A 225,079-nucleotide genomic window follows, 5' to 3' on the forward strand; every position below is an offset into this window, starting at 1 on the left:
GGCGACGACCGGCACGCTGACGGTCAGCGACGCGGCCATGACCTGGTTCCAGTAGACGTCGTTCTGCGTGGCGTAGCCCTGCAGGCCGACGGAGAGCGTGCGGGTGGTGTCGTCGGTCATGATCGAGGCGAACAGCACCTCTCCCCAGGCGGTCATGAAGGCGTAGACGGCGACGGCGACGATCCCGGGGATCGCGGCGGGGATGACGATGCGGAACAGCGTGGCGACGGGCCCGCAGCCGTCGACGGCCGCGGCCTCGTCGAGGGCCCGCGGGATCGAGGCGAAGTATCCGATCAGCATCCAGATCGAGAACGGCAGGGAGAAGGTCAGGTAGGTGAGGATGAGACCGCCGCGCGAGCCGTACAGGGCGATTCCGGTCGCGTTGCCGATGTTGACGTAGATCAGGAACAGCGGCAGCAGGAACAGGATGCCCGGGAACATCTGGGTGGACAGCACGGTGACGGTGAAGACCCGCTTGCCGGGGAACTCGTAGCGGCTGACCGCGTACGCCGCGAAGATGGCGATGATCACCGAGAGGACGGTCGCCACCCCCGCCACGACGACGGAGTTCGCGAAGTAGCGGGCGAGCGGGACCGTGTCCCAGATGTCGAAGTACGGCCTGACCGTCAGGCCGCTGGGCAGCCAGCGGAAGCGGCCAGAGACGTCCTGCAGCGGCTTGAGCGAGCTGCTGACCATGACGAACACCGGCACGAGCACGAACCCGGACAGCAGGGTCAGGAACACGGCCCGTGCCCACAGGAAGGACCGCGGAGGCGCGGTCGGCGCGCTAGACATCGGCGGTCTTCCTTCCGCGCGAGGTGACCAGGAGGTACCCGGCCGTCACCACGAGGAGGAACAGGAGCAGCAGGACCGACATGGCCGATCCGGTGCCGAAGTTCCAGGTGACGAACGAGGACTGGTAGATGTGGATGGAGATCAGGTTCGCGGGCGCCGGCGCGGAGTCGCCGAACAGGATGTACGGCGTGTTGAAGTCGTTGAACGTCCACAGGAACAGCACCAGGACGAGGACCCGGTTGATCGGGTGCAGGGACGGCATGGTGATCTTGCGGATCTGCTGCCAGACGCCGGCTCCGTCGATCGCGGCGGCCTCGTACAGCTCCTTGGGGATGTTCTGCAGGGCCGCCATGACGATGAGGAACGCGAACGGCCAGGTCTTCCAGACGGCCACGACGGCGAGCGCGACGAAGCTGTTGTCACCGAGCAGCCAGAAGGGGCGCTCGTCGATCAGGCCGAGCTGGTCGACGAGGACGTGGTTGACCATGCCGTTGTCCCGCTGGAACATGAACGCCCAGGTGATGGCCGCCGCGTAGACGGGCAGCGCGTACGGGGTGAGGAAGACGGCCCGCAGCAGGCCGCGGCCGCGGAAGTTCTCCTGCATGAAGATCGCGGCGGCGGTCCCGACGAGCCAGCACGTGCCGACCGCCAGGACGCTGAAGACGCAGGTGACGAAGAAGGAGTTGAGCAGGTCCTGGCCCACGGGGGCGTCGAGGTCGACCGAGACGCGGTAGTTCTCCAGCCCGCGCCAGGGCGCGGCGCTCCAGTCCCGGATGTAGAACTGGGTGAGCTCCTTGAAGCTCGCCAGGATGCCGGTGAGCATCGGCACCAGGTGCACGAGGAGCTCCAGCAGCGCGGCGGGGAGCAGCAGCAGGTACGGCAGGCTCGCCCGGCGCAGGCGCGGTTTCCTGCGGGGCGTCCGGCCTGCCCCGCCGGGCCGCTCGGTGCGGCGGCCCGGCAGGGCCGGATCCTGGGTGACGGTGGCCATGTCGCGACCGCTCACCGCGTCGGCATCTGCTGCTGAGCCTTGGTCAGGCGCTCCTTGACCAGCTCGGTGGTGATCTCACGCCCTTGGGCCGCGTCGGCGAACAGTTCCTTGACGGCGGTGCCGACCGCGGTCTCGAACTGCGACTCCTCGGGAACTCTCGGGAGCGGGGCGGCGCTGGTGGCGAGCGTGTCGCGCAGGACGGCGAGGTCGGGGGTGTTGAAGGCCGCGTCCTGCTGGGCGGTCTTGACCGGCGGGATGGAGCCGTAGGTCTTGTTGAGGATCTTCTGCTCCTCGTCGCCGGTCATGAACTTCACGAACTGCAGGGCGCCGTCGAGGTTGTCGCTGTTCTTGAAGACGGCCAGGTTGATGCCGGCGACCATGGAGTTGATGTTCTGGCCGGTGCCGGGGGCGCCGGAGGGGACGGGGACCGGGGCGACGCCCCACTCCTCCGGCTTCATGCCGTGGGACTTCAGGGTGGTGGCGGCGGTCTGCCAGAGGATCATGGCGGTGTTGCCCTTGGCGAAGTCCTGCAGTGACTGGTTCTGGGCGTATTCCGCGTTGCCCGGGGCGACGATCTTGTCGGTGGCCATGAAGTCGACGTACTGCTTCACGGCGGCGACGGCGCCGTCGGAGGTGAAGGTCGGCTTGCCCGAGGCGTCGAAGAAGTCGGCGCCGTGCTGCTTGGCGAGGACGAAGACCTGGTGGATGTTGTTCGACAGGTTCGAGCCCTCGACTCCGAGGCCCCACTTGCCGCCGGTGGAGAGCTTCTTGCCGGCGGCGACCAGCTCGTCCCAGGTGGCCGGGGGCTTGTCGATGCCCGCGTCCGCGAACGCCTTCTTGTGGTAGTAGAGCGCGTACGCCATGGAGTACAGCGGGACCGCGGCCGGGTCCTGTCCCTCCGCGCCGGCGGAGGCGAGGGCGGAGTCCACGAAGCGGTCCTTGCCGCCGATCTTGCCGAAGGCGGCCGCGTCCCAGGGCAGCAGGGCGCCGGTGGCCTGCAGGGAGGTGGACCAGGTGTTGCCGATGTTGAGCACGTCGGGCCCTCGGCCGGACGTGGTGGCGGCCAGGATGCGGTTGAGCAGGTCGGCCCAGGGGACGACCTCCAGCTCGACCTTGATCCCGGTCTGCTGCTCGAACTTCTTCAGCTCGGGCGTGAGGATCTCCTTGTCCGCCTCGATGCTGGGGCCCTGGTTGGACGCCCAGTAGGTCAGTGTCTTCGGCGTTCCCTTGCCGGCCTCGCCGGCGCCGGTGCTCCCGGTGCCGCAGGCGGCGAGGGTGCCGAGAGCGAGGACGGCTGCTGCGACTCGTGTTTTCTGCATGACGGGTCGTCCCTTCGAGGGAGTCCTGAGATGGGGGGTGCCGTTCGGGACGATCTCCTGCGGAGAGGTTCCTTCAGACCTTAATTCAGGGCTTGAGTTAATACCTGAGAGATGCGGCCGTCAAGGGACGCGAAACGGTAGATTGCACCCAGGAGAGGAGCCGCATGGCCAAGCTCAGTAGGCAGACCGTCCGCGACCTGCGAAGAAACAGTCGTGGGGCGGTCCTGCAACAGTTGTATTTCAACGGCCCCATGAGCCGTCAGGCGCTGGGCACGGCCACCGGGTTGAGCTCGGGTTCGATCAGCACCATCGTGGCCGAGCTGGCGGGCGAGGGGCTGGTGGAGGATGCCGGCACGGTCGACTCCGACGGCGGGCGCCCCCGCCACCTGCTGCGCGTCCGTCCGGGCTGCGCCTGCCTGATCGGCGTCGACGTCGGGGAGACGCGGGTGCGGGTCGAGCTGTTCGACCTCGGCCTCACCGAGCTCGCCCGCTACGAGCGTCCCTTGGAGGGCAGAGGCCACGACGTGGCGTCGGTCGTCCGGCACATCGCCGACGGAGTGGCCGCCGTCGTCGCCCGCGCGGACGTTCCCGACGACCTGCTTCTCGGCGCCGGCGTCGGCGTGCCCGGCATCGTGGAGCGCGGCTCCGGCGACGGCGCGGTGGTGCACGGGCAGACCATCGGCTGGGACGGGGTCCCCCTGGAGTCCCTGCTGCGTACGTCGGTCGCCCTTCCGCCCGGGGCCCGGCTCTTCATCGAGAACGGCGCCAAGACGCTCGGCCGGGCCGAGATGTGGTTCGGCGGCGGGCGTGGCGCGAGCGACGCGGCCATCGTCCTGTTCGGGTCGGGAGTGGGCGCGTGCGTCGTCACCGGCGGCACGATCATGGAAGGAACCCACAGCAGCGCGGCCGAGTGGGGACACACCGTGGTCCAGGTCCGCGGCCGGCGCTGCCGCTGCGGCTCGCGGGGCTGCCTGGAGGCGTACGCCGGGGCCGAGGCGCTGATCCAGCGCTGGCGCGAGGCCGGTGGGGCGCTCCCCCCTGACGCCGACGAGGAGTCGGCGGTCACATCGATGATCGCCGCCGCCTTTCCCCAGGACGGCGCCGCCCCCGACCCCGTGGCGGTGGCGGTCCTCGACGAGACCGCCGAGTACCTGGGCGCCGGCCTGGCCAACCTGATCAACCTCTACAACCCGGAGCGCATCCTGCTCGGCGGCTGGGCCGGGCTGCAGCTCGCCCCGTACCTGCTGGACGCCGTACGACGCCACGCGACCGCCTACGCGCTGCGCCACCCCGCCGGGCAGGTCGTGATCGAGCCGGGACGGCTCGGACCCGACGCCGTCACGGTCGGCGCCGCGACGCTGCCGCTGGCCGAATTCTTCGCTCGCGGCGGACGCCGGGACTCCCCCGTGGCCGAGGCCGACCTGGTGCCCGAGCGGACGGGGTGGCGCGCGGTGGCGGGCGTCCAGGTCTGAGCCCCGGCCGGTGCGGTTCCCCGCACCGGCCGGGCCTGCCGTCAGGGGTAGGAGACGACCGTGGACGGGATGGTGTCGGTGCCGAACGCCGGGGCGCCGGTGTCGTTGATGACGTGGTTGTAGCGGCCCTTCCCGCCGAGGGAGACCACCAGGAGGCTGTGGAAGCGCACCCCGGGCTTCACGGGAGCCTCGAAGCCGTGGTCCACCTCGATCGTCGGATCGCTGGTGAAGACGCAGTAGCTGCCCATGCCCCAGCCCTCGTGGACGTTGACCGAGTCGTCGACCTTGTACGCGGCCCAGCCCTTGACGGAGCCGTTCATGAACGCGGCCTGGTTCGGCGGGTCGTAGGCCAGCTCGTTCTGGAAGAAGATCGTCCGGCCGCGCTCGCCGGACCACTGCACGTTGTACTTCTGGAAGTGCTCGACGAACAGGCCCGTGGCCAGCACGTCGTCGCCGTGGACCCGCAGGCCGTAGTCGGCGGTGTTGACGTTCCAGCCGACGCCGTCGCCGTGGTCGGCGCGCCAGATCCAGGTGTGGTCGATGATCGTGTCATCGCTGTGCACCACCAGGCCGGCGGTCGCCTTCCCGGCGAACTGGCCGCCGACACGGACGAACACGTCCTGCAGCGAGACGGGGTTGGCGGAGTGGTCGGTGTGCGCGCCCTGCCTGCCGATCTCGATCAGGGTCGGCGAAGTGACCGGACCGGCGTCGATGAGGAAGCCGGCGAGCTTCACCCCGTCCACGTCCGCGACCCTCATCGCCGTGATCCCGCCTTGGGGGACCAGCGTCGCCAGGCCGAGGCCCATGACGATGGTGTTCGCCCGGTTCACCTCGATCGTCTGGTCGAGCTGGTAGATGCCGGGCGTGAACAGCAGGTGCAGACCTTGGGCGAGCGCCCGGTTCAGGGTCGCGGCCGTGACCCCGGGCTTCGCGACGTAGAAGGCGGCGAGCGGGACGGACGTGCCCGGAGTGGGGCCGTTCGCCCAGCTGATGCCGCGCGCGTCGGTGCGCTTGCCCGGCACGAACACCCGGTAGCCGTCGCCGTCCAGGTAGAGGTACGGCTTCTCCCGGCTGACCGGGGTGGTGTCCAGGGTCGTGTAGCGCGGCTCCGGGAAGCTGCCCGCGGGCGCTCCCTGGACGCCGGAGAAGGTCATGTTCCACACGCTGTTGGTCCAGCCGCCGATGGTGCTGTCGCGGGTGTACCACTGCTGCTGGGAGTACGGCCCGACCTGGCCGTCGATCTTGCTGTCGGCGATGTAACCGCCGGACGCCCACCCGTACCCGGACGGCGCCAGGTCGAGCGCGCCCTTGATGTGCATCCGCCGGAACGGCGCCGCCTGGGAGACCGCCCACCTGTTGGTCCCGTCGTAGGGGGCGACGGACAGGTTCTCGGTGGAGCGCCAGAAGTTCTGGGTGGCGTTGCCGTTGAACCAGCCCGCGTCGACGCTCACGCCCTTGACGGTGACGTCGTCGGGGTTACGGCCCAGGCCGTGGACCGAGGTGTAGAAACCCGTGTTGACGTTGACGTCGTAGCTGCCGGGCCTGAACATCAGCGCGTAGCGGCCGAGACCGAACTGCGCGGCCTCCTGCTGCTTGTAGATCTGGTCGATCTGCGCCTGGATCGTGGCCGCCGGCATGGACGGGTCGAAGACCTTCACGTTCGGGCCCAGGTCGCCGCCGCCGGGCAGGTCCTCCCCGCCGCCGTCGCCCTTGACGCGCACGGCGACCTCCCACAGCGAGTAGCCGTAGCCGGTGCCTCGGGCCGTCCCGTGGACGCGTACGTACCGGCCGGAGCCGGTCACCTGGTACGAAGCGGCGCCTCCGGTGCCGCCGGTCACCGTCTTCAGTGTGGTCCAGTTCGTGCCGTCGGCGGAGGCCTGGATCGTGAAGTCCCTGCCGTAGGCGGCCTCCCAGTTCAGGCCGACCTCGCAGATCTCCCGCACAGAACCGAGATCGACCCGCAGCCACTGCGGGTCGGCGGCGGCGCTGGACCATCGGGTCGCGGTGTCGCCGTCGAAGGCGTTCTTGGCCGGGGTGCCGGCGTTCTCCGTCGAGGACGCGGTGGCGGGCCGGTTCAGGGCGGCGTTGGCCGCGCCGCACGCGCCGCCGCTGCCGCCGCCGGTCGTGCCGTAGACCTTGAACTCCCACAGCGAGTAGCCGTAGCCGGTGGCGCGAGCGGTGCCGAGCATCCGGACGTAGCGGCCGTCGCCTGTCACGTCCAGGGAGTCGACGCCGCCGTCGCCGCCGGTCACGGTCTTCAGGTCGGTCCAGTTCGTCCCGTCCTGAGAGGTCTGGATCCGGTAGCCGGTGGCGTAGGCCGCCTCCCAGTTCAGCACGACCTTGCTGATGTGGGCCGAGGCGCCCAGGTCCACGCTGAGCCATTGCGGGTCGGCGCCGGCGACGCTGGACCAGCGGGTGGCGTCGTCGCCGTCCACCGCCAGGGCCGGTGCGGTGCCGTAGTGCTCGACGGAGGAGGCGGTCGCGGTCCTGCCCTGGGAGAGCAGGGGGTCGTCGGCGTACGCGGGGGCGGTGATCAGGGGCACGGCGAGGAGGCCGGCCAGGACCGCGATCGCGGCCTTTGTCGGTCTGAGGTGCATGGCATCCGCTTTCAGGTGGAGGGGTTCGCTAGCGGTAGACGCCGAACTCCCAGAGGGAGTAGCCGTAGGTCGTGCCGCGTTCGGTCAGGTTGAGCCGGACGTACCGGGCGGAGGTGTTCAGGTCGATGCCGTCGAACCCGCCGTCCCCGGTGGTGGTGGCGTGCACGGTGGTCCAGTCGGTGCCGTTGACGGAGGTCTGGAGCTGGTACGCCTTGGCGTAGGCGCCCTCCCAGCCGAGCTGGACGTGCTTGATCGGGGTGAGCGCGCCGAGGTCGACCCGGATCCATTGCGGATCGGCCCACTCACTGGCCCACCGCGAGCCGAAGCTGCCGTCGGTGGCCCGATCCGGGGTGAACGGGCCGCCGTCGCCGGTCGCCTGGTACGACGAGGCCGTGGTCGGCTTGCCGCGCGCCACGTTGGTGCCGTCGACGACCGGCGGCACCACCCGGAACGAACGCTGCTCGATGCCGGCGTTGCCGTGACCGTCGAAGGCGTAGACGTACACCTTCCAGACGCCGAGCTGCTCGGGCGCGGTCACGGTGAGCCTGCCAGGGGCGGTCTGGGTGAAGCGGGCGTGCCGGAAGCCGCGGTTGCCGGTGATGTGCTTGTCGCTGAGCATCACGTGGTAGCGGATCAGGTCCCCGTCGGGATCGGTGGTCTGGGTGTCGACGGTGAACGTGCCGCCGGCGGGGACCGCGGTCTGCGAACCGACCGTCATCGAGGTGATGCGCGGCGGGGTGTTGCCGGTCGGCCGGCCGGTGTAGGCCTGCTGGAGGGCGTGGAAGCCGTGACGGCGCCAGCCGCCCGGGGTGATGTTCAGCCAGACGCCGCCGAAGTCGTTCTCCAGGCCGTAGTGGAACATGGTCGCGCCGAGCGCCGCCCCGGTGTGGCCGCTGATGGCGTTCCAACTGGCCGTGTACATCTGGCCCTTCTCCAGATCGGTCGGCTCGTCGGGGACGCCGTTGACGTCGTTCGGGACCTCCCACTCGCCGTCCGGCCCGGCCTCCGTGACGATGTACGGCTTGTCGTATCCGCCGGCGATCCAGTCGTTCTTCACGGTGTGAATGGCGCCGTAGGAGTTGACGGCGAGCAGGTCGAGCGCGGGCGAGTGGGCCTTGTAGTAGGTCCAGGCGTGGGTGTAGGCGTCGGTCGAGGTGACCGGGTGGTCGGGGTCCGCGGCATGGACGGCCACGGCGACCTCGTTGACGAACTTCGCGTACGCCACCCGCCGCTGCTCCACCACGTCGGCCGGCAGTCCGTGGTCCTGCATGGTGAGGATGACCTCGTTGCCGACGTCCCACATCAGCACGCCCTGGCGGTTCTTCAGCGCGTTGACCCGGGCCACGATCTCGTTCTTCACGGTGGTCTTGTAGGCCGTGTCGTTGACGTAGTCGGCGCCCTGGTTCAGCCAGTGCCCGACGATCACCTTGATCCCGTTCCGGGCCGCGGCGTCGAGCAGAGAAGGCGTGGCGGCGTCGTCCACACCCCAGGTGCGGATGGTGTTGACGCCCATCGCCTTCAGGTCCCGCATGTACCCGTCGGCCGCGGCCTGCGGCGGGCCGTAGGTCACGCCCTTGATCAGGTACGGCTGGCCGTTGACCGACAGTTGCCAGTTGCCGTTGCCGCCGGTCACTCGGACGACGCTCGGCCCGGCGGGGACCGGTCCGTCGGTCATCGGGGCCGGCGTGGCGCCCGACCGGCGGGCGACCGACACCCAGTCGGCGCTCAGCACGCCGCCCGAGGCGGTCTCCGGCGACGGTGTGGTGACTCCGGCGGCGGCGTTCGGCAGCGAGCCGCCGATGGCCAGGTCCAGGCGGAGGTAGAAGCCGTGATGAACGGCCGCCCGCCAGGCGGCGACGCCGACCTGGCTCTGCCGTACGACCCAGGTCTGCCTGCCGTCGAGGTAGAAGCGGATCTCCTCGTCGCTCTTGGTGCGGTCGATCACCTGCGAGAACTCGTGGTAGCCGGTCGCGCAGCCACCACAGGTGGCGAAGCCGCTGGTACGCCCGTTGTACTCGTTGCAGACGCCGTCGGGCGCGGTGCCGCAGTGCAGCGTGTTGGAGAACTCGTCGGCCCCGTTGACGGCCGTCATGATGTCGGTCTCGCCGACGCCCGGCCAGTTGGTGTAGTCGCCGCGGTAGGCGGCGCCGGTGGCGCGGAAGCCGGGCCAGTAGCCGAGGGCCTTCGCGACGTCGGGCAGCTTCAGCCGGGCGCTGAAGCGGACCATCTCGCCGGGCCTGGCCTCGAAGTCGGTGCGCTGCGTCTCGACGCGGCCGGAGGTCCAGTTGCCGTCGCGGTCCTTGAGCGCCTTGATGCTGAGGTGGCCGTCGCCGTCGAGGCTGACGTTGGCGGTGGAGTCGCTCATCGTCTCGACCTCGCCGGTGCCCCAGTTCGCGGCGCCGCCGGGATAGGAGGTGCCGGTGCGCCTGATCCAGTTGGCGGCCGACGGCGAGGTGCCGGCCGGGCCGGTGAAGTCCTCGCGCCACACCTCGGTCCAGTCGCCGGGCTCCTCGGGCTGGTCGCCGGTGTTGATCTGCAGTTCCCAGAGGGAGTAGCCGTAGCCGGTGCCGCGCTGGGTGCCGAGCATCCGGACATAGCGTCCGGTGCCGGACACGTCGAGGGCGTCGGTGCCGCCGTCGCCGCCGGTCACGGTCTTCAGGTCGGTCCACGCTGAACCGTCGGGCGAGGACTGGATCTTGTAGGCGGTGCCGTAGGCGGCCTCCCAGAGGAGGGTGACCTTGCAGATGTTCCGGCTGGAGCCGAGGTCGACCTGGATCCACTGCGGGTCGGATGCCGCGCTGGACCAGCGGGTGCCGTTGTCGCCGTCCACGGCGGCGCCGGCCGCGTAGGCGGCGCCCTCGGTCGAGGAGGCGGTGGCGGGCTTGCCCTGGGCGGCGTTGGCGGTGCCGCAGCCGGAGGTCTGGCCGCCTTCGCCGTACACCTGGAACTCCCAGAGGGAGTAGCCGTAGCCGGTGCCGCGCTGGGTGCCGAGCATCCGGACGTAGCGGGCGGTGCCCGTCACGGTGTGCGCGTCGGTGCCGCCGTCGCCGTCGGTGATGGTCTTCAGGTCGGTCCAGGAGCTGCCGTCGGCGGAACCCTGCAGCTTGTAGCCCCGGCCGTAGGCGGCTTCCCAGGTGAGGACGATCCTGCTCAGTACGGCCGGGGCGCCCAGGTCCACCTGGAGCCATTGGGCGTCGCTGAAGGCGCTTGACCAGCGGGTGCCGGCGTTGCCGTCCACCGCCATCGCGGCGGCGGTGTCGCCGCCTTCGGCGGAGGACGCGGCGGCGGCCTTGCCCTGCGACAGCAGGACCTCGGCCATGGCGGCGGCGGCCGCTGGGGCCACGGTGGCGGCGGGTGCCGGTGCGGCCAGGGCGGATACGGGGGCGGCCAGGGCGGGGGCCGCCGGGGCGGGGCCGAGCCCGGCCAGGCCCGCCACCAGGGCGACGACCAGGCCGAACCGGAACCGGCCGGGATGTCGGACGGGAAACACGTTCACTCTCTCCTAGGGGTGGGCGGTGCCGAGAGAAGGAGGAGAGCGCTCTCCGTGCCGTGACACTGCATCCTGGCGCGAGCCCCGTCAAGGCCCAAAACGTTGCTGGGCCGAAATGCGCAGGTCACCGCCACGTAATCGAGAAGTGCGGTTTCTCACCGCCTTGACAAGCCGTCGGTCCGGCGTTCACTCTCTCAGGAGAGCGCTCTCCCACCCCCCGCCCCCGAGGAGAGACCATGTCCGTGCTCCGAAGAAAGACCGCCCTCGCGTCAGCCGCCGCCATCGTCTCCGCGGTGGCGGCCACCAGCCTGGCCTTCGTGCTGCCCGCCGCCGCCGACACGGTGCTGTCCCTGGGCAGAGCCGCCTCGGCGTCATCGTCGGAGGGCGGCGCGTACGCGGCCGGCGCCGCCTTCGACGGCGACCTCACCACCCGCTGGTCGAGCGCCTGGACCGACCCGCAGTGGATCCAGGTGGATCTGGGCGCCCCGGCCACCATCAGCAAGGTCGTGCTGTCATGGGAGGCCGCCTACGCGCGCGACTACAAGGTCCAGTCCTCCCCCGACGGCAACTCGTGGACCGACCTGAAGACCGTGACCGGCGGCGACGGCGGCACCGACACCTGGAGCGTCAGCGGCACCGGCCGCTACGTACGCATGTACGGCACCGCCCGCGCCACCGGCTACGGCTACTCGCTGCTGGAGTTCGAGGTGCACGGCACCGGCGGCGCCGGAACCACGCCCCGGCCCAAGCCGACCTTCACCGACGAGGTCACCCACCACGAGTTCCAGGCCAACTGCTCGCTGACCGCCAACCGGCCCGACGACCCGATCGTCTACCCCGGACTGCCGGGTGCGTCGCACATGCACACCTTCGTCGGCAACACCACCACCAACGCCCACAGCACGTCCTCCTCGCTGCTGGGCGGCAACACCTCCTGCACCAACCACCACGACAAGTCCGCCTACTGGTTCCCCAGCTTCTACAAGGGCAACCAGCTCATCGAGCCCGTGGGCAACCAGGTGATCTATTACAAGTCCGGCATCCTGGAGTACTGGCGGGTGCAGCCCTTCCCGCAGGGCCTGCGCTTCGTCGTCGGCAGCCCGACCTCCACCCAGGAGGAGTTCCGCACCCACCCGGGCGCGGTCGAGGGCTTCGAGTGCGGCGACCTGTCCAAGAGCTGGGACATCCCGCAGTACTGCGTGCCCGGCAGCCAGGTCAACGTACGCTTCCAGGCTCCCAGCTGCTGGAACGGGGTCAACCTCGACAGCGCCGACCACAAGAGCCACATGGCCTACCCCGTCGGCGGCTACTGCCCGTCGAGCCACCCGGTCGCGGTGCCCATGCTGGAATTCAAGATCGCATTCCCGGCGAGCGGTGACCTGTCGCAGGCGCGCCTGGCCAGCGGGCGCGGGTACACCTGGCACTACGACTTCTTCAACGCCTGGGACGACCCGCGCATCCTCGATGCGCTGGTCACCCACTGCATCAACGGCGGACTGCAGTGCAATCCGCGCGGCTACGACCTCTACAAGCCGCACCGGGGAGCGGCGCTCACCGAGGACTTCGAACTGCCTTGATGTCCTCTGCGGGAACACCCGGCCCGTCCGCCCGCCCCGGCCACCGGGACGGGCGGACGGCACCGCGCACGGCCGCTGAGCGCACGTCGTCGGCACCGCGCACGGCCGACGAGCGCACGTCGTCGGCACCACGCGCGGCCAAGGAACGCTCGTCGTCGGCACCACGCGCGGCCAAGGAACGCTCGTCGTCGGCACCGCGCGCGGCCGACAAGCGCACGACGTCGGCTCGGACCGCGCCGGCGGCGCTGGTGCTGCTCGCGCTGGCGGCGGTGCTGATGGGCGGCTGCCTGGCCCGCGGCGACTCCGCGGCACGGCACGCGCACCACGTACCGGGCCGCGGCGACTCCGCGGCACGGCACGCGCACCACGTACCGGCGTCCACGCAAGCGGGCGGATCGCGGATCGCGCACCCCGTACCGGCACCCACGCAAGCGGACGGCCCACAGATCACGCACCCCATACCGGCGTCCACACAAGCGGACGACCCACAGATCACGCACCCCGTACCGGCACCTACGCAAGCGGGCGATCCACGGATCGCCCACCCCGTCACGAGCGGGAGCGTCAACCCCACCGATGTGGCCTGGCTGCAGCTCATGATCCCGATGGACGAGCGAGTCCTGCCGCTGCTCGACCTCGGCGCCTCCCGGAGCCACGCACCTGCCGTGGGCCAGCTGGCCGCTCGGCTGCGCGCCGCGCACGTCGCCGAACTCGCCCGCCTGCGCGCAGCCCTCCACGCCACCGCCCTCCACACCACCGGACCGCCCACCACCGGACCGCCCACCGGACCGCCCGCCACCGCCCTCCACACCACCGATCTGCCCGCCACCGGACTGCCCGCCACCAACCCGCACGCCGGGCACGACATGCCCGGGATGATCACCGCCGCCGAACTCGCTCGCCTGCGCACCGCCGAAGGCCCGGCCTTCGACACGCTCTTCACCGGCCATCTCCGCGCCCACCTACGCCAGTCGCGGTCCGTGACCCGCTCGGAACAGGTCTCGGGCGCCGACCCCGGCATCAAGGCGCTGGCCGCCGCCATCGAACGCACCCGTACGACCCAGCTCTCCGCCCTCGGAGCGGTAGAGCGCTCTCCCTCCTGAAAGGACACGCGTGTGATCCCGGACGACCTCGACCGCCTGGTGGACAAGCTGGACCTGGAGAGCAAGGTGCGGCTGCTCACCGGAGCGACCGTGTGGCGCACGCCCGCCGAGCCCGCCATCGGGCTGGAACCCATGGTGACCTCCGACGGCCCCGCCGGCGTACGCGGGGAAGGATGGAACGAGCGCCGGACCTCCCTGTCGCTCCCCTCCGCCACCGCGCTCGCGGCCACCTGGGACGAGAGCCTGGCCCAGTCCATGGGCGAACTGCTGGCCGTCGAGGCGCGGCGCAAGGGGGTGCACGTCGTCCTGGCCCCCACCCTGAACCTGCACCGTTCCCCCCTGGCCGGACGACACTTCGAGTGCTACTCCGAGGACCCGCTGCTGACCGGTCGCATCGGCGCGGCGGTGATCCGCGGCATCCAGTCGCGCGGGGTCGCGGCCACGGCCAAGCACTATGTGGCCAACGACTCCGAGACCGACCGGCTCACCCTCGACGCCCGCGTCGACGAGCGCACCCTGCGCGAGGTGTACCTGGCGCCCTTCGAAGCAGCCGTCCAGGCGGGGGTCTGGGTGGTGATGTCGGCGTACAACGGGGTCAACGGCGTCACCATGTCCGAGAACGAGCTGCTGGCCGAGCCGCTGAAGGGTGAGTGGGGGTTCGACGGGGTGGTGGTGTCGGACTGGGGAGCGGTGCGGTCCGCCGTCGCCTCCGCGCGTGCCGCCCAGGACCTGGTCATGCCGGGCCCCGGCGGGCCGTGGGGCGAGGCGCTGGTGGCGGCCGTCCGCGCCGGCGAGGTGCTGGAGGCGGCGATCGACGACAAGGTGCGCCGCCTGCTGCGGCTGGCCGCCCGCGTCGGCGCACTCCCCGGCTCCCCCGCCCCCTCCACCGCCGGCCCCTACGCCGGTGACCTCACCGTCGCCTGCCCCGCCGCCCCCTACGCCGGTGACCTCACCGCCTCCTCCACCGCCGGCCCCTCCGCCGGAAACCTCACCGCCCCCTCCGCCCTGAGCCCTTCCGCCGGCGGCCCCACCACCGGGAGCGTCGGTGAGCGTCCGGATCGCGCCGAGCATCTGGATCGCGCCGAGCATCCGGATCACACTGAGCGTCCGGATCGCGCTCTCCTGCGCCGTACGGTCGCCGCTTCGACCGTACTGCTGCGCAACGAGGGCGACCTCCTCCCCCTCGACCCGGTCCGGCTGACCCGCGTCGCCGTCATCGGACCGAACGCCGCCAGGCCCCGCATCCAGGGCGGCGGGAGCGCGGGCGTCTACCCTGAATCCCTCGTCACTCCGCTCGCCGGCCTGCGCACCGCGCTGAACGGTCACGCCGAGGTGCACCATGCCACCGGCGTCGCCCTTGGCGGTTTGCCCGCCCCCCTCGACGTCGCCATCGCCCGGAATCCGCGTACCGGCGAGCCCGGGCTCCTGGTCCGCCTCCTCGACGCCGCAGGCGCCGAGATCCACGCCGAGCATCGCCTCACCGGCCGACTTCCCGAACCGGAAGGACCGATCCACCGGGCCGCCGCCGTCGAGGTCAGAGCCCTCGTACGGCCGGACCGCGCGGGCCCCTGGGACGTGGCCGCCGCCGGATGGGGCCGCTTGGAGCTGACCGTGGACGGCCGCGTCGTGATCGACGAGACGGTCCCCCGGCACACCGACGACCCCGCCACCGTGCACCTGGCTCCGCCGTACCGCACGGGACGCGTCACCTTCGAAGCGGGCCGCCAGGTCGAGATCGTCATGCGCCGCGAGCTCGTCCCCGGCGGCGGGCGGGCCTGCGTGCTGGCCGCCGCCCCGGCTCCCGCGGACGCGGCGGCCGAGCTGGCCGCCGCGGTCGAGCTGGCCGGCTCGTGCGATGTGGCCGTCGTCGTGGTGGGCACCACCGAGCAGGCCGAGAGCGAAGGCGTCGACCGGGAGACGCTCGCGCTGCCCGAGGGCCAGGACGAGCTGGTGCGGGCCGTCGCCGCGGCCAACCCGGCGACTGTCGTGGTGGTCAACTCCGGCGGTCCCGTGGCGATGCCGTGGCGGAAGGAGGCGGCGGCCGTCCTGGTCAGCTGGTTCCCCGGCGAGGAGGGCGGCAACGGCCTGGCGGACGTGCTGCTCGGCCGGGCCGAGCCGGGCGGGCGGCTGCCCACCACCTGGGCGGACCGGGCCCTGGCTCCGACTGTGCCGGAGCGGGGCGTGCTCGAGTACGCCGAAGGCCCGCACATCGGGTACCGGGGCTGGCTGCGGGAGCAGGACTCGCCCGCGTACTGGTTCGGGCACGGGCTGGGCTACACGACCTGGGCGTACGAGGGGTTGTGGGCACCGGAGCGGGTCGCGCGCGGCCGGCCGGTGCGGGTGCGCGTCACGCTGCGCAACACCGGCCGGCGGACGGGCCGCGAGGTGGTCCAGGTGTACCTGGCCAGGCCGCAGGATCACGAACGGCCGGTTCGGTGGCTGGCGGGGTTCGCCGCCGTGACGGCCGTGCCCGGCGAGCAGGTGGAGGCGGTGGTGGAGGTGCCGGCCAGGGCCTTCCAGCACTGGGCGGGCGCCTGGCGTACAGCCGAGGGCGAAGTGTCGGTGCTCGCCGGGCGCTCGGCCGCCGATCTCCCGCTGGAGGCTGTCATAACGGTCTCACACAGCAAGGAGAGCGCTCTCCAATCGCATGTTATAAAGAGCGGGTGAAACAAGGGGGCTCTCCTACCCTGGAAGACGTGGCACGGGTCGCCGGTGTCTCCCGCGCCACCGTCTCCCGGGTGATCAACGGCATTCGCAACGTCGACCCTGTCATCCAGGCGACGGTGCTGCAGGCGATCGACACCATCGGCTACGTCCCCAACCGCGCCGCCCGTTCCCTCGTCACCAGGCGCACCGGCGCGGTCGCCCTGGTGCTGTCCGGGGCGGGGGGCGACGATGACCCGTCACCCAGTCCCATCCTCACTGACCCGTTCTTCGGCCGCGTCGTCGCCGGGATCATCAGCTTTCTGCGGCCGCGTGGCATCCACCCGGTGCTGATGTTCGCCGACAACGCGCAGAGCCGCGCGGAGGTCGTGTCGTACCTGCGGCAGGGCGATGCCGACGGCGCGCTGCTGGTTTCCACGCACGCGGCCGACCCGCTGCCGGTGGAGCTGGTAGAGGCGGAGGTGCCCGCGGTGCTGTTCGCCCGGCCGGCGAGCAGTGTCCCGATCAGCTACGTCGACCTCGACCACCGGGCCGGCGCCGCCCTGGCCGCCGACCGGCTCGTGGAGTTGGGGCGCCGCCGCGTCGCCAGCGTCTGCGGTCCGCTCGACGTGCCCGCCGCCCAGGCACGCCTGGCGGGATTCCAGGACGCGATGGCCAGGCACGGACACGCCTACGTCCCCTACAGCGAGGGCGGCTTCACCTACGACAGCGGCGAAAGGGCCATGGAACGGCTCCTGGCCGAGCGACCCGACCTCGACGGCGTGTTCGTCGCCAACGACCTGATGGCCCAAGGCGCGCTGCACGCGTTGCGCCACCACGGACGCTCCGTCCCCGATGACGTGGCGGTGATCGGCTTCGACGACAGCAGCGCCGCGACCGCCTGCCGCCCACCGCTCACGACCATCCGGCACCCGGTCGAGGACATGGCCGCCGAGATGGCTCGCCTCCTCCTCGACCACATCGACGAGCCGGGCCGTACGCCCAGGTCCGTCATCTTCGAGCCCGCCTTGATCGTCCGCGCCTCCGGCTGACAGCAGACGGCCGAGTCGTGTCGTGCGGATTCGTGGTGCTGAGCGTAGTGGATGGCCTCGAACCCGTCGGGCGGACGTGTCCGATGGCTGAGTGCAGGGCATCCTTCTTCAACTCTTCCGGCAGCTCAGCGTCGAGGACGGCTTCGCGCACGCGCACGTTCATCGACGTCACAGTGCCGGGCGGCACTGACATCCCCTTGCGCTCCGGCCGGCCGTGATCGGTGCGGCACCGCGAGCGCGCCCCGGCAGGGCCATGCCGATCATGTACGGATCCAGCTGATCTGTCATGCGGCCTGGCCTCGGATGCCCTTGATCGCGATGTCCAGCAGCCGGTCCGCCCGCTCGGTGTCGTCGTCGCGCTCGGTGGCCAGCGAGATGGCGTTGACGAGCGCGAGCAGATCCTCGGCGCGGAGCCCGGGACGTACGGCGCCTGCCTGTTGTGCCCGTCGCAGGAGTTCACGCGCCGCGTCGGTGATCATCGCCTGACAGCCCTCGTTCTGTTCCAGCAGGTCGGCATCCCGGCCGTCGTGCAGCAGCGAGGCGGCCAGGCCGCGGCTGGTGCCCGCGTAGGTGTTGAGGTCCCTCAGCCAGGCCAGGAGCGCGGGGCCCGGCTCGCTCTCCTCGGCCCGTTGCGCCGCCATGGCGCACAACTCCTCGACACGATCGTGGAAGACGGCTTCGAGCAGAGCTCGACGGGAGGGGAACAGTCGGTGCAGCGTCGCCGATCCCGTCCCGGCCTGACGGGCGATCTCCTTCAGGGCCGCGCCGGCGCCGTCACGCGCGAAGACGTCCCGGGCCGCGCTGACGATGCGGTCGTAGTTGCGCTGGGCGTCCGCACGCAAGGGCCGTCGCCGGGCGGTGTGGGGCATGGCCTTCTCCAGGCTTTGACAAGTGGGCTGGCGCTCCGGTTAGAGTAGCCGAACCGTAAGTGGGCCGCCAGCCCACTTACGGCTCGGAACGACTGGGAGAGATCATGCGTGCCGTCCAATACACCCGTTTCGGCCCTCCCGAAGTGCTGCGCGTCAACGACGTGCCCATGCCGGAGCCCGGGCCGGGAGAAGTACTCGTCGAGGTCCGCGCCGCGAGCGTTGACGCCGGAGAACTCGCCTTCCGCACAGGCAGACTCCGCGGCATCGCCCGAGCCCGATTCCCCCGCGGCCTGGGAGGCGACTTCACCGGCCGCATCGCGGCCCTGGGCCCCGGCGTACACGCCTGGAGCACGGGGCAGGAGGTGTGGGGGCTGATGCCGCACTTCACCTTCGGCGCCATCGCCGACTACGTGGCCGTCCCCGAACAGCGACTCGCCCGAGCACCCGAGAACCTGAGCCTGCTCGACGCCGCCGCCCTGCCCTCGTCGGGCACCACCGCCCTGACCGCCCTGACCGACAAGGCCCGCCTGGCCGGCGGTGAACGGCTCCTGGTCCGCGGCGCCACAGGCGGCGTCGGCAACATCGCCGTGCAACTGGGCAAGGCGCTCGGCGCCCACGTCACCGCGCTCGCCGGCGCCCGCAATCTCGGCTGGGTCACCGAACTCGGCGCCGACGCGGCCCTGGACTACCGCACGACCCGGCCGCAGGACCTCGGTCATTACGATGTGATCCTCGACGTCGTGGGCACCGACCTCGGCGCCTACCAGGCCCGGCTCAACCGGCGTGGCCGCATGGTCGCGCTCGCCTTCGACCAGAACCACATCCTGACCTCGATGGTCACCACGGGGCTGCGAGCCGCCCTCTCGCCCCGGCGCGTGAAACTCTTCAGCAACAACCCCTCCCCCGCGCGGATCGCCGACCTCACCACCTGCGCCGAGGCCGGCAGCATCCGCCCTGTGATCGACACCGTCTACCCGATCGACGACATCGCAGAGGCCCACCGACGACTCGAGACCGGCGGAGTCCGCGGGAAGCTCATCATCGACATGCAACGCTGACCCCTGCGCGAAGCAACTCCCGCCCACCGCGGACGGCAAGCGACGCGGGCCGCTGCGCCGCGGCGGGTTCGCCTCCCCAAGACGCCACCGAGGCCGCGCTCGGTCAGGTGCGTGATCGGCGCACGGACATCAGTGCCCAGACGATCCACAAGTTCGGCTCGACAGGTGGAGCCGTACGAAGCCGTTCTGGCCATGCGTACCCATACGAATATCGAAGCCGGCCCGGCAGCCGGACCGCGCTCCCCGAACCGGCCGGTAATCGCGCTGTCCCTGCTCGGGAGCTCTCGCTGCTCAGAGCAGATCTGCCCCAGGCAGATCGTGTCGACGCCGGTCCGGATCGCCTCACAAGATGGACGCATGAGCGAAGAATCGAAACTTCCGCTGTTCAACCCACGGATGAGACGCGAACTCTTTGAGCAGCGTGTTCTCGTTCTCGACGGCCCTCTCGACGACGACAACGGGACACTGCTGGCCACCCAGCTGATGGCGCTCGCCACGGAGGATGCGTCGTCCGATATCGCCTTGTGGATCCATTCCCCGGGTGGCTCGGTCCCGTCGATGCTTGCGATCCGCGACATCATGCGCCTCATTCCCTGTGACGTATCGACCCTCGTCCTGGGTATCGCTTACAGTGCCGGGCAGTTCTTGCTGTCGTCGGGGGCCCGTGGGAAGCGCCGCGCTCTACCGCACTCACGAGTCCTGATGCACCAAGGCTCAGCGGGAATCGGTGGCACCGCGGTCGACATCGAACTGCAGGCCGGCGACCTCCGGCATACGCGCGACACAGTGCTCGGTCTGATTGCCGAGGACACAGGTCAGCCTGTCGAGCGCATATTCGAGGATTCTCTGCACGATCGTTGGTACACGGCACAGGAAGCACTGGACTACGGCTTCATCGACGCCATCGTGCAGAACTTCGACGAAATCGCGCCACAAAACCGCCCGCGGCTCGGATTCGGCATCACCCAAGGAGTCGGCCAGTGACCACATATACGATCCCGAACGTCATCGCCTCGAACCCTCGTGGCGAGCGGATCATGGATGTCTACTCGCACCTGCTCACCGAGCGGATCGTCTACCTGGGCACCGCAATCGACGCGGGCGTCGCGAATGCTCTCATCGCGCAGCTGATTTTTCTGGAATCAGACAACCCCGAGGCGGAGATCCAGTTCTATATCAACTGCGAAGGCGGAGACCCGAGCGCGATGCTCGCGATCTACGACACCATGCGCCATATCCGCCCGCGGGTTTCGACGACTTGTGTCGGCCAGGCCGTCGCGGTGGGTGCCGTACTTCTCGCCGCGGGCGCCGAAGGCAAACGTGCCGCTCTCCCCCACGCACGGATCATCCTGCACCAGCCGGCAGCCCAGGGGCGCGGAGCGATCCCCGATCTCATCTTGCAGGCCGACGAGGTCGTACGTGTCCGGGCGGACATCGAGCGCATACTTTCACGGCACACCGGCCAGTCGGTCGAGACCCTGCGCGCCGACACCGATCACGATCGCGTGTTCACCGCTACCGCTGCCTTGGAGTACGGGCTCCTCGATCAGATCATCGAGGAGCGTTCATAGGCCCGTGGACAACCCCGGCAAGCCGCGCTACGCGGCCAGAGCATATGCCGCCGAGCAGGTGGCACCTCTCGACGCGCCCTGCTGAGCAGGCCGCAAACTCTCGGCAACGGCGAGGGTCAGATCGACCAGGGTCACATCCAGCGCTCCGGCGACCGCGGCGATCATTTCGCTCGACGGCTCCTTGACGCCTCGTTCGATCTCGGAGAGATATTGCGGCGAGACTCCGGCGCGGCTTGCCGTCTCGCTCAACTTCTCGCCCCGCTCATGGCGAAGCCCTCTCAAGCACTCACCGAGCACCTGCCGCCACAGCGGCTCGCGAGCCGGAGACGGCTCGGGGGCGGTCCGATTGATCGCTGGACGCGACGGCATGGATGAGGCCATGCCTCACCATAGGTCGATGGCGCGTTCGGGTTCCGCCGGCTTCGCGCAGAGCAGAACCGTCTCCGCTTACCCTTGCCCAGCCTCAGGCCATTCGCGCGCTCACCGAGCGGTCGTCGCGGCGGCGACCACTCGGTGAAGCCGAAGAGCAGCCACGTGAGCACCGCTTGCGCAGGCGTTGCAAAGGCGCAAGCTCAGCTGGCAGGACCCGCTGGTGAACGTGGTCGAACTGATCGCCCGCTCCGGGCAGGCAGCCGCCGACGACCCACGCCGACCTGCTGACCGGATACCGCACCGAGCCATGACCCGGCGTGGTCGACGACGAGGTCGTCATCCTGGCCGAGCGCGCCGCCGCACACGTCCCCCTGGACAACCTCAAGGCGGTGGCCCGCCTGCTGGGCGACCTGCAGCGAGCGGGGAACGAGGTTCAGATGAATCTCGACGGCAGCACGCTGACCGTCAACCGGCAGCTCGTGCCCGCGATGCGCTGCACTTCTCCAAACTGGTGGATCGGTTCGTGCAGAACCTGCGCCGGGCGGCCGTCTCTGACATGCAGTACTTCGCCACAGTCGACCTTCTCGCATCCGGGTGGGGCCTGCTCACTCTGGAGAAGACCGCACCCCAGAGCAACAAGCGGTTCACCCACTCCGGCAAGGCCCACGACGAACGCGGCCTGAAGCATCGGAACGCGAAGAGCACGCGGCCGGTGCCGATCCCGCCCGAACTGGTGGCCATCCTCCGGGCGCACCTCGACACGCACGGCACGGCCAAGGACGGACGGCTCTTCCGGACCAGGACGGACGGCGTGATCTCCGGCTCGGCCTACGCCAAGATCTGGAAAGAGGCCCGAACCTACGCCCTCACTCCCGATCAGGTCGCCTCTCCCCTCGCGGGCAGACCGTACGACCTGCGGCACGCCGCCGTCTCCCTGTCGCTGGAGGCTGGCGTCCACGCACCCGAAGCGACGGAGCGGGCCGGCCACGGACCGGAAATCATGCTCCGGATCTACGCCAAGTGCATTGACGGACAACGCAATGTGGCCAACCAGCGGATAGAGGGTGCGCTGGCTCGTGACTGATCGATCCGGGGATACTGGCCCGGTGGATCTCCCGGCTGAGCTCAGAGATCGTCTGGCCGACCTCAGAGGTGATCTCCTCTGGGGTCGGCTCCCGGGGAGGGCGGCGGATGCTGGATGGCTGGCCTGTGAGCTCATCGAGGCCGGTCTGGATACGCCGGCGGTGTGGGAGCTTGCGGGTTACGCGTTGTCCATCGGACCTATGAAGGAAGTTGAGCCGCTGGTCCGCCAGGTGCTGGCGGAGAGCGGCTTCCCGTCCATCGACCTCCAGCGCGAGCCGCGGGCGGTCGCTCAGGACGTGGTGCAGGGATAGCGGAGGGCACGCTACCCATAGGCAAGGGCGCCGACTTCCTGATCATGGAGCTCAGCGATAGATGGACCACCCCCCACGAGATTTGGGAACTGATCCTCCTCATCGACGGCTGGGAAGCCCTACGTGGGACTCCGCCGACCGACGACGAGCTTCGAGAGCAGGCACGCAAAATCGTCGATGCCGCACCAGGGTGGCCCGACGCGAAGGCAGATCAGGAACCGTAGAACATGGGAGTCCATCGCCAGCCATGGGTCTCGGATCGCTCCGGGGCTCTTCGGCTCACGTCGGGTTCATCCCGCAGACGTCCAGAAACCTGGCCTCGACGTACGAAAACGTGGCCCCTTTCATCCCGCGTATATCCCGTGACCACCGACAGACAGGGGCTCTCGGCGGCCTACTGCTGCACATCACGCGAGAGCCGCACCCAAGCAAAAGACCAGCTCAGACGAGGTTTTAGCTGGTCTCGATTGCGCGCCCTGCAGGATTCGAACCTGCACCGCCGGATCAGAAGCAAGATCTTTAAGAGTCGCACTGTGCCACTGGATGATGGTTCGTGCCATCTCAGCGCGTTTTGCTCCACCCTGGACGCAACTCAAAACCCCGCAGCGCGAGCTGCCCGTTCGGATCGAGGTCGTCGAGGATTCCAACTGTCACCCCCTGCACCGCCACGTGGGACAAAGCACGTGGACAGCGCCGGGAGCAGCGCCGATCTCAGGACGCCGCGGCGGTTCTGATTCCCGCTTCCCAGCCCCCCGCATCAGCAGGCCCGCGCCGGTCCGGCCGATAATGGCCCGATGAAGGTACGGATCGGGATAGCTCCGCCACCTGGAGACCACCCTGACCGCCTCGCCGGACTCGCGGAGCGGGCCGAGGCTCTCGGGATCGATTCGCTGTGGTTGTCGGAGATCGTCCACGGGCCGTCCGTCGAGCCCATCGTCGGCATGGCCTACACGCTGGCCGCCACCCGCAGGCTGAAGGTCGGCACGGGGGTGGCGATCCTGCCGGGCCGTCACCCGGTGCGGGTGGCCAAGCAACTCGCCTCGCTGGCTGCGCTCGCCCCCAAGCGCGTGCTGCCGGCCTTCGGGCTGACCCCGGCCAGGCCCGCCGAGCGGGAGGCGTTCCCCGTTCCCGGGCCGCGCGGTGCGGTGTTCGACGAGTCGCTGGAGCTGCTCAGGTTGCTCCTGCGGCAGGAGAAGGTGACCTTCCACGGCGAGTTCTTCGCGGTGGAGAACGCCGGGGTCGGCCCGCTGCCGGCCAGGCCGCTCGACATCTGGGTCGGCGGCAGCGGGGAGCGCGCCCTGCGCCGCGCCGGTCGGCTCGCCGACGGCTGGCTGGCCAGCTTCCTCACTCCTGACCAGGCCGCCGCCGGCCGTATGGCGATCGCGGCGCACGCGGCCGAGGCGGGCCGCGAGATCGAGGCCGACCACTACGGCACCAGCCTCGCGGTGGCCGCGACCGAGATCCCTGCCACCGCGATCGACGCCATCGCCAGGCGCAACCCGGGCGCCGACCCCGCCGAGATCGTCCCGGTCGGCTGGGCCGCCGCCCGTGATCTGATCGGGCGTTTCGTCGAGGCTGGGATCACCAAGTTCGTCGTACGGCCCGCCACGCCTGTGTCCTCGGTCGAGCGCTGGCTCGACGAGTTCGCCGACCACCTCATGCCGCTGCAGCACTGAGCGCAACCCTGACGTGTCCCCACGTGCTCTGAACTGGGGGCCTGCTGATGAGGCGCGCCTTTCACCTCCGCCTTCCGAGAGTTCTTCAAGGTGAAGGGTTGCGGATCGTCACCACTCGGCCGCGAACGCCGATCCCGGAACCGACGCCCCGGATGCCGCGACACGGCCTGCCGCGCACGTGAACGACCTTGACGACCAACGAAGACCATCACGCCGCTCAACCGCAGCTCAGATGACGTGACCCGATATTCGAGCGGCACAGGAAGCTGTCGACGACACGCCAGAATGCGGCAGTCGGAAGCCCTTGGAGCCGCTATGCCGCCGGCGACCACTCAAGGTGACCGCCGATCTTCCCGCACAGCTGAATACAGATCACTCGAACAACGGTCTCTGCCGGTACTCCGCCCCTTGTCCGAGGCCGTCATGACCGTGGCGTAGTGCTCCGGCTGGTCCTCGCATGCGACGGCTGACCGTTCCCGTCGCCATCGTCGATCGATCTCCTGTCAGAAGGCGCGCTCGTGATGGATGTGCCGTGGGAGCAGGTCCATGAAGGCGTGCAGCGCCCTGGTCGGTTTGCGCTTCGCAGAGCTGATCACGCAGAGCGTCCAGGACAGTCCCGTCCCCTGCAGCGCCACCGCGCGCACACCGGGGTGCACGGGGAACGTCTTGGGCTGGAATGCCACGCCGAGCCCACGCATCACGTACTGGGGAATCGTAGTGATGTCGGAGACCTCGACCAGCACCTGACGCGGCAGCTCCGCGCGAGCGAACGCCTCGTCCACCAGCTCCCGCTGGCAGAAGCCGATCGGCATCTCGACGAAGGGCTCACTCGCGAGGTCGGCAAGGCGCACGGCGTCACGCCGGGACAGGGGGTGGTCCTCGGCGACGAGCAGCTGGAGCTCAAAATCCTTGATCGGCATGACGTTGAGGTGCTCGTCCCGGAGGCGCCTGCCGACGAAGGCCACGTCCGCACGGCTCTCCTTGACGTCCTCGACCAGCCCCGCCGTGCCGCGCTGCGACATCGCGACGCGCAGCCGCACCCCTGGGTGCCGGCGATGGAAGTCACCGGCCAATGCGGGGACGTCCACGACGGTCATGCTGGTGAGCATGCCGACCGTGAGGCTGCCGCGCAGGCCGGCGGAGACCGGCTCGACGGTGGCGCGGGCCCGGTCCAGAGCCTCCAGGGCCGCTCTGGCCTCGGGGAGGAACGCCGATCCCGCCTCGGTGAGCTGGACCGATCGGGTCGACCGGGTCACCAGCTCGACCCGTAGGTCACTCTCCAGCGCCTTGATCCCCGCCGACAGCGTCGACTGCGTCACGTGGAGGCGCTGGGCGGCACGGGTGAAGTTCATCTCTTCGGCCACCGCGATGAAGTACTCCAGCCTGCGCTGGTCCATGCGCCTCCTCCATCTATCGGTGCCGGCGATATGAGCATCGAGATTCTTCGTTGGACACGATAAGCGGCCATCGACAACAGTGGCCAGCGCGGCCACCGGCTTCCAGGCCGCCTTCCACAACTCCTCGACGAAGGACGACTCATGCGCGTATTTCTCACCGGCGCAACCGGCTACATCGGCGCGGCGGTTCTCGATCGGCTGGTGGCCGAGGGGCACCAGGTCACCGCCCTGGTCCGCGACCAGGGCAAGGCGGAGGCCGTACGAGCCAGAGGGGCGGTCCCTGTCCTCGGCGACCTGGCCGATGCCGATGCGGTGCACCGGCTCGCCGACGCCGCCGACGGCGTGATCCACCTGGCCGCTCCTGGTGACGACAGCAGTGCGCGGATCGACGACGCCGCGGCCACGCACATCCTCGGCGCCCTCAAGGGCACCGACCGGCCCTACGTCCACACCAGCGGACTCTGGGTGCACGGAAGCGGCACCGCGATCACCGAATCGACCCCGATGAACCCGCCGCGTCTGACGGCCTGGCGGGTGCCGATCGTGGAGCGCGTGCTCTCCACGCCCGGCGTGCGCGTCGCGGTGGTGGCTCCCGCCGTGGTCTACGGCCGTGGCGGCGGGCTGCTGAACCTCGTGGCCTCGGGGCCGAGAACCGCAGGAGACGCGCCGGCCCTCACCATGATCGGCCATGGGGAGCAGCACTGGGGCACGGTGCACGTGGACGACCTCGCCGTGCTCTACGTACGGGCGCTGGAGAGCGCGCCCGCAGGCTCGTACTTCATCGGGGCCAGTGGCGTGAACCCCACTGTCCGCGAGATCACCGAAGCCGTGAGCCGGGCGATCGGCCTGTCCGGCCGGGTCGCTCCCGAGCCGGTGGCCCGGACGCTCGAACGCCTCGGCCTGCTCGGCGAGGCGCTGCTGCTCGACCAGCAGGCCGTCGGGGACGCCGCACGGCGGATCCTCGGCTGGACCCCGGAGCAGTCGACGATCGTCGAGGACCTGGCTGCGAACCGGCTCGCCGCGATCTCCTGACGCACCACATCCCGGTTCTCACCGCGGGCTCGTCGCGTGGAGCGAGGAGCCCGCGGGGTCGGCCAGCACCAGGCGGACGGCTTCTTCCTTGAACTCCGGCGAGAACTGCCTGCGACGCCTCGTCACGTACCTACCTCTTCCAGACTGCTGTCAGCTTATGTAGCTGGCTGTCCGGAATCTTCTAGGCACCTCATGGCGTGATTCATGAATGACGGTCGCAGGGCTTGGCTCGCGCTCAAACCTGCACCTAATTCGACGATTTTCGCGGCAGGTGAGTTGCCTACTCGGAGGCTGCGTACTTTGGCGGACAGCCGTCATCTGGGCGCAGCAGTCGCTACCATCCTCAAGTGGCGCAAGCTCAGCGCAAGCACATCCCCAACGAGATTCGACGCGCGCTCTTCGACGCGACCGACAGGCGATGCACCATCTGCCGTAGACCCTTGGACATAGAGGGTGGCACCCACCACATCGGCGAGATGGGCCACATCGCACCCCACTCCCCTGACGGACCTCGCCGGGAGGCGGTCAGACCGGCGGAAGTCGATGGCCTTAGCAATCTCATGCTGCTGTGCCCGAGTTGCCACCGGACCATCGACAAAGAGCCGGGCCTATGGCCGGATGACCATCTGCGCGCCATCAAAGCCGAGCATGAGGGGTGGGTGGTCGTCGAGCGGGCACGGCCGGAGCCGGACAAGCCGCTTGACGAAAAGCCCATGGGCCTTGGCGAGATCGTTGAGATCGGGGACGTCGCCTACCGGATCGCCGGCAATCCCCAAGAGGAGAGGTCCACGGACGGCCGAGCGATCAGGTCCCGGGCCTTCGCGCTCACACCTGACGGCCATCACCTCTGGATCCGCAGAATCGCCACCAGGTGGCCCGATTCCGAAGCCCTGGATCTCCGCGTCGCCCTGGCCGCCGAGGCCGACCTGCTCGCCGAAGCACTCCCCGGCCTGCCTCCGCCCGTCGCGGCGTCTATGACCGCGGAGACGGCGACACTGGTCACTGCGATCCCCTCGTTCACCACCCTGGCCCAGTTCTATGGCGGCCGAGGCCGCGAGTCCGAGGCCGTGAGGGTCCTGGCCGCTGGCATCGCCGGACTTTGCGAAGGGCTTGCTTCCCTACATGCCAGAGGCCTCGCCCATGGCTCCCTCGACTCTGACTCGATCATGACCGACCGAGGTGGGGCACTCTTTCTCCGTGACGTCGGCGATGCGTTCCTCCATCCCGTCGAACCCGCCGAGGACGTTCGCCGCCTGGCCGAGCTGATCCACGTGACGGTGACCGGACGCCCGCCCGTACCGCTCGTCTCGGCGGCGGTCCTGAACCCTGCAGTCCCGGAGCGCTTCGCCCAAGCCCTCGACCGCGCGCTTCTCCCTGATCCGGCTGGGCGCGGAGACATCGTGGAACTCAGCGCGGGACTGCGCATGTGAGGTGAAGGAGCAGTTGGTGGAGAGAAAGATCGTCGATCTCGGCGTCGAGGTCGGTCTGATCTGGTCCAAGAACTTCCCCGGCAAGCTGGTCAGACAACGCGAGCGGCATCCGCTCCTGCCAGGGCTGGAAGGGATCCGCCACGACCTGTGGTCGGCCGGATCGCAGAACCTCATTCCCGCTCGTGTGGAACGCGGCTGGGAGGGCCGGGACGACTTCCTCAAGATCTATGTCGACGGCCGGTACGCGCTCATGCTCTTCCCCACCAAGGACTCGCGTGGCTACTGGATCGGTGGGATCCATCCGATGCACTTCAGCGACCACGACCAGATTGTGCGCGGCGGCCTGCTGCTGCGCGCCGGGCGATGGCGGGTCTTCGACCACCCCTCCCAGCTGCAGCACTCCTCCGGCTGGCCAGCAATCCAGACCACCTGGGCCACCGGCTTCACCTCGCCGCCCGGCCAGGAGCCAACGCCCACAGTACGGGCCTCCCACACCGCGTTCCTCAACCAACTCGGCACACTGGTAGATCAGGGACGCCGGATCGAGGCCTCGGCTGGAGACGCCAGCCGACTCGTTCCGTACCACCGCGTCACCCCAGTGGCGGCGACCCGCCGCTCCGCGCGGTCGGTGCACGCCTTCCAGCTCATCGACGCCAACCGTCTAACGGCCGGCACCCGCGTGCACATTGACGGCGAGCCCGACCTACGCGGCCGGATCGAGCGGATCGACGAGGGCGTGGCCACAGTAAGGTTCGAACGGCCCGTCGACTTCGGCCGGATCCCTGAGAGCGGTGCCTTCGCTGAATCACCCAACCTGATCGCCTACGACAAGCAGCGGGCGGCCATCGAAATTCTTCGGGAGGGCCGCACCCGCAATCCTCAGCTCCTGACCACGCTGGCCGACCACCGCTTTCAGCCCTTCGCCCCCGTCCTTGGGCGCCGTCCCCGGGAGCGTCTGGACGCCAGCCAGCTGAGTGCCTTTCACAAGGCTCTGGCCGTTCCCGACCTCGCTCTCATCCAGGGCCCGCCCGGCACCGGCAAGACGCACACCATCCGCCAGGTCGTTCTCGCCTGCGCCGATGAGCAGCGCAAGGTCCTCATCTCGTCCTACACCAACCGAGCGGTGGACAACGTGCTCCAGGACCTGCCGGAAGACCTGCTGGTCCTGCGGATCGGCCGGGAAGACGGCGTTACCCCGGGCTGCGAGCACCTGATGCTTGAGGCGCGGGCGGTCGAGCTCCAGCGGCGCATCGCCGAGCGGACGGAGCTTGTTCTCGCGCGCTATGCAGCGGCGGCTTCGGATGGTCCGGCGGACGCCTTGTACCGGCAGCTCGCCCAAGACCTGGGGCGTCTGAAGGAGACTGATGCGGATGTCCAGCGAAGCGCCGCTGTCCTGGCTGAGCGTGAAGATTCCGTGACCGCCGACCTCCGAGAGCGGACGGCCGCCTTGGACCATGAGGAGCGCCGCCACGAAGAGCTGCTCGCCGAACATGTCCATGCCCTCGACCGGCTAGAACGCGCGCTGGACAGTGCCCGGAAGGCCGCCGGCCTCCCGCTGGTCGGCCGGTTCTTCCGGCGGCGGCTCATCCGTCTCGAAGAGAAGCGATCCGGGACGGCGGCCGAGTCCGAGGACATCCGCCGGACTTCGGGCCTGATCGCGCAGGACCGGGCACGGCTGGCGGTCGAGCTCGACCAGGTCCGTGCCACGCATCCCGACCTCGTGGCCGCCCGACGGACTCACGAACGCGACCTGGCCAGGCGACGAGCCGGCGCAGAACGAGCCGCGAAGGTCGCCACGTCTCTGCGCGGACTGCTCGACGGCGAGACGCCCGAGATCAGCGCCGACCCGGCGAGGCTGGCCGCATTCCTGCGCGCCGCAGGCTCGGCACTCGGGCGGATGCGCAGCCGGTTCGATCTCTTGATCTCCTGGCGAGCACAACTCGAACGGCGTACTGAGCAGTTGTACGGCGAGCTCGTCAGATACGCAGACGTGATCGGCGCGACCTGCATCGGCACCGCGACGAGCGAGCATCTCGACGACGTCGACTTCGACGTGGCCATCGTCGATGAGGCCGGCCAGATCGGCACGGCTGATTTGCTTGTTCCGTTGGTCAGGGCACGCAGGGCGGTCCTCGTCGGGGACCACGTGCAGCTGCCGCCGCTGCCGGACCAACGGCTCGTCGCCTGGGCCGAGAAGGAGCATCCCGGCGATTCCGAGCTGGTCCGGCTCATCACTGACAGCGCCTTCGAGCTGTTGTTCCCCGTGACGCCTCCGGAGAACAAGGAGCTGCTCCGTTACCAGCGCCGAATGCCCGAGAGCCTGGCCCGCTTCATCTCCCGCCACTTCTACGACGGTCTCCTGGAAACCGACGTGTGGAGAGTCCACCACGACGACCTGTTCGCCGCTCCCGTGGCGTTCGTCGACACCGCGGAACTCCCGGAGCGTGCGCGGCGCGACCGCAGACCCCGCGCGGACGAGCCATGGCCCAAGGACAGCCGGCTCAACGAGTGTGAGGCCAGGCTGCTGACACTCCTAGCCACCCACTATCACGCGCAGTCTGATGACTGGGCGGTAATTCTCCCCTACGCGGCTCAGATCGGCTTGGTCACCTCCCTGCTCACCCGGCGCATCGGTGACGAAAGCGTCGTCGCTCGCCGGGTGGCGACGGTCGACTCCTTCCAGGGCGGCCAGCACGACACCATCCTCTTCGGGTTCACGCTCAGCAACCCGTACCGCAATGTCGGCTTCCTCAGCGAGGTACGCCGCTCCAACGTGGCCTTCTCCCGGGCCAAGCAGCGGCTGATCCTCGTCGGCGACCTCATGACCCTCCTCAACGCCACCGACTCCGGCTTCCGGGACCTGGCACACGCACTGCACGATCACGTACGAACCTCCGGCGACCTGCGCGGCTATCGCGACATCATGCGACGCCTCGGGGAGAACCCATGAGCAGCACGTCAACCGACACGATCCTCTACGCCCAGGCCCGCGCTTTGGAGCACGCCGCCGACCTGCCCGGAACCCGGCCCGTGCGGATCCACGCGCTCGCCTTTCCCCTGCACGCCGCGGAGCTCTCCGCGACCATCGAAGAACGTAGCCCGTTCGACCTCCTCGATCGCTATGTCGGCCTCGCCATCGCCGAAGGCGGGTTCACCCGCCTCCAGGACATCGCCGCGTTCCTGGGCGTCTCCGAGCACATGGTCGACCGGGTCCTGCGCTTCCTGGGCGGCATCGGCCATCTGCAAGGCAGCGCCGACGCCCTCTCCCTGACCGAGCGCGGCCTGCGGTCGGTGCGCGACGACCGCCGCTATACCGAGAAGCAGGAGCGGCTGCGCCTGTATTTCGACGGCGTGCGATGCGGACCGCTTCGCACCGCCCATTACGCTCACGGCGTGCGGATTCTCGATCGGGACGCCGCGTACGCACAGCGGGCCTTCCGCCTCCTCCCCGAGGCCTGCGGATTCCGCCCCAGCGCCGTCGCAGAAGTTGCCCGACGTCCCGACAGAGACGAGTACGACTTGCCTGATGAACTGCTCAACCTTGAGGTTCTGGAGGTGAGCCGGGCATTCCTACCCTGCTACGCCGTCAGGGCACACGACGGCCGACGGCTCAGGACACTCATCTACTCCGGTGTCGCCGAACTGCGTGACCACCACCTGGAAGAGATCCTCAATTCCTGGCCGACGGCCACGCACGTGATGGAGAGCGCCGACTCCGAGCAGCCACGCGACCATTTCGCGGAGTGGATGCGCGAACGAAAAATCACCCCACAGGCACTCTCCTGGGTCGACCACTACGGCTTCCGGCTCGTCCTTCCACCCTCCCGCTATTTGCAGCACACGATCGAGGCAAGGGAAAAAGGCACCTTCGCACTCACGATGCTCGGCTCGTATGTGGCTCCACGGAGCCACGTCCTCCAGCTGTGGTGCGACGACGCCCCTACTCGGACCAAGGCCGTCCTCAACCGGGCCCTGGCGTACGCGACAGCGACCCGCCGCAACGTTCAAGAGGTGATGGCGTTCCTCGAACGCGTCTGCCGCCAGCTCGAACCGGATGCCGACGTCACTCTCGACGACCTGCAGATGCACGCCCGTAAGACCGGATACGGCGCTCTGGATTTCAAAGAATGAAAGTCGGTCCGGATACCGCTATCAGAAGGGACAGCATGTTCATCACAGTACGCTTAGTGAAGTTGACTTTCGGTCAGCTCTACTGGTTCGTCGACGCTGCGCGAGCCAGCGGCATAGACCCGTCTTCTCCGGTGCGTTACGAATGGGATGATTACGATGACTATGACCCGCACATCACAGGCTTGATAGCACACATCAGTCCGAGCATTCACGCCCAACCGATAGAACCGCTCACTCTTCAACAGAAGCGCGATCCCGCCAAGACACTAAATTCCATTATTCATGCTGGTGGTGACGCCGCGCTCCAGCCCCGCTGGCACCATCTATAGATGACGGTCGCAGTGCTCGGCACGTGCTCAAATTCGTACGCCCCTCTATGTTGCCCCCGCGAGGTGTCCGCCTCGGTCGAAGTCGTTGCTGGTTTTCAACTGTCATCCCTTGCCCTGTCCGCGTGGGGCAAATCAGACGGACGGCGCCGTAGGCGACGCGCTTTCAGGACGCCGCGGCGGTTCTGATGTGATCGGCCAGTGGCGACAGCGACGACAGCGACAGTTCCCGATGCTTCCATGCCTGCCTGAGGTCCTCGGGGGTGTAGCGGGGAAGCAGGTGAAGGTGGAAGTGAAACACGGTCTGCCAAGCCGTAGGGCCGGTGGCGTGCCAGATGTTCATCCCGCCCGGTTCCAGCGCGCGCCGCAGCAGAGCGGCGGTGTGCACAGCACCCCGCATCAGCAGGCCCGCGCGGTCCGGACCGATGTCGGTCAGGTCGCGACAGTGCTCGCGGGGAACGACCAAGGTGTGACCGCGAGTCGCCTGCGAGATGTCAAGGAAGGCGACCACATGCTCGTCGGAGTAGACGATCTCCGCAGGGATCTCTCCAGCTACGATGCCGCAGAATGTACAGGTCCCGGTCATGCGCCGCCTCTCCTCCACTTGATCGAACCAGAGCGTAGCAACGCCGGATCAGGCTTGGGAGAGCGGGACGCGTCCAGAGCCTCACTGCGACCCGTGCCGTCGAGCGCTGGTCGAAGCCGCGACTTCACCGCTGAGCGGCCGGGCATCAAGCTGGTCGGCGACATCACCTATGTCCGCACTTGGGAGGGCTTCCTCTACCTGGCCACGGTGATCGACTGCCCCAGCAAGGCGGTGCTGGGCTGGGCGATGACCGACCCTTATCGCGCCGAACTGGTCAAGGAGGATCCGGATGGCCGCCGGCACCGGTCTGCTCCAGCCAGGCGCCGTGTCCCATACCGACCGCGGCTCGAACCGTTCTCCTTTCGCAGGTGACGCGCGACACTTCGGTTGCGGGGCGCGGCCATCAGGAGCACGACGACGACCGCTTCAGCGGCGGCGACGAGCGGTTCGGGACGTGGCCGAGCCGGCCGTACGACTGGGGATCGATAAGGCGGTGAACACCTGTCCCGGACGCCGCCCCCGTCTACCTGCTCGTCGACGGGAAGCTCACCACCCGTCAGACTACGCACACCCCAGCCCCCGAATAGGTCCAGCGCATCCGGCAGGTGTGCTTAGCCCTCAAGCGCCAAAGCTCGCGTCCCAGCGGAACCATACAAGCGCCCGCTACGCGTCCTGACGCGGAACGACCTGGGTGCGTTTGACTACCAACCAGAATCACTCCAGTCTTCTTTCCGCACCTGCCGGGGCTGATCACCGGCCGAGGAACGCGGTCACCATCGGCAGCACCAGGTCGGGCCGGATGACCTGCAGGTGCTTCGTGCCCGGCAGGATCGCCAGTTGCGCGTTCGGCAGCAGTTGCTTCATCTCGACCGCGTGCTCGAGCCGGACGAAGTCGGTGTCGCCGACGATGATCAAGACCGGCATCGTCAGTCGGCCCAGCTGTTCGTCGCTCCACCCGTCGAGATCATGTACGAATGGCCCGATCTTCGCCACGAACGGGAAGAACCCCTCGGGATTCGGCGCCACCTCCTCGTAGGCGCGTTGCATCGCCTCGGACTCCGCCGCGGTCGGCATCCGAGGCGAATCCAGCTCCAACGCCGTGATTTCGGGGTAATACGCCTCGCCCCGGGTCGCCCCGAAATGCGAGGCCGCCAGCACGACCCGGCCGACCCGATCCGGGACCGAGACGGCGACCTCGGTGGAGACCAGCCCGCCCAAGCTGTAGCCGAACAAGTCGGCCCGCTCGACGCCGAGGTGATCGAGCAGCGCGATCACGTCCTCGGCGCATTGCCGGATGGAGAACGGCCGGTCGCTGTCGGCGGTGTGCCCATGCCCCTGCAGCTCGATACCGATCACCTTTCGCTCGGCGGTCAACGCCGGCAGCAGCGAGTCGAAGCTCAGATGGAACGTATACGCGCCACCGTGCAACATGACGAGCGGCGGACCGGAGTGATCAGCGCCCATAATCTCGTAGTAGAGGTCGATGCCGTTCACCGAGGCGTATGCACCCTGAGTCATGTCGATTCCCCTTATCCCTGTCTATCGGCTCGGCACATAGGTCAGCACGACTGCGCCGTTACCGAGCTCAGTTACTTCTGTCAGGTCCATGGCGGTAGTCCGGATGCCGGACAGCAGTGACTCCCCGGATCCAGCGACGAAGGGGGGGATACTCAGATGCAGTTCGTCGAGTAGACCTGCCTCGACCAGCGCCCGACTGAACGGGCCGTTGCCATATTTCAACAATCTGCCGTCGCCGACCTCCTTGAGCCGGGCGACCGCCTCCACCGCATCGTCAGCCAACACCCGCGCGTTCCACGTGGTCTCGGTCAGCGTGGTGGAGGCGACGTGCTTGGGCAGAGAGTCGATCTTGTCCGCGACGTCGCCGGTCATGGTCGGCCAGCTTTGGGCAAATCCCTCATAGGTCGCCCGGCCGAGCACGAGACCGATCGCCGAGGACAGCAGCTGGAGGCGATAGGCGAAGTGGTTATCGTCGGGGACGACCTTCATCTGCCCGGCCCACCAGGCGTCGCCAGACATTCTCCCATCGATCGAGAGGTGGTTGTATTCGATCAGTTTTCGCACGCCGGGAGTCAACCACAGGCTGATCGGTCCGTCTTGTATCGAACCGAAGCCGTATCACCACGCCAGAAACGGGGTACCGGACCTTAACTCGCCAGGGGTGTGACCGGTCGCCCACCGCATCGCCCGTGCGAGCTGCGACTGATCGTAATAGCCGCCGGCGGTGACCACGTCGGCGATCGATCTCCCCACAGCGAGAAGTTGCGCGGCGTGCCGTGCCTGCTCGATGCTGGCGAGCTTGCGGTGCGAGATCCCGACAGCCCGGCGGAACCGGATCTGCGCGATCCGTTCCGACATGCCGTGCGGCCGCTCGCCGTGCCGGATCTCGTCAACGAGCGGATCAAAGAACAACAAACGCGCACGCGCAAGCCGGTCGACGAAGACGTCAATGTTCTGCTCGGTCGGCATCTCCCAGTCCCGGTTGCCCAACACGATCCGGCCACCCGGCAGGGTCGGCAACAACGCATCCCTGAGGTCGGTCAGACCTGAGGGCGGGTGCAGCGGCAGACAAGTACCAAGCCGCAACTCCACGCCGAAAAACTCCCAGCCCTTCAGGCAAGTCAGCGAGGTGCCCCTTGTCTCCGGTCCGCGCACGTGCACTGTCCATCCGTCATGGCCCCGCGCAAATGCGATCATGGACGAGGTTTTGGCCACCGAAGTGAAATCGATCGTGGCGTCACAACTCGCCGACCACACCCGTTGCACCAACGGGAGTTCGCCGGTCACATCGTCGAAAATTAGCCCCACACGCTGTGAATATAAACTAGTCCAGATCTATCTTGTGATCCCTACACCCGATGATTTTCGACGAGAGTCGAAATCCTGCTGGCCCGGCTCCGCATCTCGCACCCGAAGCTCGATTTGGTCGGTGCGGCAGCGCCCACGGCCGGGACGCTCGTAACTTAGGTCCGCCGCTTTCTGCGTCTCATTCTGACGAGAATGGCCGAACTGCGAAGGTCAGCGCGTGCCCGGCATCGCCTACCGGCACCCCTCGGCGGCCGGCGTCGGGCGCAGGGCGTCCGTCCGCAGTGGCAACGGTCCTCCCGGTTGACCGGATGGGCGTCGGCTGGGGGTACCTGCGCGGGCCCCTGGTGAGGACGTCGTGCAACATCAGCGGCTACACAGGTTGACTTCGTAGGGTCGGTCATGGTTTTGCCGGGGTATCGAGGGTGAGCCCGGTCTGGGTCAGACAGCCGGTGAGCAGGTGGGGCCGGTACTGGATCTTCTTCAGCTTGCGTTTAACGATCCGGACGAGCCCGGGCAGGTCGGTGACGGCGAAGTTGGCCAGGGCCCGGCGGAGCAGCGACCAGCTGCCCTCGGCGGGATTGAGTCCAGGAGCGTAGGCGGGGAGCTGGACGATGCGTAACCAGTCGGCGTTCGCGGTGGCAAAGTCGGCGAGTTGGCCGGCCAGGTGCACATTCAGATTGTCCCAGCACCACACCAATGGCGCGCCCAGGTGCTGGTGGATGGCCACGATCAGGTCCCGGTAGTCCATCCAGGAGAAGGTCTTGGGCTCGCCCTTGCGGCCGTGGTAGACGTGCAGGCGGTAGAACAGGTACGGCCGCTCGCCGTCGCGGTAGCAGACGACGCCGGCCACGTTGACCCGGTCCGAGCCTCTGCCCCTGACCGTCACTACCGGCCGAGCGCTGACCGGCGGCCGGGTGCGTCCTAATGAGTTCTGGGAGTAAGCCATCCGGCAGACTCCGTGGTGGATAGTGGCCGCCGGCAGGTGAGCACTCTGGCGTCCTGGACATCGAGTCCTGACGAAAGACCGTGCCCCTGCCAGGTTGGTCGGGAGAGTTGATCGCTGATGGGATGTCGTGCCCGTCCTCACGTGGCGTGAGCACTGCTTCATCAGGTCGCCGCTGGCTCTCCCGCAGGCTGCTGACCAGCGGAAACGACGACATCGGCGGGAGACCGAGGAACTTGCCGGTGCCCGCCTGCCAGACGCGCACGGGCGGGCAGCCGAGAAGGCACCACCGCCGCGATATCTTCGACGCGATCAGGTACGTGACCGACAGCGCCTGCAAGTGGAGGGCCTTGCCAGCGGACTTTCCGCCTTACCAGACCATGTTCGGCTTCTTCAGCCGTTGGACCAGGGCCGGGGTCTTCAACCACGTCCGGGATGAGCTTCGCCGCGCCATCCGGTTGCGCGCCGGGCGCTGTCCCCACCCGGTCGCCGGCGTCATCGATTCCCAGTGGGTGCGTGCCGCGGCCACCGTCGCCGGCCGCTCCCGCTCCTACGACGCTGGGAAGAAGGTGCCGGGAAGGAAGCGTCACCTGGTCGTGGACACCTTCGGCCTGCTCATGATTGTCATGGTCACGGCCGCCGGGCAGCCCGACCGCGACGCCGCACGGGAACTACTGGTCCGGCTGCGGATGCTGCATCCGCAGTTCACCCTCGTCTGGGTGACAGCGCCTACGCCGGCCCGCTGGTGGAGTGGGCCCGCCGTTTCTACGCCTCACCTTGAAGACCGTGACTGAACGGCCTGGTCACACCGGATTCAAAGTGCTCGCGCGTCGGTAGATCGCGGACAAATCCCTGCCCTGGCTGGTAAACGCTCGTCGCAACGTCGTCGGCTTCGAACGCAAGCCGTCGCACAGTGAAGCCCATCTGACCGTCGCCGCGATCACGCTCATGACCAGGCGACTGACCAGGGAGAGGCCGTCGGCATGGGTCCGCGAGCCAGCGCACCGCAGGCCGCCTGGAATGCCCGAACCATCCGGGGGAGTCCTGGCCGAGGGCATGGACTCCCCCTGCGGACCTTGCTTACTCCAGGACGAAGAGCGCCCAGTTTTGATGTGAGCTGATGCAATGGTGCCTGCACGTGTAGTCCTTGACCACGCCGTGCTGCTTCAGGATGGAGCCCTCCACAGTGCAGCCGGCCTCGGTCATGGTTGCCGGTGGGATTCGCGCCACACGGGCGGTGCGTAACGCGGAGCGTGGCGCAGTCCCACACCGTGGCCTGCGGCGACGCCGCTCATCTGAGCTGTGTGGCGATTCTCACCAGCGGACCAACACCCCTTCCAACGTCATTCGTACGGAGTGATCTCGGCGATCGCGGTGGCGCCGCCCATTCCGTTGTCCACGCGCAGTCGCAGGTAGCGGGCTTTGACGCCATTGAGGTGGACGTCGTTCGGCCCGGTGATCCGCGGCCAGGTCACGCTTGCCACCTGCGCCCACCAGGTGCCGTCGGCGCTGACCTCCAGCACACCTTTGAGCGGTGTGCCGGTCATGTTGACGACCGGATTCTGGGCAGCCGAGAAGACGGCGGCCAGCTTGGGCACGAATCGGACCGCGGACAGCGTGCGCTCCTGCCCCATGTCCACCGTGATGAAGTGCGGCTGGGCGGGGCTCACCGTGGGATCGGCCGCGTCGGGGTACCACGAGTGGTAGTAGGTGAACGGGTCGCCGTCGACCGCGAGTCGGGGGTCTCCCACGTACGGCTTGAACGTGCTGGCCGTGGCGGACAGTTCCGCCGGTGGAATCAGGGTTCCCGCCGGCGGCGCGGGCCAGACCCCGGGCGCGTACTCGGGCTTTTCCGTCACGATGGGACGATTCGGGCCCGGACCGGTTCCGGTGACCAGCACGTCGGCGATGACCGCGCCGTGGTCGGAGTAGAACGGGTATTCCTGGTCCAGGTAGCCGCCCTGGTGGCGGGGCAGGCGGCGCACGTCGGTGCGGGCACCCAGCACGCGCATTTGCGCCTTGTTGTCACGGAAGAGCAGGTAATCGATGCGAGCGGGGGCGGCGCCGAAGCCGCTCCTCGTGCTCCAGGTGCGGCCCGGATAGAGCCCGGCGTCGGCGTTGATGTAGCGGAAGACGTCGTAGAAACCAGCGTCGACGTACTGCTTGGTGTAGGTCCATGGCACGGCCAGCCCGGCATGTCCGCGGGCCTTGGCGAACTGGCCGGTCCAGTCCCGATACGACCACGCGTTGAAGTCACCGCCCATGATCACGGGGGCGTCGTCCTTGACGTAATACGGCACCACTCTCTGCAAGATCGCCTGGCCCTGCGCGTTACGTTTCGTGTCGTCGTAGGTGAGGATCGTGTTGATCGACGGCGAGATCGGCTTGCCGAACTGGGTGTTCACCACGGCGTGGTGCATGGGGGCGAAGACCGAATCCTCGTGCCGGGACCAGACGGTGAAGGCGTGGATGTGCTTGCCGTTGGGCAGCTGCAGCTTGGCGCCGCCAAAGTGGAAGTCGGTGATCTCCGGCCGTTCGGTGTAGCGCTGGACGACCTTCAGCTTGGTGAAGAGCCAGAGATTGCGGTACTTCGCCTCTTCCGCCACCGTGATCGGGACCGAGCTGTACAGGTCGGTCGTGGCTCGCCCGGCGTTGAGCCCCTGGAGGATGGCGGTCTCCGAGCCGTAGGCCTCCACGACGAAGAAGACGTCGGGATTGACCTCGTTGACGTACTCGATCAACTGCTTCAGGTTCTCACCGGTGTAGTCCTTGCCGTCGAGCGTGCCTCCGCCGAGGAGGTTCCAGGTCATGAGCCGTACCTGGGTGCCCGCCTGTCCCTGGGCGAAGACCGCGTCGCTGGCGTCGAGCTCGAACTCGCCCTGCGGCACCACGAAGGGATGTGACTCCGCCTTGCCATTCGTCGTGTACAGCGTGGCCCGCATCCACACATACCCCAGGGTCCGCTGCCTGATGGCCATCCTGATCTCGTGAACCTGACCGGCCACCGCCGGTCCGTTCGCCAGGATCGTGCAGAGCTTTCCCACCTGCTCCGGGCCCGGCGTAGTCAGGGTCTTCCCGTCACAGCGGTAGGAATACACGAAGCTGTCCGCTGACGCCGCAGCCGGTACGGCCCAGGGCAGCAGTAATACGGCTACGGCGATCAGTAGCCGCCTTATCGGTCTCGTCATAAGGATCAAGTATGTCAGTGACAAAGGGAGACGAAATGCCGTTCAGCCCAGGTCTTTCGTGCGCCCAGCGGTACAGGAGACGAAGCCGTGACCGTAATACAGGCCCTTTTCCGGCGGCCCCTGGCCGGACCGGGCGTGCCATTTCCGAGCGTCCAGCCAGCTCCGCATGAAAGGGACGTCATAGGCAGGAGGTTGGCCGTGCATCAGCTCGGTCACATCCTCATCGTCAAGGGCAAGATCGAAGGCGCTGCCTGTTCGCCGGGGATGCCAGCCGCGATCGAGTGCCATGCGTATGGTCGCCATCATCAGCGCCGGCCGTACGGCCATTGTCCGTTCGCCCCACCACGCGTCCGGCCGGGAGCAGGGAAGCGACACCAGCAGCAGGACGCGGCCCGACACGCCGGGCAGTTCCACCGCGAACGTCAACGGACCCAAACTGTTCCCCTGGCAGTAGGTGGGCTTACGACGGAACGCGCCAGCGGGATGTCATGTCGTCAATGGTGAATGAGCCGCGAACCCTTCTTTGGAATCGCCATGAACAACCTCCTGCCCTGTTCCGTCATTGTTCCTGGGATGGCCGAGAACGGCGAGTAACGACCATAGCCAGGCGTAAGAGCAACCCCTCGTCAAACCCTGATCGACAGGGTTTTTGCGAGGTGGCCAGGGAGAGGACCGAAGCTCACCACCACAGCCACGACGCCATTTCCGCCGTCATCCCCCGAGGATGTCGCGGTGCCCCTCGACGGTGACCGCCATCACCAGGTAGATGGGCCGGTTGGCGACATGACCGTCCCGGATCTTGGCTCTGACACCGGATTCGTGTTCACCCAGCCCCGACGGCAGCCGCCTACATCCCCGGCACGTCTCCGACCAGTTCCTCTGGCTGGCCTGTCTGGCCGGCCTGCCACCTATCCGGCTCCACGACCTCCGCCATGGCGCAGCCTCGCTGATGCTGGCAGCCGGGGTGGAAATCAAGGTGGTACAGGAAACCTTGGGACACACCTCCAGCGCGTTCACCGCCGACACCTACACCTCCATCTACCGGCAAGTGGCCAGCGGCTGGCGCCGCACCTGCACATGGCCATCCGGGGCACCCTCCTGCGCGCTGAGATCAAGCAGATAGCCGCAGCCACCTACCATCAGGTCAGGTGGCCACAGGCCGACGAAGTGCGCTTCGACGGTGACCACCTGCCCGTCTGGGACGAGCAGGCCGGCTACCTCGACCCGGCCACCGGCGAGGTCCTGCCCACCTGGGACGAAGCCCTCGACGCCCTGGACGAGGACACCGAACCCCTCCACGTGCTGCGCTTCGCCGAACAGGTGGACGTGCAAGGTGTTCTCGCCGGTACGCCGGACGCCGACCAGTGCATCCACTACCTGTCCAAGTACCTGACCAAGTCCCTCGGCGACGCCCTCGACGGCGGCCAGGCCCAGCGCGACCATGCCGCCCGCATGGTCGACGCCCTGCGTTACGAACCCTGCTCGCCGACCTGCCCGAACTGGCTCCGCTACGGCGTCCAGCCCAAGAACTCCAAAGCGGGGATGGCTCCCGGCCGGTGCCGCTCCAAGGCACACAAGCCCGAACACCTCGGCTACGCCGGACGCCGCGTCCTAGTGTCCCGCAAGTGGTCCAACAAGACCCTCGCCCAACACAAGCAGGACCGCCGTACCTGGGTCCTGGAAGCCCTCGGCCAGACCGACGAACCCACCGACCCGCACCGCTACATCTGGCGGCCCGTCCCGGCAGGCGACGCCAACGTGCCACCCCTCGCCGTACGCCTCCTGCGCACCGTGGCCGAACGCCAACGGTGGCGAGCCCACCTCAGAGAGCTAGAAGCCAGAGCAGCCGGTCAAGATCTTTCGGCAACTGAGCAGACCGGGAGGGCGGCATGAGCAGGCGCGACGAACTTCTCACCGTCGCCCAGGTCCTCGACGAACTCGGCGGAGTCTCCCGCCGCACCTTCTACCGCTGGCGCGAGATCGGCAAGGCACCGAAGGGTATCCGCCTGCCCAACGGCGAACTGCGCATCTACCGCAGCGACCTCGAAGCTTGGCTCGAATCCCTCCGGAGCGCCGCATGACTACCTCCTACAAGGTCAAGTTCTGGGACATCCGTACCAACACCAGAGCAGACAAGCCCGGCAAGAAGCCTCGGATCGTCTCCCACACCGTGCGGTGGACGGTCGGCAACCGTGAGAAGTCACAGACCTTCAAGACCAAGGGCCTGGCCGAGAGCTTCCAGTCCGACCTGCGGCAGGCGGCCAAGAAGGGCGAAGCCTTCGACGTGGACAGCGGTCTTCCCGCTTCGATGGTCAAGGCCAAGGATGCCCGGACCTGGTACGCCTTCGCCGTCGCGTACGTTCGCACCTGGTGGCCCCATGCGGCGGCCAAGTCCCGCGAGGGCATGACCGACACTCTCGCCACCGTCACCCGCCTTCTGGTCGGCGACGTACCCGGCCGCCCGTCCGACGAGAAGATCCGGCGGGCGCTGCGCGAGTACTCCTTCCTGCCCGAGGACCGCCGGCGGGAGCCAACACCGGAGATCGCCCGCGCTGTCCGCTGGCTGGAAGGCGCTTCGCTCCCCCTGAGCGCTCTGGAGGAGACCAAGCACGCCCGTGCGGCGCTGGAAGCCCTGGGGCTGTGCCTGGACGGCAAGCCTGCGGCGACCTCGACGTATCGCCGCAAGCGGGCCGTCTTCCATCACGCGCTCGAATACGCCGTTGAGCTGGAGGAGCTTTCGGCGAATCCGCTGCACAAGGTCAAGTTCCGCAAGGCCAAGGTGAGCGGCGAGATCGATCGGCGCTCGGTGGTCAGCCCGCGCCAGGCGCGTGAACTGCTCACCGCGGTGACCTACGTGGGACGGTCGCGAGGGCCGATGCTGGCCGCCATGTTCGCCTGCATGTACTTCGGCGGCCTTCGCCCGGCAGAAGCGGCGGGACTGCGGCAGAAGGACTGTCAGCTCCCAGAGAAGGGCTGGGGGCTGCTGACGCTGGAGAAGACCCGGCCGCAGAGCAACAGGCGGTTCACCGACTCGGGGCAGGCCCACGACGAGCGCGGGCTGAAGCATCGGGACGTGAAGCACACGCGCACCGTGCCCGTCCCTCCCGAGCTGGTGGCCATCCTGCGGGATCACATCGCGGCGTTCGGAGTCGGCGAGGACGGCCGGCTCTTCCGTACGCGCACGGGCGGCGTGATCTCGGGCTCGGCGTACGCGAAAGTCTGGCAGGAAGCCCGGACGTACGCCTTCACTCCCGACCAGGTCGCCTCTCCCCTGGCGGGCCGGCCGTACGACCTCCGGCACGCGGCAGTCTCGCTCTGGCTCAACGCGGGCGTGCATGCCCCGGAAGCGGCCGAGAGAGCGGGGCACGGCGTGGACGTGATGCTGCGCGTCTACGCCAAGTGCATCGACGGCCAACAGGAGATCGCCAACCAGCGCATCTTGGAAGCGCTCGCGGCGTGACACAGGAGCTACGGCAGGACCCCGGGACACCTCGGGGTCCTTTCGCCGTTCCGGGCCTCGAAACTCCCACGCCGACCTGGGGAAACGCGGCTGCGAGCATTCCGCGTATGTTCCGCGAGCAGTGGCACAGGGCTGCTTTCGGGGGCCTCCCGCTGCCTACGAAGCAACCGGGGCGATCATGCAAAGGCCAGGTCAACCCATGGATTGCCTGGTCTTGGTTGCGCGCCCTGCAGTGTGCTGGTTCAGGACATAGGAAACCCATGTCGCGAGACATAGGAAACTTCAACAGAGTGTGTCTCGGGACATAGGCAACCACCGCGATCAACAGCGTGGGCGGTGTGTCCAAGGCCAGAGTTGTCATCACCGCGGTTGTCGTCGAGGGCCGCTCCCAAGCAGAGGTCGCCCGCGCCTACGGGGTGTCCAAGGGCTGGGTGTCCAAGCTCGTCGCGCGCTACCGGGCCGAGGGCGAGGCGGCGTTCGAGCCCCGGTCGCGACGCCCGCGCACCTCGCCGAACGCGATCGACACCGGCACCGTCGAGCTGATCGTCCGGCTGCGCAAGGAACTGGCCGAGCAGGGACTGGACGCCGGCCCGGAGACGATCACCTGGCACCTTGCCCACCACCACGGGCGGACGGTGTCGCGGGCTACCATCAGCCGCTACCTCACTCGCCGCGGCCTGGTCGTGCCCGAACCGAAGAAACGTCCCCGCTCGTCCTACATCCGCTTCCAAGCGGCGCTGCCGAACGAAACCTGGCAGGCCGACTTCACCCACTACCGCCTCGCCGGCGGCAGTGATGCCGAGATCCTGTCCTGGCTGGACGACCACTCCCGCTATGCCCTGTCGGTGACCACGCATGCCCGCGTCACCGGCCCGATCGTGCGCGACACCTTCCGCCACGCGGTCAAGGTGCACGGCGTTCCGGCCTCCACCCTGACCGACAACGGGATGGTGTTCACCACCCGACTGGCCGGCGGCCGCGGCGGCCGCAACGCCTTCGAACACGAGCTACGCCGCCTGCACGTGCGGCAGAAGAACTCCACGCCCAACCACCCCACCACCTGCGGCAAGGTCGAACGCTTCCAGCAGGCCATGAAGAACTGGCTCCGCGCCCAGCCCCGCCAGCCGGCCACCCTGGCCGGCCTGCAGATGTTGCTCGACCGCTTCTGCGACGCCTACAACCACCACCGCCCGCACCGGTCCCTGCCGCACCGCGCCACCCCGGCAGCGGTCTACGCCGCCTCGCCCAAGGCCCTGCCCGACGGCAGCCGCGACGCCGACACCCACGCCCGCGTCCGCCACGACCGCATCGACCCCTCAGGAGTGGTCACCCTGCGCGTCAACGGCCGGTTGCACCACATCGGCATCGGACGAACCCACGCCCGAACCCACGTCATCCTCCTGATCGACGACCTGCACATCCGCGTCGCCAACGCCGTCACCGGGGAACTCCTGCGCGAGCTGATCCTCGACCCCGCCCGCGATTACCAACCCCAGGTAAGCCCGAACAAGACGAAACCCCCGAACCCGTAGGTTCGAGGGTTTCCGATGTCTCGAGACATCACATTGCGCGGGAGTGTCAACTTAACGGCTGATCTTGGTTGTTGAAGTGTTCAGAGGTTGGCAGGGGTGAGGCGGCCTTCGAAGGCGATCTGGAAGGCGTTCAACGGTGCCTTCCAGCGCATGGTCCATCTCTTGCGGCCCTGCCCGGTGGGATCGAGGCTCATCAGCGCCATGAACACGCACTTCAGGGCGGCGGTCTCGTTCGGGAAGTGGCCGCGGGCCCGGACGGCCTTGCGGATGCGGGCGTTGACGCTTTCGATGGCGTTGGTGGAGCAGATCACCTTGCGGATCTCGACGTCGAAGGCCAGGAAGGGCACGAACTCGGCCCAGCTGGTCTCCCACAGACGCACGATCGCCGGGTACTTCTTCCCCCAGGTCTCCGAAAACTCATAGAACCGCTCCAGCGCCGCGTCCTCGGTCGGGGCGGTGTAGACGGGCTTGAGCGCACGCGCGATCTTGTCCCAGTCCTGGCGGGATGCGTAGCGGAACGAGTTGCGCAGCAGGTGGATCACACAGGTCTGGACGATGGTGCGGGGCCAGACCGTCTCCACCGCCTGCGGCAGGCCCTTGAGCCCGTCGCAGACCAGCATGAGCACGTCGTCCACGCCGCGGTTCTTCAGCTCGGTCAGTACCGCCAGCCAGTGCTTGGCGCCCTCACCGCCGTCGCCGGCCCAGATGCCCAGGATGTCGCGGTGCCCTTCGACGGTGACGGCCATAACCAGGTAGATGGGCCGGTTGGCGACGTGACCATCTCTGATCTTGACGTTGATCGCGTCCACGAACAAGACCGGGTACACGCGATCGAGTGGCCGGTTCTGCCATTCGGCCATGCCGTCCATCACCTTGTCGGTGATGGTGGAGATGGTCTGCTTGGACACGTTCGCCCCGTAGACCTCGGCCAGGTGGGCGGAGATCTCCCCATGCGTGAGGCCCTTGGCCGACAGCGACAGGACCATTTCGTCCACGCCGGACAGCCGGCGCTGCCGCTTGCGCACCAGCTGGGGCTCGAAGGTGCCCGCCACATCGCGCGGCACCCGCACCTCCACCGGGCCGACGTCGGTCACCACGGTCTTGGCGCGGCTGCCGTTGCGGCTGTTGCCGCTGTTCTTCCCGGCCGGGTCGTGCCTGTCATAGCCCAGGTGATCGGTGATCTCGCCTTCCAGGGCCGACTCCAGCACCCGCTTGGTCAGCTGCTGCAGCAGCCCGCCCTCACCGGTCAGCTGCAGCCCCTCACTACGGGCCCGACTCACGAGCATCGAGATCAGCTGCTCGTCCGTCATCGAGCGGTCCGGCTCGACAGGCAGTTCGTTCATCGACAGCGACTCCACGGCGGTCTCGGACATCAAGCGTCTCTTCCTTGATCATCAGATCCGCCGTTAGTTTTACAGTCCCCATTGCGCGCCCTGCAGGATTCGAACCTGCGACCGTCGGATTAGAAGTCCGGTGCTCTATCCAGCTGAGCTAAGGGCGCTCCCGCCTTATTGTGCATGATCCGGCGACTTGTCACGCACATGTTTTGGTTGTGTCAGGAAGGGCGGCGGGTCGGGGCCGGTGGGAGGGGGTGAGCGGAAAGTCCGATCGCGGGCGGAAACTCCAGGCGGGGGCGGGGTGGGAGGGTCTAAGCTGTCGTGGCATGGTCGCGACGGTCCTGCATGAGATTCCCCTGCAGGGCGGGGACGTGACTGACGGCGTGGTGCGGGTCGGTGACACCGTGCGGAGACCGGTCAGTACGTCGACTCCCGCCGTACACGCGCTGCTCCGGCACCTGGAGGCGGCCGGGTTCGCGGGGGCGCCCCGGGTGGTCGGGAGCGGGATCGACGGGTACGGGCGGCAGGTGCTCAGCTATCTGCCCGGCGTCACCGGGGTGCGGGCGGCGAGCGTTCAGAACGAGGCGCTCGGGCGGTTGGGCGGGCTGCTGCGGGACTATCACGATGCGACCCTCGGGTTTCCGCTCCGGATGGAGGGGTGGGAAGGCGGGTCCAACGATGATCGGGCGCCGGAGGTCGTGGGGCACTGCGATCTTTCGCCGGCGAACGTGGTGTTCCGGGCGGACGTGCCGTACGGGATGATCGACTTTGATCTGGCGCGGCCCACCACGCGGTTGTTCGACGTGGTGACGACCTTGCGGCACTGGGCGCCGCTGGCGGATCCGGTCGATCGGCATCCGTTGTTACGCCATGTCGACGTGGGTGAGCGGGTTCGGATCTTCTGCGACGCGTACGGGGTGCCGGCGCGCGAGCGGAGGCGGCTGGTCGAGGTCGCACGGGTACGGTTCCAGCGGTCCTACGCGGTCATGCGGAGCCGGGCGGCCGTGGGCGGCGGCTGGGGCCGGATGTGGGCCGAGGGTGCGGGGGAACGCATCCGGCGTGCGGTGGCATGGCTGGATGTGCACGAAGATGAGCTTCATGCCCATTTGGTGTGATCGTGGTGATGGTGAGGGAAACGCGCGTGAGCTTGGGTTGGGGCTTGCGGCTGGGGTGATGCTCGACCGGGTCATCGGGGATCCGCAGAGTGCGGGGCATCCGGTGGCGGTGTTCGGGCGGGTGGCCGGGCAGGTCGAGCGGGTGCTCTATCGGGATTCCAGGGCGGCCGGCGTGCTTCATGTGGCCTTGTGCGTCGGGGGTGCGGTGGCTCTCGGTGTGGTGATGGCACAGGCCGGTCGAGGGCGAATCTCGTCGGTCCTCCGGGTGGGGAGTGTGGCCGGGGCGGCGTGGGCGGTTCTCGGGGGGACGACGCTGGCCCGGGAGGGCCTGCACATGGCCGAGGCGCTGGAGGACGGGGATCTGGAGCGGGCCAGGAAGCGGCTGCCCCACCTGTGCGGGCGGGACCCGTCCGGACTCGGGGCGGAGGAGCTGGCACGGGCAACCGTCGAGTCGCTGGCCGAGAACACCTCCGACGCCGTCGTGGCGCCGCTGTTCTGGGGGGCGGTCGCGGGGGTTCCGGGGCTGCTGGGGTACCGGGCGGTCAACACGCTGGACGCGATGGTCGGGCACAAGTCGGAGCGGTACCTGCGGTTCGGGTGGGCGGCGGCGCGGCTGGACGACGTGGCCAACTACGTTCCGGCGCGGCTGACCGCGCTGCTCACGGTGCTGGCCGGGCCGGATCGGCGGGGGGCGTGGTCGGTGGTGCGGCGGGACGGGCACCGGCATCCCAGCCCGAACGCCGGGCGGTGCGAGGCCGCGTTCGCCGGGGCGCTCGGGGTGACGCTGGGGGGCACCAACGTGTACGGGAGCAGGGTCGAGCATCGGCCGACCATGGGAGACGGGCCGCGGCCTGACGTGGCGGACATCCGGCGGGCGGTGCGGTTGACGCGGGCGGTGAGCATGGGGGCCGCGGCGGGGGCGGTTGTTCTGGCGGTCTGGGCCCGGCGACTCCGGCCTTGGTCCCGGTGAAGCCCCCCTCCCGGTGAAGCCCCCCGCTCGCTCACATCACGCGGTTGAGGTTGAACACCAGCCACACGATGAAGGCCGAGATCACCGTGATCCCGATCATCGCCTTCGCGGCCTGGTGGGCGGAGACCTTTCTGGCGGTGACCTGTCTGGCGCTCTGCTTCCAGACCTGCCGCATGGTGATCATGTTCTGGTAACGACGGCCCAGGGCGAAAAGGGCCACCCCGAGGAGGATGAACAGAATGACGCGACCGTCCGGTGTTCCCATGACGAACCCCCTGTGACCTCGGTGAACGTGCTGCCCCCGAACCAGGTGAGAACACAGAATACTCGGGCAATAGCGATTTGTAATCAAGATATCGGGTCGAGATCCACAACGATCGGCGCGTGATCGGAAGGACCTTTCCCCTTACGCGCCTCGCGGTCCACATAAGCCGACCTGACCCAGCCGCTCACGTCCCCGCTCGCGTACACGAGATCGATCCGCATCCCCTTGTTCTGGTGGAACATCCCCGCCCGATAGTCCCAGTACGTGAACGGATGCGGCCCCTTCATCGGCGTCGGCACCACGTCGTGCAGCCCGAGCGCGCGCAGGGCGGCGAGCGCGTCGCGTTCGGCGGGGGTGACGTGCGTGGCGCCGACGAACAGGGCCGGGTCCCACACGTCGGCGTCGGTCGGGGCCACGTTGTAGTCGCCGCAGGCCACCAGCGGCCCGGACGGCAGCTCGGCGGCGAGGGCGTCGCGCAGGGCGGCGAACCACTCCAGCTTGTACGCGAAGTGGGGCGAGTCGACGGCGCGGCCGTTGGGCGCGTACAGCGACCAGACGCGCAGCCCGCCACAGGTCGCGCCGATCGCGCGGGCCTCGGGGCGGGCGGCGCCGACTCCGGCGAGCTCGCCGAAGCCTGGCTCGCCGGGGAAGCTCAGTGTCACCTCGTCCAGGCCGACCCTGGACAGGACCGCGACGCCGTTCCACCGGCCGTCGCCGTGGGCCGCGGCGGCGTAGCCCAGCTCGCCCACCTCGGCGGCCGGGAACGCCTCCGCGGGACATTTGGTCTCCTGCAGGCAGAGGACGTCCGGCTCGGTGGCGGCCAGCCAGTCGAGGAGGCGGGGCAGCCGGGCCTTGACGGAGTTGACGTTCCAGGTGGCGAGACGCATCCTCCTAGCCTGCCACCGGACTACGCCTGCCAACGGAACGCGCGCTCACACCGCCTTCATCAACGCGGCGGACGGCTCGCGGAGCAGACCGCCGACGCCCTGGTCGAGCGCGGCCTTGGCGTGCCGTACGGCGTCGAGCGCGTTGCCGGCCGCGCTCGGCGAGTCCTCGACGACCATGCGCAGCTCCACCTCCAGCGGCGAGCCGCCGAAGCCCTCGCCGTCGAGCCGGATGTAGGCGACCTTGCGGTCCTCGAGGAAGGGCACGTATGAAGCTCCGACGTGCAGCGACCCCGCTCCCGCGCCGGCGGACTTGGTGGCCCGCTTGCTCGCCAGGCGGTCGCCGTCGGTGAGGTTGACGAAGTCCATGTTGCCGCCGCCGAGGAGCTGGTGCCCGCCGGACAGGCGTACGCCGTTGCTGGTGAGCGCGTCCACCAGGGCCCGGTGCAGCAGCGTCGCGCCGAACGAGCTCTTCAGGTCGTCGCCGATGAGCGGCAGCCCGGCCGCGTCGAAGCGGGCGCGCCACTCGGGCGAGCGGGCGAGCACGGCGGGCATGCAGTTGACGAACGCGCACCCGGCCTCGATCGCCGCCCGCGCGTAGAGCTCGGTGGCGCGCTGCGCGCCCGTGGGCAGGAAGTTGAGCACGACGTGGCTGCCGGTCGCGGCGAGGTGGGCGGCGACCTGCCCGGCGGTCGCGGCGCCGCGCGGCTCGACGAGGCCGGCCGAGCCGGGGCCGACGCCGTCGGCGAGCACGCCGTCCACGACCGGCACCCCGAGATGGGGCACGTCGGCGAACCTGCGGGCGTTGTTGGGCGGCGCGAAGACGGCCTCGGACAGGTCGCGGCCGATCTTGGCGGGGTTGACGTCGAAGGCGGCGGTGAAGCGCACCTGGGAGACGGCGTAACCGGCGCACACCGGGTTGGGCAGGCCGGGGGCGTCGCCGTCGCGGTAGTGCTCGACGCCCTGCACGAGCGAGGACGCGCAGTTGCCCACGCCGACGAGGGCGACGTTCACGGTGGACATGTCGGGGCTCACGTCCGTTCGACTCCGATGGTGATCTCGTTGCCGAGGCGGCGGCCGGTCAGCAGCTCCAGGTCGTCGCCACTCCAGAAGCGGCCCGGGTCGTACCAGTTGGGGCGGCGGCCGGCGGGCAGCAGGCCCATCTCCTCGTACGTGACCGCCACGACCTCCGCGCAGTAGGCGCTCTCCAGCGCCATCCCCTGCCGGGCCCGCCACGGGACGCGGCCGCGGAACCAGCGGCCGGCCAGCCGGGCCGTGGAGGGGAACGGCGTGCCGTCCAGCCGGGCGACCGTGCGCAGCGCGGCGTCCTCCATCTCCGGCGTGACCTCGGGTTCGAGCTGGCGCAGCCAGGGGCGCTGGCCGTATCTGCCGACCCACGTGGTGACCGCCGCGCGCAGGTCGTGCAGCTGCACGCCGCGATGGTGCTCGCCGGTCCACAGGTCGGGCAGCGACCGGCCGAGCTCGGCGTGCCACATCATGGGCGGGAGGTCCTCGATCACGATGGCCATGCCCACGTGGTTGACCGGGCTGTTGGTCACCGTCTGGATGGCGCGGTCGGGCACCGAGCGGCCGCGGAAGATCCACAGATCGCCGGTGCGCGTCACCTTGACGGCCTCGTCGAGTGTCAGCACATCGCTAGCCTAGGCACTATGCGCAAGCGGCGGTGGTGGAAGGTGCTCGGGCTGGCCGGGGTCATGGGCGTGGCGGCGACCGGGGTGGTGGTCGCCCGCGCCGAGCGGCGGCGGCGCGCGTACACGCCCGAGGAGATCAGGGCCAGGCTCAAGGAGCGGGTCGAGGGGCAGGATCAGGCCGAGGGCCTCAGGTCGTAGACGAAGACGACGTCGGAGTACGCCGGGTTGTCCACATAGCCCTGGATGCTGCCGAGGTAGGCGCGCTGGTAGTTGGTCACCCACGGCAGCGCCACGGCCGCCCGCTGGTCCAGCACGCGGCGGGTGGCCTGCTCGTACGCCCGCTGCGCCGCGGGCGGGTCGGTCACGGTCAGCTCGGCCACGGTGTCGAGCAGCGCGTCCAGCTCGTCGTCCTTGAGATAGGACAGGTTGAACACCGGCGGCTCGCCGCTGTGGAAGACGTTGCCGAAGTAGGAGTAGCCGTCGGCGTAGTCGGGCCACCAGTACATCACGAAGATGTCCTGGCCGCGCCGCTTGCCCAGCTCCCACTGGTCGTTCCACGGCATGGCGGTGGCCTGGACGGTGACGTTGAGCGGCTTCAGCGTGGCCTCCAGGTGGGTGGCGAGCAGCCGCCAGTCGGTGTCGCCCTCCCCGTACGTCAGCCGCAGCCGCAGCGGCCGCCCGCCGGGCCCGTAGCCGGCCAGGCGCAGCAGCCGTTCGGCGGCGGCGAGGTCCTGCTTGGGCTCGCGGCCGGGCACGTGGCCCATCAGCCCTTCGGGGATGACCCCGCTGGTGGGCGAGCCGGCGCCCTTGAGGTCCTTGATCAGGCCGCGGTAGTCGATGGCCTTCTGTACGGCGCGGCGCACCCGTACGTCCTTCATCGGCCCTTGCGCGGTGTTGAACAGCAGCATCGCGGTCTGGAACGACGGCCGCTCGGAGGTGCGCACGCCCGGCGTGGCCGACGCCCTGGAGAACAGGCGGGGGTTGAGCCGCTCGACGAAGTCGGCCTCGCCGCGCTGCAGGAGCTGCCAGGCACGGTCGGGGTCGGGCACGACCCGGTACTTGACCATGTTGTAGTGGGGTTTGTTCCACCCGCCCCAGTACTTGTCGTACGCCTTGAGCGTGAGCTCCTCCTCCTTGTCCTTCTGCCACCGGGCCACGGTGTACGGCCCGGTGCCGGCGTCCCTGCCCTGCTGGAACCAGGCGGTGAGGTCGGGGGCGGCCTTGGTGTCGTAGATGTAGGCGGCGTACCCGGCGGAGGCGACCAGGTCCAGCGGCACCGGGTACTTGAGCGTGAACGTCACCGTGGACGGCCCGTCGGCCCGGATCGAGGAGACGGCGTCCCAGATGTAGGAGGCGCCGGCCTTGGTGGCCATCGTGCGCTCGATGGACGCCTTGACCGCGTCGGCGTCGAGCGGGCGGCCGGTGTGGAAGGTCACGCCGGCGCGGAGGTTGAACGTCCAGGTGCGGCCGTCGGCCGAGGCGCGCCAGGAGGTGGCGAGGCGCGGGGTGGACTTCTTCGTCACGGGATTCCAGAACGTGAGCGTCTCGTAGATGTTCTGGAAGGCGATGAGTTCGTTGGAGTAGGACTTTCCCGGGTCCCATTCGGTGATGACGTCCAGATTTCTCACCTGGACGAACGTCGACTCGCCCGCGGGGGCGCGGGCCGGCTCGGGAGGTGAGGAGCAGGCCGCGAGGAGCGCCAGCGCGGCGGCCGCGGCGAGACGACGGCGCAACGCATCTCCCTCTGTCAGCGACCTCTCAGCGACGTACTCGGGAAACCTACTCCAAGATCATGAAGACCGGCGGCACGTGCCCAAAAGTCCCGAAAAATTGGGCAATTCAGTGATCGCGTTGCTATTCTCAGGGCCTGTCCCGTCCAGGGTTGCCACCAGGGGACCAGGACCGGAGTGAGGTGCCATGGGTCGTAGCCGGACGATCCGCATGAAGATCATCGGACTGCTGCTGGTGCCACTGGCCTCCATGGTGGTGTTGTGGGGAGTCATCACCGCCGTCACGGCGACCGAGAGTTTGGAGCTGCGCGAATACAAAACGGTCTGGACGAACCTGCGCCTTCCCGCGTACAAACTGATCAGCGAGATTCAGCGTGAGCGTCTGGTCTCGGCGAAGCTCCTGCGCCACACGGCCGGCCCCGCCGCCGTGGCCGCGCAGCGCAACCGCACCGACGCGGCAAGGGACACGTTCCGGCAGCTCTCCAGCACATCCAAGAACCGATCGGAAGAGATCCGCACACAGGTGGACGCGGTGGACACGCAGCTCGACAGGCTCGACGCGATCCGAGGAGAGATCGACGCGGGCCTGTCCGACCGTCTGCACACCGTGGAGTCGTACAGCGCGATCATCGACACGATCTTCAGCCTGCACCGGCACGTCGCCCTCATCGACGACATCCCCATCTACGAGCAGTCGCGCGTGATCATCGACCTCGGCTTCGCCAAGGAGCTGCTGACCAGGGAGCAGGCCATCGCGCTCGGGCCGGTCACCGAGACCGAGCGCAGGCTGTTCACCCAGATCGTCGGCAACCGGCGCTTCCTCGTCGACCAGTCGCTGAGCGAGCTCGACCGGCCGCTGCGCGACGCCGACGTCTCCCTCATCTCCTCCCCCGCCTACCAGCGGATGCGGATGATGGAGGACCAGATCATCGCGGGCCGCACGCCCAAGAGCTGGCTGGCCACGACCGAGGCGCTGGCGAAGTCGTTCCAGGAGTCGCTCATGCGGGCCAGCGCGACGCTGAACGCCCGCGCCGAGCCGATCGCCGACGAGGTGCTGCGCCGGGCGTTCATGCTGGCCGGGCTCTGCCTGGCGCTGGTGGTCGTGTCGATCGCGTTCTCGCTGCGGATGGGCAACCGGTTGTCGAAGGAGCTGGGCGCGCTCCGGCTGGCCGCGCTGGAGGTCGCCCAGGAGCGGCTGCCCCAGGTGGTGGCCAAGCTGCGCAAGGGCGAGACGGTCGAGCTGCCCGAGGTGTCGGTGCCGAGCACCACCACCGAGATCGACGACGTCGGGCAGGCGTTCTCCACCGTCCAGCAGACCGCCGTCGAGGCCGCGGTCGGCCAGGCGCAGCTCAGGGAGGGCGTCCGGCACGTCTTCCGCAACCTGGCCAGGCGCAGCCAGGCCCTCCTGCACCGCCAGCGCATCCAGCTCCAGGACATGCAGCACCGGGCGACCGAGCCGGACGCCCTGGAGGACCTGTTCAAGCTCGACCACCTCACCACCCGCATGCGCCGCCACGCGGAGGGCCTGATCATCCTGTCCGGCGCCATCCCGGGCCGCGGCTGGAGCAGGCCGGTGCCGCTGCTCGACGTGGCGCGCGGCGCGGCGGCCGAGGTGGAGGACTACCAGCGGGTCACCGTCGAGCCGATGCCGGCCGAGCGCCTCGCCGGGCCTGTGGTCGGCGACGTGATCCACCTGATCGCCGAGCTCATCGAGAACGCGACCGTCTACTCCCCCGACAAGACGCAGGTCATCGTGCGCGGGGAGAAGGCCGCGCGCGGCTTCGTCTTCGAGGTCGAGGACCGCGGGTTCGGGATGAGCCCCGAGGAGCTGGCCGAGTACAACGAGCGGCTGGCCAGCCCGCCCGAGTTCGACCTGGCCGACAGCGACCGGCTGGGCCTGTTCGTCGTCTCCCGCCTGGCCGCCAGGCACGACATCCGCGTGACGTTGCGCGGTTCACCATATGGAGGGACCACCGCGATCGTGTTGATCCCGGAAGAGCACGTGGCAGAGCCCGAGGCCCCCGCCGAGGAGCCCAGACGCCCCATGCGGGTGGTGCGCAGTGAGTGACGAGCGCTGGCTGGACGAGGACGCCGGTCCGATCGTCCCCGCCTATCTGCTGACCCGGGGCCGTACGGTGCCCGCGAGCGAGGCCATCGACCTCATCGCGGTGATCATCACCGCCGGCGGCCTCACCGCGCCCGTGGGCCTCGGCCCCGAGCACCTGATCATCCTGCAGAAGTGCACCAAGCCCACCCGCCTCGTGGACGTGGCCGCCGAGCTCAACCTGCCCATCGGCGTGGTCCGCGTGCTGGTCGGCGACCTGTACGCGCAGGAACTCGTCCAGGTCGAGCACCCGCCCCCCGCACCGGACGCGAAGGTCCTGCTGGAAGTCATCAGCGGCCTGAAGGCCCTCTGAGCGGAGGCTGCCCGAGGACGTCCGCCGCGCGGTGACAGGCCGCCTGGCGGCCGTCCGTGACCTCGCGGAGCTCCGGTGTGCGCTCGCACTCCGCGACGGCGAGGGGGCAGCGCAGCCGGTACGGGCAGCCGGTCGCCGCCGGCACGGCCTCCGTGCGGCCGGTCGCGGCCGGTGGCGGCCCGCCGAGGCGGGGGACCGCGTCGCGCAGGGCCAGCGTGTACGGATGCGCCGGCCGGGCCAGCAGCTCCGCCGTCGGCCCCGACTCCACCACCCGGCCGGCGAACAGCACGTACGAGGTCCGGCACAGCCGCCGCACGACCGCGAGGTTGTGCGTGATGAGCAGCCGCTCGGCGTCCAGCCCGGCGAGCAGGTCGAGGATCCGCGCCTGGACCGTCACGTCGAGCGCGCTGGTCGGCTCGTCGAGGATGAGCAGGCGTGGACCGACCGCGAGGGCGCGGGCGATCACCACCCGCTGCCGCTGGCCGCCGGAGAGCTGGTGGGGCCGGCGGGCGGCGAGCGCCGGGTCCAGGCCGACCTGTTCCAGCAGCTCCCCCACGCGGGCCCGCTCGCGGCGCGGCAGCGCCTCGGCGACGGACGCGCCGATCTGCATGCGCGGGTCGAGCGCCTCGGCCTGGAAGACGGGCTGGACGTCCTTCCTGAAGCTGCGCGGGTCGGCCTCGCGCAGCGGCCGGCCGCCGTACACGATGTCGCCGGACATCGGCTTGAGCAGGCCGAGGAACGCCCGCGCCAGCGTCGTCTTGCCCGACCCGCTCTCCCCGATCAGGCCGACGCCGCCCTCGGTGAGGTCGAGGCTGACATCGTGGACGACGGGGTGGACGACGGGGCGCCCGCCGTACCCGAGGGTGACGCGCTCGGCCCTCAGCATGGTCATGGCAGCGCCTCCAGCAGCTCGCGCGTGTACGGATGGGCCGGCGCGGCCAGCACCGCCGCGGCCGGTCCCGACTCGACCACCGCGCCGTCCTTCATCACCAGCACCCGGTCGGCGATCGTGGACACCAGGGCGAGGTCGTGCGAGACGAGCAGGAGCGCGAGGCCGCGTTCGGCCCGCAGCCGGCGCAGCACGGCGACCACCTCGGCCTGTACGGTCACGTCGAGCGCGCTGGTCGGCTCGTCGGCGAGGACGACCTCCGCGCCGAGCGCGATGGCGAGCGCGATGGCGAAGCGCTGGGCCTGCCCGCCGGAGATCTCGTGCGGGTAGCGGCGCAGCAGCCCGGGGTCGAGCAGCACCGCCCGCATGGCCTCGGCCATGGCCGCGTCCGTCGCCTCCCTGCCGTGCAGCCGCAGCGCGCGGCGCATGAGGACGCCGAGCCGGGTCGCGGGGGCGAGCGCGGCCTGCGGCGACTGGATGACCAGCGCCGCCCGCGCGCCGCGCAGCTCGCGCAGCCGGCGCGGCGGGGCGGTCATGACGTCCACGCCGCAGACGGTGACGCGGCCGCTCACCTCGGCGTCGGGGAGGAGGCCGAGCAGCGCGAGCAGCGTCGTGGACTTGCCCGATCCGCTCTCCCCCACGATCGCCACGCACTCGCCCGCGCCCACATCGAGCTCGGGCACGTCGGCGACGACGCGTCCGGCGTAGCTCACCCTGAGCTCGCGCACCTCGATCACTTGACCACCCTCCGCGGGTCGAGCGCGTTGCGCAGCCCCTCGCCGAGCACGTTGAACGCGAACGCCGTCACCAGGATCGCCAGCCCCGGGAAGGTCACCATCCACCAGCTCGTGGTGAAGTACGTCTGCCCCTGCTGCACCATGAGCCCCCACTCGGCGGTCGGCTCCTGCGCGCCCAGCCCGAGGTACGACAGCGCCGCCGAGGTCAGGATCACCCCGCCCGCGTCCAGCGACATCTGCACCAGGACGGGGGTGAGCGAGTTCGGCAGCACGTGCCGCAGCACGATCAGCGGCGCGGGCACGCCGAGGCAGCGGGCGGCGTCCACGTAGCCGCGCGTCGCGATCGAGGCGGCCGTGGAGGCGGCCAGGCGGGCGTACCAGGGCCACCAGGTCACCGCGATGGCCAGCACGACCGTGTTGACGCTCGGCGGCAGCACGACCGCGAGGGCCAGCGAGAGCAGCAGCGCGGGGAAGGCCAGGAACACGTCCGTGATCCGCATGATCACGTCGCGCGCCCAGCCGCCCGCGTAGCCGGCGACCATGCCGAGCGTCACCCCGGCCGTGGCCGAGACCGCGAGCACGGCGACGGCGATGAACAGCGAGGTGCGGGCGCCGTACAGGATCTGGCTGAGCACGTCGCGCCCGACGTTGTCGGTGCCGAACCAGTGGGCGCCGCTCGGCGGCAGCAGCGACTCCAGGGGCCGGGGGTCGGCGTCGTACGGCGCCAGCCAGGGCGCGAGGACCGCGGCCAGCACGAGGAGCACGACGACGGCCGCGCCGAGCGCGGCGAAACGGTCGGGGATCCTGGGCAGCCAGCGCCGCCTCATCGGGCCCTCACCCGGGGGTCCACGACGCCCTGGAGCAGGTCCACGACCAGGTTGGCCAGCGTGTACACGAGCGCGACCAGCAGCGTCACGCCCGCGATGGCCGGGGTGTCGCGCGCCTTGATCGACTCGGCGGCGTAGCGGCCCAGGCCCGGCCAGTTGAAGACCGCCTCGACCAGGAAGCCGTTGACGATCGAGTACGCGAACACCAGCGCCACGATCGACAGCACCGGCGCCAGCGACGGCCGCAGCGCGAACCTGGTCAGCACGGCCGTCTCCCCGAACCCGAGCGCCCGCTCCATCCGCGCGTGGTCCTGGCCGGACTCCTCGATGAGCGCCGCCCGGGTCATCTGGGCGATGACGCCGGTGGGATAGGCGGCCACGACGAGCGCGGGCAGCACCAGGTGCTGGAGGGTGCTGGTGAGGATGGGCCAGTTGCCGGTGATGAGGGCGTCGACGACCGTGATGTTGGTCCAGAGGGTGAGCGGGCTCGTCGTGTCGAGCGAGGAGTCGTACTCGCCGGCGATCGGGAACCAGCCCAATTTGCTCGCGAAGACCAGTTGCAGGGTGAGCGCCAGCCAGAAGACCGGCACGGACACCGCGAGCATGCTGGTGAAGCGCACGCCGAGGTCAGGCAGCCGCCGGTTGTGGCGGGCGGCGAGCACACCGACCGGGACGCCCACGACGATCGCCAGCGCCAGCGCCGCGCCGACCAGCTCCAGCGAGGCCGGGAAGGCGAGGTAGAGGTCGTCGCGGACCGGCTGGCGGGTGCGCAGGCTGGTGCCCCAGTCGCCGGTGAGCAGGTCGCGCACGTACGCGACGAGCTGCGCGGGCAGCGGGTCGTCCAGCCCGAACCGCTCGCGGACCTCGGCGAGCTGCTCGGGCGTGGCCTTCGGCCCGGCGTAGGCGACCGCGGGGTCGCCGGGCACGAGCCTCATGACGGTGAAGGTGAGCACGACCACGCCGGCCACGACCAGGAGGGCCTGGCCGAGCCGGCGGGCCAGATGGCGTGCCATGGGTCAGGCTGCGCGCTTCAGGTCGTAGAAGAAGACCACGTTGGGATAGGCGGGGTTGTCCACATATCCCTCGACGTCCGCGGAGAGCGCCCGCTGGTAGGTCTGCACGTACGGCACCGCGACCGCCGCCCGCTCCTCGATGATCTTCCGCTGCAGGTCCTGGTAGGTCTCGTCGGCGCGGACCTGGTTGGTGGCCGTGAGCTCGGGCAACGCGTCGATGCCCGCGTCGATCTGCGCGTCCTTCAGGTACGACAGGTTGAACTGCGGCTCGTCGGCGCTCTTGAACACGTTGAGGAACCAGGAGTAGGCGTCCGGGTAGTCCGGATACCAGTACATGACGAAGACGTCCTGGCCGCGCTTCTTGCCGAGGTCCCACTGCGCGTTCCAGGTCATGGGCCGGGCCTGGAGCGTGACGTTGAGCTTCTTGAGCGCCGAGCTGAGCAGCGTGACCAGGAGCTTCTGGTCGTCGTCGCCCTGGGCGTAGGTGAGGCTCAGCTTGAGCTCGGGGTTGTCGGGGCCGTAGCCGGCCTCCTCCAGGAGCTGCTGGGCCTTGGCCAGGTCCTGCTTGGGCTGCATGCCGGGGACGTGGCCGAGCAGGCCGTCCGGCACCAGGCCGCTGGCCTTCTGCCCGGAGCCCTTGAGCGCGGCCACCAGGCCGTCGTAGTCGATGGCCGCCTGCAGCGCCTTGCGCACCCGCTCGTCCTTGGCCGGGCCGGAGGCGGTGTTGAACAGCACGAGCAGGTTCTGGAACGACGGCGACTGCGAGGTGCGCACCCCGTCCGTCGCGCCGGCCTGCTGGAAGAGCTGCGGGTTGAGGCGCTGGACGAAGTTGACCTCGCCCTTCTGCAGGAGCTGCCAGGCGGTGGTGATCTCCGGGGTGACGCGGAAGGCGACCTTCTTGTACTGGTCGGGCTTCCATCCGCCCCAGTAGTCCTCGTACGCCTTCAGCGTGAGCTCGGTCTCCTTGCCCTTCTGCCAGGTGTCGATGGTGTACGGCCCGGTGCCGGCGTCCTTCTTGCCGTCGGTGTCCACGGCGCCGACGTCGTAGATGTAGGCGGCGTAGCCGGAGGAGGCGATGAGGTCGAGCGGGGCCGGGTACTTCAGGGTGAACTTGAGCGTCTTGTCGTCCAGGGCGTCGATCTTGTCCACGGCGTCCCAGATGTAGGCCGCGCCGCCCTTCTTGTCGATCGTCCGCTCGATGGCCTTCTTCGCGGCCTCGGCCGTCAGCGGCTTGCCGGAGTGGAAGGTGACGCCGGGGCGCAGCTCGAACGTCCACTCCTTGCCGCCGGCCCCTGCGGTCCACTTCAGCGCGAGGCGCGGCTCGGCCTTCTGGGTCCGCGCGTCGTAGCGGGTCAGGCCCTCGTAGATGTTCGACAGCGCGACGATCTCGTTGGAGTAGGACGTCGCCGGGTCCCAGTCGGTGACGACGTCGAGGTTGGGGACGTAGACGAACGTGCTGTCGTTCGCCGGGCCGTCGGACGAGGCACTCCGGCTCTGGCCGGTGCCGCTCTGCTGGGGCGCGGGTGTGCCGCCGGCGCCGCGCACCTGACCGCCCGCGCAGGCGGACGCGGTCAGGGCGAGGACACCGGTCACACCGGCGACGAGCAGACGCTTGTGCCAGCGCATGTGGGGGGATCCTTCCGTTCTGTCACCGGGCGAGGGGTCCGGCTGCTTTGACGTGTACCCGCACGGCGGGCTCGGAGAGGTAGCTCAGCGGCACCTCCAGGAGATCGACGATCTCCACGAGGGAAGGGTCCGCCCCCGCCGCCACGGCTCGGGCCGCCGCCTCCTCCTTGGCCCTTTCGATGGCCTTTGTCCGGCTATCTCCCGCAGGCAAGATCGTATCGACTCTGCCGCTCGCCAGCGCGATCGCGGCCCCCACGGCGTTGGCCACCTCGGCGTGCTCCGGGCGGATCAGCTCGCCCGCGCCGGGCACCGTGGCCGGCAGCACGAACGCCCCGCCACCCACCGCGACCAGCGGCCGGTCGGCCCGGCCCAGCGCCATGCGGTCCACGGCGTCGGCGACCAGCTCGTCGGCGGCCGCCACCGCCCTTTGCAGCATGTCGGCGATTGCTTCCGAGATGTCAAGCCGCCAGCCGGGATCGTCCGGCGGGATGCGGCCGGCGGCCACGGCGGCGTCGGTCATGGTCGGGGTGCCCCCGCCGAACACCAGGGCCTCCTCCGCGATGCGGTAGCCGACCGAGTCGGGGCCGAGGCCGCGCTCCCGCACGACCGTGCCGCCGCCGAGCGCGATGGCCAGGATGTCCGGCATGCGGAAGTTGGTGAGCACACCGCCGATCTCGACCGCCGCCGCCGACTCCCTGGGGAAGCCGCCGGCCAGCACGCCGAGGTCCGTGGAGGTGCCGCCGACGTCCACGACGATCGCGTCCGCCACGCCCGACAGGTACGCCGCCCCGCGCAGCGAGTTCGCCGGGCCGGAGCCGATCGTGGCGACCGGCAGGCGGGCGGCGTGCTCCAGCGTCATGAGCGTGCCGTCGTTCTGCGCCAGGTACGGGCGGGCGCCGAGACAGCGTTCGGCCAGCGCGGCGACCAGCGCGCCCGTCACGTCGGCGGCGACCCCGTAGAGCGCGGCGTTGAGCACGGTCGCGTTCTCGCGTTCGAGCAGGCCGAGCGAGCCGATCTCGTGGCTGAGCGAGACCGGCAGGCCGTACTCGTCCCTGACCAGCTCCCCCACCAGCCGCTCGTGCTCGCCGCTCGCCGGGCTGAACACGCCGGTGACCGCCACCGCCTCCGCCTCGACCGCGTCGAGGAAGCGGCGTACGGCGTCGAGATCGGGGCGGGCCAGCTCGCGGCCGTCCACGTAGTGGCCGCCGGGCAGCACCGCCTCGCCCGCCGAGACGGCCTTGCGCAGGTCGTCCGGCCAGCCGGACAGCGGCGGGACGCCGGTCGTGGCGGGCGCGCCGAGCCGCAGCACCGCGACCCGGCCGAGGTTGCGCCGCTCCAGGATGGCGTTGGTGGCGTGCGTGGTGCCGAGCATGACGCGGCCGATCCGCTCCCGCGACTCGCCCAGGGGGGCGAGCACCGCGTCGAGCGCGGCCCGCAGGCCCGCCGTCACGTCCGGGGTGGTCGGCCGCTTGGCCTTGGCGATCACCCGTCCGTCGCCGTCGAGCACCACCGCGTCGGTGTTGGTCCCGCCGACGTCGATCCCCACCCGCAGGTCAGACATGGGCGCTCACCTCCTCCACCGGGACGTAGTCGAGCTCGTAGCCGAAGGCGCGCGGCCCGGCCGTCTCCAGCCCCTTCGGGGTGCGCCAGAGGGGGTCGCACGGCCAGGCGAGCACCGTCACGCGCTGGCCGTAGCGCAGGCCCTCGGTCTGGATCGCGGCGGCGGTCTCGGTGTCCACGACCGTGATCAGGTCGGGCACCATCGCGAGCGGCCGGCCGTCCTCGATCGCGACCAGGTTCTCGTTCTGCAGCTCCAGCGTGAGCGTGCGGCCCCGGTCGTCGCCGGTGCCCTCGACCGTGGCCGTGCCCCGGACGAACCCGCCCGTCGTGCGCCGCTCCACGTCGGTCAGCTTGCCGGTGACCAGGCGGGCGGCGCCCAGCCTGCCCTGGAGCGCGCCCAGCGGGTCGGGGACGCCCTCGGTGGCCCTGCCGACCTCCAGCGCGTACGTGACCGTGCCCTCGATCACCGCGCCCCGCGCGCCCGCGGCGGTGAGCACGTAGTCGGCCATCAGCGCGGACGAGCCCGCCGCCACGCACACCGCCCGCGCCAGGCGCTCGGACCACAGGCCGTCCACCGGGCGGATGGTGACCACGTTGCCCTGCACGTCGGACATGATCACCAGGTCGGCCGGGAGGCCGGCGACGTACATGGAGACCATCTGGACCTCGGGGAAGGCCCGGCCCATGCCGTCGGCGTCGAGCAGCGGCAGGCCGAGCTGGGCGGCCCAGGCGACCGGGATGACGCCGTTGGAGCCGCCGATCTCGGAGGACATGACGGCGCTCGGCGGACGGCCGAAGATCCGCTCGACCTCCTCGGCGACGCGCCGGGGCTCGTCCTCGCTGTGGATCATCTCGTGGCTGACGGTCGGCGCGCCGATGCCGGACAGCGGCACCACCAGGGCGTCGTCCGGCAGATCGGCCAGGCTGACCAGGGGGACGGGGCCGTATTCGCGGATGGCCCGGACCGCGGCCAGCGACCCGGTGCGGACGTCTCCCCCGCCACCGGTGCCGAGAACGGCGCAGCCCCGGGCGAGAGCCGGGATATCGCTCACATCAATGCTCATTTGGCGACACAACCAACCACACCGCCGCTGCTTTCGCCAGTCCGGCAGGTGCCGGCCGTACTCTTTGGGAACGACTCTGGAGGAACGACGGGCGGAGGCGTGGATGCGGATCTCTGTGGCCGCCGACAGCAGGGACGGCGTGGCCGAGCGGGTGGTGACGGAGCTGCGCGGGCGCGGCCACGAGGTGATCACGCACGGCGCGCTCGACGACGGAGAGCGCGACGACTGGGCGTGGGCCTGCGAGCTCGCCGCCCGCGACGTCGCCGAGGGCCGCGCCGAGCAGGCCGTCGTGTGCTGCTGGACCGGCACCGGCGCCTCCATCGCCGCGAACAAGGTCCCCGGCGTGCGCGCCGCCCTCTGCGTCGACGCCTACACCGCCGACGGGGCCCGCAAGTGGAACGACGCCAACGTGCTCGCCCTGAGCCTGCGCCTCACCTCCGACGTGGTGCTCGGCGAGATCCTCGACGCCTGGCTCGCCGGCCGGCCCAGCGACGACCCCGCCGACCGGGCCAACATCTCCCACCTGGAGCAGATGTGACCGCCGGCCCGTCCGGTCACCGCGGCGGCCGGGAAAACGTCACCGGCGGCGTCTAGGGTGCTGGCATGAGCGACGTGCTCCTGCGCGGCGGGCTCCCCTGGGGGCTCGGGTCGCCCGCCGACCTCCTCGTCCGCGACGGCCTGATCCACGAGGTCGGCCCCGATCTCGACGCGCCCGGCGCGCGGGTGGCCGACATCACCGGGCAGCTCGTCCTGCCCGGCCTGGTCGAGGCGCACTGCCACCTCGACAAGACCCTCTACGGCGGCCCGTGGGTGCCCCACTCCGCCGACGACACCCTCGCCGGCCGCATCGGCAACGACCTCGGCCGCCGGGCCGAGCTCGGCGTGCCCGACGCCGGGCGCATCACGGCCCTGCTGGAGCGCATGAGCGCGGCCGGCACCACCCACGTGCGCACGCACACCGACATCGACCCGCAGGTCGGGCTGCGCGGCGTGGAGGCCGTGCGCGAGGCCGCCGCCCGCGTGCCCGTCGAGGTGCGCCAGGTCGCCTTCCCGCAGCACGGCGTGCTGACCAACCCGGGCACGGCCGAGCTGCTGGAGGAGGCGCTCAAGAGCGGCGTGGAGGCGGTCGGCGGGCTCGACCCCGCGGGCATCGACCGCGACCCGGTGCGCCACCTCGACGTGATCTTCGGCCTGGCCGAGCGCTACGGCGCCCACGTCGACATCCACCTGCACGACGGCGGCACGCTCGGCGGCTGGGAGCTGGAGCTCATCATCGAGCGCACCAAGGCGCTCGGGCTGGGCGGGCGGGTGGCGGTGAGCCACGCCTACGCGCTGGGCCAGCTCGGCGAGGCCGCCCAGGACCGGCTGGTCCAGGGGCTGGCCGAGGCGGGCGTGGCCCTGGTCACCGCGGCGGTCTACGACTTCCCGGTGCCGCCGGTCAAGAAGCTGCGGGCAGCGGGCGTCACGCTCGCCTGCGGGCACGACGGCATCCGCGACCTCTGGGGGCCGTACGGCAGCGGCGACCTGCTGGAGCGGGCCATGCACCTCGCCTACCGCAGCACCTTCCGCAGGGACGAGGACATCGAGCTGGCGCTGGAGGCGGCCACCACGGGCGGCGCCCGCCTGCTCGGGCTGCGGGGCTACGGGCTGAAGCCGGGCGACCGGGCCGACCTCGTCGTGCTGCCGTGCGGCGGCGCGGCGGAGGCCGTGGTCGTCCACCCTGCGCGCACTCTGGTCATGAAGGACGGCGCAGTCCTGCACAATTGACCGGCGGGACCATCGAAAGGCAGGCAAGTGCTCTCTATTCACCAGCGGATCGCCGCGGAGCTCGGCGTACGCGACGGCCAGGTGCAGGCGGCCGTCGAACTGCTCGACGGCGGCGCGACCGTGCCGTTCATCGCGCGCTACCGCAAGGAGGTCACCGGCGCGCTCGACGACGCGCAACTGCGCACGCTGGAGGAGCGGCTGCGCTACCTGCGCGAGCTGGAGGAGCGCCGCACCGCCATCCTGGAGTCCATCGAGTCCCAGGGCAAGCTCGACGACGCGCTGCGCGAGCAGATCATGGCGGCCGAGACCAAGGCCCGCTTGGAGGACATCTACCTGCCCTACAAGCCCAAGCGGCGCACCAAGGCGCAGATCGCCCGCGAGCTCGGGCTGGAGCCGCTGGCCGACCGGCTGCTCGCCGACCCGTCCCTCGACCCGGCCGCCGAGGCCGCGGGCTTCGTCACCGAGGGCGTGGCCGACGCGGGCGCGGCCCTGGAGGGCGCGCGGGCCATCCTCATCGAGCGCTTCGCCGAGGACGCCGACCTCATCGGCGGCCTGCGCGAGCAGCTGTGGACGCGCGGGCGGCTCGTGTCCAAGGTCCGCGAGGGCAAGGAGGAGGCGGGGGCCAAGTTCTCCGACTACTTCGAGTTCGGCGAGCCGTTCACCAAGCTGCCCTCCCACCGCATCCTGGCGATGTTCCGCGGCGAGAAGGAAGAGATCCTCAGCGTCACGCTGGAGCCCGACGACAGCCCCGACTACGAGCTGCGCATCGCCTCCAGGTTCGGCATCTCCGACCAGGGCCGGCCGGCCGACAAGTGGCTCAACGACACCGTGCGCTGGGCCTGGCGCACCCGCATCCTCGTCCACCTGGGCATCGACCTGCGGATGCGGCTCTGGCAGGCGGCCGAGGACGAGGCGGTGCGGGTCTTCGCCGCCAACCTGCGCGACCTGCTGCTCGCCGCGCCGGCCGGCACCCGTACGACGATGGGGCTCGACCCCGGCCTGCGCACCGGCGTGAAGGTCGCCGTGGTCGACGCCACCGGCAAGGTCGTCGACACCGCCACCATCTACCCGCACGAGCCCAAGCGGCAGTGGGACCAGTCGCTCGCCGTGCTAGGCGCGCTCGCGCAGCGGCACGGCGTCGAGCTGATCGCCATCGGCAACGGCACCGCCTCCCGCGAGACCGACAAGCTGGCCGGCGAGCTGTGCAAGCACATGCCGGGGCTCACCAAGATCGTGGTGTCGGAGGCGGGGGCGTCGGTCTACTCCGCGTCGGCGTACGCCTCGCAGGAGCTGCCCGAGCTCGACGTGTCGCTGCGCGGCGCGGTCTCCATCGCCCGCCGGCTGCAGGACCCGCTGGCCGAGCTGGTCAAGATCGACCCCAAGTCGATCGGCGTCGGCCAATACCAGCACGACCTGGCCGAGACCAAGCTGTCGCGCTCGCTCGACGCCGTGGTCGAAGACTGCGTCAACGCGGTCGGCGTCGACGTCAACACCGCCTCGGCGCCGCTGCTCACGCGCGTGTCGGGCATCGGCGCCACGCTCGCGGAGAGCATCGTGCGGCACCGCGACGCCAACGGCCCGTTCCGCACCCGCACCGCGCTCAAGGAGGTGCCGCGGCTCGGCCCGAAGGCGTTCGAGCAGTGCGCGGGCTTCCTGCGCATCCGCGGCGGCGACGACCCGCTCGACGTGTCGAGCGTGCACCCCGAGTCCTACCCGGTGGTCCGCCGCATCCTCGGCTCGGTCAAGACCGACCTCAAGTCGCTGATCGGCAACACCGCCGCCCTGCGCTCGCTGCGGCCTGACGACTTCACCGACGACACCTTCGGCCTGCCGACGGTCACCGACATCCTGCGCGAGCTGGAGAAGCCGGGCCGCGACCCGCGTCCCGCCTTCAAGACCGCCACGTTCAAGGAAGGCGTTGAGAAGATCTCCGACCTGTCGTCCGGGATGATCCTGGAGGGCGTGGTCACGAACGTCGCCGCCTTCGGCGCCTTCGTCGACGTCGGCGTCCACCAGGACGGTCTGGTGCACGTGTCGGCCATGTCCCGCACGTTCGTCAAGGACCCGCGTGACGTGGTCAAGCCCGGGGACATCGTCCGGGTGAAGGTGCTGGACGTCGACATCCCGCGCAAGCGCATCTCCCTGACCCTGCGCCTGGAGGACGACGCCACGGCCCAGTCCGACGGCCCGCGCCGCTCCAACGGCGCCCGGGGCGAGGGCGCCCGTGGTGACGGCGCCCGCGGCGACCGCGCCCGGGGCAACGGCGCTCGTGGTGACGGCGCTCGTGGTGACGGTGCTCGCGGCGACCGAGGCCAGGGCGGTCAAGGTGGTCAGGGCGGCCAAGGCGGTCGTGACGGCCGGCGCGGGGGCGACGGCGGCCGGGGCCAGGGCGGCCAGCGTGGTGGTGGCGGTCAGCGCCGCCAGAGCCCCGCCCCCACGGGCGCCATGGCCGAAGCCCTCCGCAAGGCGGGCCTCACCGGCGACGACCGCCGCTAGCCGGGACTTGTCCGGGGCGGCCGCTCAACCGGTCGCCGGATCTTCCGGACAAGATCCACAATTACCGATTTTTCTAGATCAACAAGCTGTAGCGTGAGTCCATCCGTACGGGCGGCGCGTGCGCCGCCCACAAAGGAAGGACGATGTCATGCGACAGAAAGCCGCACGTTTCGGCGTGACACTGGCCATGGCCGGCGCCCTCACCGCCGGCGCCCTCGCCGCCCCGGCCAGTGCCACGGCCGCGGGCTGGGTCCCCTACCAGGGCTTCCGGACGCTCACGAACTGCGTCAAGGCGGGGACGGCCAAGCTCGTCATGGAGAACTACAAGGAGTACGACTGCCGCTGGGACAGCCCGTACTACATGCTCTGGCTGAGGAAGTAGTCGCGCCCCGCCACCCGGGGCGCGACGAGGCCGGCGCGGGGGCTACGGTCGGAGTGTGAGCACTTCGACGTTCAAGGCGGCGCTCGCGCAGGCTCGCGACCTGCTCAGGTGGCGTTCCCCGCTCAGGACCGAGCTCTGGGCGGCCCGGCTGACGGCCGAGCTGGAGCCGGGACAGCTGGAGCCGTTCCTCCGCGAGCTGACCGGCGACGGCGGCGCGGAGGCGCGGTTGACGCTCGCGGCCCTGGCCGCGGTGGCGCCCCATGAGCAGGCCGACGCCGTCCCTGAGCCCGGCGAAGCCCCGGGCGGGTCGGTGTTCGGGCGGGCCGCGGAAGAGGCGCTGGAGGCACTGCCGGGATGGACCCGGCGCATGGGACGGGTCGTCTGCGAAGGCGCCTGGTACGGCAGGGCAGACCCGTACGGCGAGCAGATCCTCGCGGCGCTGAGCTTCCGCTACGAGAACGGCAAGGAGCCGCACGTCCTGGTCGTCGGCATCGACCAGCCGCACGGCGGCCTGGCGGTGGACGCCGTGGTCGAGGAGGTGAAGTTCCTCGACGATCTGGGGCTGGCGGCGGCCGAGCCCGGGGTGGTCGCGGGGCGGGTGCTGGACGCGTTCGAGCTGGGTGACCGCCTGCTCGGGGCGGAGGTGGCCGACACCCTGCCGGGCGTACGCGCGCTGGCGGTGGCGCGGGCGCGGAGCGTGCCGGGGCTGGTGCGCGGGGCGGGCGACGACACGGCGGAGCGGTTCGCGGAGCTGGCGGGCCTGCCGGACCTGCCGGGGGCGCGGGAGGCGTTCGGAGCGCTGCGGGAGTTCGTCGGGGACCATCCGCTGTGGTGGAGCCCGGACCGGGCGTCGCGGTTCCTGACCTCGTGGCTGCCGCGCGAGGCGATCCTGTCGGACGCGGCCATCGCCGCGATGCCGGAGGTGGTGCGGGCATGGACGCGGTTCAACGGTGACCAGCCGGAGGTGTCGCGCCGGATCGACGAGGACGCGCCGCGCCTGGCCGCGCTGATGGCCGACGAATCGCTGGCCGGCCTCGGCAAACGCCTCGCCCGAGCCAGACTCGACCAGGACCCGCAGGACGGGTGAGTCAGAAGGCGTACCGGACCCGGCAGTACGGCAGCCTCGCCGCGATCAGATCGGTGAGAGCGGCGACGTGACGCCCCTTCTGCCCGGTGCGGTAGCGGACGTTCCAGCCGCCGGTCTGCGACCGTTTGGCCTGCTGCAGCTCCGGCCGCCACAGCACCTCCTCCGCCTTCGGGTGCCAGCCCAGGTTGACCTCGTGCAGCCGGTCGTTGTGGGTGAGGAAGATGACCTCGGCGGCGAGCTGGGCCTTCGCCTGCGGGCCGAGGGCGGCGTCGAGCTGGTCGAACAGCTCGCCCCAGCTCTCCAGCCAGCCGTCCCGCACCACGACGGGGCTGAAGTTGACGTGCACCTCGTAGCCGGCGGCCACGAAGTCGTCGATGGCGGCCAGGCGCTCGGCGATCGGCGAGGTGCGGATGTCGAGCAGCTTGGAGTCGGCGGCGGGCATGAGGCTGAAGCGGATGCGGGTGCGGCCCCGCGGGTCCCAGTCGAGCAGGTCGCGGTTGACGTATTTGGTGGCGAAGCTGGCCTTGGCGTTGGGCAGGTCGCGGAACAGCCGGACCAGGTCGCGCACGTTGTCGGAGATCGTGGCGTCGACCGAGCAGTCGGAGTTCTCGCCGATGTCGTAGATCCAGTCGCGCGGGTCGGCCTGGTTGGGCGCCGGTTTGACGCCCTGGCGGCCGGCGTGGCGGCGGACGTATCCGAGGATCTTGTCGATGTTGGCGAACACCGTGATCGGGTTGCTGTAGCCCTTGCGGCGCGGCACGTAGCAGTAGGCGCAGGCCATCGCACAGCCGTTGGCGGTGGAGGGCGCGATGAAGTCGGCCGAGCGGTCGTTGGGGCGGGCGGTGAGCGACTTCTTGACGCCGAGCACCAGCGCCTCGGTCTTGATGCGCACCCAGCGGTTGACGTTGGTCTCGTCGCCGTACAGCTCGGGGATGCGGTGGTGGCTGCCGATCTCGATGAGCTCGGCGTCGGGGAAGCGGGCGAGGATCTCCTGCCCGCGCGGCAGCCCGGCCGCCTCCGGCTCGACGTAGACGCGCCGGACGTCGAGGAGCGGCTGTGTCCGCATGTTCACCCCTTCCCTGGCTGGTCCACAGGACAAGCGTATGCGGTCCTGGAAGCGAGTTCCCAGGTCAGGACGGGTGCGCCGCAGCGGCGGCAGTGCTCGCGGCGGTAGACCCAGCGCTCGTCGGGCCGGTCGGGATCGCTGACGACCTGCCCGGCGTCGCGTCCCAGGGCGAGGTACGCGGCCGCGGTGTCCCACAGCCGCCCGGCGCCCTCCGCGCCGACGTCCCTGGCGGCGGGATGCAGGCCGACGAGGAACAGCAGCTCGGCCCGCCAGGCGTTGCCGATGCCCGCCCACACCTTCTGGTCGAGCACGGCCGCGCCGACCGGCCCGCCGAACGCGGTCAGCCGCCGTACGGCCTCGTCCCTGGAGGCGTCGTCCCGCAGCGGGTCGGGCCCGAGCGAAGCGCGCAGCGCGGCCACCTCGCCGGGGCCGTACGCCTCGCACTGGATGGGCGCGATCAGGTCGAACGCCACGTCGCCCGTGGCCAGCCGGAGCCGCGTCCCGCGCCGGGGCTCGCGCGCGGGGCCGTCGTACCGCAGGAAGATCCCGCGCATGCCGAGGTGCACGTGGATCGCGGGGGCGTCCTCGAAGTGGTACAGCAGGTGCTTGCCCAGGGCCTCGACGGCGGTCAGCGTCCGTCCGTCGTAGGGCCGCGCGTCGAAGCGGCCCTGCGGCCCGGAGGCGCGCACGACGCGCCCGCCCAGTGCCGCCTGCTGCTCGTCGGCGTGGCGGTGAACCAGATGTCCCTCAGGCACACCGCCCCTCTACCCCCTGAGCTGGGCTGATGCGCTCGCCAGCAGCATGTCGAGCGCGGTCGGGTAGGCGCTGTCGTTCATGCGGGCGACCAGCAGCGGGGCGGTCGCGGCGATGTGGGGGTGGGTGCTGGCGGGCAGGCGGGCGTAGGTGTCGCGCCAGACCTCCTCGTCGGCCTCGCGGGCGGCCGGCGGCAGGGAGAGGGTGGCGGCGTCCAGGATCGAGAAGGCGAGGCTCTGGTCGATGAAGGCGTGGTAGATGCGGACCGCGTCGGCGTCGGGGAAGCCGGCCCCGCGCAGGATGCCGAGGATCATCTCGTCCGTGGCGACCTCCTGGGGGAGGCCGGTGACGCGGCTTGCGGTGAGCACGGCGGCCTGCGGGTGCGTCAGGTAGGCGTGGTGGATGCGCAGCCCGAGCTCGCGCAGGTCGGCCCGCCAGTCGCCGCTCGGCGACCAGCCTTCGACGGCGTGCCCGAACAGCTCGTCGGCGATGGCGAGGACCAGGTCGTCCATGCCGCGGAAGTAGCGGTAGACGGTGCTGGCGTCGGCGCCGAGCGCGAGGCCGAGCCGGCGGGCGGTGAGACCGGCGGCGCCGTGCTCGCGGAGCATGCGCAGCGCCGTCTCCACGATGAGCTGATGAGTCAGGACCTGCCCTTGTTTGGTCGGCCGCCGCCGCCTGCGTGCCGTCTCCGGCACCACCCGCTTCGCCATCGCGAAACCTTCCTTATGCCAACGCCATTGACGTTGATGAGCGTAGTGCAGTTGGATTAGCGACACAGCCCCCCAAAAGCATCCAAAGGGGATTTTTTCGTCATGCGTATCCTTCTCGTGGGAGCCGGCGGGGTGGGAACCGCCATCACACGGATCGCCGCCCGCCGCACGTTCTTCGACCACATGCTCGTCGCCGACTACGACCTGCCCCGCGCCAAGGCGGCCGTCGCCGCGCTGGGCCCCGACGCCGACCGGTTCACGCCGGTCAAGGTGGACGCCGCCGACCGGGACGCCGTCACCGCCCTGCTCCGCGAGCACGACTGCGACGTGCTCCTCAACGCCACCGACCCGCGCTTCGTGCTGCCGCTGTTCGACGCGGCGCTCGCGGCCGGGGCCGACTACCTCGACATGGCGATGTCGATGTCCAGGCCGCACCCCGAGCGGCCGTACGAGGAGGTGGGGGTCAAGCTGGGCGACGAGCAGTTCGCCCGCTCGGCCGACTGGGCCGCCTCCGGCCGCCTCGCGCTGGTGGGCATGGGCGTCGAGCCCGGCCTCGCCGACGTCTTCGCCCGCTACGCCGCCGACGACCTCTTCGACGAGATCGAGGAGATCGGCATCAGGGACGGCGCCAACCTCACCGTCGACGGCTACGACTTCGCCCCGTCGTTCTCCATCTGGACCACCATCGAGGAGTGCCTCAACCCGCCGGTCATCTACGAGAAGGACCGCGGCTGGTACACCACCGAGCCCTTCAGCGAGCCCGAGGTCTTCGACTTCCCCGAGGGCATCGGCCCGGTCGAGTGCGTGAACGTCGAGCACGAGGAGGTCCTGCTGGTCCCCCGCTGGGTGGACGCCCGCCGGGTCACCTTCAAGTACGGCCTCGGCGAGGAGTTCATCGACACGCTGAAGACCCTGCACGCGCTCGGCGTGGACCGCACCGAGCCGGTCCCCGTGCGCGGCGACGGCGGGACCACGGTGCGGGTGTCACCGCGCGACGTGGTGGCCGCGGTCCTGCCCGACCCGGCCGAGCTGGGCGCGCGCATGCGCGGCAAGACCTGCGCCGGGACGTGGGTGAAGGGCGTCAAGGACGGCCGGCCGCGCGAGGTGTACCTCTACCACGTGGTCGACAACCAGTGGTCGATGCGCGAGTACGGCTCCCAGGCCGTCGTCTGGCAGACCGCCGTCAACCCGGTGATCGCCCTGGAGCTGCTGGCCGACGGGACGTGGAAGGGCGCGGGCGTGCTCGGCCCCGAGGCGTTCGAGCCGCGCCCGTTCCTGGACCTGCTGGTCGAGTACGGCTCACCGTGGGGCATGCGGGAGCAGTAGGACGGCGTCCGGGATCATAAGGGGGCGACAACCGTACATCGGGAGGACCCCCTTGAGCATCGCCGACGATCCCGACCGCGCACCCGCCCGTTCCCACCTGTACGCCATGGGCCTGTCCGAGGAGGAGCAGCGCCGGCCCGTGGTCGGCATCGCCTCCACCTGGACCGGCACCATGCCGTGCAACCTCACCCACCGCGAGCTCGCCGCGCACGTCGCCGAGGGCGTGCGCGCGGCGGGCGGCACGCCGATGGAGTTCAACACCATCGCGGTCTCCGACAACCTCACCATGCACACCCCGGGCATGCGCGCGTCCCTGGTCAGCCGGGAGGTCATCGCCGACTCGATCGAGCTCATGGGGCGCGCGCACGGCTTCGACGCCCTGGTGGCGATCGTCGGCTGCGACAAGACCGTGCCGGCCGCCATCATGGCGCTGGCCCGGCTGGACGTGCCGTCCGTGGTGCTCTACAGCGGCACCATGATGCCGGGCCGGTGGCGCGGCCGGGACGTGACGATCCAGGACATGTGGGAGGCGCTGGGCGAGCGCGAGGTCGGGCGGCTCGACCAGGCCGACCTCGACGACCTGGCCCGGCACGCCTGCCCGGGCGCCGGCACCTGCGCCGCCCAGTACACCGCCAACACCATGGGCTCGGTCGCCGACTTCCTGGGCCTCGCGCCGTTCGGGATCGGCGACATCCCGGCCGTGGCGGAGGAGAAGAACGCCGCGGCGCGGCGGGTCGGCGAGCTCGCCATGGACGCGCTGGCCCGCGACGCCCGGCCGTCCCGGGTGCTCACCGCGGACGCGCTGCACAACGCGATCGTCTCGGTGGCCGCCATGGGCGGCTCCACGAACGCCGTGCTGCACCTGCTGGCCATCGCCCGCGAGGCCGGGCTGCCGCTGGTGATCGACGAGATCGGCGAGATCTGCCGCCGGGTGCCGATCATCACCGGGCTCAAGCCGAGCGGCGGTCCATACACCGCGCTGGACCTGTGGCGGGCGGGCGGCACCTCGCTGGTGGCGCGGCGGCTGCTGGAGGCCGGGCTGCTGCGCGAGAACGTGACGCTGGCGGACGGCCGCACCCTCGCCGACGTGGCCGCGCAGGCCGAGGAGCGGCCGGGCCAGGAGGTCGTGGCGGACGTGGCGCGGCCGTTCAAGCCGCGCGGCGCGCTGGCGATCCTGCGCGGCTCGCTCGCCCCCGACGGCTGCGTGCTGAAGCTGGGCGGCAAGGACGACTTCCGGCACGAGGGCCCGGCCCGGGTCTTCGACTCCGAGAACGACTGCTACGCCGCCATCCAGGAGGGCCGGATCGTGGCGGGCGACGTCATCGTGGTCCGCTACGAGGGCCCGGCGGGCGGTCCCGGCATGCGCGAGATGCTCTCGATCACCGGGCCGCTCGTCGGGCGCGGGCTCGGCACGTCCGTGGCGCTGGTCACCGACGGGCGCTTCAGCGGCGTCTCGCACGGGCTTGTGATCGGGCACGTGACGCCGGAGGCGTACCACGGGGGCCCGATCGCGCTGGTGCGCGACGGCGACACCGTGGTGATCGACAGCGCGGCCGGCACGCTGGACCTGCTGGTGCCCGAGGAGGAGCTGGCCGCGCGCCGGGCCGCGTGGCGGCGGCCGGAGCGCCCGGTCGAGCGGGGCGTGCTGGCGAAGTACGTCAGGACCGTGGGTTCCGCCTCCGACGGCGCGGTCACCGCTTGACGGCGGCTATGCTGCGCAGAGACGTTTCGGTCATGCCTTATAGGCGTTCGTGCCTGATGAGAGCGACACAGAGGAGACTTACGCGATGTACAAGGAGTTCGCCTTCGAGGCCGTGATGTGGCTCGTCCCGGTCGTCGTGCTCATCGGGGTGGCACTCCTCGTCACCGCCTGAGCCCGCGTGAGGAGCCGGTCCCCGGAGGGGGCCGGCTCTTCTGCTGTCTACCCGGTGAACGGCGGCGCGTCGCCCGCTTCGCTGAGCTCGGCGATGGCCAGCTCCGCCGTGCGGCGGATGTCGAAGAACTTGTCGAGCGCGGTGATCGCGAACAGGTGCTCGCACCGCCCGTTGAGCCCCGACAGCAGCAGCCGCCCGCCGGAGGCGGTGACGGCCTTGTGCAGATAGACCAGCACGGACAGCCCGGAGGAGTCGCACACGCTCACGGCCTGCATGTCGATGACGAGCATCGGGGGCTGGGTGAGATCGAGCGCCTTGGTGACACGGTCACGCACCTCGGCCGCCGAGCCGAAGTCGAAGTCTCCCGTCAACCTCGCGATGACGCAGGGTCCCTGGAGTCCGAGGCTGATCGACAAGGCCTGCTCCGAAGTCACCCAGCTCCACCTACCCGCGTCGCTCTCCCGATCCACTCACTTTACGAGAAGTAGCGCTTCGGGTTGAACACCAGCATCTGCTCGATCTGGCCGTCGGTCACGCCGGAGTCCAGCAGCGCGGCCAGCACGTCGTCGTGAATGTGATCGTAGCGCCAGTTCGGGGCAAGCGTGCTGTGCGCCTCGTCCCAGGCCCCGCCGAAGTAGTCCATGAAGCAGGCCGCGTCGTGGCTGAGGACCATCCGGTCGGCGTAGCCGCGCCCGCACAGGGCCGCGATCGTGGCCACCCGCTGCGGCGTCGGGTTGTAGATGTCGAGGCCGAAGCGGTCCATGCCGAGGGTCGCGCCGGTGTCGGCCAGCCGCATGAGGTAGTCGAGGTCGTTGCTGTCGCCGGCGTGGCCGACGACGACCTTCGTCAGGTCCACGCCCTCCTTGGCGAACAGGTCGAGCGCGATGAGGCCGCTCTGGGTGAAGGAGTTGGTGTGCACGGTGATCGGCGCGCCCGTACGGACGTGCGCCTGGGCGACGGCCCGGCAGATGCGCTCCACGCCGGGCGTCAGCCCCTTGTGCTCGACCACGCACTTGAGGAAGGCCGCCTTGACGCCGGTGTCGGCGATGCCCTCGGTCAGGTCGCGGACGAAGTCGTCGATCATCGGGTCGGGGATGTCGAAGAACAGGCCGGGGCCGCGGTGCTCGTACTGGTGGGGCAGCTCCTCGAAGGAGTAGATGCCGGTCGCGACCACGATGTTCAGCTCGGGCACCTGCTCGGCGACGCGCTGGATGCGCGGGATGTAGCGGCCGAGCCCCCACACGGTGGGGTCCACGATGGTCCGCACGCCCTTGGCGGCCACCGCGCGGAGCTTGGTGACCGCGTCGGCGACCCGGTGCTCCTCGTCCCACCACGAGCCCTTGCCGTAGTTGTCGAGATGTTCGGTGGCCACGACGAAGACGTGCTCGTGCATCAGGGTCTGGCCGAGGTCGTCGACGTTCACGGGCCCGCGGACGGTCTGCACGGTGGGCATCCTGCCTCCATACCGGCTGGTCGGTTGGCGTCAACCTAGACGGCGGGAAGTCCGGCCGTCAATGAGCGACACCGGGCCGCCTCCGGCGGGCGGCAGGGGCCTACGCGGGTTCGGGGTCCGTCTTCGGGGAGGGGACCACCAGGACCGGGCGGTGGGCGTGATGCAGCACGCGGTCCGAGGTGCTGCCCAGCAGCAGCGAGCGCACCCCGCCGAGCCCACGGGTGCCGGTCACGATGAGCGTGGCGTCGAGCTCGTCGGCCACGTCCACGATGGCCGCCCACACCGCCACCGCGTCGGCCTCGCAGCGGGGCGTCGCGTCGAGGCCCGCCTGCCTGGCCAGGTCCGCGCCGCGCCTGGCCAGCTCGTCCATCGCCTTGCCGATGGCCTGGTCGCCCGCGGCGTCGGTGTCGATGGTCATCATGAGGCCCGCCGAGGCCCGCGCCGAGCTCATCGCCAGGCGCTCCCACACCGTCAGCACGACCGCCTGCTCGCCCTTGAACATCCGCCCGGCGAAGGCGATGGCCTCCTTGGCGTCGTCGGAGCCGTCGTACGCAATCAGGATCGTCATGCCAGCACTCTTTCCCGGCCCGCAGCTAAAAACGCCCAGGATTCCTCGGCCTTCAGATCGGGGAGGAATGAGCGTCCCGCTAAGACTGTTCCGGCTGAGCCGGGACAGCCTGCTTCACGATGTGCAGCACCTGCGCGTGCAGAAATCGGTGCTCCTGTTGAGCCAGCTCCTTCAGCCGTGCGTGAAGGTCGTCGGGAAGCCGCAAGTCTGGTTCATGCCGGCGGAATAGCCGCCGCACACCATCCCGTGACGATAACTTTACGCTGTGTCACGCTACCGCCTCCAGCCTGCGCCCGCCCAGGAGGCGGCGCTGGCAGAGCACTGCGCGCACGCCCGTTACGTGTGGAACCTCGCCGTCGAACAGCACGCCCACTGGAAACCCGGCCGCAAAAGCGCCCCGGGATTCGCCGAGCAGTGCCGCCAGCTCACCCAAGCCCGCGCGGCGAGCCCGTGGCTGGCCGCCGGTTCGGTCGTCGTGCAGCAGCAGGCGCTCAAGGACTTCGCCCAGGCCATGGCGAACTTCTTCGGCGGCACCCACCGGCGGCCGACCTGGCGCAAACGCGGCCAGACCGAAGGCTTCCGCATCGTCGCGGTCAAAGCGGGCGACGTGCGCCGCCTGTCGCGCAACACCGGCGAAGTGAAGATCCCCAAAGTCGGCTGGGTACGGTTCCGCTGGTCCCGCGCCGTCCCCGACGGGGCCAAGTCCTACCGCATCACCCGGGACCGTGCCGGCCGCTGGCACGTCGCCTTCGCCGCCGTCCCTGCGCCGATCCCGGCGCCCGGCACCGGCCAGGTCGTCGGCGTGGACCGGGGCGTCGCCGTCAGCGCCGCCCTGTCCACCGGGGAACTGCTGAACGTCCGCGGCCTGCGCGACACCGAAAAGACACGCCTGCGGCGCCTGCTGCGCAAACTGGCGCGCGCCAAGCGCGACTCCAACCGCCGGACCAAGGTCAAGACCGCCATCGCCCGGCTGAAAGCCCGCGAGGCCGACCGGCGCAAGGACTGGGTGGAGAAGACCAGCACGGACCTGGCCCGCCGGTTCGATGTAATCGCCGTCGAAGACCTCAAAATCCGTGACATGACCCGGACGGCCAAGGGCACCCGCGACGCTCCGGGCCGTAACGTGCGCCAGAAGGCCGGGCTCAACCGGGGCATCCTCGCCGCCGGATGGGGACGGCTCGTGCGACGGCTGGAGCACAAGGCCCCCGACCGCGTCCACAAGGTCAACCCGCGTCACACGTCGCAGACCTGCAACGCCTGCAAGCACGTCGCCAGGGAAAGCCGTGAGAGCCAAGCCCTCTTCCTGTGCGTCGCCTGCGGGCATCGGGACAACGCCGACGTCAACGCGGCCAAGAACATGCGAGACACGGCCGCAGGGCATGCGGTCACTGCGCGGGGAGGCCTGCCGTTGGGCGGGCCGGTGAACCGCGAACCTCAACCCGACCCTGCCCTCTGCGGCGTAGGAACGGTTGGAATCCCCCGCCTCAGGCGGAGGAGGATGTCAAGCCTGCCTGATCACGGGACGGGCCGCGAGCGCGCGCCGGGCGGCCGGCCGCAGCATCGACAGCCCGGCCAGCGCCAGCACGGCGATCTCGGTCACCACGACGGTCCGCTGGATGAGTCCGGCGGGGATGTCGTCGTTGGTGAGCGGGAGGCCGAACATGCGCACCACGTACGGGATCACGACCAGCACGAGCGCCCCGAGGGCGACCAGGCAGAGGATCCGCATCGCGCGGGCGTACCGGACCCTGGCCCTGGCCAGCAGCAGCCCGGCGACAGGCATCATGAGGAAGGCGGCGAAGGCGGCATAGCGGTGGATGCCTCCCGACAACGACAAAGGCACGCCCGGCCGGTCGGTGGGAAAGGCCCCGATGAGGAACATGCTCGCGCCCCACGCCACCAGCAGCCCCACGACCCAGCGGTTGCCGCCGCTCCGGCGCAGCGCCTCGGCCATCAGCGTCGCGCCCACCGCGAACAGGGTCAGCGAGGCCGGCAGCAGCCAGCCGGACCGCTGCCAGGCGTACTCACTGATCACGGTGTGCATGGGGTCGAGCCCCGCCTCGGCGTGCAGGGTGAGCATGGCGCCTGCCCCGGCGCCGATGGTCGCGAATCCGCTGACGAGCAATGCCTTCATGCCTCTTAAGCTCGTGGAACACGGCTTCGCGGAGTATCGGAGATCAACCCGAAGGAGCCCTGAAGCTCCCCTTAGTCCTTAAGTATCGACGGCTCCGGATCAATGCGTTGACCTGGAAGGAAGTGACCCTGGGTAGGGTTTGCCCCCTCAGGGTGGGCAGGGTTGTCCCTGATTTGACTTAGAGTGCGCTCTAGGGTCCAACCTGGACATATGAACAAGCGCACTCTCGGCGTCGGCGGCCCGCGGGTCTCCGCGCTCGGCCTTGGCTGCATGGGCATGTCCGAGTTCTACGGCCCGGCCGACGACAGCGAGTCCATCGCGGTCATCCACCGCGCCCTCGACCTCGGCATCACTTTTCTCGACACGGCCGACATGTACGGCAGGGGCGCCAACGAGGAGCTGGTCGGCCGGGCCATCAAGGACCGGCGCGACGAGGTGGTGCTGGCCACCAAGTTCGGCGTCAAGCGGGACGGCGCCACCCGCACGATCGAGAACAGCCCCGAGTACATCCGGGCCGCCTGCGACGCCTCGCTGCGCCGCCTCGGCGTGGACCACATCGACCTCTACTACATGCACCGCCGCAACCCGGAGGTGCCGATCGAGGAGTCCGTCGGCGCCATGGCCGAGCTGGTGCGCGCCGGCAAGGTCCGCCACCTCGGCCTGTCGGAGGTGAGCGCGCCGACCCTGCGCGCCGCGGCCACCGTGCACCCGATCGCGGCCCTGCAGAGCGAGTACTCCCTGTTCACCAGGGACCTGGAGGCGGAGATCCTGCCGACGGCACGCGAGCTCGGGATCGCGCTGGTGGCGTACTCGCCGATCAGCCGCGGCCTGCTGACCGGCGCGCCGCCCACCTCGGGCGAGCTGGCCCCGGACGACTTCCGCCGCAACTTCCCCCGCACCTCCGGCGAGAACGCCGAGCACAACGCCCGGCTGGTGGCCGAGGTCGAGCGGATCGCCGACGCGGCCGGCGTCACGGTGGCGCAGCTCGCGCTCGCCTGGGTGCTCGCCCAGGGCGAGGACGTCGTGCCCATCCCCGGCACCAAGCGGCTGAAGTATCTGGAGGAGAACGCCGCCGCCGCCGACATCACGCTCACCGCCGAGCAACTCGACGCGCTGGCCGCGGCGGTCCCGGCGGACGCGGTGGCCGGGCAGCGCTACCCGAGCATGGCCGAGATCGAGCAGTATCGGTAGGGCCGGGCGTCAGGGCCGGTCGAAGTAGGCGCGTACGACGGTGCCGCCCGGCCGGGTGTGGACGCGGACGAGGTCGGCGAGCAGGTTGACGATGAGCAGCCCGCGCGAGCCCGGAACGCGCGGGTCGACGGGGATCCGCCCGGCGAGCGGATCGCGGATGTGACCCCGGTCGCTGACCTCGCACACCAGCCGGTCGTCGGTCGCCCACACCCTGATCGTGCCGGAGCCGCCGCCGTGGTCGAGGCTGTTGGCGCCCAGCTCGGCCACGACCAGCTGGATGTCGTCGAGCCGGTCGCCGGCGAAGCCCAGCAGGGCGGCCTGCCCGGTGGCGAGGCGCCGCGCGGCCGACAGGTTGTCGCCGTCGAAGCGCAGGGAGACGCACTCCCCTGGCTCCTCCAGCGGCCGGTTGTGCGCGTCGATGACCCGCTCGGGCGCGTAGTCGTCGCTGGGCCACTCGCCCCGGGCGTCCCGCATGACGGGGTGGGTGCGCGCGGCCTCCTCGACTATCGCGGGGGCGAGCGCGGCGACGTCGTACGGGCACAGGATGGTGACCTCGCGCCCGGCGAAGGCCAGGTTGATCAGCGCCTCGTGCTGCGCGCACGCGGGGTAGACGGTCGCCGGGCGGCCGGCCCAGATCGGCTCGCCGATGATCCGCACCCGGCCGCCGGGATGCCGGTCGGCGAACTCGCGGAGGACGGCGGGGATGATGCGCCCGGGATTGCGGCCTTCGACGCCCATGTCGAGCATGCGTACGGCGCCGGCGTCGGACCCGAGCCCGGCGGCGATGAGCGCGAGGTTGGGCGCGGGGACGGCGACGGCCACGGGCTCTCCCGCCGCCAGGCCCTCGCGGACGAAGGCCGTGGTGGCGGAGACGTACTCGTCCGCGGTGCGGTAGAGCAGCGCGGGGTGGGAGAACGGTCCGGCCGATTTCATCACGCCTCACGCTACCCAAGGTTGAGGAGTTCATGGGAAAGGGTTGGGTACCACATAGGTGTGAAGAGAGTGCAGGTGATCCTCCGCCCCCGTCCGGTCCGGCAACCGGAACCCCTCGATCTGCGGACCCCCTCCGGACGACGGCTCCCGTTCTGAGCGCGCCGAACCTATGCTCGGGGCATGTCGGATTTGCACATGCGGGTCTCCGACGAGGACCGTGAGCGCACCGCCGGCCGGCTCCAGCACGCTTTCGTCGAGGGCCGCCTCACCCGAGCGGCAGCCGCCGCAGGACGACGTGGTCGAGCCACCCTGCCGGAGGGCGGCACGGCGAACGTGGACGGCTTCCGCAGCGACTGGGGCCACGTCTCGACCGCCGACGTCCCGGGCCGCCCGAGGCTCGGCGTCCCGCACGTGGTGGTCACCGGCGTCACCAACTACGGCGGGCTGACCGTGCGCTACCCGCGTAAGCGCTGGTTCACCCACTGATGGAACAGCGCGATGTGGTGCTCGCTCGGCACGAGCACCCCTCCCTCCCGGTAGGCCCTTGACGACATGCCGGGCTGGGTCCGCTCGCAGGCGTCGAAGTCCTGCTCGTTGACCCGGTGAAACAGCTCGACCGACCGCGTCAGGTCCGCCCCCGAGGCGACCACGTCGGGGTGGTAGAGCCAGTCGCACTCCACCAGCGTCCGGTCCACGGCCAGCGGGAACATCCGGTGCACGATCACGTGGTCGGGCACCAGGTTGACGAACACCTGCGGCTTGACGGTGATCGCGTAGTAGCGGCGGTCCTGCTCCCGCGCGACGTCGGGGAGCTTGCCGAAACCGGGGCCGCCGTCCACGGTGAAGCCCTCGACCCGCTCGGCGAACTCCGCGCCGTGGCCGACGTAGTACTGCGCCGCGTAGCCGCCGGCGAACTCGGGGAGCACGGCGACCAGCTCGGGGTGGATGGTCGCGCAGTGGTAGCACTCCATGAAGTTCTCGACGACGAGCTTCCAGTTGGCCTTGACGTCGTAGCTGATGCGGCGGCCGAGCGCCAGCTCCTCGACGTGGTAGCGCTCGATGGCGGCGGGGTCCCCGAGCCGTTCTGTGGCGGCCCCGGTGACGCTCTCCTCGAACGACGGCGGCTCGGCGGCCAGGCACACCCACGCGTAGCCGAGCCATTCGCGCAGGTGGACGGGGATCAGGCCGTGGGCGACACGGTCGATGTCGGGCATCTTCGCCAGGTTGGGCGCGGCGGCCAGCCGGCCGTCGAGGTCGTAGGACCAGGCGTGATAGGCGCACCTGATCGTCCGCCTGACCTCGCCTGCGGGCTCGTCGCAGAGCCGGGCGCCGCGGTGCCGGCAGACGTTGAGGAAGGCGCGCAGCCGGTGGTCGCGGCCCCGGACCACGATGACGCTCTCCCTGCCCACCTGGACGGTACGGAACGCGCCGGGCCGCGGCACGTCCTCGCCGCGCACGGCGCAGAACCAGAGGCTTTCGAAGATCTTGGCCTGCTCGTCGGCGAAGACGTCGGGGTCGGAGTAGGAGCGGCCGGGGAGCGTGGGGATGAGGCTCGACGTGGTGGTCAACCGACACCGCCTTGTTGCGTATGACGCACCGAGTTGCTCTATCTGCGACATCGTCGGTTGGCGTTCATGAGGCTGTCAAGAGGTAGGTGCTGGCCCTGCGCAGCCAAGCGGTGTTCAGCCAGGTGGCCAGCCGGTCGGGGATCAGCCCGGCGGCCGGACGGTGCATGTCGGTGAGCTCGGTGGCGGCCAGCCGGGCCGGGCGGCGGGCGATCCGCGCGCGGGCACGCTCGTAGCCCCGCAGGTCGTCCAGCGAGCGGGCGAGCAGCCAGGCGTCCTCAAGCGCCTGGTTCGCGCCCTGGGCCATGGTGGGCGGCATAGTGTGGGCGGCGTCGCCGGCGAGGGTCGTCGGCCCCCTCCCCCACACCTCGGGGATCGGCTGGCGGTGGTGCGGGAAGAAGTCGGGCGTCACAGGGGAGGACCCCGCGAGGGAGTCCAGGACGGCCGGCACCGGGTCTGCCCAGCCGCCGAAGCGCTCGCGCAGCCGCTCGGCGAGGCACGGGTCGTCCGCCCAGAACGGCTCGCCGGGCGCCGAGCGCACGTCGAACCACCACAGCAGCCGCCCCTCCCCCGCCGGGATGAGCCCGCACAGCCCGGCGAGGCCCGCCATCATCACGGCCGCGCCGCCCCCGGTGAGCGCCGTGGGCGTGGTGATGAAGCCCTGCCAGGTCACCCAGCGGGTCAGCTCCGCCCGGTCCTCGCCCCACAGCGCGGCGCGCACCACCGAGCGCCGCCCGTCCGCGCCCACGAGGACGTCGCCGCGCACGGTGGTGCCGTCGGCCAGGCGCGCCTCGGCCCGGTCGGGGTCCACGTGCTCGACGCGGGCCCCGTAGGTGACGGGGACGCCCTCGGCCAGCAGCTCGACCAGCTCGCCGCGGGCCACGTGGACGGTGGGGTGGCCGTACTTGCGCTCGGCGGCCGTCAGGTCGACGGTGACCAGCCTGCGGCCGTCGGAGCTCCACGACTCCAGGGTCTCCAGCCGCCGCCCGACGCGGGTGTGGTCGGCCTTCAGCTCCTCCAGGATGCCGGTGCTGCCGGGCCAGAGCGTGACGGAGCCGCCGGCGGTGCGCGGCTCGGGGGACTCCTCGTACACCTCGGCCTCGTGACCGGCGGCGAGCAGGCCGCGCGCGAGGGCGAGACCCGCCACGCCCGCACCCACCACTATTACTCTCATGGTGTTCCCTGTTTTTGAGACTCGGGGTATCAGATACTAGGAGTATCACTATGTCCGCGCGCGGCCGCAAGCCCGATCCCACGGTCGACCACCGCATCAGACAGGCCGCGACCAGGCTGGTGCTCACCCACGGCTTCGACTTCACCATGGACGACGTCGCCGAGGAGGCAGGTGTAGGCAGAGCGAGCGTGTTCCGTCGCTACCCCACCAAACGCGACATGCTCCTCCAGACCCTCGCCGGCTTCATGGACACGCACGTCGCCATCCCCGACACCGGCTCGCTGGAGGGCGACCTGCGCGTGGTGGTGACCGACACGCTCGCCCTCTGGCACCAGCCCGGGGTCGCCCGCACGGCCCGGCAGATCTACGGCGAGGCCGGCCGCGACCCGGCCGTGGCCGAGATCATCCGCACCGGCATGCGGACCAGGATGGAGCGGTCATGGGTGGTCTACGAACGCGCGGTCGAACGCGGCGAGCTGCCCCCGGACGCCGACCTGTGGCTGCTCACCGACCTGTTCACCGGCCTGGTGACCTACCGCGGCCTGCTCGACCTGCCGCTTCCCGAGCCGGAGGAGATCGTCCAGGTCCTGCTCCACGGCTTTACGCCGGCTTGACGGCACGGGTGTTAGCGGCGTGCAAGTGGAGATCAAGCTCCTGTCCCTAATGTTCTCGGTGTTCGCTCAACCAACGAAGGGCACCGGAAGATGACTCCCCCTCGCCGTCGCCTGGCCATCGCGGCCGCGACGATTTCCCTTGCCGTCCTGACCACCGCCTGTGGCGCGCTGGGCCAGGCGGTCGACTGCAACTCCGCTGCCCAAGAGGCCAGCAAGATCATGACGGACTGGAGCTCGGAGGTCACCAAGAACGCCGCCGACACCAAGGCCGTCGGCACCGCCTCCGCCAGCGCCGCCGACAAGACCAAGACGCTCGCCGGCAAGTACGACGGCGAGGTCGCCGCCGCGCTCAACGACCTCGCCGCTGGGTTCGAGAGCCTGGAGAAGGGCGACCTGGCCCAGGTGTCGGAGTTCACCGGCAAGATGAACGGCTTCTCCAGCAAGATCACCTCGGCCTGTTCCTGACGGCCGGCCGCGCGGCCGCCGTACCGCCTGCGGGGGGCAGGTCGGCGCGGCGGCCGCGCCACTTTCGCGCAGATTCGTTCTAGTCTTGTCGCCCGTGACGGCTGGAACCGACCTCGCGCCGGACGGCGCCGCTCCCCCCGCACGGCGGGCCTGGAGGGTTTCGCTCAGCGGCCACCGGCTGCGGGTGGGCGTGATGACGCTGCTCGCGGCGGTGGCCTACGCGGTGCTGGGGCTGGTGAAGCTGGCCTCCTTCCGCGCCACCACGCTGGACCTGGTGATCGTGGACCAGGCGGTCCGCAACTACGCGGCGTTCCGGCCGCCGTACGTCCCCGTGCTCGGCATGTTCCACGGGCGCGGGCTGGACTACGTCCAGCTCGCCGACCACTTCTCGCCGATCTACGCGCTGCTCGCGCCCTTCTACTGGATCCACGACGGGCCGGGCACGCTGATCGTGGCGCAGGCGGCGCTGTTCGCCGGGGTCGTGCCGTTCCTGTGGAACTACACCAGGCGGGTGCTCGGGGTCGCGCCCGCCTATCTGGTGGCGGCGGCGTACGCGCTGTCGTGGCCGGTCGCGCAGGCCGTCGCGTTCGACGCGCACGAGGTCATGTTCGTCCCCGTGCTCACCGCGATCATGATCGAGCGCTACCACGCGGGCAAGGAGCGCACGGCGTTCCTCGCGATGCTCGCCCTCCTCCTGGTCAAGGAGGACATGGGGCTCATGATCGCCGGGGTCGGGCTGTGCCTGTTCGTCATGGGCGAGCGGTGGCGGGGGACGCTGTGCGTCACGTTCGGCATCGGGGCCGTGCTGCTCATCCGCGGGCTGGTCACCACGGTCTTCGGCGGCAATCCGCGGGACTTCTGGGCCTACGGGCACCTCGGCCCCGACATCGGCGGCGCGCTCGTGGGCATCGCCCGCGACCCGCTGGCCGCCCTGCTGCTGCCGTTCAGCGAGGAGGCCAAGGTCGACACGCTGTTCCTGCTGACCTGGCCCACCCTGATGCTCTGCCTGCTGTCGCCGCTGTCGCTGGCGGCGCTGCCGCACGTGCTGGAGCGCATGCTGTCGGACCGCCCGCAGTGGTGGCAGGCCGACTTCCAGTACAGCGCGTTCACCGTGGTCATCATCATCTGCGCGGGCGTGGACGGCATGGCCCGGCTGCTGCGCCGGCTCGAACGCTCCGACGACGCCACGCTCAAGCTGCTCTGGTCGGCCGCCGCCTGCGTGGTCGCGCTCACGCTGGTGCCCAGGTTCGCCTTCGACCAGCTCTACCATCCGTCCTTCTACAAGGAGCCCAAGGCGGCCGCCGCCGCCGAGGCGGTGAGCAAGGTGCCCGACGGCGTGCTCGTCGAGGCCCCCAACTCGGTCGGGCCGGCGCTCACCGACCGCACGACCGTGCTGCTGTGGGGGCCCACCTCGCACAACGCGCCCTGGGTGATCGCCGACACCGCCCGCTGGGAGTTCCCGTTCGGCTCGTTCGACCAGCAGGTCGCCAAGGTCGGCGAGCTGCAGGCCCAGGGCTATGTGATCGTCTTCGAACGCGACGGCTACGTGGTGCTGCGCCGCTGATCGCGGGCCCGCTCGTACGCCGACTCGAACCCCGCGAGCACCGCCGGCCACGACCCTGCCGTGGGCGGCGTCGCCCGGTTGTGCGCCGCGATCGTCTCGCGCAGCCCGGCGTCGGCGCACAGCCGCGCCACCGCCCGCGCCAGATCGCCGAGGCTCCGTCCGAGCAGCCCCTCGACGCCGTCGGCGACGAAGTCGGCCACCCCGCTCTGCGCCCGCGCCACCACCGGCACCCCCGCCGCCCGCGCCTCCAGCGCCGCGATGCCGAACGACTCGCGCGGCGCGGGCGCCACGAAGACGTCGGCCGACTCCAGGACCTTCGCGATCTGCTCGCGGGAGTAGCGGCCGGGCAGCGACACCCAGCCGGCCATGCCGTGCCGGGCCAGGAAGCGCTCCATCTGCCCCCTGGCGGGACCGTCGCCGACGATCGTGGCCCGGACGGGGATCGCGGCGGGCACCCGGGCGCGGGCCGCCTGGAGCAGCTTCAGCAGGCGTACGGGCTGTTTGCGCGGCGCCAGCCGGCCGACCGCGACGACGTGGACCTCCTCGCGCGGCTGCGGGGTGCCCGGCGGGGGCGCCCAGCCCGACAGGTCGAGGCCGTTGGAGACCACCCTGACCGGCACCCGGGGCCCGGCGACCGCGCGGATCGGCACCGCCGCCGCGCTGCTCACGGTGGTGGCGACCAGCCCCCACCGCTGCCAGCCGTACGCCGCCCGCAGCAGCCGGTAGAGCAGCCGGGTCAGCGGGTCCCACATGCTGTGGACGGTCACCACGCACGGCGCCCCGGCCCGCGCCGCCGCCCGCACGCCCATCCACGCGAACGGCGAGACCGCCCCGGTGTGCACGTGCACCACGTCGGGCCGCCCCGCGGCGATCCATCGCGTCAGATGGCCCACGCCGCGCGGGTGGACCGGCAGGTCGAAGGGCATCCTGGCGACGATCCTGCGCACGCCCTCCAGCGGCTCGCCCCTGGTCGCCGTGGCCACCGTCACCTCGTGACCGGCCGCACGCTGCATCCGCACGAGATCGGCCACCTGGACCTCGATCCCCCCGAGTCGCGGCAGGTAACAGTCGCTCACGTGAAAGATCCGCACCCCTCCCAGACTAATCTGGGCGTGTGCCTCCACGTACCGCTGTGTTCTTCCATGCCCACCCCGACGACGAGGCCCTGCTGACGGCGGGCACCATGGCGATGCTCGCGGCCGAGGGACACCGCGTGGTGCTGGTCACCGCCACCGCGGGCGAGCGCGGCCTGGCCGACATGGCGCCGGGCGAGGCGCTGGGCGAGACCAGGCTCAAGGAGCTCTACCAGTCGGCCGCCGTGCTGGGCTGCGCCCGCGTCGAGTGCCTCGGCTACGGCGACTCGGGCCTCAGCCCCAAGGGCGGCAGCGCCGAGGAGCGGCCCGACAACGCGTTCATGGACGCCGACATCGAGGAGGCCGCCAAGGCGCTGGCCGCGATCCTCCAGGAGGAGCGGGCCGACCTCCTCGCGATCTACGACCCGGCCGGCGGCTACGGCCACCCCGACCACGTGCAGGTGCACCGGGTGGGCAGGCGGGCCGCCGAGATCGCCGGCACCGAGATCGTCCTGGAGGCGACGGTCAACCGCGACCCGCTGGTCCGGCTGCTCAGGCTGGCGACCAAGTTCTACCGGTTTCCTCCCGAGTTCGACGTACGCACCTTCGAAAGCGCCTACTCCCCGGGCGAGGCCATCACCCACCGGGTCAACGTGCGCCGCTACGCCCGCCAGAAACGCGCCTCGATGTCCGCCCACGTCTCCCAGGCGAGCGGCGGCGACAGCGACCGCACGCTCGCCGTCATGCTGAAGGTCCCCGGCCCGCTCTACCGCCTGGTCTTCGGCACCGAGTGGTACGTCCGCCGCGACCTGCCGCCCGGCGCCCGGCTGCGTCATCCTTTCGAGCGGTGGCCCGAGTAGTCCCTCCGAGGGATGATCGGCCCCTCGCGAGGGGGCAGACTGGGTGCCGATGAAGAACAAGTGGCTGCAGATCGTCCTTTCCGTGCTCTCGCTCGGGCTGGCGGTGCTGCTCGTGGTCTACCTGCCGGAGATCGTGCGGGCGCTCACGGGCAAGCCCGTGTCGTGGGCCGAGATCGGCGCGGTGTTCGGCGGGCTCGGGCTCGGCGAGATCGCCCTGATGACGGCGCTGTGGCTGCTGAGCCTGCTGGCCTACACGTTCGTGCTGACCAACTCGCTGCCCGGCCTCACCAACCTGCAGGGCCTCACGCTCAACGCGGCCGGCAGCGCGGTCAGCAACCTGCTGCCGTTCGGCGGCGCGGTCGGCGTGGCGCTGTCGTTCGCGATGACCAGGGGCTGGGGCTTCGGCAACCGGTCGATCGTGGTCATGACGCTGGTCAGCGGCATCTGGAACACGTTGTTCCGGTTCATCCTGCCGGCCGTGGGGATCATCGCGCTGCTCGTCGCGGGTGAGGCGCCCAACGCCACGGTCGCCAACGCCGGCTGGACCGGCGCGCTCGCCATCCTGGCGATCTGCGCGGCCGTGGCCGCCGCCCTCTACTGGGACCGGGCCGCCGACCTGCTCGGCCGCGCGCTCGACCGGATCACCGGGCTGCTGCGGCTGCGGGTCAGGGCCGGCGAGCACTTCCACAAGCTGCGCGCCGACACCGCCGAGATCGTCCGCACCCGCTCGCTCGGGCTGTCGCTCGGCATGGTGTTCTTCCTCGGCTTCCAGTGGGCGATCATGGCGGCCTGCATGTGGGCCACCGGCGCCTGGCCGGGACTCGCCCAGTCGATCGCCGTCTTCGCGCTGTCGCGGGTGCTCACCAGCGCGCTGGTCACGCCCAGCGGGGCCGGGATCATGGAGAGCGGGGTGGTGTTCCTGCTCACCGCCGCCTTCCACGTGCCGGCCGCTCCGGCCACCGCGACCGCACTGCTTTTCGGGTTCTGGACTTACACTATCGAGATCCCGTTCGGTGGCCTGGCCCTGGGCGCGTGGGCGCTGCTGCGCAGGCGCGGCGGCCGGGGCACCGGCGCGGAGTCCCCGTCAGCGATCTCGAAGGCCCCCCAGTGACAATCCCAAACCCCTCAAAGACCTTGTGCGCGATTCGTAGGCCCGCATAGCGTGGCGGCTGACATGGTGGCGTTCCGAGTTCTGGGGCCAGTCGAGGCGTACGAACACGACGACGGACTCGACCTGGGCGGGTTGCGGCAGCGAGCCGTCCTCGCCCGACTCCTCGTGGCCAGGGGTCAGGTCGTCCCGGTTGACACTCTTCTTTACGATCTGTGGGACGACGACGCGGCCAAGGGCGCGCAGTCGGGCCTGCAGGTCTACATCTCGCGCCTGCGCAGGGTGCTCGAACCCGGCCGCCCGCGCGGCGGCCCCAACCGCCTGCTGGTGACCGTCGCCTCCGGCTACGCCCTGCGGGTGGCCTCCGAGCAGGTCGACGCGCTCCGGTTCGAGCAGCTCGTCCGGGCGGCGGGCGAGCACCTGGAGGAGGGCGACCCCCAGTCGGCGCGCGGCCGCCTGGAGAAGGCGCTCGGGCTGTGGCGCGGCACCCCCTACTCCGACTTCGCCGACCAGCAGTGGGCCGAGGCCGAGGTCAACAGGCTGACCGAGCTGCGGCTGGTGGCCCGTGAGCGGCACGCCGACACCGGGCTGCGCCTCGGCCTGCACGCCGAGACCGTGCCCGACCTGGAGGCGCTGACCACCGAGCATCCGCTGCGCGAGGAGGGCTGGCGGCTGCTGGCGCTCGGCCTCTACCGCTGCGGCCGGCAGGGCGACGCGCTGGCGGCCCTGCGCCGCGCCAGGAACATCCTGGCCGACGAGCTCGGCATCGACCCCGGCCCCGCGCTGCGCAAGCTGGAGTCCGACATCCTCGCTCAGTCGCCCGAGCTGGACCTGGCGCTCCCGGCGCGGCCCGCGCGCCCGGTCCCGGCCGCCGGCGACACCTGGCCGCCCCGGCCGGCCGCCGCGGTCGAGCCGCCGCCGCTCGACCCCGAGCCGTTCGTCGGCCGCGAAGCCGAGCTCGCCCGGCTCACCACGGCCGCCTCGCGCACCGGCCGCTTCCAGGTGGCCGTGGTCACCGGCGTGGCGGGCGCGGGCAAGACCACGCTGCTGCGCCGCCTGGAGGGCCAGCTCGGCGGCGACGGCTGGATCACCGCCTCCGGCGCCTGCCCCGACTCCAGCGCCACCCCGCCCGGCTGGGCCTGGGTGGAGATCCTGCGCACGCTCGTCGGCATGACCGGCGCCGGCGAATACGCCCAGCTCCTCGCCCCGCTGCTGGACGACGCCGCCCCCGACCCCGACGAGGACGAGGTCTCCGGCGGCTTCCGCCTGCACCGCGCGGTCGGCGGCTACCTCGCAGGGGTGGCCAAGCGCGCGCCGGTGCTGCTGACGGTCGAGGACCTCCACTGGGCCGACGACCAGACGCTCGCGCTGCTGCGCGCGCTGCCCAGCCTGCTCGCCACCAGCCGGGTGCTGCTGGTGGTGACGTGCAGGGAGAGCGAGCTGGACGACGCCCAGTCCGACGTGCTGGCCTCGCTGGCCCGGCTCGGGCCGGTCCGCGTCGGCCTCTCCGGGCTCGACCCGAAGGCCGTGGCCGAGCTGGTCAGAGCGACCTGCGTACGCGAGATCGACGAGGACGCGGTCGAGTCGATCGTCGAGCGCACCGCAGGCAACCCGTTCTTCGTGCGCGAGACCGTGCGTCTGCTCGACGCCGAGGGCGCGGCCGACCGGGCCAGCGCCACCGAGGTGCTGTCGCGGGTGCCCTCCGGCGTCCGCGACGTGCTGCGGCGGCGCATCTCGCGGCTGCCGTCCGGCGCGCAGCAGATCCTGCTGCAGGCCGCGGTGATCGGCCGCGACGTCGACCTCGACGTGCTGATCGCGGTCGCGGGCGACGAGGACGCGGTGATCGAGGCCGTCGAGGCCGCGCTGCTCGCCGGGCTCGTCACCGAGCCCGGCCCCGGGCTGCTGCGCTTCGACCACGACCTGGTGCGCGACACGATCTACTCCGACGCCTCCCGTCTGCGCCGCGCCCGGCTGCACGCGGCCGTGGCGGCGGTCATCGAGCAGCGCACGTCCTCCGACGTGGCCGCGCTCGCCCACCACTACTTCCTGGCCGACGCGGCCGACAAGGCGGTGCGCTACGCGGGCCTCGCCGCCGAGCAGGCCGAGCGGCGCTTCGCCCACCGCGAGGCCGCCTCGCTGTGGGAGCAGGCGATCGCCGCGTTCGACCGCTCCCGTGGCGACGAGCAGACCGAGCAGCCCGAGCGGGCCAAGGAGCGGCTGCGGCTGATGCTGCGCCAGATCAGGGCGCTCGCGGTGTGCGGCGACATGACGGCGGCGCGGCTGCTGCGCCGCCAGGCCATGGACGCCGCGCTGCCGCTCGGCGACCTGGAGCTCACCGCCAAGGTGGCGGCCTCGCTGGCCGTGCCGCACAAGGGCATGGCCCGCGACTTCACCCGCACCGCGTGGGAGATCGTGGACGTCACCGAGCGGGCGCTCGTCGAGCTGCCGGCCGGCGAGCAGCGGCTGCGGGCCAGCCTGCTGACGACGCTGGCCCTGGAGCTGGAGGGCTCCTCCTCGCCCGAGCGCGGGCGGGAGGCGTCACTGCAGGCGCTGGAGCTGGCCAGGGAGAGCGGCGACCCGACGCTCATCGCGGCGGCGCTGAGCGGGCGGCTGCGGCAGTCGTACGACATCCCGGCCGTGGACGCGCGCGAGAGCATCGGCAGGGAGCTGCTGGAGGTGGCGCAGCGCTCCGGGCAGATGGCCACGCAGGCGCTGGCCCACCTGGTGCTGCTGGAGTGCGCGGCGGCGCGGGGCGAGTTCGCCGTGGCCGACACGCACGCGGCCGCGGCCGACCAGCTGGCCAGGCAGTACGATTTGTCCGCCCCCGCCGCGGTGGTCGTCTGGTACCGCGGCATGCGGTTCATGATCTCCGGCGACTACGCGGGCGCCGAGCGGGCCTATCGCGACGCGGCCAGGATGACCCAGCGCGCGGGCATGCTGGAGGGCCGCCAGGACCTCCCGCTGATCACCATGTTCTGCCTGCACCTGGTCGACGGCCGGGCCGCCGAGATGGTCGACGTGCTGGCCGACGCCCATCACCGGGGCGCGAAGTGGACGCTCGACGCCTACGCGCTCGCGCTGGCCTCCGCCGGGCACGTCCCCGACGCCAAGGCCGTCGCCTCCGTCCGCCCGCCGGTGCGCCCCGACTTCCTGTACGAGCTGGCGATGACCTGGCGGGCCCTCGCCGGGATGCTGCTCGACGACCGCGAGCGGATGGTCGACTGCTACGACAAGCTCAAGCCGTTCGCCGACCGGGTGGCGGGCGCGGGCACCGGCGTGGTCGCGCTGTGGCCGGTGGCGCTCACCCTCGGCGACCTGGCGGTCCGCCTCGGTCAGCCCGACGCGGCCCGCGAGCACTACGAGAAGGCGCTGGAGGTGGCCGAGCGGGTCGGCGTGCCGCGCTGGGTGGAGGCGGCGCGGCGCTCGGTCAGCAGCTCACCTGGAAACGCTCGCTCCTGACGGCTCCGGCGCCCTCGGCCAGCACCTCGACGCGATACCAGCCGGGGTTGCCGGAGATCCGGGGGCGCCACTCGATCTCGCGCTCGCTCCCGGCGAAGCCGCCGTGCTCGGCGAGGAATGTGCGCCAGGTCCTGGTGGCGGGGCTCCAGCGGGACAGCCGCCAGCGGTAGATCACGCCCTGGCCGGGGGCGGCCTCGGCGAGCAGGCTGCGGGCGACGTACGAGGTGGCGCAGCGGTCCGCGCCGGCGGCGGTGACGGCGACCGCGCCGGCCCGCGCGGACGTGGACGTGGACGTTGGGACCTTGAGGGGGCGGGCGATCGGCATCTCGCGGGCCGACAGCGTCACGGTCTGCACCGGGGCCGCGGCCGAGCGGGCGTTGCCGTAGGCGGACAGGCCGACGTAGGCGCTGGTGAAGGCCAGCGCGGCCACGAACAACCTGGCCGCGTTCGCGGTGCCACCGGCCAGGGCGGCCCTGCTTCTCGTCGTCGACATCGTCAACACCCCTTCTTGCTCACACCTAGAGTGGAGCGGGGCGGTTGATCGCTGCTTGTCCCCTGGTTGCACCCGTTGCGGGCCGCTTGCAGGCGGGTGTGGCACTCGGCTTGACGCGCGAATAAGGTTAGGATTACCTAACGCTTAGTGGAGGGGTGGTGGACATGTCGGCCGCGATGATCGCCGTTCCCGCCCCCGACACGCCCTACTGGCTCAACCTGCCCTACTGGCTGGTGGGCGTCATCCTCATCATCGCCCTGTTCGGCGCGTTCCAGGTCTACTACTGGGTCGGCCGCAGGCTCGGCGAGAAGCTCTACGACTCGCGGATCGGGCGCAAGGTGGGCCGGGCCCGCATCGAGGCCGTCGAGCGGGTCGTCGAGAAGTGGGGGGCACTCGCCGTCTACGGGTGCTTCTGGGTGCCGGGGCTGCGCCACACCCTGCCCTGGGTGGCCGGCGCCCTGCGGGTCTCCTACCCCTGGTACGTCGTCGCGAGCGCGCTCGGCTGCCTGACCTGGGCGCCGCTGTGGTGGTTCGGCGGCGCGGCGGCCATCTGGGGCTACGTGCAACTCGCCTCGCACTCGCCCGTCGCCGCGGCGGCCGTGGCCGTGCTGGTCGTCGGCGCGGTGGCCGGGTTCGTGGTGTGGCGCAGGAGGCGGCGGCGCGCCACGGCGGACGAGAAGGCCGTGATCGCCTAGGCCGGCGCCTGGCTGCGGTCGTCGATGACGGCCTCCGGGGCGCTTCTCCGCACGGTCTCGATGCCGTTCACGCAGGCGGCCTTGCTGGTGAAGCCCTCGCCCACCGCCAGCGTCTGCCCGTTGCCCGCGACCAGCGCGAACCGGTAACCGCCCTGCCCGTCCTCGGTGATGATGAACCTGCCCGCCACGGCTGTTCCCCCTTCGATCTAGCATTCATTTACCCCCACCCGATGGGGCTTTATGGCGAAGTCAGGCAAACGAACCGTTGATCTCCTGCCACCATGTTTGGCATGCGTATTGCGGGATTGATGGGCTCTGCCGCGCTCGCCGTGCTTGTCGGCTTCACCACCCCAGCCGTGGCGGCCGACGCCCCCAAGGTGAAGGCGGCGGAGGCGTACGTGGTGGACTCGGCGGGAACGATCCACTTCGGCAAGCGGCAGACCCGGCGGGTGCCCGTCGCCAGCCTGGTCAAGGTCATGACCGCGTACGTCGTGCTGCGCGAGGCCCGGCTGACCGACACGATCACCGTCACCGAGGCCGACGTGAAGGACGCCGTCAAGGACGGCGCCACCACGGCCGGGCTGCGCGCGGGCGAACGCCTCACGGTCAGGGACCTGCTCCACGGGCTGCTGCTGCCGTCGGGCGCCGACGCGGCCAGCGCCCTGGCCCGGCGTTACGGGCCGGGCAAGGCGGCGTTCGTCGCGAAGATGAACCGCACCGCCCGCGCCCTCGGCCTGGCCGACACCCGTTACACCAACGCCGACGGCATGCCCACGCCGGGCAACGGCGGCTACTCGACCGCCGCCGACCAGGTGAAGCTGGCGCAGCGGGCGCTCGCGAACAGCACGTTCCAGTCCATGGTGGGGACGAAGACGTACAAGGTGGGCAAGACCGCCGTGCACCGGGCGCACACCTGGCGCAACTCCAACGAACTGCTCTCCCGCTCCGCCGGCGTGCTGGGCGTCAAGACCGGCTACACCAGGGCGGCCGGCTACTGCCTGCTGTTCGCCGCCGAGCGGAACGGCGTCCAGATCGTGGGCGCACTGCTGCACGACGACAAGAACCGCCGCTTCACCACGGCCGAGCAACTGCTCGACTACGCGGAGAGGCGGATCGCGGAAGGCTGATCAGCCGAACCTCATCGTCCCCGTGCCGGCCAGGCGGCTCAGCCCGTCGGTGGCGCAGGAGATGAGGCCCGCGTCCGGCGTCAGGCCGCCGCTCGCCCGGCGGCCCTTGAGCGGGCCGTAGGTCACGGTGCCGGACAGCAGGCTGTCGGCGGGCCGATGGGTGGCCAGGCTGCCCGGTCCGCCGGTGATCGTGGAGGTGCCGAGGGGACGGCCGTCCGCGCCGAACCAGACGACGGTCGCGCGGCCGCGTACGCGGGCGGTGCTGGTGCAGGAGGCGTCGGCGGTGACGCGCAGGGACACCCAGCCGGACCGCAGGGCGGAGGCCGAGCCGTCCGGCGAGACGCAGCCGGTGAGCTGGAGGTTGCCCCGCACGGTGACCGGGCGGGGCGTCAGCCCGACGCTCGGCGTGAAGCTCAGCGGCCGGGCGGGCGGGGTCGCGACCGCGCAGGTCAGCGCGGCCGGTGGAGCAGCGGGCGAGGCACCCGCCCCGATCGCCGTCACGATGATCCACCCCAGGTCCATGAACCCTCCCCGTCACCCACCGTCATGGCAGTGTCACAGGGAGCAGCATATGCCGAATCCCGTTCGCTTCGTGCGCTCCACAGGTAGGGTGGGCCTCCCCACGGACAAAGGAAAACCGATGGCGGCATTCATCGAGGTCCGCACCACGGTCGAAGGCCACGAGAAGGCGGCCGTCCTGGCGCACGAGATCCTGGGGGCGGATCTCGCCACGTCCATCGACATCGACGAGGTGCCGGGCTCATCCGCCGGGACGTCCGCCTGGCGGCTCACCCTGATCACCACGGACGCGCACGCTCCCGCGATGGAGGCGCTGCTCAGAGCGGCGGGCCACACGGGCCCGGTCGAGAGCAGGCCGGTCACCTACGACGTCGACAACTACCCCGACTGGATGCCCGGCCACCCCTGACCCGGCTCAGCCCTTCGCGCCGTTCCTGACCGCCCGGCGGTGGAAGGTCTGCGCGCCCGCGCGGTGCACCGCGGCCTTGACCAGGCCGAAGATCGCGCCCTGCAGCGCGGCGGCGACCAGGATCTCCGTCCAGCCCCGCTCCAGGTCGTCGGCGTCCGGCGCGTCCTCCTCCCCCGACGCCATCGTCCACACCCGCTTGAACATCGCGGCGGCCAGCGCGGCGCTGAGCATGCCCATTCCGAGCGACAGTGCTTTCTCTACGGAGTGCATCTCACCTCTCCTCGACGATGCTGTCTGCCCGTGCCCCCTGTGAGCCGCCTAAACCCGTTCACTGGAAATGGCCCACGTCCTGGGGCCCGAAGAAACGGGACCGAACGTCTACACGAGCATCATGGAAGGCCGATGTGAAGAGCCCTCGCCCGACCGGCCCCCGTGCCGGGCAGTCCTGCGTCAGGCCACCGGGCGGATGCGGTGGCCGGCCTTCTCGCGGAGTGCCTTCTCCAGGCGGTCGCGGGCCTCGGTCTGCGTGGCGATCCGTTCGTTGAGTATCGCCAGCCGCTCCAGCGCGATCCGCAGGCCCTTGTCCGAGGGCGGTACGGCGGCGACGTCGCCGTCCAGGCAGGGAAGGAACGCGCGCACGTCGTCCAGGGTCAGCCCGGCGGACAGCAGGTGGCGGATGTTGCGCACCCGCACCACGGCCCGCTCGTCGTAGCGGCGGTAGCCGTTGGCGGCCCGTTCGGAGGAGATCAGCCCGGCCTGCTCGTAGTGCCGCAGCGCCCGAGCGGTCGTGCCGGTCATCCTGGCCAGCTCGCCGATCCGCACGCGTCCCACCTCCCGGGCCACTTTTATCACGCCACGACCGCTCCGCCGTCGACCGGGAAGACCACTCCGGTGACGAACGACGCGGCCGGCGCGGCGAGCTGGGTGATCGCCCAGGCCACCTCCTCGGGCCGGCCGATCCGGCCCAGCGGGGTGTGCGCCAGCTGCCATTCCCGCAGCGCGGCCATGCGCTCCGGCGTCAGGCCCTGGTGCTCACCGATGGGGGTGCCGATCGCGCCGGGAGCGACGGCCACCACCCGGACCCCGCGCGGCGCCAGCTCGACCGCCCAGGTGCGGGTGAGCAGTTCCAGTGCGGCCTTGGTCGCCGCGTAGACCGAGCTGCCCGGGAACGCCCGCTGCCCTATCGACGTGCTGACGTTGACGATCACTCCGCCCGACGTCTCCAGCAGCGGCAGCGCGGCCTGCGCCAGCAGGACGGGGGCGACGAGGTTGGTGGCGAGCTGAGCGGTGATCGCCTCCTGCGTGATCGTCCCGAGGGCGCCACTGCGTACGATGCCGGCGTTGTTGACCAGCACGTCCAGCCGGCCGTGTGTCTCCAGCACGGCACGGATGATCCGCTCGGGCTCGCCCTCGGCGGTGATGTCGGCGGCCAGCGGGGTGATCCGGTCGTGCCCGGCCGCGGTCTGCTTGAGCGGTTCGACGCGCCGGCCGAGCGCGATCACGTGGTCGCCCTCCGCGGCGAAGGCGCGGGCCGTCGCCCGGCCGATTCCGGTGCCGGCTCCGGTGACGACGACGATCCTGCTGTTCTGGGGTGCGGTGATGTCCATGCCGTCATCGTTCAACCCTGCCGCCAGCGGCAAGGTCAACCTCTCATCAGGCCGTGGCAGGCGATGGCCGCCGCGGCGACGACGTTCAGAGAGTCGACGCCCGCCGCCATCGCGGCCGGGCTCATCGGGATGCACACCGCCTGGTCGGCCTCCTCCAGCCAGTGGGACGACAGGCCGTCACCCTCGGAGCCGAGGAGCAGCGCCACCCGGTCGGACAGCTTCACCGTGTCGATCGGCGTGACCTGCTGGTCGGGTGTCAGGGCCAGCGTCTGGAAGCCCGCCTCCCGCAGCCGCGACAGTCCTTCGAACCAGTCGTCCATGCGCGCGTACGGGATCGAGAACACCGCTCCCATCGACACCTTCACCGCGCGCCGGTAGAGGGGGTCGGCGCACCGGGGGGACAGGATGACCGCGTCGACCCCGAGCGCCGCCGCCGAGCGGAAGATCGCGCCGATGTTGCTGTGGTCGACCAGGTCCTCCAGCACCAGCAGGCGGCGGGCCCCGCCCGTCAGCAGGTGTTCCACGGACGGCAGCGGGAGGCGTTCCATCGAGGCGAGGGCGCCGCGGTGGACCTGGAAACCCGCGATGCCGGACATGATCTCGTCGCTGACGACGTACGCGAGGGCGTCGCCGAGGGCGTCGGCGAGTGAGGGGAGCCAGCGGCGGGTGGTCAGGACCGAGCGGATGGGGTAGCCGGCGCCGATGGCCCGCCTGATGACCTTCTCGCCCTCGGCGAGGAAGAGGCCGCGCTCGGCCTCCAGGCTCTTGCGCAGCTCGACGTCCCGCAGCCGGGTGTAGTCGGAGAGGCGGGGGTCGTCGGCGTCGGTGACGTACTCAAGCACCTCTCGATAGTGCCAGTGGTCAGGCGCGGTCAGGGACGGCCGGGCGGCGGCGCCTGAGCTGCCAGAGCGCGGCGTAGCAGGCGAGGACCAGGCACAGGCCGACGACGGTGCCCGCGCCGGTCTTGGTGAGCACGCTGGGCAGGCCGAGCGCCGGGGTCGGCTCGTCCACCAGGGGCCAGACGAGCGCCCCCGCGACGACGCCGGCCGCGCAGGCCGCGAGCACGCCGGCCCGGACGCGGGCGGACACGGCGAGCCGTTCGGGCACCGGCGCGGGCGCCATCCGAGCGAGGCCACGCCAGGCCCACCACACGACGGCGGCGAGGCCGACCGCCGAGGAGGTGTACTGCAGGACGCGGAAGAGCGGCAGCACCCCGAGGACCTCTGCCGAGAGCCAGCCGCCCCAGAGGGCGGGGCCGGTGGAGTGGGTGAAGGAGTCCCAGCCGATGTGGGTGGCGGCGCCGATCAGGGCTCCGGCCACAATCGGCGCCGGCCGGAGGCGGGCGGGCGCGAGCAGCGCGGCCCGCCCGGCGAGCGCGGGCGGCAGCAGGGCGGTCAGGGGATCGCGCAGAACGTGGTGGAACAGCGCCACCAGCAGCACCGCCGCGGCCAGGTCGAGCGTGAGCACGCCGGTCCAGGAATGCCAGTCGGTGTAGTCGGGCAGGAACGGCAGGAAGATCGGCAGGTCGGGCACCATCGCGCCCACGGCCAGCGCCCAGGGGTCGGCGAAGCGGCGCACCCGGGCCGCCGAGACCAGCGGCAGCACCGCCGCGATGTGCGCGGGCGTGAACGGCATCGGCTTCTCCCCCTCGTCGGCTCCCATTATCGGCCGATCTTGGCCATTCCTTGGCGGGGCGGACGCCTTTCTCGCGTACGGTGACGGGTAGGTAACTCAAGGTCACCGGGAGGTTCGTCATGTCTGAGCAGCGGATCCACGAGCTTCCCGCGGTGTCGGCCGAGTGGCTGGGCGACGCCCGCGCGGCCCGCGCGCTCTCCCTGGTCACGCTCGGCTGGCTCGGCGTGGAGAGCACGCTCGGCCTGGTGGCCGGGATGGCGGCGCATTCGGTGGCGCTCATCGGCTGGGCGCTGTCCGCGCTGGTCGAGGCGGCGGCCAGCCTGATCGTGCTGTGGCGGTTCACCGGCTCGCGCACGCTGTCGCCGGGCGCCGAGGGCACGGCCAGGCGGGCGGTCGCCGTGAGCTTCTGGCTGCTGGCCCCCTATCTCGTGGCGCACGTGGCGTACGACCTGGGCGAGGGCCAGCGGGCGGCGCCGAGCGCGCTCGGCATCGTGGTGACGGCCGTCAGCCTGATCGGCATGCCGGTGCTGGGCCTGGTCAAGCGCAGGCTCGCCCGCCGGCTGGGCTCGGCGGCGACCGCGGGCGAGGGCACGCAGAACCTCATCTGCGGCGCGATGGCGGCCGGGGTGCTCGCCGGGCTCTGGCTCAACACGCTGGGCTGGTGGTGGGCGGACCCGGCGATGGCGCTGGCGCTCGCGGCGGTGGGCGTACGTGAGGGCGCGCGGGCCTGGCGCGGCCACGCCTGCTGCCACTGACCGCGTACGGTCGAAGGTTCTCGCACCCCCTGTCACCGGTCCCGCAGCGACTTGGTTTGGTCACCGTGCGTCATCACCGCACCAAAAGGGCTGTTTTGCACCACTGACCGCACCGAGTATCGTTCCCGGAGTATTGCGGAGCAACTCCCGCTAGGGTCTCCGGAAGGTCACGACACACCGAAGAGGACATCGTGGGGCGACACCGCACAGACGAGCTCGACGGCGGATACCGGGCCGCCGAACCCCCCTCGCGCCGCAGGGCGCGCAGCAGCCGGGGCCGCGTGCTCGTGCCGCTGGCCGGCGCCGTGGCGCTGGCGGTGCTCCTCGGTGTGGCCGCGTTCGTCATCTTCAACCGCGACCACGACTGCTCGGACGGCAAGCTCGCGCTGCGCGTCGTCGCCACGCCGGACATCCAGCCGGCGCTCAACAAGATCGCTGGCAACTATAACAAGGCCATGCACTCCGTCGACAGCAAGTGCGTGGACGTGACGGTGACCAAGGAGTCGGCGGCCAGGACCGCCAACGCGATCGCCGCGGGCAAGTCGGAGGCGGACTTCTGGGTGGCCGACTCCAGCCTGCTGCTGGAGAGCATGCGCGCGGCCGCCGGCGGCGGGGACGCGCTGCCGCGCCCGGACGGCTCCGTCGCGCTCTCCCCCGTCGTGCTGGCGACGGCCAAGACGTCCGCGGCGAAGCTGGAGGGCACCCTCAAGCCGAGCTGGACCGCCCTCATCGCGGCCGCGAACGTGGCCAACGTGGACGGGCCCGGCAGGAAGGTCCGGGTGCTCGCCCTCGACCCGCAGAAGAACTCGGCCGGACTCACCGCGCTGCTCGCCGCCGCGGGCACGGCCAAGGCCGCCAAGCAGGACAAGGCGCTCGTGGGAGCGCTCAAGGAGCTGTCGGGCCAGCTCGCCTCCGACTCCTCGGCGCTGCTGGCCAGCCTCACCGTGAAGTCGGGCAGCCGGGTGCCGGTGGGCGTGGCCTCCGAGCAGGCGGTCTACGTCCACAACACGCGCAAGCCCGAGGCCCCGATCGTCGCCCTCTATCCCGAGGAGGGCACGCTCAGCCTCGACTACCCGATGACGGTCCTCACCAAGGACGCCGCGACGCTCAAGGCGGCGGCGGGCTTCAAGAAGGAGCTGTCCGGCGACTCGGCCAAGAAGATCCTGCGCGAGGCCGGGTTCCGCAGCGCCGACGGCAAGGCGGGCGACAACCTGTCGAAGGAGAAGGGCTTCGCGCAGGAGACGCCGCAGGCGCTGACCCCGCCGGACGCGGCGACCGTGACGCGGATGGTGCAGACCTGGTCCCGGCTGAACCTCGGCACCCGGCTGCTCACGCTGCTCGACGTCTCGGGGACGATGGCGCTGCCGGTGCCGGGCACGGGCATGACCCGCATGCAGGCCATCAACAAGATCGCCACCGAGGGGCTGGCGCTGTTCCCCGCCGACTCGGAGCTCGGGCTGTGGACGTTCTCCACGCACCTCGACGGGCAGGGCAAGGACTGGCGGGAGCTGGTGTCGGTCGGCCCGGTCAGCGAGTCGATCAACGGCGTGCTGCGCAAGGAGACGCTGGTCAGGACGTTCGCGCAGGTGCAGGCCAAGGCCACCGGCGACACCGGGCTGAACGACACGGTCAAGGCGGCCTACGGGCAGCTCACCAAGACGTACAAGGAAGACAAGATCAACACGCTGCTGATCCTGACGGACGGCGCGGGCAACGACGACCCCGACGGCGGCCTGTCCAACGCCGGGCTGCTGGACTACCTCAAGAAGACCTACAACCCGAAGCGGCCGATCAGCATCCTGCTCATCGCGTTCGGGCCCGAGGCGGAGAAGGGCAAGCAGCAGATGGACGCGGTGGCGAAGGCCACCGGAGGCGAGGCGTACATCGCCAAGGACGTCCTCCAGGTCCGCGACTTCTTCCTCCAGGGCATGGAACGCCGCCTCTGCACGCCCAACTGCGACGGCTGACGTTTCATGCCCATCGGGCATGACGGGCGAACCCCCACGAACAAGGGCGCGTCCTCTCCGCGTGGGGCTCAAGGGCCCGTCTACCCGCGGGGAGGGAATCCGTGCCTGGATGGCCGACCGTCGATCGCGCCGCTGACCACGACCTGGTGGAGGCGTTGCGGCGCGCGGACGCCGACGCCCCCGCCGCGCTCTTCGACTCCTACGGCGAACGGCTGCACGACTACGCCTACTGCCTGACGGGCGAGCCTGACCTGTCGGCCGACGCCGTGCACGACGCCCTGGTCAGCGCCCAGGGCTGGATCGAGCGGCTGCGGGAGCCCGGCCGGCTGCGCCCCTGGCTGTACGCGCTGACCAGGTCCCAGGTCGGAGCCCGGCTGGCGCACCGCGGCACGCCGCCGCAGGGCCCGCCGCTGCCCGACCCGGACGGGCAGCCCGATCCCGAGCTGGCCGACCTGGTGCACGAGACGCTGGGCGAGCTGACCGGCGTCGACCGCGAGGTGCTGGAGCTGTCGCTGCGTCACGGCCTCACCCCGTCCGAGGTCGGCGCGGTGCTGGCGCTGACCTCGCGGCAGGCCGTGGCCCGGCTGACCAGGGCCCGCGACCACCTGGAGATCGCCGTCGCGGCCGTGGTGCTGGCGAGGACCGGACGGGCGCACTGCCCGGACCTGTCGGCGATGGTCGACTCCTGGGAAGGCCCGCTCACGCCGCTGCTGCGCCGGCGGCTGTCCGGGCACATCGGCGGCTGCGAGGTGTGCGGCGAGCGGCGGCGCGGCCAGGTGGACGGGGGGCGGCTGCTCGACCTGGTGCCGGTCGGGTACCCGCCGCTCTCCCTGCGCCGCCGGGTGATCGAGACCAGCGTGAGCCCCGGGCGCGACCAGGCCCGCACCCTGATCCTGGAGCGCGGCGAGGGCTTCGACCGGGCCGGGTTCCCGGTGGCGGGCGAGCGCCGCTCCCGCCGGCGCAGGCCCCGCCGCCTCGCGCCGGTGGTGCTGGCGGGCGCGTGCGTGCTGGCGGCGACCGGGGCGGTGGTCGTGATCAACGGAGGCGAGGCGGCGGACAAGACGTCGCTGCGGTTCGCGCCCGCGCCGACCGCGTCCGCCGTGCCGTCCGCGTCCTCCGTGCCGCCCGCCTATGACCAGAGCCCGGACCCGGTGCCGGACCAGGACGAAGTGACGCCGTCGCCGGAGCCGAGCCCGTCGGCCTCGCGCACCACGCCGGACGACCGGCCGGCGGCCACGCGGCCGACCACCCGGCCGGCGACGCTGCCCTCCACTCCGCCGAGGCGGGCCCCGGTGCGGAACACCCGCCGCCCCGCCCCCGCGCCCCGGCTCGGCACGTCCTGCCCGAAGGCGATCGACGGCGCGGCGCAGATCGGGCTGAGCGCCAGGGGCGCCGCCGTGTCCTGGGTGGCGACGGCCTCCCAGGGGCTGGAGGTCTCCCCCGCGAGCGGGTCGATCAAGGCCGGCGGCTCGGTACGGGTCCGGGTGACGGTGACGGACCCCGAGGAAGCGGGCGACGGGCGGGTGTCGTTCACCTCGAACGGCGGCACCTCGACCTGCTCGCTGAGCTGGGAGGGCAGCCAGCCCGACGACCCTGGACAGCCCGACCACGACCCCGTGCCGACCTCCACAGAACCCGTCGCCACTCCTACAGGAATGGCGAGTTCTACATCGGATGGCATGAATCGGGAATAAAGCGGGCATCTACCGACAGTAGATTGGAATTTAATCGACAAACGGGGATGTAACGGACCCCGACTCGTGGATCCTGTGCCGGATAGGGCATTCTGGTGTGCTTGGAGACCGCGTCGGGGCCGGAGATTGCTCAAGTGTGTGCCGAAGGTCACACAAGAAACCTCTTCCTGCCGGTAAACCGAGGCGCGTCGCCAAGCGTCGGCATTGACGTGTCCGGGCACGGATTGGTCCCATGAACTGCGATCAATCGTGCTGTGACCAGTCGAGAGCAGGAGAGAGTCAAGGAAATGCTCAAGCAACGCCGTAAGGCCCTCGCCTGGCTGGTGGGGCTGGCCTGCGTCGCCGGAGCAGCGGTGGCGCTGTTCGACATCGAGACGCCGCTGCGCCCCTTCCTCATCTCCTTGTTCCTCCTGGTCGTGCCGGGAGCGGCGGTAGTGGGACTGTTGCGCGATCGTGACCCCCTCGCCGCACTATCCGTGGGAGCCGCGGCAAGTCTCGTCATGAACGTTCTGCTCGCCGAGGCCATGCTCCTGTTCGGAGCCTGGTCCCCCAGGGCCGGTGTCGCCACCGTGGCCGTGCTCGGCGGGTTCATGTACGTGCTGCGCGTCTTGTACCGGGGGAAGAGCATGCAGACCGAACAGGGGGCCAGGGCAAGGTGAAAATCCAGGTAGTTCGGCCGGGAGAGCTCGGCGAGGCCGAGCGCGACCGATGGCGTGAGCTGCAGAAGGCCGACCCGAGTCTGGACAACCCGTTCCTGTCGGTCGAGTTCGCCGTCGCCATGGACCGCTTGCGCGACTACGTGAGGGTGGCGGTCATCAGCGACGGCGGCCGCATCGCCGGGTTCTTCCCGTACGAGCGGCACAGCTTCGGCATCGGCAAGCCGCTCGGCGGCTTCCTGACCACGTGCCACGGCCTGATCGCGAGCCCGGAGCTGAAGCTCGACGCCAAGGCGCTGCTGCGCGCCTGCAAGCTCAGCGTGTTCGACTTCGACCACCTCGTGGCCGGACAGCCGACGTTCGCTCCCTACGAGCAGGACGTCCGCCCCGCCCCTGTGATGGACTTCACCCAGGGCTTCGACGCCTGGCTGGAGCAGGTGAAGTCCAACTCGCCGAAGAACCTCAAGACCGTTCGCTACAAGGAGCGCAAGCTCGGCCGCGAGCAGGGCGAGCTGCGTTTCGCGTGGTCCACGCCCGATCCGGAGGTCCTGCGGATCCTGCTGGCCTGGAAGTCCGACCAGTACCGCCGCACCGGCCGGGTGGACCGCTTCGCCCAGCCGTGGATCGTCGAGCTGACCGAGATGATGCATGCCGAGAACGCATCGGACTTCGGGGGCGTTCTGACCATGCTCTATGCCGGTGACGTACCGGTGGCCGGGCATTTCGGCCTCCGTACGGCGACCACGCTTGTAGGGTGGTTCCCCGCCTACGACACCGAGTACGCCCGCTACTCCCCCGGCATCGTCCACCATCTGCAGATGGCCGAGGCCGCCGCGAAGTCGGGTCTGCACATGGTCGACATGGGCAAGGGCGGCAAGGAGTACAAGGACTGGCTCAAGAGCGGCACCCTCTACGTCGCCGAGGGCCGGGTGTCACGACCGTCCGCGTCAGCGGCCGTGCACTGGATGGGCCGAACTCCTTTGAACAAAGCCCGAACAATTGTCCTTGATCGGCCGTCTCTCTATAGAGCGGCCGACCGCGTCCTCAAGGGCTTCGGTCGGGTGCGCACCTCGATGCAGCAGCAACAGGAGTCACCCAACGCAGTAGCGAACGAAGCGACGGGAGCGCGCTGACCGCTCCCACCCAGCAGTCCGGCATCCCGTACACCCTCACTCCACAGGCACCTCCGATGCACCCTCACCGGCATCGCCGTTTCCGCAGCACCCGGGAACGGTGCAGGCCGGCTCGCAGGGGAGGGCCACGGAAGGATATCCCTCGCCATGAGTCCCGAGATCACCAAGCACAACGGCAAGGCACACACCTCGCCCCTCCGTTCCATGCCACCGCCCAGCAGCTTCACGCCCGTCACCCCGCACCTCGCCATCTCTCCGACGGTGAGCGTGGTCGTGCCGGCCATGAACGAGGCGGAGAACCTGCCGCACGTCTTCGCCACGATCCCGCAGTGGATCGACGAGATCGTCCTCGTCGACGGCAACTCCACCGACGACACGGTGGCCGTGGCCAAGCGCCTGCGTCCCAACGTCAAGGTGGTCACCCAGACCGGCAAGGGCAAGGGCGACGCCCTGGCCGCCGGCTTCGCCGCCTGCACCAGCGACATCATCGTGATGATCGACGCCGACGGATCCACCGACGGCCGCGAGATCATCAACTTCGTGGGCGCGCTGGTCACCGGCGCCGACTTCGTGAAGGGCTCGCGCTACGCCTCGGGTGGCGGCAGCGACGACCTGACGGTCAACCGCCGTCTGGGCAACAAGGTCCTCACCGGCATCGTCAACGTGATGTACAACACCAAGTACACCGACCTGTGCTACGGCTACAACGCCTTCTGGGCCCGCCACCTCGACGTGCTCAACCTCGACTGCGACGGCTTCGAGGTCGAGACGCTGATGAACGTGCGTGCGGCCAAGGCGGGGCTTAAGGTTCATGAGGTGCCCAGTCACGAGCGCAACCGCATCCACGGTGAAAGCAACCTGCACGTCGTGCGGGACGGCTTCCGCGTGCTCAAGACCATCCTGAAGGAGTGGCGCCGCCAGCCCAGCGCTCCGCAGCCCGAGCCCACGGCCCGGCCCGCCGCCGACCGGGGCGTCGCGTAATTTTCCGTTAAGAGGCCTGTTGTGAACACGTCTGTTGTCATCTGCGTCTACACCGAGGACCGGTGGGAGGACATCAGGCAAGCAGTCGAGTCGGTCGAGAACCAGACACGCCCGGCACACGAGCTGATCCTGGTGGTCGACCACAACCCCGAGCTGCATCTCAAGCTCAAGCGCGAATACCCGCAGGCCGTCGTCGTGGAGAACACGCACGACAAGGGCCTGTCCGGTGGCAAGAACACCGGCGTCGCGACCGCGGCAGGCGAGATCGTCGCCTTCCTCGACGACGACGCGGTGGCCGACCCGGGATGGCTGGAAGCTTTGGAGGAGGGCTTCCAGGAACCCGGCGTGGTGGGCGTTGGCGGCCGCACCGAGCCCATCTGGGCCTCGGGGCGGCGGCCGGGGTGGTTCCCGTACGAGTTCGACTGGACGGTCGGCTGCAGCTACCGCGGCATGCCCGCGGTCCGTGCGCCGATCCGCAACGTCATGGGCGGAAACGCCGCGTTCCTGCGCGACGCCGTGTCCGAGGTGGGCGGTTTCCACAGTGGCATCGGGCGCAGCGTGCAGGGGCGCAAGTCGCGCCCGCTGGGCTGCGAGGAGACCGAGTTCTGCATCCGGCTGAGCCAGCGCAAGCCCGGCTCGGTCATGCTGTTCGAGCCGCGCGCGCTCATCGGTCACAAGGTGTCGCTGCAGCGGGAGCGGTTCGCGTACTTCCGGTCGCGGTGCTACGCGGAAGGGCTGTCGAAGGCGCTGGTGACGAGGGAGGTCGGCACCCAGGACGGGCTGTCGAGCGAGCGCGCCCACGCCATGAAGACGCTGCCGCTGGGCGCGCTGCGCGGCCTCGGCGAGGCGCTGCGCGGCGACCTCGGCGGGCTCGGCCGGGCGTTCGCGATCGTCATCGGGCTGGCCTGGACGACCTGGGGCTACGTGGTCGGCTCCGCGCGGCTGAAGGCGGCGCGGTCATGACCCGCGTACCGATCCTCATGTACCACTCCGTCACAGACGCGCCCAACGACGAGACCAAGCCGCACGCGGTGCGTCCCGGCGACCTGGAGGAGCAGCTCGACCACCTGAAGGGCGCCGGCTTCACCCCGCTCACCCTGGGCGACCTGGTGGCCGCGCTCAACGGGATCGACGGTCATACCGTGCCGGCCAAGCCGATCGTGCTGACCTTCGACGACGGTTACGCCGACTTCCACAGCCACGCGCTGCCGCTGCTGGAGCGTTACGGCTTCCCCGCCACGGTCTTCCTGACCAGCGGCTGGGTCGCCGACGCCGGAGCCGAGGCCGCGGGCCGCCCCCTGGACGCCATGCTGTCCTGGGGGCAGGCCCGCGAGGCCGCGCAGACCGGCATCGAGATCGGCGGCCACAGCCACAGCCACCCCCAGCTCGACCAGCTCCGCGACGACGAGCTGCGCCAGGAGCTGCGCAGGAACAAGGGCCTGCTGGAGGAGAAGATCGGCGCGCCGGTCGCCACCATGGCCTACCCCTACGGCTACAGCAGCGCCCGCGTACGCCGCGAGGTGCGCAAGGCGGGCTACTTCGCCGCCTGCGCCGTCAGCAACTCGATCGCCGCCGATCGCCACGACATCCTCGCCATCCCCCGGCTGACGGTCGGCAAGAGCCAGACCATCGGCATGTTCAAGCGCGCCGTCGAAGGCAACGCCGTGCCCCTCATCTACCTGCGCGAGCGCATCCTCACCAAGGGGTACGCGGTCGTGCGGCGCACGAGGTACGGGCTGCAGCGGGTGCGCGGAAATGTCTAGCGTCCGGGCCAGGATCCTCCACGACCTGCGCAACCCGCTGTTCCGCCAGGGCTACGCCCTCATGGCCAACACCGTCGTCACCGGCGTGCTCGGCATGGGCTACTGGCTGCTCGCCGCGCACTACTACACGCCCGAGGAGTTCGGCCGCGGGCAGGCCGTCATCACCGCGATGCGGCTGTTCGCGTCGCTGACCGCGCTCGGCTTCGTCGGCGCGCTGGCCCGCTTCCTGCCGGTGGCGGGCCGCCGCACCCCTGAGCTGATCCTCAGGGGGTACGGGCTGGCCGCCGCCACCGGGGGGGTGGCGGCGCTCGGCTTCCTGCTGACCCTGCCGATGTGGGGGCAGACGTATCAGGTGCTCGGCGGGTTCGGGCCCGGGCTGTTCTTCCTCGGGTCCGTGCTCGTGTGGGCGGTGTTCACGCTCCAGGACGTGGTGCTGACCGGGCTGCGGCGGGCCACCATCGTGCCGTTCAACAACCTCGTCTTCGGCCTGGTCAAGATGGGGCTGCTGGTCGCGCTGGCGGGCGCGCTGCCCACGGGCGGGATCTTCGTCTCCTGGATGATCCCGACCGCGCTCGCGCTCATCCCGATCAACTGGCTGATCTTCGGCTTCGTCGTGCCGCGGCACGTCAAGCAGGCCGATCCGGCGCAGGAGCCGCCGCAGCTGCGGGAGGTCGGGCGGTTCCTGGCCGGCGACTTCCCCGGCACGCTGTCGATCCTGGCGATCGTCTACCTGGTGCCCGTGGTGGTCGCCACGCAGGTGGGCGAGGCCACGTTCGGGCGCTTCTCCATGGCCCACACGCTGGCGAGCATGATCGAGCTGCTGGCCATGAACATGGCCGTCTCGCTCACCGTCGAGGGCTCCTTCGACCGGGCGCGGCTCGCCGAGAACTGCCGGCGGGCGCTGCGGCGGGCGTTCATGATCGTGACGCCGATCATCGCCGTGGTGATCCTGGGCGCGCCGCTCATCCTGACCATCTTCGGCTCGGAGTTCGCCGAGGAGGGCACGCTGCTGCTGCGGCTGATGTCGCTGGCCGTGCTGCCCCGGGTGCTGATCGAGGTGTACCTGAGCGCGCTGCGGGCGCAGAGCAAGGCGCGCACGCTCGCGGCCGTGCAGATCGGGCTCGCCGCGCTGGTGCTGGTCTCCACGATGGCCCTGTTCCCGTTCGCTAATGTGAACGCGGTTGGGTACGGACTGCTCCTCAGCGAGATCCTCATGGCTCTTTTGATCTTTGGAAAGCTACGTAAGATTCTCAAAATTGACGAGACCGGGCGCGAGACTGTCACCCAGGGGTTGTCCGGGGCCTCATGATGGTCAGCGTGAGGCAACCGGACGGCGATGGCGTGAGAATGGTGAGCGGCGGCTCCTCGGAGGTGCGTGGGGACAAGGAGGAGTCGGAGGTGCCCTTCGACCCGGACGCTACGGGGGTCATCCCCAGGCTGACGTTCGACGAGGAACCTTCCGGCCGTGGTCCCGGGCCGAGCTCCGGCGAACCCGCCGGCGACGGCGCCCCCGCTGACGGCAATGGCGACGGGGGTGTCTCCGACGGGGAGGCCCGTGTCGACGACGCGGATGACGACGAGCGTGCGGCGGATCAGACCGCCACTTTCCGCATCCCCTCCGCTCTCCACATCGGCCGGCCGCCGACGGTGAAGGAGGCGGCCGAACTGTCGGCCGCCGGAACGGTGTCCATGCCCGTTCTCGCCGAGCCGGAGACGTCCGGGGACGGCCCCGCCGCCGAGGACGACACCGCCGCGGGGGCGGCGGAGGCGACGCGGGCTGTGTCGCGGACGGCCATCGCTCTCGGTGCGGACGCGCCGGGCGGGGCGCAGGCGGAGGACGTGTCGAGCGCCGCGGCTCCCGTCGCGGAGCCCGCGCCCAAGCCCGAGGCCAAGCCCACGCCCGAGGCCAAGCCCACGCCTGCGCCCGAGGCCAAGGCCAAGCCCACGCCTGCGCCCGAGGCCAAGGCCAAGCCCACGCCCGCTCCTGCTTCCGCTGCGGCGTCTGAGCGCGCGCCCGAGTCCGGTGCCGTGACCGAGTCCGGTGCCGCGTCCGCGCCCACCGTCGCTCCCGCCGTCGCGCCCGAGCCCGCCGTCGAGCCGAAGCCCGCCGTCGAGCCGGAGACCGCTGCCGCGCCGGCACCCGCCGCCGCGCCCGAGCCCGAGCCCGCGCCCGTGCCCGTCGCCGCGCCGCCCAAGAGGGCCGGGGCGGCCGGTGGTGTCATGGGGCGGGTCGGCGCGTTGGTGGCGAGCGCGCCCAAGTGGCTGCCCGTGCTGCTGGTGCTGGAGGGCCTGGTCATGTACGTCCTCGCCCTGAAGGTCCCCCCGGGGCCCTTCCGTGGCGTGGATCCCGCCGACATCGACGGCCTCGGGCTGATCTCCGCCCTCCCGGCCACGGCGTTCCTGGCGATCCTGATCATGATCGTGTCGTTCTTCGTCACGGTCGCCCAGAGCACCGACCGCAAGTTCCTGCTGCTGTTCCAGATCGCCGCCATCACGTTCGCGCTGCACGGCGCGGGCGCGCTGGTCGCGTCGGAGCCGCGGTTCCCGACCGCGTACATCCACGCCGGGTTCGTGGAGTTCATCAGCAGGACCGGCGAGTCGGCGATCAGCATCGACGCCCGCATGGGCTGGCCGGGCTTCTTCGCGTTGTTCGCCTTCGTCACGAAGGCGGCCGGCATCCAGGACATGACGACGATCCTCCAGTGGACGCCGCTCCTGTCCAACCTGCTCTACCTGCTGCCGTTCGTGCTGATCCTGCGTCAGGTGGTGGCGACGACGCGGGCGCGCTGGTTCGCGGCGCTGCTGTTCGTGCTGGTGCAGTGGATCGGCCAGGACTACTTCTCGCCCCAGGGCTTCACGTTCGCGCTCTACCTGGCGTGGGTGGCGATCCTGCTGCGCTGGTTCGGGCGGGTGGAGCCGCGCACCAAGCCGATCCCGGCGAAGGGGCTGCGCAGGCTCATCGGCCGGCTGGACGCGATGACCCCGGGCGAGCTGGCCAACACGGGGACCTTCCGCGCCGACAAGCTGCTCATGTTCATGCTGCTGGTGGCGCTGTTCCTGGCGTCGGTGGCCTCGCACCAGATCACGCCGTTCATGATGCTGGGCGTGCTGACGGCGTTCCTGATCTTCAAGCGGACGTCGCTGACGTGGGCGTTGCCGTTCTTCCTCGGGCTGGCGGTGCTGGCCTGGATCAGCTACATGACGGTCGGCTTCTGGTCGAGCCAGATCGACGCGATCTTCGGCGGCCTCGGCAACATCCTGCAGAACCTGCGCAGCAACACCGGCGACCGCATCGAGGGCAGCGACCCGGCGCACGCCAGGGTGCTGCAGGCCCGGCTCGGCATCCTCGTGGTGATCCTCAGCCTGGCCGCGACCGGCCTGGTGCGGCGGCTGCGGCGCGGCGTGTTCGACCGCTCGGCGCTGATCCTGCTCTGCGTGCCGGTGCTGGCGCTCGGCCTGCAGAGCTACGGCGGCGAGATCGGGCTGCGCATCTACATGTTCGCGCTGCCGGGTGCGTGTCTGCTGGCCGCGTACGCCTTCTTCCCCAACCTGCCGGCCGACAGCGCGGACGTGCGCGAGGAGACCGTGCCGCTGCGCAGGCGCAACGTGCGCTTCAACCCGCAGCTCACCAAGAAGCTCTCGGTGGTGCTGGCGGCCTGCTTCGCGGTGCTGTTCGCCTTCGCGTTCCTGATGGCCCGCTACGGCAACGAGAAGTTCGAGCGGGTCACCACCGGCGAGGTGGAGGCCCTGCACCACGTCTACGCGAACGACAAGCCGAGCGCCCGCGTGCTCTACCTGGTGCCCAAGCTTGGGCCCGAGGTGACGCCCACCATGCCGTGGGGCGAGCGGGACGTCGAGATCGTCAGCTTCAACGTGCAGGCGCTGGTCCACAAGGACCCGACGCAGATCGCGGACGCGGTCAAGGCGCTGCAGGAGCAGCCGCGCAACTCCTACCTGATGGTGAGCCGCGGCCAGGTGAGCTACCTGCAGCTCAACGAGGGCTACCCGGCGGACTGGGGCGAGCGGTTCCGCGCGGCGCTGGACGCCTCGCCCGACCTCAAGCGTGTCTACTCCAACGCCGACGCGGCGCTCTACACCTGGAAGAAGTTCGTCCGCGGCACGGAGACGCCGGAGCCGAGGCCGTACAAGACGCCGCGTGGCGAGCCCACCTCGCCGTGGACCCCGGTCGGCATCGCCGCGCTGGGCCTGACGTGGGCCACGCTCTTCGGGTACGAGGTCATCCGGCTCAACGGCCCGAACCGGGCGAGGAAGGCCAGGCGGCGGCTGCTCTACCTGGCGATCCCCTCGTTCGTGGTGGCGTTCGCCGTGATTATTGAGAGGTTCCTCTATATCGCGGCAAATAACTAACTTCGTTCACAGGAAACCCACAGGTTCTGCGGAATGATGACCCGTGATGAGATCACAGCAGGCACGTTCCACCATCCCGGACGCAGCACCCGTAATGGGTAGAGGCACGCGGATCGCCTCAGTCGACGCGCTGAGGGGCTTCGCGCTGCTGGGCATCCTCCTCGTGAACATCGCCTTCCTGGCCTCCGGCTACCGGATGGCCGGGCAGGCGGAACCGGCGTTCAACGGCCCGCTCGACTGGGCCGTGCGCTGGATGGTCACGTTGTTCCTGGAGAACAAGTTCTATCTCCTGTTCTCCTTCCTGTTCGGCTACAGCTTCACGCTCCAGCTGGGCTCGGCCGCCCAGAAGAGCCTGCGCTTCACGCCGATGTTCCTCCGCCGGCTCGGCGGGCTGTTCGTGCTGGGACTGGCGCACGCGGTGCTGCTGTTCCCCGGCGACATCCTGACGACGTACGCGGCGGTGGGCGTCGCCCTGCTGGTGCTGCGCCGGATCACGCCCCGGGCGGCGGTCCTGCTGGCCGCCGGGCTGACGGCGCTGCTCGCGCTGGCGTTCGTGCTGCTGGCCGTCCTCACCTCGGCCGGGCTCGACATGAGCCATACGGTCGCCGACACGGCCGCCGAGGCCGCCCGCTCGGACGCCGCGCTGGTCGGCGGGTTCGGGCAGATCGTCGAAGAACACGTACGCAAGCTGTCGCTGATCCTCGTCCTGCGGGTGTTCTTCCAGGGACCGGCGGTGCTGGCGGCGTGCCTCATCGGGCTGGCGGTGGGCAAGCTCGGCCTCCTGCGCGACCACACCGCCCACTGGAACGCGTTGCGCAAGCTCCAGTGGATCGGCTTCACCGTGGGGCTGTCCGGCGCGCTCTTCTACACCGTCTCGGCCTGGACCGGCATGGCGCACAAGTTCTGGGGCGAGGCGGTGGACCTGGTGACGGCCCCGCTGCTGGCGGCGGCGTACGCGGCCACGTTCCTGCGGCTGCTGCCGCGCCTGCCGGGCCTCGGCCGCGTCCTCGCCGCTCCCGGCCGGATGGCCCTGTCCAACTACCTGGCGCAGTCGCTGATCTGCTCGCTGATCTTCACCGGGTACGGCTTCGCGCTCATGGACCGGGTCAGCCCGCCGATGGAGGTGCTGATCGCCTGCGCCGTCTTCGCCGCCCAGGTCGGCTACAGCCGGTGGTGGCTCGGCCGGCACAGGTACGGGCCGGTGGAGTGGTGGCTGCGGCACCTGACGTACTGGCGCCGCCCCACCTCCACGGTCATGCAGCCGGGCGGATGAGGCGGGGGCGGTCGAAGGCGGTGTTGTCGACGATCGCGTCCACGCGCCCCAGCGGGTCGGCCTCGGCGAGGTAGACCCGCGCGGCGACGAGGTAGCGGTCGCGGTGCACCGCCTCGGCCGCCGGCCCGGCCCAGTCCTGGTCGCGGGCGGCGCCGCGGCGGACCGAGAGCTCGGCGTCGACGTCGATCCAGATCCGGTAGTCCCAGTAGGCGTCGAGCTCGGGGCGGAAGGCGAAGACGCCGTCGGCGACGAGCACCGCGTCGGCGGTCAGCGGGGTCGTGGTGGCCGAGTGGTCGACCTGGGTCAGGGGGTCGATGGAGCACAGGGCGCACTCGGCCGCCCGGGGCGAGCGGAAGGGGTCGAGCAGGACCCGCTTCAGCGTGTCGTAGTCGTAGGCGTTGCGGTAGTAGCCCTCGCCCGACTCGCGGTCGTACAGGTGGCGGTCCTTCCACGGCCTCTTGAAGTCGTCGAGCGTGGCGCGCAGGACGGTGCGGCCGCGGGCGGCGAGCTCGGCGGCCAGCTCGTGGCCGAAGCTGGTCTTGCCGGCCGCGGTGAGGCCGTCGAGGCCCACCAGCAGCCGGCCGGAGCCCCGGGCGAGCACCCGGCCGGCGAGGTCGGCCACGAGCCGGGCGCGCTCGGCCGAGGCCGGCGGCGGGACCGGCTGCCGCCAGGTCGAGACCGAGTAGTGGACGTCACGCGGCTCCTGTGGCACGCGCCCCACGATAGCGACGGGCCTACGCGCCGCCCCGGCCGGCCCACTTGATCTCATAGGGGGCGAAGGAGACCTGGCGGCCGTCCACGGTGGCGGTCAGCTGCTCGCCCGTCGTGTTGACCATCACGACCTGGCGTTCCTGGCCGAGCGCCTTCACCCTGGGGTCGGAGGACTGGACGTCGGTCAGCTGAGTCCCGTTCGGGAACCACCGGGTGAAGCCGCTCAGCAGCCCCGCCATCGGCAGCTCGCCGCCCACCTTGGGCGACCACAGGCAGCCGGGGCACTCGCCCTCGTCCTTCTGCTGCGGGTTCCAGTAGAGGGCCGTCGTCACGCCGCTGCGCGCGAACTCCATGAGCGCCGCGGCCTGGACCGCCGTGCGCTTGTCCTCGCTCCAGCCGGAGTTCTCCGGCTCGACGTACCACTCGGCCCACCACACCGGGAGGTCGCCGCTCTGCTGCCGCAGCCAGCCGGTGATCGCGCTGAACTTGCCGAGTGCGGCGAAGTCGTCGGGAACGTTCCCTTTGTCGCTCGCCATCGAGGCGCCGTCCACGACGATGAAGTCGGCGCCCTTCTTGTGCTGCATCCAGTATCTGATCGCGTCGAGCGCCCGCTGGTCCACCGTGCCCCAAGGCCCGCTCAGTTCGGAGCGCGCGTCGGGGCTCGCGCTGTTGCCGATCGACATGTACGGCCCGCCGACCTGGATGTCCTTGTCGACCTTCTTCAGCGCGTCGTAGACCTTGTTGTACATCTCGGTGTAGCCGCGGGCGTCCCACTTGTTGGTGGTCGTGTCCCAGAAGCCCTTGAACTCGTTCCACACCATGTAGTGCTTGACCGTCGGGTACTGCTTGGCCACCCGGGCCGCCAGCGCGGCGAAGTCGTCGAAGTGCTCGGGCTCGGGCGCGACCGTGTGGTTCTTGCTCCAGTCGGTGCGGCCGGGCTGCCCGCCCTTCATCCAGTCGGGCGCGCAGCACAGCGTGATGACCGGCACGGCGCGCGACGAGGACATGAACGTCAGCCGCCGGTCGAGGTCGCGGAAGTTGAACCTGCCGGGGCTCGGCTCCGGGTTGCCCACGCCCCAGCCCATGATGTGCTGGTTCTGCAGCATCGGCACCCGCCCGAGCACGCCCTTCGCCTGCTCGGCGACCTCCTCGGGCTCGTTGTCGGCGCTGTACTGGGTGTGGGTGACGCCCCAGCGCGGCCAGGCGTCGAGCTGGGGCGGCGCCGCCAGCGTGGGGGCGGGCGCCTCGGGCTGGGCCGTCGCCACGTCGCTGCCGGAGAACCCCTCGCGGGACTTCGAGCGCATCGAGGCGTAGACCATGATGCCCGCCACCAGGACCACCGCGAGGATTCCCGCTCCCACGGCGATGGGCCAGGGCGATCGTCGGCGCGCGTGCCGGCCGTCGGTCGGAATCACGGAGGGCTCCTCACGGATGGTCGCGGAACGTTCGAGGGCCGGGCGACAGGCCCGGCCCTCTTTAAAGTAATAGCTCCGCTTGCATGTGGCTTGCCGTGCGCGAACCTGCTACTCCACCTGCGGGGGCCGCTGACCGCTCGCGGGGCCGGGCACACCGGCGTAGCGGTAGGGCACCGGCTGCCGTCCCGGCTGGACGACGAGGAGCGTGCCGGGCGTGTCGGTGTAGAAGGCCGACTCGACGGCGGCGGCCACGTCCTCGGCCGTGAGGAGCGGGAACCCGGCGCTGGCGAACATCTCCTTGGCCGCCGCCACGAGCGGCGTGTCGGTGAAGCCGGGGCAGACCGCGCTGATGCGGATGCCGCGCGCCGCGAGCGGCTCGGCGAGCGCGCGCACCAGGCCGACCACGGCGTGCTTGGTCATCGTGTAGATCGGGTCGCCGGCGAAGCCCACCAGCCCCGCCAGCGACGCGGTGACCACGATCGCGCCGCCGCCGGAGCGTTCGAGCAGCGGCACGGCGGCCCGCGCCCCGAACACCACGCCGTCCACGTTCACGCCCATGACCTGGCGGTAGCGGTCGAGGTCGAAGTCGGCCAGATCCACCCGCCCGGTCATGCCGGCGTTGAGATGCACGAGGTCCAGCCGCCCGTAGCGGCGCTCGGCCAGGGCCACGGCCTCCAGCGAGGAATCCGGGTCGCCGACGTCGGCCGCCAGCCACGCGCCGTCGACCTCCTTGGCCAGCCGTTCGACGCCCTCGGCGTCGAGGTCGACGAGGACGCACCGGGCGCCGGACGCCGACAGGCGGCGGGCCGTGGCGGCGCCGATGCCGCTCGCCGCGCCGGTGATCAATGCGACTGTGCTCATGACACTCCCCTGGGGGTCGGGCCTCGCGGCCGGGTCAGACCTGGTCGAGCGTGCGGTGGGCGCGCGCGATCAGCGTCGGCACGGCCGCGCCGATCCGGTCGAACCCCTCCCCCACGGTCTTACCCTGGCGGAAGCGCGCGTGAATGCCCTCGATGATGACCGCGAGCTTGAAGTTGCCGAAGGCGACGTAGAAGCCGAGGTCGGTGATCTCCCTGCCGGACGCCTTCGCGTAGTGCTCGGCGAACTCCGGCGCGTCGAGGAACCCGGGCGTGAGCGTGGCGTCGCCGGCCACCGGGATGCCCGCCCGCTCGTCGTCGCCGCGACTGTGCCAGTACGTCAGCGTGAGCCCCAGGTCGGCCAGCGGGTCGCCGAGGGTGGACATCTCCCAGTCGACCACGGCCAGGATCTCCAGGTCGCCGGCGCGGACGAGGGTGTTGTCCAGCCGGTAGTCGCCGTGCACGAGCGTGCCGGGGGTCTCCGGGGGGAGCCGGTCGCGCAGGCGGCGTACGAGGTGGTCGTACTCCGGCAGGTCGGCCGTCTTCGACCGCTCCCACTGCTGGCACCAGCGGTCGAGCTGGCGGGTCATGTATCCCTCGGGCCGGCCGAAGTCGCCGAGCCCGACCTCGTGGTAGTCGACGGCGTGGATGGCGGCCAGCACCTCGGCCAGCCGCTCCGACAGCCGGCGTACGTGCTCGGGCGGCGGGTCGCCCAGCTCCTCCCTGGTGCGCATGGCCGTGCCCGGCACGTGCCCCATGAGGTAGAACGGCGCGCCGATCACGTCCTCGTCGCCGCAGAAGGCGACCGGCTCGGGCACCGGTACGGGGGTCGGCGCGAGCGCGGAGATGACGCGCCACTCGCGCCGCATGTCGTGGGCGGTGGGCAGCACGTGGCCGAGCGGCGGGCGGCGCAGCACCAGCCTGCGCTCGCGCGCCTCGACGAGGTAGGTCAGGTTCGACCTGCCGCCCGAGATCAGGGACACGGACAGGGGCTCGCCGGCGTCGGGCACGTTCCGGCCCATCCACTCGACCAGCCGGGGCCACTCGATGCCAGGTACGGTCATGGACCCACATTAGAACGTCACTCGGTCCTGAACGATACCTGAGAGTTTTGTAACGTTCCGGACCTGCGACGATGAGCATTCGGTAGGTTCGCTTACCCTGGCACTTAACTGGTCCGATCCCTTGCTACACACAGAGTGCGGCCGTCTGTAGGAGCACATGCGCGTCACCCTCGCCCTCCCCCGTGAGCTCGGACCCTCCGAAGTGAGCCGCTGGCGTGCTCTTCAGGAGTCCGATCCGGTCTACGACAACCCCTTCCTGTCGCCCGAGTTCACGATCACGGTGGGCGAGCTGCGCGAGGTCGTCCAGGTCGCCGTCCTCCACGACGGACCCGACATCGTGGGCTTCTTCCCCTTCGAACGCCACCCGCTGGGCATCGGCAAGCCGGTCGCCGCGGGGCTGACCGACGCGCAGGGGCTGGTGTGCGCCAAGGACCTGGAGATCGACGCGCAGCGGCTGATCAAGGACTGCGGACTGGCCGTCTACGAGTTCGACCACCTGGTCGCCGGGCAGCCGCTGATGACCGCCCGCGCCGAGCGCCACCCGTCGCCGATCATCGATCTGCGCGACGGCTACGAGAACTACACGCGCTTCCTCAAGGACAACTCCGGCAAGACGTACAAGAGCACGCTGGCCAAGTCGCGCAAGCTCCAGCGCGAGGCCGGCGAGCTCCGCCACGACTTCGCCGTCACCGACCTGGAGCCGCTGCGCACGCTGCTCGGCTGGAAGACCGACCAGTACCGCCGCACCGGCCGCACCGACAGGTTCGCCCACCAGTGGATCGTCGAGCTGGTCGAGCGGCTGCTCGCCACCCGGACCGACTCCTTCGCCGGCGTGCTCGACATGATCTACGTCGACGACCGGCCGGTGGCCGGGCACTTCGGGGTGCGCACCCGCACAACGCTGGCCGGCTGGTTCCCCGCCTACGACACCCAGTTCGCCAAGTACTCCCCCGGCCTCATCCACCATCTCGCGATGGCCGAGCGGGCGGCCGCCTCCGGGATCGAGGTGATCGACATGGGGCGCGGGCAGAAGGAGTACAAGGAGAAGCTGAAGAACGGCGAGCTCGAAGTGGCCGAGGGCCGGGTCGCCAGGGCGAGCGCGGGGGCGGGCGTGCACTGGATGATGCGCGTCCCGGTGCGCAAGGCCCGCGCGACGGTGATGGCACACCCGCTTCTTCTGCGCAGTGCCGACAAAGCATTGAAAACGTACGGACGACTCCGTAGCGTTATCTCCCGGTGAAACACATCGCAAAGCGCACGGGCCGTCACTGTCTGTCGTTACCTTCCAATCGTCTCGGTCTCTACCTGGCACTACGGCGCTGGTGCACGCCCGGGCAGCGGCTGCTGATGTCGCCGATCTCGGCCGACGAGATCCTGTTCCTGGTGCTCGCCGCCGGGCTGCGCCCGGTGATCGCCCCGCTCGACCCGCGCGACGGCAACATCGACGCCGCACGCGTCGACCTCGCCACCGTGGACGCCGTGCTCACGACCAACCTCTACGGCCTCCCCGACCGCGTCACCGCCTTCACCGGCAAGATCCTCATCGAGGACGTCGCGCACGCCATGGAGAGCGATCTCGGCGGGCGGCCGCTGGGCACGTTCGGCCAGGCCGGGGTCTTCAGCCTCTCCAAGCACCCGGGGGCGGGCTCGGGCGGCGTGCTGGCCGTCGAGCACGCCGCCGACCTGCGGGCTCTCGAACGCGCTCGCGACGAGGTGCTGGCCCCCGGCTCGCTCCGCGCCGACCTGCTGTCGGTGTCCACCTCGATGGCCCGCCAGGTGGCGCTCAGGCTCGGTCTGGTCCGCCCGGCGCTCGCCGTCGCCCGCGCGATCGGCCTGGAGGAGCCGCGCGACGGCTTCCGCATCCCGCTCAACCCCGACGCGCTGGAGCTGGCGCTCAAGGAGATCCCCGAGCTGCCGCCGTTCGACCCGTGGGTCCGCGCCGACCTGCACGCCTACCGGTCGCGCCGGGGCCCGCTGGCCCGCTGGTACCAGGCGCGCCGGACGGCCAAGGTGCCAGGCGAGCGCGCCCGGCGGCTCGCGGGGACGGCCCGGCTGGCCGAGCTGCCCGCCGTCGCGCCGGCCGTGCGCGACCACCTGGACCAGCCGCTGTTCCGCGTCCCCCTGCTGGTACGCGAGCGGGACGCGGCCATCGCCGAGCTGGAGCGCCACGGCGTGTCCACCGGCTACCTGTACGCCCCCGCCTACGACGACTACGCCCCCGGCTTCGCCGAGCCGTCGCCGGACCCCGCCCAGGCGCGCTGGTGGGCCCGCCACGTCCTTCCCGTGGACCCGATGTACGTCCACCGCTCCCTGCCCGTCCTGCGCGCCCTGGAGCCCGCTACGGCGCCCCCGCCACCGCTTCCCTGACGATCCCGGCGAGGACCCGGCAGCCCCGGCGCACGTCGGCCAGCGACGCCGAGCCGTAGCCGATCACCAGCCCGTGCAGCCGCTCGCGGCCGTGATGGTGCCGGCCGGTGGCGTCCAGCAGGACCCCCCGCTCCCTGGCCCGCTCGACCACGACGGGCACCACGGCGGCGGGCAGCTCGGCGAGCACGTGCAGCCCCGCGGTGTCGCCGCGCAGCCGGCACACCGGCCCCAGCAGCTCGACGACGACGGCCCTGCGGCGGGCGTACTCCAGGCGCATGCGGCGCAGGTGCCGGTCGAGGTCGCCGCGCTCCAGCAGGGTCGCCACCGCCTCCTGGACCGGGCCGCTGGTCCGGTCGGCGACCGCGCTGCGCAGCCCGGCGATCCGCCCGACCAGCTCCGGCGTGCCGACCAGCCAGCCGACGCCGACGTCCGGCGACAGGGTCTTGGACAGCGTGCCGAGCAGCACCACCCGCGACGGGTCGAGGCCGTAGAGGGCGGGCAGCGGGGCGACGTCGTAACGGAACTCGGCGTCGTAGTCGTCCTCGACGATGGTCGCGCCGGTGCTCCGCGCCCAGGACAGCAGCCGCTCGCGGCGCGGGATCGGCAGCCGGCCGCCCAGCGGGAACTGGTGGGCGGGTGTCGTGTAGAGCACGCGGAGATCGCCGGGCAGGCCGTCGACGATCACGCCGTCGGCGTCCACCGGGCACGGCACGATCTCGGCGCCGCGCGCCGCGAACACCGTGCGGGCCACGTGGTAGCCGGGGTCCTCGACCCCGGCGCGGGCGCCCGCGCCGAGCAGGGCGAGCGCGCACAGGTCGAGGCCGTTGCCGGTGCCCCTGGTGACCAGGATGTTCTCCGGGCCGACGGCCATGCCCCGCGCCCTGCGCAGGTGGTCGGCCAGCAGCTCGCGCAGGCGCGGCAGGCCGTACGGGTCGGGTTCGGCGCCGGGCGGCGACTCGCCCGCCTTGCGCCAGGCGCGCTTCCACGCGGCCCGGTCGTGGTCGCGCACCCAGGGCCGGCCCGCCGTGAGGTCGATGAAGGCGGCGGCGGGCTCGGGCGGGCCCTGGTCGCGGCGGGTCTCGCGCGGCGGCGTGACCACCCGTTCCATGTCCACTCTCTCCATGTCCGCCACGAAGGTGCCGGAGCCGTGCCGGCCCTCCAGCCACCCCTCGGCGTAGAGCTGCTGGTACGCCTCCGTGACGACGGTCCTGCTCACCTTGAGCTGGGCGGCGAGCGCCCGGCTCGACGGCAGCCGCTCGCCGGGCGGCAGCGTGCCGTCCAGCATGGCCCGGCGCAGCCAGCCGGCGAGCTGGGTGGTGAGCGGTACGGCGGCCTCCCGCGAGAGGGAAACCGGCAGGTCGACGGAGCTACGCACGCAAGTGGTCCCTACGAAGGGGTCGACAGTGGCCATCCAGACTAGGTCCACTTCCTGCGTACGGTCGAATCATGCTCTCCGCCACTCCCCGCACCACGCTCGGCCGCTCCAAGGAGCGCGGCAGCACCGACAGGAACGACCTGTACGACGTGCTCGACTCCGGCCTGATCTGCCACCTGGGCGTCGTCGTGGACGGCTGCCCCATGGTCGTGCCCACCGGCTACGGCCGCCTGGACGACACCCTCTACCTGCACGGCTCCACGGGCGCCCGGTCGCTGCGCGCGGCCGACGGCGGAGAGGTCTGCGTGACGGTCACGCACCTGGACGGCGTCGTGCTGGCCCGCTCGATCTTCCACCACTCGGTCAACTACCGCTCGGCGATCGTCTACGGCCGGGCCCGGCTGGTGACCGACCCCGACGAGCGGCTGGCGGGCCTGCGGGCCCTGTCGGAACGGCTGGCGCCCGGCCAGTGGGACTACGTCAGGCAGCCGAACCGCAAGGAGCTCGCCGCCACCTCCGTCCTCGCCCTGTCGCTGGAGGAGGCGTCGGTCAAGACGCGCCGCGGCGGGCCGTCGGACGAGGAGGAGGACTACGACCTGCCGGTGTGGGCCGGCGTGCTGCCGCTGGTCACGACGTGGGGCGCGCCCGAACCCGATCCGGTGCTCCCAGAAGGTATCGATCCCCCCGTTCACATCCTCCATCGGGAGTAGTTCCATGAATCAGGGCCACCTGGCAAACCCGCGCTCTTGATCGTACGTCTCATCAGGTGGGCCGGATCCTGATGGGAGTTGGCATATGGACTGGACCGCCCCCGGCTACACCCAGATCAGACAGCTCGGCGCCGGCGCCGGCGGCCGCGTCGTGCTGGCCGTGCACGACGAGACCGGGGTCGAGGTCGCCATCAAGTACCTCGCCACGCACCTGCTCCAGGACCCGGCGGCGGTGGCCCGGTTCCAGTCGGAGGCGCGGCTGCTGACCACGCTGCGCCACCCCCACATCGCCACCATGTGGGAGTACGTTCAGGACACCGGCGGCGCGGCCATCGTCATGGAGCTGGTCAACGGCGTGCCGCTGCGGGCGCTGCTGCGCGAGAACGGCACGGCCGAGCCCGAGGCGGCGCTGGCCGTGCTCAAGGGCTCGCTGCTGGGCCTCGGCGCGGCGCACGCGCGCGGCGTCGTGCACCGCGACTACAAGCCCGAGAACGTGCTCGTCCGCGACGACGGGGTGAGCAAGCTCGTCGACTTCGGCATCGCGGTGCGGCAGGGCTCGGCCGGGGTGCCCGAGGGCACGCCGCCGTACATGGCGCCGGAGCTGTGGGAGGGCCGGCCGGCCTCGCCCTCGACCGACGTGTACGCCGCCACCGCCGTCTTCTTCGAATGCCTGACCGGGCACCGGCCCTACCGCTCGACCGAGCCCAGCGTGCTCGGCTACCAGCACGTCCACGCCCCGGTGCCGTTCCACGAGGTGCCCGCGCCGGTGCGCGAGCTGGTCCGGCGCGGCATGGCCAAGGACCCGGCGCGGCGGCCGGCGGGCGCGGAGGCGTTCGTGGCCGAGCTGGAGGCCACGGCCGTGGCCGCGTACGGGGAGGACTGGGAGGAGCGCGGGCGGCGGCGGCTGGCCGCGCTGGTGGGCCTGCTCGCGCTGCTGCTGCCCACGCCGCCCGCGGCCACGCCGGAGGTGACCACGTCGTTCGCCCGTACGGTCTTCCGCGGCCTGCGCGCCAACGCGGCCCGGGTGGCGATGGGCGGCGGGCTGGCCACGGCGGTGGCGGTGGCGTCGGTGATCCTGCTCGCGAACCGGGAGCAGCCGCCGCCCGCCGGGCGGATCGGCGCGGCGGTGGTCGTGCCGCCGACCACCGTCACGCCCGAGGCCGCCGCGGCGACCCCGACCCTGGAGCCGACGCCCGAACCGACCCCTGAGCCGACCTCGACTCCGGAGCTCTCGCCCGAGCCGACGCCCGAGGTGCTTCCCGAGAGCACCCCGGCCGGCACGCCGAAGGCCGTCGTGCCGGTGGACGAGCCCTCGGACCCGCCACGGACCACTTCCCGCCCGACCACTTCCCGCCCGGCCACTTCCCGCCCGGCCACTTCCCGCCCGGCCACTTCCCGTCCCGCCACTCCCCGGCCGGCCACCTCCCGGCCCGCCACCCCCCGCCCGGTCACCTCGCCGCCGACGCGCGGCCCTTCCAGGACCCCCACGCCGACCCCGACTCCCACCCCGACGGTGACCACTCCCTCGCCGGCCACGTCCGTGCTCGGGGTCAGCGTCGGCGAGCCGACCATCGGCGCCGACGGCGTGGCCGCCGCGACGATCACCGTCCGGGCGAGCGGCACCGCGCCCGTCGCCGCCACCGCCGTCTGGTCGGTCCCCGGCGGCCCCGGCAGGACCCAGCGCCTCGCCTTACGCGGCTCGACCTCCTACACGCGCACGCTGACCTGGACCCCCGGCGAGCGCGCCTGCGGGCGTACGGTCACGCTGACCGTCACCACCACCCCGGCCGCCCCCGGCGGCGCGCGGACCGCGTCCGTGTCCGTGCCGCCCTGCCCGGCCCGGGTGACCGGCCTGCGCGTGTCCCTGGACATGCCCGCCGCGCCCGGCCGCGCCGCGCGGGCGGCGATCAGGGTGACGGCGAGCGGCACCGGAGAGATCCCCGTCATGGCCCGCTTCGCGGTGAACGGCGACCAGGTCTCCGCCAGGGACCTCACCCTGTCCGGCCGCACCTCCTACAGCCGCGTGCTCACGCACGCCTTCCGCTCCCGCCCGTGCGGCTCGACGGTCTCGGTCCGGGTGACGGCGGGCGGCCGTACGGCGACCGCGCGGGCCGCCGTGACCTGCCCGCCCGAGGTGCGCCAGGTCACCGTGCTGCGGGCGAGCGCGGGCGACGGCCTCACGGCCACGGTCCGGGTGCTGACGGCCGGCACCCAGCCCGTACGCCTCACCGTCAGGTACACCACCGGCGGCGAGGGCGGCGGCTCGGACACGGCGACGTTGTCGGGCGAGACCTCGTACGTGCGGACCTTCTCCTTCCCGGTCAGACTGGCCTGCGGCACGCGGTGGACGGTGACCGCCTCGACCGATCCGGCGGCGGGCAACGGCGGCGACTCGGCGAGCGGGACCACCGCCGCCTGTCCTCCCCGCGAGGAGGAACCGCGCGAGGAGGAGCCCGGTGAGGGGCCGTCGAAGACCCCGCGACCTGAGGTTTCGCCTGAGACTTCCGACACACCGGTGGAGATCGACTGAAGTCGTCCGTCACACTTATCGCCATATCGGCAGGGAATCCGGTTCGCTCCCGTTAAGCTACGGACTCGTTTGATGCGGGTGGGGGCCCACACAACTCCAGAGGAGACCGTATGTACGGCGAGGGCCAATGGGGGGTCCCCGGCTATACCGAGGTTCGCGAGCTGGGCTCGGGAGCCGCCGGGCGTGTCGTGCTGGCCACGCGCGACCACGACGGCGCCGAGGTGGCCATCAAGTACCTCAGTGACGAGCTGAGGTCCGACATGGGGTTCGTGGCCCGTTTCCGGCACGAGGCGCGGCTGCTGGGCACGCTGCAGAGCGCGTACCACGCCCGCCTCATCGACTACGTCGAATCCGGCTACGGCGCGGCGATCGTCATGGAGCTGGTCAACGGCGTCTCGTTACGCGAACTGCTCCGCTCCCAGGGCCCGACCGGCCCCGAGGCGGCGCTGACCGTGCTGAAGGGCTCGCTCCGGGGCCTCGCCTCGGCGCACGCCATCGGCGTCGTGCACCGCGACTACAAGCCCGAGAACGTCATGGTGCAGGAGGACGGCACCAGCAAGCTGGTGGACTTCGGCATCGCGGTCCGGGCCGGCGAGGACGCCGGGGCCGCGGGCACGCCGCCGTACATGGCGCCCGAGCAGTGGTCGGGCTCGCCCGCCGGCCCCGCCACCGACGTGTACGCCGCCACGGTCGTCTTCTTCGAGTGCCTGACCGGCGGCCGGCCGTACCGCGGCACCAACCTGGTCGCGCTGGCCGCCCAGCACCAGAGCGCGCCGGTCCCGGCCGAGGAGGTGCCGGCCGCGCTGCAGGGCCTGGTCGAGCGCGGCATGGCCAAGGACCCCGCCGAGCGGCCGCCGTCGGCGGAGGCGTTCCTGACCGAGCTGGAGGCGGTCGCGGCCGGCGCGTACGGCCCCGACTGGGAGGAGCGCGGCCGCCGCCGCCTGGCCGCGCTCGCCGGCATGCTGATCATGGTCTTCCCGAGCTCGCTGGACGAGCCGGTCGAGACCGAGACCTCGTTCACCGAGAGCCGCTTCCCCGACGCGGCCGGGCTGCTGCGCAAGATCCCGGCGAAGATCGCCGTGGCGACGGTCGGCGCCGTCGTGGTGATCGGCGCGGCCGTGTTCGCGCTGTCGTCGTCCGGCGAGACCAAGCTCTCCGCGGACTCCACCCCGGTCACCCCGAGCGCGGTCGTCCCCGCCACGGAGGAGCCCGTCGAGGAGGACACGGAGCCCACGGAGGAGAGCACCCCCGAGGAGACCACGCCGGAGACGACGCCGACCGCCACGCAGAGCCAGGCGCCGCCCACCACCGCGCCCACCACCGCGCCCACTGCCGGGCCGACCGCCGCGCCGACCAGGACCACCACCCGGCCCCGGCCCACGCGCAGCCCGATCAGGACGCCGACGCGGACCCGCAAGGCGTCCCCGACCGCGACGGACACCGACGAGGACGAGCCGACCGGCAGGGTGGAGGTGCCGTCGAACACCCGGCGCCCGCAGACCTCCGCCGCCCCGACCAGGAGCAGCAACCCGCCGGCCACCACCCGCCCGACGCGGCCCACGCAGGAGCAGCCCAGCTCGTCCCAGCCGCCCACGTCCACGCCGCCGACCGACCCGTCCAGCCCGACCGGCGACACCACGCCGAGCGACGACCCGCGGATCAACCGCGCGGAGGCCGCCCCGGGCGCGCTGCTCGCGCTCGGCCTGATGACGTCCGGCGTCGTGCCGGTCACACTTGCGGTACGGGGCCGCATGGCGGGCCGCCACAGAAGGAAGCGCTAGACGCGCCGGGGGGCGAACGGCGATGAACAATCCTGAGCACGGGATCGCCGGTTTCCGGCTGACCGAGCACACGTGGATGACGGAGCTGGGCAACTGGATCGACGCCATCTCGCCGGACGGGCGCAGGGCGGGCGCGCTGCTGTTCGACGCGCGGCGCATGGGGCTGCCCGGCGTGCGCGAGCGGGTGGTGGCGGCCGTACTCACCGACCAGCGGCTGGTGCTGGGCGGGCTGACCGGGCTCATCCCGGTCGCGGACGTGGTGGCGGCCGGCGACCAGGTGTGGCTGCTCACCGGCCAGGCGGTCAGCCCGACGCTGGCCGACCTGCTCACCAGCGCGCCCATCGAGCCGGCCGGCGCGGCCTCGGCCCTGGTGGAGACCGCGCAGACGCTGATCGCGCTGCACGCGGCCGGGGTCACACACGGCTCCGTGCACCCCGGCACGGTGGTCGTCACGTCCGAGGGCGCGGCGCTGCTGTCGGAGCGGGGGCTGTCCGACGCCATCCGCGGCCTGGTGTCGCCGCCGGAGCGGGACGCCGCCGGGTGGGCGGCGCTGGCGCGCGGGCTCGCCGCGTCGTTCGTGGCGTGGGCGCCGCAGGCGGCGCAGCTCTTCGAACGGGCCGCGGGGCTGGCCGGGACGCTGGGTCTCGCCGCCGCGCGCGGCGCGCTGCTCGCCGAGCAGGCGACGCTGCCCGGCGGGACGATCGGCAGGGAGGGGCTGGCGCGGGCGGCGCGGGGCCGCTCGGCGTTCGCGCAGCCGCCCGCGCACGCCGCCGCGGCGGCGGCCCTTCCGGCGCTGCCACGCGACGAGGGCGACATCGTGACGTTGCTCGGCCCGGGCCGCGTGTGGCCGGGACAGCCAGGACCGGGACAGCCAGGACCGGGGCAGACGGGGCCAGGACATGCGGGGTCGGGACAAGCGGGACCGGGACAGGCGGGGCTGGGGCAGGCGGGGCCGGGGCAGGCGGGGCCGTCAGGGGCTGTGCAGTTCGGGCCCGGTGTGGGCACGCAGGAGCAGCGGCCGGCGACCACGGCCGAGCAGATCTGGCGCTCCGGGCGGCCGGAGGCCGACACCGTGCAGCGCGGCGCGGGCGGGCGCCGGGTCAAGGCGGCCCGGTCGCGACGGTGGCGCACGATCGGCTCCACGGCGCTCTTCGCGGTGATCATGGTAGGGGCGATCCTGGCCTGGTTCAGGCTGAGCGACGCGCCGGACCTCGCGATCGGGTCCGTGGACGTGAAGGTGGCCAAGAAGTCGTACGGATGCGACGCCACGGCCCTGGTCACCGGCGTGGTCGTCACCAACGGCGGGTCCGGCGTGATCACCTACGAGTGGCACAAGAACCTGGACGACGAGGTCGTCAAGGGCACCGTCCAGACGCGGTCGGACCAGACGTCGTACCAGTTGCCGCTGCGCTGGTCGCTCAACGGCAAGGCCACCGAGAAGGCCACCGCCACGCTGCGCATCGTGAGCCCCGAGCCGGCGCGTACGGACAAGGTCAGCTTCACGTACAAGTGCTGATGCCGCTCGGCCTGCATACCGGAGCGGTTTCTTACTAATCTGGCCAACATGACCACCCAGACCCCCGCGGGCTGGTATCCGGACCCCTATGGCGAGCCCAAGCTCCGCTGGTGGGACGGCAGCCAGTGGACCGACGCCACCCACGTCCAGGAGCAGGGGCCCGCACCGCAGTCCCAGCCCCATCCCCAGCAGCAGCAGCCGGCCTCCGGCCCGCAGCAGCAGGCGCGGCCGGACTGGTCGGCGACACCCGCGAACCCGACCTCGCAGTACGGCGGGCCCACCTACGGGCAGTCCGCCTACGGCCAGCCGGCGCCCACGCAGCCGCACTGGAGCCCGGGCGGTCCGCCCCAGGGGCCTGGCGGTCCGCCCCAGGGGCCCGGAGGCTACGGCCCGCCGCCCAGGCAGGGCAACCCGATGCCGTGGGTGTTCGGCGGCCTGGCGGCGCTCGTGGTGGTCGCGCTGCTCGTCGCGGGCGGGATCTTCCTCGTCAACCGCGGCGAGTCGAGCGCGCTGCCCTCCCCGGGCGACACCTACGTGCCGCCGGAGCAGCCGACCCAGGAGCCGCCCGCGGAGCCGCCTTCTGGGCAGCCGTCGCCCGGCCAGGCCTCCCCGCCGCCGCAGCCCGCCGACGGCCGGATAGCCGACACCCGGACCGGGATCTCGTACGAGGTGCCCGAGGGCTGGTCGGTGCCCCCGCAGCTCAACCCGGACAACCCGCCGCCCAACCGCCAGCTCTGGTCGTCGAGCGTGGAGAAGACCTCGCACGACAACTACGACGGCAAGGGCGGCACCTGGGTCGGCAACGTCAACACGGGCCTGCTCAACGAGCTCTACCCGTACACCGGGGCCTCCGGTCTCCGCGCGACCGCGCAGGCCGTCTTCATGGACTTCGCGCAGTTCTACTCGGTCGCGCACGAGACCAAGATCGCGGCCGACAAGGCCATCAAGATCGGCGACCGCGAGGGCTGGCTGCTGCAGTTCGAGCTGGACTTCACGAAGGCGGCGAAGGAGAACGGCTACAAGTGGAAGAAGGAGACCGGAGCCATCGTGCTCATGGACCGCGGCGCGAACGAGCGGCCGGCCCTCCTCTACGTCTCCGTGCCGGACAATCTCGGCACCGGCGTGGTCGACAAGGTCGTCGGCTCGCTCAAGCCCGCGTGACCAGTGGCACTAGGCTGGTGGGGGTAACAAGCGGGCGGATCGCTCCGAGCCGCTGGGCGAGGAGATCGTATGAGTGACTTGCTGGTCTGGATCGACTGCGAGATGACCGGGCTCGACCTCGGGCGCGACGCCCTGATCGAGGTGGCCTGCATCATCACCGACAGCGAGCTCAACCAGCTCGACGAAGGCGTCGACGTGATCATCAAGCCGCCGCCGGAGTCACTGGAGCAGATGTCGCAGGTGGTGCGCGAGATGCACACCGCCTCCGCGCTGCTGCCCGAGCTGGCCGGCGGGATGACGCTGGCCGAGGCGGAGTCGCTCGTGCTCGACTACATCCGCCACCACGTGCCCGAGCCGAAGAAGGCGCCGCTGTGCGGCAACTCCATCGGCACCGACCGCACGTTCCTGGCCCGTGACATGCCCGCGGTGGACGGCCATCTCCACTACCGGATGATCGACGTGTCGTCGATAAAGGAGCTGGCCCGCCGGTGGTATCCACGGGTCTACTTCGCCGCGCCGGAGAAGCAGGGCGGGCACCGCGCGCTCGCCGACATCACCGAGAGCATCAGAGAGCTGCGCTACTACCGGGCGGCGATCTTCGTGGAGCAGCCGGGGCCTGATTCGGTGACCGCGCGAGGACTCGCGGAGCGGGTCAGCAGCTGAGCCGGGGGGCGGGTCCACGGCTCAGCCGGAGCGGTTCAGCGGCTCAGCCGGGCGTGTCCGCGGATAAGGAGTGGCGTAAAGACTCCCGAACCCCGCTACACTTTTCCTGTGCCGCCTCGCGCGGGCGGCCATGGTGGGTGTAGCTCAGTTGGCAGAGCACCAGGTTGTGGTCCTGGGTGTCGAGGGTTCAAGTCCCTTCACTCACCCCAAGCGCACGACGGCCGGTCCTGATGGACCGGCCGTCGTCGTTTTTCTCCCGACAATCGCCACCAAATCACGACAATGCGGGTTATGCTCGCTGTCTACCGCTAACGCCGGAAGCGCGGGGGCCTCGGCGATCTGACCGTCTTCGCGCCCCCGGAGGCCGGATGAGAGTCGACGACGCAGCGTTCGAGAGCGTGTTCACCTCCCTGAGCAAACGCGAGATCGAGGTCATGGACCTCATCGCCGACGGGGAGTCCAACGGTCAGATCGCGCGGCGCCTGTTCCTCAGCGAGAAGACCGTCAAGAACCACGTGAACCGCATCTACGCCAAGCTCGGCGTGGACAGCCGGGTCACCGCCATCGGCCTCTGGAGGTCCCGCCGCCAGTAACCGGCCATCGGCCGGGGCGTCACGCGGAAAGCCGCGGCCGGGGGCGCCACGCGGAAAGCCGCGGCCTCCAGCCAACGGCCGGCCCGCGGCCGCCCTTCCGCGGCCGGCCCGCCGCCGCCCTTCCACGGTCGGCCCGACGCCGCCCTGCCCGACGCCGCCCTGCCCCGGCTGGCCCGCCGTCGGCCGGGGCAGGCTGCCCCGACGCCGCCCTTCCACGGCCGCCCTGCGCCGGCCTGGCCTCCGGCCGCCGGGGCGGGGTGCGGGCGGCGCCTCAGGCGCCCGGGTCGATGCGGCGGCCGGTCACGCGGGTGGGTCTGATCTTGAGGTATTGGCCGCGGTCGCCGCCCGCCCACGGCTCGACGCCCGTGGCCGCGGCCGCCGCGCGCTCCTCCTCGTCCGTCACGTGGTGCAGCGAACCCTGCACCAGGACGCTCCAGCCGCCCCGCGTCGCCTCCTCGATCCTGTCGACCTCGAAGGCCACGACGTACTCGACGTCGGCCACGCCGGTGCGCAGGTCCTCGTCGGTGGACCCGCCGGTCGCGGTGCGGAAGACGATCGCGCCGTCCAGCAGCCGGAAGTTGACCGGCAGGACGGTGAGCCCGTAGCGGCCGGCGAACGCGATGCGGCCCACGCCGCCGGGCTCCAGCAGACGCAGGCTCTCCTTCTCGTCCAGCGTCACCAGCTCGGGGTGCGCGGCGGCGGGCCCGGCGCCCGCGGGCGGCTCGGTGAGCAGCTCCTCCACGGTCGTCTCCAGGGCTCCGGCCAGCCGGGCGAGCGCCTCGCGCAGCGGCAGCCCGGCCCGTCCTTCGAGGTAGGCGACGTAGCCGGCCTCGACCTTCGCGCGTTCGGCCAGCTCCTCGCCACTGAGGCCGAGCGCTTCGCGCCGTTCGGCGATGCGGTGGCCGAGGCGCTCGATGGTGGTCACTTGCTGCGACATCGGTGATCTCCTCCCAGGGATCACCGTAACCCCATTTCCCGGCGCGCAGGGAAAGGGGGCCTTTCTTCGCACGGTGGTTTAACCGACGCTGACGGAGTCATAGGAGTCCATGGCGCCGTCGAGGGGGAGGAAACCGGTCATGGTACGGAGAACGCGGGTCGTGGTGGTCGGGGCCGGTTTCGCCGGTCTCGCGGCCACCCGGGAGCTGGCCAAGGGCGGGGCGCTGGTCACGGTGGTGGACCGCAACCCGTACTCCACCTTCCAGCCGCTGCTGTACCAGGTGGCCACGGCCGGCATGGGCACGGCGGACGTGTCGTACCCGATCAGGACCTTCGCCGCCAGGTGGCGGAACGTGCGGGCCCGCCGGGCCGCGCTCAGCAAGGTGCTGCCGAACGAGCGGCGGGTGGAGCTGGAGGACGGCAGCTCGCTGGAGTACGACTACCTCGTGCTCGCCACCGGCGTGACCACGAACTGGCTCGGCGTGCCGGGCGCCAGGGAGAACGCGCTGCCCATCTACTCGCTGAACGACGCGGCCACCCTGCGTCGGCGGCTCCAGCACTACCTGGAGGACACGGCGGCCGGGCGGCGCGAGAGCACCGACGTCGTGGTGGTGGGCGCGGGCGCGACCGGCGTCGAGGTGGCCGGCACGCTGGCCGAGCTGCGCCGCCGTACGCTGCCGCTGACGCATCCCGAGGTCCGGCCGGACCAGACGAGCGTGACGCTGGTGGAGCGCTTCGACTACGTGCTGGCCCCGTACAAACCGCGGCTGCGCCAGGCGGCGGAGAACGCGCTGCGCCGGCGCGGCGTGCGGATGCGCCTGGGCTCGACGGTGGCCTCGGTGGAGCCGGACGCGGTGGTGCTGAAGGACGGCACCAGGCTGCCGAGCGACGTGACCGTGTGGGCGCTCGGCGTCACCGCGCCCGACCAGGTCGCCGACTGGGGGCTGCCGCAGGGCAAGGGCGGGCGGATCACGCTCACCGAGGCGCTGAACGTGCCGGACCATCCGGAGATCTTCGTGGCCGGCGACCTGGCCGCGCCGCCGAAGCCGCTCCCCCAGCTCGCCCAGCCGGCGTTGCAGATGGGCAAGCACGCGGCGCGGCAGATCCTCGCCGCGGCCAAGGGCGAGCCGCTGCGGCCGTTCCGCTACAGCGACCCCGGCATCATGGCGACGGTGGGCAAGGCGGAGGCGGTGTTGGAGCGGCCCAGCGGGCTCACCGTGCGCGGGTTCCCCGCCTGGCTGACCTGGATCTTCGTCCACATCGCCTACCTGCTGGGCGGGCGCAACCGGGCAAGCGTGCTGCTAAACTTCTTCTGGCGCTACCTCGGGCCGCGCCGCACCGCCACCAGCGTCACCCAGTGACCGGCGTCCCGGCGTCGAGCGCGGCCGCCAGGGCGCTCAGCCCGTGGTCGAGGTCGGCCTCCGGGATGTTGAGCGCCGGGCGCAGCCGCACCGAGCGGGGCCCGCAGGCGAGCACGAGCACGCCGTGATCCTCCCTGAGCCGGGACACCAGGGCGTCCCTGGCGGCCGGTGAGGGCAGGTCGAAGGCGGCCATCAGGCCGCGTCCGCGCACGCCGGAGACGGTCTCCGGATGCTCGGCCTCCAGCTTGACGAGCCGTTCGAGCAGCACGGCGCCGAGCGTCCCGGCGCGCTCGATCAGGCCGTCGCGCTCGATGATCTCCAGGATGCCGCGGCTGCGGACCATGTCCACCAGCCCGCCGCCCCAGGTGGAGTTGATCCGGCCGCTCACCTGGAAGACGTTGTCGGGCACCAGGTCGACCCTGCGGCCGGCCATGATGCCGCCGACCTGGACCTTCTTGGCGAACGCCACGATGTCGGGCTCCAGCCCGAGCTGCTGGTAGGCCCAGGGCGTGCCGGTCGTGCCGCCGCCGGTCTGGACCTCGTCCAGGACGAACAGGGCGTCGTGCTCGTGGCACAGGCGCTGCATGGCCTGCAGGAACCGGGGGGTCATGTGGTTGTCGCCGCCCTCGCCCTGGATGGGCTCGGCGATGAAGCAGGCGATGTCGTGCGGATGCCGTTCGAACGCGGCCCTGGCCTGGGCCAGGGCGCGCTCCTCGGCCGCCTCGACATCGCCGAGATGGGTGGCGGGCACCTCGACGCGCGGCCAGTCGAAGGCGGGGAAGCGGTCGGTCTTGCCCGGCTCGGTGTTGGTCAGGCTCATGGTGTAGCCGCTGCGGCCGTGGAAGGCCCGCGTCAGGTGCATGACCTGGGTGCCGAGGTCGCGGGAGCGGCCGGCCGCCTCGTTGCGCCGGCTCTTCCAGTCGAAGGCGGTCTTGAGCGCGTTCTCGACGGCCAGGGCGCCGCCCTCGACGAAGAACAGGTGCGGCAGGGCGGGGTCGCCGAGCACACGGACGAAGGTCTCCACGAAGTCGGCCAGGTGCTCGGTGTACATGTCGGGATTGGCCGGTTTGTTCCGCGCGACCTGGCCGAGCAACTGGACGAAATCGGGGTCGAAGGGCGGGTTCACGCCCAGGGGGGCGGAGGCGAAGAAGGTGTAGAAGTCCAGGTATCGGCGGCCGTCACGCGCGTCGACGAGCCAGGATCCGCGGCTCAGCTCCAGGTCGAGCACCAGGCGGTAGCCGTCGACGAGCAGGTGGCGGGCAAGGCGGGTGTGTACGTCCATGTCGCCTCCACTGTGGGCGGACAGGTCGCGCGCATCTCCGGTGAAGCGCCGACCCACACGTAAAAATTACGGTATATGTACCCATCAAGTGAAGTTCTTCAACAAACAGCGCCGAGTCGCTCAGCCGTGCGAGTAGACCACGATCGACACCGCGATGTACTGCACGAGGTACGCCGCGAGGGTGAAGGCGTGGAAGACCTCGTGGAAGCCGAACCACCGGGGCGAGGGATCCGGGCGGCGCAGCCCGTAGACGACCGCGCCGGCGGAGTAGAAGACGCCGCCCACCGCGACGAGCACCACGGCGGCCACCCCGGCGCCCTCCAGGAGCTGCGGCATCACGAAGATCGCGGTCCAGCCGAGCAGCAGGTAGAGCGCGGTGGACAGCCAGCGCGGCGCGTTGAGCCAGAACAGCCGGAACAGCACGCCCGCCGACGCCCCGCCCCAGATGACGCCGAGCACGGCCACCCGCGCCGCGCCCTCCAGGGCGAGCAGCGCGAACGGCGTGTACGTGCCCGCGATGATCAGGTAGATGTTCGCGTGGTCGAAGCGGCGCAGGACGGCCGCCAGCCTCGGCCCGAGCGTGCTCCGGTGATAGGTCGCCGAGATGCCGAACAGTAGCGCCGAGGTGATCGCGTAGACGGCGGAGGCCAGGCGGGCCTGCAGCGTCGGGCCGAGCGCCACGAGCACGAAGCCCGCGACCAGGGCCACGGGCAGCGCGCCCGCATGCAGCCAACCGCGCAGCCTGGGCTTAACGGTCAAGGTCGTCATGAAACCTACGGTACCGTAGGTTAGAGGCCGTTGAGGAAGCGGACGGCGATGGGCACGGCGGCGCCGCGCCCCGATCCCCCGTGCCGGACGAACACGCAGAAGGCCAGGTCATCGCGGTATCCGATGAACCAGGCGTGCGGCCGGCCGTCCGGCGTCTCGGCCGTGCCGGTCTTGCCCGCCACGCCCGCGGGCAGCCCCATCCCGGACGCCGTGCCGTGGTCCACGACGGCCGCCATCATGTCCCTGAGCGCCTGCACGACGCGCTGGTCCATGCGGACGTCCTCGCTCGTGACGCCGTCCACGCGGCGCACCTGCTCCTTCGACAGCAGCCGGGGCGAGCGCCAGGTGCCGTTCTCCACGGCGGCGGCCAGCGCGGCCATGCAGAGCGGCGTCGTCACCACCTCGCCCTGGCCGATCACGTCCTCGGCGAAGGTGTCGACGCTGTCGGTCGCCGGGACGGTGCCGCAGCTCCCGCCGATCCCGGTCACCATCTGCCGGCCGAAGCCCCACGCGGCCGCCGTCTCCGCCAGCGCGGCCGAGGTCAGCCGGTTGGTCGCCTGCTCGACGAACGTGGTGTTGCAGGAATGGGCGAAGGCGTCGGTGAACGTGATGATCCCCCGGTCCACCTCGCCGTCGTTGCGGATCGTACGGAAGCCCGGCACCGTGTACGAGCCGGGGCACGGCACCTCGGCCTGCGGGTCGAGGCCGTGCTGCACCAGCGCCGCCGCGGTGACCGTCTTGAAGATCGAGCCCGGCGGGAAGACGTCGCGCACGGCGCTGTAGTTGTCCTTCAGCCGGTCGGCCAGGCCCAGGATCTCGCCGGTGCTGGGCCGGACGACCACGATGGTGGAGTCCTCCACGGCGTCCAGCGCGCGGGCGGCGGCGGCCTGGACCGGGCGGGAGAGGGTGGTGCGCTCGACGTTCGCCGCCGGCTGCTTGCTGAGCAGCGACCGGTCCGGCTGTCCCGGCGTCTTCAGCAGCAGCTGCCAGCCGGTGTGCGCCTCGGCGAACTCGGGCTTGAGCGGGTCGAGATAGGCGTCGGCGTAGCTGTCGTGCGGGATGCGGTCGCCCTCGCTGGTCACGAACTCGGCCGAGGTCGTCTCGATCTCCTCCAGCTCCAGCCGGGCGCCGTCCTTGAGCAGTGGGTGCAGCGTCTCGGGCGTCCACAGGACCTTCCACGCCCGGTCGCGTACGGCCAGCCGCAGCGTGCCGTCGAACGGCCAGGCCCCTAACTCCGCGAGCCGCCGCACGCCCGCGAACGGCACCTCGGCCGACTCCTCCCCCGTCTGCCTGAGCGGTCCCGGCGTCAGGGCCAGCGACTCGACGTGCAGCTCCTCCGACAGCGCCCGGTGGCGGGTCACGAAGTCCGCCGGCGGCTGGTGGACCAGCCGCTCCATGCCCAGGACGTCTCCTTTGCGCCAGGCCGCGAAGTAGGCCGCCGCCGTACCGGCCGCGCTCCCCTTCACCCGGTCTGCCGCGAAGACGGCGAACGCGCCGGCCCCGACTATCGCGGCCACCGCGACAACGAGCACAATCAGCTTCCGGCGTCGCATACGGTTTCTCCCGGGAGGGATCAGCGTGACACGTGGACAGCGGGAACCGGCGCCTGGGGTCTATCCGGTGACGTTCGGCGAGGTCGAACTTCTCCGGGACCTGGACAGGCAGGACGGCTGGGTGCTGTCCAAGGATGGCGTACCTCAGTCTTATGTGGATCTCAAAGACCCCACATTTCTGGAATTCGAGTACGTACGTCTCATGGCGGACGTGATCGACCTCCTCGACGAGGGACCGCTCAGCTGTCTCCACGTGGGCGGCGGCGCCTGCTCGATCCCGCGCTACGTCTCCGCCACCCGCCCCGGCTCGCGCCACATCGTGGTCGAGCCCGACGGCCTCCTCGTCAATCTCGTACGCGAGCAGCTCGACCTGCGTTCGGTGCCGCGGCTGAAGGTGATCGTGGAGGGCGGGCGGACGGGCACCGGCAAGGTGTGGGACGACACCGCCGACCTGGTGGTGCTGGACGCCTTCACCGGCGCGACCATGCCCATCGAGCTGGCGACGGCCGAGTACATGGGCGACCTGGCCCGCGTCCTGCGCCCGGAGGGCACCCTGCTGGTCAACCTGGCCGACGGCAAGGGCCTCGCCTTCGCCCGGCGGCTGGTCGCGACCGTCACGGAGACGTTCCGGCACGTGGCGCTGCTGGCCGAGCCCGGCATCCTGCGGGGGCGGCGCTTCGGCAACCTCATCGTCGCCGCCTCCCGCGCGGAGCTGCCGGTGGACCTGCTGACCCGTCGCGCGGCCGGTGGCCTGACCCAGGCCCGGTGCGTCCACGGGGAGGCGCTGACGAACTTCGTCGCGGGCGCGGCCCCCATCAGGGACGGCGACCACGTGCTGGCGCCGGTCCCGCCGCCCGCCGTCTTCGGCTGAGCCGCCGTCAGGTGAGCGGGCGGGCCGCGGCGGTCTGCCGCCAGATGAGGCCGTCACGCAGCACCAGCGTGCCGTAGGTCTCCACCCGGTTGCCGCCGACCGTCATCCTGGCCTGGTAGAAGATCACGTCGTCGCTCGTGCGGACCGAGACCAGCTCGTCCACCTGCGGGTTCGCCTCCAGATAGGCGGCGAAGAGCTCGCCGATCGCCGGCGGGCCCTCGGCCACCCGGTCGAAGCGGACCACGACGGCCTCCGGGTGGTATTGAGCCAGCAGGGCGTCGAGATCGCCGGCGGCGATGGCGGCGAGCTGGCGGTCGAACACGTCCTGGGCGGTCATGCGGCGCTGCCTTCCACGGGGCCTTCCACGGGGCCTTCCACAGGGCGGGGGCGGAGGAGGTCGTGGCCGACCTGGGCGGCCGCGTACGCGAGGATCAGCGCCAGCGCGGCGGCGGTGGGCAGCGCGGCCGAGGCGAGCGTGAGCGCGGCGGCGGCCAGGCGCAGCGTGGCGGCGCGGCGCTCGTTCGAGCACAGGTGCTGGACGCCGAGCACGACGAGCACCAGCGCGGCCGGAACGCCGACCGCCCAGCTCGTCGCGGCCGGATGGGCGATGGCGTGCTCGACGCCGATCGCGTACGCGACCAGGCCGAGCGACAGCGGCAGGTGGGAGTAGACCCAGACCTGCCCGGCCAGCCGGGTGCGCAGAACCACGGACTCGTCGGTGTGGCCGAAGTAGAGCCACCAGAAGGCCATCGCGATCGCCACCCCGGCGGCGGCGAGAGCGAGCGTGCCCGGCGTCGTCTCGTGGCCCTTGAGCCCGACGGCCACGGACCTGACGGCCTCGCCGAGCACGATCACCACGAACAGGCCGAACCGCTCGGGCAGGTGCTCGGTCTGCGGCGGCAGCTTGCCCTGGTGACGCCGGGACAGCAGCGGCGTGCCGAGATCGACGAGCAGGGCCACGGCCCAGAACGCGTAACGCGCGGGCGGCTCGACGGCGAGCGAGGCCAGCCAGACGAGCGCGGCGACGGAGAACCCGGCGGCGTAGCGGGCGGTCAGCGGCCTGGCCTCGGGAACGTGCCGCCCGGCCCGGAGGTAGGCGACGACGAGCAGCAGCCTGGCCGCCACGTAGGCGAGCGCGAACAGGCCCGAGCGCTGCTCGATGTCGCCCACGGCGGCGGCCATGGCGGCCACGGCGAGGATCTGCGGCAGGGCCAGCAGCCGGTGGCTGACGTCGTCGGTGTCGAACCGGTTGGCGTAGAAGACGTAGCCCGCCCAGGCCCACCAGACCGGCACGAACAGGCCCACGTAGACCAGGAGACGGCCCTCGCCGAGCGCGGCGGCCAGCTCGGCCACCGCGACCACGAAGGCGAGGTCGTAGAGGAGCTCCAGCCAGGTGACGCGGCGGTGCGCCTGCTCGAAGAGCCGTAATCGGGGTGGCTGCCACTGGCTGGTCAATGCGCTGCCCTTCTTCAGTATGTAATTGTGTAAGTCTCGCACCGCCAGAAGCTTGGACGAAACGGGTTTCCAGTCAGCGCAGCGTCAGGCAGGCGACCCGGTCGCCCGCGGTGCCGGCCTGCGGGCCGCTGGTCACGGTGGGCTTGGCGTGGATCACCAGCGAGCCGGGCAGGCGGGCGGGGTCGAACGCCCAGTCCTGCTTGGCCGTGGAGCGGCCCGCCCCGTCGGCGTCGGTCGTGAAGTCCAGCCAGACCTCGCTGGCCGGGGTGATCTGGCCGGGGTGGTGCTGGTAGTGCGGACCGGCGTCGTCGGGCTTGCCGCCGCAGGGCTTGGCGTGCAGGTGGGCGCCGTAGTGGCGGCCGGGCAGCAGGCCCTCGGCGACGAGCGAGGTGCGGGTCGCGCCCGCCGACGACTCGACGGTGACGCTGACCTGGGCGCCCTCGGGGACGAGCGTGCGGTCGTAGGCGATGACGCCGGTGTCGTTGGTCGTGAACTCGCCCGCCGAGGAGAGGTTGACCTCGCCCGCCTGCGCGGCGGCGCCCGCCGGGGCGGCGCGCTCGCCCGGACCCTCGGCGTGCATGGGCGGGGGCGAGCCCGCGCAGCCGGCGGCGGCGAGCAGAACGAGCAGGAACGCGGGCACACGCATGTGAACTCCCCCAAGGTCCGGAGCCGGCGGCTGCCGAGAGGCCACCCACTCTAACGAGTGACCATGAGACCACGGAGAGTATTGACGGGAAACGGCGCGTCAGGCGCCGTGCTCGGCGGCGATCACGTCGATGAGGGCCGCCAGCGTGAAGTCGAGCTCGGTGAGTCCGCCCTGGTCGTGCGTGGTGAGCGCCAGGTGCAGGGTGCGCCAGCGGATGTCGATGTCGGGGTGGTGGTTGAGCTCCTCGGCCTTGACCGCGATCGCGTCCACGATGCGGATGGCCGTGGGGAAGTCGGGCGCCTCGACGGTGCGCCGGATCTCCTCGCCCTCGCGCCGCCAGGCGGGAAGGTCCTTGAGCCTGCTCTCGACGTCCATGAGGTCACCCTACGGCAGGGCCGGGTCCTTGCCGGGGACGATCCCCCGGCCGCAGAGTGGTCACATGATCGAGGAGTACGCGGACCGCGTCTGGCGCGGCGAGTCGGACGACAGCATCGTGGACGCGGGCCTGGCCGGCGGCGGCGTCCACCCGATCGCCGACGGGGTCGGCTGGTGGCAGGGCTTCGGCAACGCGATCGCCTTCGCGGGCGAGGGCGAGCTCGCGCTCTTCGACACCGGCAGCCCGTTCTCGGCCGGGCGGCTGCACGAGGACGTACGGGCCTGGAGCCGCGCGCCGCTGACCACCGCTTTCTACTCGCACGGGCACATCGACCACGTCTTCGGGCTGGGGCCGTTCGAGGAGTCGGGGCCGCGCGCCACCGTCTACGCCCACGAGGCCGTCGGCGACCGCTTCCGGCGCTACGTGCTCACCAACGGCTACAACGCGGTGATCAACCAGCGCCAGTTCCAGGCGGACGACCTGCGCTGGCCGGCGGAGTACCGCCATCCCGACGTGACCTACCGCGACGCGCTGACCGTACGGCGGGCCGGGGTGACCTTCGAGCTCACGCACGCCAAGGGCGAGACCGACGACGCCACGATCGGCCACGTCCCCGAGCACCGGCTGCTGCTGCCCGGCGACCTGTTCATCTGGGTGACGCCCAACTGCGGCAACCCCCAGAAGGTGCAGCGCTACCCGCGCGAGTGGGTGCACGCCCTGCATCGCATGGCCGCCATGGACGCCGAGATCATGCTGCCCAGCCACGGCGCGCCGATCTTCGGCCGCGACCGGATCAGGCAGGCCCTGCTGGAGACCGCCGAGTGGCTGGAGTCGCTGGTCGGCCAGACCCTGGACCTGCTCAACGCCGGGGCCAGGCTGGACGAGATCATCCACACCGTGCGCCCGCCCGCGCACCTCGCCGACCGGCCCTACCTGCGGGCGCGCTACGACGAGCCGGAGTTCGTCGTACGCAATCTGTGGCGGCTCTACGGCGGCTGGTACGACGGCAACCCGGCCACCCTGAAGCCCGCCCCCGACGCCGTGGTGGCCGAGGCGGTCGCCCGGCTGGCGGGCGGCCCCGCGGCGTTGGCGGACGCGGCGCTGAAGGCGCTGTCCGACGGCGACGAGCGGCTGGCCGGGCACCTGGCCGAGATGGCGGCCCTGGCCGCGCCCGACGACGCGGGGGTGCACCGGGTGCGGGCGGAGGTGTTCGCGGCCCGCGCGGCGAGCGAGCGCTCCCTCATGGCGAAGGGCGTGTTCGCCTGGGCCGCCGCCGAGTCCAGGAAGCGGTCGTGAAGCCGTTACGGTGATGTCCCGTGGAACGGATCATCGGTGTCGGCGTCGTGCTCACCGCGCCCGGCGGGCGCATCCTGCTGGGCGAGCGGGTCAAGGCGGGCGAGCCGCCGTCGTGGTGCCTGCCGGGCGGGGCGGTGGAGCCCGGCGAGGGGTTCGAGGCGGCCGCCGCGCGGGAGCTGCGCGAGGAGACCGGCCTGTCCGACGCCGGGCCGCCCCGGGTCACCGCCGTGGTGCTCGACCATCCCGGTGAGGGCGTGGTGCGGGTGACCGCGGCGGTGACCATGGAGCTGCGCTCGGGCGAGCCCGTGGTCACCGAGCCGCACGTGTTCCGGTCGTGGCGCTGGTTCGCCGTCGGCGACCTGCCGTCGCCGCTGTTCCCGGCGACGGCGCGGGTCCTCGGCGGCCACGGCGAGGGCCACTACCGCGTCACCGGCTGAACCTCGAGGGTCAGCCGAAGTGGGCGCGGGTCTCGGCGAAGGCCAGGTCGGTGCCTTCGAGCGCCTTGGCGACGTCCTCCTCGGTGTGGGCCGCCGACATGAACCAGTTGTGCCACGGGTGCAGGTAGACGCCGTGGCGCAGGCAGGCGTCGCTCCAGTGCATGGCCACCGACAGGTCGGCGTCGCCGTCGAAGCTGAGCCACGGGATGGTCACCGGGCCGGTCTGGTTCACCACGAAGCCGTGCGCCTTCGCCTGGGTGTGGAGGCCCTCGCGGAGCTGGGCTCCCGCGCGTTCCATGGCGGCGATGCCGTCGGTGTCGCGCAGCGTCTCGATGGTGGCCTTGGCCGCCGCCATCGCGACCGCGGAGAACCAGAACGAGCCGGTCGAGTACAACGTCTGGGCCGGGCCGCGCAGCGCGTCGGTGCCGGTGACGGCGGCGATCGGGTAGCCGTTGGCCATGGCCTTGGACCAGGCGGTCAGGTCGGGGCGCACCCCGTACGGCTCCCAGGAGCCCCGCAGGTCGATGCGGAACCCGGCGCGCACGTCGTCGATCACCAGCGCCGCGCCGATCCGGTCGGCGAGGGCGCGGGCCCCGCGCGCGAAGGCCGGCTCGACCAGCTCCTGGTCCTCGAACGAGTCGTGCTTGAACGGCGTGACGATGATCGCCGCCACGTCCCCTTCGACGGTGGCCGCGGCGGCCTCCAGCGACTCCAGCGAGTTGTACGCGAACTCCACCAGGTCGGCCCGCTCGTTCGGCGTGGTGCCCGCGGGCGAGGGCGTGCACCAGGGGTCGGCCCCGTGGTACGCCCCGTGCGCCATCAGCACCTTGTTCCGGCCGGTGGCGGCCCGCGCGACCATGAGGGCCTGGGTGGTGGCGTCGGTGCCGTTCTTGGAGAACATCGCCCAGTCGGCGCTCGGGATCAGGTCCACGAGCAGCTCGGCCAGCTCCACCATGATCGGGCCGGGGCCGTTGAGGCAGTCGCCGAGCGCGGCCTGGCGGGCGGCGGCCTCCTCCACGCGCGGATGCCGGTGACCCAGCACGACCGGGCCCCAGCTGCACATGAAGTCGATGTACTCGCGCCCGTTCACGTCCCACTGGCGGCAGCCCTCGCCCCGCTCGAAGAACTGGGGGAAGCCGGGGGCGAACAGGGCCGCGTTGAGGTGGCCGTACATGCCGCCGGGGACGACTTTGGCGGCCCGCGCGCGGAGGTCGGCGTCGTTCATCGGAGCATCCTTAGGGTCGAGTCGAGGTCGGTGAGGCCGGCGTCGGAGCCGAGCCCGGTGGCGACGCGGGCGGCGGCGGCCGTGCCCCAGCGGGCGGCGGCGAGGACGTCCTCGCCGTGGAGGAGACCGGTGAGGAAGCCGGCGCAGTACGCGTCGCCGCACCCGGTCGTGTCGACGACCTCGGTCTTGAGCGCCGGCACCCGTTCGGCACCGTCGCCGGTGACGACGAGGCTGCCCTCCTCGCCGAGGGTGACGAGCACGCCGCGCGGGCCGTCGGCCAGCAGGGCGCGGGCGGCCTCCTCGGCGTCCGCGGCCCCGGTCATGAGCCGGGCCTGGGACTCGTTCGGCAGGACGTAGTCCACGTGCGGGAGGAACGCCCGCGCCATCCCGAGCAGGTCGGGCATCTCCGACAGCAGGTCCATCGTGACGACGGCGCCGGCGGCGCGGATCTCGTCCAGGAGGGCGAAGAAGGCCGGGTCGCCGAGGCCGAACGTGACGTCCATGCCGCCGAGGTGCACGCCCCTGGCGCGGCGCAGCACGTCGGCGTCGAGGTCGGCGGGGACGACGGAGAGGTTCGCGCCGGGGACGTGGAAGCTGGGCCGCCCGCCGTCCGGCCGGATCGGCAGGATCGAGGCGGCGGTGGCCTCTCCTGTCCTGCGCCGCAGGCAGGAGGTGTCGACGCCGCGCTTGGCCAGCACCATGAGGAGGAAGTCGGCGAGTTCGTCGTCGCCGACCGCGCCCATGGTGACCACGTCGTTGCCCAGTTTGACCAGATCCACGGCGGTGCCGGCCGCCGCGCCGGCGGCCGTGAGGCGGATCTGGTCGACCAGCACGGTGTCCTGGCCCTCGGGGATGTGCTCGACGGGCCTGGCGAGAATGTCGACGATGTGGACGCCGACGGTGACGACGGTCATAGTCTAAATAGACAGACGTCCGAATAAAACGTCAAGAGGAGGTTTCGATGCCGAAGATCGTCGATCACGACGAGCGCAGGCGGGAGGTGCTGGCGGCGGCCCGCCGGGTGATCGTCAGGGACGGCATCGACGCCGCGACCACCCGGGCCATCGCCAAGGAGGCCGGCTACTCCAACGGCGTGCTGGCCCACTACTTCGCCGACAAGGACGAGATCCTGCTGTCGGCGCTGCGCCAGTCGCACCAGCGCATCCGCGAGCGGCTGACCGGCAAGGTGGGAGGCGCGAGCGGCCTCGCCGCGCTGCGCGAGCTGCTGCTGGACAACCTGCCGCTGGACGCCGAGCGCACCCAGGAGTCGCGGCTGGAGGTCAGCTTCTGGAGCCGCAGCCTCGCCTCGGAGCGGCTGGCCGGGGTGCAGCGGGCGGAGGCGGACGAGCTGCGCGCCGTCGTACGCGAGCTGCTGGGCCAGGCGCGGGCGGCCGGCGAGCTGCGCGGCGACCATCCGGACGACGGCCTCGACGACCTGGCCGAGCACCTGCTCGCCCTCGTGGACGGGCTCAGCCTGCACCTGCTGCTCTACCCCGACCGGCTGAACCGGGTGGACGTCGAGCGGCTGATGCTGCGCGCCCTCGACCGGCTATGACCACGATTGCGCTGTATTCGGACGACCGACTAGATTGCGCCCTCATGGACCCTCGCGAACAGCTCTGCGCCTACGGCCGCCGCGCCGTCGAGCTCGGCCTGGTCATCGGCACGTCCGGCAACCTCAGCGTGCGCGAGGGCGACCTCGTCGCGGTCACCCCGTCCGGCGTGGCGCTCGACCGGCTCACGCCCGAGATGTGCCCCCTGGTCGATGTCGAGGGTTACCTGGTGGAGGGCGAGCTGCAGCCCTCCAGCGAGACGCCCATGCACCTCGCGATCTACGCGAGCACCGACGCGCGGGCCGTGGTCCACACGCACTCGGTGTTCGGCACGGTCGTGGCCACGACCATGACCGAGCTGCCGCCGGTGCACTACAACGCGCTGCTGCTCGGCGGCGTGGTCAAGGTCGCCCCTTACGCGACGTACGGCACCGACGAGCTGGCCGCCAACGTGCGCGAGGCGCTGGCCGGCAAGCAGGCCGCGCTGCTCGCCAACCACGGCGGGGTGACCGTCGGGCCCGGCCTGGAGCAGGCGTTCGAGGCCACCCGGCTGCTGGAGTGGCTGTGCGAGGTCTATGTCAGGGGGCTGTCGGTCGGGCGGCCGACCGTCCTCACGGACGAGCAGCTGGCCGCCGTGGTCGAGCGGGCGCTCAACCCGCCGTCGTTCCCCCGGCGCGGCTGACGCGTGACTGCCGGGCCGATCATTGGGTAGACGCCCGGTCCAGTGTCAGTCGCGAGAAAGGAACGATCATGGCCGGACAGGCCAACTCCCGAGACGTCGTCCAGCGCCCCGACGGCACCTGGGCGGTCACCAAGCCCGGCTCCGAGCGCGCGCTGCACACGGCCGCGACCCAGGCCGAGGCGGTGGAGCGGGCCCGCGAGCTGCTGCACCGCGACGGCGGCGGCGAGCTGCGCGTCCACGGCACCGACGGCAAGGTGCGCGACCAGCGCACCATCGCCCCCGGCAACGACCCCACTCCCCCGAAGGGCTGAGCCCGCCGCTACCCCAGCGCCGCCTTCTCGGCCAGCCCCAGCGGCAGGCCGCCGGAGCCGGCGATGCGGTCGTGGAACTCCTTGAGCGACCCCTGGAACGACTGCCGGATCCGGTCGATCTCGATGGCCCCCGTCAGGTACGAGGGCGCCTGGGTGGGCCAGGCGCAGTAGCGGTTGACCTCCCCCTGGGCGGTCCCCGGCGACAGCGACGCCTTCGTGGCCATGAACGTCTCGGCCTCCTCGATCGACATGTCCTCGCAGTGCAGCGCGGTGTCGACGACGATGCGGGCGGCGCGGAAGATCCGGCAGTCCAGGTGGGCCAGCTCGGTGGCGGGCGTGTCGAAGTAGCCCTGCTCGTGCAGGAGCTTCTCGACGTACAGGGCCCAGCCCTCGCTGAAGTAGGGGGTGCGGAAGACCTTCCTGACCGTGCGCGGGTTGCCCGCCATGTACGACAGGTGCCAGTGGTGGCCGGGGTAGGCCTCGTGGACGGCGATCGAGGGCATCTGGGCCCGTGAGTTCGTCCGCAGCCGCTGGCGCACCTGCTCCTCGGTGAAGTCGTCCGGCGTGTACGGCACGAAGAACACGCCGGTGCGCGAGCCGGCCAGCGGCGGCGGCGCCAGGTAGTGGGCGACGGACAGCACCGGCCGGGTGTACTCGGCCGAGGGCAGCACCAGGCACTCCTCGCCGTCGGCGAAGGTGACCAGGTCGCGCTCGGCGACGAAGGCGCGGGCGCGCAGGGTCTCGGCCTCGTACTCGGCCCGCATGTCGGCGAGGGTGGGCGGGTGGTCGTCCATCAGGGACTCCATGGCCGCCCGCCAGTCCTCGCCGCCGTTCACCCGGACGGCGACCTCGCGCATCCTGGCGTCCAGCTCGGCCCAGGCGGCCTTGCCCTTCTCGTGCAGCTCGGCGGCGCCGTAGCCGAGGAGCTCGCGCTCGCGGAGCAGGGTGGAGTAGAGCTTCTCCCCCATGCGCCAGGTGCCGCCGCACTCGAAGCCCTCCAGGAAGGTCACGAGCTCGTCGAAGGCACGGGCGGCGGGCTCGGCGGCCTCGGCCAGCCGGGCGCGCAGCGCGTCGTCCCCGACCATGCCGGGAATGGTGCGGGTGAGGAAGTTGCGGCCGGTCCTGGCCTGGCCGAGGCCGCGCTTGACGAGCAGCGGCGCGGCGAGGTCGGGGTCGAGGTTGGCGCGGCAGGCGGCGAGCACGCCGGGCACCTCGGCCAGCCGGGAGATCGCGGCCGCCACCAGCTCGGGCTCGGGCTTGAGCCGCCGCTGGAACGGGGTGTACATCGCGCCGAAGACCGGCGAGAGGTAGACGCCCGGGTCGCGGCGCCACTCGGGCCAGGACGACGCGATCGCGATCGAGCCTCTGAGCTGGGAGAGGACGAGGTCCCTGTCGATCTCGTCGTCGAGGGAGGCGGTGGGGAGCGCCTGCAGCCGCTCGGCCCAGCGGATCTCCTCGCGCTCGCGGGCGGCCCAGGCGGCGGCCGTGAAGTCGCCGAGGGTGTGATCGTAACCGTCCGCCCCAAGGAGGCTGGCGAGCACGGGATGGTCGGAAAAGTACCACTTGAGAAACTCGTCCACCGACGCACCTTATCCTGAGCCAATGCCCCTCCAGATCACTGGCGCGCTCGGCGATCCCGACCTGCTCCGCCTTCCCTGGGACGTCCCACTCGAAGACTGGCCGCAGCACCATCTGGTGGATCTGCCGCGCGGCATCTCCCGGCACATCGTGCGCTTCGCCCGGCTCGGCGGCAAGGTGTACGCGATCAAGGAGATCAGCGAGCGCTACGCCAGGCGGGAGTACCAGCTCCTCTGGGACCTGGCCAGGCTCGACGCGCCGTCGGTCGAGCCGGTCGCGTACGTCACCGGCAGGGACGACGGCCTAGACGCCGCGCTGATCACCCGGCACCTGCAGTTCTCGCTGCCCTACCGCGCGGTCATGTCCGGCACCCTGCGCCCCGACACGCTCACCCGCCTGCTGGACGCCCTGGCCGTGCTGCTGGTGCGGCTGCATCTCAACGGCTTCTACTGGGGCGACTGCTCGCTGTCCAACACGCTCTTCCGGCGGGACGCGGGGGCGTTCGCGGCCTATCTGGTGGACGCCGAGACCGGCGAGCTGCACCCGATGATCAGCGAGGGCCAGCGGCTGGCCGACATCGACACGGCCCACACCAACATCTTCGGCGAGATGCTGGACCTGGAGGCCGGCGGGCTGCTGCACCCGTCGATCGACCCCATGGAGACCGCCGAGGACATCGTGGCCCGCTACCACCGCCTCTGGGCCGAGCTCAACGACAGCGAGATCATCGAGGAGCTGGACTGGCACCGCGTGGAGCAGCGCATCCGGCGGCTCAACCTGCTCGGCTTCGACGTGGCCGAGATGATGGTGCGGCGCAAGGTCGGCACCGGCCGGCTCATCGTCCGGCCGAAGGTGGTGGACGCGGGGCACCACCAGCGGCGGCTGCTCAGGCTGACCGGCCTCGACGTCGAGGAGAACCAGGCCAGGCGGCTGCTCAACGACCTCGACGGCTTCCGGGTGGCGAAGGGCCTGCGGCACGAGGACGAGGCCATCGTGGCGCACCGGTGGCTGGCGGAGGTGTTCAACCCGACGGTGGACGCGATCCCGGCCGGGCTGCGCGGGAAGCTGGAGCCCGCGCAGATCTTCCACGAGATCCTCGACCACCGCTGGTATCTGTCCGAGCAGGCGGGCGCCGACGTCGGGCTCGCCACGGCGGCGAAGTCGTACGTGGACAACGTGCTCGTGCACAAGCCCGACGAGAAGGCGCTGCTTCCGGACGAACCGGACGAGTGACCTAGTAGGCGAGTCGACCTAGTAAGCGACGGTGATGCGGGTGCGCGGGTGTGCCCCGCGCTCCAGCTCGTCGGCGACGGCGACCGCGTAGTCCTCGGCCGTGATGAAGCTGCGGCCGTCGGCGTCGGCGAGCAGGTCCTCGCGGCCGATCCGGTAGACGCCGGTGCGCTCGCCGGGCGCGATCTCGGCGGCCGGCGAGATGTAGGTCCAGTCGAGGTCGTCCACCTCGCGGAAGAGGCCGAGGGCCTTCCGTCCGGCCAGCGCCTCATTTTTGTAGATGTCCGGGAAGCCGGGCGTGTCGACCAGGTCGTCGCCCGAGGGCGTCTTGAGGCTGCCCGCGCCGCCGACGGCGATCAGCCGCCGCGTGCCGGCCTCGCGCGCGCCGTCGATGACGGCGCGGTTGGCCTCCAGGAACGGGCCCTCCGGGTCGCTGCCGTCGCGCGGCGGCGAGATGGCGAGCACGATCGCGTCGTGCCCCTTGGCCAGGGTGGCGGTATCGCGGACGTCGCCCTTGACCGGGCCTCCCGAGCGGCTGACGCCGGTGACCTCGTGCCCACGTCCGGTCAGCTCGGCCACGATGCGCTGCCCGATCATGCCGGTCGCGCCAAAGACAAGGATCTTCATGAGGTCAACAGTATCTGTTGGATACTGGTTACTTCATCGTGCTATAAGTACCTTATGGATACCGGTGACGTATTCGACCCCCAATGCCCGACCCGCGTGGTCCTGGACCGTATCGGCGACAAATGGTCGATGCTGGTGCTGCTCAGCCTCCGCGACGGGCCGATGCGCTTCACCCAGTTGCGCACCAGGATCGGCGGCGTCACGCCGAAGGTGCTCACCCAGACCCTGCGCGCGATGGAGCAGGACGGACTGCTGACGCGGGAGGTGTTCGCCGAGGTCCCGCCGCGGGTGGAGTACACGCTGACGGGGCTCGGGCGCTCGCTGCACGGGCCGCTGTCGGTGGTGGCCGAATGGGCCGAGCAGAACGTCGCGGAGATTCTCCGCTGCCGCGAGAAATTCTCGTAAATCGCATATTTATCTGCACTGGTGTTGTTTTTCTCCGCCATCGCCGTACAAAACATTAACTCCAGCAACTGATCACGCTTCGCGGCGGTTCCGTACCTCTACGCTGTCTCCGTCCCACCGATGGCGAGGGAGGTACCGTGCTCGGGATCGACACCTGCCTGGCGGAGGTCATGGCCATACCAGGCGCGCTGGACGCCATGCTGGTCGACCACACCAGCGGCATGGCCGTGGCCTTCAGCCAGGCGTCCGGCGTCGAGGCCGACCGCTCCGCCGCCGCGCTCACCGAGGCGCTGCGCGCCACCTCCGACGGGCTCGCCCGTACCTGTCCCGGCGACGTCGTACGCATCGACGACATGATGGTCACCACGGACAAGGGCCACCATCTGCTCCGGCTGATGGAGACCGTCTTCGAGGGGCCGCTCGTCATCTACGTACGCCTCGACCTGGAGCGGGCCAACCTCGCCCTGGCCAGGCACCGCCTCCAGTCCATCGCCGGCCGTCTGACGACGTGAGCCATGACCAAGCTGGACTCCCTCCTCGCCGGGCTCGCCCGAGAGCGCTCGACGGGCGCGCTGCGGGTCGGCCGGAGCGGCACCATCTTCCTGTCGGACGGGCGCGTGACGTACATGGAGTGCGCCCAGACCCCGAGCCTCGAACGGCTGCTCACCGCCAGGGGACGGATGTCGGAGGCGGCCCTGCGGGGCGCGCAGTCCGACGGCGGCTGCGACCGGCTGCTGCGCGAGGGCTCGATCACCCAGGGAGAGCTCCAGTACGCCGTGCTCGGCGTGGTGCTCGACGCGGCCTTCTTCCTGCTGCCGATGAGCGGGACGCGGCCGAAGTTCCGCCCCGGCGAGGAGCACTGGCTGGGCGGGCAGTGGTTCTTCGACGTGGCGGGGCTGGTGCGCGAGTGCGCCAGGCGGCGGGCCCAGCTCGCGGGGATCTGGCCCTCCGCCGACGTCGACACCAGCCCGGTGCGCCCGGCCACCGCCCTGGCCGGGCACGGGGTGACGCTCGACCGGGTCCAGTGGGAGGTGCTCGTCCGGGCCGACCGGAGGGCGACCCCGCTGGAGCTGGCCAAGCAGATCGGGCGGTCGGGCTACTCGGTGCTGCTGGCGGTGCGCCGGCTGGCCGCCGCCGGCCTGCTGTGCCCGCCGGATCCGCCCGGCCAGGACCCGGACCCGCCTTCCGCGGAGGACGAGCGGACGCTGCCCAGGCGGGCCCGCGGCGAGCTGCCGCGCCCGCCCCACCATCCGGAGGCCCCGCGGCTGCCCGCCGGGCCGCCCGTCACGGGGGACCCGACCGATATAGCGCTGCTGTTGCGGCTGAAGAAAGCGCTAGAGGAGCTGTCGTGAGGTTTCCCTCACTCAGGAGGAGGCCACGGGTGGAACCGACGCACGAGGTCCTGGAGGAGATGAGGCTCCTGCGCGAGCGCACGCCGGACGTGCGCGGGAGCGTCGCCTGCACGGTGGACGGCCTGCAGGTGGCCTGCGACCTGCCCGAGGAGATCGGCGAGCAGGCGGCGGCCCTCGCGGCGGCCCTGCTCGCCATGAGCAGGCGCATGCTGATCATGACGCAGCACGGCGCCTTCGAGGAGACGCTGATCTCCGGCACCGCCGGCTTCGTGGCCTTCTACGCCGCCGGCCCCACCGTCGTCCTCACAGTCCTGGCCGGACCCGGCGCGAACGTCGGGCTCCTGCGGCTGGAGGGCAGGAAGACGGCCGCCGCCGTGGCGGCCGTCGCAGCACACAAGCAATGAACCCGGCAGAAAAGGAGGAGTCATGGCGGGCATGGACGTCTCTCTCAAGGAGATGATGACCATCGACGGCGCGGTCGGAGCGGCGGTCGTCGACTACGGCAGCGGCATGGCGCTGGGCACCCTCGGCGGATCGAAGGACCTGGACCTCCAGGTCGCCGCCGCGGGGAACACCGAGGTCGTCAAGGCCAAGCTGCGTACGATGGACTCGCTGGGCCTCAAGGACAGCATCGAGGACATCCTCATCACCCTGGGGGGCCAGTACCACATCATCCGCCCCATCACCGGACGCGGCGGCAAGGGGCTGTTCCTCTACCTCGCCCTCGACCGCGCCCGGGCCAACCTCGCCATGTCCCGGCACCAGCTCCGGGCCATCGAGGAGAAGCTGGAGGTCTGACCACCTGCGCGGCCCGCGCCGGGGGGCGCGGGCCGCGGCGCGTTCAGGCGGTGGTGAGCTTGGTGATCTCGGCCACGAGGTCGGGCCAGAGCGCGCGGGGCAGGTCGTGCCCCATGCCCGGGTACGTCACCAGGCGGGCGCCCGGGATGGCCGCCGCGGTGGCCTGGCCGCCCGCCAGGGGGACGAGCTGGTCGGCCTCGCCGTGCACCACCAGGGTGGGCACGTCCAGCCGGCCGAGCGCCTCGACGCGGCTGCCCGAGGCCATGATGGCGGCGAGCTGCCGGCCGGTGCCCGCCGGGTCGAAGCAGCGGTCGTAGGCGAGGCCGGCGAGGGTGGTGACGCGCTCGTGGTCCAGCTCGTAGCCGGGCGAGCCGATCACCGACCAGGTCCGTACGGCCTGCTCCAGCACGCCGTCACGGTCGGCAGGGGGCCGGGCCATGAGGATCGCGGAGGCCTCCGCGGTCGGCGGCGCGACCTCCGGACCGGGGGTGGACATGATCGAGGTGAGGGTCAGCACGCGCTCCGGGTGGCGGATGGCCAGCGTCTGGGCGATCATCCCGCCCATCGAGGCGCCCACGATGTGGGCCTGTGGCCAGCCGAGGGCGTCCATGAGGCCGGCGGTGTCGTCGGCCATGTCGTCCAGCAGGTACGGCGGAGCCGCGCCAGGGCCGGACACCCCGGCCTCGTCGAAGTGGGTGGAGAGCCCCGCGTCGCGGTTGTCGAACCGGACGACGTGGTGTCCCTGCTCGGCCAGGAGCTCGCAGAGCCCTTCGTCCCAATGGATGAGCTGGGCGCCGAGACCCATGATGAGGAGCAGCGGGCGGCCTCCGGGGGCGCCGAAGCTCTCGTAGGCGATGTCGATGCCGTTGGCGGTTACGCGGGTCGTCACCGGGCCAGAATCTCATTCTGGTCCGGTGACGTAAAGCGTCAGGGCCGAGGTCAGCCCTTGATCAGGCGCCGGAGCCGAGTGCCGGCCACCACCACGGCCCCGCCGCCCAGGGCCAGGACGAACCACAGCACGGCGCCTCTCACGCCGGTGCTCACCTGCTCGGACTCGGCCGCGGGGGCGGGCACGGTCCGGCCGGCGGCGAGCTCGACGGCCGCGCCGCCGGAGGAAGCGCCGGCCTGGTTCTGCGTCTTGGCCTGGGGTGCGACCGCCGTCTTCTCCACGGTCCTCGCCGGCTGCGCGGTCTGCGTCGTCTTCGGCTTCTCGGCGACCTTCGGGGGCTCGGCCGGGTTGTTGTCGCGGCGCGACCAGGCGCCGGTGGAGAAGGGCACCGGGTAGTTCTTCTTGCCGACGCCGGGGCCCCACTTGGTGATGACGTAGTCGACCTTGATGTGGCCCTGGCCGCCGTTGCCGTCCACGTACAGCGTGGAGGGGTTGAACCTGCCGCCGGTCAGCTCGGCGAACGTCTTGGCGTCCAGGTCGAGCATGATGCCCGAGTTGGAGGGCACGCCGGGCCCGCGGTCACCCACGAAGAAGGGCATCTTCTTGCCCTTGTACATGACGTAGCCCTCGGTCAGCAGGGGCCAGCTCGGGCTGGCGGCCAGGCCCTTCTGCATGGGCTTGCCGCTGGCCGGCAGGCCCGTGTCCCCGGCCCGGCCGGAGGCGTCGTCCCAGAAGTAGGAGGCCGTGGTCGAGCCCTTGAGCAGGATCTTCTCGTCGGTGTCGGCGTGGGCGGGGGTGGATACGGCGGTGAGCGCGCCGAACGAGCAGGCGGCGAGCACGGCGCAGGAACGCAGGCCAAAGCGGGGAGACATGAAGCAGTGAGTCCTTTGCGAGGGGACAGGGACACGCGCTCAGGGGAGAAAGGCGCAGCCAGGGGTGAGCACCTGACGGGGGAGGCTGCGCGGAGCGCGGAAAAGAGCCTGGGGTGAAGGGCCGCTCAGCCGGCGGCCGGCACTACGCTCTCGGGAATCTCGACCGGTGGGGAGCCGGCGTCCGGGGGTGTGACGCGGTACGACATGCGGGGGTCCTCTCCATCACGCCTACCGGGTTAGCTGACGGGTTCGGGCGAGGAGATGCCCTACCGGCGTGCTGCCGGATTCACCCCAACGAAGTGGGTCCCCGGTTCCCGAGTGGTTCGGGATTCGGCTGGTTGAATGGCAAGACTAAACCACGCACGCCGGGACGAACGCAAACGAATCGTCATGAATCGGACAAAAGATCTACCTGGCCGCGCGCAAAGAAAAGAGGGACGCGGAATAACCGCGCCCCTCTGGACCTGCCGGAACTGTCTGACTCAGCCGCCGCTCTTGCGCCTGAAGGATCGCTTGTTCGCGGCCGGGCCGTGCGTGCCGTGGATCTTCGACGGATCGCCGCCCCTGCCACCCGCGCCGCCGGCCGCCTGCTGGCCGCGCTTGCGCTCAAGCGCCTCGCGGAACTTGCGCTTCATCTCGTCCTCGGGAGTTTCGCTGACTTCCGGCTCCGGTGATTCCGCCATTGAGGACCTCCATGGTGTTGGGACACCCCCAGCTTCGCACGGGGTCCCTTACGACGCGAAACCGGCGTCAATCTTGGTCTGCGGTACGGCCGGCAACTCCAGCCGCCGTCCCGGCATGGCCGCCAGCGCCACCAGGGCGATCACCGCCCCGGCCACGCCGATCGACGGCACGGCGACGGCCGCGGCGGAGGCGTGCGCGGCGGCGAGGCCCTGCGCCGGAGCCTCCGCCGTGACCGTGGAGGTGTAGAGCGCGCCGCCCACGGCCAGCGCCACGGAGCCGCCGATCTGGCGGAAGAAGGTGAGGTTGGCCGAGGCGGTGCCGAGGTACGCGGGCGGCAGCGCCTGCTGGACGGCCACGGTCAGCCCCGACAGCATCGGCCCCATGCCCAGCCCGATGAGCAGCATCCACCCGGCGAGCGCCAGGCCGCCGGTGTCCAGGGCGAGGTTGACGCAGAGCAGGGTGCCGGCCGCGAGCAGGAACGGCGAAGCCAGCAGCCAGGGCTTGTAGACCCTGGTACGGGACATCAGCAGGCCCATGACGCCGCTGCCCACGACCATGGCCAGCGTCATGGGGTAGATCCGCAGGCCCGACTCGGTGGCGCCGGCGCCCAGCGCCTCCTGGAAGTAGCGCGGCAGGAAGACGACCCCGGCGTACAGGCAGAACGCGGTGACGAAGGAGGTGACGTTGACCAGCGTGTACGTCCGGTTGCCGAACAGGTGCATCGGCATCATCGGGTTGGCCGCCCGCCGCTCCACCGCCACGAACGCGGCGAGCCCGGCCAGCGCCAGCAGGATCGGCCCCGCCACGGGCGCGTCGGTCCAGGTGTGGCCGTCGAGCCCCTTCTCCGTCAGCCCCACGAGCAGGGCGGTGATGGCCACGGTGAAGACGGCGATGCCCGCGTAGTCGGGACGCCCGCCGCCGCCGGTGCCCGGCCTCCAGGGCAGGCGCAGCGCCACGATCGCGATCACCACCGCGCCGAGCGGCACGTTCACGTAGAAACCCCAGCGCCAGCTCGCCTGGTCGGTGAACACCCCGCCGAGGAACGGCCCCGCCAGGTACGCCAGCGCCATCACGCCGCCGAGCGCCCCCTGGGTGCGCGCGCCGCGCGGGCTGCCGGGCGGGAACATCTCCAGCACCAGGGCGAGCGACAACGGCACCAGCGCGCCCGCGCCGAGCCCCTGGAGCGCGCGGAAGGCGATGAGCTGCGTCATGTCCTGGGCCAGTCCGCACAGGGCCGAGCCCGCCACGAACACCACCATCCCGACCAGCAGCAAGGGCTTCCTGCCGTGCTGGTCGGACAGCCTGCCGTAGAGCGGCACCGTGACCGTCGAGGTCAGCAGGTAGGCCGTCACCACCCACGTGTAGAGCTCGCCGCCGCCCAGCTCGCCGACGATGCGCGGCAGCGCCGTGCCGACGATCGTCTGGTCGAGCATCGCGAGGAACATGCCGCCGAGCGCGGCCACGAGGACGAGCGTGCTGCCGTCCCGCGTCTTCATGTCATCATTCACATGTGAAGATTGATATGTAAGCTCTTACATGTCAAGTCTTCGATAAGCTGACGGCCATGTCCCTGCGGATGGCGCTCCTGGGGCTGCTCTCGGTGAAAGGCCCGGCGAGCGGCTACGACCTGGCGAAGAAGTTCGAGATCTCGCTCAACCACGTCTGGCAGGCCGGGCACACGCAGATCTATCCGGAGCTCGTGAAGATGGCGGCCGACGGGCTGGTCGACGCCGGCTCCGAGGGCGCGAGGGGGCGCAAGACGTACACGATCACCCCCGAGGGGACGCGGCGGCTCCACGAGTGGATGATCGAGCACGCGGCGGTGGGCGTGACGCGGAGCGAGGTCGCGCTCCAGGCGTTCATGCTGCCGCTGCTCGACCGGGACGACGCGATCGCGGTGATGGAGCGGATCCGGGCCGGGTTCCAGAGGCGGCTGGCGACGCTGGAGAGCCAGTCCCCCGCCTCGTTCGGGGCGTACGCGCTGAGGCTGGGGCTGGCGCAGACGCGGACCAGCCTCCAGTGGGCCGACGAGGTCCTGGCGGAGCTCAGGGATTCGGCCGGGTAAAAGGACCACGTTCTGCTCGTGGTGTTGCGTTGATGGTCCGCCGGAAACAAATCCCGACATGGTGGACATATCACCTGGACAGCCATGAGCATCCTGGGGCTGGACCTGGCCGTGGATCTGGGGGCCGCGCGCACCCGGATCTACGTCAAGCGCAAGGGCATCGTCCTGGACGAGCCCTCCGCCGTCGTCCGCGACGCCAGGACAGGCAAGATCGTGGAGTACGGCGCGGAGGCCGACCCCGCGAGCGGCCACGAGACCTGCTGGCCCGTCAGCGCCGGCCTGCCGGCCGACGGCGAGCTGACCCGGCGGCTGATCAGGCACTTCCTGCGCAAGGTGCACCGGAGGCCCTTCGCGATCCGTCCGCGCCTGGTCATGGCGCTGCCGGAGGGCGCCACGTCCATCGACAGGGCGGCCCTCCGGGACGTGGCCTACGACGCCGAGGCCCGCGGGCTCCTGCTCGTCCCGCACGGGCTCGCGGCGGCGCTGGGCGCGGGCGTCCAGGTGCGGGACGGCACCGGGCGGATGGTCATCGACATCGGGCGGGACGTGGCCCGCGTGGCCGTCCTGTCCCACGGCGCGGTGGTGGCCTCGGCGACGGTGCCCTTCGGGGGCCGGGCCATGAACCTCGCCATCGTCCGCATGGTCGAGCGCGAGCACGGGCTGCTGCTCGACGAGGCCGAGGCGGAGGAGGCCAAGCGCCGGGCCGGCACCGACTGGAAGCCGTTGCAGCGGCACGTGACGGTCGAGGGGCGGGACGCCGAGACCGGCCAGGAGCGGGCCGTGTCGCTGCCCGTGCAGCTCATCTACGAGGCGACGCGGCAGCCGGTCGAGGCCATCGTGCGGGCCGCCGTCGGGACCGTCGAGGGATGCCCTCCCGAGCTGGTGGCCGACCTCGGGGAGCGCGGCGCGGTGCTGGTGGGGGGCGGCGCGCTGCTGCGCGGCCTGGGCCGGCGGCTGCGCGCGGCGCTGTACATGCCGGTGCGGCGGGCGGAGCGGCCCCTGTACTCGGTGGCGCTCGGGCTCGGCCGGTGCGTGGAGGACCAGCACCTGGTGAGCCGACTCAAGTCGATCATCCATTGATCCCGCGCGGCCTGCCGGAGGCGCGGGGCCTCCGGTAGGGTCCGGAGCATGCGTACCCGCCGATACGCAGCCTCCGTGGCGCTCGCCTGCGCCGCGGCGATCAGCGCGTGCACGGCGGGCCGCGGCCTCCCGACGCTCGACGAGGCCACCAGCCGGCTCGCCGCCGACGCCGACCTCCTCCTGCGCTCCTCCAGCCTGCGCCGCTCCGCGCCACAGCACATCGACGACGGCTCCTGCGCGCCCGGCGAGGTGCGCGGGTCGCTGCGCGCGGAGAGCGAGCGGGTGGACGCCTCCTCCGGCCTGCGGGAGAAGCTCCAGGCCATGGGGTACGCCGAGATCGCCGACGACCTGGACCTGCGCGACGGGCACCAGGACGTGACGGTGCTGCGCGACCCGAGGACGTTGCTGACCTTCGAGCTGACGGTCGCCCGTGGCACGGGCGTCCGCCTGGTCGGCTCGACCACCTGTTACGCGGCCTCCTAGCACGACAGCGAAAACCCCCACGAACGCCGTCAAGGCGGTGAGCGGATCGGTGCGACGACCGGCCGCCGCGGCGTGAACGTTTCATCGCACGCCACCGCGCGCTCGTCACCGGGTCATGCCTGGTGGGGGCGTCCCGGCGGGCCGGCGGGGGCCGTCACAGGCGGGGGCGGGCGCTTGACGGATGCGGCCGCGAGGTATTTGCTCCGCGACACACCACCACCGCAGCAGCCCACGCGGAAGGAGCGCCGCATCGGGCCGCGAAATGTTAGCGCTAACAACACGTCAGGAGGCTCCCTTGACCCCTATCGATTCGGCCCCCGTCCGGACGGCGGGCCCGCGCGCCTGGAGACGCGGCTGCGCCGCCGCGCTCACGGCCCTGGCGCTCGTCCTGGCCACCCTGGCGACGGGGGCGGGCACCGCCGCCGCCGAGTCCAACGGCGGGACGCGGGTCATGCCGCTCGGCGACTCCATCACCGAGGGCACCCAGGTGCCGGGCGGGTACCGGATCGGGCTGTGGCAGCGCCTGCTCGGCGGCCGGTACACGGTCGACTTCGTCGGCTCGCAGTTCAACGGGCCCGCCGGCCTGGGCGACCACGACCACGAGGGCCATCCGGGCTGGCGGATCGACCAGATCGACGCGAACATCGCCGGCTGGCTGCGCTCGTACACGCCGCGCACGGTGCTGCTGCACATCGGCACCAACGACGTCCTGCAGAACTACAACCTGGCCGGCGCGCCGCAACGGCTGTCCACGCTGATCGACCGCATCACCGCGGGCGCGCCGAACGCGGACGTCCTCGTCGCGACGATCATCCCGCTGTCCAACGCCGGTCAGGAGTCGGCCGCCCGCACCTTCAACGCGGCGATCCCCGGCATCGTCCAGAGCAAGGTGAGCGCCGGCAAGCGCGTCCGCCTGGTCGACATGCACAGCAAGCTCACCACCGCCGACCTGATCGACGGCATCCACCCCACCGCCGGCGGCTACGACAAGATGGCCGCCGCCTGGTACGCCGCGCTGCAGTCGGCGCCCGGCAGCATCGGCGAGCCCGGCGACCCCGGCTCCACGGCCGGCGCGATCAGGGGCGTGGGCTCGGGCCGCTGCCTCGACGTGGTCGGCGCCGCGCAGGCGAACGGCACGCCGGTGCAGATCTACGACTGCAACGGCCAGGCCAACCAGCGCTGGGAGGCCACCGGCGCGGCCGAGCTGCGGGTCTACGGCGGCAAGTGCCTGGACGTGTCCGGCCGCGGCACCGCGGACGGCACCCAGGTGCTGATCTGGGACTGCAACGGCCAGAACAACCAGCAGTGGCGCTTCAACGCCGACGGCAGCATCACCGCGGTCGGCGCGAACAAGTGCCTGGACGTGCCCAACTACTCCACGGCCAACGGCGTCAGGCTCCAGATCTGGTCCTGCAACGGCGCCGCCAACCAGCGCTGGACCCGCACCTGACCGCTTGACGTAACCGGACCGTGGTCCATATAGTTCTCGCAACTAACCGGACCACGGTCCGATACTGTCGAGAAAGAGGTGCTCCCATGCCGAAGCTCCTGCACGTCTCCGCCTCCCCGCGCGGCGAGAACTCCGATTCGCTGCGCATCGCCCGCACGTTCACGGACGCCTACCGCGACGCCCACGAGGGCGACGAGATCGAGCACTGGGACCTGTGGGACGGCTCCCTGCCGGACTTCGCCGCCGGCGCGCGCGCCAAGATGACCGTCTTCGGCGGCGGCGAGCCGCAGGGCGAGGAGGCCGCGGCGTGGGCCGCCGCCTGGCGCGCGTTCGAGCGCTTCGCCTCCGCCGAGCGGCTGCTGTTCAGCGTCCCGATGTGGAACGGATCGGTGCCGTACGTGCTCAAGCAGCTCATCGACGTCGTCAGCCAGCCCGGCTGGATCTTCGGCGTCGACCCGGAGAAGGGCTACAGCCACCTGCTGGAGGGGCGCGGCACCCGCGTCGCCGTCGTCTACACCAGCGCCGTGTGGGGGCCGGGGCTCGGCCCGGAGTTCGGCAGCGACTTCCAGTCCACGTACTTCACCGACTGGCTGCGCTGGACCGGCCTGACCGACATCAGCGAGATCCGCTTCCACCCCACGCTCACCGGCGACCGTGACGAGACGCGCCGGCAGGCCGAGGCGCACGCCCGAGAGCTGGCCAAGGGCTTCTGATGGCTCTCGGCGAGGAGGGGCTGCGGCTGATCCGCCGCTGCGGCGCCGCCGAGCACTGGCTGGCGGTCCTGGTGACCACGCGCGCGGACGGCGAGCCGTCCGTGAGCGTGGTCAACGCGGGCGTGCTGCCGCACCCGGTCAGCGGGGAGACGGTGGTCGCGTTCGTGGCGCGCGGCGGCACGGCCAAGCTCGCGAACCTGCGCGCCCTGCCGCGGGCCACGCTCGTGTTCCGGTCGGGCTGGGAATGGGCGGCGGTCCGCGGGCCGGTCGAGCTGGCCGGCCCGGACGACCCGCTGCCCGGCCTCGGCCCGGCCGCGCTGCCCGCGCTGCTGCGCGACATCTACCACGCGGCCGGGGGCGAGCATCCCGACCTCGGCGCGTACGACCGGGCGATGGCCGCCGAGCGACGGGCCGCCGTCCTGCTGCGCCCGGAGCGCTTCACCACCAACCCGCCGGGCACCGAGCACCAGGAGCACCCATGACGGACGACCTCGCACCCGCCGCACCGCCGGTCGCGGCGGGCACCATCCAGATCTGGTCCGACCTGCTGTGCCCGTTCGCCTACGTCGGGCTGATCTGGCTGCGCCGAGCCCGCGCACGGCTCGGGCTCGACGGCCGGGTCAGGGTCGAGCACCGCGTTTTCCCCCTCGAACTGTTCAACGGCCCGCACCCACGGCGCGGCACCGACACCGAGGCCGTCGGGCTCGGGCAGATCGAGCCCGACGCGAACTTCCGCGTCTGGACCGCCCCCGACGACCTCTACCCCCACACCGTGCTCCTGGCCGCCGAGGCCGTGCACGCCGCGAGCGCGCAGAGCCTGGAGGCGGGAGAAGAACTGGACCTCGCGCTGCGCCAGGCGTTCTGGACGCACTCCCGCTCGATCAGTCACCGCCAGGTCGTCCTGGACGTCGCCGCCGGGGTGCCGGGCGGGGTCGTGGACGTGGCCGCGCTGCGCGCCGCCCTCGACGACGGCCGCCACCGCGCCGACGTCATGCGGGACTTCGCGATCTCCGGCACCGACGCGATCACCGGCAGCCCCACGCTGCGCTTCGCCGACGGGACGAGCGCGCACAATCCCGGCATCAGCGTCTCCTGGCAGGGGCCGTGGGCGGCCGGCTTCCCCGTCGTGGACTCCTTCGACGCCGGCGCCTACGACGACCTGCTCAAGCGCGCGGCCCGGTGAGCGGCGGGCTCGTGCTCAAGCGAGTGGTGGTGGGGGTGCTCGCCACCAACTGCTGGATCCTGCACGCGCGCGGCGACCGCCGGGCCCTGGTCGTCGACCCGGGGGACGAGCCGGGCCGGATCCTGGCCGCGGCCCGGGGGCTCGACGTGATGGCCGTGCTGCTCACGCACGCCCATTTCGACCACGTGCTGGCCGTGCCGGACCTGGCCGCCGCGTGGCGGGTCCCCGTCCTGGCGCACCCGGCGGACGCGCCGGTGTGGCCGCACGAGGTGGCCGCCGCGCGGCGCGCCGGCCACTGGGACGCGGGCACCGCGACCGGTGAGCTGCTGGCCCGCGATCCGGCGTCCCTGGCCTTCCCCGCCGGGGCGGTGTTGTGGGACGGCGCGGTCACGCCGGTGGCGGACGGCGAGATCCTGCGGGTGGGGCCGCTGGAGGTGCGGATGCTGCACACCCCCGGGCACACGCCCGGCGGCGTGTCGCTCGCCGTGGACGGGCACCTGCTCACCGGCGACACGCTCTTCCCCGGCGGCCCCGGCCTCACCGGGCCGCCGCTGTCGGACTTCCCGGCGATCATCCGGTCCGTACGCCGGCTGCTGGACCTGCCGGGGACGACCCGCGTCCACCCCGGCCACGGCCCTGACACAACGGTCGCGGCGGAACGCCCTCACCTGGAGTCGTGGGTCGCCCGCGGCTGGTGAGAGACCGACTCCACGAGGCAGGTCACGGCGGCGGCGGCGCGGCCGGGGCCGTACTCGGCCCGCAGGACCCCCGTCACCTCCGCGCTCACGGCCGCCAGGAGGGCGTGGGCCAGCGGCTCGGCGTCGGCGTCCGGACGGGCCTCGGCCAGCAGGATGGCGACGTGGCGGTGCCAGAACCGGTAGGCGCCGATGCGGAACCTGGCGCCGGGGCTGGCGGTCTCGGACATCCTGACCAGGTCCAGGTGCCCGAGCACGTACTCCAGGTAGGCTGCGAAGAAGGCGGCCAGCCGGTCGCGGGCGGGCGCGCCCGGCCCCAGCGGCGGCGAGCCGGACAGGATGCGTTGCTGCAGGTCGCGTTCGCGCTCGTCGAGCAGTGCCGCCGCGAGGCCCGACTTGTCGCCGAAGCGGCGGAAGAGCGTGCCCTTGCCCACCCCGGCCTCGGCGGCGACGGCGTCCATGGAGACCGACTCCACGCCCTTCTCGGCGAACAGCCTGGCCGCGGCGGCCAGCACCTTACGCCGGTTGCGGGCCGCGTCCGCGCGCTCCTTGGGCGGCCGCGCGCCCAGCATCTCCAGCTCCTCCATGTAAACGGACTGTAGTCCACTTTTGTGCCGGCGCGCAACGCTTCTACGGGGTGGAAAGGGCCTCGGTCGGTGAGAGGCGCGAGGCGCGTACGGCCGGATAGAGGCCCGCCACCGCGCCGATCGCCAGCGTGGCCGCGAGGCCGCCCGCCGTCGCCCAGACGGGCACCACCGGGGGCCAGCCGCTGTAGAGCGCGTAGCCGACGGTCACGGCCGTGCCCAGCAGGACGCCGCCGGCCCCGCCGAGCAACGACAGGAGCAGCGACTCCGCCAGGAACTGGGTGCGGATCTGCCCCCTCGTCGCACCCAGCGAGCGGCGCAGGCCGATCTCGGCCCGGCGTTCCAGGACGGAGATGACCATCGTGTTGGCCACGCCGACCCCGCCCACCAGCAGCGCCACCGCGCCCACGCCCAGCAGGAGGCCGGCGAACGCCTGACTGGTGGCCTGCTTGGCGGCCAGCGCGTCGGACGGGCGGGAGACGTCCACCTCGTTCGGCGCCTCCGGATTGGCGGTGCCGGGCAGGACCTCGCGCACTGCCTCCAGCCCGGCCTCCTCCGCCCGGGTGTAGAGGGTCGTCGGATGGCCGTCGAAGCCCAGCCGCTCCTCGGCGACCGGCCAGCCGACCAGCACGCCGTTGTCGAGGTCGGTGGCGAGGGCCACCGGGTTCAGCACGCCGACCACGGTGAAGCGCACCCCGCCGACGACGACCTGCGTGTCCGGTCCTGCCGCGCCGACGCCGAGCCGCCGCGCCGCCGACGCGCCGAGCACGGCCGCGGGAAGGCGTTCGGTGGCCGCGTTGAGCCAGGTGCCGTCGCGCAGGGTCGCGCCGATCGTGGCGGGCAGGTCGAGGCGGGCCGCGTACGTGCTGAGCCCGCCGGTCTGGACCTCGGGGATCCGCTCCGAGCGGTAGACCTTCGCCTCCGGGATCTTGCCGACGGACGAGACGGCCTGCACCGGGCCGACGCGCTCGATCATGGCCTCGGCCTCCACCGGCAGCCGCGCCGCCTCCCCCGTCAGCGTGGCGCCGGCGGAGACGGTGAGCAGGTTGGTGCCGAGGGCGGAGAGCGTACGGTCCAGCTCGGCCCCGGAGGAGGACGAGAGCCCGACCACGCCCACCATGGCCGCGATCCCGATGGCGATGCCCAGCGCGGACAGGAACGCCCGCAGCGGGCGAGTGCGCAGGCCGACCGCGCCGACCCGCACGACGTCACCGGGCCGCATCCTGGCGGGCGCCGGCGGCGTCCTCACCGGCATCGGCCGCGTCCTTTCCGGCGCGGGCCCGGGAGGCTCCAGGGCGCTCATCGGGTCACCCGCCCCTCCGTCGCGAGGACGCCTGCGGCCGAGTCGGCGACGATGCGGCCGTCGCGCATGCTCACCTGCCGGGGCAGGCTGCCCGCGATCTCGTGGTCGTGCGTGATGATCACGATGGTCGTGCCGGCCGCGTTGAGCTCGTGCAGCAGCTCCATCACGCCCGCCCCGGACACCGAGTCCAGCGCACCGGTCGGCTCGTCGGCCAGCAGGAGCGGCGGCTCGCCGGCCACCGCGCGGGCGATGGCGACCCGCTGGCGCTCCCCGCCGGACAGCTCGTGCGGCTCGTGGTCCAGGCGATGCCCCAGCCCCACGCGTTCCAGTGCCTCGGCGGCCCTGCGGCGGCGTTCCGAGCGGCGCAGGCCCGTGTAGATGAGCCCGTCGGCCACGTTGTCCAGCGCCGGGACCCTGGCGGCCAGGTGGAAGTGCTGGAAGACGAAGCCGATCGTGGTCGCGCGCAGCGCCGAGAGCCGGCCGTCCGAGAGCGCCGCCACGTCGTGGCCGTCGAGCCGGACGGCGCCGGAGGTCGGCCGGTCGAGGGTGCCGACGACGTTGAGCAGCGTGGACTTGCCCGACCCCGACGGGCCCACGACCGCGACCAGCTCGCCGTGCTCGACGCGCAGCGACACCGACCGCAGCGCCGCCACCCCGCCGGGGTAGGCGCGGGACACCTCCGTCAGGGCGATCATCGGGTACGTCATCGCGGCATCCCCACCGTCATGCCCTCACGCAGCCCCTCGCCCTCGACCTCGACCCGCCCGCCGGAGAACAGACCGGTCTCGACGGCGACGTACCGGGCCGAGCCGCCCTCGACGACCTGCAGCCCGAACCCGCCCTCCCGCAACGCGACCAGCGCCGCGACCGGCACGGTGAGCACGTTCTCGCGCCGCGAGGCGGTGAAGGTCACGTCCACCGCCGCCCGGTCCAGGCCCTTGGCGGCCTTCACCGCCTTCGCGGACGTGAGGGCGACCAGGGCCTCGACCCTGGTCTCGGGGTCGGCCCCCTGGCCCTCGCCCGGCTTGATGACCGTGGCGACCTCGGTGACCTTGCCCGGCACCGTCGTGCCGTCGGGCAGCGTGACCCGGACCTTGGCGCCCTTCCGCGCCATCCGCTGGTCCTCGGCGTCCAGCTCGGCGGTGACGACCTTGGCCGTTCCCGTGTAGGTCAGGATCTTCTGGCCCGGCTGGGCCGGCTGTCCCTTCTCGGCCTCCAGGCTCTCCACGCGCACCTTCCCCGGCGCGAACACGACCCGCCCCAGCTCCACCACCCCGGTCTCCTCCAGGCCGCGGTCGGCCTGCCACTCCCTGACGGCCGCGGCCGTGCCGTAGGTGTACTCGTCGTCCACGGTGAAGCCGTCGTAGCCGAGGCGGCGGAGGTTGCGCTCCAGGTTCTCGACGTCCGAGCCCTCCGTGCCGACCCTGAGGTCGCGGTAGGCGGGCGTGTCGCCGTACATGAGGATCACGGGCTCGTCGTCCACCCGGTAGAGCGAGCGGCCACGGGCGATCCGCGCGCCGCTCGCGGGCAGCCAGGTGATCGTGCCCGGCCTTCTCGCCACGGCGCCGGTGACCGGGCCGTGGCCGAGCTCGCCGTCGGCGTCCACGGTGTCGTCGAGGGTCTGCCTGGTCACCGTGGCGGTGGCCGGGGGCAGGATCGCGGCCGCGCCGGTCGGGCCGGCCCCGCCCGCCAGCGGGCCGGCGGCGTTGAACGTCACGAACGCCCCGCCCGCGGCGGCCAGGACGACCAGCAGCCCGGCGAACAGGCGGCCTCTCATCCCAGACCTCCCATGCCGGCCTCGGCCATCTCCTTCTGGCACTTCTCCTGGGCGGTCTTGAAGTCGGGGTCCTCGCCGACGTCGCGGGTGATGCGCATCATGCCGCCGTCGGGGTCCGGGAACTTCTCGACGCCGTTGTCCCGCATGCACTGCGCCGCCTTGCGCAGCGCCTCGGCGCGCTTGGGATCGCCGCCGCCCTTGAGCTGGCCGCCCGGGGCCCACTGCTTGCACGCCTGTGCGGCCTGGTCGACCTTCTCCTTCGGCGTGCCGGGACCGATCCTCATCGTGACGCCCTTGCCCGGCTCGGGGTCGGGCATGTCGATGCCGTGCTCGCGCATGCACTGGGCGAACTTGATGCCCTTCTCCTGCGGATCGGCGCTCGGCGGCGCGCTGGTCGCGGCCTGGGTGCCGGTGACCGACGCCACCTCGGAGCCGCCGCCTCCGCCGGCCGCGCAGCCGGTCAGGAGCAGGGCGAACGCGACGGGCGCGGCGGCCAGGGCACTGCGGGCTCGTCCTCGCATGAGTGGTCTCCCCCATCTGGTTGGTACGTCATGTGGGTCTTCGATGGGAGATGCAATAGGCCGGGCTGTTTCCTCCGCGTTTCCTGGTGTCCGGCCCCGCCGCTTACCTCCGCCGAACGCCGTCTGAGCCACACTCGGCTCCGTAGCCGAAGGAAAGGGCCGGAGAGAAGCCATGCGGGTGCTGGTGGTCGAGGACGAGCACGTGCTCGCCGACGCGATAGCCGAGTGGCTGCGTGAGGAGACGCACGCGGTCGACCTGGCGCACGACGGCGAGGCGGCGCTCGAACGCCTCGCGGTCAACGACTACGACGTGGTCGTGCTGGACCGCGACCTGCCGCGCGTGCACGGCGACGACGTGTGCAAGGAGCTGGTGGCCTCCGACTCGGTCACGCGGGTGCTCATGCTGACCGCCGCGGCCCAGCTCGACGACCGGGTGACGGGGCTGTCCATCGGGGCCGACGACTATCTGCCGAAGCCGTTCGCGTTCCCCGAGCTGGCCGCGCGGGTGCTGGCGCTCGGCCGGCGGTCGCGGCCCGCCGCGCCGCCGGTGCTGCGGCGGGCCGGGATCACGCTCGACCCGGCGCGCCGCGAGGTGTTCAGGGACGGGCGGTTCGTGCCGCTGGCGAGGAAGGAGTTCGCGGTGCTCGCCGAGCTGCTGCGGGCGCAGGGCGGCGTGGTCTCGGCCGAGCACCTGCTGGAGAAGGTGTGGGACGAGCACGCCGACCCGTTCACGGGGGCGGTCCGGCTCACCGTGCTCAAGCTGCGCCGCAAGCTCGCCGGCCCGCCCGTGATCGAGACCGTGCCGGGAGTGGGGTATCGGATCGGATGACCGGACGCTGGCGGCCGCGCGGGCCGCGGACGTTGCGGCTGCGGCTCACCCTCGGGTACGGCGCGATCTTCCTGGTGGCCGGGCTGGCGCTGCTCGGGGTCACGTACGTGCTGTTCGACCAGCAGCTCACGCGGTCGTTCGAGGACCGGTTCGTCGCCGCGCCCGGCCTGCACAAGCAGTTCTTCATCGTCAACGGCGACGTGCAGCTCACCGGGGACGCGGCCGTCGAGTGGCTGCGGCGGCAGGAGCTGGAGCTGCGCGGGGCCGCCGGCACCTCGCTGCTCGCGCAGGGCGTGCTCGCGCTGGCCGAGCGCGGGCTGCACGAGCGGATCGCGCTGGAGGGCCGCCCGGCGGACGAGGTCAAGCGGCTCGCCGACACCTTCGACACGATGGTCGAGCGGCTGGACCACTCCTTCGACGGGCAGCGCAAATTCGTCGCGAACGCCTCCCACGAGCTGCGCACGCCGCTCACGCTCAACCGGGCGCTGGTCGAGCTGGCCATGCACCGGCGTACGGCCTCGCCGGACGTCAAGGAGCTGGGCGAGAGCCTGCTGGAGATCAACGCCCGGCACGAGCGGCTCATCTCCGGTTTGCTGCTGCTGGCCCGCTCGGAGCAGGAGATCGCCGACCGCTCGCCGGTGGACCTCGCCGACGTGGTGACGCACGTGGTGCGGCAGACGGCCGGCGACGCCGCCGCGGCCAAGGTCACGGTGTACGAGGTGGCCGGCCAGGCGCCCGTCACCGGGGACGCGCTGCTCCTCGAACGGCTGGTGCACAACCTGGTCGAGAACGGCATCAGGTACAACCTGGACGACGGGAGCGGGTGGGTGCGGGTGGTGAGCCGTACGGTGGCCGACGGCAAGACGCAGATCGAGGTCAGCAACACCGGGCCGGAGGTGCCGCCGTACGAGGTGCCGCCGCTCTTCAAGCCCTTCCACCGGCACGGCGCCGAGCGGGTGGTGACGGCGCGGAGCGCGGGGCTCGGGCTGTCGATCGTGCGCTCGATCGCGGTGGCGCACGGCGGCGACGTGAGCGCCCGCCCCCGCGAGGACGGCGGCCTCGTCGTCACCGCCACCCTCCCCCGCGCCCGCCACTGACCGGCCGTCAGTCCCCGCCGAGCAGCGCCCGCAGCGTCGCGTCGGCCCGCCCGGCCTCGACGGTGACGATGTCGTACGCCGCCACCCCCGCCACCGCGAACGGATCCTCGGCCGCCGCCCGCTCGACCCGCTCCCGGTCGCCGACGGCGAGGATCACGCCGCCGAGGTCGTCAGGGACCGTCTGCCCGGACAGCAGGAACATGCCGTCGGCATGCCACCGCTGGAGGTAGGCGACGTGGCCGGGGACATGCGGCGCGACCTCGGCGGGCGGCGCGGTGTAACGCACCAGCAGCACGTGCAGCACCGGCGGGCTCTCATCGGCTGGTCGATCACTCACCTCGGGCGCCTTTCTCCCTCGCGGCTCGCGCTGTGCGGGCACCACCCTGCCAGGCCGGGCCGACAGAATCGGGGTATCGGGGCCGGGGGCGCGGGTAGTGATCGCGGAAACGCACGGGAGGAAGTCGCTCATGTCCGCTCCCTCGATCCCCCGCTTCCACCTGGCCGTGCCCGTGGACGATCTCGACGCCGCCCGGCACTTCTACGGCGAGCTCATCGGCTGCGCCCAGGGCCGCAGCTCCGACAGGTGGATCGACTGGAACCTGTACGGGCACCAGTTCGTCACCCATCTCGCGCCAGGCGCCGCCGGGGAACGGGCGCGCAACCCGGTGGACGGGCACGACGTGCCGGTGCCGCATTTCGGACTGATCCTGACGATCCCGGAGTTCCACCGGCTGGCGGACCGGCTCGGGGCGGCCGGCGTCGCGTTCGTCATCGAGCCGTACCTGCGCTTCGCGGGCCTGCCGGGCGAGCAGTGGACGATGTTCCTGCTCGACCCGGCGGGCAACGCCCTGGAGTTCAAGGCGTTCGCCGACGACGCGCAGATCTTCGCGGTCCACTAGCCGAGGGCGGCGGTGCGCAGCGAGCGGTAGAGCAGGCGGGCGTCGCCCAGGTGGTGGCGTAGCAGCTTCTCCAGGCCGCCGATCGGCACGAGGTTCTGCGGCGCCCGCGGGTCCTTGTAGTCGACGCCGGCGAGCGGCGGCAGCGCCAGGGTCACGGCGTCGGCGAGCCGTACGACCTGGGCGGGCTCCAGCTCGGCGCTCGCCTCGCAGCGCGCGACCCCCGCCCACGGGGCGGAGGAGCGGACCGGCAGCCGGACGTACCAGGCGTGCCGCCGCCAGCTCGTGCCCATGAGGAACACCGGCGTCCGCTGCCCCGGCGCGAGCGCCGCCACCACCGAGGACTGCGGCGGCGGCAGGTAGGCCGTGTGGTGCGTCTTGATGTAGCCGACCGTGCGCGGCAGGTGGGTGCGGCCCCGCAGCGGGCCGTCCACCAGCAGCAGGTCGTCGCTCTCCGTGCGGTGACGCACCGCCAGGTCCACTTCGAGCTGGGTGACCTGCCGCTGCAACGCCAGGGACAGCTCCTCGAAGCTGGCGTCGGCGGCCTTGCTCGGGTGGTAGGTGGCGTGCGGCGTCTTGACCTCGGGGGTGTTCGGGGAGGCGGAGATGAGCGTCCTGCTGACCTCGATCGCGGCCAGGTCGGCGCCCTCCGGGCCGCAGCGGACGATCCCGGCCGCGTACGAGGCCGCGATCCCCGGCACCGGCATCGGCGCGCCGGGGTCCTCGACCCAGACCCGCGCGTCCACGCGGCGTACCCCGTCGGCGACCAGCAGCGTCGTCGGCGGGACCGCGTCGGGCGCGGGCGTGACCGGCTGCCAGGCGGCGGGCTGAAGCTCGACGTCGAGCACCAGCTCGGCGCTGGTGGCGCCCATCTCGGCGATGTTCTCGACGGCGAGCGCGGCGGCGTAGCCCGGGTCCCACGGGTCGACCGTGAAGCCGCTCACGCGATCCCGGCCTTGCGGACGTGGGAGCCCTTGCCGTCGCGGCTGACCTCGAAGCGCACCGGCACCCGCTCGGCCAGCGCGGGCACGTGGGTGACCAGGCCGATCATGCGGTCCTGGCCGGCGGCCAGGCGTTCGAGCGTGGTGGCGACGGTGTCGAGGGTGGCCGGGTCGAGGGTGCCGAAGCCCTCGTCCAGGAAGATCGAGTCGAGGCTCTTGGCGACGGACCCGGACAGCGCGAGGGCGAGGGCGAGCGCGGCCTGGAAGGTCTCGCCGCCTGACAGGGTGCGGGCGCTGCGCCGCAGGCCGGCCTCGGCGTGGTCGATGACCTCGATGTCGCCGGTGCGGTCGGCGAGCGCGAGTTCGTACTGGCCGTCGGACAGCTCGCGCAGCGTCTCCGAGGCCGTGGCGACGAGCACCGCCAGGGCCTCGGCGCACAGCCAGCGCTCGAAGGCGTTGGCGCGCAGCCGCAGCGCGAGCTCGTGGGCCACCTTGGCCTCGTGCTCCTTCATGGCGACCCGCTGCTCCAGGTCGGCGGCGCGCTTGCGTTCCTCCCTGAGCCGGTCGAGGTCGCTCTCGGCGCGGGCGAGCGCGCCGGCGACGGCGGCGCCGAGCTGGTCGGGCGAGGCGTCGCGGGGCGGGACGACGCCGTGCTCGGCCAGGCGCTCGGCGAGCCTGCGGCGGTCGGCGGCGAGGCGGTCGCGGGCGGCCTCGGCGGCCCGGTCGCGCCAGGCCAGCAGCTCGCTCCAGGCCCGGTGCAGGTCGTCACGGACGAGAGGCGGCGGCGCGTCCCCCTGGGTCTCCTCGCCGGGCGCCGGCGGATCTTCGGGCCCGGACCGCCCGCCGGAGTTCAGCGGGTCTTCGCGCCCGGACCGCCCGCCTGAGCTCAGCGAGTCGTCGGGCCCGAAGCGGCCGCCGGAGACGAGGAGGCGGTCGCGGGCGGACTCCAGCGTCTGCCAGGCCGACGCCGTCTGGCGTTCGACCTGGTCGGCGTGGTCGCGGGCGCGCTGCAGCCGGCCGCGCGCGGCGCGTACGGCGGCGCGGGCCTCCCCCGCCACCGCGTCCGCCTTGGCGATCTCCGCGAGCCGGGCCTCCAACTCGGCGCGGTCGCCGGGCGCGGGCAGCGCGGCGAGCCGGGACTCCAGCCCTTCCGCCTGCCTGGCCAGCAGCGACGCCGACGTCTCGGCCTTGGCGTGCGCGGCGCGGGCGCGCTGGGCCTGCTCGCGCGCCTGGGCGAGGGCGCGGTCGGCGGTGCGCATGTCGGCGGGCGAGCGGTGCAGCGGCAGCTCGGCGACCGGGTGGTGGCAGACCGGGCACGGCTCGCCGACGGCCAGCCGGTGCACCAGGTGGGCGGCGGCGTGGGCGTCGCGCAGCCGTTCGCGCCGCTCCTCGGCCGCGCCGGCGGCCTGCTCGGCGGTCTCGGCGGCGGCGGCGAGGTCCGCGAGGCCCGCGACGGCGGCCTCGGCCTCGGCGCGGGTGCGGGCCGCGTCGGCGGCGAGCCGTTCGCGGGCGTCGAGCGCGGCCAGCTCGGCCCGAGGCGCGCCGCGGTCGCCCAGCGCGGCCAGCGCCTCGAACGCCTCGTGCTCGTCGGCCTCCAGCGTGGCGACCTCGCGGGCCAGCGTCTCGACGGCCTCGGCGGCGGCGCGGCGGGCCGAGGCCAGGGTGGGGACGGCCTCCGGCATGGCCAGCCTGGCCAGCACCGCCTGCCGTTCGGCGACGGCGGCGCGCTCCTGCTCGGCGCGGCGGATGTCGCCCTCGCGGGCGCGCAGCAGGTCGAGGTCGGCGCCGATGGCGTCGGAGAGCCGGCGCAGCGCCTCCATGCGCTCGGCCAGCTCGCGCTCGGCCTCCTCGCTCGCGCCGGACAGCTTGGCGAGCTGGTCGCGGGCGAAGGACGCCTCCTGCCTGGCGCTCTCCTCCTCGCGGGCGGCGCGCTGCCTGATCAGCTCGTACACGTCGGCGTCGAGGAGCTGCACCAGCAGGTCCTGGCGTTCGCGCGGGGCGGCGTGCAGGAACTCGGCGAAGCGGCCCTGCGGCAGCACCACGCACTGGGTGAAGAAGCGGTATTCGAGTCCGGTGACCCGCTGCGCCTCGGGGGTGACGCCCTCGCCCTCGGCGAGCGGCTTGACCACGGCCTCGAACGCCTGCTCCAGAGGCGCGGCCGGGTCCAGCTCGTCGAGCCGCGCCTCCTTGGTGCGGACCGCGCCCTTGGCGTCGCGCACCATCGCGCGGACCACGCCGTAGCGGCGGCCGTCGCTGTCGAAGACCATCGCGACCTTGCCGGCGGCGACGGACGGCGCGAGGGCGTGCGCGACGGCGCCCTCCCTGCCCCAGCGTGGCACGGTGCCGTAGAGGGCGAAGCAGACCGCGTCGATGATCGTGCTCTTGCCGGCGCCGGTGGGGCCGACGAGCGCGAAGTAGTCGGTGTCGGAGAAGTCGACGACCACCGGCTCGCGGAAGCTGCCGAAGTGGTCGAGGTGGAGCAGCAGGGGGCGCATCAGCCGGTCACCTCGTCGTAGAGCCGGTCGAACAGGCCGGCCACCTGGTCGTCGTGGCGTCCGGTGGCGGCGAGGTAGTCGCGGAACAGCTCGCGGGGGCTGCGGCCGGCCGTGCCGGCCCGGCGGGTGGCGGGCACCGGGCGGAACTTCTCGTCCAGCATGACGTCCACGGCGGCGCCCGCGAGCAGCTCGCGTACGTCGTCGGCGAGCCCGACCCGGGGTTTCTCCTCCACGACGACCTTGAGCCAGTCGTCGCCGGGGTCGATGCCCTCCAGCTGCTCCAGCGTGCCGCGTACGGTGCGGAGCCGGCGGGCGGAGGAGAAGGTCAGCTCGCGGACCACGGCGGGCCGGCCGGGCGAGACCTCGACCAGCAGCGCGCCGGGCACGTTGCCCTCCTCGCCGAAGTCGACGTTGAGCGGCGAGCCGCTGTACCAGATCGGGCAGGGGCCGGGGATCTGCTGGCGGCGGTGCAGGTGGCCGAGCGCGGCGTACTGGGTGGTGGTGGGGAAGGCGGTCGGCTCGAAGTAGTACGAGAAGATCGACTGGGCCTCGCGCTCGCCGCCGCCGAACGCGCCACCGGGCAGGGTGCCGTGGGTGGTGACGAGGTTGACGGTGTCGCCGTGGAAGCCGGCGGTGAGCGCGCCGATCAGCTCGCCGATGCGGGAGGCGTAGTCGCGGTTGTGCTCGGCGGCGGTGCCGGTCAGCACCTCGGCGGCGCGTACGACGTAGCGGTGCGACAGGAACGGCAGCACCGCGAGGCGCACCGGCTCGCCCGTACGCGCGGTGAAGGCGAGCGTGCCGCCCGCGTCGGGGCGGCGGAAGACGCCGACCACGTGCAGGCCGAGCTTGCCCAGCACGGGCCGGTAGACCTCGAGGAGCTGCGCGTTGTCGTGGTTGCCGGCCAGCACGACGACGTCGCGGTTGTCGCCGCGCAGCGCCATGAGCGCGCCGAGCACCAGCGACTGCGCCTCCGGCGTGGGCGCGGAGGTGTCGAAGAGGTCGCCGGCCACGATGACGGCGTCCACGTCGTGGGTGCGGGCGGCGGCGACCAGCTCGCGCAGCACCTCCCGGTGCTCGTCGAGACGGGACCGGCCCTTGAGCACCTTGCCCACGTGCCAGTCCGCGGTGTGCAGGATCTTCACGAGACCACCTGTGTGTCAGAAGGGCGGGATGTCGTCTTCGATGGCGGACGGGAGGCCCTGGAACGGGTCGCCGCCCGTCCTCGCGCCCGGCCTGTCGCCCGTCTTGTCACTGGCCCGGGGCGCGGCCTCGGCGGGCCTGGTGGCCCAGGCGGGGAACGGGAAGGCCACGGCCAGCGGCACCGGGATTTCCGGCTGGGCCACGAACATGGTGCCCGGCTTGGCGATCGTGGCGCGCTCGCGGACGGCCGGGGGCATCCAGCCGTACTCGGAGCGGGCGGCCTCGGCCGGGTCGAGCCGCCCGGCGACGCGGACGGCGCTGTTGGAGACGATCCGCCGCTCCACCTCGGAGGCGGTCTGCTGGGCGCCGATGAGGATGACGCCGAGCGAGCGGCCCCGCTCGGCGACGTCCAGCAGGATCTCCTTGATCGGGGAGTCGCCCTCGCGCGGCGCGTACTTGTTGAGCTCGTCCAGCACCACGAACAGCAGCGGCTTGGCGCTGCCCGAGGACTCCTTGCGGTGGAACTCGCCGCGCAGCACCACGCCGACCACGAACCGCTGCGCCCGCTCGGGCAGGTTGTGCAGGTCGACGATGGAGACCTGGGCGTCGGAGGTGCTGACCGAGTGGCTGCGGTAGAAGGGCAGGTCGCCGCGGACGATCGGGGACAGCGGGCGCACGGCGCTGCGCAGGCGGCGCAGGAAGGCGTTGACGGTGCCGAGCGGGGTCTGCGCGCCGGTCCAGTCCCTGCGGGTGTCCTCCTCCTGGAGCTGGTCGGAGAGCATCTCGACGAGGTCGGCGAAGGTGCGGCAGGTGGTGCCCTGCACGCGTACGGCGCCGCCGTCGCCGATCGGCTCGGCCCACGACTTCAGCCGGGCCGCGACCTGCCCGACGAGCAGGGAGTAGCCGGCCCGCTCGTCGTCGGCGTCGGCGAAGACGAAGCGCAGCAGCTCCTCCTGGCAGAACTCGACCAGCGTCCAGTAGAAGGCGCTGACGCCCTGCGTGCGGGCGGCGACGTGCGGGACGCCGTTGGGGTCGTTGGGGCGCGGCGGGGCGAAGACGTGGACGCTGCCGAAGGCGCGCGCGGGCAGCCCGAGCCTGGCGTAGCCGTCGCGGGCGCGCTGGTCGAGCCGGGTGTTGTCGTGGTCGAGGAAGAGCAGGTCCTCGCCCTTGACGGAGAAGATGAGCGCCTTGGTGTTGGCGGACTCGGCGTCGAGCACGCCGGAGTTGAAGATCGAGTAGAGCAGGAACGTGGCGAAGGAGGTCTTGGTGGCCACGCCGGACACGCCGGAGATCGACACGTGGGCGCCGCGGGTGCCGTCGAGGAAGTCGAAGTTGACGTAGAGCGGCTGGCCGTCGCGGCCCATGCCGAGCGGGATGCGGCGCTCCATGACGTCGAAGTAGAGCGCCTGGTCGCGGTCGCCGGAGCCGGCCAGGTAGACCTGGGAGCCGGGCAGCGGCGGCACGAACACCTCCGGCTCGACCCGGGTCACCCGCACCTCGGCCACCTCGACCACGGCGGCCGGGAGCGCGCCGTCGGCGATGAGGAACACGTCGGAGTCGTACGCGGCGCCCTCGTGCCGGGCCTCCACCGTGGTCACCACGCCCGCGACCAGCACCGGGCCGTGGCCGGGCACCTCCCGCCTGGTCACCACCACGTCGTCGAGCTGGAGCACCCTGCCCGGCTCCAGGCCCACCCAGAACGACAGCGGCGAGGCCGCCTGCGTGCCGAGGACCCGCCCGACCACCTCACCGGTCACCTGCGCCCCGCCTGCCGCTGTCGCCGCCTGCGGGCTCGCCGCTCCGTTGACCGTCACCAATCCCTCCGCCCCCAACCAACGCCCTTCCCAAGGAGGGTAGTAGGGCGGGCGGGGTGCGTCCGGCTCATTCGGCCGCCGGTACCCCTTTTCAGCCGCCGGTGCGCGTGACGGGAACGCGGTGGACGCGCAGCTCGTGCGCGCCGTCGGCGCGGGTCATCTCGTAGTAGAGCCACCAGTGGTCGTCGTGGAGCAGCGCGTCGAGGTAGCGGACCGAGCCGGTGCCGTACGGGGAGGTGACCCAGGGGCCGTACTCGGACAGCCGCCGCCAGGAGAACAGGTCGGCGGAGACGGCGACCCCGCAGCGTTCCTCGTAGTTCTCGGTGTGGGAGGCCGAGCCGTCGTAGAAGCCGACGTAGCCGCCGCCGGGCACGGGGACGACGCTGTTGAGCCGGGCCTGGTAGCGGTCCCAGCCGGTGCCGACGGGCAGGACCGTGCCGCGCCAGGTGAACGACTCGCCGTCGAGGCTGGTGGCCAGGCCGGTCGGGTGGACGGTCGCGCCGACGTTGTAGATGTCGGCGGTGGCGTGCGCCTCCGGGTCAGGGCGGTCCATGGGCGCGGCGTAGCTGGCGAACAGGTACGTGACCGGCCCGGCCCGCAGCACGAACGGGTCCTTGACCCCTTCGGTGCCGGTGGAGGCCGCGGTCAGGACCGGCCGGGCCCGGGTGACGTCGAAGCGCGACGGGTGCTCGGCGGTGAGCGCGTCGATGCGCCACCGGTTGTCGGCGGGGTCCACGTACGACAGGTAGAGCCGGTAGCCGCCGCTGACCGGCATCAGGCAGAAGCGTTCCATGGAGGGGGTGCCGAGCTCGTCCTTGTGCACGCTCCACACGTCGGTGAACCGCAGGCCGTCGTCGCTCACGGCCACCGCGCACTGCCAGCCCCGCTCGGCCGCCGCGCCCCTCGGCCGCCGCCGGCGGTAGGTGAGCCAGAACCGCTCGCCGTCGTGCAGGACCCCGGCCGCGCCGCTCCAGTAGCCCGGCTCGTCCTTCTCCGGCTCCATCACCACGGAGCCCGCCACCGGATCGAACGCGGACAGCGGAGCGAACACACGATTTGCCACTTTGTCTACCTTTCGTACAAGAAACTGTCCAGGGCGACGGCGGCTCCGCCCACGACCCCGGCGTCGCCGCCGAGGGTCGGACGCTCCACCCGTACCATGTCGCGCAGCACGGGGAACACCTTGGCGCGCAGCGCGGCGCGCACCCGGTCGAAGACCGGCTCGGGAGCCGTGCGGAAGATGCCTCCGAGCAGGATCAGCTCGGGGTTGAGCAGGTTGACCACGCTGGCCAGGCCCGTGGTCAGGTGGCCCGCGACCTCGCCGAGCAGCTCGTCGTCCAGCTCGGCGAGCGGGTCGGGCGAGGGGCGGCCGAGCCGCTCCGCGAGGTACGCCTCCGACACGACGGTCTCCAGGCAGCCGGTCGCGCCGCAGGCGCAGGTCCTGCCCTTCTCGCGTACGCGCAGGTGGCCGAGCTCGGTGACGCCGTACGCGCCGGGACGGAACGGCTGCCCGCCGATCACCAGCCCGGCGCCCACGCCGGTGCGGACGTGGACGTAGAGGAGCGGGTCCGCGCCGCCGGTCGCGCCGTAGCGGCTCTCGGCGAGCGCCATGGCGCGTACGTTGTGGTCCACGACCGCGGGGACGCCGAGCGCGGGCTCCAGCAGGTCGGCGAAGGGCACGTCGCGCCAGCCGAGGTTGACCGACAGGACGTTGCGGCGGTGCTCGGCGTCCACCGGGCCGGGGGCGGCGACCCCGACGCCGAGCAGCCGACCGTCGGGCAGGCCCTTGGCCAGCAGGGACGCCTCCTCGGCGATGCGCGCGACCACCCGTCCGGGCCGCTCGGCGGGGTCGAAGGCGAACGACGCGCTCCGCGTCACCCGGGCCCTGAGGTCGCACAGCCCCAGCTCGACGGTGCCCGCGCCGACCCGTACGCCGATGACGTTGCGCGCGTCGGCCCTGATGCCGATGCCCGTGGACGGCCGGCCGACCCGCTGGCCGGCCCCCTCCACGGCGCCCTCGGCGACCAGGCCCTCGTCGAGGAGCTGGCCGACGACCTTGGTCATGGTGGTGGCCGACAGGCCGAGCCGCCGCGCGAGGTCGGCGCGCGGCTGGGCGCCGTCGTCGCGCAGGCTGCGCAGCACGAGCCGCAGGTGGTGCCTGCGCACGTCCTGGACCGGTGAGATCCGCTCGCCCATCGTCGCCCCTTAAGTAACTACTGGTGAGAAAATAAGGCTTACGTCCGAATTAGGCAATATGTCGCGAATCTGGGGCGTCAGAGTCATAGGCTGCCCGCGTGATCAGCCGTGCCGCCCAGGTGGAGTCCCTCCTGTCGGCCGCCGTCGTCGGCTGGGAGCCGGTGCCGCCCTGGTCCGTGGCGCGGGCGCGGCTCGGCGCGGGCGGGTCGGCGATCGCCAAGTGGACACGCCCGCACGTGCTCCAGGCGCGGGACGACGGCCGGCGGACCCGTACCGAGGTGGCCGCGCTGCGCTTCCTCGCCGACGACCTGGGACTCGACCTCGCGCCGCGCGTCCTCGCCGTCGACCTGGACGGCGGCCTCGTGGTGCTGGAGGACCTGTCCCCGCGTACGCCGCTGGACGGGCTGCTGCACGCCGACGGCCCGGCCCCGCACGCCGCCCGGCTCGCCGCCTTCGGCCGCGCCCGCGGCACGCTGAGCGCCGCCACCGCCGGCCGGGCCGCGGCCTACTACGCCCGGCGGGCCGCGCTCGGCCCGGTCTCCCCCGCCGAGGACCGCGCCGGGCATCTCGCCGGGCACCATGAGCGGGGGCTGCGGGCGTCCGCCGACTTCGGCGCTCCGGTCACCGGCCGCGCGGCGGACGAGCTGGCCGCCGCCGTGTCCGAGCTGCGCGAGCCCGGGCCGTTCCTGGCGCTGAGCAACGGCGACCCGGAGAGCAACAACGTGCTCGTCCACGCCGCCGGCGAGCCGGACGCCCGGCTCATCGACTTCGAGTTCGCCGGGTACACGCACTGCCTGCACGACGCGGTCTGCCTGCACGTCCCCGGACCCGGCTGGCTCTCGGTGGCCGATCCGGGGCCGGCCGCCGCGTACCGGCGGGCTTTGGCGGCGGGCGTGCCCGAGGCCGAGGACGACCGCCGCTACGGCTTCGGCCTCGCCGCGGCCTGCCTCTGGTACGCCCTCGTCCGCGTCGAACGCCTGCCGGCCCTCGACGCCCGACCGCCGGGCGACGACAGCCGGGCCCAGCTCGTGGCGACCCTGGAGGCGGCGGCCGGCGTCGCGAAGGGCGCGCTGCCGCACCTGGCGGGCTGGGCGGACCGGACCGCCGGACTGCTCCGCCGCCGCTGGCCGGACGCGGACCGCGATCTCGGCGGGCTGCCGCCGTACACGCCGCGCCGCCGGGATCTCTAACGGGAGCCGATCCCGGCCAGCTTGTCGGGGTTGGTCACCGAGTAGATGCCGCTGATCCGCTCGCCGTCGGGCGCGAGCTCCACGACGACGACGGCCAGCGGGCTGTCGCCGGAGAAGACGAGCGCGCACGGATCGCCCGCCACCCGCCGGTAGCGGAGGTCCAGGCCGCCGTCGGGCAGCGTCGCGGCGACCGACACGAACAGGGCGGCCACCCGGTCGCGGCCGTGCACGGGACGCAGGCTGGTGGCCGGACCCTTGCCGCCGCCGTCCGTCCACAGGGTCACGTCCGGCGCCAGCACCTCCAGCAGGGCCCTCAGGTCCCCGCCGAGCGCGGCCTCGGCGAACCGCTCGGTGACCCGGGCGTGGACGTCCGGCTCGGCCCGCCTACGGGGGCGCCGCGCGTGCACGTGGCGGCGGGCACGGGCGGCGAGCTGGCGGACCGCCGCAGGCGTGCGGCCCAGGATGCCCGCGATCTCCGGATGGCCGTACCCGAACACCTCGTGCAGCACGAACACCGCCCGTTCGAGCGGCGACAGCGTCTCCAGGACCACCAGCATCGCCATCGACAACGACTCGGCCCGTTCGGCGGCGGCGGCCGCGTCCTCCTCGACCGTGATCAGCGGCTCCGGCAGCCAGGGGCCCACGTACGTCTCCCGCCGGCGGCTCAGGTCCGCGCGGCGGGCCAGCGCCTGGTTCACCGCCATCCGCACCAGATAGGCCCGCGCGTTCTCGACCGGCCCCGCGGCCGGCCTGTCGCGGCGGGCGGACCAGGCCAGCCACACCTCCTGCAGCGCGTCCTCGGTGTCGGCGACGCTGCCGAGCATGTTGTAGACCACCGAGAACAGCAGCTCGCGATGGCCGAGGAACTGCTCCGTGGCGGTCGCGTCCCCTGGGGTCGATGTCATGGCGAACCTCCTCATCCGCCGCCGAAGAGCTCCGTCACGCCCGAAGTGTGACATCGACGCCCGATGTCACACCCGTCCGCCGGGACTCCTCTCTGGTGGCGTCACGACTGATGGAGGAGATTTCGATGCGTACGCTGATCCGCGACGTCCGGTTGTTCGACGGCGAACGGTCCGTCCCGAGGACCGACGTGATGATCGAAGGCGGGTCGATCACCGCGGTCGGCCCCGGCCGGCCGGGCGACGCCGAGGTGAGCGGCGCGGGCAGGACGCTTCTGCCGGGGCTGATCGACGCGCACACGCACGTGTTCGACGGCAGCCTGGCCCAGGCCCTGCGGCACGGGGTCACCACGGAGCTCGACATGTTCTGCCTGCCGCGGATCCTCGGCGAGCAGCGCCGGCTCGCCTTGGAGAGCGACGACGTGGCGGATCTGCGCAGTGCGGGCACCCTGGCCACCGCACCGGGCGGGCACCCGACCCAGCTCCTGGCGGCCCTGGCCGGCACCGTGCTCGCCGGCCTGGAGGCCCCGGAGATCGAGTTCGTGTCCGACCCCGCGCGGGCGCCGGCGTTCGTCCGGGCCCGGCTGGCCGAGGGAGCCGACTACCTCAAGATCGTCATTGACGACGGCAGGGTGCACGGCGCCGACCTGCCGGCGATGACGCCGGACGTCGCCACCGCCCTCACCGGGGCGGCGCACGACGCCGGGCTGCGGGTCGTCGCCCATGCGATCACCGCGTCCGAGGTGGAGATCGCGCTCGACGCCGGCGTGGACGGCCTGGCCCATGTGTGGACCGACCTCGCGCCCGGCGACCCGGCCTCCCGGCGGCTGGCCGAGCGGGCCCGCCGGCAGGAGGTCTTCGTGGTGACCACGCTCGCCTATTTCGAGGCGATCACCGCTCAGCACGTCAGGACCGCCGACTGCGCGCGTCCCGGCAGCTCGGCCAACGCCGCCGGCGCGCTGCGGGACCTGCACCGGGCCGGGGTGCCCCTGCTCGCCGGGACGGACGCCACCCCGTTCACGCCCGCCCACGGCGCCGGCCTGCACCGCGAGCTGGAGCTGCTCACCGAGGCGGGGCTCAGCCCCGAGGAGGCGCTGGCCGCCGCGACCAGCGTGCCCGCCCGGCACTTCGGCCTGGACGACCGCGGCAGGATCGCCCCCGGTCTCCGCGCGGACCTGGTGCTGGTCGAAGGCGACCCGACCCGTGACATCACCGCCACGGCCTCCATCGTGGACGTCTGGCGTCGAGGAGTGCGCCAGACCCGCTAGGCGAGACCTTGCCGACACGCACGGATAGTGGAAACTTGAACCCTTCGTCCCCATCCGTCCGGGAGCCTTCCGTGCGTGTCGCCCTGCTCGTCCCCCTTGCCGCCCTGCTGTTAGGAAGCGCCCCCGCGGCCGCCGCGGCCCCCGAGGTGCTGGACTACACGTGCACCACGACCGCGACCGGCGACAAGCAGAACGTCAAGCTGAGCGTCGAGCTGACCGTGCCGGCCACCGGCGGCGTCCAGCAGCACCTGACGATCACCTGGAAGGGCTCCTACTCCGGGTCGGCGCAGCTTCTCGCGCCCGCGACCGGCCTGGAGGCCGGGCTCAACCTGTACGCCTACGCCGGCATCAGCGGCATCCCCGGCCTGACCTCGGCCACGGGCGTCGCCCAGCTCACCGGCGTCTCCCCCGGCGCGCCGATCACGCTCCCCACGACGACGGTCAACCTGACGACCACCCCGTCGCAGGCGGGCACGGGCAAGGTGCACGCGGCGTCCGTCAACTTCGGCCCCAGCCCGCAGGATCCGGTGATCGAGTGCGAGCTCCCGAGCACCACCAAGCCGGTGGACCACCCGCTGACGATCAGCGCCACGGGCGGGTCGCCCAGCCCGACCCCGACGTCGAGCACCACCCCGAGCCCGACCCCGACTCCCACTCCCACTCCCACTCCCACTGATGACGAGGAGGAGGACCCGGAGGACGACGCCACGGAAAGCTCCACGGCGGTGCCGTCCGGCGGCGTCTCCACGGGAGGCGGCGGCGAGGCCGGTCCCGACGGGCGGGTGCTGATCCTGACCGGCTCCCTGCTGCTGCTGGCCGGCGGCACGGGCCTCGTCCTGCGCCGCCGCCGGCCGGCGTCATGAGCGTGATCGCGAATGTGACCAGGAGCACGTGCCCGAGAGGGGGCCCCGGTATTCCCCGGTTGCGAAGGTTAGCCTAACCTTAGCTTCATGACTGAGGAGATCTCCCTCCGCGGCGCGGAGCTGTGCCTGAGCTACCACGGCACCCCCGTGGTCCAGGACGCCCGCATCGCGCTCCGTCCCGGCCGCGTCACCGCCCTGGTCGGCCCGAACGGCAGCGGCAAGTCGACCCTGCTGCGCGCGCTGGCCCGGCTGCACCGCCCCGACAGCGGCGCGGTGACCCTGGCCGACGGCTCCTCAGCCCTGGACCTCACGCCCCGCGACTTCGCCCAACGGGTGACGCTGCTCTGCCAGAGCCGCCCCACGCCGGGCGGCGTCCAGGTACGCGACGTCGTCGGCTACGGCCGCCACCCCTACCGCCGGCGCTGGCGGGCCGGCGACCCCGAGGGCGAGGTGGCCGTCGCCCGCGCGATGGAGCTCACCGGCGTCGCCGTCATGGCCGACCGTCCCGTGGACGAGCTGTCCGGCGGCGAGCTGCAGCGCGTCTGGCTGGCCACCTGTCTGGCCCAGGACACCGGCGTGCTGCTGCTCGACGAGCCCACCACGTTCCTGGACCTGCGCTACCAGGTGGAGCTGCTGGACCTCGTCCGCGACCTCGCCGACGACCACGGCGTCGCCATCGGCGTCGTGCTGCACGACCTCAACCAGGCCGCCGAGATCGCCGACCACGTCGTCCTGCTGCAGGGCGGCCGAGTCCGCGCCGAGGGCACACCCGCCGAGGTCCTCACGACCGAGCTGCTCACCGCCGCCTACGGCATCCGGATCGAGGTCGCCTGCGACCCCCGTACGGGCACCGTGAGCACCCGCCCGGTCGGCCGGCACACCCGCGCGGTCCCGGTCGCCGTCTGATCTCTCTCAGCACCCTCTCCCCCGATTCACCACACGTCAGGAAAGACCATGCGCAAGACCCTGCTCGCCCTCGCCTCCACCGTCCTGCTCGCCACCGCGTGCGGGACGACCGAGGCCCCCGTGACCGAACAGGCGGGGCCGAGCGGCAGTCCCTCCGCCGCCACCAAGATCACCGTGACCGACAGCCGTGGCAAGGAGGTCACGCTGGACCGGCCGGCGACCAGGGTGGTCAGCCTGGAGTGGGCCGAGACCGAGATCCTCGCCTCCCTCGGCGTCATGCCGGTGGGCGCGGCGGACGTGAAGGGCTACGCCACCTGGGACACCGCCGCCAAGCTCGACGACTCGGTCAAGGACGTCGGCACCCGGCAGGAGCCCAGCGTCGACTCCATCAGCGCCCTCCAGCCCGACCTCGTCGTGATGGAGGCCTCGCGGGACGCGCCGCTGATCGGGCAGCTGGAGAAGTTCGTGCCGGTGCTGGTGACCAAGGGCAGCGACGGCAGCGACAACATCAAGCGCATGCGTGACGACGTCGACATGATCGCCAAGGCGGTCGGCAGGACCGACCAGGCGACCAAGCTGATGGCCGACTTCGACGCCGCCATGGCCGCCGGCAAGCAGAAGCTGGCCGACGCGGGCGCCGCGGGCAAGCCGTTCGTCATGGCCGACGGGTGGAAGCAGGGCAGCACCATCTCGGTCCGCCTGTTCGGCAAGGGCTCGCTGGTCTCCGAGATCGCGGGTCAGCTCGGCCTCACCAACGCCTGGACCGGCAAGGTGGACGAGCAGTGGGGCCTCGGCACCACCGACGTCGAGGGCCTGACCGCGCTCAAGGACCCCGACATCCGCTTCTTCTACAACGCCTCCGACGGCGACGACGTCTTCGCCGACGGGCTCGCCTCCAACGCCATCTGGAAGTCGCTGCCGTTCGTCAAGAGCCAGCAGGTCCACAAGCTGCCCAACGGCATCTGGACCTTCGGCGGGCCGCTGTCGGGCCAGCAGTTCGCCGACGCGCTGGTGAAGGCGTACGCGGGTTGAGCAACGCGCCACGACCCGGCTCGGGCGCGCCGGCCGGGCCGGTTCTCGCGCCCGAGCCGCCGGGCACGCCGCTGCGGCGGCTCGGCGCCGCCGGGGTCTTCGTGCTCGCGCTGGCCGCCGTCGTCGTGGTGGCGGCCGTGCACGTGACGCAGGGCACCTCGTCGATCGGCGCGTTCGACCTGCTGGCGCTGCCGTTCGGCGGCGACGAGGAGGCAGCCCGCGTGCTGCTGGCCTCCCGGCTGCCCCGGCTGCTCGCCGGGGTGGCCGTGGGCGTCGCGCTCGGCGTCGCGGGCTCCCTGCTGCAGTCGGTCGCGCGCAACCCGATGGCCGCGCCGGACACGCTGGCCGTCAGCTCCGGGGCGTACCTGGCGGTGGCGACGGCGGCGGCGTTCGGGCTGGCGCTGCCGCTGCCCCTGTCGGGCGGGCTCGCGCTGGTCGGGGGCCTCGCCGCGGCCGGGCTGGTGATGGCGCTGTCGGCGGGCGGGCGCGCCGGGACGACCCGGCTCATCCTCGCCGGGTCCGCCACCGCCCTGGCGCTCCAGTCGCTCACCAACCTCGTCATGATCCTGTTCGAGCAGGAGACCACCGGGTTGTACGCCTGGGGCAGCGGCTCGCTCGTGCAGAGCGACTTCGGCGCCGTCGCCCAGCTCGGGCCGCTCATCACCGCGGTGCTGGTGGCGGCGGTGCTGATCGGGCCGCGGGTGGACATCCTCGGCCTGGGCGACGACACCGCCGCGGTGCTCGGCGTGAACGTACGCCGGATGCGCGGCTGGCTCGTCCTGATGGCCGTGCTGCTGGCGGCGGCCGCCGTGACGATCGCGGGGCCGATCGGGTTCGTCGGGCTCTGCGCGCCGGTGATCGTGCGCCTGCTGCCGAGGACCATCCCCGGGCTGCACCGCAACCGGGCGCTGCTGCCGCTGTCCGGCCTGGCCGGCGCGCTCATCGTGCTCGGCTCCGACATCCTGCTGCGGGCCGCGCTCGGCGGGCAGGCCGGGGTCGAGGTGCCGCCCGGCGTGGTCACGACGATCCTCGGCGCGGGCGTGATGATCTGGCTGGCGCGGCGCTACCGGGACGCGGGGCCGACCCGCAGGCCGCCTGCCGTACGGACCGGCGGGGCCCGCGGGCGCGGGGCCTTCCTCACCGTGGTGGCGGTCTGCGCGGCGCTGCTGGTCGCGGCGCTGGTCGCCGGTCTGCTCGGCGGCGACCGGTGGCTGCTCACCGGCGACGTGCTCAACTGGCTGCAGGGCCGCTCGGGGCGGGCGCTCACGTTCGTGCTCGACCAGCGCTGGCCCCGGGTGCTGGCCGCCGTGCTGGCGGGGGCCGCGCTGGCCGTCGCGGGCGCCGCGGTGCAGGCCGTGTGCCGCAACCCGCTGGCCGAGCCCGGCGTGCTCGGCGTCACGGCCGGGGCCGGGGTCGGGGCGATCTCGCTGCTGGCCGCCGCGCCGCTGGCCGGCGTCTGGATGATGTCCGTCACCGCCGGCGTGGGCGCGCTGGTCGCGTTCGCCGTGGTGTACGCGCTGTCGTGGCGCGGCGGGCTGCACTCGGACCGGCTGGTCCTGATCGGCATCGCCATGCAGGCGGCCTGCTCGTCGGTCACCGTGCTGATCATCGTCAAGTCCGACCCGTGGAACACCGCGCTGGCGCTGACCTGGCTGTCCGGCTCCACGTACGGCCGGGTGCCCGCCCAGCTCGTCCCGGTGGTGCTGGCGCTGCTGGTGGCCGTTCCGCTGCTGGCCTGGCTGCGCCGCGACCTCGACCTGCTCGCGCTGGACGAGGACACCCCGCGCGTCCTGGGCGTGCCCCTGGAGCCCGTCCGCCTGGCCGCGCTGGGCGCGGCGGTCGTGCTGACCAGCACGGCGGTGTCGGCGGTGGGCGTGGTCGGCTTCGTCGGCCTCGTCGCGCCGCACGCCGCCCGCGCCCTGGTCGGCTCGCGGCACGCGCGGGTGCTGCCGGTGGCGGCCCTGCTCGGCGCGTTGCTGGTGAGCCTCGCCGACACTCTGGGCCGTACGGTCATCGCCCCCGCCCAGGTGCCGGCCGGCCTGGTCACGGCGCTGATCGGCACGCCGTACTTCGTCTACCTGCTCTGGCGGGCCCGCGCCCAGGCCGACGCGAGCTGAGGCGTACGCCGCGAGCCGGGGCAGACTGGACGGATGACATCAACCGATCATCGACCGGTCAGCCCGTTCGAGGAGCGGCTGTGGGCGGCCCATCAGGACGGGCAGACCGCGTTGTGCCTCGCCCTGCTGCGGGACACGGAGCTGGCGCTGCCGATCACCGTGGCCGCGGCGGCCGGGGACGAGCCGCCCGCGTGGGCGACGGTCGCGGACGGCCCGCGTACGTGGGTGGTGGCGTACACGTCGGTGGAGGGCATGCGGCTGGCCACCGGCGGGGCGGCTCAGCACGGCCGGATCGCCGCGCTGCCCGAGCTGGCGGCGGGCTGGCCGGACCCCCGGTGGGGGCTGGCGGTCAATCCCGGGCTGTCCGCCGCCTTCCTGCTGGAGCCGGGTACGGTCGCCAGGCTGGCGGTCCCCACGCTGATCCAGGACCTGCGGCTCGCCCCTGACTCGGGGGTGCCGGCGGTGCAGAAGCTGCTCGCGCCCGCCGACATCCACGACCTGCTGACCGGCGGCGAGCCGCGGATCTCCGGCTACTGCCACCACGCGCTCGACGTCTCGCACATCGCCACGCCGGACGTGCTCGCCGCGGCGCTCGGGCAGCCCGGCATGCTGACGGACGACGGCTCGCTGAACGTGCTGCGCTGGCGGCCCGCCGGCCTGGAGCTCTACCTCACGCCCTACGGCGGGACCGACGAGGAGAGCCGCGCGGCGCTCGCCGGCTGGGTGGTCGAGGAGCCGCCGTTCGTCGGGATGGGCCTGGTGCCGAGCGTCGACCACGTCATCCGCGAGTACAAGGTGTACGACGTGCCGCTCCCCCACGGCGCGGAGATCTGGGAGCTGACCGCCGAGGGCGCCGAGCACCGGCGTGCGATGTACCACGGCGACCTGCGGCGATGGCTGCTCATCGGGACGCGGGCGGCATGAGCGGGAGCTTCTACCTGGCCCGCTGGCAGGGCGCCGACTACCCGGCCAGCCCGGAGCCGCACGCCATGGAGCTGTGGATCCGGCTGCGGAGCCCCGAGCCGCTGGACGGGTTCGAGGAGGTCGAGCCCGGTTGCCACGTGCGTACGGTGCCGGCGCCGGAGTGCGAGGCGCTGCACCTGGTGCGGACCGTCTGCCGCTGGCGGCAGGAGTCGTTCCTCGTACGGGAGGAGCGGGACGGGCAGCTGTGCCTGGAGTACCTCGGCGGTTCCGTGCTGACGGCACGCGGGCTCGGGCTGGAGCGGATCGAGCGCGGGGTCTACCGGCGATGGGTTCCCCGGGAGGAGGTGTCGGATCTGCGCGAGCACGCCATGCCGCTAGATGTCGGGATTCAACACTTTTGATAGATCTCTTGCCTTCTGTTGTTCATGTGACGGAAACTGATCGGTAACACGTGAGTGACGTCGGGGACATGTGAGCTTGGCAACGGGGGTTTGTCGCGTGGAGTCGTCGGAACGGCCGGACGCCGCCGCGATGCGCGCCTACGCCGACGAACTGCGCGAGATGTTCCGGCAGATCTCCGACGCCGGCCAGGAGCTGCACGAGAAGGCCAGAACCCTGCGGACCACCGCGAAGTCGCGCGACGGCCTGGTGACCGTGACCGTCGGCGCCCGCGGCGAGCTCGTCGGGCTCGACCTCGATCCGCGCATCTACCGCCACCCTGACGCGCGCCGCCTGGCCGGCACGATCCTCGACACCGTACAGCGGGCCACGGACCAGGCGCGCGAGCGCGTCGTGGAGATTTTGGAGCCGGTCGTCCCACGCGACGAGCTCCTCGCCCACCTCGACGGCGACCTCGACACCGCCATGGCCCGCTTCGCCGAACGGATGGAGGGCAAAAGGTGAGGCTCTGGGACGGCACACAGATCGCGAAGCCCGTCGTCTACCGCGGCATCACGCAGTGGACGACGATGGCCGACGAGCTGAGCGGGGAGGCCACCCGCCTGATCGCCCAGGTCAAGGCCGCGCTCGCGGCCGAGCCGTGGGGCGCGGGCGCCGAGGGCCGGTCCTTCTACGCCGCCCACTTCCAGGGCGACGGCCCGAACCGGATGCTCACCCAGTACGAGGACCTCGCCGAGGCCATCGTCGACGCCGGCACCAGAGTGCGCGCCAACGTCGACAACACCCTGCTCACCGACGCCGACATCAAGAACGACCTGCAGGCCAACCTGACGATGCAGGTCTGACCCCGGCGACGTGGCGACCAACAACGCCGGCGGCCTCACCAACCCCGGCAGCCAGAACGGCGGCGGACTGCCGAGCGCGGTCGCCGCCGTACGCATCGACCGGGACGTCGAACCGGCCTGGGAGACCGAGGCGCTGCCCGAGTGGGTGGTCACCTGGCTCATCCCCATGCTGTCGGCCGGGCAGAAGTGGCCGGAGGCCAGCGAGAGCGGGCTGTCGAAGCTGGCCCAGGCGTACCAGGCGCTCGGCTCGGCAGCCGTCTCCTCCGCGCCGGAGGCCGGAGCCGCCGTGCGCGTGGTCGCGTCCGGCTGGGCCGCGCCCGCCACCGCCGACTTCGTCTCCAGGGCGCAGTTCCTGTACGGCCACGAGGGCGGCCTGACCGGCGTGTCGCAGAACGCGCGGGCGTACACGCAGCAGGCGAGCGACTTCGCCGTCGAGACGCAATACTCCAAGCTCTCCGTCAACGTCGCCTTCTGGGTGACCGTCGTCGCCATCGCCATCGCCCTGTACGCCGCCTTCTTCACCGCCGGGTCCAGCACCGCGCTCATCGGCCCGTACGCGGCGGCGGCCCGCGCCGCCATCAGCCGGATCCTCGTCCGGCTCGCCATGGCGGGCGGCAGGCCGCTCGCCGCCCGGCAGCTCGCCCGGGTGACCGTGCTCAACGGCGCCACCGGACGCGGCCTCATCACCCGGCTGCTCGCCTCCTCGATCGGCCGCGAGCTGATCGAGGAGATCGGCGAGGAGTTCTTCATCGACGCGGCCGCCCAGTACCAGCAGATGAAGATGGGGACGCGGCAGGAGTGGGACTGGAAGAAGTCCCAGGCCGCGATCATCGGAGCGGGCGGCGGCGCGATCATCGGCACCCGGGTGGCCGGGCCGATGTCCCGCGTCACCAGCCGGGTGCCGGGGTTCGCCGGGCGGGCGCTCACCACCGGCCTCACCAACACCATCGCCTCGCCCGCGGGCAGCTTCATCGCCAACGGGCTCGTGTACGACCAGTGGGGGAACCCGTTCACGCCGGACGCCCTGCTGGGGGGCTTCTTCGGCGGTGCCGGGCGCACCGGCACGATCAGCCCGTTCAACCCGGACGTGTACACGGCGCTCGCGCATCCGATCACCTCGCTCGCCTCCGCGTACGACGCCGCCGCTCGCACCGACGCCGCCCGTGCCGGTGGCGCCCCGCCCGGTGACCCGGCCGCCGGGAGCCCGGTCAACGGCGGGCCCAACGGCAGCGGGCCGAGCGGCGGCGACCCGGCCGCCGCCGCCGTCGGCCGCCCCGGGGGCGCGGATCCGGCGCAGGTCCGCAGCACCGTCTCCACGCCCGGCCGCGCCCCTGCGAACCCCGTCGCCACGAACGACCTCACGGGGGACGACGGGGCCCGGCGTACGGCCACCGGCGCTCCGGACGCCGACGCGTCCAGCCAGCGCCGCCCCGCCAGGAACGCCTCCCAGCCCGCGAACCCCGACCAGCAGCCCCAGGCGCCCTCCGCCCCGGACGCGGACGGCTCCGAACCCCGGCGCACCGGGCAGCAGGGCCAGCCGGCGAGGCAGGCCGACCACACCGCTGCCTCGCAACCGACCCCCGACGCCCAGCCGGACGCCACCCCCGCCCAGCCGGACGCGCCCCCTGCCCGGCCTGACGCCACCCCCGCCCAGCCGGAGGCCACAGCGCCGCAGCCGGAGGCCGCGCCGCAGCCGGACTCCGCCACCGCGCCACAGCCGGACGCGACGGCCGCCTCCCAACCGGACGCGGCCACCGCCTCCCAGCCGGACGCCACCTCCGCGCCGCAACCCGACGCGACCGCCGCCTCCCAGCCGGACGCCACGTCCGCGCCGCAACCGGAGGGCGCCGTCCAGCCAGAGGCCGGCACCACACCGCAACCGAACACCGCTGCCGCGCTGCAGCCCGACGCGGCGTCGCAGCCGGAGACCGCTGCCGCGCCGCAGCCGGACAACGCCGCCGCCGTCCAGCCGGCGGCGGCCGGGGCGACCACGCGGCTGACCGATGGAGTCGGCCCCGCCGACGCCCCCGTCGCCTCCGTGACGCCGGCCGCGCGGGCCCGTACGGCGCTGATCGGCGCGCTCACCGCCGACTTCCCCGGCGCGGTGATCGGCCCGGCCGGCGACCTGCTCGTCCCCACGGCCGACGGCGTACGGACGATCCCTGCCGCCACCATGAACCGCATCAGGACCGCGCTGAACACCCGCGCCACCCAGGTGGACAGCCTCGCGGACCTGCAGGCCGAGGCGTCCGCCCTGCTCCTGATCTCCCAAGCCGCGGCAGACCAGGAAACGGCCCCCGCACCGGACCCCGGCCCCGCACCGGCCCCCGCCACCAGCAAACCGGGCACGGTCACCTCCCGCCCGACCCCCGGCACCCGCTACGTCACCGATGGCCGCCAGGGCCCCGACCTGACCCTCGACGAGGTGAAGACCGCGGTCGCCGAGCTCATGGCCCGCCACTTCCTGACCCAGGGGGTGCTCAGCCTGACCTGGTCGCAGGACGGCAGCACGCTGGTGGTCGAGACCCGCGAGCACGGCACCCACCACTTCCGCCCGGTCGTGGGCGGCCTGTCGCCCGACCTGATGGGCCAGACCGACCTGGCCCAGGGCGAGAACGTCGCCCAGGGCACCGACCAGAACGCCCCGCACGTGGTCCACTTCAACCCGAGGGTCGCGAACGACCAGCTTTCCCGGGTCTGGCTGCACGAGATCACCGACACCCTCCAGGCGACGCAGGCGGAACAGGGCCGCCGGCGTCGTCGCCGCAAGGCCGAGGTCACCGAGGACCTGTGCGTTCCGGCCCAGCTCAACGAGCTGGCCTTCCTGTCCGAGAAGTGGCACCAGGCGCCGACGGTCCAGGAAAAGCGCCTGCTCGCCGTGGACATCGACGGCCTGTCCCGCCAGCTCGCCCTGCGCGGGCAGACCCTGCCGCCCCCGCCCTGGGCTCCCACCCAGGCCACCCGGGCGCAACACACGCCGCCGTTACCGGGCAAGAACCCGACCATCCAGCAGGTACGCGACATCCTGCAGACGCTCGCCCAGGCCGAGCAGCACCTCCAGCTCCAGATCGCCGCGAAGGAGCAGAGCGCCGAGGAGGCCGGCGAGCAGGCCCGCCAGAAGTCCGAGGCGGCCAAGAAGGCGCTCGAACAGCACGACGAGGCCCGCTTCGAGCGGGCGCGCAAGGCCCTGCAGGAGGTCCTGGTGCACCAGGCCACGCAGGCCCGGCACACGAGGATCGCCGAGGCGTACAGCGCCGCCCTGGAGCAGGCGAAGGAGACGCGGCAGGCGTACGAGCAGGCGCTGCAGGCGATGACGTACGCCGCCAAGGGCCGCCCGACGCCGCCCGGCGACGTCCCCGTCGCCACGGTCGCCCAGTGGGTGACCGCCAAGGCCCTCGGCCTGCACCAGCAGTATCTGGACGCGATGGCCGCCGCCCTGCCGGACCCGGACACCCTGCCCGGCGCGATGCCCACGGGACGGCTCGCCCACCTGTCGGCCCTGACCTCCACGGTGAACGACCTGCTGGCGCGCCACGGGTCGGCCCACCGCTTCACGCCGGACGGGCTGGAGCGCGCGCTGCGCGCCGACTTCCACCAGACCGCCTCCCGCGACGGCGTCGTGCTGCGCGTCGGCCAGGGCGCCAAGGCGGTGGAGGTGCGGGTCCGGCTCACCCTCAGCGACCTGGTCGAGGTGCTGGACCCGGGCGTCAAGGCGTCGGAGATGATGGTCGGCCTGTTCTTCCAGGCCTCCCACATCGTGTCGGCCACGGAGGCGGGCAGCTTCGGGTTCTCACGCGGCTTCAACACGGCGGTCCTGGCGCAGCTCCTGCCGGAGGGCGAAGTGCCGCGGCACTTGATGGAGCTGCTGGGCGTGAGCCTCGGCATGGGGAGCGGACGCAACGCGTCGACGACGGGCGGCGCCGGCGTGTTCGCGCAGGGCGGCTCGGTCGCCGACAACCGGAGCGAGTCGCTGCTGTTCGACGCCGCCGCGCGCTGGACCGTGGACATCCAGACCAGCGAGAGCGGCGGCTACCAGGGGACGACGGTGGTCGACTCGGGCGCGCCGGGCGACGCCTCCGCGCAGCGGCTGTGGGTCTCCCACTCCTACACCGACGCGGCCCCGAGCGACCTGATCTGGATCCCGGACGACCAGCGGGACCCGAGGATGCCGAACCACGTCCTGGTCAGCGCCATGACCGGCATGGACGACGCGCTCACCGACGTCATGGAGGCGGCCGGCGGCGAGTACGCCCAGGTGGGCAGCAGGGCCCACGGCGAGCTGCGTACGTTCATGACCGAGCTGTCCCACCGGCTGCGCACCGCGGCCACGCCGGAGGGGCTGGAGCGGGTCTTCGGCGTCACCGGCGAGCCCGATCTCCGGGTGACCGCGAAGACGGAGGTCATCCTGGTGACCGCCGAGCCGGTGGGCGGGCGCACCTCCGAGGAGTGGGAGGAGGAGGTGCTCGTCGACTTCGTCGCGACGCCCGGCGGCACCTCAGCCGGCAGGTCGCTGGAGTTCAACGCTTCGGCCGGGCTCAACCTCGCCGGTCTCCAGGGGGTCAACGGCCCTGGCGACTACTCGCCGAACATCGGCCCGAGAGCGCGGGGTTCCAGGTCGGCGGGATCTTCGTACTCGGCGACCGCGAACAAGCAGGGTCTCGATGTGGGCGTGCACCGCAAGACCAGCCCGAAGCAGGCCTTTCGCCTGGAGACGCGGACGACGTTCACCGTGGAGCGGATCGGCCGGCGGCCGGTCGAGCTGCCGCCGGTGCACAGCAAGGTCGTGGTCAGCATGCGGGAGTCGGCCGCCTACCGCTATGGCCTGCCCGTGTCCCGGGAGGCGCTGGTGCACCGGGACGGCAAGCCGCTCGTCGGAAGGGACGGCCGCCAGGTGCTGGAGGGCGATCTGCTGCCCGAAGCGCCGCCCGGCCGCCTGGCGGCGGCGCCGTACTGGCTCGGTGACGGCCCCGAGCAGCTGCGTGGCGCCGGCACCGCCCTCGTCCAGGACATCGAAGGGCTGGACGAGGACCGTAAGCAGGTCATGAAGGAACTGGCCGAGCGCGGCCTCATCCCGAAGATCGTGAACGGCGTGCCGCAGTACTCCTCCGATCCCCTCGAACGGGCCAGCCAGATACTCAACCAGCAGGAGGTCCTGGAGCAGCTGTCCGCGCACCGGATCAGGTCGGCGTACGACACGCTGGCCCAGGCCGAGCCGGGCGGCAGCGGCGGCCTGGTCGTCGACCTGGTGATGCAGAGCCGCAACAGCGCCCCGGAGCACTACACGCTGGAGATGTCGCTGCGGCAGGACTTCAATGACGTGCGCTACCTCGGCTACACCGTCCACGAGACGAGGGCCGGCCTCGGCATCGGCTCCGACACCTCGGCGCGCGGGTTCAGCAGGTCGCGCACGTACGCGGGCGGCGGCTCCGTCTCCGTGGGAGACGGACCGGAGCAGGGCCATGACGGACTGGCGCACGAGATCGGCGTCAACGGCGGCGGCAACGTCACCCGTACGGTGGGCTCCAGCGCCGGCGGCACCACCAACGTGGTGACGCTCCAGGAGACCACCGGTCCGTTGGCGGCCGTCTCGGTGGCGCACGACTCGAAGTACAGGCTGGTACACCGAGGCAAGGCCGAGACGCTGGCCACGGGCCGGGGACGGGCGAAGCTCCTGTTCGCCGCGGACATGCTCCCGCCGGACACCAGCGCCGGCGCGCCCGCGCCCGTGTCGGTCCCGCTCGGCCCGATGCGGGGCCGGCTGCTGTCGCGGGCCCGGCTGCTCTCCATGGACGTGCGGGGGCTGATCCCCGCCGCGCGGCAGGTGGTCCCGGAGGCGATGCGCGGGGACTCGGCGGCCTACCAGCACTTCGCGGCATTCCTGAGCGGGCGCAACCTCGTCGCCCATCCCAAGCTGCTGAACCAGCCGCTCACCACCGATGTCGCGGTCCGCCCTCAGGGGGTGCCGACCCGGTCGGCCCTGTCGGTGTCCGCCGAGACCGGCGAGGCGGAGGTGCTGGCCGTCGTCGACCAGGTGAACGGCAACATCCTGTTCGGGCTGAACAGCGCGGGCGTCTCCTGGGGCGGCTCCTCCGGCGTGAACGTCGGCGCCTCCGTCAGCGGGTCCGACTTCGACGACAGCGGGACCTCACGGGACGGCGGCGGGCTCACGCTGCCCTCCCGCTCGGGCGGCACCTCCGAGTCCACCTCGCTCCTCGACATCTGGGGCACCGAGGAGCTGACGATCGAGCACGGCCGCCAGTACATCGTTCGCGCCCCCGTGGACCTCACGCTGACCGGGGCGGAGAGCAGGATGAACGCGGTGCCCACGGACAGCCGGATCCCGCTGGGCGAGATCCGCACGGCCAAGGCGCGGGGCAACGGATTGTTCTCGCTCCCCGAGTACGACGCTCTGCTCATGTACGCCGAGCACGACCTCGCGCTGTCCGGCCGCCTGGTGGGCGACGCGGTCGAGCGGTTCCTCAACGGCAGCCTCACCCTCGACCCGACCCTCGCCGTGCCCCTGGTGCAGCGCTACCTCCAGGACCTCACCGCGGCGCGGGCGGCGGGCGAGGACGTCCAGTACGCCGCCCGGCACACCCCGGAGGCCCTGCTCGCCAAGATCAGGGAGGTGACGGGGCTCGGGCCGGCGGCGACCACGGCCCAGCAGGGCGGCGTGGACCAGCAGCTCGACGAGGCACTGCGGGATGCCGCGGCCCAGATCGAGAGCTCCAGGGACGTCGTGATCGCCTCGTCGTACGACCGGGCGACGGGCATCGGCACCACCGAGTCACTGGAACTGACGGATGAGCAGGGCGATCCGGTCGACCCGCTGGACGCGGTGCTCGGCACGGTGGACGCCGCCTATCCCGGCATGACGGACACCAGCCCGACGCTGCGCGAGGAGATCAACGTCGACTTCTCTCGGGACGCGCTGCTCATCCAGGTTCCCGACATGTGGTCGCGGACGGGCTACGAGCGGACCTACCACGTACAGGCCGGGGCGCAGGACTCCCGGGCCGAGGAGGTGACGGTCCGGGCGCGGCTGGTGTACGACGACGAGGGCGACTCCCGCCAGGGCAGGATGCTCACACACACCTCGCAGGCCGGCACCATCGTCCAGCACTACCGCTACTTCGACCGGACGAGGTCCGCGTCCTACAACGGCTCCTACTCGGCGGGCGTGGACGTCAGCGCGACGGACAACGGCGAGGGGCAGGGCGTCGGCCTGTCGACGGACCGCAACCGCTCGTACTCGGTCGCGGTGAACCAGCAGGACGTACGGCTCCAGCGGATGAGCCAGTTCGCCGGGCACTACCGGGTGGAGCAGACGCCGAGGCTGGTCATCGAGGTCGAGCGGCGGCAGGTGCGCAAGGGCAGGGTGTCCGAGACCGCCGCCAAGCTCACCCGCAGGGTCCGCTACGCCAAGGCCACCTACCGCGCCCGCCTCGTCCGGCGCATCCCGACCGGCTTCGTCGTCAACGCGGCCCGGGACCCGGGCCCGGTCGCCCTCACGATCGACCCGCGCCGGGTCGAGCTGCACCCCGGCCACTTCCCGCAGGGACTCTGGGACGACCCCGGCAGGCCCACTCTCCTGGAGGTCGTCACCGCGCAGTTCACGAAGATGCTGGGCCGCGCCGCCGTCGCCGAGCGCAGGAACGAGCTGGTCAGGCGGCTGTCACCGTCGGGACTGGTGACCGCGTTCGAGCGCATGGCCGGGCCTGAAGGGCACATCGAACGGATCTCGCGGCTGAAGTTCAAGGACCAGGGCGCCCAGGTGCGGATCCAGGCCCGCCTGTCGGACCTCACTGTCGTCGCCGGCCCGTACGAGGGGGAGAAGGGCGAGGTGGACCGCGCGGCCGACGCCACCAACACCACCGTCTCGCGGGGCCGCGTGCTGCCCGTCGGCGTGGCGGGCAACGCCGACCACTCCGACACCGGCCTGAACGGCGGCGTGCGGACGGGCGAGCAGACGTCCGAGAGCGTGTCCGACCACCACGGAGCCCGCCGCGAGCGCAGCAAGTTCGAGAGCGGCCGCCTCTACAACGTGCGGCTCCGGGTGGACTACGACCTCACCTTCGAGTACGTCGCCCGGCTGCGCGGCCAGGACGAGCGGGTCGTCGGCGACCCCATCCACCTGCCGGGCGCCACGAGCGGCGAGGTCGAGGTGACGCTGACGGAGAACGAGCTGGCGGACCTGCGGTCCCGGATGGAGAACGGCGTGCGGCTCACCCCGGCGCCCGTCGCCCCCGACCGGACGGCCGTCTTCGTGTCCACCCAGAACGTGCACGGGCTCGTCCAGATCGTGGAGGCCGCCCGGCTGGCCGCCCGCGAGCGCGGCGAGGCGGTCCGCGTGGCGGTCCGCGAGACGGACGGCGTCCACCGCTACCTGGCCTTCCCCGACGGTTCCCTGCTCAGCCAGACCCCGGACGGCGGGTTCGCTCAGGCGCTCGCCACCGTCCCGCCCCCGGTGCTGACCGCAGCCGACCGGATCGGCCTGAACCTGCGCGAGGTCTTCATGACCTCCGGCGTGCCCGGCACGTTCACCCAGCAGGTCGTGGCCGAGTTGACGGCGCGCGGCACCTTCGTCGTCGACGGGAAGGCGGCGTGGCCCGTCCAGCACGTCAGCGGGCAGGCGGCGGTCGGCGGCAGCGTCGGCCAGGGCATCTCGGCCGGCGTGTCCTCGCCCGCCATCGAGAACACGCCGCTGGCCAGGTCGGGCCGCCCCGAAGGGGACCCCGACCTGACCCTGGACGAGCTGCGCGCGCAGAACGTCACCGCGGCCGACCTCGGCGGCGCCGTCTCCCGCGTGACCTGGAGCGGGGACGAGACGGTCACCATGCGCTTCGCCGCCGCGCCAGACCAGCACGTCCACGTGGTGGTGGGCGAGCCCGGCGCGGGGCTGAACGCCTCCACCGAGCTGCACGCGGGCACGCCGGACGATCCGCACGTGCTCCGCGTCTGGCCGCGCGTCCACCCTGACGTCGTGTCGTCGGTCCTCGTGCACGACTTGTCGCACATCGCCCAGGAGGTCGCGGCGACCACGGCGGGCGCCCCGCAGGGCGTGGTCAGGCCGTCGCTGTCGCCCGGCCAGGCGGAGGGCACGGACCTCTGCGTGGTCCCACGGCTGGACGAGCACGCCCACCTGTCGAACAAGTGGCGGGCGGCCACCGACCCGGCCCGGCGGGCGCTGCTGGCCGACGCGATCGACGCCGTCGCCACCGACCTCGAACGCCGCGGCCACACCCCGCCACCGCCGCCCTGGGGCACGGGGCCGCGCGTGCCCGTGGCCGACCGGTCGCAGGGGCGGATCGCGCGGCTGCTCAACGCCGAGATCACGGCGGGCCTCGACACCTCGGCGGCCGGGCTGTCCCGGCTGGCCGAGATCGCCGGCGTCGCCGCCCTGTCCCCGGTGCCGGGCCGCCCCGGCGAGTTCACCGTCACCACCCGAGGCGGCACCTTCACCCTGGCCCTGGACCCGGCGCCCGCGGGAACGACGGACGTGCGTGCCACCGAGGCCACGCCGGGCCGTCTGACCCTCCGCGTCCCGGCGAACCCCGACCACAGGACCACCGTGTCCGTGGCCGAACACCTGGCCACCCACACCACCACCCAGCCCGCCGCTCCCCAGCCCGCCGCCGCCACGAGCGGGACGCCGGCCACGACGCTGGAGGGCGCGGCCGGGGCAGCGACGCTGGCGCGCATCCGGGGCCTTGCGGTCGCGGTGAACCAGGGAGGGAACCGCGACGCGCAAGCGGCGTTGCGGGCCGAGGCGGAGCGGGCGGGACTCGCGCCCGGGCAGCCCGGCGCGGCGGCCGCGCTGCTCGCGCTGGCGCGGACCGGCGAGCTCACCTCCGCCCACGTCGCGGCGATCAGGAACCGCCCGGCGCTGCCGGAGGCCGCCGCCGCCCAGGCTTTCGTACGCGGCGCCGCGCTGATGGGCGCCCGCGTCCACCTGTACGGCCCGGACCTGGCCGACCTCGTGCTGCCCGGCCGCCCGCCGATCCCCGTCGAGATCCGCCCGGACAACGCAGGCGCCCCCGATCCGGGCGTACTCACCGTACGGATCGACCCCACCCGCACGGTCGGCGCGAACGAGCGCGCCGCCGCCGCGACCGCCGCCGCCGCGGTCGCCCGCGCCCAGGGCCGGCCGGAAGTCGACCTCGCCGCGCTGGCCGAGGTGCACGAGGCCGTCCGCCAGGTACGCTCCGCCACCGCCGCGCAGCGCCCCGCCCGGCTGGGGGTGCTGCACGACCTGCTCGCCGCCGCGGGCCCCGGCGTGTGGCGGCTGATCGCCGCGCCCGTCGCGGCCGAGCTGGGCACCCTGGCGGCGGGCCCCCGTCCGGTGGACCGCCCCGCCCGCTACGCACGGGCCCGCAGGCTGGCGGACACGACCGGCTGGAACCCGCCAGAGCCGGAGTGCATCTGCCCCGACAACGAGCCGTGCCGCTGCGGCCTGCGCCCGAACCTCTGGCAGCGTCCCGGCCAGCAGCGAATAGGAGCATGAGCGCCCCCACGGGGTCGGGCATCATGGAAATTCCGCCGAAGAAAGGACGGGTATGGCATTCGCGGTGGCCCGGACGAGGGACGAGGCCCATCTCTACTTCGACCTGCACCCGTGCGCCTGCGGGTCGGTCGACACCACCTGGCGCAGCGGCCTGGTGAATGTCGAGGGGACCCTGGCCAACCGCTACACGGGGGTGTGCGAGGTGTGCGGGGCGGCCCGCGAGTACGTGTTCGGGCTGCCGGAACAGCCGGTGATGCCGTCCGGCTACCCGACGTTCGGCGGTCCCGAGCCTTCAGAGCTGCTGGACGCGGGCGAATGGCTGTGGGTCGCCGACCTCACGGCCGGCAACGTCCCTGTCGATGACCGGGACGAGGCGCTGCGCTCGCTGCGCGTCGCGGCGGCGGCCGTCGAGGAGGCCGTCAAGTTCGTGCCGCCGGGCGCGGACGCGGTGCCGGACGACGGGTTCTGGTCGGAACGCGGGCGGCTGGTGCGGGCGGTCGAGCCAGGCAGGTTCGCGCTCGACCGGCTACTGATCGTCCGCGACACCTACCAGGAACTGGCGGGCCGTTATGCCTGAGCGCGGGCTGGCGCGTTCGCTGGTGGAGGCGTACGTGCACTTCGACCTGCTCCAGCCGCAGGGCTCGGCGGCGGCCGAGGTCACGCACGAGCCGGACGGCCTGGTGCTGCGGCTGGGCGCCGCCGAGGTGCTGGTGCCGTACGAGGCGGAGGAGGCGGCCCGCGCGGAGGGGCTGACCTTCGGCGCGGGCCTGTCGGAGCTCCTGGACCCCGGCCAGTGGACGCTGGTCGCGGCCACCTACGCCGACCGCGCGCTGGAGGGCGGGCTGATGTACGCCGCCGGCGTGGCGGCCGGCGAGGACGCCTACACGAAGGTGACCACCAACTGGCGCTTCGCCGCCGACGCCCTGGCCGAGGCCCTGAAATTCTTCCCCGAGGGCGCCGCCGAGCTGCCCCCGGAGGCGTTCTGGACCGAGGAGGGCCAGACCCTGCGGGCCTCGGACCCCGCCCGTCTCACCCGCGAGAAGCTGGAACGCGACCTCACCTTCTACCGCCGCAGCCTGACCGACTTCCAGCGCCTGCGCACCCGCTGATCAACGCGTCAGCAGGCCGTGGGAGAGCTGGTCGGCGGCCCAGTCCTCCCACTGCGGCGTCGTCCAGCCGCATTCGCGCCGCATCACCAGAAACAGGTCCGGCGACAGGATCCCCACGGTGATGTCGGTGGCCCGGCGTTCGGTCAGGCCGGGCCGCAGGGCCCCCAGACGGGCCAGCATGGCGACGACAGTGCCGTGGGCGGTGTGCCGCTCCCGGCTGTTGGCGGCCCATTGGGCGGCCATGCCGGCGTCACCGGCCGCCGCGTCCCGCACCACCGCCAGGACGGGGGCGACCCGGTCGAGGATGACCCCGCTCTCGTGAACCCATCCCGCTACGACCTTCGCCGGTTCCTCCGTCGCCTGCAAGGCCGCGAACCAGGGCCGTTCCAGGAGCGGGACGGGCTCGTCGTCCCCGGCGGAGGCGACGTCGACCACGTGCTTGAGCAACTCGCTCTTGGTTCCGTAGTGGAAGTAGACCGTCTGCACCGAGACCTCGGCCGCGTCGGCGACCAGCTGGAACGTCGTCCCGGCGTAGCCGCGCACGACGAACAGCTCGTGGGCGGCGCTCACGATGCGGTTTCTGGTCTCCGCCGAACGGCGTTTCGGACTCCTGGCCTCTTCCATTTGTTTAGAGTAGCACCTTAAAGTGTGGCCTTAGAGTCTCACTACAAGAGGTGAATCATGGCGCTCTTAGCTGGGTTCCACCACGTCAAGCTGCCGGTCTCCGACGTGCGCAAGAGCCTGGAGTGGTATCGCCGCACGCTCGGCCTCAAGGTGGAGATCGAGTTCGTCGAGGACGGCGTGCTGCGCGGCGTCGCGCTGACCGACCCGGGCCGGACACTCATGCTCGCGCTGCGCGAGGAGCCCGATCGGACCGCCGGCTGGTACGGGTTCGACCCGATCGCGCTGGCCGTACCGACCCTCCAAGCCCTCCACACGTGGTCCGACCACCTGGACGCACTCGAGGTCAGCCACTCCGGCATCGCCGAAGGCAGCGTGGGATGGCTGATCAGCGGCATCACCGACCCCGACGGCATCGAGATCCGGCTCTACACCCAGCAGAGGCGACCATGAGCGCACTCCACCTCCCCGCCGGCGCCGGCGCCACCCATCACTTCCTCGGCACCACGATGACCGTGAAAGCGGGAACGTCGGAGACCGCCGGCGCCCTGACCCTCATCGAACAGGAATGCCCGCCGGACTTCGCCACCCCCTGGCACGTGCACCAGAACGACGACGAGGCGTTCTACGTGCTGTCGGGAACCGTCCAGCTGTACTGCGGCGACCGGACCTGGCAGGCCGGACCCGGCGACTTCGTCCTGCTGCCCCGCCACCTGCCCCACGCCTTCGCCAACCGCCAGGACTCCCCGCTCCGCCTGCTGCAACTGACCTGGCCGGCCGGCTTCGAACACTTCGCGGCCGACATCGCCGACGGTGGCCCCGACCCCGCCCTGCTGGCCGAGGTGGCCGCCCGCCACGGCTACCAGATCCTCGGCCCACCACCGGACGCCATCACGTGAAGCTTCCGCAGAGTTTCCTCTGGCGGCATGCCGTTCAGCTCGCCGCCCGCCGAAAACAGCGGAAGACTAAATTGTCGGCGGCGCTCTCAAGAATGCCTACCGGCACGATCTCGCGCGAAACCACATCGTGCTGAGCGACCACCCGGTCGAGGGAACCCTGGCTCTTCTCGATCAACCGATGAGGTGTTCTATGCCGATCCCCGTGGCCGTGAGGGCGGCGGAGACCGACGTGAGGGCGAGCACGACGAGGGCGCATCCGCTCGACGAGGATGAATTCGAGTTCATTTTGGCAGCGGTCTGGTGGTAGAGCTTCACGGCGGGATCGTTTTCGTCGTCGTAATCCCCGTCGTGGTAGGCGACCATCTTCGCGGCGCACAATGCGCAGAGGCTTCCCTCCGACACCTCTTTGCCGCAACCGTTGCAATGCGCCATGCTCTCAACCTCCGCGGTCCGATTGTCGGAGAGTACCAATCCAGGCGGAACTTTCACAGAGCTAGTCGATATACGTGCTCTGCTTTGTCAATTCGCATCCGGCACCCGTCGAAGGGAAGGACCCCCGCGATGTTCAACCGGCGAGCCCGTTCTCCGTGCCAGGTGCCGGCGGGATCGCCCGGACACCCGTCGTGGCGCCGGCCGACTCCACGAGCTCGGGGCTGCCGAGCGGTCGCGTGCTCTGCTCGGCCGCCTTGAGCTCGACCAGTTGGCTCTCCACGACCTTGAGCGTGTGAAACTTGCGCGCGGTCACCATGACCCGCCCCTCCATCGACCCGACCGTGTCGTTGTACGCCTTGACCGACCGGTCGAGGGACCTACCCAGGGTGTTGAGATGCCCGCCCATGACCGAAAGCCGCTCGTACAGTTCCCGGCCGAGTTCGTACACCTGCTTGAGGTTGTCCTGCAGCGCCGCCTGGGTCCACGCGAACGCCACGGTGCGGAGCAGGGCGATGAGCGAGGTCGGTGTCGCGATCAGGACGTTCTTGGCGATCGCGTACTCGAGCAGGGCCGGCTCCTTCTCCAGCGCCGGCTGGAGGAAGGCGTCACTGGGCACGAAGAGCACGACGAACTCCGGTGATGCGGCGACCTTCCGGAAGTACTCCTTGCCCCCGAGCGCATCCACGTGCTGGCGCAGCTGCCGGGCATGGTCGGCCCAGTGCCTGTCCGTCTCGGTCTCATCGTCGGCCTCTACCGCTGACATGAACGCGGCCATCGGAACCTTGGAGTCCACGACGACGTGCTTGCCACCCGACAGACGGATCAGCATGTCGGGCCGGAGTGAACCCTCGCTGTCGGCGAAGTGGACCTGGGTGTCGAAGTCGCACCGCTCGACCAGGCCCGCCTGCTCCACGGCCCTCTTGAGATGCATCTCGCCCCAGGACCCGCGCACCTGCGGCTTCTTGAGCGCCTCGACGAGCGCACGGGTCTCCTTCCGGGTCCGCTGGCCTTCCTCGGTCAGGGTGATCAGCTGCTGGCTCAGTGTTGCCTCGGCCGCCACGCGGGTGGTGGAGAACTCCTTGAGCTGCCGGTCCATCTCCGCCAACTGATCACGGACCGGCTTGCTGGCCGCGCTCAGGGTCGCCTCGGCCTTGGTCACCAGCTCGGCCTGCGACTGCTTCAGCATCTGGTTGGTCGCCGCGCGCAGCGTCTCCTCCAGGAGCCGGTTGTTGTCCGAGCGGGTCTGATCGAGCTCCTGGCGGACAGCCTGCACCGTCGCGGCCTGCTCCAGCAGCGCCTGTTTCTGCATGACCAACTCGGCAAGCTGCGTCTTCAGGTCCTGGATCTCCGAGCGCAGGACCGACTCCCTCGCCCTCAACTCGGTGATCGAGAGTTCGGTGCCGCGGAGAAGACGACCCGCTTCCGCTCCTCGCGCCTGCTCCGCCTGGAGTTCCGCTCGCAGCCGCTCCGCGTCGGCCGCCTTCCGTTGGAGGCTGCTCCGAGTCGCCTCCACCTCGGCGCCGAGCCGGCCGAGTCGCTCGTCCAGTGTCCTGCGCTCGGTCAGGGCGGTGGCGTGTGCCTGGCTCAAATCGGCCAGTTGCCGCTGGGCCCTGTCCCGTTCGGCGCGCAGCGCGGCCGCCTGCTCGGCGGCCTGGGCTCGCTGTTCCTCGGCGAGCTTCAACGCGACGCGCTCGTCCGCCGCGCGGCCACGGGCGATCAGATACGCGATCGTGGCGCTGACCAGCACAAGCACGATCGCCAGTACGACAAGGGAGAAGGGAGTCATCTCAGGCCACCCGCTTCCAGTCCTGGCACCCGTTGGTCTCGAAGAACTCGCCCTTCTTGACGGCGACTCTGGTCTGTCCCTGGACGTTGCCGTTGGCGATGATGGCGGTGAGCTCGCCGGAGGCGTTCTTCAGGCGGGCCCAGTAGCAGTTGGAGCCGTCCGCCCCGGCCGTCTTGTAGGTGCCGGGCTTGATGTCCTCGCCGACGAGATACTGACCGTCACCGGAGAAGGTGGTCTGCGGGCCGTCTTCTTCCTCCGGGTCCACCACGGGCTCAGCGGTGACCGTCTCTGTTGCGGCAGGCACCGACTCGGCCTGCGCGGTCTCGGTCACCGTGACGACGGGGCGTGGGGAGGCGGACGTCCCGGTGTCGCCACCCGCGCCGATCGCCACGCCGATGGTCAACGAGACGATCGCGGTCAGACCGTGGGCCAGGAAACGCCGGCCCCGCCGGGCCTGGGGCACCACGGGAGCAGCAGGCTGCCAGCCCGGCTGGGCGAAGGACTGCTGGTACGGCGGCTGCGGGTGGGGACCCGTGCCGAGGTTCTGGTTGGTCATGTCGAGTCCTCTCGCGGTCGGACTTCTGAGCCCGAAGGGGTTGACGAGAGAACTGTGGTTCAGGCTCCTTGATGAGCGCTAAATTAATTCCGATAACCCCCCTTATCGACATTTGTTTATTCACGAGCGGTTTTGCACTACCGAGCCTCCGCAGAGCTCGCGGTACGCCTCGCGCAGTTCGGCGGCCTCGGGGGCACGCCTTGCTTCCAGGCCACTGACCACCTCGGCTGCCCGCCAGTGGTGGGAGGGTACGAGGAGTCCGCTGGTCATCGCGGCGAGAGTCAGATGTCCCGCCTCGTCGGGCTGGTCGGCGGCCAGGAGCGCCAGAGCCAGGTCGAGCCGCGCGGCCACGGCCCTGCGCGGCCGTGGCGGGCCGTCGGTCGCCGACTCCAGCCGGGCGAGCACTCCCCGGGAGTACGGCTCGGCCGATGGATCACCGAGCCAGCACAAGGTGGTCGCGAGGTAGGCGTCGGACTTGGCGGGGTCGTACCGGTAGTGATGTTCGGCCCGGTCGGGGACGTGCAGAGGTTCGACGAGCCGCATCAGCCGGTTGAGCGTCTCGTGGGTCTCCCGGGCCCGGCCGAGGCGTGCCCAGGCCCGGCCCTCCTGGGCGGTCGCCTGGATGTACGCCGAGCTGCCGCCGGGCGCGACTCGTTGCGCCGCCTGGGCGAGGGCCAGGGCTTGCCCGAAGTCGCCGTCGGTGAGGACCTGCCACGCCTGCGTCTCCAGACACCAGGCAGCAATCTCCCGATGCTCTGACTCCTTTGCGAGCTGGGCGGCCGTTCGGAGCCGTGCGGCGGCGGCCGGAAACCGGCGCAGGTCGATGAGGCAGGTCGCGGCGAGGAGAGAGAGCCAGCCGCCGGCCACCAGGAGCCGCCGATGCTCGCTGAGCGTCTTCTTGGCGTCCAGGAGTTGGGAGACGTAGGAGAGGTGACGGCGCACCCGCACCAGCAACTCGCGAGGCGGCATCCTCGGGTAGGCCACCGCTAGGTCATCGACCGCCAGTTCCAGACGTTCGAGGGTTTCCCGTCCGACCTCGGTGGCGGCGACGCGACGTGCCAGGTCCAGAGCGTCCCACTCGTCGTCACCGGCGAACCCGACGCTGCGAGGGTTGTACTCGAACAGTTCGTCCTCGGCGAGGCCGAGGGCGCGGGCGTACAGGAGGCGGTAGGGGTCGTCGGGCTGGTTGTGTCCGGCCTCGTACGCCTTGATGCGGCGGACGATGCTCTCGCGCGAGGGGAGTCGGGCTCGCACGTCGTCGTCGGCGGCCTCGGCCAGGCGTCGGGCCATCTCTTTCTGACTCCAGAACCGGTTGCGGCGCTCGGCGCGCAGCCGTACGGCCCAGGCGGGGAGTTCTGTGACCACCGCTGACACCTCGCTGTCAGACCAGGGGGACGTGCTGACGACCCTTAGTGTCCCCCAAACACATCTGTGATCGAAGGATTACTTACCGCTGTAATCGGAGGTGACGAGATCGAAACCGGGGTCCGTAGACGCTGGCACCGCCGTACGGACCCCTTGATCAGGATGGTGGTCCTGACCCATGACCCACGATAGGACTGTTGCCGCCCCTCGTCCGGTGTTCGCGGGATGGCGGATCATGCGCAGTGATGCCGGACGGTGGTGGGCGACGCGCGAGCGGGCGTTCCCCCGGGCGGTCGAGGACGCGGGCGCGCACCGTACGGTCGATGCCGACGACCTGGTGAAGTTGTGCCAGGCCATCGCGGAGCAGGAAAGCATCGCCGAGCAGAAGCGCCCTGCGGCGCGGACGGCCCGTTGACCGCGTCCGCCGGCACGGATGAGGACTGGCCGGGGATTTCGCCCCATCCGGCCGCCCCACGCCCGGAGCGTACGGCGCTGCGGCGGATCGGGCAGGGACTCGCGCCCGGCCGGGTCGTCGCCTACGCCGTGCCCACCCCGGCACAAAAAACCCAGCTCAGCGTACTGAGCTGGGTTTTGGTGCGGTGCGCCGCCAGGGACTCGAACCCCGGACCCGCTGATTAAGAGTCAGCTGCTCTGACCAACTGAGCTAGCGGCGCCTGCGAGAAGGAATATACCGGTCATCCTCATCCTGGTCGAATCGGTCATCTGCGACGCTCTGTTGCTAGAATAAAGTTCGGCCCGCAGACAGGAGCATAGATGTTCGACTCGCCCGCCGACGTGACGGAACGGCTCGCCGCCGTGGACTATCTCTCCGACGACGCCATCTCCACCTCGGTGTTCCTGGCCGCGGCGCTGGGCAAGCCGCTGCTGGTGGAAGGCCCGGCCGGGGTCGGCAAGACGCAGCTCGCCAAGGCGGTCGCCGCGGCGACCGGGTCCGAGCTGATCCGGCTGCAGTGCTACGAGGGCCTGGACGAGGCCCGCGCCCTCTACGAGTGGAACTACAAGAAGCAGCTCCTCCGCATCCAGGCGACCAGCGCCGACGACGACATCTTCACCGAGGAGTTCCTGCTGGAGCGCCCGCTGCTCAAGGCCATCAGGTCCGAGCGGCCCACCGTGCTGCTCATCGACGAGACCGACAAGGCCGACGTCGAGGTGGAGGGCCTGCTGCTGGAGCTGCTGTCGGACTTCCAGGTGACGATCCCCGAGCTCGGCACCGTCGTGGCCCGGAGCCGGCCGTACGTCGTGCTGACCTCCAACGCCACCCGCGAGCTGTCGGAGGCGCTCAAGCGGCGCTGCCTCTACCTGCACATCGAGTACCCGACGCCGGAGCGCGAGCGCGACATCGTGCTCAGCCAGGTGCCGGGCATCCGGGGCGACCTCGCCGAGCAGCTCGCGCGGACCGTCGCGACGCTGCGGGCGCTGGAGCTGAAGAAGGCGCCGTCGGTGGCCGAGACCGTCGACTGGGCCAACACCCTGCTCGCCCTCGGCAGGGACGAGCTGGACGAGGCCACCGTGGCGGGCACCCTGGGCGTGGTGCTCAAGCACGCCGCCGACCACACGCGGGCGGTCAAGGAGCTGGGGCTTCCCGATGCCTGAGACCGGCTCGCTGGTCGACCGGCACGTCGGGTTCGTACGGGCGCTCCGCGAGGCCGGGGTGCCCGTGTCGGTCGCCGAGGGGCTGGACGCCGCCAACGCGCTGCGTGTGGTCGAGCTGGCCGACCGGGAGTCGCTGCGGGCCGCGTACGCGGCGACGCTGGTCAAGAAGCCCGCCTACCGGCCGGGGTTCGACGTGCTGTTCGACCTCTGGTTCCCGGCCACGACGACGGGCATGCGCGCCCCGCGCGAGGAGCCGCTGGACCCGGAGACGGCGACCGTCGAGGAGCTGCGGGCCTACCTCGCGCAGCTGCTGACCGACGGCGGCGAGGCCGAGATGCGGGCGTTCGCGCAGGCGATGGTGAGCCGGTTCGGGCGGCAGCAGGCGTCCGGGCCCGGCCGGCAGAACTGGTTCTCCTACAGCGTCCTGCGGGCACTGTCCCCCGAGACGCTGATGGCCCGCATCCTGCGCGAGGTCCTGGCCGGGCAGGAACGCGGCGGGCTGGCGGAGAAGACCGTGCGGCAGCGGGTCAACTCCGGGATCCGGCGCTTCGAGGAGGAGGTGGCGACCGACGTCCGGCGCCGCATCGCCGAGGACTCCGGCGTGGAGCGCATCGCCCGCTCCGCCGTACGCCCGCCGCTCGACCAGATCGACTTCCTGCGCATCACCAAGGCCGACCTGTCCCGGCTGCGCCGGGAGGTGCACCCGCTGGCGCGGCGGCTGGCGGCGCGGCTGACGATCAAGCACAGGAAGGGCCGGCGCGGGCGGCTCGACTTCCGCCGCACCATGCGGGCCTCGCTGCAGAGCGGCGGCGTCCCGCTGACCACGCACTTCAAGCCGCCCCGGCCGCACAAGCCGGAGCTGGTCATCCTCTGCGACACCAGCGACTCGGTCTCGTCGTTCGCGCACTTCACGCTGCTGCTGACGTACGCGCTGCGTGAGCAGTTCACGAAGGTGCGGGCGTTCGGCTTCGTGGACACCGTGGACGAGATCACCCGGTTCTTCCAGCCCGGCGCCGACGTCGTCGAGGCGATGACCCGGCTCGCGAACGAGGCCGACATGGTCCGCTTCGGCCGCACCAACTACGGCCACAGCCTGGAGACCTTCGCCGAGCGCTACGGCGACGCGATCGGCCCCAAGACCTCGCTGCTGATCCTCGGCGACGCCCGCTCCAACTACCAGCCGCCCGCGCTCGACCTGCTGAAGTCGCTGGCCGGCAAGGCCCGCCACGCCTACTGGCTGAACCCGGAACCCCGGCCGCAGTGGGACACCGGCGACTCGGTGGCGAGCGACTACGCCACGATCGTCCCGATGCACGAGTGCCGCAACGTCGCCCAGCTCACCGCGTTCATCGAGACCCTGGCCTGAGGGTCCGCGAAGCCGTCGTGCCGCCGGGCCATGGACCGGCGGCACGAGCGGCGATCCCGGCCGGGGCCGGGCCGGGATCGCGGGGAGGCAGGTCTCAGACGGCGAGTCTCAGACGGCGAGTTTCAGACGGCGGCCTTGAGCAGTTCCTTGGCCGCGGTGCGGGTGAGCAGCTCGATCTGCTCGTCGGTGAAGACGCGCCCCTCGACGGCCTTGATGACCTTGGGGGCCACGCGCGGCTTGAGCACCGTGAGCCCTTCGGCCACGAAGACGCCGCCCCTGGGCAGCAGGCCGCAGTGGACCGCGAGCATGGGCGAGATCGTCACCTGGACGCCGGTCTCGCGGGTCAGCAGGTCGCCGAACGACTCGGCGGTCTTGACGAGCTTGCTCGCGTACGTGGAGCCGTATTTCTCGCCGAAGAACAGCCGGCCGCCGTAGACGTTGATGTCGGTGTCGGGGCTCCAGGACTCGTTGTCCACGATCCACACCCCGGCGGGGCCGATGATCAGGTGGTCGATGGACGCCTCGCCCTTGACGGCGCGCCCGTCGAGCACGGTGTAGCCCTGCCGGCCCAGGGAGCGGCGCAGGATGCGGGCGGTGATGGTCTCACCGTGCTTGGCCCCGCGCCAGACGGCGGTGGCGTAGAAGGCGCGCCAGTCGAGGAACCAGTCGACCGCGGCCACGAGGGCGGCGACCAGCAGGCCCACCGCGACCGAGGCTCCGGAGAGGTCGAAGCGCAGGGCCACCGCGACGCCGACGACGAACCCCACGCCCGTCTTGACGTATCGGGACCTGCGGCGGTTCTTGGCGTCCTCGCGCCACAGTTTTTCGTACCACCACTGCGCGGAGTTTCCTGTGTACTTGTCGCTTGGCTGCACGTAGATCGAGCCACCGGGCACGGCAAACTCCCCCAAAAGAGTAGGAAATGTGCAGGATCTGCCACGCCGAAGATCCCTCGCCGGTCAAGGGATACCCGGCTCGCAACCAAGGCAAGCCTAAGGTGAGACGATTGGCACCGGCAAGCAGGGGTTCCCCCTGCGTCTACCGACCAGTCGGTATGCTGTCCCGGTGACCAAGGGGCAGCATGGGAAAGACGAACCGGTCCGGCAGCGACTGCTCGCCGAGGCGACCCGGCTGTTCGCCGAGCGCGGGTTCGAGGGCACCTCCGTGCAGGAGATCGTCGTGGCGGCGGGCGTCACCAAGGGCGCCATGTACCACTATTTCGACTCCAAGGACGACCTGCTGCGCGAGGTCTACGGCCGGGTCCTGCGCATGCAGATGGACCGGCTCACCGCGATCGCGGAGGGCTCGGGCACGGTCGAGCAGCGCCTGCACCGCGCCGCCGCCGACGTCGTCGAGACCACGACCGCCAACCTCGACGACTCCAAGATCTTCTTCCGGTCGATGCACCTGCTCGCTCCGGAGACCCAGAAGACCGTGCGCGCCGAACGCCGCCGCTACCACGAGCGCTTCCGCGACCTCGTGGCCGAGGGGCAGCGCGCCGGCGTCTTCTCCGGCAAGGTCCCCGCCGACCTGGTCGTCGACTACTTCTTCGGCTCGGTGCACCACCTGGGCACGTGGTTCCACGCGGACGGGCCGCTCACCGGCGCCCAGGTGGGCAGGCACTTCGCCGACCTACTGCTCGCCTCCCTCGGGGCCGGGCACGTCGACGAGTGAGGCCAGGGCGGCCCGGTGGTCGCCCGGCGTGCCGAGCGCGATCTCCGAGGACTTCGCGCGCTTGAGATAGAGATGTACGGGGTGCTCCCACGTCATCCCGATCCCGCCGTGCAGTTGCAGCGCGTCCTCCGCCACGCGCACCGCGACCCCGGCGTTCCACGCCTGCGCCACGGCCACCGAGACGGCCGAGGGGTCGGCCACCGCGTTGCGGGCCGCGGCCCGGGCCCGTACGACGTCCAGCCACAGGTCGGCCAGCCGGTGCTTGATCGCCTGGAACGAGCCGATGGGCCGGGCGAACTGATGACGCTCCTTGACATAGCCGAGCGTCGTCTCCAGGCACCACTCCGCCACGCCGAGCTGCTCGCTGGCCAGCAGCGCCGCGCCGAGCCGCAGCACGGCGGCCAGGTCGCAGGCCCCCACGTGCCGGGCCTCGGCCCGGTCGAAGGTCACCGTGGCGACCGGCCTGGTCAGGTCCAGCGACGGGACCGCCGTCACCTGGGCCGCCGCCGCCTCGACCGCGTACAGCTCGCCGTCGACCGGCACCAGCAGCACGTCGGCCACGTCCGCGCCGGCGACGCCGGTCACCGTGCCGGACAGCCGGCCGCCCTCCGCCCGCACCTCCGAGCCGCGCTGCGGCCGGTACGGCGAGGCCGCGAACGACACCGCGAGCGCCGCCGTACGCCGCCCCTCGGCCAGCTCGCCGAGCAGCGCGTCCCTGGTCGGCAGCAGCGCCCGGGTGGCGAGCACCGCGCTGGTGAGGAACGGCACCGGCGCCACGGCCCGGCCCAGCTCCTCCAGCACCACGCCCGCCTCGCCGGGACCGGCTCCCGCGCCGCCCAGCTCCTCGGGGATCAGCAGCCCGGCCACGCCGATCTCGCCGGCCAGCGTCTTCCACAGGTCCAGGTCGGCGGGCTCGGACTCCACCCGCTTGAGCACGGCGGCCGGCGGGCAGCGGTCGGCCAGCAGCGCCCGCACGCTCGCGCGCAGCTCCTCCTCGATCTCCGTGTACAGCAGGGTCATCGCGGCAGGTCCTTCCAGGGGACGTCCTTGTCGACGCGGGGTTCGGAGGGCAGGCCGAGCACCCGCTCGGAGATGATGTTGCGCAGGATCTCGGACGTGCCGCCCTCGATCGAGTTGCCCTTGGCCCGCAGGTAGCGGTAGCCGGGCCCGCGGCCGAAGAAGTCGACGTCCTCGGATCGGCGGAACGCCCAGTCGTCGTAGCCGAGGTCGCGGTTGAACTCGACGTCGAAGCCGGACAGCGCCTGGTTGAGCTTGGCGAACGACAGCTTCATCCCCGACCCCTCGGGCCCCGGCTCCCCCGCGGCGAGCTGCTCGCGCAGCCGCGCGCCGGACAGGCGGGTGACCTCGGCCTCCACCCACAGCGACAGCAGCCGCTGGTGCAGGTCGTGGGTACGCAGCTCGGGACGCTCGCGCCAGGCGTCGAGCACCGTCGCCATGACGCCGCCGCCGCGCCGGGTGGGCGCGCCGCCGATGGCCACGCGCTCGTTCATGAGCGTGGTCTGCGCGACCCGCCAGCCGTCGCCGATCTCGCCGAGCCGCAGGTCGTCGGAGAGCCGTACGCCGGTGAGGAAGACCTCGTTGAACTCGGCCTCGCCGGTGATCTGCCGCAGCGGCCGCACCTCGACGCCGGGGGCCTGCATGTCGCACACGAAGTACGTGAGGCCGCGGTGCTTGGGCACGTCCGGATCGGTACGGGTGACGAGGATGGCCCAGCGGGCGTGGTGGGCGCCGGACGTCCACACCTTCTGGCCGTCCACCACCCATTCGTCGCCGTCGCGTACCGCGCGGGTGGCGAGCGTGGCCAGGTCGGACCCGGCGCCAGGCTCGCTGAAGAGCTGGCACCAGATCTCCTCGCCGGTCCACAGGGGACGCAGGAAGCGGCGCTTCTGCTCCTCGGTGCCGAACGCCAGGATCGTGGGCGCGGCCATGCCGAGCCCGATGCCCTGCTTGCCGCCGTTGATCTGCGGGGTGTCGGCCAGCTCCCGCTCGACGACCTGCTGCAGCTCGCGGGGCGCGCCGAGCCCGCCGAGCCCCTTGGGGAACCACACCCAGGCGAGCCCGGCGTCGAACCTGGCCCGCAGGAACTCCAGCCGGTCCCCGGCCGGGTCGTGCCCGGCCAGGAACTCCGCGACCCGCTCCTTAATCTCCGCCTCGTTCACCTCTGCCTCACATCCACTTCTTGAGCTCGCGGTAGGCGAGTGAGCGCTTGTGCACCTCGTCGGGGCCGTCGGCGAGGCGCAGCGTGCGCGCGTGCGCCCAGAGCGCCGCCAGCGGGAAGTCCTGGGAGACGCCGCCTGCCCCGTGCACCTGCACGGCCTTGTCGAGGATCCACTCCACGGCGATCGGAGTGGCGATCTTGATGGACTGGATCTCGGTGTGGGCGCCCTGGTTGCCCACCGTGTCCATGAGCCAGGCCGTCTTCAGCACGAGCAGCCGGAGCTGCTCGATGCGGATGCGGGACTCGGCGATCCAGTCCTGGACCACGCCCTGCCGGGCGACGGGCTTGCCGAACGCGGTGCGCGACAGCGCCCGCCGGCACATCAGCTCGACCGCCCGCTCGGCCATGCCGATGAGGCGCATGCAGTGGTGGATGCGTCCGGGGCCGAGGCGGGCCTGGGCGATGGCGAAACCGCCGCCCTCCTCGCCGATGAGGTTGGCCACCGGGACGCGGACGTCCTCGAAGACGACCTCGGCGTGGCCGCCGTGGTCGGCGTCGGTGTAGCCGAAGACGTGCATGCCGCGCTTGACGTGCAGGCCGGGGGTGTCGCGGGGCACCAGGACCATGCTCTGCTGGCGGTGCTTCGGCGCCTCCGGGTCGGTCTTGCCCATGACGATGAAGATCTTGCAGTTGGGGTTCATCGCGCCGGAGATGTACCACTTGCGGCCGTTGATGACGTACTCGTCGCCGTCACGGACGATGGAGGTGGCGATGTTGGTGGCGTCGGAGGAGGCCACGTCCGGCTCCGTCATCGCGAAGGCGGAGCGGATCTCGCCGTCGAGCAGCGGCCGCAGCCACTCCTTGCGCTGCCACTCGCTGCCGAACATCGCCAGCACTTCCATGTTGCCGGTGTCGGGGGCCGCGCAGTTGGTGGCCGCCGGGGCGATGCTGGGACTCCGGCCGAGGATCTCGGCCAGCGGGGCGTACTGGAGGTTCGTCAGGCCGGCGCCGTGCTCCCCGGGGAGGAACAGGTTCCACAGGCCGCGCTTCCTGGCCTCGTCCTTGAGGTCGTCCAGGAGGGGCGGAATGCTCCAGCCGCTGTCGGCCGCCTGCTCCTCGAAGGCCGCCTCGGCGGGGTAGACGCACTCGTCCATGAAACGCAGCAGGCGTTCCCGCAGGTCCTCGGTGACTTGGTCATAGGCGAAGTCCATGCCGTGAGCCTACCGACCGGCCGGTATGAGTGTCGACAGGTGGATCCTCATAAAAACCGTCATGTGGCCATCATCCGTGCCAAGCCGGGCCACCTAGGGTTGCCCCATGACCGCCACGCTCCCTCAGCCCGTCGTCCTCGAGAACGACGTCGTACGGCTCGAACCGCTCGCCCTCGCCCACGTCCCCGACCTGTTCGCCGCCGGCGGCGGTGACGACGAGGTGTGGCGGTGGCTGCCGGTCACCACGCCGCGTACGGAGGAGGAGCTGGCCAAGACGGCGCTGTCCCTCATTCACGACGACCAGCACGTCCCGTTCGCCGTGATCGCGAAGGAGAGCGGCCGGGCGGTCGGCTGGACGACCTACGGCGACGTGCCGGGGTTCGAGGCCAGCGTCGAGATCGGCTGGACCTGGTACGGCCGCGCGGTCTGGCGCACCGCCGTCAACACCGCCTGCAAGCTGCTGCTCGTGGAGCACGCCTTCGGGCTCGGGCTCAACCGCGTCATGCTGAAGACCGACGTGCTCAACGTACGTTCCCAGAATGCCATCAGGCGGATCGGCGGCGTGCACGAGGGCACGCTGCGCCGGCACCGCCGGCGGCCGGACGGCACCTGGCGCGACACCGCCGTCTTCGGCATCCTCGACGAGGAGTGGCCCGAGCACCGCGCCCGCCTGCTGAGCCGCCCGTAGGACCCCCTGCGCGAGAATGCCGGTCATGGAGCTGGACCATCTCGTGTACGCCACCCCCGACCTCGACGCCACCGTGGCCGAGCTGGAGCGGCGGCTCGGCGTGCGGGCCGCCGTCGGCGGGCGGCACCCGGGGCTCGGCACCCGCAACCGGCTCATCGGGCTCGGCGGCCGGAGCTACCTGGAGGTCATCGGGCCCGATCCCGAGCAGGAGGAGCCGGCCGGGCCGCGGCCGTTCCTCATCAACTGGGGCGCCGCCCGGCACCCGACCGAGGACGACCTGCCGCGGGTGGAGCTGGTGTCGCTGACCGTCGCCCACCCCGACCCGGCGCGGTCCGGCCGGCCCTGGCGGCCGTCGGAGCCACGGCCGTCCTGACGAAGGAGCCGGCGCCGCGCCTGGTGGCCGAGCTGACCGGCCGGACCGGCCCGGTCACGCTCACCTGACCGGGCGGAGCATGCCGGTGAGCAGGTCGGCGACGCCGCGGCGCAGGTCGTCCTCGGCGGACGGGCCGCCGGCGCCCGCGACGGCGTAGAACATCAGTCCCTCGGCGAAGGCCACGAGCTCGCCGGCGTGCCGCGCCGGCTCCGCCGAGCCCATCGCGGCCAGCAGCGCCGCCGCGACCTCGCGGAAGCGGCGGCCCGCGAGGTCGTAGACCGCGCGCAGCTCGGGCCGGCGCGTGGCCTCCAGGGCCAGCTCGTAGCGGGCGAGCGTACGCCGGCGGTCGAGGAGCTGCGCGTGCAGCGCCCGCGCGAACACCCGGGCCGCCCCGTCCACGCCCACCGTGGGGTCGAGCGCCTCCGGGGCGAAGACCGCGGACTCCAGCTCCGTGAGCCGGGCCAGCGTCAGCTCCAGCAGGGCCGCCCGCGTCCTCGCGAGGTTGGACGTGGAGCCGGGCGGCAGGCCCGCCGCCTCGTCCACCGCCCGATGGGTGAGGCCGCGCATGCCGCGCTCGGCCAGCAGGGCGATGGCCGTGTCCGCGACGAGCTCCGAACGTCTCATGGCAGCCGATACTACACCCGTAGTACGCTCACACTACAGACGTAGTGAGCAGGAGGTCCTGACATGGCGGACGCCGTCGTCATCGGAGCCGGCATCGGCGGTTTGACCAGCGCCATCGCGCTGCGGCAGCGCGGCTGGGAGGTGACGGTGCTGGAGCGGGCGCCCGCGATCGAGCCGGTCGGCTCGGGGCTGGCGATCGCCGCCAACGCGCTCAAGGCGCTCGACACGCTCGGCCTCGGCGACCGCGTCCGCGCGCTGTCGCGCATCCAGGGCCAGGTGGGGATCAGGCGAGCCGACGGGCGCTGGCTCACGCACACCACGCCCGAGGCCGCGGCGGGCCGCTACGACGACTCGGTGGTGGTCCTGCCGCGGGCGGCGCTCATGGAGGTCCTGACCGGCGCGCTCGGCCCGGACGTCCTGCGTCTCGGCACCGGGGTGACGGAGGCGGACCCGGAGACCGGCGTGGTCCGCACCGAGGCGGGCGAGGAGTTGCCCGCCGACCTGGTCGTGGGCGCGGACGGGATCCGCTCCCGCACCCGGCGGGCGCTGTTCCCCGGGCATCCGGGACCCGTGTACGCGGGCGTGACGGCGTGGCGCGGTCTCGTGCCGCGCGGCGGCCTGGAGGTCGGGGTCAGCGAGAGCTGGGGCAGGGGGCGGGTGTTCGGGGTGAGCCCGCTCGCCGGCGATCTCGTCTACGTCTACGCCACCGACGTGCTGCCCGAGGGCATGGCCTGCGCCGACGAGCGGGAGGAGCTGATCCGCAGGTTCGGCGGCTGGCACGAGCCCATCCCCGCGCTGCTGCAAGCGGCGCAGCCCGAGATGATCATCCGGAACGACGTGTACCACCTGGCCGAGCCGCTGCCCGCCTACCACCGGGGCAGGATCGCGCTGGTGGGCGACGCGGCCCACGCCATGACCCCCAACCTCGGCCAGGGGGCCTGCCAGGCGATCGAGGACGCGGTGGTGCTGGCGCACGCGGCCGGCGACCTCGCCGGTTACACCGCCGCCAGGCTGGCGCGCACCCGGCGGATCATGCGTCGCTCGTGGGACGTCTGCCGGGCCACGAAGCTGCGCAACCCGCTGCTCGTCGCGGCCCGTGACGCCGCCCTGAGCCTGGGGGCGAGGGCCCGGCCCGACCTGCTCGTCCGGTCGATGGACGAGGTGCTGGGCTGGCGGCCCCCGGAGGAGACGGTCAGCTCGCGTCCGAGGCGGCCGTGACCGCGCTCCCGGAGCCGGCGGTGGCCTCGATCGGGGCGGCCGGGTTCGCCGGGACGACCGGACGGGTGTGGTCGGGGGCCAGGCGGCCCAGGGTGATCGTGCCGCCGATGGTCAGGGCGGCGGCCAGCAGCGCGGGGACCGCCGTGCCCGGGGCGGTCGGCAGCGGCTCGCCGAGCAGCAGCGCCCCGGCCAGCACCGAGGTGATCGGGTCGATGACCTGCACGCCCGCGTACGCGATGCCGAAGTAGCCCACCGCATAGGAGCGCTGGAGCAGCACCACGGCGCAGACCAGCAGCACGGGCACGGCGAGGGTGAACCAGTGGACGAGCCGCCCCCAGTCGCCCTCCAGGCCGCCGCCCACGACCCTGACGAACGTCGACACGCTCGCGGTGACCACGCCGGCCCCGATGGCCAGCACGATCGCCCGCCCCGCGCCGCTCATGCGGCCCGCCGCCACCTGCGTGACCAGCACGATCACGCCGATCACGGCCAGGAACCCGAGCGCCGCGCCGTTGCCGAGATGCGGCGTCACGTTGTGCTCGGGCACCAGCAGCATGAGCCAGAGCAGCCCCACGGCCACGGCGAGCGAGCCGAGGATCTCCGCCCGGTAGGGCTTGCGCCCGTACATGAACGCGGCCAGCGGCACCGCGAACACCAGCGTGGCCACGCTGATCGGCTGCACCACGACCAGCGGGGCGAGGCTGAGCGCCACGGCGTGCAGGCAGGCGCCGGCGAAGCCGATGACGCCGCCGATCCACCAGCGGGGCCGTCGGACCAGCTTGAGCGAGGCGCCCTCGGCCACGGCCTCGTACTGCTGGAGTGCGGCGCCGAGCGCGTAGCCCAGCGCTCCCACCAGGGCGATGAGCAGGCCGGCCCAGGTCATGGGCGCCGACGCGGGGGCAGAGATCCTTGCACGAGCATTGCTCCAGCTTAGGAGGACAGCGGAGCGGACGAATCATACTTTCGGTGGAACATCAGCTAGATATCGCCCGCCACCTGGGGGAACTTCTTTCCTTCAGGATGGCTCGGGGCAGACGCAGAACGCGTGCCCGGCCGGGTCCTGCAGCACGATCCAGCGCGTCCCCTCCTCGGTGATGCCGGGCTGGAACTCGGGCCTGGTCGCGCCGAGCGCGACGTACTCCTCGGCCGCCCGCTCCACGTCCGGCACCCGGAAGTCGAAGTGGAACTGCTTGTTCGGGCTGGGCCAGGCCACCGGCTCGCGCTCGGCGATCCGGCCGAAGTAGATGCTGGTCGTGCCGTCGCTCACGGCGGCGTACTCGTCCTCCGCGTACGTGATCTCCCAGCCCGTGATCGCGTGGTAGAACTCGGCCAATGTCTTGGGCTCCTGGCAGTCGAGGGAGACCGCGAGGAGCTTCGCCTTCGTCGTCATGGTTCGAGCCTTCCAGGCGTACCTGTCATCTTCCGTCAGGTATGCGTACGGAAACGGCGAGGGGCCGCACCCTCACGGGCGCGGCCCCTCTGAACGGCAGGTCAGGGATCACCGCGGGAACCGGCCGTAGTAGTCCCCAAGACGGGACCGGTACTCGGGCTCCTTGAACCTGGCCTCGTCGAACTCGGGCGAGTCCTTGATCTCGGCCTTGGTGCGCGCCACGTGGACGTTGCGCTCCTGAGGGTCGATGCTCGTGATGACCTGAGCCGGGAGCATGACCTTCTTGCCGAAGATCCAGGGGCCGGTGTCGACGATGATGTAGCTCTCGCCGACCTCGTACGTCGCCTCATCGACGGACCCGATCTTGCCGTCCGTCGCCTGGACGTGGTAACCCACGAGGTCCAGGCTCTGGCCGCGGTCGTAGACGTCAGGACGATAGTCCCAGAGCTCCATGAGGTAGCTCATCCTCTCTCTTCCTCGTCGTCTTCTTCCTCGGGCTCACGTCCACTACCCGGCAACGGGGGTCCAAACGTCGTGCCAAGAATTGACAAGCCGACCTGACTCTCCTGACGAACCTCGGCCAGGCAGAGCGGCGGAGCTACGGGTGTGGATACGATCCGCGCATCCGACCATGACAAGGGGTCCAGGTGAGTCTCGACGGCGCGCAGGAGTGGGCACCGCCCGGCGTGGACACCTCGCGCTCGTCCATGGCCAGGGTGCACGACGCCCTGCTCGGCGGCATGGAGAACTTCGCCGTCGACCGCTCGGTCGCCCGCCGGCTGAAGGACGCGGTGCCGGAGGTCGTCGACCTGGTCTGGTGCAACCGCGCCTTCATCGGCCGCGTCGTGGACTTCCTCGTCCGCGAGGCGGGCATCCGCCAGATCATCGACCTCGGCGCGGGGCTGCCCACCGTGGAGAACACCCACGAGGTCGCCCAGTTCGCCCATCCGCTCTGCCGGGTGGTCTACGTCGACCTCGACCCCATGGTCGAGCCGCACGCCCGCGCGATCATGAAGGGCAACCTGTACGCGGACGCCGTCACCGCCGACGCCCGCGACGTGGCCGCCGTGCTCGGCCATCCCACGCTGACCCGGCTCATCGACCTGTCGCAGCCCACCGCGATCCTGGCGATCGGGCTGCTGCACCTGTTCTCCGACGACGAGGACCCGCACGGGCTGATGCGCCGCTACATGGCGGCGCTGCCGTCCGGCAGCTACCTGGCCGCCTCCAACTTCATGGCCTCGCCGAGTCCCAAGGCCAAGGCCCTGGAGGTGCTGCTCCAGGCCACGATGGGCACCGGCTGGTTCCGCGAGCGGGAGGCGATCGCCGCCTACTTCGACGGCCTCGTGCTGGAGGAGCCCGGCGTGGTGCACTTCCCCGAGTGGCGGCCCGACGAGCGCGTGCCGGGGCCGCTCGCGCCCTGGGAAGAGCTGCTGCTCGGCGGCGTCGCCTGCAAGCCGTAAATGTCCGGCGCGCGGCCCCGGCCCCCGCTACGCTGATCCGCGTGCCGCGACGTCTGATCTGCTCTCCGCCCCCCGCCCGCTAGCGGGCGGCCTCTCACGCGACATCCGGGTCCTGGCGATCCGGGGGTGGTTGCTGCCCGCGTACGGGCCCTTTTCCCACCACCTCCTCCGGAGAGCTCCTGTCATGACCCATGTCTCCGCCCGGCGGGGCGCCGTCTACGTGTCCGTGGCCGCCACCGCCTGGGGCACCGGCGGCGCGGCCGGTTCGCTGCTGTTCGAGACCGGCGGGCTCGGCCCCGTCGGCGTGTCCCTGTGGCGCTATCTCCTGGGCGCCGCCTTCCTGCTCCTCCTCGCTCCCCGTCCGGCCTCTCCTCGCCCGCTGAGCTGGCGGGTCCTGCCGATCGGTGCGGGGATGGCCGTCTACCAGACCGCGTACTTCGCGGCGATCGCCCACACCGGGGTGGCCGTGGCGACGGTCGTCACCATGGGCGCCACGCCCGTGTTCGCCGCGCTCGGCAGCCGCTTCCTGCTGCGCGAGCGGCTCAGCGGGATCGCGCTCGGCGCGCTGGCCGCCGCGCTGGCCGGGCTGGTCCTGCTCACGGCCGGGACCGCGCGGGAGGCGGACGCCTCCGCGGCCGGGATCGGCTGGGCGCTGGCCTCGGCCGCCGGGTACGCCGGGGTGACCCTGCTGTCCCGGCTGTTCTCCCGGCGTCACCAGGACGACGCCGCGGCCACGGCGACCGGCGGGTTCGTCGTGGCCGCGGCGTGCCTGGCGCCGTTCGCGACGGCCGGCGACGTGCTGCCCGAGGTCAGCGTGACGTCGGTGGCGCTGCTGCTCTACCTGGGCGCGGTGCCGACGGCGCTGGCGTACGGGCTGTTCTTCCGCGCGCTGAGCGCGCTGCGCGCGACCACCGTCTCGGTCATCTCCCTGGGCGAGACGGTGGGCGCGGCGCTCCTCGGCGTGCTGCTGTTCGGCGAGCGGCTGACGCCGCCGGCCTGGTGCGGCTGCGCGTTGCTGCTGGCCGCCGTGGCGGTGCTCGCGGCCCGGCCGGAAGCGGGCTGAGCCACGGTGGGAGCGCTTGTGGCGGTCCGGGCCGCAACATGGGTTAAGGTCCGGTACGGCGGCGCGTGCCGTGCCGTCGCTGCGCTCCCACCCCGCCATCGGGGGAACGGTGTCGGCGAAGCGTGCGTTGGAGGAACTGTGGCCTCACTCAAGGGAATATTCAGGAACCTCCTGGACCGTCCGGGCGGCGTGCCCCTGACCCCCTACCAGAAGGTCGTCAAGGCGGCCGGCGAGCGCGCCGAGCGGATCAGGAAGCTCGACGAGCTGCCGCGGCCCGGGATGGACGACCTGGCCGAGTTCTGCGCCGTGGCGCGCGAGGCCGCCGACCGCACGCTGGGGCTGCGCCCATATGACGTGCAGCTCCTCGGGACGCTCGCGCTGCTCGACGGCAAGGTGGCCGAGATGGCGACCGGCGAGGGCAAGACCCTGTCGGGCGCGATGGCCGCCGCCGGCTACGCCCTCCAGGGCAAGCGGGTCCACGTGATCTCCGTCAACGACTACCTGGCCCGCCGTGACGCCGAGTGGATGGAGCCGTTCTACACGGCGCTGGGCGTGAGCGTGGGCTGGATCGACCAGAACTCCACGCCGGAGGAGCGGCGGGCGGCGTACGCGAAGGACGTCACGTACGGGCCGGTTAGCGAGATCGGCTTCGACGTGCTGCGCGACCGGCTGCGCACCGACGCCGCCGAGATCATCGTGCCGGCCCCGGAGGTCGCGGTCATCGACGAGGCCGACTCGGTGCTCGTCGACGAGGCCCGCGTGCCGCTGGTGATGGCCGGCGCGGGCGACGCGGGCGATGCGGTGCCGGAGATGGCGGCGCTGGTCCGGCAGCTCGTCCGCGGCTACCACTACGAGATCGACGAGCAGGCCCGCAACGTCTACCTGACGCCCAAGGGCGCCGACAGCGTGGAGAACCTCCTCGGTGTCGAGCTCTACGACGAGAACGAGCCCGGCACGCTCATCGAGCTCAACCTCGCCCTGCACGCCCACGCGCTGCTGACCCGCGACGTCGACTACATCGTGCGCGACGGCAAGGTCCAGCTCATCAACCCCTCGCGCGGCCGGGTGGCGCTGCTCCAGCGCTGGCCCAACGGCCTCCAGGCGGCCGTCGAGGCCAAGGAGGCGCTGCCGCCGAGCGAGAAGGGCGAGATCCTCGACTCGATCACCGTGCAGGGCCTGATCCGCCGCTATCCGCAGATCTGCGGCATGACCGGCACCGCGGTCGCGGTGAGCGAGCAGCTCGGCGAGTTCTACGGGCTGAAGGTCGCGGTGATCCCGCCCAACCGGCCCTGCGTGCGGAAGGACGAGCCGGACCGCGTCTACCCGACCGTGCCCGACAAGGACGCGGCGCTGGTGGAGGAGATCCAGACGGCGCACGCCACCGGCCGGCCCATCCTCATCGGCACGCTCGACGTGGCCGAGTCGGAGAACCTCGCCAAGCTGCTGCAGCGGCGCGGCATGGAGCCGGTCGTGCTCAACGCCAAGAACGACGCCGAGGAGGCCGAGATCATCGCGCGGGCCGGCGAGCGCGGCGCGATCACGGTCTCGACCCAGATGGCCGGCCGCGGCACCGACATCCGTCTCGGCGAGGGCGTGGCCGAGCTGGGCGGCCTCTACGTCATCGGCTCGGGCCGGCACGCCAGCAGCCGCCTGGACGACCAGCTCCGCGGCCGGGCGGGCCGCCAGGGCGACCCCGGCGCCTCGGTGTTCTTCGTCAGCATGACGGACGACCTGATCACGCAGTTCGTCCCCGACGAGCGGCCGCCCGCGGCCGACCCCGACGGGATCGTACGGCACCGGCGCGGCGCCTACCTCGTGGGCCACGCCCAGCGCGTCGCCGAGGGCGTCAACCTGGAGATCCACCGCAACACCTGGCGCTACACCCGCCTGCTTGAGCAGCAGCGCGAGCTGATCCTGGAGTGGCGCGACAAGGTCCTGCACGGTGACGCCGCCTCCAGGGCGCTGGAGCAGGCCGATCCCGAGCGCTGGGCCGAGCTGCCCGAGGACACCCGCGACGAGACCGCCAGGCAGATCGTGCTGCACGCGATCGATACGTGCTGGACCGAGCACCTGGCCTTCCTCCAGGACCTCCGCGAGGGCATCCACCTGCGGGCGCTGGGCCGGATGAGCCCGGTCGACGAGTTCCACCGCGAGGCCGTGGCCGAGTACAAATCGCTGCTGGCCGAAGTGGAGCGGCGCTCGCTTGAGGCGTTCGAGTCGCCGGAGCCGGATCTCAAGCGGCCCTCCGCGACCTGGACCTATCTCGTGCAGGACAATCCGTTCGGCACCGAATGGGACCGCATTCTGCGCCGGGTCAAGAACGCCACCCGCCACGGCTAATCCCCGAGTCTTTCAAGGCGAGGAAAAAGGATGTTATGGGGTCGCGGCTGAGGGCAGTGAGGGGCCATGGCTACTTTGCTCTGGATCATCGCAGTAATCCTCGTCATCGCCGGGATCTATGTGATCCTGGCCCGCCGCGACCTTCTCTGGGGGATCGTGCTCATCGTCCTCGGGTTCCTGGTCGGCCCGGGTGGCGTCAGCATCTTCAATGTCTAGGGGCGCAGGCCGCCCGCACATCCGTTCGGCAACGCCGCTGGGCCGATCTCCGAGACCGGTCCAGCGGCTCCATCTTGCCTGTTTGCTGAAATAAGAGCGCACGTTTTTCACCGGACGACGGCGAGGACGCCATAGGCGCCCTCGCCGTCCGATACTCGGGTAATTCAGCAGTGGCCGTTCTCGCCCAGGCAGTAGACCGCGTACGCGCGGCCGATGACGGGCAGCGCCACGTTGCGCACCCGGATGCCGCCCGGCGTCATGCCCTTCTCGCTGCCCTTGTGCGCGTGCCCGTGCAGGATCAGGTCGGCACCCGCCGTGTCGACCGCCTCGGCCAGCAGGTAGCTGCCGAGGAAGGGGTAGATCTCGTGGGGCTCGCCCTCCAGCGTCTCCTTGACGGGGGAGTAGTGCGAGAGCACCACCTTCAGGTCGGCGGTCATCTCCTTCAGCGCGACCTTCCACGCCTCGGCGATGTAGCGGGTGTGGGCCACGAAGTTCTTGATCTCGCGCTCGCCGAACTCGCTCGCGCACTTGCCCGCGTACCCGCCGCCGAAGCCCTTGCCGCCGACCACGCCCAGCTTGACCTCGCCGCACTGGATGACCACGCCGTCGTCGTGGAGGACGATGACGCCGGCGTCGCGGAGCGCCGCGGCGATCTCGTACTGGAGGTCGGAGTGGTAGTCGTGGTTGCCCAGCACGGCGATCGTGGGGATGGGCAGGCCGCGCAGCTCGTCGGCCACCAGCCGGCCCTCTTCGAGGGTGCCGTGCCGGGTGAGGTCGCCGGTGAGCATGAAGACGTCGGCCCGCTCCTCGATGCCCTCCAGGTGTTTCCGGTACTGGCCGCGGACGTCCTCGCCCAGGTGGATGTCTCCGACGGCCGCGATGCGCAGTTCAGTCAAGATGCTCGTCCTCCCCCGGCTCGGTGACCTCCACGACCATGATCTCGTTGTGCACGCGCAGGTCGGGTGCGGCCTCGTGCGCCACCAGGCCGAGCCGTTCGCGCTGCTCGGCCCCGCTCACCTGACCGCGCAGGAAGAGCTGGTCGCCGCGGATGTCCACGCGGATCCCCAGCTCGTGCGTGCGCCCGTCCTCGGCCAGCGCCGCCTGGACGCGGGCCGCGACGTACTGCGGAGCTTCCATCGTCTCTCCTCCTCGCTTTGTCGTCGCGTGCCCGTGCATTAACGCCTCAAACGGTACGAATAAGGTCAATGACCGCCCGTTCCACCGGTCCCGCCGTCGCGAGCTGCCCGAAGTCGGCGTCCGCGCCGAGCTCGGTCAGCGCCGCGCCGATGGTCCTGTCCTGGTCGTACGCCTCGATGACGCGCGGGTCCACGTACGACGCCCTGGCCACGGTGGGGGTGTTGCCCAGGTACTCGGCGACCTCCCGCATGACGCGGGTGACGGCTCTCTTCTTCTTCGTCGGCCCCGCCCTGCCGGCCGGACGGGACACCGCCAGCCCGACGGCCGCCAGCACCGTCGCGTGCCAGGTACGGAAGTCCTTGGCCGTGACCTCGTAGCCGATGATCTCCTTGAGATAGTCGTTGATGTCCTCGCTGCGCACGTCGGACCAGTCGCCGTCGCGGCGGTAGCGCAGCAGCTCGCCCTCCTTGGGGCCGGACCGCTTCAGCGAGCGCAGCACCGCGCACGCCCCCGGGTCGGCCACCTCGACCTCGCGCGGGATGTCGCCCTTGGCCTGGTAGGAGAAGACCACGTACCCCTTGTGAAAGCTCAGGTGCTCCATCCGCAGGGTGGCCAGGCCGTAGCTGTCGTAGCTCTCGCCGCCGATGCGGAAGAAGCCGATGTCCAGCAGCCGGGCCGCGGCGGCGAGGACCCGCTGCCGGGTCAGGCCGCGCCCCTGCAGCTGCTCGTCCACCGTCTTCCTGAACTCCGGCAGCCGCTCGGCCACCTCCAGCACCCGGTCGAACTTGGCCCGGTCCTGCTGCTCGCGCCACAGGTCGTGGTAGCGGTACTGGAGCCGCCCGGCCGCGTCGGTGCCGACGGCCTGCAGATGGCCGCGCGGATCGGTGCAGATCCACACGTCCGTCCAGGCCGGAGGGATGGCGAGGGCCTTGATCCGGGCCAGTGTCTCGGCGTCGCGGACGGGCATGCCGTCGGGGTCGGCGTAGCTGAACCCGCGTCCCCGGCGTCGCCGGACGATCCCCGGCTCACTGTGATCGCTAGGACGCAGCTCGGGCACGACAGGCGGGCTACCCAGGACGTTAATGGGCAAACGAGAAGGGCAGAGGAGCGGGCATGGCTGATAAGGGAGAATGGCACGAGGAACGGTCCTCGCGCGGCCACGCCATGGTGCCGGCGACCCCGCGCGACGTGGTGCACATCCGGGTGGGCTCGTTCATTTTGGTGTTCCTGTTCGCCTTCACGGTGCTGGGACTCATCGCGCAGGCGCCGGTCATCACCGGCATCGCCGTCGCGCTCGCCGTGGTCACGGTCGTCGACATGATCTTCGCCGTACGACGTCAGAAGCAGGGCCGAGACGGAGAGGCGGGCTGATCGGTTCCATGGCATCACTACGCGGGCGGGTCGTCGTGGTGACGGGTGCGAGCGGCGGCGTGGGCCGCGCGGTCGTGCGCGAGCTGGGCAAGCAGGGCGCGAAGGTGGCGCTGCTGGCGCGCGGGACGACCGGGCTGGGCGCGGCCGCGGTCGACGTGGGCGCGGCGGGCGGCGTCGGCCAGGTCTACGAGACCGACATGGCGGACTACGAGCAGGTACGCGCGGCGGCCGAGCGCATCGAGACGGAGATGGGCCCCATCTCGGTCTGGATCAACACGGCCTTCTCCACCGTCTTCGCCCGCTTCACCGACATCGCGCCGGAGGAGTACGAGCGGACCACCCAGGTCACCTACCTCGGATACGTGTGGGGCACGAAGGTGGCGCTGGACCTCATGGGCCCGCGCAACCAGGGCGCGATCGTGCAGGTGGGCTCGGCGCTGGCGCAGCGCTCCATCCCGCTGCAGTCGGCGTACTGCGGGGCCAAGCACGCGATCCAGGGCTTCACCGAGTCGGTCCGCACCGAGCTGCTGGCCGACGGGAGCAACGTCAGGATCACCGTGGTCCAGCTCCCGGCGGTCAACACCCCGCAGTTCGAGTGGGTGCTGAGCAAGCTGCGCAAGCACCCCCAGCCG

Annotated in this window: 213 protein-coding genes, 3 tRNA genes, 3 pseudogenes and 1 riboswitch (2 of these 220 running past the window's edge); of the genes and pseudogenes, 120 read left to right on the top strand and 99 right to left on the bottom strand. The window is 71.7% G+C overall.

Annotation, left to right across the window (positions count from 1 at the left end; translation table 11 throughout):
- The 3 genes in view from ACBR40_RS10605 to ACBR40_RS10615 are tightly spaced (each overlapping or abutting the next) and all read right to left on the bottom strand, a layout consistent with a single transcriptional unit that may run on beyond the window.
- On the bottom strand, positions 1–795 hold the 5' portion of the coding sequence (locus tag ACBR40_RS10605; RefSeq protein WP_371248537.1) for a carbohydrate ABC transporter permease. The gene continues 60 nt to the left of window position 1, outside the view; the window shows 795 of its 855 coding nt (coding positions 1–795); it begins with the start codon at positions 793–795; the stop codon falls past the left edge of the window.
- Positions 788–1,798, bottom strand: a complete 1,011-nt coding sequence (locus ACBR40_RS10610) for a carbohydrate ABC transporter permease (protein ID WP_371248538.1) — start codon at positions 1,796–1,798, stop codon at positions 788–790. The genes ACBR40_RS10605 and ACBR40_RS10610 overlap by 8 nt, the downstream gene beginning before the upstream one ends.
- Positions 1,795–3,102: an ABC transporter substrate-binding protein gene (locus tag ACBR40_RS10615; protein ID WP_371248539.1), complete on the bottom strand. Its 1,308-nt coding sequence runs from the start codon at positions 3,100–3,102 to the stop codon at positions 1,795–1,797. Before ACBR40_RS10615 ends, ACBR40_RS10610 begins: the two co-directional genes overlap by 4 nt.
- 251 nt (positions 3,103–3,353) lie before the next feature.
- Between ACBR40_RS10615 and ACBR40_RS10620 the strand changes: the two genes are divergently transcribed.
- Positions 3,354–4,574 carry an ROK family protein gene (locus ACBR40_RS10620; RefSeq protein ID WP_371248540.1) on the top strand — a complete coding sequence of 407 codons (1,221 nt, stop codon included), beginning with the start codon at positions 3,354–3,356 and terminating at the stop codon, positions 4,572–4,574.
- Between the two features lie 41 nt (positions 4,575–4,615).
- On the opposite strand, the gene ACBR40_RS10625 is transcribed toward ACBR40_RS10620, so the two are convergent.
- Both ACBR40_RS10625 and ACBR40_RS10630 read right to left on the bottom strand, forming a co-directional pair.
- Positions 4,616–7,171 (bottom strand): discoidin domain-containing protein, encoded by a 2,556-nt coding sequence (locus ACBR40_RS10625; protein WP_371248541.1) that lies wholly within the window; start codon positions 7,169–7,171, stop codon positions 4,616–4,618.
- A gap of 28 nt (positions 7,172–7,199) precedes the next feature.
- Positions 7,200–10,661 carry a discoidin domain-containing protein gene (locus ACBR40_RS10630; RefSeq protein WP_371248542.1) on the bottom strand — a complete coding sequence of 1,154 codons (3,462 nt, stop codon included), beginning with the start codon at positions 10,659–10,661 and terminating at the stop codon, positions 7,200–7,202.
- Between the two features lie 236 nt (positions 10,662–10,897).
- Between ACBR40_RS10630 and ACBR40_RS10635 the strand changes: the two genes are divergently transcribed.
- Genes ACBR40_RS10635 through ACBR40_RS10650 form a run of 4 tightly spaced genes read left to right on the top strand, consistent with a single transcriptional unit; the run spans position 10,898 to position 17,036 of the window.
- Positions 10,898–12,238: a DUF1996 domain-containing protein gene (locus ACBR40_RS10635; protein WP_371248543.1), complete on the top strand. Its 1,341-nt coding sequence runs from the start codon at positions 10,898–10,900 to the stop codon at positions 12,236–12,238.
- On the top strand, positions 12,238–13,341 hold the full coding sequence (locus tag ACBR40_RS10640; protein WP_371248544.1) for a DUF305 domain-containing protein: 1,104 nt from the start codon (positions 12,238–12,240) through the stop codon (positions 13,339–13,341). Before ACBR40_RS10635 ends, ACBR40_RS10640 begins: the two co-directional genes overlap by 1 nt.
- Positions 13,342–13,353: 12 nt before the next feature.
- On the top strand, positions 13,354–16,008 hold the full coding sequence (locus ACBR40_RS10645; protein WP_371248545.1) for a glycoside hydrolase family 3 C-terminal domain-containing protein: 2,655 nt from the start codon (positions 13,354–13,356) through the stop codon (positions 16,006–16,008).
- A 29-nt stretch (positions 16,009–16,037) separates the two neighbouring features.
- Complete coding sequence (locus tag ACBR40_RS10650; RefSeq protein ID WP_371248546.1) at positions 16,038–17,036, top strand: LacI family DNA-binding transcriptional regulator; 999 nt, start codon at positions 16,038–16,040, stop codon at positions 17,034–17,036.
- A gap of 284 nt (positions 17,037–17,320) precedes the next feature.
- Here ACBR40_RS10650 and ACBR40_RS10655 read toward each other — a convergent pair whose 3' ends face one another.
- Positions 17,321–17,905: a helix-turn-helix domain-containing protein gene (locus ACBR40_RS10655; RefSeq protein WP_344206760.1), complete on the bottom strand. Its 585-nt coding sequence runs from the start codon at positions 17,903–17,905 to the stop codon at positions 17,321–17,323.
- A 104-nt stretch (positions 17,906–18,009) separates the two neighbouring features.
- Between ACBR40_RS10655 and ACBR40_RS10660 the strand changes: the two genes are divergently transcribed.
- The 3 genes from ACBR40_RS10660 (at position 18,010) to ACBR40_RS10670 (ending at position 20,534) form a co-directional block, all read left to right on the top strand.
- The gene (locus ACBR40_RS10660; protein WP_371248547.1) at positions 18,010–18,963 is read left to right on the top strand and encodes an NAD(P)-dependent alcohol dehydrogenase; all 954 of its coding nucleotides are present in this window, start codon (positions 18,010–18,012) and stop codon (positions 18,961–18,963) included.
- A gap of 357 nt (positions 18,964–19,320) precedes the next feature.
- On the top strand, positions 19,321–19,947 hold the full coding sequence (locus ACBR40_RS10665) for an ATP-dependent Clp protease proteolytic subunit (protein WP_344206758.1): 627 nt from the start codon (positions 19,321–19,323) through the stop codon (positions 19,945–19,947).
- Positions 19,944–20,534 (top strand): ClpP family protease, encoded by a 591-nt coding sequence (locus tag ACBR40_RS10670; RefSeq protein WP_371248548.1) that lies wholly within the window; start codon positions 19,944–19,946, stop codon positions 20,532–20,534. Before ACBR40_RS10665 ends, ACBR40_RS10670 begins: the two co-directional genes overlap by 4 nt.
- Positions 20,535–20,561: 27 nt before the next feature.
- Here ACBR40_RS10670 and ACBR40_RS10675 read toward each other — a convergent pair whose 3' ends face one another.
- Positions 20,562–20,915, bottom strand: a complete 354-nt coding sequence (locus tag ACBR40_RS10675) for a helix-turn-helix domain-containing protein (protein ID WP_371248549.1) — start codon at positions 20,913–20,915, stop codon at positions 20,562–20,564.
- Between the two features lie 469 nt (positions 20,916–21,384).
- Here ACBR40_RS10675 and ACBR40_RS10680 point away from each other — a divergent pair.
- Together ACBR40_RS10680 and ACBR40_RS10685 are read left to right on the top strand one after the other, a co-directional pair.
- Positions 21,385–21,990: pseudogene (locus ACBR40_RS10680) on the top strand (site-specific integrase); the annotation flags it as partial.
- Positions 21,991–23,094: 1,104 nt separating this feature from the next.
- Complete coding sequence (locus ACBR40_RS10685; RefSeq protein WP_371248550.1) at positions 23,095–23,976, top strand: TIGR03854 family LLM class F420-dependent oxidoreductase; 882 nt, start codon at positions 23,095–23,097, stop codon at positions 23,974–23,976.
- A gap of 503 nt (positions 23,977–24,479) precedes the next feature.
- Here ACBR40_RS10685 and ACBR40_RS10690 read toward each other — a convergent pair.
- The gene (locus tag ACBR40_RS10690) at positions 24,480–25,373 is read right to left on the bottom strand and encodes a LysR family transcriptional regulator (RefSeq protein WP_371248551.1); all 894 of its coding nucleotides are present in this window, start codon (positions 25,371–25,373) and stop codon (positions 24,480–24,482) included.
- Between the two features lie 141 nt (positions 25,374–25,514).
- Here ACBR40_RS10690 and ACBR40_RS10695 point away from each other — a divergent pair, with 141 nt between their 5' ends.
- The 5 genes from ACBR40_RS10695 to ACBR40_RS10715 all read left to right on the top strand — a co-directional run bounded on the left by ACBR40_RS10695 (position 25,515) and on the right by ACBR40_RS10715 (position 32,295).
- Entirely contained in the window at positions 25,515–26,405 is an 891-nt protein-coding gene (locus ACBR40_RS10695; RefSeq protein WP_371248552.1) for an NAD-dependent epimerase/dehydratase family protein, read from the top strand.
- Positions 26,406–26,752: 347 nt separating this feature from the next.
- Positions 26,753–27,835, top strand: coding sequence for a hypothetical protein (locus ACBR40_RS10700; protein WP_371248553.1), 1,083 nt, complete (start codon positions 26,753–26,755; stop codon positions 27,833–27,835).
- Between the two features lie 16 nt (positions 27,836–27,851).
- Positions 27,852–30,785 carry a DEAD/DEAH box helicase gene (locus ACBR40_RS10705; RefSeq protein WP_371248554.1) on the top strand — a complete coding sequence of 978 codons (2,934 nt, stop codon included), beginning with the start codon at positions 27,852–27,854 and terminating at the stop codon, positions 30,783–30,785.
- A complete protein-coding gene (locus tag ACBR40_RS10710) occupies positions 30,782–31,966 on the top strand; it encodes a hypothetical protein (RefSeq protein WP_371248555.1) in 1,185 nt (394 codons plus the stop codon). The genes ACBR40_RS10705 and ACBR40_RS10710 overlap by 4 nt, the downstream gene beginning before the upstream one ends.
- Positions 31,967–32,001: 35 nt before the next feature.
- Entirely contained in the window at positions 32,002–32,295 is a 294-nt protein-coding gene (locus ACBR40_RS10715) for a hypothetical protein (RefSeq protein ID WP_371248556.1), read from the top strand.
- 163 nt (positions 32,296–32,458) lie between these two features.
- Here ACBR40_RS10715 and ACBR40_RS10720 read toward each other — a convergent pair whose 3' ends face one another.
- A complete protein-coding gene (locus ACBR40_RS10720) occupies positions 32,459–32,878 on the bottom strand; it encodes an HIT family protein (RefSeq protein WP_344206747.1) in 420 nt (139 codons plus the stop codon).
- 117 nt (positions 32,879–32,995) lie between these two features.
- Here ACBR40_RS10720 and ACBR40_RS10725 point away from each other — a divergent pair.
- Positions 32,996–33,227, top strand: a pseudogene (locus ACBR40_RS10725) (DDE-type integrase/transposase/recombinase); the annotation flags it as partial.
- Positions 33,228–33,628: 401 nt separating this feature from the next.
- Here ACBR40_RS10725 and ACBR40_RS10730 read toward each other — a convergent pair.
- The 4 genes from ACBR40_RS10730 to ACBR40_RS10745 form a co-directional block, all read right to left on the bottom strand.
- Complete coding sequence (locus ACBR40_RS10730) at positions 33,629–34,372, bottom strand: alpha/beta fold hydrolase (RefSeq protein ID WP_344206745.1); 744 nt, start codon at positions 34,370–34,372, stop codon at positions 33,629–33,631.
- Between the two features lie 45 nt (positions 34,373–34,417).
- Positions 34,418–34,960: a dihydrofolate reductase family protein gene (locus tag ACBR40_RS10735; protein WP_371248557.1), complete on the bottom strand. Its 543-nt coding sequence runs from the start codon at positions 34,958–34,960 to the stop codon at positions 34,418–34,420.
- 54 nt (positions 34,961–35,014) lie between these two features.
- Complete coding sequence (locus tag ACBR40_RS10740; protein ID WP_371248558.1) at positions 35,015–35,683, bottom strand: helix-turn-helix domain-containing protein; 669 nt, start codon at positions 35,681–35,683, stop codon at positions 35,015–35,017.
- A gap of 418 nt (positions 35,684–36,101) precedes the next feature.
- Entirely contained in the window at positions 36,102–36,812 is a 711-nt protein-coding gene (locus tag ACBR40_RS10745) for a transposase (RefSeq protein ID WP_371248559.1), read from the bottom strand.
- On the opposite strand from ACBR40_RS10745, the gene ACBR40_RS10750 reads away from it, so the two are divergent.
- Positions 36,773–37,441: a transposase gene (locus ACBR40_RS10750; RefSeq protein ID WP_371248560.1), complete on the top strand. Its 669-nt coding sequence runs from the start codon at positions 36,773–36,775 to the stop codon at positions 37,439–37,441. The genes ACBR40_RS10745 and ACBR40_RS10750 overlap by 40 nt on opposite strands.
- 549 nt (positions 37,442–37,990) lie before the next feature.
- On the opposite strand, the gene ACBR40_RS10755 is transcribed toward ACBR40_RS10750, so the two are convergent.
- Positions 37,991–39,835 carry an endonuclease/exonuclease/phosphatase family protein gene (locus ACBR40_RS10755; protein WP_371248681.1) on the bottom strand — a complete coding sequence of 615 codons (1,845 nt, stop codon included), beginning with the start codon at positions 39,833–39,835 and terminating at the stop codon, positions 37,991–37,993.
- Between the two features lie 42 nt (positions 39,836–39,877).
- Positions 39,878–40,261, bottom strand: coding sequence for a hypothetical protein (locus ACBR40_RS10760; protein ID WP_371248561.1), 384 nt, complete (start codon positions 40,259–40,261; stop codon positions 39,878–39,880).
- A 373-nt stretch (positions 40,262–40,634) separates the two neighbouring features.
- On the opposite strand from ACBR40_RS10760, the gene ACBR40_RS10765 reads away from it, so the two are divergent.
- From ACBR40_RS10765 to ACBR40_RS10785, 5 genes are all read left to right on the top strand, one after another.
- Positions 40,635–40,958 (top strand): tyrosine-type recombinase/integrase, encoded by a 324-nt coding sequence (locus ACBR40_RS10765; protein WP_371248562.1) that lies wholly within the window; start codon positions 40,635–40,637, stop codon positions 40,956–40,958.
- Positions 40,913–41,728: a replication initiator gene (locus tag ACBR40_RS10770; RefSeq protein ID WP_371248563.1), complete on the top strand. Its 816-nt coding sequence runs from the start codon at positions 40,913–40,915 to the stop codon at positions 41,726–41,728. Before ACBR40_RS10765 ends, ACBR40_RS10770 begins: the two co-directional genes overlap by 46 nt.
- Positions 41,725–41,916, top strand: coding sequence for a helix-turn-helix transcriptional regulator (locus ACBR40_RS10775; protein WP_371248564.1), 192 nt, complete (start codon positions 41,725–41,727; stop codon positions 41,914–41,916). Before ACBR40_RS10770 ends, ACBR40_RS10775 begins: the two co-directional genes overlap by 4 nt.
- Entirely contained in the window at positions 41,913–43,295 is a 1,383-nt protein-coding gene (gene xerC, locus ACBR40_RS10780; protein WP_371248565.1) for a tyrosine recombinase XerC, read from the top strand. Before ACBR40_RS10775 ends, xerC begins: the two co-directional genes overlap by 4 nt.
- Positions 43,296–43,633: 338 nt before the next feature.
- Positions 43,634–44,827 (top strand): IS481 family transposase, encoded by a 1,194-nt coding sequence (locus ACBR40_RS10785; RefSeq protein ID WP_371248566.1) that lies wholly within the window; start codon positions 43,634–43,636, stop codon positions 44,825–44,827.
- 80 nt (positions 44,828–44,907) lie between these two features.
- On the opposite strand, the gene ACBR40_RS10790 is transcribed toward ACBR40_RS10785, so the two are convergent.
- Both ACBR40_RS10790 and ACBR40_RS10795 read right to left on the bottom strand, forming a co-directional pair.
- On the bottom strand, positions 44,908–46,170 hold the full coding sequence (locus tag ACBR40_RS10790) for an IS256 family transposase (protein WP_371248683.1): 1,263 nt from the start codon (positions 46,168–46,170) through the stop codon (positions 44,908–44,910).
- An 84-nt stretch (positions 46,171–46,254) separates the two neighbouring features.
- A tRNA-Arg gene (locus tag ACBR40_RS10795) sits at positions 46,255–46,328 on the bottom strand.
- A gap of 162 nt (positions 46,329–46,490) precedes the next feature.
- Between ACBR40_RS10795 and ACBR40_RS10800 the strand changes: the two genes are divergently transcribed.
- A complete protein-coding gene (locus ACBR40_RS10800; protein WP_371248567.1) occupies positions 46,491–47,279 on the top strand; it encodes a phosphotransferase in 789 nt (262 codons plus the stop codon).
- Positions 47,263–48,249, top strand: a complete 987-nt coding sequence (locus ACBR40_RS10805; protein ID WP_371248568.1) for a cobalamin biosynthesis protein — start codon at positions 47,263–47,265, stop codon at positions 48,247–48,249. Before ACBR40_RS10800 ends, ACBR40_RS10805 begins: the two co-directional genes overlap by 17 nt.
- Positions 48,250–48,280: 31 nt before the next feature.
- Here ACBR40_RS10805 and ACBR40_RS10810 read toward each other — a convergent pair whose 3' ends face one another.
- The 4 genes from ACBR40_RS10810 to ACBR40_RS10825 form a co-directional block, all read right to left on the bottom strand.
- Positions 48,281–48,514, bottom strand: a complete 234-nt coding sequence (locus ACBR40_RS10810; protein ID WP_344206735.1) for a hypothetical protein — start codon at positions 48,512–48,514, stop codon at positions 48,281–48,283.
- Between the two features lie 83 nt (positions 48,515–48,597).
- Positions 48,598–49,401 carry an exodeoxyribonuclease III gene (locus tag ACBR40_RS10815; protein ID WP_371248569.1) on the bottom strand — a complete coding sequence of 268 codons (804 nt, stop codon included), beginning with the start codon at positions 49,399–49,401 and terminating at the stop codon, positions 48,598–48,600.
- A gap of 45 nt (positions 49,402–49,446) precedes the next feature.
- Positions 49,447–50,421, bottom strand: coding sequence for an inositol-3-phosphate synthase (locus tag ACBR40_RS10820; protein ID WP_371248570.1), 975 nt, complete (start codon positions 50,419–50,421; stop codon positions 49,447–49,449).
- Between the two features lie 8 nt (positions 50,422–50,429).
- Positions 50,430–51,050, bottom strand: a complete 621-nt coding sequence (locus ACBR40_RS10825) for a hypothetical protein (protein ID WP_371248571.1) — start codon at positions 51,048–51,050, stop codon at positions 50,430–50,432.
- Between the two features lie 18 nt (positions 51,051–51,068).
- Between ACBR40_RS10825 and ACBR40_RS10830 the strand changes: the two genes are divergently transcribed.
- A complete protein-coding gene (locus ACBR40_RS10830) occupies positions 51,069–51,248 on the top strand; it encodes a hypothetical protein (protein ID WP_091078907.1) in 180 nt (59 codons plus the stop codon).
- Here the strand turns inward: ACBR40_RS10830 and ACBR40_RS10835 are convergent.
- Positions 51,224–52,783: an ABC transporter substrate-binding protein gene (locus ACBR40_RS10835; RefSeq protein ID WP_371248572.1), complete on the bottom strand. Its 1,560-nt coding sequence runs from the start codon at positions 52,781–52,783 to the stop codon at positions 51,224–51,226. The two genes, ACBR40_RS10830 and ACBR40_RS10835, sit on opposite strands and share 25 nt — an antisense overlap.
- Positions 52,784–52,991: 208 nt before the next feature.
- On the opposite strand from ACBR40_RS10835, the gene ACBR40_RS10840 reads away from it, so the two are divergent.
- Both ACBR40_RS10840 and ACBR40_RS10845 read left to right on the top strand, forming a co-directional pair.
- On the top strand, positions 52,992–54,848 hold the full coding sequence (locus tag ACBR40_RS10840) for a nitrate- and nitrite sensing domain-containing protein (RefSeq protein ID WP_364453422.1): 1,857 nt from the start codon (positions 52,992–52,994) through the stop codon (positions 54,846–54,848).
- On the top strand, positions 54,841–55,197 hold the full coding sequence (locus ACBR40_RS10845) for a DUF742 domain-containing protein (protein ID WP_329590998.1): 357 nt from the start codon (positions 54,841–54,843) through the stop codon (positions 55,195–55,197). The genes ACBR40_RS10840 and ACBR40_RS10845 overlap by 8 nt, the downstream gene beginning before the upstream one ends.
- Here ACBR40_RS10845 and ACBR40_RS10850 read toward each other — a convergent pair.
- Genes ACBR40_RS10850 through ACBR40_RS10880 form a run of 7 tightly spaced genes read right to left on the bottom strand, consistent with a single transcriptional unit; the run spans position 55,175 to position 62,901 of the window.
- Complete coding sequence (locus tag ACBR40_RS10850) at positions 55,175–56,089, bottom strand: ABC transporter ATP-binding protein (RefSeq protein WP_371248573.1); 915 nt, start codon at positions 56,087–56,089, stop codon at positions 55,175–55,177. The two genes, ACBR40_RS10845 and ACBR40_RS10850, sit on opposite strands and share 23 nt — an antisense overlap.
- A complete protein-coding gene (locus ACBR40_RS10855; protein ID WP_371248574.1) occupies positions 56,086–56,823 on the bottom strand; it encodes a dipeptide/oligopeptide/nickel ABC transporter ATP-binding protein in 738 nt (245 codons plus the stop codon). The genes ACBR40_RS10850 and ACBR40_RS10855 overlap by 4 nt, the downstream gene beginning before the upstream one ends.
- Positions 56,820–57,650, bottom strand: coding sequence for an ABC transporter permease (locus ACBR40_RS10860; protein ID WP_371248575.1), 831 nt, complete (start codon positions 57,648–57,650; stop codon positions 56,820–56,822). Before ACBR40_RS10860 ends, ACBR40_RS10855 begins: the two co-directional genes overlap by 4 nt.
- The gene (locus ACBR40_RS10865) at positions 57,647–58,663 is read right to left on the bottom strand and encodes an ABC transporter permease (RefSeq protein ID WP_344206725.1); all 1,017 of its coding nucleotides are present in this window, start codon (positions 58,661–58,663) and stop codon (positions 57,647–57,649) included. Before ACBR40_RS10865 ends, ACBR40_RS10860 begins: the two co-directional genes overlap by 4 nt.
- A 3-nt stretch (positions 58,664–58,666) precedes the next feature.
- On the bottom strand, positions 58,667–60,289 hold the full coding sequence (locus ACBR40_RS10870; protein ID WP_371248576.1) for an ABC transporter substrate-binding protein: 1,623 nt from the start codon (positions 60,287–60,289) through the stop codon (positions 58,667–58,669).
- Between the two features lie 22 nt (positions 60,290–60,311).
- Positions 60,312–61,850, bottom strand: a complete 1,539-nt coding sequence (locus ACBR40_RS10875) for a hydantoinase/oxoprolinase N-terminal domain-containing protein (protein WP_371248577.1) — start codon at positions 61,848–61,850, stop codon at positions 60,312–60,314.
- A complete protein-coding gene (locus ACBR40_RS10880) occupies positions 61,843–62,901 on the bottom strand; it encodes a DUF917 domain-containing protein (protein ID WP_371248578.1) in 1,059 nt (352 codons plus the stop codon). The genes ACBR40_RS10875 and ACBR40_RS10880 overlap by 8 nt, the downstream gene beginning before the upstream one ends.
- A 115-nt stretch (positions 62,902–63,016) precedes the next feature.
- Between ACBR40_RS10880 and ACBR40_RS10885 the strand changes: the two genes are divergently transcribed.
- From ACBR40_RS10885 to ACBR40_RS10905, 5 genes are all read left to right on the top strand, one after another.
- Positions 63,017–63,451 (top strand): RpiB/LacA/LacB family sugar-phosphate isomerase, encoded by a 435-nt coding sequence (locus ACBR40_RS10885; protein WP_344206721.1) that lies wholly within the window; start codon positions 63,017–63,019, stop codon positions 63,449–63,451.
- Between the two features lie 65 nt (positions 63,452–63,516).
- The gene (locus ACBR40_RS10890) at positions 63,517–64,680 is read left to right on the top strand and encodes an amidohydrolase (protein ID WP_371248579.1); all 1,164 of its coding nucleotides are present in this window, start codon (positions 63,517–63,519) and stop codon (positions 64,678–64,680) included.
- A 27-nt stretch (positions 64,681–64,707) separates the two neighbouring features.
- On the top strand, positions 64,708–67,176 hold the full coding sequence (locus ACBR40_RS10895) for a Tex family protein (RefSeq protein WP_371248580.1): 2,469 nt from the start codon (positions 64,708–64,710) through the stop codon (positions 67,174–67,176).
- A gap of 148 nt (positions 67,177–67,324) precedes the next feature.
- On the top strand, positions 67,325–67,558 hold the full coding sequence (locus tag ACBR40_RS10900; protein ID WP_371248581.1) for a hypothetical protein: 234 nt from the start codon (positions 67,325–67,327) through the stop codon (positions 67,556–67,558).
- 55 nt (positions 67,559–67,613) lie between these two features.
- Positions 67,614–68,645: a hypothetical protein gene (locus ACBR40_RS10905; protein WP_371248582.1), complete on the top strand. Its 1,032-nt coding sequence runs from the start codon at positions 67,614–67,616 to the stop codon at positions 68,643–68,645.
- Between the two features lies 1 nt (position 68,646).
- Here the strand turns inward: ACBR40_RS10905 and ACBR40_RS10910 are convergent, their stop codons facing one another.
- Genes ACBR40_RS10910 through ACBR40_RS10920 form a run of 3 tightly spaced genes read right to left on the bottom strand, consistent with a single transcriptional unit; the run spans position 68,647 to position 71,174 of the window.
- Positions 68,647–69,711, bottom strand: a complete 1,065-nt coding sequence (locus tag ACBR40_RS10910) for a spore photoproduct lyase family protein (protein WP_371248583.1) — start codon at positions 69,709–69,711, stop codon at positions 68,647–68,649.
- Between the two features lie 2 nt (positions 69,712–69,713).
- Complete coding sequence (locus tag ACBR40_RS10915; protein WP_344206714.1) at positions 69,714–70,466, bottom strand: DNA-formamidopyrimidine glycosylase family protein; 753 nt, start codon at positions 70,464–70,466, stop codon at positions 69,714–69,716.
- Between the two features lie 9 nt (positions 70,467–70,475).
- Complete coding sequence (locus ACBR40_RS10920; RefSeq protein ID WP_371248584.1) at positions 70,476–71,174, bottom strand: TetR/AcrR family transcriptional regulator; 699 nt, start codon at positions 71,172–71,174, stop codon at positions 70,476–70,478.
- Positions 71,175–71,276: 102 nt separating this feature from the next.
- Between ACBR40_RS10920 and ACBR40_RS10925 the strand changes: the two genes are divergently transcribed.
- Genes ACBR40_RS10925 through ACBR40_RS10935 form a run of 3 tightly spaced genes read left to right on the top strand, consistent with a single transcriptional unit; the run spans position 71,277 to position 74,374 of the window.
- On the top strand, positions 71,277–72,500 hold the full coding sequence (locus ACBR40_RS10925; protein ID WP_371248585.1) for a saccharopine dehydrogenase family protein: 1,224 nt from the start codon (positions 71,277–71,279) through the stop codon (positions 72,498–72,500).
- A 52-nt stretch (positions 72,501–72,552) separates the two neighbouring features.
- Positions 72,553–74,202, top strand: coding sequence for a dihydroxy-acid dehydratase (ilvD, locus tag ACBR40_RS10930; RefSeq protein ID WP_371248586.1), 1,650 nt, complete (start codon positions 72,553–72,555; stop codon positions 74,200–74,202).
- 49 nt (positions 74,203–74,251) lie between these two features.
- Complete coding sequence (locus ACBR40_RS10935; RefSeq protein WP_344206710.1) at positions 74,252–74,374, top strand: hypothetical protein; 123 nt, start codon at positions 74,252–74,254, stop codon at positions 74,372–74,374.
- 47 nt (positions 74,375–74,421) lie between these two features.
- Here the strand turns inward: ACBR40_RS10935 and ACBR40_RS10940 are convergent, their stop codons facing one another.
- The 3 genes from ACBR40_RS10940 to ACBR40_RS10950 form a co-directional block, all read right to left on the bottom strand.
- Positions 74,422–74,844, bottom strand: coding sequence for an STAS domain-containing protein (locus ACBR40_RS10940; protein WP_371248587.1), 423 nt, complete (start codon positions 74,842–74,844; stop codon positions 74,422–74,424).
- Positions 74,845–74,849: 5 nt separating this feature from the next.
- Positions 74,850–75,827, bottom strand: coding sequence for a phosphotriesterase-related protein (locus tag ACBR40_RS10945; protein ID WP_344206708.1), 978 nt, complete (start codon positions 75,825–75,827; stop codon positions 74,850–74,852).
- Positions 75,828–75,927: 100 nt separating this feature from the next.
- Positions 75,928–76,395, bottom strand: coding sequence for a universal stress protein (locus ACBR40_RS10950; RefSeq protein WP_344206707.1), 468 nt, complete (start codon positions 76,393–76,395; stop codon positions 75,928–75,930).
- Positions 76,396–76,660: 265 nt separating this feature from the next.
- Here ACBR40_RS10950 and ACBR40_RS10955 point away from each other — a divergent pair.
- Positions 76,661–77,698 (top strand): annotated as a pseudogene (locus ACBR40_RS10955) (RNA-guided endonuclease InsQ/TnpB family protein); the annotation flags it as partial.
- A 198-nt stretch (positions 77,699–77,896) separates the two neighbouring features.
- On the opposite strand, the gene ACBR40_RS10960 reads toward ACBR40_RS10955, so the two are convergent.
- Positions 77,897–78,529, bottom strand: a complete 633-nt coding sequence (locus ACBR40_RS10960; RefSeq protein WP_371248588.1) for a DUF998 domain-containing protein — start codon at positions 78,527–78,529, stop codon at positions 77,897–77,899.
- Between the two features lie 210 nt (positions 78,530–78,739).
- Between ACBR40_RS10960 and ACBR40_RS10965 the strand changes: the two genes are divergently transcribed.
- Entirely contained in the window at positions 78,740–79,720 is a 981-nt protein-coding gene (locus tag ACBR40_RS10965) for an aldo/keto reductase (RefSeq protein ID WP_371248589.1), read from the top strand.
- A 9-nt stretch (positions 79,721–79,729) separates the two neighbouring features.
- Here ACBR40_RS10965 and ACBR40_RS10970 read toward each other — a convergent pair whose 3' ends face one another.
- Entirely contained in the window at positions 79,730–80,653 is a 924-nt protein-coding gene (locus tag ACBR40_RS10970; RefSeq protein WP_344206704.1) for an anti-sigma factor RsbA family regulatory protein, read from the bottom strand.
- A 180-nt stretch (positions 80,654–80,833) separates the two neighbouring features.
- On the opposite strand from ACBR40_RS10970, the gene ACBR40_RS10975 reads away from it, so the two are divergent.
- Entirely contained in the window at positions 80,834–81,139 is a 306-nt protein-coding gene (locus tag ACBR40_RS10975; protein ID WP_371248590.1) for a DUF1707 domain-containing protein, read from the top strand.
- Here the strand turns inward: ACBR40_RS10975 and ACBR40_RS10980 are convergent.
- Positions 81,109–82,221 carry an aromatic ring-hydroxylating dioxygenase subunit alpha gene (locus ACBR40_RS10980; protein WP_344206702.1) on the bottom strand — a complete coding sequence of 371 codons (1,113 nt, stop codon included), beginning with the start codon at positions 82,219–82,221 and terminating at the stop codon, positions 81,109–81,111. The genes ACBR40_RS10975 and ACBR40_RS10980 overlap by 31 nt on opposite strands.
- Before the next feature lie 64 nt (positions 82,222–82,285).
- Positions 82,286–83,392, bottom strand: a complete 1,107-nt coding sequence (locus ACBR40_RS10985) for an FAD-dependent oxidoreductase (protein ID WP_371248591.1) — start codon at positions 83,390–83,392, stop codon at positions 82,286–82,288.
- 50 nt (positions 83,393–83,442) lie between these two features.
- Here ACBR40_RS10985 and ACBR40_RS10990 point away from each other — a divergent pair, with 50 nt between their 5' ends.
- From ACBR40_RS10990 to ACBR40_RS11000, 3 genes are all read left to right on the top strand, one after another.
- The gene (locus tag ACBR40_RS10990; protein WP_344206700.1) at positions 83,443–84,006 is read left to right on the top strand and encodes a TetR/AcrR family transcriptional regulator; all 564 of its coding nucleotides are present in this window, start codon (positions 83,443–83,445) and stop codon (positions 84,004–84,006) included.
- A gap of 90 nt (positions 84,007–84,096) precedes the next feature.
- Positions 84,097–84,471, top strand: coding sequence for a hypothetical protein (locus ACBR40_RS10995; RefSeq protein ID WP_371248592.1), 375 nt, complete (start codon positions 84,097–84,099; stop codon positions 84,469–84,471).
- 94 nt (positions 84,472–84,565) lie between these two features.
- Positions 84,566–86,035 carry a DUF2079 domain-containing protein gene (locus ACBR40_RS11000; RefSeq protein WP_344206698.1) on the top strand — a complete coding sequence of 490 codons (1,470 nt, stop codon included), beginning with the start codon at positions 84,566–84,568 and terminating at the stop codon, positions 86,033–86,035.
- On the opposite strand, the gene ACBR40_RS11005 is transcribed toward ACBR40_RS11000, so the two are convergent.
- Complete coding sequence (locus ACBR40_RS11005) at positions 86,014–87,126, bottom strand: glycosyltransferase family 4 protein (protein WP_371248593.1); 1,113 nt, start codon at positions 87,124–87,126, stop codon at positions 86,014–86,016. The genes ACBR40_RS11000 and ACBR40_RS11005 overlap by 22 nt on opposite strands.
- A 23-nt stretch (positions 87,127–87,149) precedes the next feature.
- Here ACBR40_RS11005 and ACBR40_RS11010 point away from each other — a divergent pair, with 23 nt between their 5' ends.
- The 3 genes from ACBR40_RS11010 (at position 87,150) to ACBR40_RS11020 (ending at position 92,535) form a co-directional block, all read left to right on the top strand.
- A complete protein-coding gene (locus tag ACBR40_RS11010) occupies positions 87,150–87,968 on the top strand; it encodes a PIG-L family deacetylase (protein WP_344206696.1) in 819 nt (272 codons plus the stop codon).
- A 49-nt stretch (positions 87,969–88,017) separates the two neighbouring features.
- A complete protein-coding gene (locus ACBR40_RS11015) occupies positions 88,018–89,079 on the top strand; it encodes a lysylphosphatidylglycerol synthase domain-containing protein (RefSeq protein WP_344206695.1) in 1,062 nt (353 codons plus the stop codon).
- A 63-nt stretch (positions 89,080–89,142) separates the two neighbouring features.
- Positions 89,143–92,535, top strand: a complete 3,393-nt coding sequence (locus ACBR40_RS11020; RefSeq protein ID WP_344206694.1) for a BTAD domain-containing putative transcriptional regulator — start codon at positions 89,143–89,145, stop codon at positions 92,533–92,535.
- Here the strand turns inward: ACBR40_RS11020 and ACBR40_RS11025 are convergent.
- Complete coding sequence (locus ACBR40_RS11025; protein WP_371248594.1) at positions 92,504–93,028, bottom strand: hypothetical protein; 525 nt, start codon at positions 93,026–93,028, stop codon at positions 92,504–92,506. The genes ACBR40_RS11020 and ACBR40_RS11025 overlap by 32 nt on opposite strands.
- Before the next feature lie 164 nt (positions 93,029–93,192).
- On the opposite strand from ACBR40_RS11025, the gene ACBR40_RS11030 reads away from it, so the two are divergent.
- A complete protein-coding gene (locus ACBR40_RS11030) occupies positions 93,193–93,723 on the top strand; it encodes a VTT domain-containing protein (RefSeq protein WP_344207148.1) in 531 nt (176 codons plus the stop codon).
- Here the strand turns inward: ACBR40_RS11030 and ACBR40_RS11035 are convergent.
- The gene (locus ACBR40_RS11035) at positions 93,720–93,911 is read right to left on the bottom strand and encodes a DUF1508 domain-containing protein (protein WP_344206690.1); all 192 of its coding nucleotides are present in this window, start codon (positions 93,909–93,911) and stop codon (positions 93,720–93,722) included. The genes ACBR40_RS11030 and ACBR40_RS11035 overlap by 4 nt on opposite strands.
- A gap of 102 nt (positions 93,912–94,013) precedes the next feature.
- Between ACBR40_RS11035 and ACBR40_RS11040 the strand changes: the two genes are divergently transcribed.
- Positions 94,014–94,850 (top strand): serine hydrolase, encoded by an 837-nt coding sequence (locus tag ACBR40_RS11040; protein WP_344206688.1) that lies wholly within the window; start codon positions 94,014–94,016, stop codon positions 94,848–94,850.
- On the opposite strand, the gene ACBR40_RS11045 is transcribed toward ACBR40_RS11040, so the two are convergent.
- The gene (locus ACBR40_RS11045; RefSeq protein WP_371248595.1) at positions 94,851–95,372 is read right to left on the bottom strand and encodes a hypothetical protein; all 522 of its coding nucleotides are present in this window, start codon (positions 95,370–95,372) and stop codon (positions 94,851–94,853) included.
- A gap of 118 nt (positions 95,373–95,490) precedes the next feature.
- Here ACBR40_RS11045 and ACBR40_RS11050 point away from each other — a divergent pair, with 118 nt between their 5' ends.
- Positions 95,491–95,778 (top strand): hypothetical protein, encoded by a 288-nt coding sequence (locus ACBR40_RS11050; protein WP_344206686.1) that lies wholly within the window; start codon positions 95,491–95,493, stop codon positions 95,776–95,778.
- A gap of 6 nt (positions 95,779–95,784) precedes the next feature.
- Here ACBR40_RS11050 and ACBR40_RS11055 read toward each other — a convergent pair whose 3' ends face one another.
- The 5 genes from ACBR40_RS11055 to ACBR40_RS11075 all read right to left on the bottom strand — a co-directional run bounded on the left by ACBR40_RS11055 (position 95,785) and on the right by ACBR40_RS11075 (position 99,047).
- Complete coding sequence (locus tag ACBR40_RS11055) at positions 95,785–96,048, bottom strand: DUF4235 domain-containing protein (RefSeq protein ID WP_344206685.1); 264 nt, start codon at positions 96,046–96,048, stop codon at positions 95,785–95,787.
- A 180-nt stretch (positions 96,049–96,228) separates the two neighbouring features.
- On the bottom strand, positions 96,229–96,600 hold the full coding sequence (locus ACBR40_RS11060) for a MerR family transcriptional regulator (protein WP_344206684.1): 372 nt from the start codon (positions 96,598–96,600) through the stop codon (positions 96,229–96,231).
- Between the two features lie 26 nt (positions 96,601–96,626).
- Positions 96,627–97,385, bottom strand: coding sequence for an SDR family NAD(P)-dependent oxidoreductase (locus ACBR40_RS11065; RefSeq protein ID WP_371248596.1), 759 nt, complete (start codon positions 97,383–97,385; stop codon positions 96,627–96,629).
- 35 nt (positions 97,386–97,420) lie between these two features.
- On the bottom strand, positions 97,421–98,227 hold the full coding sequence (locus tag ACBR40_RS11070) for a TrmH family RNA methyltransferase (RefSeq protein WP_371248597.1): 807 nt from the start codon (positions 98,225–98,227) through the stop codon (positions 97,421–97,423).
- 19 nt (positions 98,228–98,246) lie between these two features.
- Positions 98,247–99,047: a DUF4184 family protein gene (locus ACBR40_RS11075; protein WP_371248598.1), complete on the bottom strand. Its 801-nt coding sequence runs from the start codon at positions 99,045–99,047 to the stop codon at positions 98,247–98,249.
- 92 nt (positions 99,048–99,139) lie between these two features.
- Here ACBR40_RS11075 and ACBR40_RS11080 point away from each other — a divergent pair, with 92 nt between their 5' ends.
- From ACBR40_RS11080 to ACBR40_RS11130, 11 genes are all read left to right on the top strand, one after another.
- Positions 99,140–99,775, top strand: a complete 636-nt coding sequence (locus tag ACBR40_RS11080; RefSeq protein ID WP_371248599.1) for a cation transporter — start codon at positions 99,140–99,142, stop codon at positions 99,773–99,775.
- A gap of 191 nt (positions 99,776–99,966) precedes the next feature.
- Positions 99,967–101,742, top strand: a complete 1,776-nt coding sequence (locus ACBR40_RS11085; protein WP_371248600.1) for a substrate-binding domain-containing protein — start codon at positions 99,967–99,969, stop codon at positions 101,740–101,742.
- Between the two features lie 101 nt (positions 101,743–101,843).
- Positions 101,844–103,436 (top strand): sigma factor, encoded by a 1,593-nt coding sequence (locus ACBR40_RS11090; RefSeq protein WP_371248601.1) that lies wholly within the window; start codon positions 101,844–101,846, stop codon positions 103,434–103,436.
- A 287-nt stretch (positions 103,437–103,723) separates the two neighbouring features.
- On the top strand, positions 103,724–104,095 hold the full coding sequence (locus ACBR40_RS11095) for a hypothetical protein (RefSeq protein ID WP_091078002.1): 372 nt from the start codon (positions 103,724–103,726) through the stop codon (positions 104,093–104,095).
- A complete protein-coding gene (locus ACBR40_RS11100; RefSeq protein ID WP_344206677.1) occupies positions 104,092–105,225 on the top strand; it encodes a GNAT family N-acetyltransferase in 1,134 nt (377 codons plus the stop codon). Before ACBR40_RS11095 ends, ACBR40_RS11100 begins: the two co-directional genes overlap by 4 nt.
- A 147-nt stretch (positions 105,226–105,372) precedes the next feature.
- A complete protein-coding gene (locus ACBR40_RS11105; protein WP_329590913.1) occupies positions 105,373–106,206 on the top strand; it encodes a glycosyltransferase family 2 protein in 834 nt (277 codons plus the stop codon).
- A 21-nt stretch (positions 106,207–106,227) separates the two neighbouring features.
- Positions 106,228–107,169: a glycosyltransferase family 2 protein gene (locus tag ACBR40_RS11110; protein WP_371248602.1), complete on the top strand. Its 942-nt coding sequence runs from the start codon at positions 106,228–106,230 to the stop codon at positions 107,167–107,169.
- Positions 107,166–107,969 (top strand): polysaccharide deacetylase family protein, encoded by an 804-nt coding sequence (locus tag ACBR40_RS11115; protein WP_371248603.1) that lies wholly within the window; start codon positions 107,166–107,168, stop codon positions 107,967–107,969. Before ACBR40_RS11110 ends, ACBR40_RS11115 begins: the two co-directional genes overlap by 4 nt.
- Entirely contained in the window at positions 107,962–109,278 is a 1,317-nt protein-coding gene (locus tag ACBR40_RS11120) for a hypothetical protein (RefSeq protein ID WP_344206674.1), read from the top strand. The genes ACBR40_RS11115 and ACBR40_RS11120 overlap by 8 nt, the downstream gene beginning before the upstream one ends.
- Positions 109,279–109,286: 8 nt before the next feature.
- Positions 109,287–112,337 (top strand): hypothetical protein, encoded by a 3,051-nt coding sequence (locus tag ACBR40_RS11125; protein ID WP_371248604.1) that lies wholly within the window; start codon positions 109,287–109,289, stop codon positions 112,335–112,337.
- Positions 112,338–112,431: 94 nt separating this feature from the next.
- Positions 112,432–113,610 (top strand): DUF418 domain-containing protein, encoded by a 1,179-nt coding sequence (locus ACBR40_RS11130; RefSeq protein WP_344206671.1) that lies wholly within the window; start codon positions 112,432–112,434, stop codon positions 113,608–113,610.
- On the opposite strand, the gene ACBR40_RS11135 is transcribed toward ACBR40_RS11130, so the two are convergent.
- The 4 genes from ACBR40_RS11135 to ACBR40_RS11150 all read right to left on the bottom strand — a co-directional run bounded on the left by ACBR40_RS11135 (position 113,591) and on the right by ACBR40_RS11150 (position 117,657).
- On the bottom strand, positions 113,591–114,322 hold the full coding sequence (locus ACBR40_RS11135; RefSeq protein WP_344206670.1) for a uridine kinase: 732 nt from the start codon (positions 114,320–114,322) through the stop codon (positions 113,591–113,593). The genes ACBR40_RS11130 and ACBR40_RS11135 overlap by 20 nt on opposite strands.
- 22 nt (positions 114,323–114,344) lie before the next feature.
- Positions 114,345–115,736 (bottom strand): xylan 1,4-beta-xylosidase, encoded by a 1,392-nt coding sequence (locus tag ACBR40_RS11140; RefSeq protein ID WP_371248605.1) that lies wholly within the window; start codon positions 115,734–115,736, stop codon positions 114,345–114,347.
- A gap of 108 nt (positions 115,737–115,844) precedes the next feature.
- Positions 115,845–116,597: an SDR family oxidoreductase gene (locus tag ACBR40_RS11145; RefSeq protein WP_371248606.1), complete on the bottom strand. Its 753-nt coding sequence runs from the start codon at positions 116,595–116,597 to the stop codon at positions 115,845–115,847.
- 34 nt (positions 116,598–116,631) lie between these two features.
- Entirely contained in the window at positions 116,632–117,657 is a 1,026-nt protein-coding gene (locus ACBR40_RS11150) for a phosphotransferase family protein (RefSeq protein ID WP_371248607.1), read from the bottom strand.
- Positions 117,658–117,814: 157 nt separating this feature from the next.
- Between ACBR40_RS11150 and ACBR40_RS11155 the strand changes: the two genes are divergently transcribed.
- Together ACBR40_RS11155 and ACBR40_RS11160 are read left to right on the top strand one after the other, a co-directional pair.
- Positions 117,815–118,897, top strand: coding sequence for a GNAT family N-acetyltransferase (locus ACBR40_RS11155; RefSeq protein WP_371248608.1), 1,083 nt, complete (start codon positions 117,815–117,817; stop codon positions 118,895–118,897).
- Positions 118,894–120,024, top strand: a complete 1,131-nt coding sequence (locus tag ACBR40_RS11160; protein WP_371248609.1) for a DegT/DnrJ/EryC1/StrS family aminotransferase — start codon at positions 118,894–118,896, stop codon at positions 120,022–120,024. The genes ACBR40_RS11155 and ACBR40_RS11160 overlap by 4 nt, the downstream gene beginning before the upstream one ends.
- Here ACBR40_RS11160 and ACBR40_RS11165 read toward each other — a convergent pair.
- Positions 119,996–121,399: a PLP-dependent aminotransferase family protein gene (locus ACBR40_RS11165; RefSeq protein ID WP_371248610.1), complete on the bottom strand. Its 1,404-nt coding sequence runs from the start codon at positions 121,397–121,399 to the stop codon at positions 119,996–119,998. The two genes, ACBR40_RS11160 and ACBR40_RS11165, sit on opposite strands and share 29 nt — an antisense overlap.
- Before the next feature lie 71 nt (positions 121,400–121,470).
- Here ACBR40_RS11165 and ACBR40_RS11170 point away from each other — a divergent pair, with 71 nt between their 5' ends.
- The 8 genes from ACBR40_RS11170 (at position 121,471) to ACBR40_RS11205 (ending at position 130,353) form a co-directional block, all read left to right on the top strand.
- Entirely contained in the window at positions 121,471–122,109 is a 639-nt protein-coding gene (locus ACBR40_RS11170; RefSeq protein ID WP_364453578.1) for a pyridoxamine 5'-phosphate oxidase family protein, read from the top strand.
- Positions 122,110–122,194: 85 nt separating this feature from the next.
- Positions 122,195–124,639, top strand: a complete 2,445-nt coding sequence (locus ACBR40_RS11175; RefSeq protein WP_371248611.1) for a protein kinase — start codon at positions 122,195–122,197, stop codon at positions 124,637–124,639.
- 110 nt (positions 124,640–124,749) lie between these two features.
- The gene (locus ACBR40_RS11180) at positions 124,750–126,420 is read left to right on the top strand and encodes a serine/threonine-protein kinase (protein WP_371248612.1); all 1,671 of its coding nucleotides are present in this window, start codon (positions 124,750–124,752) and stop codon (positions 126,418–126,420) included.
- A gap of 22 nt (positions 126,421–126,442) precedes the next feature.
- Positions 126,443–127,936: a hypothetical protein gene (locus ACBR40_RS11185; RefSeq protein ID WP_371248613.1), complete on the top strand. Its 1,494-nt coding sequence runs from the start codon at positions 126,443–126,445 to the stop codon at positions 127,934–127,936.
- A 48-nt stretch (positions 127,937–127,984) separates the two neighbouring features.
- Positions 127,985–129,097 (top strand): DUF2510 domain-containing protein, encoded by a 1,113-nt coding sequence (locus ACBR40_RS11190; protein WP_371248614.1) that lies wholly within the window; start codon positions 127,985–127,987, stop codon positions 129,095–129,097.
- A gap of 69 nt (positions 129,098–129,166) precedes the next feature.
- Complete coding sequence (gene orn / locus ACBR40_RS11195; RefSeq protein ID WP_344206658.1) at positions 129,167–129,760, top strand: oligoribonuclease; 594 nt, start codon at positions 129,167–129,169, stop codon at positions 129,758–129,760.
- 133 nt (positions 129,761–129,893) lie between these two features.
- Positions 129,894–129,969: transfer RNA gene (locus ACBR40_RS11200), tRNA-His, on the top strand.
- Between the two features lie 159 nt (positions 129,970–130,128).
- Positions 130,129–130,353 carry a response regulator transcription factor gene (locus ACBR40_RS11205; protein WP_344206657.1) on the top strand — a complete coding sequence of 75 codons (225 nt, stop codon included), beginning with the start codon at positions 130,129–130,131 and terminating at the stop codon, positions 130,351–130,353.
- Positions 130,354–130,624: 271 nt separating this feature from the next.
- On the opposite strand, the gene ACBR40_RS11210 is transcribed toward ACBR40_RS11205, so the two are convergent.
- Complete coding sequence (locus tag ACBR40_RS11210; protein ID WP_371248615.1) at positions 130,625–131,290, bottom strand: helix-turn-helix domain-containing protein; 666 nt, start codon at positions 131,288–131,290, stop codon at positions 130,625–130,627.
- Between the two features lie 139 nt (positions 131,291–131,429).
- On the opposite strand from ACBR40_RS11210, the gene ACBR40_RS11215 reads away from it, so the two are divergent.
- Positions 131,430–132,650 carry an NAD(P)/FAD-dependent oxidoreductase gene (locus ACBR40_RS11215; protein WP_344206655.1) on the top strand — a complete coding sequence of 407 codons (1,221 nt, stop codon included), beginning with the start codon at positions 131,430–131,432 and terminating at the stop codon, positions 132,648–132,650.
- Here ACBR40_RS11215 and lat read toward each other — a convergent pair.
- The 3 genes from lat to ACBR40_RS11230 form a co-directional block, all read right to left on the bottom strand.
- Positions 132,640–133,932 carry an L-lysine 6-transaminase gene (gene lat, locus ACBR40_RS11220; RefSeq protein ID WP_371248616.1) on the bottom strand — a complete coding sequence of 431 codons (1,293 nt, stop codon included), beginning with the start codon at positions 133,930–133,932 and terminating at the stop codon, positions 132,640–132,642. The genes ACBR40_RS11215 and lat overlap by 11 nt on opposite strands.
- Positions 133,933–134,052: 120 nt before the next feature.
- Entirely contained in the window at positions 134,053–134,700 is a 648-nt protein-coding gene (locus tag ACBR40_RS11225) for a hemolysin III family protein (protein ID WP_344206653.1), read from the bottom strand.
- A 20-nt stretch (positions 134,701–134,720) separates the two neighbouring features.
- The gene (locus ACBR40_RS11230; RefSeq protein WP_371248617.1) at positions 134,721–136,217 is read right to left on the bottom strand and encodes a penicillin-binding transpeptidase domain-containing protein; all 1,497 of its coding nucleotides are present in this window, start codon (positions 136,215–136,217) and stop codon (positions 134,721–134,723) included.
- 157 nt (positions 136,218–136,374) lie between these two features.
- Here ACBR40_RS11230 and ACBR40_RS11235 point away from each other — a divergent pair, with 157 nt between their 5' ends.
- Entirely contained in the window at positions 136,375–137,124 is a 750-nt protein-coding gene (locus ACBR40_RS11235) for a spermidine synthase (protein WP_371248684.1), read from the top strand.
- Positions 137,125–137,131: 7 nt separating this feature from the next.
- Here ACBR40_RS11235 and ACBR40_RS11240 read toward each other — a convergent pair whose 3' ends face one another.
- From ACBR40_RS11240 to ACBR40_RS11255, 4 genes are all read right to left on the bottom strand, one after another.
- Positions 137,132–137,461 (bottom strand): nuclear transport factor 2 family protein, encoded by a 330-nt coding sequence (locus ACBR40_RS11240; protein WP_344206649.1) that lies wholly within the window; start codon positions 137,459–137,461, stop codon positions 137,132–137,134.
- Positions 137,458–138,621 carry a low temperature requirement protein A gene (locus tag ACBR40_RS11245; protein ID WP_371248618.1) on the bottom strand — a complete coding sequence of 388 codons (1,164 nt, stop codon included), beginning with the start codon at positions 138,619–138,621 and terminating at the stop codon, positions 137,458–137,460. The genes ACBR40_RS11240 and ACBR40_RS11245 overlap by 4 nt, the downstream gene beginning before the upstream one ends.
- Before the next feature lie 31 nt (positions 138,622–138,652).
- Entirely contained in the window at positions 138,653–139,225 is a 573-nt protein-coding gene (locus ACBR40_RS11250; protein WP_371248619.1) for a superoxide dismutase family protein, read from the bottom strand.
- Between the two features lie 99 nt (positions 139,226–139,324).
- Positions 139,325–139,600 carry a 4a-hydroxytetrahydrobiopterin dehydratase gene (locus ACBR40_RS11255; RefSeq protein WP_371248620.1) on the bottom strand — a complete coding sequence of 92 codons (276 nt, stop codon included), beginning with the start codon at positions 139,598–139,600 and terminating at the stop codon, positions 139,325–139,327.
- Between the two features lie 64 nt (positions 139,601–139,664).
- Between ACBR40_RS11255 and ACBR40_RS11260 the strand changes: the two genes are divergently transcribed.
- Together ACBR40_RS11260 and ACBR40_RS11265 are read left to right on the top strand one after the other, a co-directional pair.
- Positions 139,665–140,897: an alkyl sulfatase dimerization domain-containing protein gene (locus ACBR40_RS11260; protein WP_371248621.1), complete on the top strand. Its 1,233-nt coding sequence runs from the start codon at positions 139,665–139,667 to the stop codon at positions 140,895–140,897.
- Between the two features lie 20 nt (positions 140,898–140,917).
- Complete coding sequence (locus ACBR40_RS11265; RefSeq protein WP_344206643.1) at positions 140,918–141,334, top strand: NUDIX domain-containing protein; 417 nt, start codon at positions 140,918–140,920, stop codon at positions 141,332–141,334.
- Positions 141,335–141,344: 10 nt separating this feature from the next.
- On the opposite strand, the gene ACBR40_RS11270 is transcribed toward ACBR40_RS11265, so the two are convergent.
- Complete coding sequence (locus tag ACBR40_RS11270) at positions 141,345–142,559, bottom strand: aminotransferase class III-fold pyridoxal phosphate-dependent enzyme (protein ID WP_371248622.1); 1,215 nt, start codon at positions 142,557–142,559, stop codon at positions 141,345–141,347.
- Positions 142,556–143,473 (bottom strand): carbohydrate kinase family protein, encoded by a 918-nt coding sequence (locus ACBR40_RS11275; RefSeq protein ID WP_371248623.1) that lies wholly within the window; start codon positions 143,471–143,473, stop codon positions 142,556–142,558. The genes ACBR40_RS11270 and ACBR40_RS11275 overlap by 4 nt, the downstream gene beginning before the upstream one ends.
- A gap of 47 nt (positions 143,474–143,520) precedes the next feature.
- Between ACBR40_RS11275 and ACBR40_RS11280 the strand changes: the two genes are divergently transcribed.
- The 3 genes from ACBR40_RS11280 (at position 143,521) to ACBR40_RS11290 (ending at position 145,105) form a co-directional block, all read left to right on the top strand.
- Positions 143,521–144,114 (top strand): TetR/AcrR family transcriptional regulator, encoded by a 594-nt coding sequence (locus tag ACBR40_RS11280; RefSeq protein ID WP_344206640.1) that lies wholly within the window; start codon positions 143,521–143,523, stop codon positions 144,112–144,114.
- 44 nt (positions 144,115–144,158) lie between these two features.
- On the top strand, positions 144,159–144,794 hold the full coding sequence (locus ACBR40_RS11285; protein WP_364453628.1) for a class II aldolase/adducin family protein: 636 nt from the start codon (positions 144,159–144,161) through the stop codon (positions 144,792–144,794).
- A 68-nt stretch (positions 144,795–144,862) separates the two neighbouring features.
- Positions 144,863–145,105, top strand: a complete 243-nt coding sequence (locus ACBR40_RS11290; protein ID WP_329590856.1) for a DUF2188 domain-containing protein — start codon at positions 144,863–144,865, stop codon at positions 145,103–145,105.
- 8 nt (positions 145,106–145,113) lie between these two features.
- Here ACBR40_RS11290 and ACBR40_RS11295 read toward each other — a convergent pair whose 3' ends face one another.
- On the bottom strand, positions 145,114–146,685 hold the full coding sequence (locus ACBR40_RS11295) for a DUF885 domain-containing protein (protein WP_344206638.1): 1,572 nt from the start codon (positions 146,683–146,685) through the stop codon (positions 145,114–145,116).
- 22 nt (positions 146,686–146,707) lie between these two features.
- On the opposite strand from ACBR40_RS11295, the gene ACBR40_RS11300 reads away from it, so the two are divergent.
- The gene (locus ACBR40_RS11300) at positions 146,708–147,916 is read left to right on the top strand and encodes a DUF4032 domain-containing protein (RefSeq protein ID WP_344206637.1); all 1,209 of its coding nucleotides are present in this window, start codon (positions 146,708–146,710) and stop codon (positions 147,914–147,916) included.
- 18 nt (positions 147,917–147,934) lie between these two features.
- On the opposite strand, the gene ACBR40_RS11305 is transcribed toward ACBR40_RS11300, so the two are convergent.
- Complete coding sequence (locus ACBR40_RS11305; protein ID WP_371248624.1) at positions 147,935–148,540, bottom strand: NAD(P)-dependent oxidoreductase; 606 nt, start codon at positions 148,538–148,540, stop codon at positions 147,935–147,937.
- A gap of 96 nt (positions 148,541–148,636) precedes the next feature.
- Between ACBR40_RS11305 and ACBR40_RS11310 the strand changes: the two genes are divergently transcribed.
- The 5 genes from ACBR40_RS11310 (at position 148,637) to ACBR40_RS11330 (ending at position 151,095) form a co-directional block, all read left to right on the top strand.
- Entirely contained in the window at positions 148,637–148,945 is a 309-nt protein-coding gene (locus ACBR40_RS11310; RefSeq protein ID WP_344206635.1) for a helix-turn-helix domain-containing protein, read from the top strand.
- A 137-nt stretch (positions 148,946–149,082) separates the two neighbouring features.
- Positions 149,083–149,457 (top strand): roadblock/LC7 domain-containing protein, encoded by a 375-nt coding sequence (locus ACBR40_RS11315; RefSeq protein ID WP_344206634.1) that lies wholly within the window; start codon positions 149,083–149,085, stop codon positions 149,455–149,457.
- Between the two features lie 3 nt (positions 149,458–149,460).
- Positions 149,461–150,297 (top strand): hypothetical protein, encoded by an 837-nt coding sequence (locus ACBR40_RS11320; protein ID WP_344206633.1) that lies wholly within the window; start codon positions 149,461–149,463, stop codon positions 150,295–150,297.
- A gap of 29 nt (positions 150,298–150,326) precedes the next feature.
- Positions 150,327–150,701, top strand: a complete 375-nt coding sequence (locus ACBR40_RS11325; protein WP_344206632.1) for a roadblock/LC7 domain-containing protein — start codon at positions 150,327–150,329, stop codon at positions 150,699–150,701.
- 22 nt (positions 150,702–150,723) lie between these two features.
- On the top strand, positions 150,724–151,095 hold the full coding sequence (locus ACBR40_RS11330; protein WP_091078105.1) for a hypothetical protein: 372 nt from the start codon (positions 150,724–150,726) through the stop codon (positions 151,093–151,095).
- Between the two features lie 43 nt (positions 151,096–151,138).
- Here the strand turns inward: ACBR40_RS11330 and ACBR40_RS11335 are convergent, their stop codons facing one another.
- The 4 genes from ACBR40_RS11335 to ACBR40_RS11350 all read right to left on the bottom strand — a co-directional run bounded on the left by ACBR40_RS11335 (position 151,139) and on the right by ACBR40_RS11350 (position 155,048).
- Positions 151,139–151,984: an alpha/beta fold hydrolase gene (locus ACBR40_RS11335; protein WP_371248625.1), complete on the bottom strand. Its 846-nt coding sequence runs from the start codon at positions 151,982–151,984 to the stop codon at positions 151,139–151,141.
- Between the two features lie 50 nt (positions 151,985–152,034).
- Entirely contained in the window at positions 152,035–152,856 is an 822-nt protein-coding gene (locus tag ACBR40_RS11340; protein ID WP_344206630.1) for a hypothetical protein, read from the bottom strand.
- Between the two features lie 210 nt (positions 152,857–153,066).
- Positions 153,067–153,202, bottom strand: a riboswitch (cyclic di-AMP (ydaO/yuaA leader).
- Positions 153,203–153,338: 136 nt separating this feature from the next.
- On the bottom strand, positions 153,339–153,539 hold the full coding sequence (locus tag ACBR40_RS11345; RefSeq protein ID WP_329590838.1) for a DUF5302 domain-containing protein: 201 nt from the start codon (positions 153,537–153,539) through the stop codon (positions 153,339–153,341).
- Positions 153,540–153,587: 48 nt separating this feature from the next.
- Positions 153,588–155,048: an MDR family MFS transporter gene (locus ACBR40_RS11350; RefSeq protein ID WP_371248626.1), complete on the bottom strand. Its 1,461-nt coding sequence runs from the start codon at positions 155,046–155,048 to the stop codon at positions 153,588–153,590.
- Between the two features lie 56 nt (positions 155,049–155,104).
- Between ACBR40_RS11350 and ACBR40_RS11355 the strand changes: the two genes are divergently transcribed.
- The 8 genes from ACBR40_RS11355 to ACBR40_RS11390 all read left to right on the top strand — a co-directional run bounded on the left by ACBR40_RS11355 (position 155,105) and on the right by ACBR40_RS11390 (position 161,212).
- Positions 155,105–155,605 (top strand): PadR family transcriptional regulator, encoded by a 501-nt coding sequence (locus tag ACBR40_RS11355; protein ID WP_371248627.1) that lies wholly within the window; start codon positions 155,105–155,107, stop codon positions 155,603–155,605.
- Between the two features lie 84 nt (positions 155,606–155,689).
- Positions 155,690–156,685: a rod shape-determining protein gene (locus ACBR40_RS11360; RefSeq protein WP_344206627.1), complete on the top strand. Its 996-nt coding sequence runs from the start codon at positions 155,690–155,692 to the stop codon at positions 156,683–156,685.
- A 48-nt stretch (positions 156,686–156,733) separates the two neighbouring features.
- Positions 156,734–157,168, top strand: a complete 435-nt coding sequence (locus ACBR40_RS11365) for a hypothetical protein (RefSeq protein WP_371248628.1) — start codon at positions 156,734–156,736, stop codon at positions 157,166–157,168.
- A 295-nt stretch (positions 157,169–157,463) separates the two neighbouring features.
- Complete coding sequence (locus tag ACBR40_RS11370) at positions 157,464–158,618, top strand: lectin (RefSeq protein WP_371248629.1); 1,155 nt, start codon at positions 157,464–157,466, stop codon at positions 158,616–158,618.
- Positions 158,619–158,704: 86 nt separating this feature from the next.
- A complete protein-coding gene (locus ACBR40_RS11375; protein ID WP_371248630.1) occupies positions 158,705–159,331 on the top strand; it encodes an FMN-dependent NADH-azoreductase in 627 nt (208 codons plus the stop codon).
- Positions 159,331–159,813, top strand: a complete 483-nt coding sequence (locus ACBR40_RS11380) for a pyridoxamine 5'-phosphate oxidase family protein (RefSeq protein WP_371248631.1) — start codon at positions 159,331–159,333, stop codon at positions 159,811–159,813. The genes ACBR40_RS11375 and ACBR40_RS11380 overlap by 1 nt, the downstream gene beginning before the upstream one ends.
- Entirely contained in the window at positions 159,810–160,514 is a 705-nt protein-coding gene (locus ACBR40_RS11385) for a DsbA family protein (protein WP_371248632.1), read from the top strand. The genes ACBR40_RS11380 and ACBR40_RS11385 overlap by 4 nt, the downstream gene beginning before the upstream one ends.
- Positions 160,515–160,525: 11 nt before the next feature.
- Positions 160,526–161,212, top strand: coding sequence for an MBL fold metallo-hydrolase (locus ACBR40_RS11390; protein ID WP_371248633.1), 687 nt, complete (start codon positions 160,526–160,528; stop codon positions 161,210–161,212).
- Here ACBR40_RS11390 and ACBR40_RS11395 read toward each other — a convergent pair.
- From ACBR40_RS11395 to ACBR40_RS11415, 5 genes are read right to left on the bottom strand one after another with little or no spacing between them, the layout of a single operon-like run.
- A complete protein-coding gene (locus tag ACBR40_RS11395; protein ID WP_344206620.1) occupies positions 161,179–161,796 on the bottom strand; it encodes a helix-turn-helix domain-containing protein in 618 nt (205 codons plus the stop codon). The genes ACBR40_RS11390 and ACBR40_RS11395 overlap by 34 nt on opposite strands.
- Before the next feature lie 43 nt (positions 161,797–161,839).
- Positions 161,840–163,048 (bottom strand): ABC transporter permease, encoded by a 1,209-nt coding sequence (locus ACBR40_RS11400; RefSeq protein ID WP_371248634.1) that lies wholly within the window; start codon positions 163,046–163,048, stop codon positions 161,840–161,842.
- Between the two features lie 44 nt (positions 163,049–163,092).
- Positions 163,093–163,803, bottom strand: a complete 711-nt coding sequence (locus ACBR40_RS11405; RefSeq protein WP_344206618.1) for an ABC transporter ATP-binding protein — start codon at positions 163,801–163,803, stop codon at positions 163,093–163,095.
- The gene (locus ACBR40_RS11410) at positions 163,800–164,873 is read right to left on the bottom strand and encodes an efflux RND transporter periplasmic adaptor subunit (protein ID WP_371248635.1); all 1,074 of its coding nucleotides are present in this window, start codon (positions 164,871–164,873) and stop codon (positions 163,800–163,802) included. The genes ACBR40_RS11405 and ACBR40_RS11410 overlap by 4 nt, the downstream gene beginning before the upstream one ends.
- Complete coding sequence (locus ACBR40_RS11415; protein ID WP_371248636.1) at positions 164,870–165,394, bottom strand: hypothetical protein; 525 nt, start codon at positions 165,392–165,394, stop codon at positions 164,870–164,872. Before ACBR40_RS11415 ends, ACBR40_RS11410 begins: the two co-directional genes overlap by 4 nt.
- Positions 165,395–165,566: 172 nt before the next feature.
- On the opposite strand from ACBR40_RS11415, the gene ACBR40_RS11420 reads away from it, so the two are divergent.
- Together ACBR40_RS11420 and ACBR40_RS11425 are read left to right on the top strand one after the other, a co-directional pair.
- Complete coding sequence (locus tag ACBR40_RS11420; protein WP_371248637.1) at positions 165,567–166,223, top strand: response regulator transcription factor; 657 nt, start codon at positions 165,567–165,569, stop codon at positions 166,221–166,223.
- The gene (locus tag ACBR40_RS11425; RefSeq protein ID WP_371248638.1) at positions 166,220–167,320 is read left to right on the top strand and encodes a sensor histidine kinase; all 1,101 of its coding nucleotides are present in this window, start codon (positions 166,220–166,222) and stop codon (positions 167,318–167,320) included. Before ACBR40_RS11420 ends, ACBR40_RS11425 begins: the two co-directional genes overlap by 4 nt.
- Positions 167,321–167,327: 7 nt before the next feature.
- Here ACBR40_RS11425 and ACBR40_RS11430 read toward each other — a convergent pair whose 3' ends face one another.
- Complete coding sequence (locus ACBR40_RS11430; RefSeq protein ID WP_371248639.1) at positions 167,328–167,657, bottom strand: YciI family protein; 330 nt, start codon at positions 167,655–167,657, stop codon at positions 167,328–167,330.
- Positions 167,658–167,787: 130 nt separating this feature from the next.
- Between ACBR40_RS11430 and ACBR40_RS11435 the strand changes: the two genes are divergently transcribed.
- Entirely contained in the window at positions 167,788–168,219 is a 432-nt protein-coding gene (locus ACBR40_RS11435; RefSeq protein ID WP_344206612.1) for a VOC family protein, read from the top strand.
- Here ACBR40_RS11435 and ACBR40_RS11440 read toward each other — a convergent pair.
- From ACBR40_RS11440 to ACBR40_RS11465, 6 genes are all read right to left on the bottom strand, one after another.
- Entirely contained in the window at positions 168,216–169,160 is a 945-nt protein-coding gene (locus ACBR40_RS11440; protein ID WP_344206611.1) for a hypothetical protein, read from the bottom strand. The genes ACBR40_RS11435 and ACBR40_RS11440 overlap by 4 nt on opposite strands.
- Positions 169,157–171,652, bottom strand: a complete 2,496-nt coding sequence (locus tag ACBR40_RS11445) for an AAA family ATPase (protein ID WP_371248640.1) — start codon at positions 171,650–171,652, stop codon at positions 169,157–169,159. The genes ACBR40_RS11440 and ACBR40_RS11445 overlap by 4 nt, the downstream gene beginning before the upstream one ends.
- On the bottom strand, positions 171,652–172,794 hold the full coding sequence (locus ACBR40_RS11450; protein WP_344206609.1) for an exonuclease SbcCD subunit D: 1,143 nt from the start codon (positions 172,792–172,794) through the stop codon (positions 171,652–171,654). Before ACBR40_RS11450 ends, ACBR40_RS11445 begins: the two co-directional genes overlap by 1 nt.
- A gap of 15 nt (positions 172,795–172,809) precedes the next feature.
- Positions 172,810–174,606 carry an ATP-binding protein gene (locus ACBR40_RS11455; protein ID WP_371248641.1) on the bottom strand — a complete coding sequence of 599 codons (1,797 nt, stop codon included), beginning with the start codon at positions 174,604–174,606 and terminating at the stop codon, positions 172,810–172,812.
- Between the two features lie 91 nt (positions 174,607–174,697).
- Positions 174,698–175,669, bottom strand: a complete 972-nt coding sequence (locus ACBR40_RS11460) for a hypothetical protein (RefSeq protein ID WP_344206607.1) — start codon at positions 175,667–175,669, stop codon at positions 174,698–174,700.
- Between the two features lie 5 nt (positions 175,670–175,674).
- Entirely contained in the window at positions 175,675–176,802 is a 1,128-nt protein-coding gene (locus ACBR40_RS11465; RefSeq protein ID WP_371248642.1) for an ROK family protein, read from the bottom strand.
- Positions 176,803–176,900: 98 nt separating this feature from the next.
- Between ACBR40_RS11465 and ACBR40_RS11470 the strand changes: the two genes are divergently transcribed.
- A complete protein-coding gene (locus tag ACBR40_RS11470) occupies positions 176,901–177,992 on the top strand; it encodes a hypothetical protein (protein ID WP_371248643.1) in 1,092 nt (363 codons plus the stop codon).
- On the opposite strand, the gene sigJ is transcribed toward ACBR40_RS11470, so the two are convergent.
- Positions 177,989–178,897, bottom strand: a complete 909-nt coding sequence (sigJ, locus tag ACBR40_RS11475) for an RNA polymerase sigma factor SigJ (protein WP_371248644.1) — start codon at positions 178,895–178,897, stop codon at positions 177,989–177,991. The genes ACBR40_RS11470 and sigJ overlap by 4 nt on opposite strands.
- A 125-nt stretch (positions 178,898–179,022) precedes the next feature.
- Between sigJ and ACBR40_RS11480 the strand changes: the two genes are divergently transcribed.
- The 12 genes from ACBR40_RS11480 (at position 179,023) to ACBR40_RS11535 (ending at position 198,861) form a co-directional block, all read left to right on the top strand.
- On the top strand, positions 179,023–180,162 hold the full coding sequence (locus ACBR40_RS11480) for an amidohydrolase family protein (protein ID WP_371248645.1): 1,140 nt from the start codon (positions 179,023–179,025) through the stop codon (positions 180,160–180,162).
- Between the two features lie 71 nt (positions 180,163–180,233).
- Entirely contained in the window at positions 180,234–181,025 is a 792-nt protein-coding gene (locus ACBR40_RS11485) for a hypothetical protein (RefSeq protein ID WP_371248646.1), read from the top strand.
- 87 nt (positions 181,026–181,112) lie between these two features.
- The gene (locus tag ACBR40_RS11490) at positions 181,113–181,931 is read left to right on the top strand and encodes an ABC transporter ATP-binding protein (protein ID WP_344206601.1); all 819 of its coding nucleotides are present in this window, start codon (positions 181,113–181,115) and stop codon (positions 181,929–181,931) included.
- 48 nt (positions 181,932–181,979) lie between these two features.
- The gene (locus ACBR40_RS11495) at positions 181,980–182,963 is read left to right on the top strand and encodes an ABC transporter substrate-binding protein (RefSeq protein ID WP_371248647.1); all 984 of its coding nucleotides are present in this window, start codon (positions 181,980–181,982) and stop codon (positions 182,961–182,963) included.
- The gene (locus ACBR40_RS11500) at positions 182,960–185,080 is read left to right on the top strand and encodes an iron ABC transporter permease (RefSeq protein ID WP_371248648.1); all 2,121 of its coding nucleotides are present in this window, start codon (positions 182,960–182,962) and stop codon (positions 185,078–185,080) included. Before ACBR40_RS11495 ends, ACBR40_RS11500 begins: the two co-directional genes overlap by 4 nt.
- A gap of 33 nt (positions 185,081–185,113) precedes the next feature.
- Positions 185,114–186,004 carry an SseB family protein gene (locus ACBR40_RS11505; protein ID WP_371248649.1) on the top strand — a complete coding sequence of 297 codons (891 nt, stop codon included), beginning with the start codon at positions 185,114–185,116 and terminating at the stop codon, positions 186,002–186,004.
- Positions 186,001–186,405 (top strand): hypothetical protein, encoded by a 405-nt coding sequence (locus tag ACBR40_RS11510; protein ID WP_344206597.1) that lies wholly within the window; start codon positions 186,001–186,003, stop codon positions 186,403–186,405. The genes ACBR40_RS11505 and ACBR40_RS11510 overlap by 4 nt, the downstream gene beginning before the upstream one ends.
- 97 nt (positions 186,406–186,502) lie before the next feature.
- Positions 186,503–186,907, top strand: a complete 405-nt coding sequence (locus ACBR40_RS11515) for a YbaB/EbfC family nucleoid-associated protein (protein ID WP_344206596.1) — start codon at positions 186,503–186,505, stop codon at positions 186,905–186,907.
- Positions 186,904–187,248, top strand: coding sequence for a hypothetical protein (locus tag ACBR40_RS11520; RefSeq protein WP_371248650.1), 345 nt, complete (start codon positions 186,904–186,906; stop codon positions 187,246–187,248). The genes ACBR40_RS11515 and ACBR40_RS11520 overlap by 4 nt, the downstream gene beginning before the upstream one ends.
- A 10-nt stretch (positions 187,249–187,258) precedes the next feature.
- Complete coding sequence (locus ACBR40_RS11525; protein ID WP_371248651.1) at positions 187,259–197,752, top strand: hypothetical protein; 10,494 nt, start codon at positions 187,259–187,261, stop codon at positions 197,750–197,752.
- Between the two features lie 52 nt (positions 197,753–197,804).
- Positions 197,805–198,329 carry a hypothetical protein gene (locus tag ACBR40_RS11530; RefSeq protein WP_371248652.1) on the top strand — a complete coding sequence of 175 codons (525 nt, stop codon included), beginning with the start codon at positions 197,805–197,807 and terminating at the stop codon, positions 198,327–198,329.
- Complete coding sequence (locus ACBR40_RS11535) at positions 198,322–198,861, top strand: hypothetical protein (protein WP_371248653.1); 540 nt, start codon at positions 198,322–198,324, stop codon at positions 198,859–198,861. The genes ACBR40_RS11530 and ACBR40_RS11535 overlap by 8 nt, the downstream gene beginning before the upstream one ends.
- On the opposite strand, the gene ACBR40_RS11540 is transcribed toward ACBR40_RS11535, so the two are convergent.
- Positions 198,862–199,431 (bottom strand): helix-turn-helix domain-containing protein, encoded by a 570-nt coding sequence (locus tag ACBR40_RS11540; RefSeq protein WP_371248654.1) that lies wholly within the window; start codon positions 199,429–199,431, stop codon positions 198,862–198,864.
- Positions 199,432–199,542: 111 nt separating this feature from the next.
- Here ACBR40_RS11540 and ACBR40_RS11545 point away from each other — a divergent pair, with 111 nt between their 5' ends.
- Together ACBR40_RS11545 and ACBR40_RS11550 are read left to right on the top strand one after the other, a co-directional pair.
- A complete protein-coding gene (locus ACBR40_RS11545) occupies positions 199,543–199,935 on the top strand; it encodes a VOC family protein (protein WP_371248655.1) in 393 nt (130 codons plus the stop codon).
- Entirely contained in the window at positions 199,932–200,381 is a 450-nt protein-coding gene (locus tag ACBR40_RS11550) for a cupin domain-containing protein (RefSeq protein WP_371248656.1), read from the top strand. Before ACBR40_RS11545 ends, ACBR40_RS11550 begins: the two co-directional genes overlap by 4 nt.
- A 171-nt stretch (positions 200,382–200,552) precedes the next feature.
- On the opposite strand, the gene ACBR40_RS11555 is transcribed toward ACBR40_RS11550, so the two are convergent.
- The 4 genes from ACBR40_RS11555 to ACBR40_RS11570 all read right to left on the bottom strand — a co-directional run bounded on the left by ACBR40_RS11555 (position 200,553) and on the right by ACBR40_RS11570 (position 204,520).
- A complete protein-coding gene (locus ACBR40_RS11555; protein WP_371248657.1) occupies positions 200,553–200,813 on the bottom strand; it encodes a hypothetical protein in 261 nt (86 codons plus the stop codon).
- A gap of 133 nt (positions 200,814–200,946) precedes the next feature.
- Positions 200,947–202,566, bottom strand: a complete 1,620-nt coding sequence (rmuC, locus tag ACBR40_RS11560; RefSeq protein WP_371248658.1) for a DNA recombination protein RmuC — start codon at positions 202,564–202,566, stop codon at positions 200,947–200,949.
- Between the two features lie 34 nt (positions 202,567–202,600).
- Entirely contained in the window at positions 202,601–203,155 is a 555-nt protein-coding gene (locus ACBR40_RS11565) for a hypothetical protein (RefSeq protein WP_371248659.1), read from the bottom strand.
- A 120-nt stretch (positions 203,156–203,275) separates the two neighbouring features.
- The gene (locus ACBR40_RS11570; protein ID WP_371248660.1) at positions 203,276–204,520 is read right to left on the bottom strand and encodes a helix-turn-helix transcriptional regulator; all 1,245 of its coding nucleotides are present in this window, start codon (positions 204,518–204,520) and stop codon (positions 203,276–203,278) included.
- A 235-nt stretch (positions 204,521–204,755) separates the two neighbouring features.
- On the opposite strand from ACBR40_RS11570, the gene ACBR40_RS11575 reads away from it, so the two are divergent.
- On the top strand, positions 204,756–204,935 hold the full coding sequence (locus tag ACBR40_RS11575) for a hypothetical protein (RefSeq protein ID WP_371248661.1): 180 nt from the start codon (positions 204,756–204,758) through the stop codon (positions 204,933–204,935).
- A gap of 185 nt (positions 204,936–205,120) precedes the next feature.
- Here the strand turns inward: ACBR40_RS11575 and ACBR40_RS11580 are convergent.
- Positions 205,121–205,194, bottom strand: a tRNA-Lys gene (locus tag ACBR40_RS11580).
- Positions 205,195–205,294: 100 nt separating this feature from the next.
- On the opposite strand from ACBR40_RS11580, the gene ACBR40_RS11585 reads away from it, so the two are divergent.
- Positions 205,295–206,134, top strand: a complete 840-nt coding sequence (locus ACBR40_RS11585) for an AAA family ATPase (protein WP_371248662.1) — start codon at positions 205,295–205,297, stop codon at positions 206,132–206,134.
- Positions 206,127–207,500 carry a VWA domain-containing protein gene (locus tag ACBR40_RS11590; RefSeq protein WP_371248663.1) on the top strand — a complete coding sequence of 458 codons (1,374 nt, stop codon included), beginning with the start codon at positions 206,127–206,129 and terminating at the stop codon, positions 207,498–207,500. The genes ACBR40_RS11585 and ACBR40_RS11590 overlap by 8 nt, the downstream gene beginning before the upstream one ends.
- Positions 207,501–207,622: 122 nt before the next feature.
- On the opposite strand, the gene ACBR40_RS11595 is transcribed toward ACBR40_RS11590, so the two are convergent.
- Positions 207,623–208,396: a nuclease-related domain-containing protein gene (locus ACBR40_RS11595; RefSeq protein WP_371248664.1), complete on the bottom strand. Its 774-nt coding sequence runs from the start codon at positions 208,394–208,396 to the stop codon at positions 207,623–207,625.
- 169 nt (positions 208,397–208,565) lie between these two features.
- On the opposite strand from ACBR40_RS11595, the gene ACBR40_RS11600 reads away from it, so the two are divergent.
- On the top strand, positions 208,566–209,174 hold the full coding sequence (locus ACBR40_RS11600) for a TetR/AcrR family transcriptional regulator (protein ID WP_371248665.1): 609 nt from the start codon (positions 208,566–208,568) through the stop codon (positions 209,172–209,174).
- Here ACBR40_RS11600 and ACBR40_RS11605 read toward each other — a convergent pair.
- The 3 genes from ACBR40_RS11605 to ACBR40_RS11615 are packed head-to-tail and all read right to left on the bottom strand — an operon-like array spanning position 209,133 to position 212,564.
- Positions 209,133–210,194 (bottom strand): acyl-CoA dehydrogenase family protein, encoded by a 1,062-nt coding sequence (locus tag ACBR40_RS11605; RefSeq protein ID WP_371248666.1) that lies wholly within the window; start codon positions 210,192–210,194, stop codon positions 209,133–209,135. The two genes, ACBR40_RS11600 and ACBR40_RS11605, sit on opposite strands and share 42 nt — an antisense overlap.
- Positions 210,191–211,354: an acyl-CoA dehydrogenase family protein gene (locus tag ACBR40_RS11610; protein ID WP_344206578.1), complete on the bottom strand. Its 1,164-nt coding sequence runs from the start codon at positions 211,352–211,354 to the stop codon at positions 210,191–210,193. The genes ACBR40_RS11605 and ACBR40_RS11610 overlap by 4 nt, the downstream gene beginning before the upstream one ends.
- Before the next feature lie 7 nt (positions 211,355–211,361).
- Positions 211,362–212,564, bottom strand: coding sequence for an acyl-CoA dehydrogenase family protein (locus ACBR40_RS11615; protein WP_371248667.1), 1,203 nt, complete (start codon positions 212,562–212,564; stop codon positions 211,362–211,364).
- Positions 212,565–212,670: 106 nt separating this feature from the next.
- On the opposite strand from ACBR40_RS11615, the gene ACBR40_RS11620 reads away from it, so the two are divergent.
- The gene (locus ACBR40_RS11620; protein ID WP_344206576.1) at positions 212,671–213,252 is read left to right on the top strand and encodes a GNAT family protein; all 582 of its coding nucleotides are present in this window, start codon (positions 212,671–212,673) and stop codon (positions 213,250–213,252) included.
- Between the two features lie 25 nt (positions 213,253–213,277).
- On the top strand, positions 213,278–213,625 hold the full coding sequence (locus ACBR40_RS11625; RefSeq protein ID WP_371248668.1) for a VOC family protein: 348 nt from the start codon (positions 213,278–213,280) through the stop codon (positions 213,623–213,625).
- 60 nt (positions 213,626–213,685) lie between these two features.
- Here ACBR40_RS11625 and ACBR40_RS11630 read toward each other — a convergent pair whose 3' ends face one another.
- Positions 213,686–214,249: a TetR/AcrR family transcriptional regulator gene (locus tag ACBR40_RS11630; protein ID WP_371248669.1), complete on the bottom strand. Its 564-nt coding sequence runs from the start codon at positions 214,247–214,249 to the stop codon at positions 213,686–213,688.
- Positions 214,250–214,312: 63 nt separating this feature from the next.
- Between ACBR40_RS11630 and ACBR40_RS11635 the strand changes: the two genes are divergently transcribed.
- Positions 214,313–215,467: an FAD-dependent oxidoreductase gene (locus tag ACBR40_RS11635; protein WP_371248670.1), complete on the top strand. Its 1,155-nt coding sequence runs from the start codon at positions 214,313–214,315 to the stop codon at positions 215,465–215,467.
- On the opposite strand, the gene ACBR40_RS11640 is transcribed toward ACBR40_RS11635, so the two are convergent.
- The 3 genes from ACBR40_RS11640 to ACBR40_RS11650 all read right to left on the bottom strand — a co-directional run bounded on the left by ACBR40_RS11640 (position 215,442) and on the right by ACBR40_RS11650 (position 217,322).
- Complete coding sequence (locus ACBR40_RS11640; RefSeq protein WP_344206572.1) at positions 215,442–216,350, bottom strand: hypothetical protein; 909 nt, start codon at positions 216,348–216,350, stop codon at positions 215,442–215,444. The two genes, ACBR40_RS11635 and ACBR40_RS11640, sit on opposite strands and share 26 nt — an antisense overlap.
- A gap of 132 nt (positions 216,351–216,482) precedes the next feature.
- A complete protein-coding gene (locus ACBR40_RS11645) occupies positions 216,483–216,857 on the bottom strand; it encodes a VOC family protein (RefSeq protein WP_344206570.1) in 375 nt (124 codons plus the stop codon).
- A gap of 108 nt (positions 216,858–216,965) precedes the next feature.
- Positions 216,966–217,322, bottom strand: a complete 357-nt coding sequence (locus ACBR40_RS11650) for a PRC-barrel domain containing protein (protein WP_344206569.1) — start codon at positions 217,320–217,322, stop codon at positions 216,966–216,968.
- Between the two features lie 182 nt (positions 217,323–217,504).
- Between ACBR40_RS11650 and ACBR40_RS11655 the strand changes: the two genes are divergently transcribed.
- The 4 genes from ACBR40_RS11655 to ACBR40_RS11670 all read left to right on the top strand — a co-directional run bounded on the left by ACBR40_RS11655 (position 217,505) and on the right by ACBR40_RS11670 (position 221,939).
- Positions 217,505–218,320, top strand: a complete 816-nt coding sequence (locus ACBR40_RS11655) for an SAM-dependent methyltransferase (protein ID WP_371248671.1) — start codon at positions 217,505–217,507, stop codon at positions 218,318–218,320.
- A gap of 184 nt (positions 218,321–218,504) precedes the next feature.
- Entirely contained in the window at positions 218,505–219,383 is an 879-nt protein-coding gene (locus ACBR40_RS11660) for an EamA family transporter (RefSeq protein WP_344206567.1), read from the top strand.
- Positions 219,384–219,521: 138 nt separating this feature from the next.
- Entirely contained in the window at positions 219,522–221,723 is a 2,202-nt protein-coding gene (gene secA2 / locus ACBR40_RS11665) for an accessory Sec system translocase SecA2 (RefSeq protein ID WP_344206566.1), read from the top strand.
- A gap of 66 nt (positions 221,724–221,789) precedes the next feature.
- The gene (locus tag ACBR40_RS11670; RefSeq protein WP_020543887.1) at positions 221,790–221,939 is read left to right on the top strand and encodes a GPGG-motif small membrane protein; all 150 of its coding nucleotides are present in this window, start codon (positions 221,790–221,792) and stop codon (positions 221,937–221,939) included.
- A gap of 164 nt (positions 221,940–222,103) precedes the next feature.
- On the opposite strand, the gene ACBR40_RS11675 is transcribed toward ACBR40_RS11670, so the two are convergent.
- Genes ACBR40_RS11675 through ACBR40_RS11685 form a run of 3 tightly spaced genes read right to left on the bottom strand, consistent with a single transcriptional unit; the run spans position 222,104 to position 224,133 of the window.
- Positions 222,104–222,835, bottom strand: a complete 732-nt coding sequence (locus tag ACBR40_RS11675; protein ID WP_344206565.1) for a metallophosphoesterase — start codon at positions 222,833–222,835, stop codon at positions 222,104–222,106.
- Positions 222,828–223,076: a BON domain-containing protein gene (locus ACBR40_RS11680; protein WP_329590726.1), complete on the bottom strand. Its 249-nt coding sequence runs from the start codon at positions 223,074–223,076 to the stop codon at positions 222,828–222,830. Before ACBR40_RS11680 ends, ACBR40_RS11675 begins: the two co-directional genes overlap by 8 nt.
- Positions 223,077–223,122: 46 nt before the next feature.
- On the bottom strand, positions 223,123–224,133 hold the full coding sequence (locus ACBR40_RS11685) for a DNA topoisomerase IB (protein ID WP_344206564.1): 1,011 nt from the start codon (positions 224,131–224,133) through the stop codon (positions 223,123–223,125).
- Between the two features lie 56 nt (positions 224,134–224,189).
- Here ACBR40_RS11685 and ACBR40_RS11690 point away from each other — a divergent pair, with 56 nt between their 5' ends.
- Together ACBR40_RS11690 and ACBR40_RS11695 are read left to right on the top strand one after the other, a co-directional pair.
- Positions 224,190–224,447 (top strand): hypothetical protein, encoded by a 258-nt coding sequence (locus ACBR40_RS11690; RefSeq protein ID WP_344206563.1) that lies wholly within the window; start codon positions 224,190–224,192, stop codon positions 224,445–224,447.
- An 8-nt stretch (positions 224,448–224,455) separates the two neighbouring features.
- On the top strand, positions 224,456–225,079 hold the 5' portion of the coding sequence (locus tag ACBR40_RS11695; RefSeq protein ID WP_371248672.1) for an SDR family oxidoreductase. Its footprint extends 384 nt past the window's final position; the window shows 624 of its 1,008 coding nt (coding positions 1–624); it begins with the start codon at positions 224,456–224,458; the stop codon falls past the right edge of the window.

The sequence above is a fragment of the Nonomuraea sp. AD125B genome (genome assembly GCF_041402765.1).
Lineage (GTDB): Bacteria > Actinomycetota > Actinomycetes > Streptosporangiales > Streptosporangiaceae > Nonomuraea > Nonomuraea bangladeshensis.

Coding starts and splice junctions, on each gene's coding strand:
- ACBR40_RS11250 (WP_371248619.1), bottom strand. CDS start 139,225: ATGCGTGTGCCCGCGTTCCTGCTCGTTCTGCTCGCCGCCGCCGGCTGC.
- ACBR40_RS11120 (WP_344206674.1), top strand. CDS start 107,962: ATGTCTAGCGTCCGGGCCAGGATCCTCCACGACCTGCGCAACCCGCTG.
- ACBR40_RS11435 (WP_344206612.1), top strand. CDS start 167,788: ATGTCCGCTCCCTCGATCCCCCGCTTCCACCTGGCCGTGCCCGTGGAC.
- ACBR40_RS11535 (WP_371248653.1), top strand. CDS start 198,322: ATGCCTGAGCGCGGGCTGGCGCGTTCGCTGGTGGAGGCGTACGTGCAC.
- ACBR40_RS11205 (WP_344206657.1), top strand. CDS start 130,129: ATGAGAGTCGACGACGCAGCGTTCGAGAGCGTGTTCACCTCCCTGAGC.
- ACBR40_RS10775 (WP_371248564.1), top strand. CDS start 41,725: ATGAGCAGGCGCGACGAACTTCTCACCGTCGCCCAGGTCCTCGACGAA.
- ACBR40_RS11620 (WP_344206576.1), top strand. CDS start 212,671: ATGACCGCCACGCTCCCTCAGCCCGTCGTCCTCGAGAACGACGTCGTA.
- ACBR40_RS11175 (WP_371248611.1), top strand. CDS start 122,195: ATGGACTGGACCGCCCCCGGCTACACCCAGATCAGACAGCTCGGCGCC.
- ACBR40_RS10960 (WP_371248588.1), bottom strand. CDS start 78,529: ATGAAGGCATTGCTCGTCAGCGGATTCGCGACCATCGGCGCCGGGGCA.
- ACBR40_RS11615 (WP_371248667.1), bottom strand. CDS start 212,564: ATGGACTTCGCCTATGACCAAGTCACCGAGGACCTGCGGGAACGCCTG.
- ACBR40_RS10800 (WP_371248567.1), top strand. CDS start 46,491: ATGGTCGCGACGGTCCTGCATGAGATTCCCCTGCAGGGCGGGGACGTG.
- ACBR40_RS10715 (WP_371248556.1), top strand. CDS start 32,002: ATGTTCATCACAGTACGCTTAGTGAAGTTGACTTTCGGTCAGCTCTAC.
- ACBR40_RS11640 (WP_344206572.1), bottom strand. CDS start 216,350: ATGACCTGGGCCGGCCTGCTCATCGCCCTGGTGGGAGCGCTGGGCTAC.
- ACBR40_RS11150 (WP_371248607.1), bottom strand. CDS start 117,657: ATGACCGTACCTGGCATCGAGTGGCCCCGGCTGGTCGAGTGGATGGGC.
- ACBR40_RS11215 (WP_344206655.1), top strand. CDS start 131,430: ATGGTACGGAGAACGCGGGTCGTGGTGGTCGGGGCCGGTTTCGCCGGT.
- ACBR40_RS11575 (WP_371248661.1), top strand. CDS start 204,756: ATGCGCAGTGATGCCGGACGGTGGTGGGCGACGCGCGAGCGGGCGTTC.
- ACBR40_RS11375 (WP_371248630.1), top strand. CDS start 158,705: ATGCCGAAGCTCCTGCACGTCTCCGCCTCCCCGCGCGGCGAGAACTCC.
- ACBR40_RS10615 (WP_371248539.1), bottom strand. CDS start 3,102: ATGCAGAAAACACGAGTCGCAGCAGCCGTCCTCGCTCTCGGCACCCTC.
- ACBR40_RS11320 (WP_344206633.1), top strand. CDS start 149,461: ATGACCAAGCTGGACTCCCTCCTCGCCGGGCTCGCCCGAGAGCGCTCG.
- ACBR40_RS11690 (WP_344206563.1), top strand. CDS start 224,190: ATGGCTGATAAGGGAGAATGGCACGAGGAACGGTCCTCGCGCGGCCAC.
- ACBR40_RS10660 (WP_371248547.1), top strand. CDS start 18,010: ATGCGTGCCGTCCAATACACCCGTTTCGGCCCTCCCGAAGTGCTGCGC.
- ACBR40_RS11210 (WP_371248615.1), bottom strand. CDS start 131,290: ATGTCGCAGCAAGTGACCACCATCGAGCGCCTCGGCCACCGCATCGCC.
- ACBR40_RS11550 (WP_371248656.1), top strand. CDS start 199,932: ATGAGCGCACTCCACCTCCCCGCCGGCGCCGGCGCCACCCATCACTTC.
- lat (WP_371248616.1), bottom strand. CDS start 133,932: ATGGACGTACACACCCGCCTTGCCCGCCACCTGCTCGTCGACGGCTAC.
- ACBR40_RS11095 (WP_091078002.1), top strand. CDS start 103,724: ATGCTCAAGCAACGCCGTAAGGCCCTCGCCTGGCTGGTGGGGCTGGCC.
- ACBR40_RS10985 (WP_371248591.1), bottom strand. CDS start 83,392: ATGAGAGTAATAGTGGTGGGTGCGGGCGTGGCGGGTCTCGCCCTCGCG.
- ACBR40_RS10885 (WP_344206721.1), top strand. CDS start 63,017: ATGCGGATCTCTGTGGCCGCCGACAGCAGGGACGGCGTGGCCGAGCGG.
- ACBR40_RS11405 (WP_344206618.1), bottom strand. CDS start 163,803: ATGACGTACCCGATGATCGCCCTGACGGAGGTGTCCCGCGCCTACCCC.
- ACBR40_RS10925 (WP_371248585.1), top strand. CDS start 71,277: ATGCGTATCCTTCTCGTGGGAGCCGGCGGGGTGGGAACCGCCATCACA.
- ACBR40_RS10790 (WP_371248683.1), bottom strand. CDS start 46,170: ATGAACGAACTGCCTGTCGAGCCGGACCGCTCGATGACGGACGAGCAG.
- ACBR40_RS11385 (WP_371248632.1), top strand. CDS start 159,810: ATGACGGACGACCTCGCACCCGCCGCACCGCCGGTCGCGGCGGGCACC.
- ACBR40_RS11660 (WP_344206567.1), top strand. CDS start 218,505: ATGACCCATGTCTCCGCCCGGCGGGGCGCCGTCTACGTGTCCGTGGCC.
- ACBR40_RS10900 (WP_371248581.1), top strand. CDS start 67,325: ATGCGACAGAAAGCCGCACGTTTCGGCGTGACACTGGCCATGGCCGGC.
- ACBR40_RS11670 (WP_020543887.1), top strand. CDS start 221,790: ATGGCTACTTTGCTCTGGATCATCGCAGTAATCCTCGTCATCGCCGGG.
- ACBR40_RS11545 (WP_371248655.1), top strand. CDS start 199,543: ATGGCGCTCTTAGCTGGGTTCCACCACGTCAAGCTGCCGGTCTCCGAC.
- ACBR40_RS11040 (WP_344206688.1), top strand. CDS start 94,014: ATGCGTATTGCGGGATTGATGGGCTCTGCCGCGCTCGCCGTGCTTGTC.
- ACBR40_RS10975 (WP_371248590.1), top strand. CDS start 80,834: ATGTCGGATTTGCACATGCGGGTCTCCGACGAGGACCGTGAGCGCACC.
- ACBR40_RS10745 (WP_371248559.1), bottom strand. CDS start 36,812: ATGAAGCAGTGCTCACGCCACGTGAGGACGGGCACGACATCCCATCAG.
- ACBR40_RS11365 (WP_371248628.1), top strand. CDS start 156,734: ATGCGTACCCGCCGATACGCAGCCTCCGTGGCGCTCGCCTGCGCCGCG.
- ACBR40_RS11155 (WP_371248608.1), top strand. CDS start 117,815: ATGCGCGTCACCCTCGCCCTCCCCCGTGAGCTCGGACCCTCCGAAGTG.
- ACBR40_RS11445 (WP_371248640.1), bottom strand. CDS start 171,652: ATGCGCCCCCTGCTGCTCCACCTCGACCACTTCGGCAGCTTCCGCGAG.
- ACBR40_RS11530 (WP_371248652.1), top strand. CDS start 197,805: ATGGCATTCGCGGTGGCCCGGACGAGGGACGAGGCCCATCTCTACTTC.
- ACBR40_RS11650 (WP_344206569.1), bottom strand. CDS start 217,322: ATGAGCTACCTCATGGAGCTCTGGGACTATCGTCCTGACGTCTACGAC.
- ACBR40_RS11225 (WP_344206653.1), bottom strand. CDS start 134,700: ATGACGACCTTGACCGTTAAGCCCAGGCTGCGCGGTTGGCTGCATGCG.
- ACBR40_RS10840 (WP_364453422.1), top strand. CDS start 52,992: ATGAAGATCATCGGACTGCTGCTGGTGCCACTGGCCTCCATGGTGGTG.
- ACBR40_RS10970 (WP_344206704.1), bottom strand. CDS start 80,653: ATGAAATCGGCCGGACCGTTCTCCCACCCCGCGCTGCTCTACCGCACC.
- ACBR40_RS10945 (WP_344206708.1), bottom strand. CDS start 75,827: ATGCCCACCGTGCAGACCGTCCGCGGGCCCGTGAACGTCGACGACCTC.
- ACBR40_RS10635 (WP_371248543.1), top strand. CDS start 10,898: ATGTCCGTGCTCCGAAGAAAGACCGCCCTCGCGTCAGCCGCCGCCATC.
- ACBR40_RS11300 (WP_344206637.1), top strand. CDS start 146,708: ATGCCCCTCCAGATCACTGGCGCGCTCGGCGATCCCGACCTGCTCCGC.
- xerC (WP_371248565.1), top strand. CDS start 41,913: ATGACTACCTCCTACAAGGTCAAGTTCTGGGACATCCGTACCAACACC.
- ACBR40_RS11490 (WP_344206601.1), top strand. CDS start 181,113: ATGACTGAGGAGATCTCCCTCCGCGGCGCGGAGCTGTGCCTGAGCTAC.
- ACBR40_RS10875 (WP_371248577.1), bottom strand. CDS start 61,850: ATGTCTGACCTGCGGGTGGGGATCGACGTCGGCGGGACCAACACCGAC.
- ACBR40_RS11275 (WP_371248623.1), bottom strand. CDS start 143,473: ATGACCGTCGTCACCGTCGGCGTCCACATCGTCGACATTCTCGCCAGG.
- ACBR40_RS11360 (WP_344206627.1), top strand. CDS start 155,690: ATGAGCATCCTGGGGCTGGACCTGGCCGTGGATCTGGGGGCCGCGCGC.
- ACBR40_RS10850 (WP_371248573.1), bottom strand. CDS start 56,089: ATGACCATGCTGAGGGCCGAGCGCGTCACCCTCGGGTACGGCGGGCGC.
- ACBR40_RS11680 (WP_329590726.1), bottom strand. CDS start 223,076: ATGGAAGCTCCGCAGTACGTCGCGGCCCGCGTCCAGGCGGCGCTGGCC.
- ACBR40_RS10805 (WP_371248568.1), top strand. CDS start 47,263: ATGCCCATTTGGTGTGATCGTGGTGATGGTGAGGGAAACGCGCGTGAG.
- ACBR40_RS11645 (WP_344206570.1), bottom strand. CDS start 216,857: ATGACGACGAAGGCGAAGCTCCTCGCGGTCTCCCTCGACTGCCAGGAG.
- ACBR40_RS11505 (WP_371248649.1), top strand. CDS start 185,114: ATGACATCAACCGATCATCGACCGGTCAGCCCGTTCGAGGAGCGGCTG.
- ACBR40_RS11510 (WP_344206597.1), top strand. CDS start 186,001: ATGAGCGGGAGCTTCTACCTGGCCCGCTGGCAGGGCGCCGACTACCCG.
- ACBR40_RS10690 (WP_371248551.1), bottom strand. CDS start 25,373: ATGGACCAGCGCAGGCTGGAGTACTTCATCGCGGTGGCCGAAGAGATG.
- ACBR40_RS11380 (WP_371248631.1), top strand. CDS start 159,331: ATGGCTCTCGGCGAGGAGGGGCTGCGGCTGATCCGCCGCTGCGGCGCC.
- ACBR40_RS10820 (WP_371248570.1), bottom strand. CDS start 50,421: ATGTCCACCGTGAACGTCGCCCTCGTCGGCGTGGGCAACTGCGCGTCC.
- ACBR40_RS10675 (WP_371248549.1), bottom strand. CDS start 20,915: ATGGCCTCATCCATGCCGTCGCGTCCAGCGATCAATCGGACCGCCCCC.
- ACBR40_RS10910 (WP_371248583.1), bottom strand. CDS start 69,711: ATGCGGACACAGCCGCTCCTCGACGTCCGGCGCGTCTACGTCGAGCCG.
- ACBR40_RS11305 (WP_371248624.1), bottom strand. CDS start 148,540: ATGAAGATCCTTGTCTTTGGCGCGACCGGCATGATCGGGCAGCGCATC.
- ACBR40_RS11415 (WP_371248636.1), bottom strand. CDS start 165,394: ATGCGAGGACGAGCCCGCAGTGCCCTGGCCGCCGCGCCCGTCGCGTTC.
- ACBR40_RS11585 (WP_371248662.1), top strand. CDS start 205,295: ATGTTCGACTCGCCCGCCGACGTGACGGAACGGCTCGCCGCCGTGGAC.
- ACBR40_RS10625 (WP_371248541.1), bottom strand. CDS start 7,171: ATGCACCTCAGACCGACAAAGGCCGCGATCGCGGTCCTGGCCGGCCTC.
- ACBR40_RS10995 (WP_371248592.1), top strand. CDS start 84,097: ATGACTCCCCCTCGCCGTCGCCTGGCCATCGCGGCCGCGACGATTTCC.
- ACBR40_RS11395 (WP_344206620.1), bottom strand. CDS start 161,796: ATGGAGGAGCTGGAGATGCTGGGCGCGCGGCCGCCCAAGGAGCGCGCG.
- ACBR40_RS11065 (WP_371248596.1), bottom strand. CDS start 97,385: ATGGACATCACCGCACCCCAGAACAGCAGGATCGTCGTCGTCACCGGA.
- ACBR40_RS11635 (WP_371248670.1), top strand. CDS start 214,313: ATGGCGGACGCCGTCGTCATCGGAGCCGGCATCGGCGGTTTGACCAGC.
- ACBR40_RS11555 (WP_371248657.1), bottom strand. CDS start 200,813: ATGGCGCATTGCAACGGTTGCGGCAAAGAGGTGTCGGAGGGAAGCCTC.
- ACBR40_RS11340 (WP_344206630.1), bottom strand. CDS start 152,856: ATGTCTCCCCGCTTTGGCCTGCGTTCCTGCGCCGTGCTCGCCGCCTGC.
- ACBR40_RS11605 (WP_371248666.1), bottom strand. CDS start 210,194: ATGACCCTGCTGTACACGGAGATCGAGGAGGAGCTGCGCGCGAGCGTG.
- ACBR40_RS10710 (WP_371248555.1), top strand. CDS start 30,782: ATGAGCAGCACGTCAACCGACACGATCCTCTACGCCCAGGCCCGCGCT.
- ACBR40_RS11290 (WP_329590856.1), top strand. CDS start 144,863: ATGGCCGGACAGGCCAACTCCCGAGACGTCGTCCAGCGCCCCGACGGC.
- ACBR40_RS11270 (WP_371248622.1), bottom strand. CDS start 142,559: ATGAACGACGCCGACCTCCGCGCGCGGGCCGCCAAAGTCGTCCCCGGC.
- ACBR40_RS10620 (WP_371248540.1), top strand. CDS start 3,354: ATGAGCCGTCAGGCGCTGGGCACGGCCACCGGGTTGAGCTCGGGTTCG.
- ACBR40_RS11465 (WP_371248642.1), bottom strand. CDS start 176,802: ATGGGCGAGCGGATCTCACCGGTCCAGGACGTGCGCAGGCACCACCTG.
- ACBR40_RS10810 (WP_344206735.1), bottom strand. CDS start 48,514: ATGGGAACACCGGACGGTCGCGTCATTCTGTTCATCCTCCTCGGGGTG.
- ACBR40_RS11105 (WP_329590913.1), top strand. CDS start 105,373: ATGAGTCCCGAGATCACCAAGCACAACGGCAAGGCACACACCTCGCCC.
- orn (WP_344206658.1), top strand. CDS start 129,167: ATGAGTGACTTGCTGGTCTGGATCGACTGCGAGATGACCGGGCTCGAC.
- ACBR40_RS10860 (WP_371248575.1), bottom strand. CDS start 57,650: ATGAGGCGGCGCTGGCTGCCCAGGATCCCCGACCGTTTCGCCGCGCTC.
- sigJ (WP_371248644.1), bottom strand. CDS start 178,897: ATGACATCGACCCCAGGGGACGCGACCGCCACGGAGCAGTTCCTCGGC.
- ACBR40_RS11285 (WP_364453628.1), top strand. CDS start 144,159: ATGGACCCTCGCGAACAGCTCTGCGCCTACGGCCGCCGCGCCGTCGAG.
- ACBR40_RS10815 (WP_371248569.1), bottom strand. CDS start 49,401: ATGCGTCTCGCCACCTGGAACGTCAACTCCGTCAAGGCCCGGCTGCCC.
- ACBR40_RS10665 (WP_344206758.1), top strand. CDS start 19,321: ATGAGCGAAGAATCGAAACTTCCGCTGTTCAACCCACGGATGAGACGC.
- ACBR40_RS11355 (WP_371248627.1), top strand. CDS start 155,105: ATGTCCCTGCGGATGGCGCTCCTGGGGCTGCTCTCGGTGAAAGGCCCG.
- ACBR40_RS11240 (WP_344206649.1), bottom strand. CDS start 137,461: ATGACCGCCCAGGACGTGTTCGACCGCCAGCTCGCCGCCATCGCCGCC.
- ACBR40_RS10720 (WP_344206747.1), bottom strand. CDS start 32,878: ATGACCGGGACCTGTACATTCTGCGGCATCGTAGCTGGAGAGATCCCT.
- ACBR40_RS10965 (WP_371248589.1), top strand. CDS start 78,740: ATGAACAAGCGCACTCTCGGCGTCGGCGGCCCGCGGGTCTCCGCGCTC.
- ACBR40_RS11590 (WP_371248663.1), top strand. CDS start 206,127: ATGCCTGAGACCGGCTCGCTGGTCGACCGGCACGTCGGGTTCGTACGG.
- ACBR40_RS11190 (WP_371248614.1), top strand. CDS start 127,985: ATGACCACCCAGACCCCCGCGGGCTGGTATCCGGACCCCTATGGCGAG.
- ACBR40_RS11080 (WP_371248599.1), top strand. CDS start 99,140: ATGTCTGAGCAGCGGATCCACGAGCTTCCCGCGGTGTCGGCCGAGTGG.
- ACBR40_RS10950 (WP_344206707.1), bottom strand. CDS start 76,395: ATGACGATCCTGATTGCGTACGACGGCTCCGACGACGCCAAGGAGGCC.
- ACBR40_RS11260 (WP_371248621.1), top strand. CDS start 139,665: ATGATCGAGGAGTACGCGGACCGCGTCTGGCGCGGCGAGTCGGACGAC.
- ACBR40_RS11410 (WP_371248635.1), bottom strand. CDS start 164,873: ATGAGAGGCCGCCTGTTCGCCGGGCTGCTGGTCGTCCTGGCCGCCGCG.
- ACBR40_RS10755 (WP_371248681.1), bottom strand. CDS start 39,835: ATGACGAGACCGATAAGGCGGCTACTGATCGCCGTAGCCGTATTACTG.
- ACBR40_RS11480 (WP_371248645.1), top strand. CDS start 179,023: ATGCGTACGCTGATCCGCGACGTCCGGTTGTTCGACGGCGAACGGTCC.
- ACBR40_RS10655 (WP_344206760.1), bottom strand. CDS start 17,905: ATGCCCCACACCGCCCGGCGACGGCCCTTGCGTGCGGACGCCCAGCGC.
- ACBR40_RS11045 (WP_371248595.1), bottom strand. CDS start 95,372: ATGGACCTGGGGTGGATCATCGTGACGGCGATCGGGGCGGGTGCCTCG.
- ACBR40_RS11625 (WP_371248668.1), top strand. CDS start 213,278: ATGGAGCTGGACCATCTCGTGTACGCCACCCCCGACCTCGACGCCACC.
- ACBR40_RS11030 (WP_344207148.1), top strand. CDS start 93,193: ATGTCGGCCGCGATGATCGCCGTTCCCGCCCCCGACACGCCCTACTGG.
- ACBR40_RS10685 (WP_371248550.1), top strand. CDS start 23,095: ATGAAGGTACGGATCGGGATAGCTCCGCCACCTGGAGACCACCCTGAC.
- ACBR40_RS10770 (WP_371248563.1), top strand. CDS start 40,913: ATGGCCATCCGGGGCACCCTCCTGCGCGCTGAGATCAAGCAGATAGCC.
- ACBR40_RS10920 (WP_371248584.1), bottom strand. CDS start 71,174: ATGGCGAAGCGGGTGGTGCCGGAGACGGCACGCAGGCGGCGGCGGCCG.
- ACBR40_RS11115 (WP_371248603.1), top strand. CDS start 107,166: ATGACCCGCGTACCGATCCTCATGTACCACTCCGTCACAGACGCGCCC.
- ACBR40_RS10830 (WP_091078907.1), top strand. CDS start 51,069: ATGCGCAAGCGGCGGTGGTGGAAGGTGCTCGGGCTGGCCGGGGTCATG.
- ACBR40_RS10990 (WP_344206700.1), top strand. CDS start 83,443: ATGTCCGCGCGCGGCCGCAAGCCCGATCCCACGGTCGACCACCGCATC.
- ACBR40_RS11020 (WP_344206694.1), top strand. CDS start 89,143: ATGGTGGCGTTCCGAGTTCTGGGGCCAGTCGAGGCGTACGAACACGAC.
- ACBR40_RS11280 (WP_344206640.1), top strand. CDS start 143,521: ATGCCGAAGATCGTCGATCACGACGAGCGCAGGCGGGAGGTGCTGGCG.
- ACBR40_RS11170 (WP_364453578.1), top strand. CDS start 121,471: ATGCTCTCCGCCACTCCCCGCACCACGCTCGGCCGCTCCAAGGAGCGC.
- ACBR40_RS11025 (WP_371248594.1), bottom strand. CDS start 93,028: ATGTCGACGACGAGAAGCAGGGCCGCCCTGGCCGGTGGCACCGCGAAC.
- ACBR40_RS11425 (WP_371248638.1), top strand. CDS start 166,220: ATGACCGGACGCTGGCGGCCGCGCGGGCCGCGGACGTTGCGGCTGCGG.
- ACBR40_RS11055 (WP_344206685.1), bottom strand. CDS start 96,048: ATGCACTCCGTAGAGAAAGCACTGTCGCTCGGAATGGGCATGCTCAGC.
- ACBR40_RS11400 (WP_371248634.1), bottom strand. CDS start 163,048: ATGCCGGTGAGGACGCCGCCGGCGCCCGCCAGGATGCGGCCCGGTGAC.
- ACBR40_RS11255 (WP_371248620.1), bottom strand. CDS start 139,600: ATGGACGTCGAGAGCAGGCTCAAGGACCTTCCCGCCTGGCGGCGCGAG.
- ACBR40_RS11420 (WP_371248637.1), top strand. CDS start 165,567: ATGCGGGTGCTGGTGGTCGAGGACGAGCACGTGCTCGCCGACGCGATA.
- ACBR40_RS10865 (WP_344206725.1), bottom strand. CDS start 58,663: ATGGCACGCCATCTGGCCCGCCGGCTCGGCCAGGCCCTCCTGGTCGTG.
- ACBR40_RS11565 (WP_371248659.1), bottom strand. CDS start 203,155: ATGACCAACCAGAACCTCGGCACGGGTCCCCACCCGCAGCCGCCGTAC.
- ACBR40_RS11145 (WP_371248606.1), bottom strand. CDS start 116,597: ATGAGCACAGTCGCATTGATCACCGGCGCGGCGAGCGGCATCGGCGCC.
- ACBR40_RS11075 (WP_371248598.1), bottom strand. CDS start 99,047: ATGGGAGCCGACGAGGGGGAGAAGCCGATGCCGTTCACGCCCGCGCAC.
- ACBR40_RS11050 (WP_344206686.1), top strand. CDS start 95,491: ATGGCGGCATTCATCGAGGTCCGCACCACGGTCGAAGGCCACGAGAAG.
- ACBR40_RS10890 (WP_371248579.1), top strand. CDS start 63,517: ATGAGCGACGTGCTCCTGCGCGGCGGGCTCCCCTGGGGGCTCGGGTCG.
- ACBR40_RS11130 (WP_344206671.1), top strand. CDS start 112,432: ATGGGTAGAGGCACGCGGATCGCCTCAGTCGACGCGCTGAGGGGCTTC.
- ACBR40_RS10750 (WP_371248560.1), top strand. CDS start 36,773: ATGTCGTGCCCGTCCTCACGTGGCGTGAGCACTGCTTCATCAGGTCGC.
- ACBR40_RS11180 (WP_371248612.1), top strand. CDS start 124,750: ATGTACGGCGAGGGCCAATGGGGGGTCCCCGGCTATACCGAGGTTCGC.
- ACBR40_RS11015 (WP_344206695.1), top strand. CDS start 88,018: ATGAAGAACAAGTGGCTGCAGATCGTCCTTTCCGTGCTCTCGCTCGGG.
- ACBR40_RS10870 (WP_371248576.1), bottom strand. CDS start 60,289: ATGCGCTGGCACAAGCGTCTGCTCGTCGCCGGTGTGACCGGTGTCCTC.
- ACBR40_RS11330 (WP_091078105.1), top strand. CDS start 150,724: ATGGCGGGCATGGACGTCTCTCTCAAGGAGATGATGACCATCGACGGC.
- ACBR40_RS11185 (WP_371248613.1), top strand. CDS start 126,443: ATGAACAATCCTGAGCACGGGATCGCCGGTTTCCGGCTGACCGAGCAC.
- ACBR40_RS11495 (WP_371248647.1), top strand. CDS start 181,980: ATGCGCAAGACCCTGCTCGCCCTCGCCTCCACCGTCCTGCTCGCCACC.
- ACBR40_RS11345 (WP_329590838.1), bottom strand. CDS start 153,539: ATGGCGGAATCACCGGAGCCGGAAGTCAGCGAAACTCCCGAGGACGAG.
- ACBR40_RS10640 (WP_371248544.1), top strand. CDS start 12,238: ATGTCCTCTGCGGGAACACCCGGCCCGTCCGCCCGCCCCGGCCACCGG.
- ACBR40_RS11630 (WP_371248669.1), bottom strand. CDS start 214,249: ATGAGACGTTCGGAGCTCGTCGCGGACACGGCCATCGCCCTGCTGGCC.
- ACBR40_RS10695 (WP_371248552.1), top strand. CDS start 25,515: ATGCGCGTATTTCTCACCGGCGCAACCGGCTACATCGGCGCGGCGGTT.